This is a genomic window from Actinoplanes octamycinicus, from assembly GCF_014205225.1.
Lineage (GTDB): Bacteria > Actinomycetota > Actinomycetes > Mycobacteriales > Micromonosporaceae > Actinoplanes > Actinoplanes octamycinicus.
On the sequence record NZ_JACHNB010000001.1, the window covers coordinates 1,933,895 to 2,164,580 of the forward strand.

205 protein-coding genes, 1 tRNA gene, 3 rRNA genes, 2 pseudogenes and 1 riboswitch (1 of these 212 only partly in view) are annotated in these 230,686 nt (G+C 69.3%); of the genes and pseudogenes, 141 read left to right on the forward strand and 70 right to left on the reverse strand.

Annotation, left to right across the window (positions count from 1 at the left end; translation table 11 throughout):
* From BJY16_RS08705 to rrf, 4 genes are all read left to right on the forward strand, one after another.
* On the forward strand, window positions 1–294 hold the 3' portion of the coding sequence (locus BJY16_RS08705) for a dihydrolipoyl dehydrogenase family protein (protein WP_185038567.1). Its footprint begins 1,068 nt before the window's first position; only the last 294 of its 1,362 coding nucleotides appear in the window; the start codon falls outside the window, past its left edge; it ends in the stop codon at window positions 292–294.
* Between the two features lie 455 nt (window positions 295–749).
* A 16S ribosomal RNA gene (locus tag BJY16_RS08710) occupies window positions 750–2,264 on the forward strand.
* Window positions 2,265–2,640: 376 nt separating this feature from the next.
* Window positions 2,641–5,715: ribosomal RNA gene (locus BJY16_RS08715) — 23S ribosomal RNA — on the forward strand.
* A 101-nt stretch (window positions 5,716–5,816) separates the two neighbouring features.
* Window positions 5,817–5,933 (forward strand): 5S ribosomal RNA (rrf, locus tag BJY16_RS08720).
* The 16S, 23S and 5S rRNA genes sit together here, the layout of an rRNA operon.
* Before the next feature lie 395 nt (window positions 5,934–6,328).
* Here rrf and BJY16_RS08725 read toward each other — a convergent pair.
* Window positions 6,329–7,549 (reverse strand): phytase, encoded by a 1,221-nt coding sequence (locus BJY16_RS08725; protein ID WP_185038568.1) that lies wholly within the window; start codon window positions 7,547–7,549, stop codon window positions 6,329–6,331.
* A gap of 196 nt (window positions 7,550–7,745) precedes the next feature.
* On the opposite strand from BJY16_RS08725, the gene BJY16_RS08730 reads away from it, so the two are divergent.
* Complete coding sequence (locus BJY16_RS08730; protein ID WP_185038569.1) at window positions 7,746–8,381, forward strand: hypothetical protein; 636 nt, start codon at window positions 7,746–7,748, stop codon at window positions 8,379–8,381.
* A 57-nt stretch (window positions 8,382–8,438) separates the two neighbouring features.
* Window positions 8,439–9,080, forward strand: coding sequence for a hypothetical protein (locus BJY16_RS08735; protein WP_185038570.1), 642 nt, complete (start codon window positions 8,439–8,441; stop codon window positions 9,078–9,080).
* A 5-nt stretch (window positions 9,081–9,085) separates the two neighbouring features.
* Here the strand turns inward: BJY16_RS08735 and BJY16_RS46985 are convergent, their stop codons facing one another.
* Window positions 9,086–10,414, reverse strand: a complete 1,329-nt coding sequence (locus BJY16_RS46985; RefSeq protein ID WP_185038571.1) for a serine/threonine-protein kinase — start codon at window positions 10,412–10,414, stop codon at window positions 9,086–9,088.
* A gap of 45 nt (window positions 10,415–10,459) precedes the next feature.
* Here BJY16_RS46985 and BJY16_RS08745 point away from each other — a divergent pair, with 45 nt between their 5' ends.
* Window positions 10,460–11,005 carry an RNA polymerase sigma factor gene (locus BJY16_RS08745; RefSeq protein ID WP_203758954.1) on the forward strand — a complete coding sequence of 182 codons (546 nt, stop codon included), beginning with the start codon at window positions 10,460–10,462 and terminating at the stop codon, window positions 11,003–11,005.
* A 385-nt stretch (window positions 11,006–11,390) separates the two neighbouring features.
* Window positions 11,391–11,945 (forward strand): RICIN domain-containing protein, encoded by a 555-nt coding sequence (locus BJY16_RS08750; protein WP_185038572.1) that lies wholly within the window; start codon window positions 11,391–11,393, stop codon window positions 11,943–11,945.
* A gap of 738 nt (window positions 11,946–12,683) precedes the next feature.
* Here BJY16_RS08750 and BJY16_RS08755 read toward each other — a convergent pair.
* Complete coding sequence (locus tag BJY16_RS08755; RefSeq protein WP_185038573.1) at window positions 12,684–13,025, reverse strand: histone-like nucleoid-structuring protein Lsr2; 342 nt, start codon at window positions 13,023–13,025, stop codon at window positions 12,684–12,686.
* Between the two features lie 282 nt (window positions 13,026–13,307).
* Window positions 13,308–13,553 (reverse strand): annotated as a pseudogene (locus BJY16_RS48930) (CbrC family protein); the annotation flags it as partial.
* A gap of 140 nt (window positions 13,554–13,693) precedes the next feature.
* Here BJY16_RS48930 and BJY16_RS08765 point away from each other — a divergent pair.
* The gene (locus BJY16_RS08765) at window positions 13,694–14,104 is read left to right on the forward strand and encodes an SMI1/KNR4 family protein (protein ID WP_185038574.1); all 411 of its coding nucleotides are present in this window, start codon (window positions 13,694–13,696) and stop codon (window positions 14,102–14,104) included.
* 180 nt (window positions 14,105–14,284) lie between these two features.
* Window positions 14,285–15,766, forward strand: a complete 1,482-nt coding sequence (locus BJY16_RS08770) for a P-loop ATPase, Sll1717 family (protein ID WP_185038575.1) — start codon at window positions 14,285–14,287, stop codon at window positions 15,764–15,766.
* 51 nt (window positions 15,767–15,817) lie between these two features.
* On the opposite strand, the gene BJY16_RS08775 is transcribed toward BJY16_RS08770, so the two are convergent.
* Window positions 15,818–16,432, reverse strand: coding sequence for a hypothetical protein (locus BJY16_RS08775; protein ID WP_185038576.1), 615 nt, complete (start codon window positions 16,430–16,432; stop codon window positions 15,818–15,820).
* Window positions 16,433–16,825: 393 nt separating this feature from the next.
* On the opposite strand from BJY16_RS08775, the gene BJY16_RS08780 reads away from it, so the two are divergent.
* Window positions 16,826–17,470: a hypothetical protein gene (locus BJY16_RS08780; RefSeq protein ID WP_185038577.1), complete on the forward strand. Its 645-nt coding sequence runs from the start codon at window positions 16,826–16,828 to the stop codon at window positions 17,468–17,470.
* A 79-nt stretch (window positions 17,471–17,549) separates the two neighbouring features.
* Here BJY16_RS08780 and BJY16_RS08785 read toward each other — a convergent pair whose 3' ends face one another.
* Window positions 17,550–19,073 carry an Ig-like domain-containing protein gene (locus BJY16_RS08785; protein WP_185038578.1) on the reverse strand — a complete coding sequence of 508 codons (1,524 nt, stop codon included), beginning with the start codon at window positions 19,071–19,073 and terminating at the stop codon, window positions 17,550–17,552.
* A gap of 225 nt (window positions 19,074–19,298) precedes the next feature.
* Between BJY16_RS08785 and BJY16_RS08790 the strand changes: the two genes are divergently transcribed.
* Window positions 19,299–21,296, forward strand: coding sequence for a YncE family protein (locus BJY16_RS08790; RefSeq protein WP_185038579.1), 1,998 nt, complete (start codon window positions 19,299–19,301; stop codon window positions 21,294–21,296).
* A gap of 245 nt (window positions 21,297–21,541) precedes the next feature.
* Here the strand turns inward: BJY16_RS08790 and BJY16_RS08795 are convergent, their stop codons facing one another.
* The 3 genes from BJY16_RS08795 to BJY16_RS08805 all read right to left on the reverse strand — a co-directional run bounded on the left by BJY16_RS08795 (window position 21,542) and on the right by BJY16_RS08805 (window position 23,752).
* Window positions 21,542–22,177, reverse strand: a complete 636-nt coding sequence (locus BJY16_RS08795; RefSeq protein WP_203758956.1) for an HNH endonuclease family protein — start codon at window positions 22,175–22,177, stop codon at window positions 21,542–21,544.
* 535 nt (window positions 22,178–22,712) lie between these two features.
* Window positions 22,713–22,901, reverse strand: a complete 189-nt coding sequence (locus BJY16_RS08800; protein WP_185038581.1) for a DUF397 domain-containing protein — start codon at window positions 22,899–22,901, stop codon at window positions 22,713–22,715.
* A gap of 8 nt (window positions 22,902–22,909) precedes the next feature.
* Entirely contained in the window at window positions 22,910–23,752 is an 843-nt protein-coding gene (locus tag BJY16_RS08805) for a helix-turn-helix domain-containing protein (protein WP_185038582.1), read from the reverse strand.
* An 826-nt stretch (window positions 23,753–24,578) separates the two neighbouring features.
* Here BJY16_RS08805 and BJY16_RS49100 point away from each other — a divergent pair.
* Both BJY16_RS49100 and BJY16_RS08815 read left to right on the forward strand, forming a co-directional pair.
* Window positions 24,579–24,749: a zinc finger domain-containing protein gene (locus BJY16_RS49100; protein WP_425551365.1), complete on the forward strand. Its 171-nt coding sequence runs from the start codon at window positions 24,579–24,581 to the stop codon at window positions 24,747–24,749.
* Window positions 24,746–25,078: a hypothetical protein gene (locus tag BJY16_RS08815; protein WP_185038584.1), complete on the forward strand. Its 333-nt coding sequence runs from the start codon at window positions 24,746–24,748 to the stop codon at window positions 25,076–25,078. The genes BJY16_RS49100 and BJY16_RS08815 overlap by 4 nt, the downstream gene beginning before the upstream one ends.
* Window positions 25,079–25,883: 805 nt before the next feature.
* Here the strand turns inward: BJY16_RS08815 and BJY16_RS08820 are convergent.
* The 4 genes from BJY16_RS08820 to BJY16_RS08835 form a co-directional block, all read right to left on the reverse strand.
* Window positions 25,884–26,357 (reverse strand): hypothetical protein, encoded by a 474-nt coding sequence (locus tag BJY16_RS08820; protein WP_185038585.1) that lies wholly within the window; start codon window positions 26,355–26,357, stop codon window positions 25,884–25,886.
* A 159-nt stretch (window positions 26,358–26,516) separates the two neighbouring features.
* A complete protein-coding gene (locus BJY16_RS08825; protein WP_185038586.1) occupies window positions 26,517–26,948 on the reverse strand; it encodes a DUF4259 domain-containing protein in 432 nt (143 codons plus the stop codon).
* 380 nt (window positions 26,949–27,328) lie between these two features.
* Window positions 27,329–27,592, reverse strand: coding sequence for a hypothetical protein (locus BJY16_RS08830; protein ID WP_185038587.1), 264 nt, complete (start codon window positions 27,590–27,592; stop codon window positions 27,329–27,331).
* A gap of 95 nt (window positions 27,593–27,687) precedes the next feature.
* On the reverse strand, window positions 27,688–28,125 hold the full coding sequence (locus tag BJY16_RS08835; RefSeq protein ID WP_185038588.1) for a helix-turn-helix domain-containing protein: 438 nt from the start codon (window positions 28,123–28,125) through the stop codon (window positions 27,688–27,690).
* Window positions 28,126–28,649: 524 nt separating this feature from the next.
* Here BJY16_RS08835 and BJY16_RS08840 point away from each other — a divergent pair.
* Window positions 28,650–28,859, forward strand: coding sequence for a glutathionylspermidine synthase family protein (locus BJY16_RS08840; RefSeq protein WP_239177072.1), 210 nt, complete (start codon window positions 28,650–28,652; stop codon window positions 28,857–28,859).
* Between the two features lie 604 nt (window positions 28,860–29,463).
* A complete protein-coding gene (locus BJY16_RS08845; protein ID WP_185038589.1) occupies window positions 29,464–29,706 on the forward strand; it encodes a hypothetical protein in 243 nt (80 codons plus the stop codon).
* A gap of 390 nt (window positions 29,707–30,096) precedes the next feature.
* Here the strand turns inward: BJY16_RS08845 and BJY16_RS08850 are convergent, their stop codons facing one another.
* The 3 genes from BJY16_RS08850 to BJY16_RS08860 are packed head-to-tail and all read right to left on the reverse strand — an operon-like array spanning window position 30,097 to window position 32,572.
* Window positions 30,097–30,540 carry a hypothetical protein gene (locus BJY16_RS08850; protein ID WP_311775307.1) on the reverse strand — a complete coding sequence of 148 codons (444 nt, stop codon included), beginning with the start codon at window positions 30,538–30,540 and terminating at the stop codon, window positions 30,097–30,099.
* Between the two features lie 26 nt (window positions 30,541–30,566).
* Window positions 30,567–32,231 carry an alpha/beta hydrolase gene (locus tag BJY16_RS46995; protein ID WP_239177076.1) on the reverse strand — a complete coding sequence of 555 codons (1,665 nt, stop codon included), beginning with the start codon at window positions 32,229–32,231 and terminating at the stop codon, window positions 30,567–30,569.
* Window positions 32,228–32,572 carry a hypothetical protein gene (locus BJY16_RS08860; protein WP_185038591.1) on the reverse strand — a complete coding sequence of 115 codons (345 nt, stop codon included), beginning with the start codon at window positions 32,570–32,572 and terminating at the stop codon, window positions 32,228–32,230. The genes BJY16_RS46995 and BJY16_RS08860 overlap by 4 nt, the downstream gene beginning before the upstream one ends.
* 662 nt (window positions 32,573–33,234) lie before the next feature.
* Between BJY16_RS08860 and BJY16_RS08865 the strand changes: the two genes are divergently transcribed.
* Complete coding sequence (locus BJY16_RS08865; protein WP_185038592.1) at window positions 33,235–33,414, forward strand: hypothetical protein; 180 nt, start codon at window positions 33,235–33,237, stop codon at window positions 33,412–33,414.
* Between the two features lie 83 nt (window positions 33,415–33,497).
* A complete protein-coding gene (locus BJY16_RS08870; protein ID WP_260418525.1) occupies window positions 33,498–33,902 on the forward strand; it encodes an alpha/beta hydrolase in 405 nt (134 codons plus the stop codon).
* On the opposite strand, the gene BJY16_RS08875 is transcribed toward BJY16_RS08870, so the two are convergent.
* Entirely contained in the window at window positions 33,800–34,438 is a 639-nt protein-coding gene (locus BJY16_RS08875; RefSeq protein ID WP_185038594.1) for a hypothetical protein, read from the reverse strand. The two genes, BJY16_RS08870 and BJY16_RS08875, sit on opposite strands and share 103 nt — an antisense overlap.
* 86 nt (window positions 34,439–34,524) lie before the next feature.
* Window positions 34,525–35,373, reverse strand: a complete 849-nt coding sequence (locus BJY16_RS08880; protein ID WP_185038595.1) for a hypothetical protein — start codon at window positions 35,371–35,373, stop codon at window positions 34,525–34,527.
* A gap of 284 nt (window positions 35,374–35,657) precedes the next feature.
* Here BJY16_RS08880 and BJY16_RS08885 point away from each other — a divergent pair, with 284 nt between their 5' ends.
* The gene (locus BJY16_RS08885) at window positions 35,658–36,056 is read left to right on the forward strand and encodes a hypothetical protein (RefSeq protein ID WP_185038596.1); all 399 of its coding nucleotides are present in this window, start codon (window positions 35,658–35,660) and stop codon (window positions 36,054–36,056) included.
* Between the two features lie 446 nt (window positions 36,057–36,502).
* Window positions 36,503–36,871 (forward strand): hypothetical protein, encoded by a 369-nt coding sequence (locus tag BJY16_RS08890; RefSeq protein ID WP_185038597.1) that lies wholly within the window; start codon window positions 36,503–36,505, stop codon window positions 36,869–36,871.
* Window positions 36,872–37,034: 163 nt separating this feature from the next.
* Here BJY16_RS08890 and BJY16_RS08895 read toward each other — a convergent pair whose 3' ends face one another.
* Entirely contained in the window at window positions 37,035–37,448 is a 414-nt protein-coding gene (locus BJY16_RS08895; RefSeq protein ID WP_185038598.1) for a hypothetical protein, read from the reverse strand.
* A gap of 324 nt (window positions 37,449–37,772) precedes the next feature.
* On the opposite strand from BJY16_RS08895, the gene BJY16_RS08900 reads away from it, so the two are divergent.
* On the forward strand, window positions 37,773–38,402 hold the full coding sequence (locus BJY16_RS08900; protein ID WP_185038599.1) for a hypothetical protein: 630 nt from the start codon (window positions 37,773–37,775) through the stop codon (window positions 38,400–38,402).
* A gap of 600 nt (window positions 38,403–39,002) precedes the next feature.
* On the opposite strand, the gene BJY16_RS08905 is transcribed toward BJY16_RS08900, so the two are convergent.
* Window positions 39,003–40,871, reverse strand: coding sequence for a hypothetical protein (locus BJY16_RS08905; RefSeq protein WP_185038600.1), 1,869 nt, complete (start codon window positions 40,869–40,871; stop codon window positions 39,003–39,005).
* A gap of 516 nt (window positions 40,872–41,387) precedes the next feature.
* On the opposite strand from BJY16_RS08905, the gene BJY16_RS08910 reads away from it, so the two are divergent.
* Window positions 41,388–41,462 (forward strand) — tRNA-Lys (locus tag BJY16_RS08910).
* Window positions 41,463–41,553: 91 nt separating this feature from the next.
* Here the strand turns inward: BJY16_RS08910 and BJY16_RS08915 are convergent.
* The gene (locus tag BJY16_RS08915; protein ID WP_185038601.1) at window positions 41,554–43,017 is read right to left on the reverse strand and encodes a tyrosine-type recombinase/integrase; all 1,464 of its coding nucleotides are present in this window, start codon (window positions 43,015–43,017) and stop codon (window positions 41,554–41,556) included.
* A gap of 93 nt (window positions 43,018–43,110) precedes the next feature.
* The gene (locus tag BJY16_RS08920) at window positions 43,111–43,341 is read right to left on the reverse strand and encodes a helix-turn-helix transcriptional regulator (protein WP_239177078.1); all 231 of its coding nucleotides are present in this window, start codon (window positions 43,339–43,341) and stop codon (window positions 43,111–43,113) included.
* Between the two features lie 428 nt (window positions 43,342–43,769).
* Between BJY16_RS08920 and BJY16_RS08925 the strand changes: the two genes are divergently transcribed.
* Window positions 43,770–44,189: a hypothetical protein gene (locus tag BJY16_RS08925; protein ID WP_185038603.1), complete on the forward strand. Its 420-nt coding sequence runs from the start codon at window positions 43,770–43,772 to the stop codon at window positions 44,187–44,189.
* Between the two features lie 146 nt (window positions 44,190–44,335).
* Here the strand turns inward: BJY16_RS08925 and BJY16_RS08930 are convergent, their stop codons facing one another.
* The 5 genes from BJY16_RS08930 to BJY16_RS08950 form a co-directional block, all read right to left on the reverse strand.
* Window positions 44,336–45,028, reverse strand: coding sequence for a hypothetical protein (locus BJY16_RS08930; protein WP_239177080.1), 693 nt, complete (start codon window positions 45,026–45,028; stop codon window positions 44,336–44,338).
* Window positions 45,029–45,179: 151 nt separating this feature from the next.
* Window positions 45,180–45,734, reverse strand: a complete 555-nt coding sequence (locus BJY16_RS08935; protein ID WP_239177082.1) for a DNA cytosine methyltransferase — start codon at window positions 45,732–45,734, stop codon at window positions 45,180–45,182.
* Window positions 45,731–46,654, reverse strand: a complete 924-nt coding sequence (locus BJY16_RS08940) for an adenine nucleotide alpha hydrolase family protein (RefSeq protein WP_239177084.1) — start codon at window positions 46,652–46,654, stop codon at window positions 45,731–45,733. Before BJY16_RS08940 ends, BJY16_RS08935 begins: the two co-directional genes overlap by 4 nt.
* Window positions 46,651–47,607: a TRM11 family SAM-dependent methyltransferase gene (locus tag BJY16_RS08945; protein WP_185038605.1), complete on the reverse strand. Its 957-nt coding sequence runs from the start codon at window positions 47,605–47,607 to the stop codon at window positions 46,651–46,653. The genes BJY16_RS08940 and BJY16_RS08945 overlap by 4 nt, the downstream gene beginning before the upstream one ends.
* Window positions 47,600–48,529: a hypothetical protein gene (locus BJY16_RS08950; protein WP_185038606.1), complete on the reverse strand. Its 930-nt coding sequence runs from the start codon at window positions 48,527–48,529 to the stop codon at window positions 47,600–47,602. Before BJY16_RS08950 ends, BJY16_RS08945 begins: the two co-directional genes overlap by 8 nt.
* Window positions 48,530–49,025: 496 nt before the next feature.
* Between BJY16_RS08950 and BJY16_RS08955 the strand changes: the two genes are divergently transcribed.
* Window positions 49,026–49,883 (forward strand): hypothetical protein, encoded by an 858-nt coding sequence (locus BJY16_RS08955; protein ID WP_185038607.1) that lies wholly within the window; start codon window positions 49,026–49,028, stop codon window positions 49,881–49,883.
* A 229-nt stretch (window positions 49,884–50,112) separates the two neighbouring features.
* Here the strand turns inward: BJY16_RS08955 and BJY16_RS08960 are convergent, their stop codons facing one another.
* Window positions 50,113–50,625, reverse strand: a complete 513-nt coding sequence (locus BJY16_RS08960) for a hypothetical protein (RefSeq protein WP_185038608.1) — start codon at window positions 50,623–50,625, stop codon at window positions 50,113–50,115.
* Between the two features lie 319 nt (window positions 50,626–50,944).
* Between BJY16_RS08960 and BJY16_RS46395 the strand changes: the two genes are divergently transcribed.
* The 24 genes from BJY16_RS46395 (at window position 50,945) to BJY16_RS09080 (ending at window position 75,099) form a co-directional block, all read left to right on the forward strand.
* Window positions 50,945–51,103: a hypothetical protein gene (locus tag BJY16_RS46395; protein WP_203758958.1), complete on the forward strand. Its 159-nt coding sequence runs from the start codon at window positions 50,945–50,947 to the stop codon at window positions 51,101–51,103.
* A gap of 594 nt (window positions 51,104–51,697) precedes the next feature.
* Window positions 51,698–52,099 carry a pilin gene (locus BJY16_RS08970; RefSeq protein WP_185038609.1) on the forward strand — a complete coding sequence of 134 codons (402 nt, stop codon included), beginning with the start codon at window positions 51,698–51,700 and terminating at the stop codon, window positions 52,097–52,099.
* A gap of 2 nt (window positions 52,100–52,101) precedes the next feature.
* A complete protein-coding gene (locus BJY16_RS08975; RefSeq protein WP_185038610.1) occupies window positions 52,102–52,998 on the forward strand; it encodes a TrbL/VirB6 family protein in 897 nt (298 codons plus the stop codon).
* A gap of 32 nt (window positions 52,999–53,030) precedes the next feature.
* Window positions 53,031–53,948: a PrgI family protein gene (locus tag BJY16_RS08980; protein ID WP_185046347.1), complete on the forward strand. Its 918-nt coding sequence runs from the start codon at window positions 53,031–53,033 to the stop codon at window positions 53,946–53,948.
* A 62-nt stretch (window positions 53,949–54,010) separates the two neighbouring features.
* Window positions 54,011–55,750, forward strand: a complete 1,740-nt coding sequence (locus BJY16_RS08985) for a VirB4 family type IV secretion system protein (RefSeq protein ID WP_221502457.1) — start codon at window positions 54,011–54,013, stop codon at window positions 55,748–55,750.
* Window positions 55,747–58,260, forward strand: coding sequence for an ATP-binding protein (locus BJY16_RS08990; protein ID WP_185038612.1), 2,514 nt, complete (start codon window positions 55,747–55,749; stop codon window positions 58,258–58,260). The genes BJY16_RS08985 and BJY16_RS08990 overlap by 4 nt, the downstream gene beginning before the upstream one ends.
* Before the next feature lie 334 nt (window positions 58,261–58,594).
* Complete coding sequence (locus BJY16_RS08995) at window positions 58,595–59,470, forward strand: replication-relaxation family protein (RefSeq protein ID WP_185046348.1); 876 nt, start codon at window positions 58,595–58,597, stop codon at window positions 59,468–59,470.
* A gap of 394 nt (window positions 59,471–59,864) precedes the next feature.
* Complete coding sequence (locus tag BJY16_RS09000; RefSeq protein WP_221501929.1) at window positions 59,865–60,665, forward strand: hypothetical protein; 801 nt, start codon at window positions 59,865–59,867, stop codon at window positions 60,663–60,665.
* Window positions 60,666–61,206: 541 nt separating this feature from the next.
* Entirely contained in the window at window positions 61,207–61,731 is a 525-nt protein-coding gene (locus BJY16_RS09005) for a hypothetical protein (protein WP_185038613.1), read from the forward strand.
* Between the two features lie 334 nt (window positions 61,732–62,065).
* Window positions 62,066–62,749 carry a hypothetical protein gene (locus BJY16_RS09010; RefSeq protein ID WP_185038614.1) on the forward strand — a complete coding sequence of 228 codons (684 nt, stop codon included), beginning with the start codon at window positions 62,066–62,068 and terminating at the stop codon, window positions 62,747–62,749.
* Between the two features lie 271 nt (window positions 62,750–63,020).
* Window positions 63,021–63,620: a hypothetical protein gene (locus tag BJY16_RS09015; protein ID WP_185038615.1), complete on the forward strand. Its 600-nt coding sequence runs from the start codon at window positions 63,021–63,023 to the stop codon at window positions 63,618–63,620.
* Window positions 63,621–63,756: 136 nt separating this feature from the next.
* Window positions 63,757–64,617: a hypothetical protein gene (locus tag BJY16_RS09020; protein WP_185038616.1), complete on the forward strand. Its 861-nt coding sequence runs from the start codon at window positions 63,757–63,759 to the stop codon at window positions 64,615–64,617.
* Between the two features lie 92 nt (window positions 64,618–64,709).
* On the forward strand, window positions 64,710–65,399 hold the full coding sequence (locus BJY16_RS09025; RefSeq protein ID WP_185038617.1) for a GGDEF domain-containing protein: 690 nt from the start codon (window positions 64,710–64,712) through the stop codon (window positions 65,397–65,399).
* Window positions 65,400–65,667: 268 nt separating this feature from the next.
* Window positions 65,668–66,078, forward strand: coding sequence for a hypothetical protein (locus BJY16_RS09030; protein ID WP_185038618.1), 411 nt, complete (start codon window positions 65,668–65,670; stop codon window positions 66,076–66,078).
* Entirely contained in the window at window positions 66,078–67,094 is a 1,017-nt protein-coding gene (locus tag BJY16_RS09035; protein WP_185038619.1) for a hypothetical protein, read from the forward strand. Before BJY16_RS09030 ends, BJY16_RS09035 begins: the two co-directional genes overlap by 1 nt.
* Before the next feature lie 124 nt (window positions 67,095–67,218).
* Complete coding sequence (locus BJY16_RS09040) at window positions 67,219–67,662, forward strand: hypothetical protein (protein WP_185038620.1); 444 nt, start codon at window positions 67,219–67,221, stop codon at window positions 67,660–67,662.
* Between the two features lie 103 nt (window positions 67,663–67,765).
* Window positions 67,766–68,842, forward strand: coding sequence for a M23 family metallopeptidase (locus BJY16_RS09045; RefSeq protein ID WP_185038621.1), 1,077 nt, complete (start codon window positions 67,766–67,768; stop codon window positions 68,840–68,842).
* A 174-nt stretch (window positions 68,843–69,016) separates the two neighbouring features.
* Window positions 69,017–69,550, forward strand: a complete 534-nt coding sequence (locus tag BJY16_RS47000; protein WP_260418272.1) for a hypothetical protein — start codon at window positions 69,017–69,019, stop codon at window positions 69,548–69,550.
* Window positions 69,551–69,555: 5 nt separating this feature from the next.
* Window positions 69,556–69,963, forward strand: a complete 408-nt coding sequence (locus tag BJY16_RS09055; protein ID WP_239177090.1) for a hypothetical protein — start codon at window positions 69,556–69,558, stop codon at window positions 69,961–69,963.
* Between the two features lie 234 nt (window positions 69,964–70,197).
* Entirely contained in the window at window positions 70,198–70,485 is a 288-nt protein-coding gene (locus BJY16_RS09060) for a hypothetical protein (RefSeq protein ID WP_185038622.1), read from the forward strand.
* The gene (locus BJY16_RS09065) at window positions 70,482–70,982 is read left to right on the forward strand and encodes a DUF4314 domain-containing protein (RefSeq protein ID WP_185038623.1); all 501 of its coding nucleotides are present in this window, start codon (window positions 70,482–70,484) and stop codon (window positions 70,980–70,982) included. The genes BJY16_RS09060 and BJY16_RS09065 overlap by 4 nt, the downstream gene beginning before the upstream one ends.
* Window positions 70,983–71,087: 105 nt before the next feature.
* Window positions 71,088–71,705: a hypothetical protein gene (locus BJY16_RS09070; protein WP_185038625.1), complete on the forward strand. Its 618-nt coding sequence runs from the start codon at window positions 71,088–71,090 to the stop codon at window positions 71,703–71,705.
* A 275-nt stretch (window positions 71,706–71,980) separates the two neighbouring features.
* On the forward strand, window positions 71,981–73,291 hold the full coding sequence (locus BJY16_RS09075; protein ID WP_239177092.1) for an AAA family ATPase: 1,311 nt from the start codon (window positions 71,981–71,983) through the stop codon (window positions 73,289–73,291).
* Between the two features lie 8 nt (window positions 73,292–73,299).
* Window positions 73,300–75,099, forward strand: coding sequence for a VWA domain-containing protein (locus BJY16_RS09080; protein ID WP_185038626.1), 1,800 nt, complete (start codon window positions 73,300–73,302; stop codon window positions 75,097–75,099).
* A 176-nt stretch (window positions 75,100–75,275) separates the two neighbouring features.
* On the opposite strand, the gene BJY16_RS09085 is transcribed toward BJY16_RS09080, so the two are convergent.
* The 4 genes from BJY16_RS09085 to BJY16_RS09100 form a co-directional block, all read right to left on the reverse strand.
* A complete protein-coding gene (locus BJY16_RS09085; RefSeq protein WP_185038628.1) occupies window positions 75,276–75,785 on the reverse strand; it encodes a DUF4240 domain-containing protein in 510 nt (169 codons plus the stop codon).
* A gap of 329 nt (window positions 75,786–76,114) precedes the next feature.
* Window positions 76,115–76,528, reverse strand: coding sequence for a hypothetical protein (locus BJY16_RS09090; protein ID WP_185038629.1), 414 nt, complete (start codon window positions 76,526–76,528; stop codon window positions 76,115–76,117).
* Between the two features lie 317 nt (window positions 76,529–76,845).
* Complete coding sequence (locus tag BJY16_RS09095) at window positions 76,846–77,100, reverse strand: hypothetical protein (protein WP_185038631.1); 255 nt, start codon at window positions 77,098–77,100, stop codon at window positions 76,846–76,848.
* 67 nt (window positions 77,101–77,167) lie between these two features.
* The gene (locus BJY16_RS09100; RefSeq protein ID WP_185038633.1) at window positions 77,168–80,359 is read right to left on the reverse strand and encodes a bacterial transcriptional activator domain-containing protein; all 3,192 of its coding nucleotides are present in this window, start codon (window positions 80,357–80,359) and stop codon (window positions 77,168–77,170) included.
* Window positions 80,360–80,626: 267 nt separating this feature from the next.
* On the opposite strand from BJY16_RS09100, the gene BJY16_RS09105 reads away from it, so the two are divergent.
* The 8 genes from BJY16_RS09105 to BJY16_RS09140 all read left to right on the forward strand — a co-directional run bounded on the left by BJY16_RS09105 (window position 80,627) and on the right by BJY16_RS09140 (window position 97,358).
* Window positions 80,627–82,489 (forward strand): Hsp70 family protein, encoded by a 1,863-nt coding sequence (locus BJY16_RS09105; protein ID WP_185038635.1) that lies wholly within the window; start codon window positions 80,627–80,629, stop codon window positions 82,487–82,489.
* Window positions 82,490–82,506: 17 nt separating this feature from the next.
* Window positions 82,507–84,309 carry an AfsR/SARP family transcriptional regulator gene (locus BJY16_RS09110; RefSeq protein ID WP_185038637.1) on the forward strand — a complete coding sequence of 601 codons (1,803 nt, stop codon included), beginning with the start codon at window positions 82,507–82,509 and terminating at the stop codon, window positions 84,307–84,309.
* A gap of 103 nt (window positions 84,310–84,412) precedes the next feature.
* Window positions 84,413–84,955 carry an anthrone oxygenase family protein gene (locus BJY16_RS48935; protein ID WP_185038640.1) on the forward strand — a complete coding sequence of 181 codons (543 nt, stop codon included), beginning with the start codon at window positions 84,413–84,415 and terminating at the stop codon, window positions 84,953–84,955.
* A gap of 1,027 nt (window positions 84,956–85,982) precedes the next feature.
* Window positions 85,983–88,568: a LamG-like jellyroll fold domain-containing protein gene (locus tag BJY16_RS48330; RefSeq protein ID WP_185038641.1), complete on the forward strand. Its 2,586-nt coding sequence runs from the start codon at window positions 85,983–85,985 to the stop codon at window positions 88,566–88,568.
* Window positions 88,569–88,729: 161 nt separating this feature from the next.
* Window positions 88,730–95,062 (forward strand): RHS repeat domain-containing protein, encoded by a 6,333-nt coding sequence (locus tag BJY16_RS09125; RefSeq protein WP_239177107.1) that lies wholly within the window; start codon window positions 88,730–88,732, stop codon window positions 95,060–95,062.
* A gap of 31 nt (window positions 95,063–95,093) precedes the next feature.
* Window positions 95,094–95,543 carry a DUF4265 domain-containing protein gene (locus BJY16_RS09130; protein ID WP_185038645.1) on the forward strand — a complete coding sequence of 150 codons (450 nt, stop codon included), beginning with the start codon at window positions 95,094–95,096 and terminating at the stop codon, window positions 95,541–95,543.
* A 20-nt stretch (window positions 95,544–95,563) separates the two neighbouring features.
* Window positions 95,564–96,166, forward strand: a complete 603-nt coding sequence (locus BJY16_RS09135) for a YwqG family protein (protein WP_203758962.1) — start codon at window positions 95,564–95,566, stop codon at window positions 96,164–96,166.
* Between the two features lie 673 nt (window positions 96,167–96,839).
* Window positions 96,840–97,358 (forward strand): hypothetical protein, encoded by a 519-nt coding sequence (locus BJY16_RS09140; RefSeq protein WP_185038647.1) that lies wholly within the window; start codon window positions 96,840–96,842, stop codon window positions 97,356–97,358.
* Between the two features lie 170 nt (window positions 97,359–97,528).
* Here BJY16_RS09140 and BJY16_RS09145 read toward each other — a convergent pair whose 3' ends face one another.
* Window positions 97,529–98,188, reverse strand: a complete 660-nt coding sequence (locus BJY16_RS09145; RefSeq protein WP_185038649.1) for a hypothetical protein — start codon at window positions 98,186–98,188, stop codon at window positions 97,529–97,531.
* A gap of 163 nt (window positions 98,189–98,351) precedes the next feature.
* On the opposite strand from BJY16_RS09145, the gene BJY16_RS09150 reads away from it, so the two are divergent.
* The 4 genes and pseudogenes from BJY16_RS09150 to BJY16_RS09160 all read left to right on the forward strand — a co-directional run bounded on the left by BJY16_RS09150 (window position 98,352) and on the right by BJY16_RS09160 (window position 101,179).
* Complete coding sequence (locus BJY16_RS09150) at window positions 98,352–99,935, forward strand: tyrosine-type recombinase/integrase (RefSeq protein ID WP_185038651.1); 1,584 nt, start codon at window positions 98,352–98,354, stop codon at window positions 99,933–99,935.
* A gap of 151 nt (window positions 99,936–100,086) precedes the next feature.
* Window positions 100,087–100,242: pseudogene (locus tag BJY16_RS49105) on the forward strand (DUF7662 domain-containing protein); the annotation flags it as partial.
* A gap of 376 nt (window positions 100,243–100,618) precedes the next feature.
* On the forward strand, window positions 100,619–100,762 hold the full coding sequence (locus BJY16_RS09155) for a hypothetical protein (RefSeq protein WP_185038653.1): 144 nt from the start codon (window positions 100,619–100,621) through the stop codon (window positions 100,760–100,762).
* A 261-nt stretch (window positions 100,763–101,023) separates the two neighbouring features.
* A complete protein-coding gene (locus BJY16_RS09160; protein WP_185038655.1) occupies window positions 101,024–101,179 on the forward strand; it encodes a hypothetical protein in 156 nt (51 codons plus the stop codon).
* Between the two features lie 197 nt (window positions 101,180–101,376).
* On the opposite strand, the gene BJY16_RS09165 is transcribed toward BJY16_RS09160, so the two are convergent.
* Window positions 101,377–101,673 carry a hypothetical protein gene (locus BJY16_RS09165; RefSeq protein WP_185038657.1) on the reverse strand — a complete coding sequence of 99 codons (297 nt, stop codon included), beginning with the start codon at window positions 101,671–101,673 and terminating at the stop codon, window positions 101,377–101,379.
* Window positions 101,674–102,256: 583 nt separating this feature from the next.
* Here BJY16_RS09165 and BJY16_RS09170 point away from each other — a divergent pair.
* Genes BJY16_RS09170 through BJY16_RS09180 form a run of 3 tightly spaced genes read left to right on the forward strand, consistent with a single transcriptional unit; the run spans window position 102,257 to window position 104,623 of the window.
* Window positions 102,257–103,411, forward strand: coding sequence for a DNA cytosine methyltransferase (locus BJY16_RS09170; protein WP_185038659.1), 1,155 nt, complete (start codon window positions 102,257–102,259; stop codon window positions 103,409–103,411).
* 38 nt (window positions 103,412–103,449) lie between these two features.
* The gene (locus BJY16_RS09175) at window positions 103,450–104,178 is read left to right on the forward strand and encodes a GIY-YIG nuclease family protein (RefSeq protein ID WP_185038660.1); all 729 of its coding nucleotides are present in this window, start codon (window positions 103,450–103,452) and stop codon (window positions 104,176–104,178) included.
* Between the two features lie 16 nt (window positions 104,179–104,194).
* Window positions 104,195–104,623: a very short patch repair endonuclease gene (locus tag BJY16_RS09180; protein WP_185038662.1), complete on the forward strand. Its 429-nt coding sequence runs from the start codon at window positions 104,195–104,197 to the stop codon at window positions 104,621–104,623.
* 298 nt (window positions 104,624–104,921) lie between these two features.
* On the opposite strand, the gene BJY16_RS09185 is transcribed toward BJY16_RS09180, so the two are convergent.
* Both BJY16_RS09185 and BJY16_RS09190 read right to left on the reverse strand, forming a co-directional pair.
* Window positions 104,922–106,691, reverse strand: a complete 1,770-nt coding sequence (locus BJY16_RS09185) for an AIPR family protein (protein WP_185038664.1) — start codon at window positions 106,689–106,691, stop codon at window positions 104,922–104,924.
* A 141-nt stretch (window positions 106,692–106,832) separates the two neighbouring features.
* On the reverse strand, window positions 106,833–107,540 hold the full coding sequence (locus BJY16_RS09190; protein WP_185038666.1) for a GIY-YIG nuclease family protein: 708 nt from the start codon (window positions 107,538–107,540) through the stop codon (window positions 106,833–106,835).
* Window positions 107,541–109,029: 1,489 nt separating this feature from the next.
* Here BJY16_RS09190 and BJY16_RS09195 point away from each other — a divergent pair.
* A complete protein-coding gene (locus tag BJY16_RS09195) occupies window positions 109,030–109,725 on the forward strand; it encodes a hypothetical protein (protein ID WP_185038668.1) in 696 nt (231 codons plus the stop codon).
* On the opposite strand, the gene BJY16_RS09200 is transcribed toward BJY16_RS09195, so the two are convergent.
* Entirely contained in the window at window positions 109,633–110,430 is a 798-nt protein-coding gene (locus tag BJY16_RS09200) for a L,D-transpeptidase family protein (RefSeq protein WP_239177096.1), read from the reverse strand. The genes BJY16_RS09195 and BJY16_RS09200 overlap by 93 nt on opposite strands.
* Before the next feature lie 146 nt (window positions 110,431–110,576).
* Between BJY16_RS09200 and BJY16_RS09205 the strand changes: the two genes are divergently transcribed.
* Both BJY16_RS09205 and BJY16_RS09210 read left to right on the forward strand, forming a co-directional pair.
* Window positions 110,577–111,194 (forward strand): CGNR zinc finger domain-containing protein, encoded by a 618-nt coding sequence (locus BJY16_RS09205; protein ID WP_185038671.1) that lies wholly within the window; start codon window positions 110,577–110,579, stop codon window positions 111,192–111,194.
* Window positions 111,195–111,276: 82 nt separating this feature from the next.
* On the forward strand, window positions 111,277–112,050 hold the full coding sequence (locus BJY16_RS09210; protein WP_185038673.1) for a zf-HC2 domain-containing protein: 774 nt from the start codon (window positions 111,277–111,279) through the stop codon (window positions 112,048–112,050).
* 7 nt (window positions 112,051–112,057) lie between these two features.
* Here the strand turns inward: BJY16_RS09210 and BJY16_RS09215 are convergent, their stop codons facing one another.
* The 3 genes from BJY16_RS09215 to BJY16_RS09225 form a co-directional block, all read right to left on the reverse strand.
* Entirely contained in the window at window positions 112,058–112,288 is a 231-nt protein-coding gene (locus BJY16_RS09215; protein WP_185038675.1) for a hypothetical protein, read from the reverse strand.
* A 73-nt stretch (window positions 112,289–112,361) separates the two neighbouring features.
* Window positions 112,362–112,844 (reverse strand): large conductance mechanosensitive channel protein MscL, encoded by a 483-nt coding sequence (gene mscL / locus BJY16_RS09220; protein ID WP_185046354.1) that lies wholly within the window; start codon window positions 112,842–112,844, stop codon window positions 112,362–112,364.
* A gap of 113 nt (window positions 112,845–112,957) precedes the next feature.
* Entirely contained in the window at window positions 112,958–113,311 is a 354-nt protein-coding gene (locus BJY16_RS09225) for an STAS domain-containing protein (RefSeq protein ID WP_185038677.1), read from the reverse strand.
* A gap of 166 nt (window positions 113,312–113,477) precedes the next feature.
* Between BJY16_RS09225 and BJY16_RS09230 the strand changes: the two genes are divergently transcribed.
* The 10 genes from BJY16_RS09230 to ppk2 all read left to right on the forward strand — a co-directional run bounded on the left by BJY16_RS09230 (window position 113,478) and on the right by ppk2 (window position 122,844).
* The gene (locus BJY16_RS09230) at window positions 113,478–114,335 is read left to right on the forward strand and encodes an STAS domain-containing protein (RefSeq protein WP_185046355.1); all 858 of its coding nucleotides are present in this window, start codon (window positions 113,478–113,480) and stop codon (window positions 114,333–114,335) included.
* 1 nt (window position 114,336) lies between these two features.
* Window positions 114,337–114,759, forward strand: a complete 423-nt coding sequence (locus BJY16_RS09235; RefSeq protein ID WP_185038679.1) for an STAS domain-containing protein — start codon at window positions 114,337–114,339, stop codon at window positions 114,757–114,759.
* A complete protein-coding gene (locus BJY16_RS09240) occupies window positions 114,756–115,160 on the forward strand; it encodes an ATP-binding protein (RefSeq protein ID WP_185038681.1) in 405 nt (134 codons plus the stop codon). The genes BJY16_RS09235 and BJY16_RS09240 overlap by 4 nt, the downstream gene beginning before the upstream one ends.
* Window positions 115,157–116,188: a SpoIIE family protein phosphatase gene (locus BJY16_RS09245; protein ID WP_185038683.1), complete on the forward strand. Its 1,032-nt coding sequence runs from the start codon at window positions 115,157–115,159 to the stop codon at window positions 116,186–116,188. The genes BJY16_RS09240 and BJY16_RS09245 overlap by 4 nt, the downstream gene beginning before the upstream one ends.
* 23 nt (window positions 116,189–116,211) lie before the next feature.
* On the forward strand, window positions 116,212–117,534 hold the full coding sequence (locus tag BJY16_RS09250; protein WP_185046356.1) for a sensor histidine kinase: 1,323 nt from the start codon (window positions 116,212–116,214) through the stop codon (window positions 117,532–117,534).
* The gene (locus tag BJY16_RS09255) at window positions 117,531–119,066 is read left to right on the forward strand and encodes a SpoIIE family protein phosphatase (RefSeq protein ID WP_185038685.1); all 1,536 of its coding nucleotides are present in this window, start codon (window positions 117,531–117,533) and stop codon (window positions 119,064–119,066) included. The genes BJY16_RS09250 and BJY16_RS09255 overlap by 4 nt, the downstream gene beginning before the upstream one ends.
* Window positions 119,067–119,130: 64 nt before the next feature.
* Window positions 119,131–119,667, forward strand: coding sequence for a PadR family transcriptional regulator (locus tag BJY16_RS09260; RefSeq protein WP_185038687.1), 537 nt, complete (start codon window positions 119,131–119,133; stop codon window positions 119,665–119,667).
* Window positions 119,664–120,347: an ABC transporter ATP-binding protein gene (locus BJY16_RS09265; RefSeq protein ID WP_185038689.1), complete on the forward strand. Its 684-nt coding sequence runs from the start codon at window positions 119,664–119,666 to the stop codon at window positions 120,345–120,347. Before BJY16_RS09260 ends, BJY16_RS09265 begins: the two co-directional genes overlap by 4 nt.
* Window positions 120,344–121,984: an FtsX-like permease family protein gene (locus tag BJY16_RS09270; protein WP_239177100.1), complete on the forward strand. Its 1,641-nt coding sequence runs from the start codon at window positions 120,344–120,346 to the stop codon at window positions 121,982–121,984. Before BJY16_RS09265 ends, BJY16_RS09270 begins: the two co-directional genes overlap by 4 nt.
* Window positions 121,985–122,037: 53 nt before the next feature.
* Window positions 122,038–122,844 (forward strand): polyphosphate kinase 2, encoded by an 807-nt coding sequence (gene ppk2, locus BJY16_RS09275; RefSeq protein ID WP_185038691.1) that lies wholly within the window; start codon window positions 122,038–122,040, stop codon window positions 122,842–122,844.
* Window positions 122,845–122,866: 22 nt separating this feature from the next.
* Here the strand turns inward: ppk2 and BJY16_RS09280 are convergent, their stop codons facing one another.
* Complete coding sequence (locus BJY16_RS09280) at window positions 122,867–124,951, reverse strand: S9 family peptidase (protein ID WP_185038693.1); 2,085 nt, start codon at window positions 124,949–124,951, stop codon at window positions 122,867–122,869.
* Window positions 124,952–125,088: 137 nt separating this feature from the next.
* On the opposite strand from BJY16_RS09280, the gene BJY16_RS09285 reads away from it, so the two are divergent.
* The gene (locus BJY16_RS09285) at window positions 125,089–126,216 is read left to right on the forward strand and encodes an FAD-binding oxidoreductase (RefSeq protein ID WP_239177102.1); all 1,128 of its coding nucleotides are present in this window, start codon (window positions 125,089–125,091) and stop codon (window positions 126,214–126,216) included.
* Between the two features lie 166 nt (window positions 126,217–126,382).
* Here the strand turns inward: BJY16_RS09285 and BJY16_RS09290 are convergent, their stop codons facing one another.
* From BJY16_RS09290 to BJY16_RS09300, 3 genes are read right to left on the reverse strand one after another with little or no spacing between them, the layout of a single operon-like run.
* Window positions 126,383–126,997 carry a dihydrofolate reductase family protein gene (locus tag BJY16_RS09290; RefSeq protein WP_185038697.1) on the reverse strand — a complete coding sequence of 205 codons (615 nt, stop codon included), beginning with the start codon at window positions 126,995–126,997 and terminating at the stop codon, window positions 126,383–126,385.
* 44 nt (window positions 126,998–127,041) lie between these two features.
* Complete coding sequence (locus BJY16_RS09295; protein WP_185038698.1) at window positions 127,042–127,602, reverse strand: dihydrofolate reductase family protein; 561 nt, start codon at window positions 127,600–127,602, stop codon at window positions 127,042–127,044.
* 10 nt (window positions 127,603–127,612) lie between these two features.
* The gene (locus BJY16_RS09300; RefSeq protein ID WP_221501931.1) at window positions 127,613–129,670 is read right to left on the reverse strand and encodes a SpoIIE family protein phosphatase; all 2,058 of its coding nucleotides are present in this window, start codon (window positions 129,668–129,670) and stop codon (window positions 127,613–127,615) included.
* A 104-nt stretch (window positions 129,671–129,774) separates the two neighbouring features.
* On the opposite strand from BJY16_RS09300, the gene BJY16_RS09305 reads away from it, so the two are divergent.
* The 6 genes from BJY16_RS09305 to BJY16_RS09330 all read left to right on the forward strand — a co-directional run bounded on the left by BJY16_RS09305 (window position 129,775) and on the right by BJY16_RS09330 (window position 138,205).
* The gene (locus tag BJY16_RS09305; protein WP_185038703.1) at window positions 129,775–134,181 is read left to right on the forward strand and encodes a HAMP domain-containing protein; all 4,407 of its coding nucleotides are present in this window, start codon (window positions 129,775–129,777) and stop codon (window positions 134,179–134,181) included.
* 28 nt (window positions 134,182–134,209) lie between these two features.
* The gene (locus BJY16_RS09310; RefSeq protein ID WP_185038705.1) at window positions 134,210–134,758 is read left to right on the forward strand and encodes a response regulator; all 549 of its coding nucleotides are present in this window, start codon (window positions 134,210–134,212) and stop codon (window positions 134,756–134,758) included.
* Between the two features lie 103 nt (window positions 134,759–134,861).
* Window positions 134,862–136,346: a pectate lyase gene (locus BJY16_RS09315; RefSeq protein ID WP_185038707.1), complete on the forward strand. Its 1,485-nt coding sequence runs from the start codon at window positions 134,862–134,864 to the stop codon at window positions 136,344–136,346.
* A gap of 59 nt (window positions 136,347–136,405) precedes the next feature.
* The gene (locus tag BJY16_RS09320) at window positions 136,406–136,909 is read left to right on the forward strand and encodes a SigE family RNA polymerase sigma factor (protein ID WP_185038709.1); all 504 of its coding nucleotides are present in this window, start codon (window positions 136,406–136,408) and stop codon (window positions 136,907–136,909) included.
* Window positions 136,906–137,634: a hypothetical protein gene (locus tag BJY16_RS09325; RefSeq protein ID WP_185038711.1), complete on the forward strand. Its 729-nt coding sequence runs from the start codon at window positions 136,906–136,908 to the stop codon at window positions 137,632–137,634. Before BJY16_RS09320 ends, BJY16_RS09325 begins: the two co-directional genes overlap by 4 nt.
* A gap of 64 nt (window positions 137,635–137,698) precedes the next feature.
* Complete coding sequence (locus BJY16_RS09330; RefSeq protein WP_185038713.1) at window positions 137,699–138,205, forward strand: GNAT family N-acetyltransferase; 507 nt, start codon at window positions 137,699–137,701, stop codon at window positions 138,203–138,205.
* Here BJY16_RS09330 and BJY16_RS09335 read toward each other — a convergent pair.
* Window positions 138,179–138,505: an STAS domain-containing protein gene (locus tag BJY16_RS09335; RefSeq protein ID WP_185038715.1), complete on the reverse strand. Its 327-nt coding sequence runs from the start codon at window positions 138,503–138,505 to the stop codon at window positions 138,179–138,181. The two genes, BJY16_RS09330 and BJY16_RS09335, sit on opposite strands and share 27 nt — an antisense overlap.
* A gap of 124 nt (window positions 138,506–138,629) precedes the next feature.
* Here BJY16_RS09335 and hemL point away from each other — a divergent pair, with 124 nt between their 5' ends.
* Genes hemL through ccsB form a run of 6 tightly spaced genes read left to right on the forward strand, consistent with a single transcriptional unit; the run spans window position 138,630 to window position 144,554 of the window.
* A complete protein-coding gene (hemL, locus tag BJY16_RS09340) occupies window positions 138,630–139,976 on the forward strand; it encodes a glutamate-1-semialdehyde 2,1-aminomutase (protein WP_185038717.1) in 1,347 nt (448 codons plus the stop codon).
* On the forward strand, window positions 139,973–140,629 hold the full coding sequence (locus BJY16_RS09345) for a histidine phosphatase family protein (RefSeq protein ID WP_185038719.1): 657 nt from the start codon (window positions 139,973–139,975) through the stop codon (window positions 140,627–140,629). The genes hemL and BJY16_RS09345 overlap by 4 nt, the downstream gene beginning before the upstream one ends.
* 1 nt (window position 140,630) lies before the next feature.
* Window positions 140,631–141,188 (forward strand): TlpA family protein disulfide reductase, encoded by a 558-nt coding sequence (locus BJY16_RS09350; protein ID WP_185038720.1) that lies wholly within the window; start codon window positions 140,631–140,633, stop codon window positions 141,186–141,188.
* On the forward strand, window positions 141,188–141,982 hold the full coding sequence (locus BJY16_RS09355) for a cytochrome c biogenesis CcdA family protein (RefSeq protein WP_185038722.1): 795 nt from the start codon (window positions 141,188–141,190) through the stop codon (window positions 141,980–141,982). The genes BJY16_RS09350 and BJY16_RS09355 overlap by 1 nt, the downstream gene beginning before the upstream one ends.
* A complete protein-coding gene (gene resB / locus BJY16_RS09360; RefSeq protein ID WP_185038724.1) occupies window positions 141,979–143,589 on the forward strand; it encodes a cytochrome c biogenesis protein ResB in 1,611 nt (536 codons plus the stop codon). The genes BJY16_RS09355 and resB overlap by 4 nt, the downstream gene beginning before the upstream one ends.
* Window positions 143,589–144,554: a c-type cytochrome biogenesis protein CcsB gene (gene ccsB, locus BJY16_RS09365; protein ID WP_185038725.1), complete on the forward strand. Its 966-nt coding sequence runs from the start codon at window positions 143,589–143,591 to the stop codon at window positions 144,552–144,554. Before resB ends, ccsB begins: the two co-directional genes overlap by 1 nt.
* Before the next feature lie 294 nt (window positions 144,555–144,848).
* Here ccsB and BJY16_RS09370 read toward each other — a convergent pair whose 3' ends face one another.
* On the reverse strand, window positions 144,849–145,700 hold the full coding sequence (locus tag BJY16_RS09370) for a hypothetical protein (RefSeq protein WP_239177110.1): 852 nt from the start codon (window positions 145,698–145,700) through the stop codon (window positions 144,849–144,851).
* A gap of 96 nt (window positions 145,701–145,796) precedes the next feature.
* Here BJY16_RS09370 and BJY16_RS09375 point away from each other — a divergent pair, with 96 nt between their 5' ends.
* The 5 genes from BJY16_RS09375 to BJY16_RS09395 are packed head-to-tail and all read left to right on the forward strand — an operon-like array spanning window position 145,797 to window position 150,366.
* Window positions 145,797–147,257 carry a menaquinone biosynthesis decarboxylase gene (locus tag BJY16_RS09375; protein ID WP_185038727.1) on the forward strand — a complete coding sequence of 487 codons (1,461 nt, stop codon included), beginning with the start codon at window positions 145,797–145,799 and terminating at the stop codon, window positions 147,255–147,257.
* Window positions 147,254–148,141: a menaquinone biosynthesis prenyltransferase MqnP gene (gene mqnP, locus BJY16_RS09380; RefSeq protein ID WP_373873431.1), complete on the forward strand. Its 888-nt coding sequence runs from the start codon at window positions 147,254–147,256 to the stop codon at window positions 148,139–148,141. The genes BJY16_RS09375 and mqnP overlap by 4 nt, the downstream gene beginning before the upstream one ends.
* A gap of 31 nt (window positions 148,142–148,172) precedes the next feature.
* Window positions 148,173–148,679, forward strand: coding sequence for a sigma-70 family RNA polymerase sigma factor (locus BJY16_RS09385; RefSeq protein WP_185038731.1), 507 nt, complete (start codon window positions 148,173–148,175; stop codon window positions 148,677–148,679).
* On the forward strand, window positions 148,666–149,736 hold the full coding sequence (locus BJY16_RS09390) for a hypothetical protein (RefSeq protein WP_185038733.1): 1,071 nt from the start codon (window positions 148,666–148,668) through the stop codon (window positions 149,734–149,736). Before BJY16_RS09385 ends, BJY16_RS09390 begins: the two co-directional genes overlap by 14 nt.
* 12 nt (window positions 149,737–149,748) lie before the next feature.
* On the forward strand, window positions 149,749–150,366 hold the full coding sequence (locus BJY16_RS09395) for a UbiX family flavin prenyltransferase (RefSeq protein WP_185038734.1): 618 nt from the start codon (window positions 149,749–149,751) through the stop codon (window positions 150,364–150,366).
* Window position 150,367: 1 nt separating this feature from the next.
* On the opposite strand, the gene BJY16_RS09400 is transcribed toward BJY16_RS09395, so the two are convergent.
* Window positions 150,368–150,643, reverse strand: coding sequence for a BldC family transcriptional regulator (locus tag BJY16_RS09400; RefSeq protein WP_185038736.1), 276 nt, complete (start codon window positions 150,641–150,643; stop codon window positions 150,368–150,370).
* A 213-nt stretch (window positions 150,644–150,856) separates the two neighbouring features.
* On the opposite strand from BJY16_RS09400, the gene BJY16_RS09405 reads away from it, so the two are divergent.
* The 3 genes from BJY16_RS09405 to BJY16_RS09415 are packed head-to-tail and all read left to right on the forward strand — an operon-like array spanning window position 150,857 to window position 153,813.
* A complete protein-coding gene (locus BJY16_RS09405; RefSeq protein ID WP_185038738.1) occupies window positions 150,857–151,306 on the forward strand; it encodes an Lrp/AsnC family transcriptional regulator in 450 nt (149 codons plus the stop codon).
* A 1-nt stretch (window position 151,307) separates the two neighbouring features.
* Window positions 151,308–152,402, forward strand: coding sequence for an L-cysteine desulfhydrase Cds1 (cds1, locus tag BJY16_RS09410; protein WP_185038740.1), 1,095 nt, complete (start codon window positions 151,308–151,310; stop codon window positions 152,400–152,402).
* Between the two features lie 34 nt (window positions 152,403–152,436).
* Window positions 152,437–153,813: a hypothetical protein gene (locus BJY16_RS09415; RefSeq protein WP_185038742.1), complete on the forward strand. Its 1,377-nt coding sequence runs from the start codon at window positions 152,437–152,439 to the stop codon at window positions 153,811–153,813.
* Here the strand turns inward: BJY16_RS09415 and BJY16_RS09420 are convergent.
* The 3 genes from BJY16_RS09420 to BJY16_RS09430 all read right to left on the reverse strand — a co-directional run bounded on the left by BJY16_RS09420 (window position 153,788) and on the right by BJY16_RS09430 (window position 158,180).
* Window positions 153,788–154,426, reverse strand: a complete 639-nt coding sequence (locus tag BJY16_RS09420) for a putative glycolipid-binding domain-containing protein (RefSeq protein WP_185038744.1) — start codon at window positions 154,424–154,426, stop codon at window positions 153,788–153,790. The genes BJY16_RS09415 and BJY16_RS09420 overlap by 26 nt on opposite strands.
* A 216-nt stretch (window positions 154,427–154,642) precedes the next feature.
* Entirely contained in the window at window positions 154,643–156,544 is a 1,902-nt protein-coding gene (locus tag BJY16_RS09425) for a DEAD/DEAH box helicase (protein WP_185038746.1), read from the reverse strand.
* Between the two features lie 283 nt (window positions 156,545–156,827).
* Window positions 156,828–158,180 (reverse strand): hypothetical protein, encoded by a 1,353-nt coding sequence (locus BJY16_RS09430; RefSeq protein ID WP_185038748.1) that lies wholly within the window; start codon window positions 158,178–158,180, stop codon window positions 156,828–156,830.
* 124 nt (window positions 158,181–158,304) lie between these two features.
* Here BJY16_RS09430 and BJY16_RS09435 point away from each other — a divergent pair, with 124 nt between their 5' ends.
* Window positions 158,305–158,862 (forward strand): hypothetical protein, encoded by a 558-nt coding sequence (locus BJY16_RS09435; protein ID WP_185038750.1) that lies wholly within the window; start codon window positions 158,305–158,307, stop codon window positions 158,860–158,862.
* Between the two features lie 158 nt (window positions 158,863–159,020).
* Here BJY16_RS09435 and BJY16_RS09440 read toward each other — a convergent pair whose 3' ends face one another.
* Window positions 159,021–160,709, reverse strand: coding sequence for a C40 family peptidase (locus BJY16_RS09440; protein ID WP_239177112.1), 1,689 nt, complete (start codon window positions 160,707–160,709; stop codon window positions 159,021–159,023).
* 331 nt (window positions 160,710–161,040) lie between these two features.
* Between BJY16_RS09440 and mqnE the strand changes: the two genes are divergently transcribed.
* From mqnE to fliQ, 7 genes are all read left to right on the forward strand, one after another.
* Window positions 161,041–162,210, forward strand: a complete 1,170-nt coding sequence (mqnE, locus tag BJY16_RS09445) for an aminofutalosine synthase MqnE (protein ID WP_185038754.1) — start codon at window positions 161,041–161,043, stop codon at window positions 162,208–162,210.
* 10 nt (window positions 162,211–162,220) lie between these two features.
* Window positions 162,221–162,646 carry a hypothetical protein gene (locus BJY16_RS09450; protein WP_185038756.1) on the forward strand — a complete coding sequence of 142 codons (426 nt, stop codon included), beginning with the start codon at window positions 162,221–162,223 and terminating at the stop codon, window positions 162,644–162,646.
* A gap of 11 nt (window positions 162,647–162,657) precedes the next feature.
* Window positions 162,658–163,089, forward strand: coding sequence for a DUF4229 domain-containing protein (locus BJY16_RS09455; protein WP_185038758.1), 432 nt, complete (start codon window positions 162,658–162,660; stop codon window positions 163,087–163,089).
* A gap of 42 nt (window positions 163,090–163,131) precedes the next feature.
* Window positions 163,132–163,265: riboswitch (cobalamin riboswitch) on the forward strand.
* A gap of 86 nt (window positions 163,266–163,351) precedes the next feature.
* Window positions 163,352–164,290: an ABC transporter substrate-binding protein gene (locus BJY16_RS09460; RefSeq protein WP_185038760.1), complete on the forward strand. Its 939-nt coding sequence runs from the start codon at window positions 163,352–163,354 to the stop codon at window positions 164,288–164,290.
* Window positions 164,287–165,330 carry a FecCD family ABC transporter permease gene (locus BJY16_RS09465; protein ID WP_185038762.1) on the forward strand — a complete coding sequence of 348 codons (1,044 nt, stop codon included), beginning with the start codon at window positions 164,287–164,289 and terminating at the stop codon, window positions 165,328–165,330. The genes BJY16_RS09460 and BJY16_RS09465 overlap by 4 nt, the downstream gene beginning before the upstream one ends.
* A complete protein-coding gene (locus BJY16_RS09470) occupies window positions 165,327–166,127 on the forward strand; it encodes an ABC transporter ATP-binding protein (RefSeq protein ID WP_185038764.1) in 801 nt (266 codons plus the stop codon). The genes BJY16_RS09465 and BJY16_RS09470 overlap by 4 nt, the downstream gene beginning before the upstream one ends.
* A 115-nt stretch (window positions 166,128–166,242) precedes the next feature.
* The gene (fliQ, locus tag BJY16_RS09475; protein ID WP_185038766.1) at window positions 166,243–166,512 is read left to right on the forward strand and encodes a flagellar biosynthesis protein FliQ; all 270 of its coding nucleotides are present in this window, start codon (window positions 166,243–166,245) and stop codon (window positions 166,510–166,512) included.
* A gap of 284 nt (window positions 166,513–166,796) precedes the next feature.
* Here the strand turns inward: fliQ and BJY16_RS09480 are convergent, their stop codons facing one another.
* From BJY16_RS09480 to BJY16_RS09500, 5 genes are read right to left on the reverse strand one after another with little or no spacing between them, the layout of a single operon-like run.
* Window positions 166,797–167,558 carry a VOC family protein gene (locus BJY16_RS09480; protein WP_185038767.1) on the reverse strand — a complete coding sequence of 254 codons (762 nt, stop codon included), beginning with the start codon at window positions 167,556–167,558 and terminating at the stop codon, window positions 166,797–166,799.
* Between the two features lie 51 nt (window positions 167,559–167,609).
* Entirely contained in the window at window positions 167,610–168,347 is a 738-nt protein-coding gene (locus BJY16_RS09485; protein ID WP_185038769.1) for an ABC transporter permease, read from the reverse strand.
* A complete protein-coding gene (locus BJY16_RS09490) occupies window positions 168,332–169,216 on the reverse strand; it encodes an ABC transporter ATP-binding protein (RefSeq protein WP_185038772.1) in 885 nt (294 codons plus the stop codon). Before BJY16_RS09490 ends, BJY16_RS09485 begins: the two co-directional genes overlap by 16 nt.
* Window positions 169,213–169,680, reverse strand: coding sequence for a winged helix-turn-helix domain-containing protein (locus BJY16_RS46400; RefSeq protein WP_203758972.1), 468 nt, complete (start codon window positions 169,678–169,680; stop codon window positions 169,213–169,215). The genes BJY16_RS09490 and BJY16_RS46400 overlap by 4 nt, the downstream gene beginning before the upstream one ends.
* Window positions 169,677–170,309: a transporter gene (locus BJY16_RS09500; protein WP_185038773.1), complete on the reverse strand. Its 633-nt coding sequence runs from the start codon at window positions 170,307–170,309 to the stop codon at window positions 169,677–169,679. The genes BJY16_RS46400 and BJY16_RS09500 overlap by 4 nt, the downstream gene beginning before the upstream one ends.
* A gap of 61 nt (window positions 170,310–170,370) precedes the next feature.
* Between BJY16_RS09500 and BJY16_RS09505 the strand changes: the two genes are divergently transcribed.
* Together BJY16_RS09505 and BJY16_RS09510 are read left to right on the forward strand one after the other, a co-directional pair.
* A complete protein-coding gene (locus tag BJY16_RS09505; RefSeq protein WP_185038775.1) occupies window positions 170,371–170,796 on the forward strand; it encodes a GNAT family N-acetyltransferase in 426 nt (141 codons plus the stop codon).
* A gap of 74 nt (window positions 170,797–170,870) precedes the next feature.
* Window positions 170,871–172,418: a hypothetical protein gene (locus BJY16_RS09510; RefSeq protein ID WP_185038777.1), complete on the forward strand. Its 1,548-nt coding sequence runs from the start codon at window positions 170,871–170,873 to the stop codon at window positions 172,416–172,418.
* 24 nt (window positions 172,419–172,442) lie between these two features.
* On the opposite strand, the gene BJY16_RS09515 is transcribed toward BJY16_RS09510, so the two are convergent.
* Both BJY16_RS09515 and BJY16_RS09520 read right to left on the reverse strand, forming a co-directional pair.
* Window positions 172,443–173,309 (reverse strand): LLM class flavin-dependent oxidoreductase, encoded by an 867-nt coding sequence (locus tag BJY16_RS09515; protein ID WP_185038779.1) that lies wholly within the window; start codon window positions 173,307–173,309, stop codon window positions 172,443–172,445.
* Window positions 173,309–175,315: a HelD family protein gene (locus BJY16_RS09520; protein WP_239177114.1), complete on the reverse strand. Its 2,007-nt coding sequence runs from the start codon at window positions 175,313–175,315 to the stop codon at window positions 173,309–173,311. Before BJY16_RS09520 ends, BJY16_RS09515 begins: the two co-directional genes overlap by 1 nt.
* Window positions 175,316–175,666: 351 nt before the next feature.
* Between BJY16_RS09520 and BJY16_RS09525 the strand changes: the two genes are divergently transcribed.
* From BJY16_RS09525 to BJY16_RS09540, 4 genes are all read left to right on the forward strand, one after another.
* Window positions 175,667–176,236, forward strand: coding sequence for an ArsR/SmtB family transcription factor (locus BJY16_RS09525; protein WP_185038781.1), 570 nt, complete (start codon window positions 175,667–175,669; stop codon window positions 176,234–176,236).
* A gap of 46 nt (window positions 176,237–176,282) precedes the next feature.
* Entirely contained in the window at window positions 176,283–177,506 is a 1,224-nt protein-coding gene (locus BJY16_RS09530) for an MFS transporter (RefSeq protein ID WP_185038784.1), read from the forward strand.
* Window positions 177,503–178,354 (forward strand): menaquinone biosynthetic enzyme MqnA/MqnD family protein, encoded by an 852-nt coding sequence (locus BJY16_RS09535; protein WP_185038786.1) that lies wholly within the window; start codon window positions 177,503–177,505, stop codon window positions 178,352–178,354. The genes BJY16_RS09530 and BJY16_RS09535 overlap by 4 nt, the downstream gene beginning before the upstream one ends.
* 81 nt (window positions 178,355–178,435) lie before the next feature.
* Complete coding sequence (locus BJY16_RS09540; protein WP_185038788.1) at window positions 178,436–179,995, forward strand: COG1361 family protein; 1,560 nt, start codon at window positions 178,436–178,438, stop codon at window positions 179,993–179,995.
* 83 nt (window positions 179,996–180,078) lie between these two features.
* Here BJY16_RS09540 and BJY16_RS09545 read toward each other — a convergent pair whose 3' ends face one another.
* The 4 genes from BJY16_RS09545 to BJY16_RS09560 all read right to left on the reverse strand — a co-directional run bounded on the left by BJY16_RS09545 (window position 180,079) and on the right by BJY16_RS09560 (window position 185,891).
* Entirely contained in the window at window positions 180,079–181,035 is a 957-nt protein-coding gene (locus BJY16_RS09545; protein WP_239177116.1) for an aldo/keto reductase, read from the reverse strand.
* Window positions 181,036–181,488: 453 nt separating this feature from the next.
* On the reverse strand, window positions 181,489–182,319 hold the full coding sequence (locus BJY16_RS09550; protein WP_185038790.1) for an SWIM zinc finger family protein: 831 nt from the start codon (window positions 182,317–182,319) through the stop codon (window positions 181,489–181,491).
* A 1-nt stretch (window position 182,320) separates the two neighbouring features.
* Window positions 182,321–185,470, reverse strand: a complete 3,150-nt coding sequence (locus tag BJY16_RS09555; RefSeq protein WP_185038792.1) for a DEAD/DEAH box helicase — start codon at window positions 185,468–185,470, stop codon at window positions 182,321–182,323.
* A 40-nt stretch (window positions 185,471–185,510) separates the two neighbouring features.
* Window positions 185,511–185,891, reverse strand: a complete 381-nt coding sequence (locus tag BJY16_RS09560; protein ID WP_185038794.1) for a VOC family protein — start codon at window positions 185,889–185,891, stop codon at window positions 185,511–185,513.
* A gap of 70 nt (window positions 185,892–185,961) precedes the next feature.
* Between BJY16_RS09560 and BJY16_RS09565 the strand changes: the two genes are divergently transcribed.
* From BJY16_RS09565 to BJY16_RS09675, 23 genes are all read left to right on the forward strand, one after another.
* Entirely contained in the window at window positions 185,962–186,735 is a 774-nt protein-coding gene (locus BJY16_RS09565; protein WP_185038795.1) for a TetR/AcrR family transcriptional regulator, read from the forward strand.
* Window positions 186,736–186,768: 33 nt separating this feature from the next.
* On the forward strand, window positions 186,769–188,004 hold the full coding sequence (mqnC, locus tag BJY16_RS09570; protein ID WP_185038797.1) for a cyclic dehypoxanthinyl futalosine synthase: 1,236 nt from the start codon (window positions 186,769–186,771) through the stop codon (window positions 188,002–188,004).
* A gap of 336 nt (window positions 188,005–188,340) precedes the next feature.
* Window positions 188,341–189,039, forward strand: coding sequence for a demethylmenaquinone methyltransferase (locus BJY16_RS09575; protein WP_185038799.1), 699 nt, complete (start codon window positions 188,341–188,343; stop codon window positions 189,037–189,039).
* Window positions 189,040–189,140: 101 nt separating this feature from the next.
* Window positions 189,141–189,401, forward strand: a complete 261-nt coding sequence (locus BJY16_RS09580; protein WP_185038800.1) for a hypothetical protein — start codon at window positions 189,141–189,143, stop codon at window positions 189,399–189,401.
* 116 nt (window positions 189,402–189,517) lie between these two features.
* Window positions 189,518–190,810, forward strand: coding sequence for a geranylgeranyl reductase family protein (locus tag BJY16_RS09585; protein ID WP_185038802.1), 1,293 nt, complete (start codon window positions 189,518–189,520; stop codon window positions 190,808–190,810).
* Window positions 190,811–190,892: 82 nt separating this feature from the next.
* A complete protein-coding gene (locus BJY16_RS09590) occupies window positions 190,893–191,258 on the forward strand; it encodes an NADH-quinone oxidoreductase subunit A (protein WP_185038804.1) in 366 nt (121 codons plus the stop codon).
* Window positions 191,259–191,263: 5 nt separating this feature from the next.
* On the forward strand, window positions 191,264–191,935 hold the full coding sequence (locus tag BJY16_RS09595; RefSeq protein ID WP_185038806.1) for a NuoB/complex I 20 kDa subunit family protein: 672 nt from the start codon (window positions 191,264–191,266) through the stop codon (window positions 191,933–191,935).
* The gene (locus BJY16_RS09600; RefSeq protein WP_185038808.1) at window positions 191,932–192,651 is read left to right on the forward strand and encodes an NADH-quinone oxidoreductase subunit C; all 720 of its coding nucleotides are present in this window, start codon (window positions 191,932–191,934) and stop codon (window positions 192,649–192,651) included. Before BJY16_RS09595 ends, BJY16_RS09600 begins: the two co-directional genes overlap by 4 nt.
* Window positions 192,648–193,973 carry an NADH-quinone oxidoreductase subunit D gene (locus BJY16_RS09605; RefSeq protein WP_185038810.1) on the forward strand — a complete coding sequence of 442 codons (1,326 nt, stop codon included), beginning with the start codon at window positions 192,648–192,650 and terminating at the stop codon, window positions 193,971–193,973. Before BJY16_RS09600 ends, BJY16_RS09605 begins: the two co-directional genes overlap by 4 nt.
* The gene (gene nuoE / locus BJY16_RS09610) at window positions 193,973–195,010 is read left to right on the forward strand and encodes an NADH-quinone oxidoreductase subunit NuoE (protein WP_185038812.1); all 1,038 of its coding nucleotides are present in this window, start codon (window positions 193,973–193,975) and stop codon (window positions 195,008–195,010) included. Before BJY16_RS09605 ends, nuoE begins: the two co-directional genes overlap by 1 nt.
* Window positions 195,007–196,323 carry an NADH-quinone oxidoreductase subunit NuoF gene (nuoF, locus tag BJY16_RS09615; protein ID WP_185038814.1) on the forward strand — a complete coding sequence of 439 codons (1,317 nt, stop codon included), beginning with the start codon at window positions 195,007–195,009 and terminating at the stop codon, window positions 196,321–196,323. Before nuoE ends, nuoF begins: the two co-directional genes overlap by 4 nt.
* Window positions 196,323–198,821, forward strand: coding sequence for an NADH-quinone oxidoreductase subunit G (locus BJY16_RS09620; protein ID WP_185038816.1), 2,499 nt, complete (start codon window positions 196,323–196,325; stop codon window positions 198,819–198,821). Before nuoF ends, BJY16_RS09620 begins: the two co-directional genes overlap by 1 nt.
* Complete coding sequence (nuoH, locus tag BJY16_RS09625) at window positions 198,818–200,191, forward strand: NADH-quinone oxidoreductase subunit NuoH (protein ID WP_185038818.1); 1,374 nt, start codon at window positions 198,818–198,820, stop codon at window positions 200,189–200,191. Before BJY16_RS09620 ends, nuoH begins: the two co-directional genes overlap by 4 nt.
* A 1-nt stretch (window position 200,192) precedes the next feature.
* Window positions 200,193–200,819 (forward strand): NADH-quinone oxidoreductase subunit NuoI, encoded by a 627-nt coding sequence (nuoI, locus tag BJY16_RS09630; RefSeq protein WP_239177118.1) that lies wholly within the window; start codon window positions 200,193–200,195, stop codon window positions 200,817–200,819.
* 2 nt (window positions 200,820–200,821) lie between these two features.
* Window positions 200,822–201,565, forward strand: coding sequence for an NADH-quinone oxidoreductase subunit J (locus BJY16_RS09635; RefSeq protein ID WP_185038822.1), 744 nt, complete (start codon window positions 200,822–200,824; stop codon window positions 201,563–201,565).
* Window positions 201,562–201,861: an NADH-quinone oxidoreductase subunit NuoK gene (nuoK, locus tag BJY16_RS09640; protein ID WP_185038824.1), complete on the forward strand. Its 300-nt coding sequence runs from the start codon at window positions 201,562–201,564 to the stop codon at window positions 201,859–201,861. Before BJY16_RS09635 ends, nuoK begins: the two co-directional genes overlap by 4 nt.
* A gap of 13 nt (window positions 201,862–201,874) precedes the next feature.
* Window positions 201,875–203,782 (forward strand): NADH-quinone oxidoreductase subunit L, encoded by a 1,908-nt coding sequence (nuoL, locus tag BJY16_RS09645; protein ID WP_185038826.1) that lies wholly within the window; start codon window positions 201,875–201,877, stop codon window positions 203,780–203,782.
* Complete coding sequence (locus BJY16_RS09650) at window positions 203,779–205,317, forward strand: NADH-quinone oxidoreductase subunit M (protein ID WP_185038828.1); 1,539 nt, start codon at window positions 203,779–203,781, stop codon at window positions 205,315–205,317. The genes nuoL and BJY16_RS09650 overlap by 4 nt, the downstream gene beginning before the upstream one ends.
* A 2-nt stretch (window positions 205,318–205,319) precedes the next feature.
* Window positions 205,320–206,852: an NADH-quinone oxidoreductase subunit NuoN gene (gene nuoN, locus BJY16_RS09655; protein WP_185038830.1), complete on the forward strand. Its 1,533-nt coding sequence runs from the start codon at window positions 205,320–205,322 to the stop codon at window positions 206,850–206,852.
* Between the two features lie 7 nt (window positions 206,853–206,859).
* Window positions 206,860–207,180: a hypothetical protein gene (locus tag BJY16_RS09660; RefSeq protein ID WP_185038832.1), complete on the forward strand. Its 321-nt coding sequence runs from the start codon at window positions 206,860–206,862 to the stop codon at window positions 207,178–207,180.
* A 65-nt stretch (window positions 207,181–207,245) separates the two neighbouring features.
* Window positions 207,246–208,205, forward strand: a complete 960-nt coding sequence (locus tag BJY16_RS09665) for a polyprenyl synthetase family protein (protein WP_185046362.1) — start codon at window positions 207,246–207,248, stop codon at window positions 208,203–208,205.
* Window positions 208,206–208,668: 463 nt separating this feature from the next.
* Window positions 208,669–209,463 (forward strand): IclR family transcriptional regulator, encoded by a 795-nt coding sequence (locus tag BJY16_RS09670; protein WP_185038834.1) that lies wholly within the window; start codon window positions 208,669–208,671, stop codon window positions 209,461–209,463.
* A 120-nt stretch (window positions 209,464–209,583) separates the two neighbouring features.
* Complete coding sequence (locus BJY16_RS09675) at window positions 209,584–210,306, forward strand: anti-sigma factor (protein WP_239177120.1); 723 nt, start codon at window positions 209,584–209,586, stop codon at window positions 210,304–210,306.
* A gap of 204 nt (window positions 210,307–210,510) precedes the next feature.
* Here BJY16_RS09675 and rarD read toward each other — a convergent pair whose 3' ends face one another.
* From rarD to BJY16_RS09690, 3 genes are all read right to left on the reverse strand, one after another.
* The gene (gene rarD / locus BJY16_RS09680; RefSeq protein ID WP_185038836.1) at window positions 210,511–211,437 is read right to left on the reverse strand and encodes an EamA family transporter RarD; all 927 of its coding nucleotides are present in this window, start codon (window positions 211,435–211,437) and stop codon (window positions 210,511–210,513) included.
* Window positions 211,438–211,979: 542 nt separating this feature from the next.
* Window positions 211,980–212,357 carry a phage holin family protein gene (locus tag BJY16_RS09685; RefSeq protein WP_185038837.1) on the reverse strand — a complete coding sequence of 126 codons (378 nt, stop codon included), beginning with the start codon at window positions 212,355–212,357 and terminating at the stop codon, window positions 211,980–211,982.
* A gap of 92 nt (window positions 212,358–212,449) precedes the next feature.
* On the reverse strand, window positions 212,450–215,131 hold the full coding sequence (locus BJY16_RS09690; RefSeq protein WP_185038839.1) for a hypothetical protein: 2,682 nt from the start codon (window positions 215,129–215,131) through the stop codon (window positions 212,450–212,452).
* Window positions 215,132–215,414: 283 nt separating this feature from the next.
* Between BJY16_RS09690 and BJY16_RS09695 the strand changes: the two genes are divergently transcribed.
* From BJY16_RS09695 to BJY16_RS09715, 4 genes are all read left to right on the forward strand, one after another.
* On the forward strand, window positions 215,415–215,732 hold the full coding sequence (locus BJY16_RS09695; protein WP_185038841.1) for a WXG100 family type VII secretion target: 318 nt from the start codon (window positions 215,415–215,417) through the stop codon (window positions 215,730–215,732).
* A gap of 27 nt (window positions 215,733–215,759) precedes the next feature.
* A complete protein-coding gene (locus BJY16_RS09700; RefSeq protein WP_185038842.1) occupies window positions 215,760–216,053 on the forward strand; it encodes a WXG100 family type VII secretion target in 294 nt (97 codons plus the stop codon).
* A gap of 286 nt (window positions 216,054–216,339) precedes the next feature.
* The gene (locus tag BJY16_RS47010; protein ID WP_311775310.1) at window positions 216,340–220,401 is read left to right on the forward strand and encodes an SseB family protein; all 4,062 of its coding nucleotides are present in this window, start codon (window positions 216,340–216,342) and stop codon (window positions 220,399–220,401) included.
* Complete coding sequence (locus BJY16_RS09715; RefSeq protein ID WP_185038844.1) at window positions 220,398–220,763, forward strand: UCP033725 family protein; 366 nt, start codon at window positions 220,398–220,400, stop codon at window positions 220,761–220,763. The genes BJY16_RS47010 and BJY16_RS09715 overlap by 4 nt, the downstream gene beginning before the upstream one ends.
* Before the next feature lie 197 nt (window positions 220,764–220,960).
* Here the strand turns inward: BJY16_RS09715 and BJY16_RS09720 are convergent, their stop codons facing one another.
* On the reverse strand, window positions 220,961–221,875 hold the full coding sequence (locus tag BJY16_RS09720) for an alpha/beta fold hydrolase (protein WP_185038846.1): 915 nt from the start codon (window positions 221,873–221,875) through the stop codon (window positions 220,961–220,963).
* 60 nt (window positions 221,876–221,935) lie between these two features.
* A complete protein-coding gene (locus BJY16_RS47015; RefSeq protein ID WP_239177128.1) occupies window positions 221,936–222,190 on the reverse strand; it encodes a hypothetical protein in 255 nt (84 codons plus the stop codon).
* Between the two features lie 10 nt (window positions 222,191–222,200).
* On the opposite strand from BJY16_RS47015, the gene BJY16_RS47020 reads away from it, so the two are divergent.
* Window positions 222,201–222,398 carry a hypothetical protein gene (locus BJY16_RS47020; RefSeq protein ID WP_239177130.1) on the forward strand — a complete coding sequence of 66 codons (198 nt, stop codon included), beginning with the start codon at window positions 222,201–222,203 and terminating at the stop codon, window positions 222,396–222,398.
* 140 nt (window positions 222,399–222,538) lie between these two features.
* Here the strand turns inward: BJY16_RS47020 and BJY16_RS09730 are convergent, their stop codons facing one another.
* Window positions 222,539–224,890, reverse strand: a complete 2,352-nt coding sequence (locus BJY16_RS09730) for an immune inhibitor A domain-containing protein (RefSeq protein ID WP_239177132.1) — start codon at window positions 224,888–224,890, stop codon at window positions 222,539–222,541.
* 285 nt (window positions 224,891–225,175) lie between these two features.
* Window positions 225,176–227,161: an acetate--CoA ligase gene (acs, locus tag BJY16_RS09735; RefSeq protein WP_185038850.1), complete on the reverse strand. Its 1,986-nt coding sequence runs from the start codon at window positions 227,159–227,161 to the stop codon at window positions 225,176–225,178.
* Window positions 227,162–227,362: 201 nt separating this feature from the next.
* Between acs and BJY16_RS09740 the strand changes: the two genes are divergently transcribed.
* Both BJY16_RS09740 and BJY16_RS09745 read left to right on the forward strand, forming a co-directional pair.
* Window positions 227,363–228,094, forward strand: coding sequence for a Fic family protein (locus BJY16_RS09740; RefSeq protein WP_239177133.1), 732 nt, complete (start codon window positions 227,363–227,365; stop codon window positions 228,092–228,094).
* Between the two features lie 33 nt (window positions 228,095–228,127).
* Window positions 228,128–228,604: an SCO5741 family PH domain-containing membrane protein gene (locus BJY16_RS09745; RefSeq protein WP_185038854.1), complete on the forward strand. Its 477-nt coding sequence runs from the start codon at window positions 228,128–228,130 to the stop codon at window positions 228,602–228,604.
* Window positions 228,605–229,783: 1,179 nt separating this feature from the next.
* Here the strand turns inward: BJY16_RS09745 and BJY16_RS09750 are convergent.
* Window positions 229,784–230,584 carry an HAD family hydrolase gene (locus BJY16_RS09750; RefSeq protein WP_185038856.1) on the reverse strand — a complete coding sequence of 267 codons (801 nt, stop codon included), beginning with the start codon at window positions 230,582–230,584 and terminating at the stop codon, window positions 229,784–229,786.
* Window positions 230,585–230,686: the final 102 nt, after the last annotated feature.

Consider the following 230,686-nt stretch of genomic DNA (forward strand, 5'->3'; position numbering starts at 1 on the left):
CACCAGGCCCGGGAGGCGGGACTGAACGTCCGGGTCGGGTACGTGCCGTTGAACCAGACGTCGCGCGGCTTCATCCACGGGCCGGGCAACGAGGGGTTCATCAAGCTGGTGGCGGACGCGGACCGCGGGGTGCTGGTCGGCGGGACGACGGCGGGACAGTCCGGTGGCGAGATGATCGGGGCGGTCTCGGTGGCGGTGCACGCGGCGGTGCCGGTGGCGACGCTGCTCAGCTCGATCTGGGCGTACCCGACGTTCCACCGGGGGTTCGGCGAGGCGCTCAAGCCGCTGGCCTGAGTTTCCCGGTTTTCCTGCGCTGAGCTGGGGAGACGCGGGACACTGGACCCCGATTTGGAGGAGCCGGAAACCAGCGGGTAATGTTTTGCGAGCCGGCAGGGAAACGGGCGAGCAAGCGGAGGAATCCGCAAGCGGCCGTCCTGCCAAATCCTCTGATCACGAGACCACGGCAGCGCCGTGGGCTTGCTCAGTGGTGGCCGTACTAGGTCAGATCGGCACCAACCGGGATAAACCGGTTGACAACGCCGGACGGGCCAAGTAACGTAGAGCGAGTGCCCCGGAGGGCGGGCCGCGAATGCGGGTCGGACGATGGTGTGCGGTTGTTCTTTGAGAACTCAACAGGGTGCTTGAAAAGCCAGTGCCAATTATGGCAATACCCCGGCCTGTCCTTCGGGATGGGTGGGAGATTCCTTTGGCAACATTTTGTTGCCGGGACTCATGTTTTTCAACAGATTTTGTTGGAGAGTTTGATCCTGGCTCAGGACGAACGCTGGCGGCGTGCTTAACACATGCAAGTCGAGCGGAAAGGCCCTTCGGGGTACTCGAGCGGCGAACGGGTGAGTAACACGTGAGTAACCTGCCCCAGACTTTGGGATAACCCTCGGAAACGGGGGCTAATACCGAATATGACCTGGCACCGCATGGTGTTGGGTGGAAAGTTTTTCGGTTTGGGATGGACTCGCGGCCTATCAGCTTGTTGGTGGGGTAATGGCCTACCAAGGCGACGACGGGTAGCCGGCCTGAGAGGGCGACCGGCCACACTGGGACTGAGACACGGCCCAGACTCCTACGGGAGGCAGCAGTGGGGAATATTGCACAATGGGCGGAAGCCTGATGCAGCGACGCCGCGTGAGGGATGACGGCCTTCGGGTTGTAAACCTCTTTCAGCAGGGACGAAGCGCAAGTGACGGTACCTGCAGAAGAAGCGCCGGCCAACTACGTGCCAGCAGCCGCGGTAAGACGTAGGGCGCGAGCGTTGTCCGGATTTATTGGGCGTAAAGAGCTCGTAGGCGGCTTGTCGCGTCGAATGTGAAAACCCGAGGCTCAACTTCGGGCTTGCATTCGATACGGGCAGGCTAGAGTTCGGTAGGGGAGACTGGAATTCCTGGTGTAGCGGTGAAATGCGCAGATATCAGGAGGAACACCGGTGGCGAAGGCGGGTCTCTGGGCCGATACTGACGCTGAGGAGCGAAAGCGTGGGGAGCGAACAGGATTAGATACCCTGGTAGTCCACGCTGTAAACGTTGGGCGCTAGGTGTGGGGGACCTCTCCGGTTCTCTGCGCCGCAGCTAACGCATTAAGCGCCCCGCCTGGGGAGTACGGCCGCAAGGCTAAAACTCAAAGGAATTGACGGGGGCCCGCACAAGCGGCGGAGCATGCGGATTAATTCGATGCAACGCGAAGAACCTTACCTGGGTTTGACATGTACGGAAATCCTGCAGAGATGTAGGGTCCTTCGGGGCCGTTCACAGGTGGTGCATGGCTGTCGTCAGCTCGTGTCGTGAGATGTTGGGTTAAGTCCCGCAACGAGCGCAACCCTCGTCCCATGTTGCCAGCATTCAGTTGGGGACTCATGGGAGACTGCCGGGGTCAACTCGGAGGAAGGTGGGGATGACGTCAAGTCATCATGCCCCTTATGTCCAGGGCTTCACGCATGCTACAATGGCCGGTACAAAGGGCTGCGAAATCGTAAGGTGGAGCGAATCCCAAAAAGCCGGTCTCAGTTCGGATCGGGGTCTGCAACTCGACCCCGTGAAGTCGGAGTCGCTAGTAATCGCAGATCAGCAACGCTGCGGTGAATACGTTCCCGGGCCTTGTACACACCGCCCGTCACGTCACGAAAGTCGGCAACACCCGAAGCCGGTGGCCTAACCCCTTGTGGGAGGGAGCCGTCGAAGGTGGGGCTGGCGATTGGGACGAAGTCGTAACAAGGTAGCCGTACCGGAAGGTGCGGCTGGATCACCTCCTTTCTAAGGAGCATTCTTCCAGCGAAAGTTGGACAGAAATCCTGCACCAGCCGAACGTGTTGGTGAGGAGCTCACAGGCGGAGACACTGGCTAATCGAATCCGGCAACGGCCGGCTTCCTAGTACAGCCTTCGGGCGTGGAACGGATGCTGGTGCGGCTGGAACTCGGTGATGAGCACCCTGTTGGGTATCTGAAAGAACAACCACGCCGGCTGAGGTCGGTGGCCGAGCTGAGGCTCGGGGTTGTTTTTCAATGCCAGGCACGGCCTGGCGACCCATACCGTTCGGCTTGCGAGTCGAGGCTGGTGGGACGCCTTGAGGGTTGTGGGTTGGTCGTTGGTTGAGAATTACACAGTGGACGCGAGCATCTTGTTTTCTGTGGTTAAGTTGTCAAGGGCGAACGGTGGATGCCTTGGCACCAGGAGCCGATGAAGGACGTGGGAGGCCGCGATAGGCCTGGGGGAGCTGTCAACCTAGCTGTGATCCCAGGGTGTCCGAATGGGGAAACCTGGCACGAGTCATGTCGTGTCATCCATGCCTGAATTCATAGGGCATGTGAGGGGAACGCGGGGAAGTGAAACATCTCAGTACCCGTAGGAAGAGAAAACAACCGTGATTCCGTGAGTAGTGGCGAGCGAAAGCGGATCTAGCCTAAACCGGTTACGTGTGATACCTGTCAGGGGTTGCGTAGTCGGGGTCGTGGGACCTACTGGAGGGATCTGACAGTCTCTCAAGGAGTTACAAAGTCTTATGCTAGTCGAATGGTGTGGGAAAGCCAGCCGTAGACGGTGAGAGCCCGGTAGACGAAAGTGTATGACCTCCTTGTGGTGTTCCCGAGTAGCAGCGGACTCCTAGAATCTGCTGTGAATTTGCCAGGACCACCTGGTAAGGCTGAATACTTCCTGGTGACCGATAGCGGACAAGTACCGTGAGGGAATGGTGAAAAGTACCCCGGGAGGGGAGTGAAATAGTACCTGAAACCGTTCGCCTACAATCCGTCAGAGCCTTTCGGGGTGATGGCGTGCCTTTTGAAGAATGAGCCTGCGAGTTAGTGGCATGTGGCGAGGTTAACCCGTGTGGGGTAGCCGTAGCGAAAGCGAGTCTGAATAGGGCGCTTTTAGTCGCATGTTCTAGACCCGAAGCGGGGTGATCTAGCCATGGGCAGGTTGAAGCGTGGGTAAGACTGCGTGGAGGACCGAACCCACCAACGTTGAAAAGTTGGGGGATGACCTGTGGTTAGGGGTGAAAGGCCAATCAAACTCCGTGATAGCTGGTTCTCCCCGAAATGCATTTAGGTGCAGCGTCGCGTGTTTCTTGCCGGAGGTAGAGCACTGGATGGTCTAGGGGGCCCACAAGCTTACTGAAATCAGCCAAACTCCGAATGCCGGTAAGTGAGAGCGCGGCAGTGAGACTGCGGGGGATAAGCTTCGTAGTCGAGAGGGAAACAGCCCAGATCGCCAGCTAAGGCCCCAAAGCGTGTGCTAAGTGGAAAAGGATGTGGGATCGCATGGACAACCAGGAGGTTGGCTTAGAAGCAGCCACCCTTTAAAGAGTGCGTAATAGCTCACTGGTCAAGTGGTTCCGCGCCGACAATGTAGCGGGGCTCAAGCACACCGCCGAAGCTGTGGCATTCACGTTTAGACGTGGATGGGTAGGGGAGCGTCGTGCAGCGGGTGAAGCGGCGGAGTGATCCAGCCGTGGACGCTGTACGAGTGAGAATGCAGGCATGAGTAGCGAATGAAGGGTGAGAACCCCTTCCGCCGGATGACCAAGGGTTCCAGGGCCAGGCTAATCCGCCCTGGGTGAGTCGGGGCCTAAGGCGAGGCCGAGAGGCGTAGTCGATGGATAACGGGTTGATATTCCCGTACCCGCAAAGAAACGCCCAAGACGAACCTCAATATACTAACCACGCAAAGCGCCGGCGGTCTTCGGACCAAGGGTGTGGAGTCTGGGACCTTGTTGGGTAGTAGTTTAGTGATGGGGTGACGCAGGAAGGTAGATGATCCCGGCCGGTGGTTGTGCCGGGGTAAGCGTGTAGGCCGGTGTGTAGGCAAATCCGCACACCATTGAGGCTGAGACGTGATGCCGAGCCGTTCTGGTGAAGTCATTGATCCTATGCTGCCGAGAAAAGCCTCTAGCGATGTTTCGAGCGGCCCGTACCCTAAACCGACACAGGTGGTCAGGTAGAGAATACCGAGGCGACGGGTGAACTGTGGTTAAGGAACTCGGCAAATTGCCCCCGTAACTTAGGGAGAAGGGGGGCCGGACGCGTGAAGCCACTTGCTGGTGGAGCGTGGTATGGCCGCAGAGAGCAGGGGGAAGCGACTGTTTACTAAAAACACAGGTCCATGCCAAGTCGTAAGACGATGTATATGGACTGACGCCTGCCCGGTGCTGGAACGTTAAGGGGACCTGTTAGCTCTTCGGGGCGAAGCGGAGAACTTAAGCGCCAGTAAACGGCGGTGGTAACTATAACCATCCTAAGGTAGCGAAATTCCTTGTCGGGTAAGTTCCGACCTGCACGAATGGCGTAACGACTTCCCCACTGTCTCAACCACAGGCCCGGCGAAATTGCAGTACGAGTAAAGATGCTCGTTACGCGCGGCAGGACGGAAAGACCCCGGGACCTTTACTATAGCTTGACATTGGTATCTGAATTCGATTGTGTAGGATAGGTGGGAGCCGGTGAAGCTCGGACGCCAGTTCGGGTGGAGGCGTTGTTGAAATACCACTCTGTTGGGTTTGGGTATCTAACTTGCGGCCCTGATCGGGTCGAGGGACAGTGTCTGGTGGGTAGTTTAACTGGGGCGGTTGCCTCCTAAAGGGTAACGGAGGCGCCCAAAGGTTCCCTCAGCCTGGTTGGCAATCAGGTGTTGAGTGTAAGTGCACAAGGGAGCTTGACTGTGAGACTGACGGGTCGAGCAGGGACGAAAGTCGGGACTAGTGATCCGGCACTTGCGTGTGGAAGCGGTGTCGCTCAACGGATAAAAGGTACCCCGGGGATAACAGGCTGATCTTCCCCAAGAGTCCATATCGACGGGATGGTTTGGCACCTCGATGTCGGCTCGTCGCATCCTGGGGCTGTAGCAGGTCCCAAGGGTTGGGCTGTTCGCCCATTAAAGCGGTACGCGAGCTGGGTTTAGAACGTCGTGAGACAGTTCGGTCCCTATCCGCCGTGCGCGTTGGATACTTGAGAAGGGCTGTCCCTAGTACGAGAGGACCGGGACGGACGAACCTCTGGTGTGCCAGTTGTTCTGCCAAGGGCACGGCTGGTTGGCTACGTTCGGAAGGGATAACCGCTGAAAGCATCTAAGCGGGAAGCTCGCTTCGAGATGAGGTATCCCACCACCTTGAGTGGGTAAGGCCCCCAAGAGACTATTGGGTTGATAGGCCGGAGATGTAAGCACGGTAACGTGTTGAGTTGACCGGTACTAATAGGCCGAGGGCTTAACCACCCTAAATTTTCTGCTTGCGTCCACTGTGTGATTCACAGCAAACGAACAACCACCCCATGGCTGGAAGGCTTGGGTTGCTGGTTGGTTCTGCTGATGGCTGTTTCGGTGGTCATAGCGGAGGGGAAACGCCCGGTTACATTCCGAACCCGGTAGCTAAGCCCTCCAGCGCCGATGGTACTGCACTCGGGAGGGTGTGGGAGAGTAGGACGCCGCCGGACTTAACGTCGAGAAACGCCCACCCGGGCTTCCGGGTGGGCGTTTCTTTTTTGCTACCCAAAAACAGGTCGTGGGTGGGTGTGGTTGTTCGCGTGGGGGGACGGTTCGGGCGGGGAGGGCCATTCGAAGGCCGTCAGGCTTGATACCTCCGAATGGCCCTCCCCGCCCGAACCTTGCCTGCTCACCGGGGCTGCCGCGACATCAGGGAGCCTTTGGGGAGACCGTCCGGGCTCCGGTGGGTGGTGGTGCGTTGGTGCAGGCTGGGGGGCCGGCGCATCCACGGGGAGGGTCAGCTTGCGTGGTGGGGGGCTGGGGTTCGCCTAAAGGTGCGGTTGTAAAGGCAAAATGAAATACCCCCGCCCGGGGTGGTGGGCGGGGGTGTTTGTGTCTTGGTGGGTTAGAGCTTGGTGAGTTTTAGGGCTCGCCAGTCTATGAATTTGAAGTTGGTGCTTGGGCGGGGGCTGTCTGGGGTGTTTTCGCCGTCGTGCAGGACCAGGAGGCCCTTCGGGTAGCCGGGGAGGGCTACTGAGGTGGCGGCGGCGCCGTCGGAGTGTTGGACGCCGTCGGTGTGGGGGCCGTCAGTTACGGCGAAGAGGGTTACCGGGCGGTTGGTTCGGCGGTCGTAGACGTAGAACTTGCTGTCGCCCTGGCTGGAAACGATCAAGTAGCCGTCGCGCTTGCCGGTGGAGTAAAGGGTGGCGCCCTCTACGTCAGCGGTGATTCGGCCGCCGAAGCCCGGATCGTTGGCGGTGTCCAGGACGCACTCTTCGGTGGTGGGGTTCCAGGTGGCGGGGACGCCGTACTCCTTCACCCTCTCGACGATGCGCGGGATGCTGCTGAACGTGCCGCCCCGGAGGTTGATCTTCCAGAGGGCTACGTCCTCCTGGGCGGCGTAGAGCACGCCGGCTTCGGCGTCCACCACCATGCCCTCGACCTGGGGGCCCTCGCCCGGCTCGGCGCACGGGGACCAGGTGCTTCCGTTCGGCAGGCGGAACGAGCTGGGCAGGTCCAGGGTGTCCGAGGTGCGGTAGGTGACCCGGCCGTGGTGTTCCTCCAAGCGGAAGATGCCGAGACGGGTGCTGTGCCGGCGGCTCACCACGGCGTACCGGTCATAGGTGGCCAGACCGTAACCGGTGGCCTGCTCCTCGACCTCCGCCTGGTCCTTGGCGAAGAGCAGCGGGACGTCAGCCGAGGTGACATCGGTCAGGCCGGCCGCGCTGATCCGGTAGATGCGGAGCTTGTCGAGGCCGCGGTCGGTGACCACGGCCAGGTCGACCCGCTGGCCGCCGAGCGGGAAACCGGAGATCAGGTCGACGTTGTTGAACCGCCCGCCGTCCGGGGTGGCGATCGACTGGATCTCCCGACCGGTGAGGTCGTAGACCCGCAGGCCGCCGTTCTTGGCGGTGCCGATCACCAGGCTGCGGGCCTTGTTCGCCTGGTTGACCCAGATCGCGGGATCGTCGGCGTCGGCGTCGCCACCGGCCTCGTCGTCGTACAGGGCCGGGGTTTCCACCTTCGCGGTGATCTCGCGGGCCGGCCGCTCGGAGGCGAACGCCGGCGTGCCGGCGGCCAGTGTGGTCAGGGCCACCAGGGCGGCGATTCCCGAAGTCCGTTGCATGGATCATGAGGATTCCCGATCCAGCTGTCCGCCAGGTGGCCGGAGACTGAACAAGGCACCTAGTCGTTACCTAGCCGTTACACACTTTCCAGAACCAGCGCCGCGAACGCCGCATCGCACCATATGACAGCGACACAGAACGCTTTTGCGAAAGAGGAACGAAATGCGGCGCACGACTATTGCGATGGTGGCGGCCATGGCGGCAGGACTCGGTCTTCTCACCGCCTGTGCGGAGTCGCCGGAGCGCGTGGGCGGCGCCGCGCAGCCGGCCGGCGGGATCGCGTCGGCGAGCTCGGCACCGGCCACCCAGGCGTCCAGCACCACCCCGTCGGCTCCGGCCACCTCGGCGCCGGCGTCGCCCAGCCACACCACCAAGCCGGTCGCGACCGACCCGGTCTTCGGGCCGACCCGGCTGGGAGCCCTCAAGATCGGTATGACGTGGGACGCGGCCAAGGCGACCGGGCAGGTCACCGCGGTTCAGAAGCACGATTACGACGCCTGCAGCTCGGCGCGGCTGAAGGGTGCGCCGACAGACGACAGCGAAGACAACACGCTGATCTTCAGCCCGGACCAGGGCCTGATCTACATTCCCGCTTACGGCAAATTCCGGACGCCGGAGAGCATTCACATCGGCAGCACGCTGGCGCAGGTCAAGAAGACCTACCCCGACTTCGAAGCGGTCTACATGGAGGACGGCGTGAAGCCCGGCGACACCGGCCGGGCGAGGGCAGCCGGCAGCGACGGCAACGGCGTTCACTACCGGCTCTCCTTCGTGAACGGGAAGCTCACCCGCCTCGGGCTGGAGCTCGACAACCAGAACTGCTACGAGTGAGAAAGGGGGACCACGGTGCTTCGGCGTACGAAAGCAATTGTTGGGTTTGCTGTTGGGGTGGCGATCCTGAGCGGGTGCTCTTCGTCGCCGGAGAAGGTGGGCGGGCAGGCGGTGCCGGTGGGGGCGCGATCGCCGGCGGCTTCGGCGACCGCGACGGTTTCGGCGACTCCCGCGCCGGTGGTGAGTTCGGCGGTGCCGGTGGTCACCGGTTCGTCGCCGCCCGCCTCGCCGAGGACCACCCGGAAGCCGGTCTTTCTCGGGCCGAACGGATTCGGTGAGTTGCGGCTGGGCATGTCCCGGTCGGACGCGCTCAAGACCGATCTGCTCGACGACGCGAACGCCAAAGAAGAAAAGGACTGGCCCGGTTGCTACACCGGTTACCGCATGGTCGCGAATTCTCAGAGGCCGGGCACCGGCAAGGGATCCAGTGTGATGTTCAACGGCGACAAGGGCCTCGTGCAGATCTCGGTCGGCCCGGGCGGGAGTACGCCGGAAGGCATCAAGATCGGCAGCACATGGCAGGCGGCTCGTAAGGCCTACCCCGACTATCGCTCCGTTCTGGACGACGATCCGGCCGCGGATGGGAACTCGGTGGCGAAGGTGCCCGGCCACAGCGACAAGTTCTACGACTTCACCACCCGCAACGGGAAGATCGAATACCTGGCGCTGAGCATGTACGGCGGGTCCTGCCTGGACTGACCGGACTACCCGTCGCCCAACCGGAGGGTGTGCAGCACGTCGTCGGTGCGATCGAGGCCGTCGTCCTGGCGGATCTGCAGGTAGACGCCGCGAGCGGCAGGACCGGTCAAGAGCACTTCGCTGTACGAGAGGCGGCTGCCGCCGCAGGTCGTCCAGCGCACCACCTGACCGCTCAGCCGGCCGACGACGACCTTGCGGGGTGGCTGCCGGGCGCACGAGGCGTGCACCGGCAGGGTGGCGCCGACCGGCTCGCGGATCCACCAGCTGGCGCCGGCCAGGACCGCGGGCGAGGTGGCCCGCGGATCGGTCAGGTCGACGCCGACCTGAAGCCCGGGAGACGGCGATCCACCGCCGGGCAGCCCGATCGCGACCGGATCCCAGCCGCCGTCGCGTAGCTGGTGGGACCAGGAGGCGGGCACCGCGACCGACACGACGTGGTCGGCGGAACCGACCCGGGTCCAGCCGGCCGGGGTGCCGTCGGGGACCACCGCGCCGCCGGCCACGGTCAGCGCGGCCACCCCGGCGATCGCACCGGCGGCCCGGATCAGCCGGCGGCTCGGCGAGGTGCTCAACGCCTCGGCGAAGGCGGCCGCGGTGGGCCAGCGGCGCTCCCGGTCCGGTTCGAGGGCACGGAGCACCGCCCGGTCGATCTGCTTGGAGACCCCCGGACGCAGCTTCGACGGCGGGAGCACCGCACCGGGGCGGGGCGGCTTGCCGGTCAGCATCTCGTAGGTCAGGGCGCCGATCGCGTGCACGTCGACGCGGACGTCCAGGCCGCCGCCGGGCAGGCTCTGCTCCGGCGCCATGTAGCCCGGGGTGCCGGCCACCACGGTGAACCCGGAGGCCTGGGCGATCTCCTTGGCCAGACCCAGATCGGCGACCAGCACCCGCTCGTCGCCGCGGACCGTGTCGAAGAGCACATTCGACGGCTTCAGGTCGCGGTGCAGGACCCCGGACTCGTGCAGCACGGTCACCGCCTGGGCGATGTCGACGGCGGTGCGCAGCGCGGTGCCGATCGGCATCAAGCCGCCGTCCAGGCGGTCGGCCAGCGTGCCGCCGCCCGCATAGGTCATCACCTGGTACGGCCGGCCGTCCGGCAGCTCGCCGAAGTCGTGCACCCGGACCAGGCGCTCCGAGTCGGCGCGGCGCAACACCTGGGCCTCCTGCTCGAACCGGGCCCGGACATCCGGGTGATGTGCCCAGTTGTCGGCCAGCACCTTGATCGCCACCTGGGACTCGAGGATGTCGTCCTCGGCGAGCCACACCGTGGCGAACGCACCGGACCCGAGGCGGCCGGTGACTCGATATCGACCGATCGTGATTGGCGCAGGCACGTTCGTATTATGAACGTCACTGCAACGGGGGGAAGTTGATCTATCGTGCGCGATGACGATCAGGAAGAACTCGCGCGGCGGGCGGCCGGTGGGGACCGGGCCGCGCTGGAGGCGTTGCTCGGCCGGATCCAGCCGTCGGTGCTGCGGCGGTGCGCCCGGTTCCTGCCCTGCTACCAGGACGCCGAAGAGGCGTGCCAGGACGTGCTGCTCCAGGTGGCGCGGAACATCGAGAAGTTCCGGGGGCAGTCGAAGTTCAGCACCTGGCTGCACGTGATCATCGCGAACAGTGCGCGGCAGACGTACCGGTCGCTGAAACGGCGCGCGGTCGAACAGGCCCACGAGACGCCGCCGATCGACGTGGCGGACGTCCGGACCACCAGTGTCATCGCCGGCTCCCGGCTCGACCTGCTGGACGCTCTGGACCGGCTGGAGGCCCGCAACGCCGACCTGGTCGGCCCGGTCGTGCTGCGTGACATCTGCCAGCTCGACTACCGGGAGATCGCCCAGCACCTGGGCATCCCCGAGGGCACCGTGAAGTCCCGGATCCACCAGGGGCGGGCCCAGGTCCGCGACTACCTCGGCGCCGGTTGATCGGAGGCGGCCGCGGCACGGCGAGTGCGCGCCCGTCCAGCGGAGGGATCCGCCCGCCGGTCGCGCACTCAACTAGCCCTCCACGCTGACTCGGGTGCGGCCTCTTTAAGTTAGCGTTAACAAACGAGATCGTGGCTCGGCGTGGCGTGATCGGCGGACGGCGCTGTACGGGGCTCTTCGGGTTCGTTCGCAGGCCCAGGATGGGAGCGTACCCAAAGTGAACTTCCTGCTACAGATGGCGACCCGGCATCGATGAGCGCTTAGTTAGCGCTAACATTTGCGTCGTAGAACGCTGCCGCCACGGCCGCGGTGAGCGGCCTTGCCAAGGCTTTTGAGCAGCGCGGTGCTTGCCGCTCTCCCCTGTTTCGACCTTCGAGGTGAATCAATGCGCTTCCCGAACCTCGGCCTGCGGGCCGGCGTCCGGCTCCTCTGTGCCGCTGCCGCCGTCGGCGTATCGCTCGGCTTCCTCGCGGCACCGGCCGCGGCCGCCGAGGAGCCGACCTGTCTGCGCGGGCCGAACCCCAACGTCTACTACAAGATCACTAACGTGGCGACCGGGAAGTCGCTCAACGTCGCCCGTAAGTCCAGGGTGAGCGGCGCCCCGATCATCCAGTGGGCGTACGCCGGCGGCACGAACGAGCAATGGCGAGCCATCTGTGCGGCGAACTGGCAGTACAAGCTCGTCGCCCGGCACAGCGGCCTGGTGCTCGACCTGGCCGCCACGGACGCCGTGCAGAACCCCTACACCGGAGCCCCGAGCCAGAAGTGGGGTATCTCGCGAGTCGGCCAGGAAGGTGCTCTCGCGACGTTCCAGTTGTACAGCCAGGGAGCGGGCACGGTCATCGAGGCGGCGGCCGGCGGCATCGCTGTGGAGTCCGCTGATTCCGAGGACGGCAACCGGCACCAGCTGTGGACGTTCGAGGAGACCGGAGCGGTTTGAGCCGCAGCCGTTGATACGGCCACCACCTCGATGGATCGAGGGGACACTCGGAAATCGCTTCTGAGCTGCAGGAACGCGTGCTTTGGGGTATCCCGGTGGGTTTCAAGGTCGTACGCCGGTACTCTGTCTGCTGCGGGCTGCTAGCTCAATGGCAGAGCTGTGGACTTTTAAGCTCCATAGTTTCCGCTTCTTCCGCAGATTGAACGGGCCTTCACCTGCGTAAACGGCACCTGGTTTTGTCGGGTGTGGACATCGGTCGCTCCTGTGCGGATCGCGTGTCGGTGCCGTGCCAAGAAACCTTAGCTGGGCCTGTTTTGGTCGCTGGCGGCGACCACCGTTCGTCGCCGGCAACCCGAGGCAAGCCCGGCTCGACCGGACCGCTACCACCATGGCCCTTCGGGTCCGTTCGGCTGCGCTGAGGTCGAGCACCGGCCAGCGGTCATTCCATGTGTGCGGCTTCGGCATTGTGGTCGGCGAACGCCCGCTGCTGTCCACACCAGGGCCGGTGCCTGCGGGGCGGAGGCTTGGGCAACAGTGGCCAAGTGCGCCGGGATGCGGCGATAGTCGCCGCCGCCGACGGCCGGCGGAGGCGCGGATCGGGATTGGCTGACGAAGCCTGCCTCTGCTGCCGCCGAAGGTGCACACCCTTCCCTGCGGCCGGACCGGTCCGGGGGAGGCGCGGAACGCCGCGTCCGGTGGGGCCCGGACGCGGATTTGCCGTCTGACAGAGGCGGTTGGTCAGCGCTTAGCGTGGAAGGCTTCGACGATCGCGGTCGGGATGCGTCCTCGTTCCGATACCTCATAGCCGTTCTTCACGGCCCACTCGCGGATGGCCTGATTCTGCTCACGGCTTGTCCGCTTTGGCTGCGCTTCTCGAGGAGCGATGCGCCCGGTTGCCCCGGTACGACCCACTCGGGAGGCGACGGCCAGATAGGGGTCGAGAGCCTTTCGGAGCTTGCCGGCGTTCTCCTCGGACAGATCGATGGTGTAGTTGACCCCATCGAAACCGAACTCGACAGTCCCGTCGGCTTCGCCACCGTCCAGGTCGTCGGTGAGCACCGTAATGATTTTCTTGGCCATGAAGTATCGCCTCCGGATAGCGGCGTGCACATGACGGATGTTCAGTGCTCCGAAACGATAGCCGACGGGCTGGCCCGCGGGGTTGGCACTCTGACCAGTCCAAACCGCGCGATATAACAGCCACCGCGAACCTCAGCACGCTTTCCAGCCCCGCAGTTCGTGCGGCCCTGTTGTGGGCTCCGACTGAGAGTCTTCCTGCTGCGGAATCGTGGGACGACAGGGTTCGTGACAGCCCGCAGTACCGAATACGTGCTTGAGGCTCAGACGCCGGTGTCTCGGTGATCAGGATGTCCCAAGATGAAGGTGCGCCGTGCAGTGCAGGCACTGGAACAGGCGCGCGGTGGGTTCTCCATCGCGGTCGAGCGTGCGTAGGAGGTCTTTGGTCTGTTCCGCGGACCAGCCGAGATCTCCGTGGTCGGCGCGGAACATCTCGACGGCGTCCGGGTACGGCTGGACATCGTTGTAGCCAGTCGGTCCGAGGAAGGCGGCGCTGTCGCGGCAGCGGATGGGCCAGGACTCCTGCTGGCAGCTGCGGAGCCCGGAGTCCGGTGGTTGAGCTCCTCGATGACATGTGGCGGCACGTTGTCAGGGACGTCGATCGCGTCGCGGAACTGGGCCGGCATGTCGCACCTGCAGTTCCTCGGAAGCTTGTGTGGCACGATCCGGTTGTGACCGAGCCGGACTGGCAGGTGCTCCTGGCGCGGATTGACGGCTTCGAGTTGCAGAAGCCGGTGGCGCCCGATGAGCTCACGCGCGCCGAGGCGTCGCTGGGCACGGCCCTACCCGCCGCTCTGCGCGCGTTGTACCTGGCCACCGATGGTGTCTATGACAAGCTCGGGCAGTGGTTCGTCATCTGGCCGCTTGCCGACCTGGTCGAACGCAACAGCAATCGGCGGATCCTCAAGGAAAGCGCACCTCGCCGACGACTGATCGGCTTCGGCGACGACGGCACCGGCCACCCGTTCTGCGTCCCGCGTGACGGCAGAATCGGTGTGTTCCTCTGGTCCCCGATCCTGCAGGAAGCCGACCGGCTGGCCCACACTATCGAAGAGTTCTGGGCGGGTTGGACCGCGCCCTGAGCAACGCCGGTGGGCCCCGTTGCGCGGGACTGCCCCGCGTCAAGACCTTCCCGGCGACGCGTTCACATGCCGACGAGAGTGCGCTCGGAGGTGTCAGAATACTTTTTGCGCCACACACTTGCAATCTATGCGTATCATAGGTGTACTTCGGCCGCCAATAACTACCCGCAAAGGGTTCACATGTCAGCACAGCGGAAGTTCTTCAAAAGCTTATACTTCGGCGATGCTTCCGCCGAGGCTGAAGCCGAAAAATGGCCTAACCTTTTCCTTGCTGGCTTCCTCGACGTCAATGATGTAGCAAAGGGAATACTCGCTGGCGATCATTTCCTACTCATCGGACCCAAGGGTGTGGGAAAATCCAGCTACGCCGAATTTTTGCACCTAAGCATTAAAGATCCTTACCGGAGATTTGTGAATAGGGAAGATCTTGGCGAACTGAGGGGCGCGCTGAAGACCGACCTCAGCCTTTCCGAATCTGGCGCCGAATTGAACGAGCTGGCCTGGTCCACCTGGATCTGGTGCCGCCTATTCGACAGCCTAATGGGTGACCAATCATGCTCTCTCCAAGGGGAGCCTGAAACTATCGCGCTATACGGGGATCTGAAAAAATCCGGGATCGCAACAGGCGACTATCGGGCTGTAATCCAGGAGGTTCGAAAAAAACGGCATAAATTCACCGTTCCGAAGATTTACGAAGTTGGAATTGAGTCGGACGGTACCCATCGAGTTAACATTGGTCAACTCCGGGATCTATTAGCAAATATTGTCACTAGCGCGGAAACTCCAAATGACCATGTTCTGGCACTTGACGGGCTAGACAGCGCGGAGATTGGCACCCCTTCGTACTGGAAGCAGCTCGGTGCTCTCCTAAGGGCAACAACAGCGGTTCATAGGCGGATCCGTAGCGCGCGGGCCACCGTGCGAGTCTGTCTACTCTGCCGCAGCGACGTATTTCTCAAGATCCCGATTCCCGACTCAAATAAGATTCGGCAGTCTTGGGGCGTAGACCTGAAATGGGAGTATGGACTTGAAACTCCAGAGGACTCCCCACTTTGGGACATGCTGGAGAAGAAAGCTTCAGCGCGTGGAACAAAGACGGCTGATTTACTCGAAACCTACTTCCCGAAATACATGATTGTGGGCCAGCGGACGGCGCCAAAAAATATCCGGATGGCGAAGTACCTGCTCGATCTGACGCGCTCAACGCCACGCGATATTGTAATGCTGATGAAGTTCATTCAGGGTGAGATTTATCCGGAGCAAGAACTTAACGTGGAACGGGTACGCGCAGGGGTAAACTCCTACTGCAAGAACTACTTCGCCAACGAGATCGTCAACGAGCTTGTCGGGATGACGGACGCGTCGATGGCCGAACGAATTCTGGGTGCGATGACACGACTACCGTCCCGCCGGTTCACTCGGGAGCAATTTATCGGGCTATTCTCCGGAGAATCGAGCATAACTCAGGCGATCATGGATGGCACTCTTCAGCAACTCTATTTGGCAGGCGCCATAGCAAACTTTAGCCAAAGTGGCGCCGGGGAAGAGTACGTCAAGTTTTACCACCGCAGGTCGTACGCGGAACTGGATCTGCAAGGGCCATTCCTGCTTCATAATGCACTCACGTACGGCCTAAATGTGCGGTGGAGCCCGGCTCCGTAGAAAAAGGTGCTCACATGCCGCGATCCGGGAGTCTAGAGAAGGCTGCCTGGCTTATTGATCACCGCGACCCAAGGGCACTGGACGTGTAGAGGCTCTAGCCACCTCCAGCGCTACAAGCCAGACGCCATCGCTGGCCGACCGATAGACGACTGCCTCGGCCTCCACGACTGCGGCGCCAAGGCTCTTGAGGGCGGCCTTAGCGGTAGCGGGCAACCGCACCGGGAGCTCGGCCGGAAGGCGCAGCCATTCGCCAGCGGCAGTCGGCCATTCGAAGCTGTAGCGGTCGGCCGCCCGGGCCAGGTACCCGGCAAGTCGGTCGTGCAGCAGCCACACTGCAAGGCGTTGACTGTGTGGCAGGGCAGCGAGGCGGTATACGTCGGAGAGCATCTCGCCGAGGGTCATCGTGTCGGCAGCGCCGACTTCCGATGCCGGGTCGCGGGGGAACTTGAACTCGATCGCGATGTCCCGGTCGACCACGAGATCAAGCTTGCCGCGCGTAGCGCCCAGTAGAGGAACTTCGATTGACAGGCGGTCGGGGCTGATCCCGTGTTCCTCAAGCACTGCAATCATTGCAAATCGGAGCACGTCTTCGGTGAGCAAGTGTCTCCGCCCGCCCGCATAGTGCTGAGACATCACTTCAGCGACACGGTGCAGGGCGTTAAGCACGGGCTGGTTCTGGGGTGGCCGATCCTGCGACGACAAGGACATACGCCCATCATCAGCAATCGACACGCGAGGGCAACGGGCGAAAGTCCGTCGACCTACTGATCTGCCGCTCATCGTGCGGAGTAGCCGCCGCGCTCTCGCTCCTTCCGGCCGGGCCCTCGGGGATCTGTTGTACATCCGGCGGCCTGCGGATACTGCGACGATCAGTAGGTGGATGGCGGCGGTCAGGAGCTACCCGGAGGTGGTTTGACGCGTGCCGGCGGGGTGTTCGAGAGCGACGGGCTCATCGATCGGGTGAACCGTGCGGTGGGAGCCATGTGGTGGCGTCTGGATTCGGTGCCCCGTACTGACCCGTTTTGGGCGGGCACTAATGGTCGTACGACGTGGTGCAAGGTGCAGCAGTTCGCGGATGACTGCCTCGTGCGGGACATGTCGGATGACGTGGCGCGCTGGGCCCTTGTCGGTTTCGAGATGCTTGCCGGTTCCTTCGGTGGGCTGCAGCTGATCGCCGAGGAAGCCGTGGTTCGCGACGAGGCAGTGCACGACTTGATTGCGGTGGCGGAGTGGGTGTGGCTTGAGGTCGGGGTGGACCCTGCGGCCTATCCGGATCTGGAGCGGGCGCTGCGGCATGTCGGTCGGGCGAAGCTAGCGGCACTGCAGGGCTCCGGCGGACATCTCGCACGGGCAGCGGTGGCCGGCTCCGCCTTCCTGGGCGGCATGTCCTTCGCCGAGGCGATCGGCCGCCGGCGGTGGGACCTGTTTCTGCATGCTCTGGTCGTGCCGGGGCCGGATGAGTGCACTTCAGCAGCGGGAGGTTTGAACGTGCCCGCCGCGGAGCCGCCTCAGCTTGCTCGGGCGCGGGAGTGCCTGAGAAACGATGTGACAGCCGTGGCCGATCTGCTCGACGCGGCTCAGTGGTGGGCCGCCTACCGCGACACCGATGTCTCAAACCGGCTCCGCGAACTGCTCGACGCTGTTCCCCGCGATGTCGTCCAACGGTTCGTCGACAACCGGGGGAACAGGCCCGACGGCAGGTGAAGCAGCCTCTGATGAGGCTGAACCGTGACGGGCGGCCTGGTCCCGCCTATGGCAAGGACCAGGCCGCTCGGCGTTCAGGTCAGCGGCGGTACCAGGTACGTGCTGACGTGGTGGTCACGTTGCCGGCTCGGTCGTAGACCCGGAGTCGGACGTTGAGTTTCTTGCCGTATTTCTTGGTGTTGATCGAGAACTTGTAGGCCGCGGTGGTGTCGGTGGCGATGACCTTGCCGTTGACCAGCAGCTGGACCCGGGCGACGCCGTACTTGTCGTAGGCCGCAGCGGTGACCTTGACGGTTCCCTTGACCTTGGCCTTGTTCTTCGGCGCCTTGGCGAACCCGATGGTGGCTTTGGTGTTGTCCACGGTCACCCAGTTGCTGGCCCAGCCCGGGTTGCCGAACTCGTCGTAGACGGGCAGGGACAGGTTGACCGGTCCGTCCCCATGCACGGGCAGGTACTCGTTGTAGGACAGCCGTGCCGGCTGCCACTGGGAACTGAAGCCGGTTGACCGGGGCAGCACGATGCGGTGCTGGTCGGTCACGGTTGTGGTCACGTTGATGTGGTCGCCGCGCAGCATGGTGCCGGATCGCGGCGTGATCTGCACGGTCGGCCCGACGTTGTCGATGTTGAGCCGGAACGCCTTGATGGCGGTCAGGCCGACCCGGTTGGTCACCCGGACCTCGAGGTTCGCGAAGGTCTTTCCGCGGGTCGCGTCGTGCCAGTCGAAGTACGGCGACGACGCGGTGGTGCTGCCGCGAAGAGCACCGTCGACCCACAGTTCGGTGTGGTCGATGCCGGCCTTGTCGGTGGCGTGCGCACTGATCGAGGCGTCGGTGCCGATCCAGCCGGTGCCCTCGTCGAGCCGGCTGGACCCGGCCATCCTGCCGAACCGGTCGTCGCCGTACTGATAGAAGGCCCACACCGACTCGATGACGGGGGTTTCGTCGGAGACGACGTAGTTCGAGCAGTAGGTGGTGCTGTTGCCGGCCGGTTCGCTGAGCCGGAAGCACGGCGCCGCGGCGGTCGCGGTGGCGTTCCAGGTGAAGGTCCACGGCGCGGCCGTGAGGGTGGACAGGACGGCGCCGGTAGGCCCGTCCGTCATCTCGATCTTGGTGGTTTCGGTCGAGATGTCGCTGAGCGTGGCGGTCATCGGGCCGCTGCGCATCGCTGTGCCGGCCTTCGGCGTGAGGGTGCCAGACAAGGCCACCGCGACGACGTGCACCCGGGTGGCCAATTCCGTGCGGTTGCCCGCTTTGTCGAAGGCGCGCACCGTCACGTCGAGGTCGGTGCCGTTGTACGCGACGGGGATGGTGAGGGGGCAGCTGATGCCCTGGCTGGCGTCGATGGTGCAGCGGAACGAGGTGGCACCGGTGCCGAGCCGGACGATGACGTAGGTGACGGCGACGTCGTCGGTGACCACGGGATGCATCACCGTCTGGCGCAGAACGGTCTGGCCGTCGGTCAGGCCGGTGCTGGCAATGACAGGCGCGGTGGTGTCGGGCGGGGCATCCTCGGCGAGCGCCGGCGCGGCGCCGGTCAGGACCAGGGACAGGGCCGCGGTCGCTGAGACGCCGAAGCGCCGGGCGATCCGCGCGGATATGCGCATCGAATCTCCAAGATCATGAGGGCGGCACAGGCTATCCGACCCCGGTCCGGGCCCGCATCCCCGGATCGCACCGACCTGCCTGCGAGATCACGGCAGCTCAGCGGTGACGGGTGGCATCCGGGCGACCGGACCCGCCGCGCGGCTTTCGAAAGGTGATCTATGCCAACCGTTCGCGGAACGGTATCGTATCGACGATACGTACTCGTCATGATGGAAGTGGGATCCGTGCGCGCCAGATCGATCCGCAGGACGGCCTACGTCGCGGTGACAGCCCTCGTGACCGGCGTGGTGTTCTCCTACGGCACGTTCGCGGCCTCCGCGGACACCACCGTCATCACTGCCCCGCAGAACGCCTACCTTTTCCAGGCGGACATGGCGGCGCTCGGCGACCTGGTCGTCGACACCAAGCATCAAAGGCTGATCGCGTCCGACCCCAAGCGCGGTCTGCTGGCCATCGCGCCCTACACCGGTGGGATCGGTCAGAAGGTCACGGATCTGGACTCGGTGGCCGGGCTGGCCATGTCCACGGACTCGGGCACCCTTTACGCCGCCGTCCCGGCCGCGCACGCGATCGTCGCGTTCTCCACCGACACCTATACCGAGACCGGCCGCTACAGCCTCAGCGACAACGTCTACCCCCGCGACGTGGTCGTCGCCGGTGACCGGCTGTGGTTCACCTACGACAACAACGGCTCCGCCGGCAACTTCGGCTCGATCGACCCGGCGACCAAGGCCGTCACGACACACGCCTATGCGAGGATCGCCCCGTACTACCGGGCGCCGCTGATCGCCGCGAACCCGGGCGCGCCCGGCCTGATCGCCCTGTCCGACAACAGCGGCACCTCCGGCAACCAGGTCATGCTCTACGACGTCTCCTCCGGAACCGACATCCAAACGGCTGGCACCGGCGTCGCCGGCCTGAGCTTCATCCGCGACCTGGCGTTGTCCCACGACGGCAGCGAAGTGATCGTGGCCGGCGGCGGCGGAACCTTCCGGCTGCGCGCCGCCGACCTGTCCGTCGTCGACCAGCCGTGGGATACGGTCGGCGACGCGGTCGACGCGGCCCCGGACGGCCGCCTGGCCATGGCCGGCCGCACCGACCCCGGCGTAGCGGACCTGTACACCTACGACGCGGGCTCCACCAGCCCCGCGCGGGCCATCGACATGCCCATCCCGTACCACCTCCACTACACCAACCCCGACCAGATCATGGAGAACGGGATCGTCTGGCAGCCCGACGGCCGCCGGCTGTTCGTCGTCACCGACAACGCCGGGCTGATGCGGTTCCGCGCCCTCAACGAACCCGTCGCCACCACCATCACCCTTGCCGCACCGGCCACCGCCACCCGCGGCAAACCCCTTACGGTCACCGGCACGATCGACGGCGCACTCCCGGCCGGTACCCGGCTCACCGTCCGCCGCGACGATCCCGAGGGCACCGACCGGCAGCTTGCCGAGGTGAGCACCGACGATTCGGGCGCGTTCGCGCTCACCGACGTGCCCACCGCCGGCGGCAACGTCACCTACCGCGTCACGTACGCCGGCGACGACACGCACCTGCCCACCACCGCGGCCAGCACCATCGCCATCTCCCGCGACGTGCCGGCCCTGAGCATCAGCGGCCACAACACCGTGCACCCCTACAACAGCGCTGTCACCGTGACCGCGCACCTCGGCGCCACCTACCGCAACCGGAGCGTGGAACTGTCCGCCGACCCGGCCGGCACCGACCAGCCGAACCGGGTCGTCAAACGCGCCGTCGTCGACACCAACGGCAACCTGAGCGTCAGCCTGCGCCTGACCCGCACCACCGTGCTCACCGCCGCCTTCGCCGGTGACTCCCGGTACGCGCCGCGCACCGTCAAGGCCACCCTGTACGCCAAGGTCAACCTGAGTACCGCGGTGACCAAGCAGTACAAGACCTCACGCGGCTACCACTACTTCCGCAAGACCAAGAACCCCGTGTTCACCACCACGATGACCCCATCCGCCGGCCGCAAACAGCGCCTGACGATCGAGTACTACTCGGCCGGAAAGTGGCGTCCCTGGAAAACGGCCACGCTGAAACTGACCAGCACCGGCAAATCCACCTACACCCTCACCGGCACCCACAAGACCGGCATCAAATACCGGGTTCGCTCCGGCTACATCAATGGAACCTCCGGCGACAGCCTCAACTACACCAGCTACGGCCCCTACCGCTACTTCACCTTCACCAAATAGCTGGCCTCGCCAGCCGGGGAGCGGCGACCGCGGATAGCTGCTGCCGGCGATCGTGAGGGCGCGGGGTCGGGCGCGATCCAGGAGTTCCTCGGCTTGGCGGCGGCCGGCCCAGGGCCCGTCCGAATCAGGCCGACCTCGATACCGGCTCCAGCGGCCTCCGGGCAGTTCCCAGTGGTTGGCGCCGGTGAGCTGCATCGTGCCAGAGCCCAGACGCCGGGAGCCAACATGCGTCTCCGGGTGCTGGTTCAGGCGGTGCAGGTGTTGAGCATGGCCTGCAGGGCGGTCTTCTCCGACGACTGCAGCTTCAGAACCCAGTAGTGCTTCACCGTGATCCACATCTTGGCGTAGGTGCAGCGGTAGGCGGTTCGTGAGGGCTGCCAGGTGGACGGGTCCTGGTCGCCTTTGGCCTGGTTGACGTTGTCGGTGACGGCGATCAGCTGCGGCCGGGTGAGGTCGTTGGCGAACGACTGCCGGCGGCTGGTGGTCCAGGCGCTCGCGCCGGAACGCCAGGCTTCGGCCAGCGGAACGATGTGGTCTATATCGACGTCGGAGGCGGCGGTCCAGGTCGCGCCGTCGTACGGGGAGTACCACCTGCCGGCGGTGGCCGAGCAGGTGGAGCTGGTGGTCACGTTGGTGCCGTCGCGTCTGAGGACTGTCTCGCGGGTGTCGCAGCTGCCGGAGATGGTGATCCAGTGCGGGAACAGGTCCCGGTCGTAGGTGCCGGCGTTGGCTTCGGCGGCGACGGTCAGCGCGTTGAGCCGGCTCTGCGCGGTCGCTTTGCTGGGTATCGCGGGCGGGGTGGCGGCGGCCGGGACGGTGACCAGTGCGGCGGTGAGCGTTCCAGTGACGATGGCGGCGGCAACGTGCAGGGTGCGGCGCATGGGGGCTCCCATCGGTACTCCGGGGTCGTACTTGCGAACAATCCGGAGATAGATGGGAGTAAGTTTGTGGTGGTCCAGGTGGCTGCCGGAAGTCCTGGATGCGTCATACGGCTGCCGAGATGGGAAACGGCTTCGCAATACCTGGGTCCGACCCGCTGGCCGGTTTGCTAATCGAGCAGGGTCGTGTCGATGAGGCGATCACCGTGCTCCGGCAGCGCGCCGACGCCGGCTACAGACACGCCGCGGAGTGGTTGGCCGATCTGCTGGCTGGGCAGGGTCGCATCGACGAACCCGAGGAGGAGGTCATAGCTGGCACGGCGTGCCGCAGGTCGTCTGGCAGACCTCCGGGCACGGGTCTCAGTCAGGTTAACCAACAACTCCAAGATCAGACATACCTATGATCTCTGCGCTTCGCCCGGAGCTGCGCTATGCGCTGCGCTGCTCGTCCCGAGGGCGGTAAGGGTGAGGCGCCCGATAGGTGGCGGAGTGTGGTCACTCGTAGCCACCCGTGAGTCCGCGGCCGGCCGCGGTCGTGTCACAGGTCGAACTCGCCATCCTTCGCCCCGCCGACGAAGGCTTCCCATTCCGCCAGGGTGAAGATGTGCGAGGGCTTGGTCCGGTCCTTGGTGTCGCGGACTTCGACGGTGTCGTCTACGCGCCGGACCTCGACGCAGGCGCCGTTGTCCCCGCTGCGTGTGCTCTTGCGCCAGGTCTGGTCGAGCATCACAACTCCTATTGCTGGTGGTCCGTCTCGCGGATCTGCTTGATCATCTCAAGCGATGCGCTGGGCGACAACGCTGACGCCCGCAGCTCGTTCAGCACCGTCACGCAGCGTTGCACCTCGTCGCCTTCAGCGTAGAGGTCTCCTGTTAAGCCCTCGATGTAGACCACGTTCGGGCCGGCGGGCAGGGTGAGGATGGCGAAGCTCGACAGCATGGAGGCGTAGGCGCCCTCCTTGAACGGGATCACCTGAAGAGTGACGTTGCGTAGCTTCGCCAGTTCCAGCATTGCGGTGAGCTGTTCGCGCATCACCTCGGCTCCGCCGATCTGGCGGTGGAGAACCGCCTCGTCCATGACCGCGACGAGCCGCAGCTTGCCCTCGGTCACGAGCTTCTGGCGTTCCATCCGCACGGTGACGTTCTGCTGTACGGCTTCCGGGGTCGGCTTCCGCGCGCCTGAGCTGGTCATCGCTCGGGCGTAAGCCTCGGTCTGGAGAAGGCCGGGCACCACGATCGTCTGGAAGTCCTGAATCTCTTCGGCGGCAGATTCGAGGCCGATGTACTGGCGGTAGACCTGCGGTAGGTCGCTGTATTTCGCCCACCAGCCGCGCGCCTTGCCCTCCCGGGCCATAGACAACAGGGTGTCGCGCAGTTCGACATCATCCACGTTGTACTTATCGAGAAGCGCGGTCAGCGAGGGCCCTTTGATCCCGACCTTGCCCTGCTCGATCCGACGGAGCGTGCTGGCCGTGACCTCGATGGCGGCCGCCGCTTGCTCGGTAGAGATCTTGGCTTCTTCTCGAAGGCGGCGAAGCTGCGCGCCGAGCTGGAACCTCACGAACGTCGGGCTGTCCACCCGAGCATTCTGCCTCACGCATCGCTGTCTGATCACTCCTGCGCGCTTCCTCCTGGGCGAGGATAAGTGCGCGCGCATCGTTGACGCGCTAAAAATGCGCGCGCAAAATGGCGGTGCGGGCGTGGCGGCTGATGGCCTCCCGGGCTGCGGCAGCCACACCCGCCCCCTACCTCCACGGAAGGAGAAGGCCATGCGAAGGCACCACGAAGTGCGCGTGTGGTTTATGCCCTGGAAGACGAGGTGCGCCTGTGGCTGTTCCTGGTTCCCCTGCCCGGACACGGTGACCATCGCGCCCCCGCCGGTCGCCGAATCGCTGGGCTTCGTAGATCCACCGGCCCACAACGCAGATCCCGAGTGGAACCGGCCGACCGCTCACCTCACGCCGGTGCACCCGCGGCCTGCCCAGGGCAGTCTGTGTCCATTGATGACTAGGGGTCAGCAATGGCGCAGTCGAACCCGGTGATCGACTTGACTCGCACCCCGGCTCGGCCCTCGTCGAACTGGCTCGCATGCGGGCAGCCATGGCCCGCGCCAGCCATGCCCGGACATGGACGATCGATGGTGCTGACCCGGAGGACGTCGTGACGCGGCCACCCCGGCGGTCCCGGACCTGGCCCCTCGATCCGCAGATGGCGGTCGCCCTGCTTGCCGTTGAGTTGCCGGGTTGGGAGGTCAGCTACGCCCCGGCGCTGTGCTTGCCTGGTTATTCGCCACGCAGGTGGGTTTATCAGGCGACCAGGCCCTGGCCGGGCGGCGAGGAGTCGGTCGAGTGCATCCACCCCGACCAGCTAGTTTTGTCGATCGGCCAGTTCTGCGAGGCGGCATGATGCGCGCCGGTGAGCAGCAAGTCGACCGCTTGGCGGTGAGCTGTCCGGCGTGCGGTGCCGGCATCGGCCAGCTGTGCACCAACCGAATCGCCCGGCGCCCGTTCCTGCGGGCTGAGCAGACCCACGAGAGCCGGCGGCTGCCTGCCGTCGCCCTGGCGGTGAAACGGTGACCGCCCCGGATGAAAACAGCCTGCCCTGGCGCAACCGCCGGGTCATCGCCGAGCGGCTCGGCTGGCCGCACGAGCGGCTGGCGGACTGCGAGCGCCTGGACCGTGACTACCCGGGCTGGTCGGTGACCTGGTGGGACAGCCGCAATGGCAAACCGGCCGTTTTTCGGGCCCAGCATCGGGTGCGCTGGCGCTACTTCACCCACGCGGCCGGTGCCACCGAGGCCGAGCTGCTGGCGGCGATGGCCGAGCAGGACCGCCTGGCCGCCGAGCAGCTAGCCGAGTGGCGGTCACTGCGGCCGGCCGGATCGGCAGTCATCGGGTCGCAGTGAGCGGAGGGATCGAACGATGCATGGTGAGCGGCTCACCCTGAAGGAACTGTCCGGCTTGCCCGTCTACCCGCTGGAGAGCGTCAAGGCTGCAGGACGGCTCGTCCTCTACCTACGCGGCTGCGACTACTCATGGTTGCCGGTCAATCCAGTGATACACCTGTGCCAGTCACCTGCACCGCGACATCGCTGCCTCGACGGCCTCACGGCACCAGCAACGATCCTCGCCGCCCATCTGCGGATACTCCGGGCCTGCCGATACGGCACTTATCTGCGAAAGCCCCGGATTACCGCGGCCGGGCGTCGGGTGAGGCCATGACCAGTCAAGAGCCTGTCGAGGGCGAGCCGGGTTGCGCGCGGTGCGGGGCCCGTGGTGAGAGGCTCAAGCTGATGGCCACGGGCGAGATCACCAAACGGCTAGGCGTCAGCAGGCAACGGGTGCAGCAGCTCACCCACCGCGACGACTTCCCGGCGCCATATGACGAATTGAGCCTCGGCCGGATCTGGCTGGCCTCAGACGTGGAGCTATGGATTCGGCAGCACTGGAGGCCAAGGTTCGTGCGACATTGAAAAAGCGTGACGCGATGAGGCCAAGCCGGTGGCGCTACGAGCCGGTCTCATCCCGCTCCCGAGCGGCAATCCCGCCGTTCCGGTGTGATGGATAGTGCAGCAGCGGTCATGGCTTGCTCAGTCTGGCGGCAACGCGCATCAAAGGTGCGGCCCGGCCTGCAGCGCAGCAGGAAACCCTCGTCGGTACGGGTCGGGTGGCGGCCAGCGTGAACGCCTGGGTGGCGGTCGGCTTCTCGGGTCAGGGCCGTTCGTAGCAGGGGGAGTGGATGAGGATGACGAAGCCGCTCGGGTTGGCGCGTTCGATGTCGAGGTTGAAGCCGTCTGGTGTTTTCGCGGCGACGACGCCGTCGTCCGGGCCGACCGTGCGGTCGTCGGTGATGGTGTAGCCCTTGGCCTTCCAGTCGGCTTTCACCTTGTCGAGGGAGGCCAGGTGCTGGTCTTTCTGAGCCGGCACGACGTTGTAGGCGCCCTGGACGGTGAAGATCGTGTCGCTGTCTTCGCCGAGTTGGCCGGTGCAGGGGCTGGCGTTGAGCTTCGCGTTGAACAGCGGCATGCCGACGGTCGTGGCTATCTGCTCCGCGTGCTGCTGGACCAGGGCGTTGACGTCGGCTTCGGACTTGGTCTGCACGTTGTCTCCTGAGCAGGCGGAAAGAGTCAGTGCTGAGGCGGTCAGCCACAGGGCGGCCAGTCGGAGGGTGCCGCGGCGCATCATTGCCAGTCCTTCGGTAGCTGTCCCTCGGGGATGCCTGTCACCGTCTTGTACGTGTCAGCCAGGGCCCGATGTCCTTCGTCACTGAACTGTGTCTCGTGCCAATGAAGGCTGTCCGAAGCGTGATTTTTGCCAGCGATCTGTGTCTGCTGGGCGGGTACTTTAGAGGTCGAAGAGCGATTCGCGTTGCGGCGGGTCGAGGATTTTGCGCAGCTCAGAGATGGTCTGGCGCCATGCTGGGCCGTCTGGTGTCGCGTCCCAGTCCTCAGCGAGCCAGGTGGGAGCCGTGACCACGCGGTCGAGGGCGTCGATGGCTAGGTTCCGGAGGTAGGTCGGGAACTCGGGCATCGGGGTGGTCGGGCCGGGGGCCGAGGTGATGGGTGCGCCGTCTGGGTATTGCGCGGCGACCAGGCTAGCGGCGGCGATGGCTCGTGGGGCGTCGGAGAGCCGGGGGTCATCGTCGGCTGGATTCGCGACGCGTTCGAGCACGGCGCCGATCATTTCGATGCGGGTGTGTGCCGGCGCGTCGTCCAGTTCGATGGCGAAGTCGGCGGCGTCGTCGTTGCCGAACGGGCTGACGTCCCAGGTCCCCATGATTGCTTCGACCTCCCCGATTGCGTCGGGATGATCTTCGCATCATGAGTTGGTGTTCGTAGAAGGTCGACCGGGGCACTCACAGGCCGATCGTCTTGACCCGCAGACAAAGTTCGATGGCACAAACCCTCACGGGACAAAGTTCGCTGGCACGAGGGACACACCTCGATGGCAAGGACAACCGAGCTTGGTTCTTGAGCCTTCCGGATGACTATGACGGTTGTAATTGGCTCCACCAGGACGGCTTGAGTTGGACCCACCTCGCCCGCCGGTGACGGCTCGAACTGGCCCCGCTCAGCGATCTTCCCCGTTGAGCAGAACACCTCGCGGAGGAAGTTACGGATCGCCTGCTCCTGCTGCTCACGGTTGAGGCCCTCCCATCAGTCGTGGACCTGCTGCGGCGTCTTACCTTTCAGAGCGGCCAGGTCCTCCTTGGTAATTTTCGGGCCGGGCTTGCCGGAGCCCGCCGTCGGCGGCGGGAACTGCCCGAGGGCCTCGGCGGTCTCCCGATCCAGGTTCCAGGCTTGGGTCAGCAGCTCACCCAGCTGCTGGTTGTAGCCCTGCACGAGGCCGGCGACCTGGGCGGCCTGAGTCGTATCCGTCAGGTGGCTCGTCGACGAGACACTCGCTGCGGTCAGATCCACGGTGAGCCCGATCAGGGCTGGCGGTGCGTCGCGTATGTCTGAGGGTGCAGCCGACGACGAAGCTCATTGAATATTCATTGCCATTCAGGGTCGACTTATCCACTTAAATTGCGGTGCAACGTGACAAAAATACCTTGCAGACCGAGAGCTTGGTCGAACCGCCAGGCATCGGTCTCACTAGGGAAGTGAATGCCGTTTTCAATACGTGAGATGCGTGCAGCCGAAGTTCCGGCGCGTTCGGCCATCACGGCCTGGGTGAGCTTATGGCGTATGCGCTGTCGGCTGAGTTCCTGCCCGAACTTGAGCGCCGCAGTCTTGGCGCCGGCACCCGCGCCACCCACCGTCGCTAGGCGGGCTTCACACCTCGAGCGGTGCTCCAACCAGGTTCGCATATCGCGTGACCCCTCAGCCGACCATGCGTCCACCATGGCGGAGAGCGTTTCCGGCGACGGAAGGGTCTTGCCGGCGAGTGCCGAGAAGATCGCGGCCCGGCTGACGTTACTAGTCCGCTGCGCCCGTACGACAGCGTCCACCGAATAGATCTCGGGCCGACCGCTCCGGTCCCGTAGGGCGCGAAGCTCGGCCGCGAAACCATGCAACGGATTCTCCTCCGCGGACAGATTCGATCTTCTGGCCGGCAAGACGAGATCACCTCCACCCGTCTCTCGCGAGATTCGATGTCTTGTGATGTCCAGCTATGTCTGGAGGCATTGCCCCAGGTCACGCCTAGGTTTCTTATGAAAGCAAGTGAAAACAGCGCGACCGGCGCAGCCGGTTCAGGAGGATCTGTTGAACAGGCTTTCTTCGATTGTCGCTCAGAACCATGCACTGGCGAAAGGCTCCCAGGTCGTCTCTAGGGCGCCGGACTCGCAGCCCACCGTTCCGACCGTGGAACATCCGCCGCCAAGGCGGTTCGGCCCCCGGCTGACGTACAACGATGACGTGCTGCCGGACCGGTCGATGTACTCCTACTGGCAGCAGGGGCCGTACTACGACTTCAAAGCGGCCGAGATCGAGGAGCCGGAGACGGCCACCGCGACGCTCCACGCGATGTGCCTTGGGGTCGGCGACTGGATCGTCGAGCAGCACGCAGACGCCGACCGCGCTGGTCGAGGCGGCGGTCATCCAGTGGCACTGGATGGACCAGACCGGCATCAGCAAGCACCCGTGGCGGCAGTGGAACTCTATCCACGACCGGCTGGTCGGCTCGGAGGCGACCCCGTCCCGTTCTCTGGGCTCGGTCGTCGCTGTGGCCGAAAGCTCCTGATCTACGGTGACTGCTAGCCGTGCGGGCTGTCGGCGGCGGTGTGAACTGCCGATGCTCGATCTGGGTGAACGTCGGGTCGCGCGATGGGCCGGGCCTGTCGCCCGATACGTCTGTCGTAGTTCCATGCCAGCTGGTCCACGTGAAACGGGTGACGTGCGGCACGCGTTAACCACATTGCCTGACTGCGTCGGTTTGCTCACCGGACCCGGTATTTTCGCAGATCTATCAGCTTTTTTGCCTTCCACAGCTCGACGGAGAAGATGTGCTGCTGGAGGGCCTTGCGCAGAAGTTGTCCACACGGTGTGCATAGGGTTACCCACAGGATTGTGCTGCCGTGTCCACAGGTTGTCCCAAGACTCGTCCACCGTCGCGGTTGGGCTAGTGGCAGAGGTCTTCGTACAGTGAGCCGGCACTGTGGACGCGGCGACGATCCGGACCGCTCATGGCTTCCTGCCGGCAGCTGGTTGTCTTTGTCATCCGTGCCCGGACTGTTGGTACTGCAAGGCCGAGGACGCGAGCCGTTCCAGACACGAACGGCACCCGGTGGCCGCCGGGTGCCGTCCTCGGTTCCCGTTGGAGTTCGTGCGGAACGTCAAGGAGAACCATGGCAACGGTAGTCAGTGGCCCCGGGCAAGGCCACAGCGATGCGGAACATCGAGCAGGCGTGGTCAAGGCCGCGCTCACCGTCGCCGGCGGGGCCGGCGGTGTGGGAATCCCTGCGATCATCGGAGCAGCCGCCTACGGGGCGCTGCCCCCCGGCCTGGCATATGCGGCCCTGGGAGTGTTCCTGATCATCATGCTCGGCGCCATGATTGTGGCGGCGATGTACATCCGCAAGACACCTTGATCGATGCTCTGGTGCGTCACGTGCCCGCCAAGCGACTCGCTGCCGCGGATTCGGCGTGCCGACCATATCTGACCGGAGATCGTGAAGGGATTTCACGGGATGCCTCAGCCGCAACAGGTGCTCGCCTACGCCCGCCGGCTAGCTGATCAACTAGTACTGGACATGAAGGTGAGCAGCAACTAAATGACCGCCCGATGTGGGAAGCGGTAGACCTCGAGGGTGAGGGGCGTCTTGAGGCCCGGGCAGCCGCGGCGTTGGACTTCTTCCGGTAGTACGCCGGCAGCGGCAGTTCCTGGACCGGTCAGGCGGTGGACGTTTACAACCGGACCGGTGAAACCATCGCTACGAAGCCCACGGTCAGCGTGAACGCCTGGCGGGCTTCAGCGCGGGTTAGGGCCGTTCGTAGCAGGGAGAGTCGACGAAGACGGCGAATCCCTTGGGCTCTCCTCGCTCGATGTCGAGCTGGTACCCGTCTGGGGTCTTGGCTGCCACGACGCCGTCGTCGGGGCCGACGGTGCGGTCGTCGGTGATGGTGTAGCCCTTGGCTTTCCAGTCGGCGCGGATCCGGGCGATCACGTCGAGGTGGCCTTCTGCCGTGGGTGCGGGCAGGTTGTAGACGCCTTGAACGGTGTAGATCGACTTGCTGGTTTCGCCGGCTCGGCCGGTGCAGCCACGCGACAGCAGGTTCGGGTTCTGCAGTGTCTGCCCGGCGATGGCGGCGATGGCTTCCGCGTGCTGCTGCACCACGGCGTTCACGGCCGTTTCCGGCTTGGTTTCCACGTCGTCTCCTGAACAGGCGGACAGGGCAAGCCCGGTAGCGGCTGCTGCTGCCACCAGGGTGAGTGTGCTTCTTGTGCGGATCATCGCCAGTTCTCCGGGGGGAGGTTGCCGGTGTTGACGCTAGCGGGCGTCACCTTGTTGTAGACACCCGCCAGGACCCGGGCCTGATTTTTCAGGCTCTCGCTGTCGGGGTCCCAGTAGTTGGTGTGGCCGCTGGTGTCGGCCTTCCAGTTGTAGGCGCCGAAGTGCGGGTCGGTCGGTGCCATGCCGTGCAGATGGTCGGCGTAGGCCTCGACGAGCGGCACCGCGGCGGGGCCGGCCACCGGGAACAGCAACGGGGCGGCTACGTAGTCCCATGGCTGGGCTGCCGCCGCCTTGGCGACCGGGTCGCTGTCGGACGCGCCCGCCCACACATGCCTGGGCTCCATGTTCAGGTCGCTGACCGACCCGACGTGCATGCCGGGGCTGCCGGCCACCACGATGTCGTCGACCGGGAGTTGCCCGGTCTTCGCGGCCTCACCGACGATGGTGGTCCCGTACGAGTGGCCCATGGCGACCAGATGACCGACGTCGCTGTCGTGGGTGACGCGCAGGCTCTGCATGTAGTTGAGGTACGGATCCCGGCCGGCCATCGATCGGTCGTTCTGGGTGACTGACACGTTGTTGAGGTCCGGCGCGTCGTACCCGAGCCAGTAGACCGTCGACACGTCACCCGAGCGTTCCGGGGTCAAGGCGTCGGCCCGGCTGTTGATCGCCATGATCCGGTCGATGTTGTCGTCCATGCTGGCTTCCAGGGTGGTGCTCAAGCCGGGCACCCAGACGCCGGTGTGTCGGGCCGTGTCCGGGTTACCCATCGCCATGATCACCTTGCCGTCGCCAGCATACGAGGTGGTGTCGAAGCCGAGCAGCATTCCCCGCGGGCCCATCTTCTGCAAGCCCCGCTCGATCGCCTCCACGCGATACAGCTGGTTGAGGATCTCGTTCTGGTCGGCCGCCCGGTCCGGGTCGTGCAGCTGCTGCTGCAGCAGCTGTTTCTCCTGTGCCAGGCCGATGCGGTTGGCCCTGTCCCGGTCGATGGCCGGCACCCCGTCCATCCAGCCGACCACCCGAGGGAAGTCACGGATCGCCTGCTCCTGCTGCTCACGGTTGAGGCCCTCCCACCAGTCGTGGACCTGCTGCGGCGTCTTGCCTTTCAGATTGGCCAGGTCCTCCTTGGTGATTTTCGGGCCGGGCTTGCCGGAGCCCGGCGCAGGCGGCGGAAGCTGCCCGAGGGCCTCGGCGGTCTCCCGGTCCAGGTTCCGGGCCCGGGTCAGCAGCTCGCCCAGCTGCTGGTTGTAGCCCTGCACGAGGCCGGCGACCTGGGCGGCCTGTGTCGTGTCCGTCAGGTGGTTCGTCGACGAAACGCTCGCCGTGGCCAGGTCCACGGTGAGTCCGGCCAGGGCGCACTCGGTCTGGATGTCGGCCAGCATGCTCTGCATGCTCAGCACCGTGTCGGCGTGGGTGCGCAACGCCCGGCCGATCTTCTGGCACGGATCGTGGGCGTCACCGAGTTCCGCCCGTAGGGCCAGGTTGCGCTCCTGGGCGTCCTCACCGGTCGGCCAGGCGGCCGGCAGGTACTGCGAAGCGGCGATGAACCTGTCCAGGCCGGCGTCGAGGCCCGCCGCCACCCGGTCCCACGCATCCGAGGCCGCGATGAAGATGTTCGCGTTGGTCTGCGCGACGTCGAGCAGGGTGATCGCGCTCATTCGGCGGCTCCCATGTGCGGCCCGTGATGCGGGGCCGGCGTGGGGAACGTCGCGGTGATCGAGTCCGCGGACTCCTGATCCGTCGTCTGGTAGTTGATCGCCGCACCGACCATCCCGGCCCCGGACAGCCGGATCCGCTCTGCCAAGTCCTGCAGATACGTCGACCAGCCGTTGGCGCGGTCGGCGACAACACCGACCGCGGCCCACGGAATGCCGACGCTGGCGACCGTCAGCCAGCCGACCTCCTTGGTGATGGCCTCGCGGACCGACCCCGAGGAGTCCTGTACCTGAGTCCCCGTCCGAACCAGGGCCTCGACGTCGATCTCCAGGTGCGGATGCATTCAGTAACTCCCCGTACTAGACACGTGTACAGAGACTACGTTCGATCCGCAATCCTGGTTCGGACCGGTGAGGATCGGCTCACCTCGGCTCAGCGCTGCACAAGCCGCGGCAGCTACGCGTGTTCAGCTCCGCAGCCCTTCAATCGCCTGCGTGTGGACCAACCGCTGGGCTTCGCCGGAGGCCAGTAGGCGCCGCGGTGAACACGGCAGCACGCGAGTTGCTGCGACCGGCAGGTTGCCCCGCGGTCGCTCGTGCAGCTGCCGCCGGTGCTGACCAACACGTCCTACGAAGTCCGAAGATGCCCTGAAATGCGAAAACAAGCCCGTGGGGAGGGTATCGGAGAGCGGCCGATGGGCTCCTCCTGTGGACCGAGCAGTGGTCGTGCGGGCGGACGAGACCGATCGGCAGCCGGAGCTGCCGATCGGTCGTGTTTATCGTTCGGCGCGGGTCGTTGCCCGGCGTCCTGGCTTGATCTGGACCGGCTCCTGCGCCCGTGGGGTGCGCTCTTGACGGCGCGGCCTCGGCACTGCGACAGCGGCGATTGCTCTCTGGTCCTGAACGGAGACTTCACGTAACCCCTTCTACTGGCCGGTAACTCCGAAAGATTTTTGGGCCGAAACTATTGACATAATGCTTTCGCCCATGGGTTTATGAAGGGTTCATGAATGCTAAGCCGGTCTGGATTCTGGTAGTGCTACTAGCGGCGTTGCTGTCCGCAACCGTTGCCATGTGGATCTCGAGCGCCGAAGGCAAACCGCTAAGCGGTATCGCCGCGGCGGGTGGGGCGACCTTTATCGCCGTCTTCGGGGCCGGAGTGGGGCTGGTGATCGCGCTCGGCTAGACCGCAGCGCCCGACCGATTGCCCGGGCACCGAGCGGATCCGGGCACCGGTCGATGGGCGACCGTGATCCTTGCGCGCACTGCATGCAGTGGCTACGCGTCACCCAAGAAACCGACCACTGGCATCTGGTGGCGATGGGTCACTCGTACGGTTCGACGATCGTCGGCGGAGCCGCCAAGAGCCATCAGCTTCCCGTCGACGACATCGTCGTGGCCGGCAGCCCCGGCGGCTTCCTGGGTGCCACCTGCCGTCCGTCGAGCCAGGCGGACAGGTCGAACACCGACAACTGCACGCCCGCGACAGCCAGGGCTCGGCCGTCCGGCGAGAATGCCGGACCAGTGGGGCGGCGTGTCGGGTGCTGCTTTGTGGTTTCGCGTCAGCCCCTTTACTCACTGCAGCCGGAATCCCAGACCGTGGCGGTGTGCGGGAACGTCAGCAGGATCTGGGCGGACGGTGCCTGCAGACTCTCCTCGGTAGCGACGTCATAGAACACTGCGGTGCCGGCCGCCTTCCCCAGGAACAACAGGCATTTGCGCCGGCTGAGGTCGGGCGTGCCGGCCGGCATGGTCGCGGTCCAGGACACCTTCACCGTGCTGGCCTGCACTGCCAGCACGGGTATCTGAGCGAAATGAAGCAGATAGATGTTGCGCACGGCGGTGCCGCGCTGTGCCTCCTTGCCGAGGATCCAGGCGAGCATCGGCAGGCAGAGCAGCACCGTTGCCAGAGCGGCGAATGCGCACCGCCGGGCGAGCCGGAGCAGGGTGTCCCGGCTCGGCCGGGACACCGCGTCTCGCCACCGGCCCGCCACCGCGTGACGGGCCGAGCCGAGCGCCAACGTTCCCGCGAGCAGCGCCGCCGCGAAGAGGAGAACGAGCTCGGCTGTGCCGACTAGTTGGCCGGAGAGGATTTCCAGGTACCCGTACCCGGCCTCTTGCGGAGTGGTGCGTAAGGGCAGGTAGAAGAAGACGTACGCGAGGCGCAGAACCCCGAACAGGACCGCTCCGCTGAGACCGACCAACGGCACGACATATCTGACGGTCAGGTCGAGGAGTGTGTCGCCGCCCCGGGTGCTCGGTGACTTCCGATGGTTATGGCGCGATGGCCGGTGGTTCACCGCCTGACGACGAAGGGGCTGCACGCGTTGTGCCGCAGGCATGCGTCGGGTCTGTCGTTTTGAGGGGTCTCCACCAAGAGGCCGTAGTCGCCCTCCGGCTCGTCCGTGACGGTCCATTTGATGACACCCTCACCCCATCGGTCGGCGATCACTGGCGCGAAGTCGTGGACCAGTCGTAACCGTTTAGGCTTCTGACTACCGTAGAGGCTGGCGAAGATGGGTGAGCCGGGCCGGCGCCCGACCACCATGGCGGACACCGTCTCACCGGGACTGACCTCGTGAACGTCGGAGAACTCAACATCCGGCCTGGCTGCTGGCCTGGCATCGATGACGCCAGTGGTGGTCGAAGTGCCCGCCGCCGTCACCTCGAACCGATAGGCACCCGGATGTGGCAGGACAAGCAGAATCTCCTCGTTAGTCCAGGTCCAGCCCCAAACATCAGCGAACTCGTGAACGGCTGGCCATTCGGCTTGTGTGCCGTCGGGTGCGGTGATGCGCATGACAGGCCTGTCCTGCGGCCTAAAGCCCTCGAAACAGAAACCCAGCGAGTCCAGGCGGTCCAGCACCACTGTCGGCTTCCTGCCCCCGGCGGGCAGCACGTCACTAAGGCAACCGCCCTCATCGGGCAGTGCCGCACCGAAAACTCTCCAGATCCAGCTGGGGCGATGCCGGCGCTTACCCGAGTCCTTGGCGATCAAGGCCGGAGACGGTGCCTGAAAGGTTCTCGATGGAACGGCAGCCGAGGACAAGACGAGAGGTTGCCTGACACGGTTCTGCGGGTTGGCGACCAGCATCGAAACGGCGGCCACGGCAAGTACGGCATGGCAGATCAGGCGAACGCGCATCTCTTTACTCGGGATCCCACTCGTTGTCGCAGCGCTGGCGATCGTGCGCGATAACTATGAGTGGGCTCGGCATTGGCTATCCGGAAAATGCGGATGAAGGCACCCTACGGGTGACTCAGTTCGACCTCGCCGAAGGATTCGAAGCGGAGAAAGGTGGCTCTAAGAGCGAGTGTTGGCCCCGGCTGGGAACGAATTTTGGCGCGCCATTACGCGATCGTCTGGTTCATGGTCACGGGTGAGTTTTGGCCCCACCATGGTTGGCCGGCAGCGGGCATGATGGGAGGGTGCTGGTCGAGATCGAGAAGATGCGCCGGTTCGGCTGGAGTCCGTTCCCGATAGTGCAGGTCCAGACTCCGGTGGGTAGGACGGCGGTGCCGTGGTGCGGTGCGCCAGATGTTGTCCTCGGGCAGTATCACGTCGAGTGGACGATCGACACAGAACTCAGTTGGGGCGTGAACGCGAAGCCCGCGGCCGATCCTGGGCCTGCGATCTTCGCGGGTGGCCACTGCGTGGTCTTGCGCGGGCGTTTGGGTTTGACTCCCGATGGTGCCGGCGTCCTGGACCTGGACGGATCGATGATCCTGCTGGACTTCGTTGACACTCCGCCGGCAGAGGCGGACGCCAGCTGGGTGCAAATCTATGTTCCTCACCCGGACATTCAGTTGCATCCGTTCGAGCTCTAGGCTTGCCATCGCGTGCCAGGACCCCGTCGCCCGTTTTCTCCGGTCCGGGGCGGGACTTCCAGGCGCTGATGTAGCGGGCGGAGCTGTCGTTCGGTGCCGTTAGAACGGCGGTTCGCCGTGTCGTCGAGGGGTTGGCCGGTTCGTTTCGAGCTCCCATTCCTCGATGTCGTCGGGCCAAGGTGCGGGGCGGCCGATCGTCTCACCGCTCCGCCGCGGGGCGGGGCCAAAAATCACCAAATCACTCTTGCTGGGTCAGCCGGTGGGGCCACCATCCGTTCGTACGTGGGGCCAACTCTCACTCCTGGAGCCAGAGAAAGGCCCTACCCAGCCGATAGATCCCATCGTGCCGAGAACCGACCGCTCGTACTGACAAACCACCAACCGGTTCCCGGCAGGATCTGCCGTATCCCCGGCTGGGCGGAGCCAGGCGGCCATACCCTGCCAGAGTGAAGCGCGATCAGGTCGACCGAGATGACCTGGCCGCCGCCGCGGCGGTGCTCGACGCGACCGCGGCCGCCTGCCTCGAATACGAGGTCGGCGCGCATGGCGCACTGCGGATCGTCCGTGCCTTCGAAGATGTGGCGCCCGAGTTGACCGCTGACCTGATCGATGACCTGGACGATGACCAGGCCGCCTACGACCAGGTGCAGCCCGAGGCGGTCGGTGAAGCGGTCGCCGAGGTTGCCGAGCGGCTACACGCCGCGATCGAGGAACCGCCGCAGTGGCCAGAGCCCGCGCCGTCTGGCTACCGCCCGGTGTTCGATAACGCGCTGCAGGGCCCGCGTCGTGCTGGCCCATCCGGAGTGAGTTTGTAGGCGAGTTCGAGCGCCAGATGTCGGTCGCTTTCAGCGCCATGGCTTTCGGGCCGGGCTCTGTGTCGCTGAGTCTTGGCGCCACTCACGGGGACCGCCTGCGAGAGAGGCCTTTCGGGCTGACCGGCCGGTGCCGCCCGGTGGCGGCGGCGATGCGGTACAGAGGTCAGTCGGTAAGGGTCCATCCGAGGCTGTTGCACCCCGAGCAGTACAAGAACGAGCGGAGCTCGTATCCATCCGGCCACGGCGAAGTCTTTCCCCGCGAGACCACCACCCGGCCCTGGCCGCGGCAGAGGTCGCAGGTGACCGCCGCCTGCGGCCTCCGGGGCCTCAGGTGAGCGAGTTCCGGATACAGGTCGGCAGCTCGGGCGAGCCCGAAGTTACGTTCGTCTGGGTCTGCCAACCGCAGCTGGCCGCCCTCTTCGTCGTCCCTGATGACATCGCCGGCCGAAGTCAGATACATGACCGGACCCCAGTAGTTGAACAGCGGCAGGTGCCCTGGACGGGCGCAGCTGCTACGCCAGTCAGGCGCTTGTGCTGCTTGCTCGATCAATCGATCGATAAGTTGGGCGTCCGTCACGTGCACCTCCTGGGACGCAGCATACGAAGTGCCACTAGCGCGTCGCCGTCTTCCCGAGCGTCTCCCACGGACGTTCCGGTTCCTTGATCGATACGCGCTCGTGTCCGCTGCCAGCAAAGTTGGTCCGGGATGAAGCCATGACCAGGCCGGATCAGAATGGGTGACACGGCCCTATGTTGTAACTCGCTGTGGCGGGGGGCGGTGAGCTCGGTTTGTGTCACTGAACTTGATCCGATTCGTGGACGAGCCGGGTGGGGCTCGGGCGTCGCGATGAGGCGGTGAATGCGGTCGCAGGCGTCGCCTTCGGCCCGTTAGCCTCATGCGATGATCACGCTGATGCCGGTGCTGGAGCGGTGGTCCGCTGACTGCCCGTTCTGGCCGGCCGAGCAGACCGACTTCTATTTCGCGGTTCCGCGAATGCCGACGTCGCAGCAGGTGGGGGCGGTGGTCTGGACGTTGATCGGCCGCAGCGTGACCGCCGATGACCTTTCGATCACCGCGACGGACGCGGTGGAGGCGATCGAGGAGTATCTGACCTGCGACGACGGAGACTTCGCGCCGGGTGGATTGAGGGTGGGCGACGACAACGTCGTCATCGACCCCGGATGCTGCGTCGGCCTCGACGAATGGCGCGACTGGCTCCGCGTGATCGGCGGTGAGGTGATCGACCTCGGCCATGACCCGGATCCGCTGATCGAGCACCGAGGGCCGGTAGTCCGGGTGTGGAAGGACGGCGGCCAGCTTCCTGCAGGGTCGGTTCTCGGCCCGGATAAACCACACATCGACATCCCGCGCCATAATCTGCCGGACCTTCTGGGTGCGGTTCAGCAAGATCTCGCTGGTTTTCTGACCGCTCTGCATCCGTGGGCGCAGGGCATTCGCTCCGATCTGGCGGATGCGCTGGCCGCAGCGATGGATCGGCGCCTGCAGATCAGCGAGCCTCTCGGCATATGACGCAGCATGCGCTTCTATCCCTTGCCGTCCGGCCTCGGAGGGTTCCGCAACGTCACCGTCGTTGGGTGGCCGCGTGTTTCCGTCGTGCGCGGACGTAAGCGCTGACTGCCGAGAAAGAGACGTTGAGCTGCAGGTTCTTGGTGACGTGCTCGAAGACGTCTTGAATGGTTGTTCGGTGTTTCGGGTCGACTGGCCGGGCGAGCATCTCGTCGACAACCTGCCGATATTGGAGGACCGAACTGGACCAAGCGTAATGACAGAAAACCCGGTTCAACCAGACGTAGTGGCACAAAGTCCACCTTCAGTGGCAGCGGACAGCTCGCTCGCATGCTTCGGGCAAGGCATCCAGGTGGCGCTCAAACTCAGCAACATTGATCATGCCTGGCCGTCAACCGCGGCGCTGAAACCCACCGACATTCGGCGCCGATACTCGCCGGCGAAATCACCCCGGGATGGCCGCAGGTGGAACGTTGCCGTGCCGACCTCGTACAAGGAGTTCGCGCTGGACAGATGCTCCAGGTAGACGACTTCCGGCAACACCTTCGACCGCCAATGCCAGCCCACGCGGTCGCTGGCCGGGCCGCACCGATCACCGCGACCTCAAGCGGCGGCAAGGCTGTAGTAATGCTGCGCCGCTTCGGGATAGCCTTCCTCCTCGAGCATGTCGCCTAGATCAGCGAAGGCATCGGCGTAGCCGGCTTCGACAGCCTCACTGCAGTAAGCCTCGGCTCGCTCATCGTCGTGTTGCAAGGCGTACAGCATGGCCAAGTTGACGAAGCCAAGCAGGTCTCCTGCCTCGGCTGCCTGGCGATAGCACGACTCGGCGCCGTGCAGATCGCCGTCGCTTTCGAGCAGTAGTCCAAGGCCGATCATGCCGCCCGTGTTGCCCCACTTTATGGCGCGGTTGTAGTGCTTGATGGCGGCGGCGCGATCGTCGCGCTGAGCGGCGATGTTGCCGAGCATGACTTCGGCGTTGGGGAATCGGGCCTTCGCCGCCTTCCGGAAATTGGCCTCGGCGAGGTCGTGTTCCCCGCGTTCCTGCTGCATGACGCCGATTTCGATCAACGAGCCGAAGTGGCCGGCGTCAGCGGCTCGCCAGAACAACGTCTCGGCCTGCTCGGTATCGCCTTCATGCATCCGTAGCCACGCGAGGTAGTACCAGCCGAGCGCATGACCTGCTTGCGCGCCATGCCGGTATGCCATTTCGGCTGCGGCATCGTCGCCGAGCTCCTGGAGAACGGAGCCGAGTTCGAGGTACGCCTTGGTGGAGCCGCTGTATACGGCATGCCGAAAGTAGTCGGCCGCCGCGGACAGGTCGTCCCGCTCCGCGGCGTATCCGCCGTGTTCCATCAGCGCGTAGGTGTTGCCGAAGTGCGGGGATCGCCGGACTCCGTGGTAGCCGCCGCGCTCGGCGCAGTCGTACCAGAACTCCGCGTGGTCGTCCTCGCGGCGTTCGGTGTGCAGGTCCCCGATGCGGAAGGCAGCCTCCGGGTTGCCGGCATCGGCGGCCTGCCGGTAGAGCTGCTCTGCCAGCCGGAGGTCGCCGAGGGCATCGGCCACCAGGCCACAATTCAGCGGATCGTCGCTCACACCGCTGGTCGCGTCGGTGACCGGATCGAGGAGCAGATCGCTGAGGTGGAAGGAGTGGCTCTTGTACTGCACGGCGGGTCCCTTGCGCATCATATCCAGATTGAGCCGTCGGGCTGCTTCGACCACACCATCTACGTCGAGCAGCCGCATGAAGTTGCGTGGGCCTTCGACCGACAACCGAAGCACACCCGGGCGTACTCGGTAGATCGTGTCCTGAACGACGGCCGCGCCGAAAGTTTGCGCCAGGTCGCCGAGGTCGGGCCAGTGCCTCTGCATCGTGGCTAGATCGACGTTAAGCTCGAAGATCGTCCGGTGCTGTTCATCGAACGGCGCCCAGACGTGCAGGGTTTCCAGCGAGTGCACGGTGATGGTGAACATCCGCGGCGCGGAGTTCTTGTTGGTGTTCGGGGCCGCGCTGATCGACCATCGAGAAAACTCGGTGCGCCGGGGAAACGGAATGGTGCGAGCGAGATAGCGGCGAACCGCGGGAAGTATCGGGACCAGGCGTGGATCCGTGGCGACTTGATCGAACCGGCCCTTGTTGGCTATACGGGTTTGAGTTCGGTCCGGGCGAGTCTCGTCGCCGAGGTCGTCGGATACGGCGGAGGCGAACCAGGCTAGCTGCTCCGCTGGCGAGGTGATCGTGTCGAGGTCGCTAGCACCGAGCCGTCCGGACGCATAGATGACGTTGCGTAGCAGGAGTCCCTCGGACTGCAGGATCTGAATGGCCTGCTGCTCGTACGCGTCGAGGAGCTCCCGGGGGACATTCCAGAAGTACAACTCGGCGATATCGTTGTATGTCTTGCGGTGATCGCCGAACCGGGTCACCACATTGACCGCCTGGCCGACATACAGCTGACCGTCGGTGAAGGAAAGCACGTAGATGCCACAACGGCCCTCGGATATCGGTAGCTGCCTGGCGACAGTCTGTGCGCCAACGACCGTTACGTGCCGCGGACGAATCTGCGGCCAACTACCCACGAGCAGGGTTACGTAATCCGGCAATGATGCTCCCACTGACATGGCCGTCTCAGTCGGCTGAGAACCACCGGAGATGAGAAGTCCCGCGGCGGTCGCTGCCCGGTTCAGGTGTTCCGATCAGGGTCGTGGACATCGGTACCGCTGCGGCCCTCTAATGAGCTGCTTCCGGAAGCACTGGGAAAGACCCCGAAGGTCTGACCGGCGCGAGCGGTCTGGTTGCTCCGCAGTTGCTCGCTGGTCAACCGGTTGGACGCTCGAAGCCGCTCCGCGTCGCTCAACGAGCTCGAACGGTGTACCCCAGGGATCACCAGTCGCTGAAATCCGACACGCCGAGCAGTCGCTGACCTGCAAAAACTACCCATCCCGGGTATCCCAATAGCTCAACCCCCTGATCCCCCGGTAGGCTGACCTTGCGGGCTGCTAGCTCAATGGCAGAGCTGAGGACTTTTAATCCTTAGGTTCGGGGTTCGAATCCCCGGCGGCCCACCATGCTTGACCTGCACAAACTTAGTTTTGTGGGTTCACTTAGGTTGCTGCGGTCGCTCCGTTTTTGGGGATAACGGAGCTACCGAGCACCTACTCAGTTGGCGCGCCGGTTGGTGCGAGGCACGAGGGCTGCGGCGGCTTCGGCCTTGGCGCGTTCGGTTTCTAGTTCCTGGATGACCGACGTGTAGGTGTCCGATGTGATGGTGATTGTTGAGTGCCCGAGTAGTTCCTTGATGTCTTGAAGGTCGGCGCCGGCGGCTTTGAGGAAGGTCGCGGCGCAGTGGCGCAGGTCGTGCAGCCGGATCGGTGGTAGACCGGCCTTACCGACGAGGCTGTCGAAGCGTTTGGTGACGGTGTCGGGGTGCCATGCGGAGCCGTCCGGTTGTACGAACACCAGGCCGGTGCGGATCCATGCAGGACCGGAGACCAGCTGCCAGCTCGCCCGGCGGGCCAGGTGGGCGCGGGTGATCGCGGTGGTGGTCTGGTCGAAGGTGACCGTGCGGTCGCCGGCCTCGGATTTCACCTTCTTCGTGACCGGCTGATAGCCGACTGTCGTGATCTGCTGGCTGATGACCGCAGCGCCGACGTCCAGGTCGACGTCAAGGTCACGCAGACCGATCGCTTCGCCTCGCCGCAGGCCGCGATAGAGCATGAGCGCGTACAGCGGGTAGAGCACGATGTCGTGATCTTCGGCGTAGTCCAGGAACTGGCCGGCCTGCTCCGGGGTCCAGACCATGACCGGGCTCGGTCTCTGGCCGGTGACCTTCCAATGTTTGACGGCCGCCGCGGTCCAGACCCTGGCTCTGGGGCGTTTGCCGGAGGGCAGTTCGATGTGAGCGGCGGGGTTGAACTCGATCAGGCGATGGGCGCGGATGGCGTCGTTGAGCGCCTTGCGCAGGGTGGCGCGGATGCGGTGCATGGTCGCCGGACCGGTGATGCGCTGGCCTTTGACGCTGGCGCGTACGGCCGGGTCGTCGCTGTCGCGGGCGGTCTCGATCGCGATGTTGCGGTCGGTGATGGCGGCGAACATCGCGCTGATGTGGCCGATGCCCAGCTTCTCGACCGGGATGTGCCCGAGATGCGGGTCGAGGTGGTTGCGGATGTGGCCGGCGTACGCGCGTTTCGTGCCGTCTCCGATGTTGCGCCCGGTGAGCCATTCCTGCAGGTAGTCGCCGAGAAGGACGGCGGTGGTAGCGGGGATGCCGGCTTTGACCCGACGGGCGATCATGTTGCGGTCGGGCAGCGGCTCGGTGGGTTTGAGCTGGTGGAGCAGGTCGCCGATCTCGATCGCGAGGTCGCCGTTGTTGCCGGCGAGGGCGAGTAGGGCGAGCGCGGCGTCGCGCTCGTTCGCGGCGTCCTCGCGTTTGTCGAACCGGTAGCGGCGCAACTGGCGTCGCCTGCCGTCGGCCGTCTTGGGTAGTTCGAGTTGATAGGCCCAGAGGCCGTGGCTGGAGTTCCAGGCGCCGCCGCGGCGGCGCAGACCGGGGCAGTGGCTGCCCCAACGTTTGCCGTTGTCGTCCTTGCATCCACAGTGTTTGAAGACGGAACCTTCCGGCACGGTCGATCCTCCGTTGAGTGTGCGTTTGCGCAGCCCGGAGTGTTCGGGCTGCGGATTTCATGGGTCTGATCCACGCTCGTTGGCCGGTGTGGATCAAGTCGTTCGGTGAGGCTCTTCGCTGTCGGCTGCCGGGGCCATGTGCAGGGCGGCGATGATCGCCGCGACGGGCACCCGGTAGCGAGATCCGAAACGTAAGACGGGCACCGGGAACTCGTTGAGCTGGACGAGCTCGTATGCGGTCGATCGGCTGATCGCGAAGATTGATGCGGCTGTGGCCACCGTGGTGACCGCCCCGAGCGCGCGGATGCGCTCCTCGGTCCACACCTTGCCGTTCGGGGCCGTGGAGTCGTCGGGGCCCGGGTGTGGTGTCACTGTTTTTCACCCCTCGCACGACGGCTGAAGGGGGTTGGCGCTGGCGCCGGCGGCTGCGGTGATAGCCGGGACGCGGACGGCGATGGTCAGCCGGAATGGCAGCCTTCGCGGGCCCGGTGTGGTCATGACATTGCCTCCTGGCAAACGAGGAATCCGGGTGGGCAGCCCCGGAAGGGGCGCCCACCCGGGCGGACGAGCATGGGAGGGACGGCGCGCCACGGTGTGGGCATTCCGAAGTACTAGGCCTGCTCAGCCGCCTAACCGCAGCGCACTTGATCTATGCGTAGGGGTGATGGTTCATGGAGCGGTATCGGGGTTGCCCGGTGCCGGCGATGCGGCCCGATCGCGTCGCCGCCGTAGGAATTCATCGAGGAGCAGTTATGGATCTAGAGATCGCGGCACCATCAGCACCGCCCGCCGGCATAGCGACCGCATCGGCGCGGGTTGACGACGGGTTCGAGATCGACGCCGAAGACCCGCGGGTCGTGCCCGCCGCGTTGGCCGAACTCGTCACCGCATCCCGCAACGTGGTTCGGGTGATGGAGTTCAACAGCCACTACTCACCGCGGGACGCCGTGGCCGCTCTGGAGGACACTGCGGCGGCCCTCGGCCGGCTCACCCGACACGCCGAGCCGTACGTCGGCGACTATTCGCGTACCGCGGCGACGTCGATGGCTTCGGCCCGCGACCTGCTGCGCCAAGCCCGTCGAGTGTTCAGCGACGCCCGCCACGACCTCGCTCTGGACGCGACCGCGCCGTCCGCGATGCCCCTGGCGAAGGTGGCCCCCTCCGCCGCGTAAGCGTCGGCAACTCCGCCAGGATGAGGGGCTTGCCCGCAGCAACAGTGCGGGTAGGCCCCTCGCGCATTCAGATTCACGCCTGCGCCGCGGGCCCGGCGCGCTGACCGCAGCTCGACCCGCCCCACGGTGCGGCACCGGAGCTCAGGTCACCGGTCATCCAGCATCCAGTGGTGGGGGCACAGCAGCAGCCGCAAAGCGGTCGCGGCCTGCTGCCAGACCACGCCGTTACCCAACACACGTAACGCCGCAGTTCGAGGCAGGTCGACCCCGGTCACCCAGAACTCGTCGAGACCCATGAGCCACTCGACGAACGGTGGAGCCAGCACCGGCCTGCCGTGCCTGCCCTGCTGGGTCGGGTCCGGAGCCGACCGGCCCAGCAACAATTCCCACCGGGCTACTGCGACGGCGTAGACACCCCACCGCTGCTCGTCGAGCCGGCCGAGTCCGGCGGCGGCGGTGATCAGGTCGGCGCCGCCGTCACCGTGCAGGCAGGGGCCGTGTCCGTCGCTGGCGCGTGGGGTGGGCAGCATCCGGACCCGGACCGCTGCCGACGGCAGGGTCAGGTCCCCGTGGCTGCCCCGCTGCCCTGGGCACCCCTTCTCGCCGTCGCTGGCTCGCGGTGTCGGGAGCAGCACCTGCGACAACGGCGGTCGGAACCCGGCCCCGGCACGCCGGCCCGGTGTGCCGGTGTCGCTGGCCCGTGGGGTGGGCAACAGCCGCGCGGTGTCGGTCAGCGTGTGCCCGACGTGCCCGACCTGGGGTCTGCTGCGTCCGGCGGTCGCGTTGGCCGAGCTGCGGCTGTCGGCGACCGTCGGAGCGGGCAGCAACGTGCCCGCCACTTGGGCGAGTCCGGGCCGGCGGACCGCTCCCGCCGACACCGATTTGTTCGAGCCGTACGTGGCCGCGGTCGGGGTTGGCAGTAGGAGATGCCTACTTCCGCCCGGTTCGATCAGGTCGGGCAGCCCGTACGGGTGGCCGGGGCCTTTGCCGTCACGGGCGCACGGGGTCGGCAGCACCGGCCCTGACGAGGTCACGGCGGATGGCCAGCAGGAACAGCCGGTCGCGGCGGTGGGCGGCGCCGATGTCGGACGCGCGTAGGCATATCCACCGTGTGTCGTACCCGAGCGCGGCCAGGTCGGCGTGGACTGTGTCGAAGCCGCGGCGCAGGAGCGCGGCCACGTTCTCCACGAAGACCAGCGGGGGTAGAAGCGCGCGAACGGCGTCGGCGACCGCTGTCCAGACACTGGAGTTCTTGCCGGTGATCCCGGCACGCTTGCCGGCGTTGGAGATGTCCTGGCAGGGGAAGCCTGCGGTGATGATGTCGACCGGGGCGACCTTGTTCCAGTCGACGGTGCGGATGTCGCCGAGGTTGACGACGTCCGGCCAGCGGAAGGTGAGGACTTTCTGGGCGTGCGGGTCGGTTTCGGCGTACCACTGGAGTCGGCCGCCGAGGACGGCTTCGGCGGCGAGGTCGAGGCCGCCGTAGCCGGTGCACAGTGATCCGATGCGGAGCCCTGTTGCGGGCGGCGAGGTCGCGGCAATCACGCCACCTCCCGCAGCCCGGTCCCCGCCGGTGTCGGCGGTACCGTCTCCGCGGCCGGATCGTTTCGTGTGGCCGAGTCCGGCGCCGGCTCCGCCGGGTGCGGGCAGGACCATGGCCCGCACCCCGGTGTCTCCTCCGGGCCAGCGGGCCGGGGTCGCAGGTCGACCTGGTCGAGGGGGATGCGCTGCCGGTGCAGGAAGAACTGTCCGCGCAGTGGGTGCCCGTCGGCGGTCGCCCGGGCGGAGCCGTGCCTGATCCTGCGGTCGAAGTCGACCGCGTTCGCCCACCCATCCGGATCCTGTTCGCGGAGGCGGACCCATTCGGCGTCGGTGTGGAAGGGGCACCCGATGCAGGCCGAGCGGGGGGTGTCGGCCAGGCCGTGTTCGGCCAGGAACGCCGCGCAGTCGCCGCGCCGCCACGAGAGGTCCAGCAGCGGGAAGACGTTGCGCATGTAGGCGACGTCGGCGTCGCGGGCCCGGTGCACCTCGTCGACCGAGATCCCGATCGCCATCTGCGCGAAGACGTCGGCCGGCACCCGCGCCGGGTGGGGGTAGCCGAGCCGGCGGCGTACCTCCGCCTTGATCGGACGGATCTTGTACTCGCTGGTGCATTGACGCCGCGCCATGCCCTTCTCGCCGCCCGGGCCGAGGGTGAACAGGGGCATGGACGCGAACCGGTGCGCGGGGTCGAGGGCGTCGTCGCGGATGTTGCCGGTCGACACCCGGATGATCGGAATGCCGGCCGGCTCGGCGAGCGCTTGCAGCCGGCGCAGATGCGCATAGACCGCGGCCGGCTCCCAGCCGGTATCGGCGAAGACCGCCGCGTCGAACGGCGCAATCCGGCCGTGGACGGCCAGCAGCAGCAGCGCCGAACTTTGGATGCCGGCGCCGAGCGAGAGGTAGCGGGCGGCGGGTGCAGTCACGCCACCACCTCGCTTCCAGGACCCGGCGCCTGGAACACCAGGACGTCCTCGTGCGCGATCAGGTGCATCGGCGCGCCCGCGGTCCGCGCCTTGCGGACCGCTTGGAGCTGGAAGAAGCTGGGCCGTGCGACGAGACCGCCGTCGCGGACCGCGGCGAGCAGGGCGACACACCGGTCCACCGGAATGAGCCCGGCCCGCAGGCCGGCGCCGATCACTGCGGACGGCAGGTCGACGAGGTGGCCGTTCTTGCGCCACGGCCGGGCGGTCACCGCCACGAACCCGCCCGGGCGCAGCAGCACCCTGCAACCGGCCAGGATCTGCGCGAACCCGTCGGCCAGCCCGGTCAGGTCGCGGTAGGCGAGATTGCCCTTGTCGGTGCCGTCGTTGTAGGTGTTGTCGGACTTGCGGACACCGTCCTCGCCCGGGTTGACGAGACCGTGCACGGTCGGCCCGTACGGCGGCGAGGTCACCACGAGCGCGACCTGCCCGGTCAGAGCGGCCGGGACCAGCGACAGGATGCTGGTCGCGTCGCCGCGGATGACCCCGGCCCGGCCGGTCGCACCCTGGGCGTGGGCGTGCTTGATGTTGGCGTCGGCGATGTCGGACCACCGGGACTCGTACTCGACGCCGACCGCGTCACGGCCGGCGTGCACGGCCTCGACCAGCGTGGTCCCGATCCCGCACATCGGGTCCAGCACCAGGTCACCCGGCTCGGTGTAGTGGGTGATGGCGTGCTCGGCGATCGCCGGCAGCATCCGGGCGGGGTGCTTGACCGACTCGGCCACGTACCGGCCCTTGCGCTGCACCGGCCCGGTCGACTGCGCGGTCGCCCACACGCTGAGCCGGTCCGGCTCATCGCTGCGATGGCGGCCGCCGCCCTCGGACCGGTGCCGCCCGCGCGCCTTCTCGGAGCCGGTGTCGGTGCGAGGGGTGCTCGGGCGCGGCTCAGCCACGGCGACCCCCACCCTGCCGGTCCGTCCCGCCGCGCGTGCGCCGGGCAGAACCGGGCTGCCGGATCTGGCTGAACACCAGCAGGTCAGCGTGCACCCGAACGTGCTGGGCCTGCCAGCCGTCGGTGGCGCTGGTCAGGGCGAGCAGCTCCTCGTCGGTCGTGAGGTGGTAGATGAACGCGTCGCCGTCGGTGTCGGCGGCGACCGCAACGATGTGCTGCAGGTAGCCGAGCCGGACCCCGGCGGCGGCCTGCACCACGCCGGTGAAGTCCTCCGGGGCCGGCGGGGTGCCGGTCGCGACGGCGACGACGAGGATGAGGCAGCCGCCGGGACGCAGCAGCTGCGCGCAGGCGCTCAACAGCCAGGCCAGGCGCACCCGATTGGCGGCCGCGCCGTTGGCGTCCAGGGGCCAGCGGGCGACCACCAGGCTGGTCACGCCGTGCAGTGACCCGTCGGCGGGCAGGGCGACCGGCGTGCCGGCCGCATGCAGGTCGCGGTCGGTGAGGTCGTCACCGAACCAGAGGGACACCGCCGGCGGATCGACCTCGTCGGAGTCCTCGGCGTCGACCTCAAGCACGCCGTCGGTGAACGTCGTCGGGCTGGGCGGCCCGACGATCATGCTGGCGGCGTCGGTGAACCACGCCGGACGGTGCTCGCGGCCCCCGATCGCGCAGGCGCGGGTGAGGGCGTGTCTGTCGGTGAGGTCGACGACGATCTCGCCGGGGCGCGAGTAGGCGGCGATCAGGCGCTCGGCCAGACGGGCGCCGATGGAGCGGCCGGCGTCGGCCTCGGTCCGGGCGGTGCGCCAGACGGTGATCGGGGTCGGCGGGTCACCGGCGACCAGATCGGTCTGCGCCCCATCGAGCGGGGCCGGGTCGGTGGATGCGGGCAGGGCGGTGTGGTGCTGCGGCGTGTGCTCGCTCATGAAGTGTCGGCTCCGCGCCGCGCCGTGATGCGCTGACACCTCCACAACGGGTTTTGTGCGCTGTGGCGAACACTCCCCGGTCTGTCAGCGATCCAACAGAATTCCGACACCACGGCGTTGTCAGAAACCCTGTGAGACCCGCTCCGGCGTGTTCGCGGAGCGTGCGAAGCGGTGTCAGATGGCTGTGAGATGTCGGCCGCCGGTTCGAGACGCCTCGACGGTTTCCGTCAGAACCGGCCTGCCGGCTCGGCGAACATACCGGGCTTGCCCGCGACCGTCGTGAACGTCCTGAACAGCGGAGCTTTGTCGGACCAGCGCCAGACTTCTCCGGCGTACGGCGTCGGCGCTGTCAGAAACGCCACGGCCGCAGACAGACGGGCGCCGACCTGCACTGTCGGTGCCTTGTCGGAAGCCCGTGGCCCAATCGGACGGCACCACAGCGCGGCGTCTGGACAGATGTCGCCGACCCACCGCCGTTGATCAGGGGAGTTCGTGGATGACCACCACCGATTGGCCCGACTCGCCGCTGGCCGCCGTCGAGGTCGCTTTCGCCGGCCTGACCCGGGGCCCGGATCCTTTGATGCTGGACCTGGAGCCGCTGCGGGAGGGCACCGACTTGCCCATGGGCTGGATCACGGTTCGTGCGCTGGACCGCTGGCTGCTCAAGCACCCACGGTCGTATGCCGCTCGCGACGCCGTATGGCGGGAGCTGATCCGCCGTGCCCGCCTCGACGGCCCGGCCTGGGTGATCGCCGCAACCGCCCTCGCGCTGCCCGCGCTGCGCCGCTATGCCGGTCAACTCGCGCGCGGCTGGGCGCACGATACCCACGACCTCGACGCGGAGATCCTCACCGGTTTCCTGACCGCGCTGCGCGACCGCGTGGACCTGGTCCGTCCTGCCCCGTACGCCGCGTTGTGCAAGGCCGCGTGGCGGGCCGGGCACGAGCTGCGCGAGCGTGACGGCGCCGAGGCCATCCCGCTGCCCGACGAGATCCTCGAGCACGTGACCGGACCCCGTACGCCCAAGCGGCCGTGGGGCCACCCCGATCTGCTGGTCGCGCGTGCGGTGCAGCTCGGCATCGTCGACGCCGACGATGAGCAGCCCTACATCGATCTTCGGCTGGGCCGCCGGGCCATCGAACCGATCGCCGCCGACCTGGGCCTGGAGGTGGACACGTTGCGCCGCCGCGTCAAACGCATCGACGCCCGCATCGCCGAGGCCGTCAGCGACGGCACCCTCACCGAGGCGACCTCGCCTCAACTGCGCGAGGAATGGATGCGCAAGGCGCAGCAGCGTCAACGTATTCGGGCCACCCGCCGGATCCCCGCGGCGTCTCCGCTGCTTGTCGGCTGACTCGACTACCACTTCCATCCACGTGGGCCCGACACCAGGTGTCGGGCCCACAGGCGTAGTGCTTCACGGGGAGCACCGTTGCCGCGGACCAGCGGGCTCGCCTCTCCGGCCGCCTCACATGTTCAGGCACTCTGCCCCGGACGGATGCCGCTTTGCGCGGCCGGCACGCGCTGCCGATGTATCTGCACCCTGCCCTGACCGCCCAGGCGATGTGCAGACCTGTGCCGACCTATGCCCGGCTGCAAGATGTCGAGGCGAACCAGGAGCTCGCGTATCCATTCCATACGAATCGGTACTTACTGACGCTATATGTGATCTTGTAGTTGTTCATGTGCTGATACGAGATGGTCCGTCCGCCGCTCACCACCTGCGTGACCATGCTCGCGCCGTCCCCAAGGTTGTCATCGATGGTCCAGAGGTGGTACTCGTGGGCGCCGGACGAATTCTGGTGCCAGTTCCAGATGCCTGTACCCAGAGGTTTGCCGTTGTCCGCGTGGAAGAACATCTGCCGTTCGCCGTTCGCAGTGGATCCGTCGCAGCTCCCACCCAGGGTGAATGCCTGGGCGGGAACCGCGGTGAGGGCAAGCACCGATGCGCCGAGCAGCGCCACGGTGAGCCCGCGGATGATGTGTCGCTTCACATTGACTCCTTCGCTGAACGATCGTCGCGCCGAAGGGCCGACGGCGCCTGACGAGTTGGCGTGCAGGGTGGTCGAAGCGCGCCGCAGCAAACGAACAGACATGATCGACCTCCGGGAGGTGGCTGGCGATGGACACAGTGCATCAACCCGATCGCTGTCCGGGTAGTGTCCGGGCCATTTCCGCACTGTCCGGAACGGCGTCGAACACGCCGAACAGCTAAAAGGCACGATCATTCCGGCGCTCTGTCGCAAGGATGGTCTGGATCCGGCCATCGGCATCCAGGTGCCAGGCGAAGCGGCCGCTCTCGTCGGCAGCCGCAGTCCCGACGCGGCTTACCCACCTGGGCGGTGTATCCCCGAACCTGGCCCTCGATCAACCAGTGCCCGCAGCCGGTCGGCCACGCACGTGGGCAGCCGGTCGGTGACGGTCGACGCCTCGGTGTTGCTGGCCCGGTCGTTGACCGCCGAGCCGATGCGTCCCGGCTGGAGCAACGCGCTGCGGATGGGAGCCTCGGTGTTGCCGCACCAGCAGCTGCTCGACATCGATGCCGGCTGCGGCACGCGGCGGCCCGCCCGGTGATCGTCCCGGGAAACCATCGTCTGCGACCACGGCAAAGCGTTCATCTCGCACACATTCCGGGCATCCTGCCGGTTCTTGGTCATCAACCTGCAGCCCGCCCGCGAGGCAACCCCGACCAAGGCTCCACCCGGCGGTGACCGCGGCGAGGTCGGCGTTCAAACCGGTGGCGAACCGTCTGATGCCTGGCATCGCGGCCTGCTCTGCTGCGCTGACCTGCTTCGTCAGATTCGCACCCGCGCTGTCAGACCGGTGTCAGACCGGGGAGTGTTCGCCATAGCGCACAAACGCCGTTGTGGGGGTGCGGAACCGCTGAGACGCCGAAGACACGGCGCCGAACCTGGCGGTGTCCGCTCGCTTTCGGGCCCAGGAAAAGGGCCGACGCGAGCCGAGGTGCCTCGGGTGCCGCGCCCTTTGATGCGCTGACACCACATCGAACGCCGAACCCGAATGGGAGGACGAGCTCCTCTCGAGGCCCGGACGCGTCGACATCACCTTTTCCTGTGCTGCCCGGCGGCGGTTCCCGCATCCGTTGTTTCGAGCATCGCCGCGCAGCGCGCTTTCGAGCGCGGTGCGCGGCGGGAGGTGAATCCCGTCATGTCCCGTATCGAGCGAGCACGTCCGCGTGCCCAGCGCCGTCGCCGTCGTCTTTTCCCGCCCTGCCGGTGGGCGCGGCGGCACGCCGCCGCGCCCACCGCCGTGGTGGCGCTGATCCTTCTCACTCCTGCCGCCGCGCACGCCGATTCCGGCACCGTCGTGCTGGCGGCGAAAACACTGCCGCAGGTAGTCGCCGGTCTGCAGCAGTGGCTCATGGGAATCCTGGCCTCGGTCGCCACGCTGTTCCTGGTGCTGGCCGGGGTGTACTGGGCGACCGCCGGCGGTGACCCGGCCCAGGTCGACAAAGCCAAGGGCGCGCTGCGTAATGCGCTGGTCGGCTACGGCCTCGCGGTGCTGGCCCCGGTGCTGTTGCAGGTCGTCAAGGGCATCGTCGGAGGCTGATCATGGGCTGGATGCTCGACGGCGTCCTGGACTGGTTCGCTGACCTGTTGGTGGACAGTCTCAACGCGCTGATCAAGGTGATCACCGACATCCTGCTGATCACCCCGGACGTGACCACCTTGCCGCAGGTGCAGGCGCTGACCGGCCGCGCCGTGTGGATCGTCGACACATGTTTCGCGCTGGTGTTCCTGGCTGCCGGAACTTTGACGATGGTCGCCGGTGGCGACGAACGATCCCGCTACACCGTCAAGGATCTGCTGCCGCGCTGCGTCGTCGGGTTCGTCGCGTCGCACCTCTCCCAGCTGGTAGCCGGCAAGATGATCGAGCTGGCGAACGCGTTGACCGCGGCGCTGACCGCACAGGATCTCGACCAGGCCGGCGCTATCAAGGCGATGCGCGAGCACATCATGATCAGCGCTGAGACCGGGGGCGGGCTGTTCGTCGTCTGCCTGGCGATCATCCTGTTCCTGATGGCCGCCACCTGCTGCTCGTCGGTCGTCAGGTTCATCGCCGCGATGGCGCTGGTCGCCGGTGGGCCGATCGCGCTGGCCTGTCACGCGTTGCCGCAGACCGATCCGATTGCCCGGCTGTGGTGGCGGTCCCTCGCGGGGGTGCTGGCGGTGCCGGTGCTGCAGGGCACGGTGCTGTATGCCGCGCAGTGGATGCTGCTCGACCCCGACGCGATGCTGCCGAAGATGGGCATGCTGATCGAGCCCGGCAGCATCCTGAATCTGTTCATCGTCATGGTGCTGCTGTGGATGTGCGTGCGGATCCCGAGCCTGGTGCGCCGCTTCGCGATGGAAGGCGGCCGTAGCACCAATTTCCTGAGCATGGTGATCCGGGTCGTGGCCGTGCAACACCTGGCCAGGCTGCTGCCTGGTGTCGGAGGTGCCCGGTGACCGGCGACCGTGACACCGGTGGGCGCGCCCGGATGCCGGCGGACGTGGACGCCCCGGACAAGATCGTCTACGGGCTGACGTTCCGGCAACTGGCGATCCTCGCGGTCGCCGCCGTCGTCTTCTACGGTGCCTGGCAAGGCCTGCACGACCTCGTGCCGACACCGTTGCTGGTCGGTGCCGCAGTCCTCGGCGGTGGCCTGGTCTTCGGTCTGGCCGTCGGCCGTCGGGACGGATTGAGCCTAGACGCCTGGCTACTTGCCGCTGTCCGGCATTCCCGCACGCCGCGCGCCCTGTCGACCGTCGACATCAGCACGACCGTTCCGGACTGGGTCGAGGCGCCGACCGGGCGGGTGATGCTGCCCGCGCCGTTGAAGCTGCCCGCGGACGCGATCAGCGACGACGGCGAGATCAGCCTCGGCGGCACTCACGCGGCGATGGTCGCGGCGACCACCGTGAACCTGGCGCTGCGCACCGGCGACGAGCAGGCCGCGCTGGTCGACACGTTCGGCCGGTGGCTCAACAGCCTGTCGACGGCGACGCAGATCGTCGTGTCCGCGCAGCCGGTCGACCTGCACTCGCACGCCCGCACTCTCGCCGCGGCCGCCGACCGGCTGCCGCACCCGGCTCTGGCAGAGGCCGCCGCCGACCACGCGACGTTCCTCGACGACCTGGCCCAACGCCGCGATCCGTTGCGCCGGCAGGTCCTCATCGTCACCCGCACCAGCGCCGAGGAGCGCGGCGAGCACGCCGCACGCCGCCGCGCGGACGGCACCGTCCGCGCCCTGTCCGGGCTCGGCGTCACCACCCGGGCGCTCGACGGGCACGCCGCGACCGCGGCCCTCGCGGCGGCGGCGGACCCGTACCGGCCGCCACGCCCCGGCGGCCTCGCGGCACCGGAAACCGTCATCACCGGCCCCGGCCCGGTCCTGCCCTCCAGGAGACGATCGTGAAAACCCGAACCCGCCCCCGTACTACCGGCCAGGACGCCGCTCGTAGCGGCGCGTCCTCGGCATTGGCCGCCACGAGCGCCCCCGCCTCCGTCGAGGTGACTCCACGTTTCCTGCGGGTCGGGGACGGCTACGCCGCCACCTTGGTCGTCACCGGCTACCCGGCCGAGGTCGGCCCGGCCTGGCTCGAACCCCTGCTGTCCTGGCCGGGCCGGCTCGACCTTGCCCTGCACATCGACCCGATCCCCGCCCCGACCGCCGCGGCCCGGCTGCGCACCCAACGGGCCCGGTTCGAATCGTCGCGGCGCGCCGACGCCGTCAACGGCAAGCTGGCCGACCCGTACGTGCAGGCCGCCGCCGAGGACGCCGCCGACTTGGCCGAACGGCTCGCCCGCGGCGCGGCGAAACTGTTCAAGGTCGGCCTGTATCTGACCGTGCACGCCCGCACCGAGCCGGAACTGCTCGAGGCGTGCGCGCAGGTCAAAGCCGCCGCCGCCTCAACGTTGATCGACGTGCAGCCGGCGACGTGGCGGCACCTGCCCGGCTGGACCACCACCCTGCCCCTCGCCGTCGACAGCCTGCAGATGCGCCGGACCATGGACACCCAGGCCCTCGCCGCCGCGTTCCCCCTCGCCAGCGCGGATCTGCCGGCGCCGCTGCCCGGCGACCCCGCCGAGACCGGCGGCGTGCTCTACGGGATCAACCCGGACTCCCAAGGCATCGTCTGGTGGGACAGATGGGCGCAGGAGAACCACAACAGCATCGTGCTGGCCCGGTCCGGCGCCGGGAAGTCGTACTTCGTCAAGCTCGACATCCTGCGCCAGCTCTACCAGCAGGTCCAGGTCTCCGTCGTCGACCCCGAGGACGAATACCTGCGCCTGGCCGACGCGGTCGGCGGCACCACCGTCCGGTTGGGCAACCCGGGCGTGAAGATCAACCCGCTTGACCTGCCCGTCGGCGACACCCGCCCCGACGTGCTCACCCGCCGCGGCCTGTTCCTGCACACCCTGATCGCGGTGCTGCTGGCCGAGGTGCCGCCGCCGGCCGAACGCGCCGCCCTGGACCGGGCGATTCTCGCGGTGTACCGGCAGGCCGGGATCACCGCCGACCCGGCCACCCACCACCGGCCCGCCCCGCTGCTGCGCGACCTGACCGCGATCCTGGAAACCGACGCCGATCCGGCCGCCGGGCAACTCGCGGCCCGGCTCGCCCCATGGGTGCACGGCTCCTTCGCCGGCCTGTTCGACGCGCCGACCACCACCCGCCCCGGCGGTCACCTGGTGGTCTGGAGCTTGCGGCAGCTGCCCGACGAGCTGCGCACCGTCGGCACCCTCCTCGCCCTGGACGCGATCTGGCGCAGCGTCGACGCCCCAAGCCCCAGCGGCCTGGGAGTCCGCCGCCTCGTCGTGGTCGACGAGGCATGGCTGCTCATGCGCGACGGCGAAGGCGCCCGCTTCCTGTTCCGGATGTCGAAGGCCGGCCGCAAACGCAACGCCGGCCTGAGCGTGATCACCCAGGACGTCGCGGACGTACTCGGCACCGACCTCGGACAGGCCGTGGTAGCCAACGCCGCCACCCAGATCCTGCTCAAGCAGGCGCCGCAGGCCATCGACCAGGTCGCGGACGCGTTCGGGCTGACCGCCGGTGAGCGCCGGCTGCTGCTGTCCGCCCGGGTCGGGCACGGACTGCTGATCTCCGGGACGAACCGGACCGGGTTCGAGGCGATCTCCTCGGCCGCCGAGCACGCTCTCGCCACGACCACGCCCGCCGAGCTGGCCGGCCTCGACGACGAGGCCGACCTATGACCGCCCCGCCGCGCACCCTCCTGCCGTCGCTCTCTCCGGCGCCCGGTCCGTCAGGGCCGGGCGCCGGTGTCATTCCGGCCCCGGACGCGCCGGCGCAGTGGATCCTGCACACGCTCGCCTGGGCCGCCCAGCGGCCCTGGCTGCTCACCGTCGCCGCCGGCCTGCTCCTGGTTTGGATCGCCGGCCGCAACCTCCTCGCGGGGTGGCGGCACCGGCGCCACGCCGAGGGCGCCCGCCTGGTGACGGTGGCACCACCGCCGCAGGTCGACGCGCACCACGCGGCCGCGGTGTGGGCGAACCTGCACGGCACCCTCACCCCCTCCACCCGGCGCCGGCTGCTCTACGGCAGCCCGCACCTGGTCTGGCAATACACCTGGACCGGCCGGCACCTGCTCATCAGCGTGTGGGTACCCGGCACCGTCCCGCACGGCGCCGTCGAAGCCGCGATCCGCGCCGCCTGGCCCGGCGCCGCCTGCACCACCGGCACCGCCCGCCCACCGATCCCCCTGCAAGCACAGATGGCCACCGGCGGGCACCTGCTGCCTCAAGCGGCCGAATGGCTGCCCCTGCAGACCGAGCACGACGCGGACCCGCTGCGCGCGCTGATGTCGGCCGGCTCCCAGCTCAAGAACGACGAGTACGCGTGCGTGCAGATCCTCGCCCGGCCCGCCCCACCCCGCCGGGTGGCGCGGGCCCGGCGCGCCGCCGGCCGGCTGCGCGACGGCAAGACCGCCCTGCCGGCGATCAACCCGGCGGCGCCGCTGCTGTGGATCCTGGACCTGTTCCTGCCCGGCAGCACCCCGAACCCGCGCACGACCGGCACCACCCGCCGGGATCCGGGCGTCGAACGCGACGTCCGGGCGGTCCTGGACAAGACTGTCCACAGCCTGTGGACAATCGGGATCCGGTACGTCGTCGCCAAGGACAGCGACCGCGGGGGTGCCCGGGCGCAGGACCGGCTGCGCGGGATCGCCGACACCATCGCCTCCGCCTACGCCGTCTACGCCGCCCGCAACCGGCTCGCCCACCGCATCCGGATGCGGCACCCGGTAGCCGTCGCCGCCGCCAGGCGGCTCGGCGCCGGCTTCCTCGCCTGCACCCCGGAACTCGCGGTCCTTGCCGCCCTGCCGCAGGACCTGGCGGTTCCCGGCCTCGACCGGGCCCGCGCCAAGTCGATGCCGGCCCCGGTCGCGATCCCGACCGGCGGGCGCGGCAGGAAGGTCCTCGGCGACGCGGAAGTCGGCGGCCACCCCGTCGCCCTGTCCGTCTCCGATGCCCGCTACCAACTGCACGTGGTCGGCTCCACCGGCAGCGGCAAGACCACACTGCTGGTGAACATGGCCGTCGACGACATCCTCGCCGGGCGCGGCACCGTGGTCATCGACCCGCACGGCGACCTGGTCCTCGACATCCTCGACCGGCTCCCTGCCCGGATCGCCGACCGGGTGGTGATCTTCGACCCGGACCAGCCCAACCCGCCCACGATCAACCCCCTCGAAGGCGACGACCCGGACCTGGTCGTCGACAACCTCGTGAGCATCTTCGGCAACATCTTCGCCAAGGCCTGGGGACCCCGCATGGACGACGTCATGCGAGTCAGCTGCCTCACCCTGCTGCGGCACGCGAACGTCACCCTGCAGCACATCCCACCGCTGCTCAACTCGGCGCAGTTCCGGTCGGCGATGACCGTGGGCCTCGACGATCCGGCCGGACTGTCCGGCTTCTGGCAGTGGTACGACACCCTCAACCCGGCGCTGCGCTCCCAGGTCATCGGCCCCGTCCTGGCCCGGCTGCGCGCGTTCCTGCTGCGCGACTTCGTCCGACGCACCATGCGCTACCCGAAGTCGAGCTTCGACATGGGCCAGATCCTCGACGGCGGAGCGCTGCTGGTCCGCATCCCGAAAGGGCAGCTGGGTGAGGACACCAGCAAACTGCTCGGCAGCCTGATCCTGGCGCAGGTGTGGCAGGCCGCCACCGCCCGCGCGAGCGTCGAGCCCGAACGGCGCCGCGACTGCAGCGTGATCATCGATGAGGCACAGAACTTCCTCACCCTCGCCTCGTCACTGGACACGATGCTCGCCGAGGCCCGCAAATACCGGATGGCCCTGACCTTGGCGCACCAGGACCTCGCGCAGTTCCCGAAAGACCTGCTGGCCGCGGCGTCCGCCAACGCCCGCAACAAGATCTATTTCTCGGTCGCGCCGGAGGACGCCCGGGTCCTGGCCCGGCACACCCTGCCCGAACTCGACGAGCACGACCTCGCCCACCTGGACGCCTACACCGCCGCCGCCCGCCTGGTCGTGGCCGGCCGACAGACCCCGGCGTTCACCTTCAAAACCCGGCCACCGAAGCCGGTCATCGGCGAGGCGGCCGCGATCCGGCAAGCCGCCGCCGCCCGTGTCCCGGCGCAGGACACCAGCGCGATCGACGTGCTCGTCGAGCAGCTCTCCACGCAGGCCGACACCAGCAGCCGGGGCGGGCGCACGAACGGCGGCAAACCGAACCGCTGACCATGCGATGGCCGATGACGACAACATGCCGCCTTGAGAGTGCGACAGGCCGCACGAGTCTGTCAGCGCAGCTCGCAGCGCTTCGTCGGCTCTTCCCTACGGGCTTCACCCGTCCTTCACCACTGATCGCCCGGTGCCGTGACAGACCCGCCGGGCGCTCGCTGTTTCCGCAGCACGCCGCCGAGTGCCGGCCCCGGCCGGCGCTCCGGCGACTGCGACACCCCTCCCACGGAGGGACAACCTTCTCGCCTGAAGGAGCATCCGCGTGTCCGCGAACAACCCCAGTCCCGAACCCAGACCTCGCAGACTCTCGTCCGCCTTTGGTCAGCCCGCCCTGCGCCAGCCGTCGTCGGCCCGCCTGCAGCGCCTGGAGCTGCTGCGGCGGCTCACCGCCCGCGACCACCTGCTGCTGGCCTGGCTCGCCGAGCACTACGTGCTGACCACCGACCAGATCACGGCGGCGTTCTTCCCGGCCCGCCGTGCCGCCCTGTTGCGCCTGGCCAAACTGCACCACATGCAGGCGGTCAGCCGGTTCGTCGACGCCACCACCGGCAGCCAGCAGTACCTGTACACCCTCGGCCCGCTCGGCGCGATGATCCATAAAACCCAGTACAACGACCCCGCCGACCCCGGCGCCCGGGCGCCGCGGACCAGCATCGAGCGCACCGAGAACATCATCGGCAGCCGCCTGCTCGATCATCTGCTCGGCACCAACCAGCTGTTCATCGACCTGCACGCCTACGCCCGCACCGACGGCACCGCCCGGCTGGCCCGCTGGTGGTCCGAGCAGCACACCACCGCCGTGTTCGCGCGCGCCGGGATCCGCCCCGACGGCCACGGCGTCTGGACCGCCGGCGGCCGTGAGGTCGGGTTCTTCCTCGAACACGACCGAGGCACCGAGAAGCTCGGCACCGTGCTGCGCAAACTGCGCGCCTACGAGCAGCTCGCCGCCTACGGGCCCCGCTACCCGGTCCTGCTGCGCGTGCCCGGCCGCCGCCGCGAACAGCACCTCCTGCAAGCCCTGGCCGGCGTGCGGCTGGCGATGCCGGTCGCCACCGGCATCCACGACGAACACCCCGCCGGACCCGCCTGGACCCTGACCGACCAGCCGGCCCTGCGCCGCTGGCTGCACGAACTGCCCAGCGATCACGGCCCGGACAACCCGGCCACCAACCCGCACCGCTTCCTCAGCACCGCGGCCGAACAGTAATCCCGAGGCCCGGCTGTCAGAGACCCGGAACCTGACAGCGCTCCGACAAGGGCGGCCGCGGACGCGCCGTCGATCTGACAGCGCAGGTCAACGCCACTTCTGGCGATCACGACAGCGGCTCGGGCTGACAGACCCGGACGCTACCTTCCTCGGCAACACCTTTCCGCATATATCGCTCCACCCCGTTCGGTCCGCCCTGCGGATCCCGTCGCACCCACCGGTGCGCCCGCCCACCGCCCCGCCCAGCCGGGCCGGTCGGCACCGCACCCCGCGACGGCCCTCAGCGCCGCAACCGAACCAGCACCCCACCCACCCCTACCTGACCCATGCACCCGATGGGCCGGGCCATCACCATGCGCGCCGACCACCGCGCCCTCGCCGAAAGGACCCCTTCATGACCAGTACCGCCGACGGTGCCGCAACCCCGCTGACCCGGTTCGGCTCTCGCGTGCCGAGCATCCCCGTCCGCGCCGCGACACCTACTCCGGCTCCGGCCGTGACGCTCAAACCCGCCGCCACGATCAACACGATGATCATCGTGCTGCCCGACGAGCTGCGCACCGACATGTTCACCCGCACGTCCGACCTCAGCCGGCACTTCGGCGTGGCCGGACGGCTGCACCCGCGATTCTGGGCCATCCGGAACCTGCGCCTGTGGCAGCACCGGCAGCTGATCGGCATGCAGCCGCGCAAGCGGAACACACCCGTCTACTGCGCGGGCGGACCAGCGGCACTGCTTGATCTTGACGGTCTGCGTGACGCGTCAGGGTGCGGTGCGGGCATCCGCCACCAGCTCTGGCACCAGGTCGTGCAAGGCACCCGCCCGGCCCAGCCGTGGCCGGCACTGCACGCACGTCACTGCGCCGACCCGAAGAAATACCCCTACGCCCAGGCGCGCGACGACTTCTGGGCCCAACCCCGCGTCAACGCCATGCAGCTGCACAACGCAGCCACCGCGGGCACCGCGCACCTGCCGATCGAGGACCTGGAGATGCTGCAGGCCGGACCCATGGCCTACCAGCACTACAGCGCCATGACGGCGATCTGCGGCGACGCGCTGCGCACCGCCGACGGACGCGTCCTCACCCCGGCCAGCGACACACTCGCCGACCGGACCTACTACCTCGACCAGGCCGTGCGCTACCTCGACACGATCGAGAACGCCCGCCTGATCGCGGTCACCCTGCACCACTGACGGAACCGGTTCGGAGCCTGCCCGCACACCCTGAACCCAAGGGAACAGCGACAGCCCGAACCGGCTCCACCACACCCCCACCCTGCCGATCCGGCCCGGCCCAACGGCGCAGTTCCACCAACTCCCCAACCGGCCTGATCAGCGCCTGAACACCCACAACCTGCCGCAGACCTCGCCCACCCCCAGGCGGCCGCGGTCGCGCAGACATCTACTGCACCACCTCACCGCCTGCCCTCATGCCCTGCGGCCAGTCCCGCCGAGCGCCCAGGCCGGGGCGTCACCCGCACGCCGGCCGGCGACAACGGCCCGCTCTTTCCCTCTTCCGCGATCTTCACCAAGGAGGTACCACCATGCCCCGCCACTGGTTGCAGCTCAGCCATGTCCTGCCACCGTGTACCAGCACGACCCCAGCCACGGAAACCGGCGCCGGATCACCGACCGTCTGCGCCCGGACCACGACGGCCGCTACCCGCTCGGCGCCTACCTGTGGACCTGGCAGCATGCCGGCGGCCAAGCCGACGGGAGGTGCTCCATGGGCGGCATGACGTTTGACCAGTACGCCGCCGGCGCCGACCCGGCCGCCGCCTTCGCTTCTGCTGTCGCGGACGCCCGGTACGAGTACGGCCACGACGGCTACTCCGGCACCATCGCGGAGAAGAACGACTTCGTGATCATCACCCGGCAGCTGATGACCCTCGACCAGGCCAGCAACCTCGCCGACGAACTGATCAGCAACAGCGATCCTCGTATCGACAACAAGTGGGGACCGGCCGGCGCAATCCCCGTCGTGACCGGCACCCGCATGATCGAGGTGCCCGACCTGCCACACCCCGCAGCAGGGACCAGCCTGCAGGGCGCAGACCTCGACAAGATCATCCGAGTCTGCCGCAGGCGGCGACTGCTCACCCCGGATGACATCGTCCTCGACAGCTGCTGGACCACACCGGCCGGCCGAGGAACCCCACCGAAGGGCACCGCCCGGCTGACGCTGCGCCACAACCCTTCCGACCGCACCGAGCCGACCATGCCAGACGGCTGGCTGTTCTTCGGCTGGGCCAGCAGCTAGAGCGCTGCTGGACCTTCCCGGACCCATCCATGCGCCACGCATTCGTGCGCCTGGCGTGATCCGACAGCTCTGACCCGCACGACCTGGCCGTTCCGGGCCTACCGCGCATACGCGCACCCCGGGCACGGCCAGACGGTCGTGCCCGGGTTCCATCTGTTCACCAACGGAGGAACCTGATGACGTCGGCCACCGACAGTCGACCGCCGAGCCCGGCGATTGACACCCCGCGCCCGCGAGGCCTCGAACAGCTGCACCGCCTGGTTGATCGTCCGCACCTGCCGGGTGCGATCACGACAGCCCCGTCCGCCGCCGGTACCGGAAAGGCGGTGTGAGCATGGGCTACGACATGTACACCGTGGTCGTCCCGGACGGCGAAGCGCAGCAGGTCGAAGAGATCCGCAAGCAGTTCTTCGCCGCTGCCCGCATCCGCGACACCCTCAGCAGTGACGACCCGACCTTCCTGTTCGCCCAGGACCGCGTCGTGCAGCTCCACGAACTGTTGCGCAACACCCAGAAGTCGTACTTCCGGCTCAACATCTGGGGCATGGGCCGATTCCGGCAGGCCATGCACGAGTTGGGCATGGCCTACGCGTGCGACCTGCCCGGTCAGTTCCCGCCCTGGCCGCAAGGCCGGCTCGGACAGATCGCCGAAGCGTTGCTGGAGCAGGAGGACCCCGCCGATTACCTGGCGAAGTACGGGCGGACCGCGGCGGAGAAGGCGGCGCCGACCGACACCGAGATCGCCGCGGTGCGCGCCCGCCAGGAGCAGGCCGAGGCGCTACTGCGATCGCATCCCGGCGACACGGCCGGAATCCCGCTGTACAAATTCGGCAGCAACGACGGATGGATCGTCACACCCGCCGAGTGCATGGACGCCTTGGCCGCCTGGTACCGAGCCAGCGACGAACAACGTGAACGAGCCCTGGCGAATGCCGGCATCGACGACATCGAGTACTGGAACGCCTGGCTCGATTATCTGCACCGAGCCTGCTTCTGCGAGGGCTTCGCGGTGCACTGACCTCGACATCAGCCGGACGTTCCGGCCGCTCATCTGCCGTCGCGGGGTGGCCGTCGCCGGCGATCACCCCGCGGCTGCGGTGAAGCGCGACAGCAGTCAGCACCGATGAAGGCCGCTTGCCCAGCGGCGAGCGGTCGTAGCCCTCACCGGTGCGCTCACGCGATCCGCCCCGTGCCGGGCCACCGCACCCGAAGGGTCGGTGGCTCGGGCACCTTCATCCCGCCGACGGCCACGACCGGCCGCAGGCCGCGCCTTGTCAGGAGACAATCCCGTGCCCACCACACCCGTCCGACTGCCGCACAGCGGGCTCCTCGTCCCGCACACCGGTTACACCGTGACCTCGTTCACGGGCCACCAGACCCACGACGGCGTCGCCTTCACCGCCACCCTGCGCCTCAACAAGAAGGCCATCGGCGTCATCCAGAACGCAGGCCGCGGCGGCCCCGACACCTTCTACTCCAACACCGCCGGCGACCACCGTCAGAAGCACCAGGACCTGGAGGACTTCGCCGCACTCTGCACCGACCCGCGCGGCACCACGCCAACGCTGGACTCGGTGCTCAGCGACCTGGTCGCCGAGTACGAGACCAGCCGGGACATCGCCCGCGCCGCCAAGCGCGGCAACACTCTGCTGCGGCTGATGACCGACCACGAACTCGGCGACGGCCCGATGGGCTGGCCCAGCCCGGCCGCCTACACCGAGACCTCACCCGCGCTCGCCGCCGACCACGAACGGCTGCGAGCCAGCCTGACCGAGGACGAAGAACTGGCCCCGTCCGCCCTCGCGTGGTGGCAGATCTGGGACGCCACCGCGGGCCGCTGGATCGACGTGACGCCTCGCCCTGCTCACCTGCCCGCTGACCCGGCCTAAACACCCACCAGCCGACCCGAACCAACCCTCGGCCGACGCCCGGCCCCGACGCGCGACGCGCGTCAACACCCCACAGTTTCCGGGCCCGGCCGTGACCGGCCGTGCCCGGAACTCCCTCCTTGGAAGGAGCTCCACCATGGCATCACCGACGACGGCCGGCGAACCCGCCAGCCCGCCGCCCGCGAACAGCGCATTCCGGGTCCTTGCCGCGATCGCCGACCTCGGCGAGGCGACCGCAGCCGCCATCGCCGCGAAGGCCGGGCTCGGCTACTCCACCGTCACCCCCAAACTGCAAGCCTGGGAGAACGCCGGTCAGGCCGAGAAGTACTACAACCAAGACCGAGGCCAGAGACTGTGGCGGCTGACCGAGGCCGGCAAAGCCACGACCGCCACCCCTGCCCAGCAGACCGACACCCCCGCCGGCGGCGGCACCGGCCCGGCGCCGGCAGCCCCTGAATCCGCCAAGCGGAAGCGGCAGCAAACCGCGGCGCAACCCGCTCCGGGACACCCCTCTACCGGCGAAGAGGCGAAAGCCGCTGAGCCGGCACGGCCCGACGACGATGCCGCCCCTCCGGCGCTCCCGCCGGATGCCGCCGGCGCCGTGGCCCCCGCCGCGCAAACCCCGACCACCGCCACACCCACGACCGGGCAGCCGGACGCCCCGACCTCACCGGTCTCGGCCGATGACGGAACCGTTCCCGCTGATGGCGACGCCGGCCAGGCCACCGGCGAGGCAGGCACACCGATCAAGCGCCGCCGACCCAAAGGGGCGCTGGAGGCCAGCGCGTTGCGCATCCTGCAGGCCAACCCGGACACCGAGTACAAGGTCGGCGCCATGAAAGCGGCGATCGACGCCGCCGACGCGGACACCGGCTACCCGAAGGTCAGCGAAGGCGCCGTCTCCAACGCCCTCGACAAACTCGCCCACCGGGGCGCAGCGGTGCGTGTCGAAGACCGCAAGGCCGCGACGTTCCAGCTCGCGCCCACCACCGACTGAAACCGACATCCCGTCAGGTAGCCCGGGACGGGCGGCAGTCGTGGAAGGCCCCGCCCGCCCCGGTGCTCCTTGCAACAGAAGGAGCGACGCAATTGTCTCCCACCCTGATCTCGATCTTTTCCGCCGCCGGCGGGGTCGTCGCCGGCCTCGCCGCCTCCGTCATCGTGGTGTTCCGATTCCTGAACCGCCTCGACGACGCTGACCGGCGCGTCCTCACGGCCGAACAGCGTGCCGAAGCCGCCGAGCGCGAAGCCCGCACCGATGAGACCACCGGCCTGCCCAACCGGCGTGCTTTCACCGAGCGCCTCCAGGAAGCACTCGCCGCAGGCAACCCGGTCGGTGTGGTCATGATCGACCTCGACGACTTCAAAGCCGTCAACGACACCTTCAGCCACGAGGCTGGCAACGACGTGCTGACCGCCGTCGGGCTGCGCCTGACCGGCCTGCCGGCCCCGGTCCAGCTCGCCGCACGCCTGTCCGGCGACGAGTTCGTTCTGCTGGTGGCCGGCGACACCGAACAGACCCGGGCCTGCGCCCGCGCGGCCTGGCGAACGATCACCAGCCAGCCCGTCCCGGTCGCCGACCGCCACGAGTGGAACGTCCGCGCCAGCGTCGGCTACGCCACCGACGGCGGCAGCGCCCGCGACCTGCTGCGCCGCGCCGACGCCACCATGTACCAGGCGAAGACGGCAGGCGGCGGCGTATGCGACACCGCCCTCGCCGCCGCACCGCCGCTGCCGCCTGCGCACACCCGCTGCCGCGACGCGCGCCGCCGCGCCTGAGCCGCGCCCCGCCGTCCGGCACCGAAAGAGGGTTCGCGTACCGCACCGGGACGCGAACCCCTTTTCCGGACAGCTTCCGCTTCCGCACCGGCGGCACACCCGCAGGCCAAAGTCCGGGCCACCGCACGGCTTGACCTTCATCGACAGTCACGCGTCGATCGTCATGGCCGCCACCCCAGCACCCTTTGACCAGGGCAAACGCTGCGGTGGATGCGGTGCTCAGAGGGCGGCCGTCGCATGCTCACGCCTGCCGACGGAGGTCACCACGATGGCTGCCGCTACCCCCGCCGAGAACCCGGGAGAACACCCCGACGCCCCGCCGCCAGAGGACGTCACCGACCCGCTGCTGTGGACCGACGCCGCGAAGGTCGCCGCAGCACACCAGCCCGGCCCTGACGGCACCTGCAGCAACCTGCAATGCCGGGGCCAGCGCGCGCCGTGCCCTGCCGCTCGCGCCGCGCACCGAGCCACCCAACTCGCCCGCGACACGACCAGCCTGGCGCCACCGCGTCATCCGCCCCGAGGACGCGCGACGGTCCCGGCCGGGCCGAGCGGCTTCGCCGAGCTGTCACCGGACGCCGCGACACGGCAGCTCAGGCCCACACCCCAGAGCCCCTTCGCCGCCTTCCGGCGCCCGCATGTGCGGGCCGCCGACTACGACAACCCGGAGGACCGCTGATGAACTTCCTGCCCAACGACACCCTCGCCGGATTCGCCCGCGCGGCCGTCGACCTGCGCGCCCGCATGGTCGACTACCACAACAGCGCCCTGGCCCACCGATACCTGCACGCGCTGTTCGCCGACATGCCCGACGAGTACGGCGCGATGACGCCGGACGTGCTCACCACGATGCACCAGATCACCGGCACCCCGTGGAAGGTCGGCGAGCCGTACATCGTCGCCCCGGCGATGACCGCGATCATCGCGGCCGCCGCGCAGGCCCTCGACCTCACCGGTGAGGTGCTGCCCGACGACATCGCCCCGTGCGATCACGGCGTGCTGCTGTTCCCCGAGCCGCTCTACCACCGCGGACTGACCGGGAAGGTGTCGTCGCTGGGCGCGATCACCTGGACCCGCATCGCCACCAACGGTGAGGCGACCTGGGTGATCATCGGATGGGCCGACCAGCACGACCCGCACGATCCGGCGGCAGCCCGCCGCCGCGCAGACCTGGCTCATGAGCCGGACCTTGCCCGCCAGTTCGGCCCCTACATCCTGTCGCACTACACGATGGTCCCGGTCGGCCGGCCCGTCGAACCCGCAGACCCGCCGCAGGTCGACGCCGCCGACCGCGACTGGGAACCGGCACCGGACGGCCGGTTCTGCATCGACGAGACCACCACCCTCACCCGCGCGTGCACCACCATCGCCTACGCCTTCTGGCGCATCCAGGCCCAGCCCCTCGCCACCGTCGCCGCCGCCCCGATGGACCGGCCCGCCCGCAAACGCGCCGCCCGCGCCGGCATCCGACACGACACCCGCGTGATCATGCTGCGCCGCACCAGCGCTCACGCCGAGCCCGCCGACGGCGACCCCAAGTGGCACTACCGGGTCCGGTTCGTGGTCCGCGGGCACTGGCGGCGGCTGACCGACACCAACGGGCACACCTACCGGATCTGGATCAACGCCCACATCAAAGGCCCCGACGGCGCGCCGCTGCTGCACGGCGAAAAGGTCGCCGTCCTCGCCCGCTGACCAGCCCCGCGCCCTTGCGACTCGCGGCCGCGCACGCCCGTCGCAGAAACAGCGTGGCCGCGTCCCATGCCGCCACCGGCGGTTCGACCCCGAACCCGCACGACAACCGAAGGAGAAAGCAGCGGTGAGCACCCACAGTTACGTCGGCATCCCCGACCCCGAACAGCCCGGCCAGGTCCGGCTGCGCTACGTCCACAGCGACGGCTATCCCTCGTACATGATCCCCACGCTGCGTGCCATCTGGGCCGGGGCCGCCGAGCGTGACACCAACCGGCTGAGCACCCTGCTACTGGCCTACGACTGGGACTACCTCGACCCGGACACCACCGACGGCAGCACCTCGACGCCGCTGGCCGGTGAGCAACTGATCCCCGGCGTCGGCATGACCCTCACCGCCACCAGCATCGGCGGCCAGGGAGCGCCGTCCGACCCCGTCACCGTCCTCGCCCTGTCCGCCACCGGCGGCCTCGACGCCCAGTGGATCTACCTGCTCGACCCCGGCACCCACACCGTCACCGCGCACACCAGCGGCGGCGACGCCATCAGCACCGAACCGCTGGCATCATGAGCCGCCACCTCCTGGCCGGCCCTCACGCGGATCGGCCACGAGGCGGCCCCCACTGCGCCGTGCACCGGACCGGGCCCGCCGGCAGCGGCGGCGGTGAGCCGTGGTGAGCAGCCGAGCACTCGCCGCTGTCGCCGCCGCAGCCGCCGCGATCCTGCTGGCCTGCTCCGGGCTGACCCAGCTCCTCGGCGGCGCCGCAGCAGCCGGCAACTGCAGCGTCGCCGAGGAGCCGGCATCCGCCTTTGCCAGCGTCGCCACCAGGCCGAGCCGGTCCGGCCCGCTGGCGCCGATCGGGTCGTGGACCAGCGAGCAGGTCGGCAACGCCGCCATCATCGCGGCCGTCGGCGCACGCCTGAAGATCCCGGTGCGCGGGCAGGTGATCGCCGTGGCCACCGCCATGCAGGAATCCCGGCTGATCAACCTGGCCGGTGGCGATCGCGACTCGATCGGGCTGTTCCAGCAACGGCCCAGCCAAGGGTGGGGGACACCGGCCCAGGTACACGATCCGGAGTACGCGGCGACCAGGTTCTACACCAAGCTGCAGTCGATCACCGGCTGGCAGTCGATGCCCCTGACCAGGGCGGCCCAGGCGGTGCAGGTCAGCGCCTACCCGGATGCCTACGCGAAGTGGGAACCGCAGGCGGCGCAGCTGGTGGCCGCGCTCACCGGCGTCCACCCGGCCGGGCCGGGCTGCACGACGGTCATCGCCGCGTCCGGCTGGACCAGCCCGGCCCCCGGAGCCGAGGTCGGCAGCGGATTCCGGACCGCCGACCGGCCCGGTCACGACGGCGTCGACCTCATCGAAGCCAAGGGCCACCCCATCCACGCCGCCGCGGCCGGCACGGTCACCCGGGTGCGGTGCAACGCCATCGACGTCCGCACCGGCGGCGACTGGGGCTGCAACCGCGACGGCGATCCCGACCTGACATCCGGCTGCGGCTGGTACGTCGACATCAATCATGCCGGCGGGATCGTGACCCGCTACTGCCACCAGCTCGTCCGCCCGTACGTCCAGGTCGGCCGGCACGTCAACGCCGGCGACCTCATCGGACTGTCGGGAAGCAGCGGCCACTCCAGCGGACCTCACCTGCACTACGAGGTCCACCTCAACGCCGATCACGGTGCCGGGTCAGCGATCAACCCGGTCACCTTCATGCAATCCGTCGGCGCCCCACTCGGCTGAAGCGCGCACCGACGACCGGGCCACCCGGCGGGCGACCTCTGCCTGCCGCGAGTGCCTCGGATCGGGCCCGGCAACCGCCTGAACTCGCACGACCGCCTCATCACGACGCCATCGACCGAAAGACCCGACATGGGTCTCCCGGTGGCGTCTCGACCGACGAAGGAGAACACGTTCATGGGAAGCCGCCACTACGTCGGGGTCCTCGGGCCCCACGGCACCTACCGAGCTCTCTACCGGCAATGGGGTAACCACCCGGTGATCGAGATCCCGCTTCTGCGCGCCGACTGGCAGGACCACGACCGCGACATGGCCGGCCTGCTCGCCGTCTACGACCTGACGGTCGACGGACGCGCCGACTCGCCCGAGATCTACCACGGACACCTCGACGAGCCGACCGACGACATGGAAGGGCTGTATCTGATCGACCTCGACCACGCCGGCATCGGCTTCTACGTCCCGGACCGCGCAAGGAACTGGCGGTTGTACAGCCGGCATCTGCTCGACGGCAGCGACGACCTGTTCACGCTCGACGGCAGCACGATCCGCTGCACCACCTGTGCCGCCGTCGACGAGGTCAGGTTCAGCACCGCTCACACCGCGACCGGATCAGGCCTCGACGCGGTGGTCACCTGCACACACTGCGGCTGCGCCGAGACCACCACGCCCGCCTTCACCCGCCACCGAACCACCGGCCCCGGAAAGCGGTGATCACCGTGCGCCGCACTGACGACGCCTTGTACGCGCTGCGCCTGGAAGCCACCGCGGTGTTCGCCGGAGATTGGCTCAGCTACCAGCCCCCGCCCGGACGGATCCGCTACCTCGAGGGATACCGCGGCACCCTGCGCGCCCTGTGGAACGGCGGCGCCGAGTTCACCGTCGACGCCGACACAGCCCACACCATCGTCGCCGCCCTCGACGCCACGGCCGACTACGTCAGCAGCTGCTGGCGTACCGCCTGCTTCGACAGCGACGTGCTCGTCATCCGGCTCCCCTGCTCGCTCGGCGGGGGCGTGCACCGGCAACCACCTCGAGCAGGCTGCTACCGCATCGGCTGGGGACTGGCCTGGTACCCGGTCGACCCCGCCGACTGCGACCGCGTGATCGGCAACCGCACCGACTGACCAGCCCCGGATAACCCGGCTTGCCGCCAGCTGCACGCAGGCCACCGGCAGCTACCGGCCCCGCCGGTGCCGCGCCCCGGGCCCGAACCGGCCCAGCCCCTACGGCAGCATCCCCGATCCCACTGGTCTCGCCCGGGTCCCACCGCCCTGCCCGGCCGGGGGCCCGGAACAACCCTCGAACCCCCGCGCCGGCGACCGCCGGCGCGGGCCCAACCCACGAAGGAGAAACCACCCGTGAACCGAACACCGTCACCGAACACCGCCCGACCGGCCCGGTTCGAGGCACCCCGAACCGGCGGCAACGTGCTGCTGCTCGGCCCCCGCCACCGTCCGCCGCTGTCCGACGATCTCACCCTGCTCGTTCAGCACCACACCACCCCGGACATCCATCCGGTCGACGGCCCGGATACGGCAACCACCCCGCTGGATGACCGGCAGCGGCTGGTCACCGCCGCTGACCTGCTGTCCAGCAGCCCGGAGCCCGGCACACCGGTACCGCACGACGAAAGGTCGCAGCCATGACCGCTTACCTTCCGGGCCAGCGCGTCGTGCTGATCCACACCAGCGATCCGTACACCCGGCTGCGGCCCGGCACGCACGGCACCGTCCGCCGCCACGACCAGCACACCAACACCGTCGCCATCAGCTGGGACGACGGCTCAACCCTGGCGATGCTCCTGGACGCCGGCGACCGGATCGCTGGTGCCGACATGCCGTCCGCAGCCGAAGACGACGGCGACCACCGGCACGGCGAACCCGGCCGGACCAGGCCGGACTCCGCATCGAGCAGGCAGGACGGGCAGGTCGCCTACGTGGCTGAACTACCCCAGTGCACCCTCCACCAACTCCGCAACGTCGCGGTTCCCGCCCGCTACGACGCGGCCCTGCGCCACGGCCGGGGGTGGGCTTACCTGTGCGAGGACTGCTTCACCACCCACGCCATCGGCCTGGGCACCGGACGCGGGCAGCGGCTGATCGCCGGTGAACGGCCCGGCGATGCGGCACCTGCTGCCGGCTGACCTGCCACAGCCCCGCGCTGAGCGACCCGCCTCCCCTCGCCGCCCTTCTCGCCCTTCCTGGTCGAAGGAGCGCGGCACACGCCGCCATAGAAGACAGGAGAAACCGTGAAAGGCTTCACTGCAGGACAACGCATCACCTTGCTCTTCGCCACCGACACTGTGCGTGCCGGCGCCCTGGGCACCGTCCGCGAGTTCCACCCCGAGCAGGACACCGTCATCGCCGACTGGGACAACGGCCCTACCGCGACGCCCCACCCGAGCGCCGAACTCAGCGCGGTGACCTCCAGCTGGGTGCCTGCCGCCGGCACCGGCCTGACCTGGCCGCAAACGCTGGACGCGGTCCGGGCCGCCGCCCAGCGGGCCGCTCGCGTGGTCGCCGACCAGTGGTGCGAGCACACGCTCGGCGAGCATGCCCCCGGCGACCCCGCGATGGCGGCCCGCCACGCGCTGCACGACCTCGCCACCGAATCCCCTGACCTGGTCCTCGTCCTCTCGCAGCACCACCGCGCAGGCCACGACATGGTGGAACCGCCGACCGACACCGACCTGGTCACCCTGATGGACGGCCCCGAGCACCCGTCGCACTGGAACATCTCCGACGACAGGTGGAGCGAGGCGCTCGACGCCTACCAGGACGCCTTCGACGCGGCAGTTCTCCGGCGTGTCGCCGAGCAGTGCCGCATCGTGGCAGGCCCGACCGGCACCCCGCCGACGCACGAGTAACGGCTACGACCGAACCCCGTGTTGATCTACCGGTGTGCGGCTGCACCGCTGACCGGCCCGTTCACGCCGACACCGGTGCACCCGCATCGTTCGCCGTCACCACGGTGACGGCTTCCCGCTGACCTGCGGCACCGATCCGTGTCGCCATCCGGCAACCGCCCGCCCCGGTCACGACGACCGGCAACGGCAGGTCGCCACCTTTTCCCCTTGAGGTGGCCCCTGCCGGACACGGTCAGGGGCCACCTCCATGCCCACACCATGGAGGAAGAACCCCCATGCACCCTCACTCCCCGTCGGTTGACCTCGCCGACGACATCGCCGCGACAGCCGGCCCGTCCGAAGCATCCGGCAGCTGCGATGCCGCCGATCCGGCACCTGTCCCGGCCATGACCGCCCCGACCGGCCCGGTCAACGCCGTCAGCGGCCTGCCTCGCCTGCGCGCCGGCGAACTACAGGCGCAGGTCCTCGGTGTCCTCGCCTCCGACAGCGGCAAGGCGTTCGGCGTCGCACAGATCGCGCAGCAGCTGCACGGCCGGTCCACCGGCGCGATCGGGCTGGCCTGCGACAAGCTCGTCACACTCGGGCAGGCCACCCGCGACAACGCGCAGTTCACCGTCACCGCCGCCGGCATCAGCCACCACCGAGCCCACCCGGGCCCCGCCCCCGTCCCGCCGGTCGCCGCGCCCACCCCGCGGACGCCCTCACCGGCCACCCCGACCCCGGCGGCACCGCCGGCATCCGCCGGGTCTGCCGCGACGCCGGTCCCGGCGTGCCCGGCGCCGACGAGCGGGCCGGTCCGCCGCCCGAACGGGCAGCTCTATCACCCTCGCCGGCTCGCCAAACGCACCGACGTCGACGTGCTGCGCCAGCTGCGCACCGAGGACGTGGCGGTGCTGCTGTACGGGCCGCCCGGCACCGGCAAGACCAGCCTGATCGAGGCAGCGTTCGGCGACGACCTGTTCACGGTGCCCGGCGACGGCGACACCACCGTCGGCGACATCATCGGCGACTACGTGCCCACCGAATCCGGCGGCTACGAATTCGTCCCCGGCCCGCTGCCGCGAGCGATGACCTCAGGCGGCGTGCTGTTCATCGACGACGCGACCCTGATCAGCCCGAAAGTCCTCGCCGTGGTCTACCCGGCGATGGACGGCCGCCGCCAGATCATCATCAAAGCCGCCGGCGGTCAGATGATCACCGCCAAGCGCGGCTTCTACATGGTCGCCGGGCACAACCCCGGCGTGCACGGCGCCGTGCTCACCGAAGCCCTCGCCTCCCGCTTCTGCGCCCAGATCAAGGTGTCCACCGACTACGACCTGGCCGCCGCCCTCGGCGTCGACGCTCACATGGTCCGCGCCGCCCGCAACCTGTCCACCCGATACGACTCCGGCGACATCGGTTGGGCGCCGCAACTACGCGAGCTGCTGGCCTTCAAAAAGCTCACCGACGTGCTCGGGGTCGAGACAGCCATCAGCAACCTCGTCGGCATCGCCCCGCCGGAGGACCGCGACGCCGTGATCAAAGCGATCAAGCAGACCTTCGGCATCGCCACACCCGCCCCGCTCGCGCTCGGCACGCAGGTGTGAACGCGCCGATGACAACCATCAACCCGGCCGCGAACAGCCACGGCAAACACCTCGACCCCGACCCGGCCGCCCCCGCCCGCACCAGCCCCCAGGACGCCGGCTGGCTGCGGCTGTCGGCGGCGCTGACCGCGCACCTACCGCCGATCGCCGGCCGCGGCGACCTGATCGTGATCTGCGAACCCGGCGCCGGCCGCGGCGCCCCTGCCTGCCTGCTGCGCGAACAGGCAACCGTCGAGATCAACGGCGACTACCTCGACTGCGACCTCACCACGATCGACACCGACGACCCGGACGCGCGCGAACAGTTCCCCGTTCTCTGGGGACTGCTCACCCACGAGGCCGCCCACAGCCAGCACACCTGCTGGGAGTTCGGCGCCGGTGAACCAGCCGCCGCCGAAGCCGCCGTCCTGCTCGAGGAATCCCGCATCGAAGCAGCACAGGTCCGTCGCCGGCCCGGCGACCGCCGATGGCTGCGCGCCGCCGCCACCAAGATCCTGCTCGCCGAAGTCCCGGACACCGACGAGAAGTGGTCGGCCGCCGCCACCGCCGCGCTGGTCCTCGCCCGCGCCGACGCCGGTGTCCTCGATCCCGACGAAGTACGCCCCGTCCGCGACGCGGTCACGACCATCCTCGGACCCGCGACGCTCGCCGAGCTGACCCAGGTGTGGCGCCACGCTCACCAGGTCGACGACTTCGACACCGACACCATGCTCGACCTCGGCCGCCGCTGGTGCTCGATCCTGAACATCACCCCCGACGACACGACCATTCCGCCGCTGAGCGGCCCACCCGGTCCCGGCCGGCCCGACACCCCCGGCGCCACGCCAGCAGGCGGAGGCGCCTGCACGGGAGCCTTACGCAAAGCCGCCGGCCAGGTGGTCGTGACCGTCGCTGACCACGACGGTGAACAAGCCGAAGCCCAAGCCGAAGCAGCCCGCTCAGCGGCCCGCCGATCCGCCGACCGCGACGCCGAGGACCGCGCCCGTACCCGGGCGACAACCGCCGAACGAAAAGTGTTCAGCAACTCCGCCGGTGTCCACCCCAACGGCAAACCCCGCGCCACCGCGCCACCACCGACAACGCGGCCGGCGACCGAAGCCGAACGCGCCGCCGCCCGCCACCTGGCCCGCGCGCTGCGCGCCGCCGCATACCGGGAACCCACCGAAATCCGCACGACGGCGTCAACCCCGCCGGGACGGCTGTGGGCGCGAGCAGCGATGACCGCAGACGCCCAGCGCGCCGCCGGCCGGCAACCCACCGCCGAACCCTGGCGGCGTACCGAACGCCGCCGGCATCCGAGCCCGCCCATCACCGTCGGGATCTGCGCCGACGTCTCACCCTCGGTCAGCGCCTTCGCCCACCCGATCGCCTCCGCGGCCTGGATCACCGCCCAGGCCGCGACCTGGGCCGGCGGCACCAGCGCCACCGTCACCTTCGGCAGGTTCGTCACCGCCATCACCGCACCCGGGCAGGCACCCGCCCAGGTTCGCCTCTTCGGCCAGGAGAACGACACCGCAGGATTCCCCCTGGCAGTCGATGCCCTCGACGCCGCGCTCGGCCTCGCCGACCCGCGGGCCGGCGCCCGGCTGCTGGTCGTCGTCAGCGACGGCGAGTTCACCGCCACCGAAACGCAAGCAGGTCAGCACCGCATGGACCGGCTCCTGCGTGCCGGCTGCGCCCTGCTCTGGCTGGCCCCACCCGGCAGCACCCCACTCAACGGCGGTCAGCAGGTGACCCTCGCCGACCCCGCCCAGTCCGGGCGGCTGATCGCGAGAGCCGCCACCGCCGCCATGACAGCGCACCGCTGACCGCTACGCCGAGCCCAGCACCGGGCTCGGCGTAGCCCAGCACACCGTCAACGGCTCGGTGGGGCGCAGCGCGCCCGGCCCGCACACCATGGCTTGACGGGCACTGATCATCACGGTGGTGTGGAGGGCAGGGACGCCGCCGGCAGGCCCCCGGCCGGCGGCTCCGACGGACAGGTTCACCCCTCGTCGGGATCCGGCCGATTGCGGAAGAACGGCCTGAGGACGAAGGCGAGCAGCCGCAGCCACAGTGGGAGGCGGTCCGCCTCGTGCGGTCCGCCCCAGCCGGCGATGTTGCTTCCGGACTCATAACTGACCGGTGACTCGTGATGCCACCCAGCACCGGCGCTGCGCTCGTACGCGTTCGGCGCCACGGAGAGCAGAGGCTCCGCATCCCGCAGCGCGAATCGTCGCAGCTTCTTCGGCTCGGCGAGGATCTGCTCATAGGTGGCACGACCGGCGCAGACAGCGGCACAGCGCACGTAGAGGAACCAGTCACCACGAGCCCGAGCGGCCCGGGCATGTGCTCGGGTGTCAAGGGCGTGCAGCGCGAACGCCAGCTGATCGGCGAAGGCGACGATCTCGGATGCTGGGCGGGTGGCGAGTTCATCAGCCAGGCGCTCTATCGCCTCGTCGTCCGGCTCGGCACCCATGGTCCCTATGAGGCGCCAGAACGCGTCCTGTTCCATAGGCAAGATCATCCCTGCTGCCTCGGCACCCACCCTCCTGCCCGAGGCCAGAAACCGGACCTCAACGGCTTGATTCTGGTTACACAGGAAGGAAACGACTGATCTGCGGGCGGCTGCGGATACCCAGCACGGTCCGGATCTGGTATCTGACGGCCACACCGGCTGGCCGCACCCGACTTCCATACCCCTGGTGCGGAAAGCACCGAGTGCCTGAGGGCATGGCTGACGGCTGCTTCGCCTCATGGGGCGGGGCAGCCGTCAGCTTCCGGATACGCAAAGGCGTAACCTTCGCGGCGGCCATCAAGCCGCAGCCGGTCACTGGTAGGGCGTTACGGGCCGACGTAGCCAGCGTTCACCATGTAGTACCCGTCTTCACACCAGGCATAGGAGTACTTCCCCCAGGAGTGGAACGCGCCGGTGGCGCGGTGAATCCCTTCGTGGTAGTAGGACGAGCCATCACTGAGACTGACGCATTGGGCCCACGCGTAGTACCTGCCCAGCCCGCTCCAGTCTCGGCAGCGAACGCGGTATTCCACCGGGAAGCCACCGGTTTGGCAGTCGCCCGCGAGAGCCTGTGCGTCGTTGCCAGCCTGCGGGCGGTCGCTGCCCGCTGATTGGCTGGATGGTGTCGCCACCGTGGTATCGGTGGCATGGTCCGTGGCCATCGCCGCGCCGGGAGATGCAAACAGCGCCCCGCTGCCCAGTATCAGAGCTGCTGCGATGAGGATGAGTCGTTTACGCATGTCACCTCGTCCTGTGCGTTGTCGAGTGGCCGGGATGGGACTTCCGACCGCCTGTCACGAACCTGTGTAGCGGCACGGAGTTTGTTCGGCTCCTGCTCGAGCCGGTGGACAGACAACTCCAGACAACGCGTCAGCGACTCACCCGGGTGGGCGGACCGGTTAAGCGCCCGAACCAGTTGTGCGATGGCGAGGATCTGTAGCCGATGAAGAGGTCAGCCCTGACCTGCCGTGATCGACGCAAGCGGGGGTGCGGCGGTTCGCGAGCGGTTGAGGTGCGTGCGGATGCCGGGGTCGGCTGCTCACGCTGAACTTTCGTCTCAGTTCATGCGATAGTCCGAGCGAGAATCTACGAGCTGCCCGCCTGGGCTGGGGAAGCGGGGCGACAGGATCACGCCGATCCCGAATCCCAGAGTCTGCTCGATCACCCGACGGACCTCACTCATCTCGGCCTGGCCCTCGTCGTAGGCGAGCACCAGGCCGAAACCCTTGTTCGAGCGCAGCTCCCAGCGCGGCGTATCACCGAACGATGACACCAACGCGGTCAGCAGCTGCTCGGCCGGCCTCTCGAACATATGATCTAGTCTAGCCGTTCGGGAGGGGCCGCGCCGTCGGCACGGCCTGATCCACCGAGCGCCTCCATCAGGCGCTGGCCGCCGAATGCGAGGGCGCCTGTTGCCCGTGCCGCTGCAGGCCGGCGATCAACTGGTCGGACAAGGCGATCGTCTCGTCGCTGACTTCGGCGTCGATCTGCGCCATCGCCCGGCCGGCGGCGCGCCGTAGCGACAGGATCGCGTCGACGTGCCCGAGCGCGGCCCGGGCCCGCATCGCGTACCGGTACAGCTCCTCGCTGTGCGGGCTGTGCCCGATGGCGGCCTCCAGCACCTGAACCTGTGCCTCGGGCTGGTCGGCGAGAGCGTCGGCCAGGGTGAGGTGGGCGTCGAGGGCCTGCTGGCGGATGGCCTCCCGGTACGGTTCGGCCCATTCGTAGTCGACACCGTCGGCGAACGGGCCGCGGTAGGCGTCGACGGCGCGGCGCAGCCCGGCGATGCGCTCGCGCCGGTCGGTGGCGTGGTTGGCCTCGCGGATCGCCGACCGCATCCGCCACAGGTCGACATCGATGAGCGACTGGTTCAGCACGTACCGGTGCTGAGGGTGGGTGAGGTAGGTGCCCGGGCCGGCGATGCGCCGCATCACGTTGCGGATATCGGAGACGTAGGTGTGCAGCCGTTGCGGGGCTTTGCTGGCGGGGGCGTCGGGCAGCAGGTCGTCGAGGATCTGCTCGGTGGTGGCGCTGCCGTCGTGGACGGCCAGGTAGACGAGCAGTTCCAAGGCCTTGCGGCGAGGCAGCCGGTCCAGCTCCTCCGCCACGATCCGCGGGGTGCCGAGGACCGCCACCTCGACCCGCTCACCAGAGTGCTCGGCGATGGCATCGCCGTGCTGGTCCTGATCATCGGCGGTGGGCTGTGCCATCGGTTCGTTGGATTCGGGGTCGTCCTGGTCGACCGGGATGGGCGCCGTCAGGGGATCGGTGGGGGCCGGTGTGGGCAGCTCGGCCTGGGTTGCCGGATCGCTCTGACCGGCGCCGCCGGTGGTGAGGCAGAGGAAGGTTCGTCCGGCGTCGGTCAGCTGCCACAGCGTCTGACCGTTGTCGGCGCGCACCGTCCGGGTGTGGCCGGTGTGTTCCCAGTGCACCAGTTTGGCGGTCGTCGCGGGGTACGGCATGCCGGTGTGCCCGGCGACCGCGGCGGCGGTCGCGTCGCCGAGCTGTGCAAGAGCGGAGAGGGCGAGGATCGCGTCGTCTTCGCGGACCGCGGTCGCGGCGGCGGCGGCCGGGACCGTGCCGGCTGCAGGCTGCGGTTGCGCCCGGCCGGTGTGCGCCTCCGCCAGGGTGCTGATGACGGCGATGGTCTCGGCGCCGGTGAGGACGGCGAGCCGGCCGATGTCGGCGGGGTGCCGGCCGTGGCGGCTGCCGTCGCCCGGCGTGGTGGTGCCGTCGCCGGCGACGGCAACGGTGGTGCCGTCCGGCCAGGCGCCGAGCAGCACGCCATGGATGCCCAGGCGTTCGCCTTGGGCCAGCAGGGCGGCGATACGGGTCTGCTCGTGCCGGCCGGTCGCGTCGGCCAGCAGCATGATCGGCGGTGTCGGTTCCTCGACCGGGTCGGCGGCGCGCATCGCGGCGACGGTGTCGACCCGGTGCGCGTAGACCAGCCGGCTGCGGTACAGGATCTGTTCCTCCAGCAGATCCAGCGCGGCGGCGAGGTCGGTGGTGACGGTCAGCTGCGGTGTGTCCGGCAGCTCGCCCATGGCGGCGCCGAACAAGGCAGTGGCGGTCGCCGACGGCAGCACCACCTGGCTGTGCGGCTCGTCCGGGCTACGGTCGGCGAGCGCGGCAGCCAGCAGGCCGCGGGCCGCCGCTGCCGCGCCGGGGCCGACCAACCCGAGCCCGGACGACGGCCAGAGCGCCGCGACCGGATTCGTCAGGGCGGGCGCGACCGGCCGCACCGGCTGCCGCGCGTCCGCGAGGCCACTACCCCGGTCTTCCCCTTGCGCGGAGGCGCTGACCTGGACGTCCTCGATCGTGGCAGCCGACGCCTGGGGCGTGGCCGGTTGCGGTGGCGGCGCGGACGCGGCCGGGTGAGGGTGGGTGCGCAGGCTACGGCGGATCTCGGTGACGACCGGGGGTAGCGGCGCGAGGTCGGGATCCTGCAGCCGCAGTTCGACGCCGGCGGGCCGACGCCGGTACCGGCGCCGCCGGTGAGCCCACAGCAGCGTGGCTGCGGCGGCGACCGCGCCGGCGAGACCGACGTCCAGCCAGCTGCCGCTGCTGAGGGACACCCCAGCGGGCGCGGCCCGGCCGGCGGCTGCGGATCCGTCAGCTTGTGGGCTGTCGGGGTGGGACGTGCCGGGCGGTGCCGGGGTGTCGTCGGCCGGGTCGATGGCGCCGTCGTCAGGGTCGGCGGCCGCACTGACCGTCGTAGCCGCGCCGGCCGAAGCGGCCGGCGCCGCGGGCTGCGATGCCGGGGCGCCCGGCGCCGGCGTGCTCGCGGACGATCCGCGGTCGCTGGGCGAGGACGTCGCGGGCGGCGGCGTGGCCGGCGTGGCGGGGAGGGCGGGTGCCGGCTTCGCCGTGGCACCGGGAAGGACAAGTTTCCAGGCGGGCCGGATGAGGTCGCCGCCGTGCATGTCGTAGCGGGCACGGTTGAGCCGGTAGATCTCCTTCCACCGGTACGGGTCACCGAGCTTGTCGTCGGCGATGTCCCACAAGGTGTCACCGCGATGCACCGTCACCGTCTGGACATGGCGCGGATCGGCGGCCTGGCCGTGGGCCGCCGGCACCGCCCCCGCGCCGGATGACAGCGCCGCGGAGCCCGTCGCCGGGTGATGCCCGGAGGCGGTGAGGTCTGCCGCACCGGGGTGCCCGTCGGCCGCCGCGACGGCCGGTGCCGCGGCGTGGGCGGGCATCGCACCTCCCGCGGTGGCCACCGTCGCGGTTCCCAGCAGGGTGGCGGCCAGTCCCTGCATCGGTCCGGGCAGGAAATAGCAGATCCGCTCCCAGCTGCGCCGCCAGTCACGCGAACACGCCCGGGTGACGCCGAGTGCCAGCACGATGCTCGCGGTGAGGGCCCAGCCGATCCAGGCGATCACCCAGCCGGTCGTGCCGGCATGCTCGGCGTTCAGCGGCGCGTCCAGCCACTGCTGCACCTGCTCGGCGGTCACCGTCCGCGCCGGCCACGGCGCCCCGCCAACGGCGAGCATCACGGCCGGCGGGCCGGCCAGCACCGCCACCACGACGATCGCGGTCCGTATCACCGCGAGCACACGGATCATCATTCCTCCATCCCGGGACAGTGATCAGGCATGGCGCAGACCGACTGCCGACACCCCCGCCGGGGGATGCGCCAAGCACGCGTCGGCGACGCATTCCGACGCTAAGCCGACACCCTCCCGGCGGGCGCCTATCAGCCGCTTACAAAACCTCACAACCGGCTTACACGTTGGATAACGGCAGCTCACGGTCGCTCTAGGCGGTTGCTGCATCGGAGTTCGTCAACATAAAGAAGGCGTGACGAATCGGCGATCATCTGTTTCACTGGGCCGGTGACACCATTGCTGGTGATCGATTACGGGGCCGCTTTAACGCGCGCGATCATGATCGGATCCGATGGCGTGCTCAACCCACTGCAATTCGACGGCGGCTGGGAACTGTCGTCAGCGGTGCACGTGGGCGCCGGAGACCTCGCCGTCGGAGCGCAGGCCTGGCAGCGCGCCGCGGACGACCCGGACGGGTTCGTACTGTCGCCGCTACGGGCCGGCAGCGGGCAGGTCAGCGCGGGCACGGTGACCGTCGAGACCGCCGACCTGGCAGCCGCCACCCTGCAACAGGTCGCCGCCGAGGCCGCCCGGGTAGCGGGGGAGCCGGTGACGCAGGCGCACCTGGTCGTGCCGGCCGGCTGGGGGCCGCGCCGCCGGACCTGGCTGCGCCATGCCGCCCGCACCGCCGGCCTGCAGGTGACCCGGGTGATCGACGCACCCGTCGCCGCCGCCTGCCGGGTCGCCCCTACCACGGGCACCGAAGGCCGGGTACTGCTGATCGTCGACGTCGGCGCCGGATGCGAGGTCAGCGTCCTGCAGCAGAACGCGCACGGCACCGAGGTCCTCGCGACCCTCGACGACCCGGACGCCGGCGGCGACCGGATCGCCGCGCTGCTGAGCACCATGCTGACCGGCACCACCGTCGACGACCTTCCCGAACACCAGCGGTGGACCACCCTCGCGATGATCCGCACCGTCCTGCCGACACTGATCCAGCAACCCGCGGTCACCATGGCACTGCCCACCACCGGACCGGTCGTCGTCGCCAGCGTCCAAGCGGCGCAGAGCGCACAACCGGTCCTCGAACGCGTCGGCGAACTCGCCGCCCAGGCGATCACGGCCGCCGACCTGACCCTCGCCGACGTGCACGCCGTCTACCTGATCGGCGGTGTCGCCGCACTCCCCGGCGCACCGGAGCTGATCGCCGCCAAGCTCGGCATCGCGCCGCAGGTGCCGCCCGCGCCGGCCTCCGCCGCGGTGGCCGGCGCCGCCGAAACCGACCCCGGCGCCGCAGCAGCGCGAGCGACGAACACCGGCGAACCCCTGCGGCTGCCTCCGCTGCGACGCATCGTGCTGTTCGGCATCCCCGGCCTGCTCGCGCTGCTGCTCTATGCCCACTTCCTGCTCGGCTCCGACCTGTACGGCACCGCACCGTTCGGCAGATACCGAGGAGAGATTTATGAGCTGATCGCCGGCTGGCCGGAACTAACCCTGGCCTGCGTGTTCGTCCAGATTTGCCTGCTGCAGGCGGCCGGCGTCTTCGCAGCCCTGCTCGATCACAACGAGCGCGTCCCCGGCCGAACAGGTTCATCCAGCAGAATCAGCGCGGGCATCGGGATCGCCGTTATCGCCGGCCCGGCCATCGCCTACCTCATGGTGCTGATCGCGAACGCGTACTTCAACGGCTACGGCACCGCGGTCACCGACTGGACCACACGCTGGGCCGTCCTGCCGATCCTGCCCATCGCTGGCTGCGCTGCCCTGATCGCCGCTATCGCCTGGCGCCGCAGGACCCCACCCGCCGACGGATGGGACACCATCCTCAGCTTCCCCATCATCTCCATGATCACCGCATCGCTCGGGGTCTTCTCCGCCACCGTGCCATCGGTCATGGGCACGCCGTACTGGCTGTATGGATGGGGACCGGCCTTCTCCTACGTCGGAGGCCTGCTGCTCGCCGTCGGCATCGCCTGCGCCCTGGTCCGTCACCCACTCATCCGCCTCTTCCTCAGCCTCCCGCTCGCCATCGTTCTGATGACCCTCGCCCCAACCTTCTACGGCTATCGAGCGCTTGGCGCCCTCTACGCAGCCGCCGTCGCCGCCTGGTGCATCAGACGGCTCTGGACACTGCTCGCTGGCAACCGCTAACCGAAGGTGCACCGCACATGCGCTGGATGTCCCGGCTCGCCACGGCCCTGATCACCCTCGCCGCCCTCGCCGGCCCCCCACTGATCGCCGGCCTCTGGCTCGCACACCGGCCCTGGCCACCCCTGTCACCCACGGGAATCAAGGCCTGGCTGCAACAACCCCGCACCCTCGGTGACCTGCTAGCCCTCGTCGTGCTGGTCGCCGCCGTGCTGTGGATCCTGACCGCCGGCTACCTGGCACGCCGGCACCTGACCGCGCTCACCGCCCGCTGGCGGCACCTACAGCACCTGCCGCTACCCAGCCCGGCCCAGATGACCGCGAGCTCCATGGCCGGCGTCGCGGCCCTCACTCTGCCCACCCTCACGGCCGACCACCCGGCAACGCCCACGGCCACCAGCACAACACCACCCGTCGACCCCGCCAGCCGCCAGCAGGCCCCCGCCCCACCAGACACCACTGCCCAGATGGGGATCACCCTGCCCGGCGGCGGATGGCTGCCCTACCCCACCGCGCTCGCCATCAGCGCCACCGCCGGACTGCTCTGGCTACACCGACGCCGCATCTACCAACCCAGCCCCCACCGGATCGGTACCCACCACACCGACCCCGACCTGCAACCACTGCCCGCCACCATCAACGCGATCACCACGGCGACAGCCGACAGCAACAACGCGTCCGATCCGCACCCCGGCGCGCAGGTCACCCCCGACAACCTGCCGGCCGGTCCGCTACACCTACACGGCACCGGCGCCCCAGCCGCCGCCCGCGGGCTGATCGTCGCCGCAGCGCTCACCGCAGCCGCGGGCAGAGCAGCGACCAGCCACATCTCGATCAGCCGCGACGACTGGACCCGCCTTCTCCCCGAGCTCGACCCGACCACCCTCCCGGGCGTCTCCATCCACGATTCCGCCGCCGGCATAGCGGCGCCGGGCGCCATGCAGGACCACGGCAAGTCGCCGACGGGGGACGCCCGGTCCTCCCAGCCGCCAACGCCGGTCACCACGATCCTTCTCAAGGACCCCACAACGCCTGCGGCTCGCTGGCAGGTCGACGACGACGGCGTCACCACCGGCCGGGGCATCACCTACCCCCGCCGTCTGTGCACCCTCGACCACCAGACAGCCGTCGACCTGCTGGCTTTGTTCCACCAGCGGCGCACACCCCGCCAGCCTGCCACCACTAGACCACCGGCACAGCCTGCGGCCACCGCATCTATCCAGCCGACCGCGGGACGGCTGGCACTGTTAGGCGAGTGCACCCTGACGTTGCACGGCGAGCCAGTCCGGTTGCGCCGCACTGCGGGACTGCAAATCCTGGCCTACCTCGCCGTGCACCCCAACGGTGCCAGCCGGTCCGAACTCATCTCCGCTATCTGGCCCCAGCTAGCGCCGGCGACCATCACCCAACGACTGCACACCACGCTGTCGGACCTCCGCGTACAACTGCGACCCACCATCGAAGAACCCGTCACCCGCCACGGCGACCACTACCAACTAGGCTCCGACATCGGCACCGACCTGCGGACCTGGAGAGCCACCACCACCGCGATCACGACCGCTGTCACCATCCCCGCGCGTACCCGGGCCTGCCGGCAGCTGCTGCAGATGTACCGCGGTGAGCTGGCAGCCACCTATACCTGGCCCTGGATCAACCCCGCACGCGAAGCAGTCCGTCGCGACGCCCTCGACGCCTGCCTCTACCTCGCCGAGCACACCCCAGCCGCCGAAGCCCTCGACATCCTGACCACCGCTACCGCCATCGATCCATACAACGCTGCGGTACAGCAGCGGATGGCCGCCCTGAATCTTCACCACCGTTAGGCTGTGACTCTCATGGGGCGATACAACGCTGCGGTCATCCCAACCCGCAACTGGTCCGGCCCATTACGAGGAAGACGGCTAGCTCGGATCTGCAAGGAAGACGATGCCTGTCAGCTTTCTGCGTGATGACCGACCAGCCCGCCAGCCGTTGATCCGACTGGCCCACCACGGTAGCCGGGTAGCGCCACTGTTCGTCGCCGGCGCATTGACCTGTTGGAGCACTGCCGCATGGGCATCCGCGACAGCGAGTGCCCTGCGCGCTACCGCGGCCGCCGTCGGCATCGCCGGGATCCTGGCGTACACAGGACACCTACTCGTGCACCGGCGACGACTCTGCCTGGCTTGCCACCACGACGCGCCGCTCAGCGATCCGCAAGCAGCCGTGCACAGATATCGCCGACGACTCCGATGGCACCACCGGTCGCTAGTGCGCGCAGTGACCGGTCTCGTGGCCCCTGTCATCGTCGCCATGGACCTCCAGCAGCCCGACGCCCCGAGGTGGATCCGGATCGCGACGACGCTTCCCGCGCTCGCCGCAGGCGCGACCTACGCCTACCTTCTGCGCGCCGCCGACACGCACCGACAGCTCGAGCACTGGTGTCCTGGATGTAATCTGCGCCGTCCAAGCGGGTCAGATCCCACATGAAGCCCGACGTGATCTGCATTAATGTCCTCCCACCTCCGTGGCGATCGGGTCGGATCGCGGTCCAGCGGCGACAACTCGTGCAGACGCCTTCTCATGTGTGCCGTATCGATCTGATACCGGGAAGTCCGTATGCGGCTGGCCGTACTGGATGCCGGAAGCCAGCGACTGGCCGTGTGCTCGATCGCGAGACAGGGGCCGTGCCTGATCACACGGATCCATGCGGCTTGAACTCCGGCGAGCCCGTCCACAGGCTTGCCGTCCGGCTCGTGCGTCAAATTTGCTGCGCGCCTTGTTCTGGTTCCGGGTGAGAAGCTTGCGCATTGTGAGGACCTGACGGCACTGCGATTCGCCGATGCCGCTGCGTGATGACCATCGCAGTCCGACGATGGCTGGCACGCTGGCGAACAGAGTCTTTATTTAATGTCAAGAATGCAACTTAGTGTTACAGATCGTCTCTATTTCCAGGCGTGCCGCGCGTGCGGTGGAAGAAGAGACGGAGCCTCCTGTCACTCAAAGTAACGCCAAGAAGTTACTCACCGTGTCTAGCGCGGACTAAGGTATCGATGAACGGTTAGCCTGTGAGGGCTGACAGGTCTCATCGAGACTGTTTACAGGACAATCACAGGAACCTATGGTTTCGCTCCATGATCAAAATTTCATGGGGGGAACTGTGCTGCTAGCGGCATCGCGACGCCCAAGTGCCGCTCGCGTCGGAGCAGCTGGTGCTCTCGTATGCGAACCACTCCTCCCGAAGGCCTCCTCGGCAGGCAAGCTGCATGCCGGAGTCGCCTTTTCGATCCTGTTGACGACTACACTCAGTGCATCACTGCTCGGGTATTCGACTCCTGCCCATGCCCAGACGCCGGCGGCATGTACCTCGGAGGCGAACACAGCCGCCGAGGCTTCGACGATGGCGTTCCGGTGCGGCGCGCCTGTCGAGGTCCTCTCCGAGCGCACGGAACTGAGCCAGTCCTTCGCGGACCCGTCCGGAACTCGGACTCTTGTCGCTGCGGCAGCCCCTCAGCGCGTGCATCGCAAGGACGGCTCATGGGCAGCGATCTCCACAACGCTCAAGCGCACCGCAGACGGGGGACTCGCACCCGCCGCGGCCCTGTCTGACGTCGTCATCTCCAATGGAGGTGATGGACCTTTCGTCACGTGGCGCTCCGGCGGCTCGGTGTTCACTCTCGCCTGGCCCGCCAAATTGCCCGTCCCGCGGGTCGACGGCTCGACGGCGGTCTACGACAATGTGCTTCCAGACGTCAACCTGCACGTCACTGCACTCCCCGACGGCTTCCAGCACACCCTCGAGGTGAAGAATGCCGCGGCTGCTGCGAATCCGCAGCTGCGGCAGATTTCCTACGCTATGGGCGGCACCGCAACACGTACTGTTTCGGCGACGGGTGCGCTGACGCTGACCGACGCCGGAGGAGCTCCCTTCGCGACGACCGCAGGCGCCTCGATGTGGGACTCCACCCGCACTGCACCTGTCGCAGCTGCGCCGGCGGCGATGGCACGCTCGCTGACCGCCACCGTGAGCACGATCAGCGACGCTTCTGACGCCACCGCGGCTGGGCCCGCCGCGCAAGCGAGCCCACTCACTGTCAATACATCCGGGTCTACCCTCAAGGTGACGCCAGACCTGAATCTTCTTAACGGCTCAAGCACCGTCTATCCGGTCTACATCGACCCTGTCTTCAATGGCCAGAGCACCAAGTGGGCTTATGCCAACTCCGCGAACAAGGACTGGGATGTCGGCAACCGCGCCCTAGTCGGCCGTAACCCCTACGATGGGGTGCTCTACAGGTCATTCTTCCAGTTCGACATCTCCGCGTTACACGCTGTAGCAGGTACCAAGGTCCTGAGCGCAGAGGTCGACATGGTGCTCGATCACTCCTGGTCCTGTGACGCCACGTGGGTTCACCTGTACAGGACGGGTACCGTGACCGTCGCCAGCGGCAACCGGATGTCATGGTCGACGCGCCCTCTGCCATCCGGCGTCAAGATTGACGCGTGGGCTGGGCATGCCAACGAGGCAAGTGGTTGCAACGGGAAGATCGAAGCCGACATGCCGGCCATCTTCGACGGTGCCGGCGTTGCCAGCGACGTCCAAACCGTAGCCGCCAGCTCCACCGCCTACACCGTAGGCATCTGCGCATGCAACGAGAGCGGTGACTACGAGAGCGCCGAGGACCGTTGGAAAAAGTTCTTCACCGGCAAGACGTACCTCAAGGTGACCTACGACAAGCAGCCGAATGTTCCGGCTCCGCAGGCCTTCTCGGCCACCACGGATTGCTACAAAGCGTGCTCGTCTCCGGCAGTCATCCGCAACTCGCAGCCGACGCTGCGGGCTGCGGTCAGCGACCCTTTCGGCGGCAACCTCAAGGTGACCTACGAGGTGCGTACGGCTGCGACCGAGACGGCAACGATCGTGGCGACGAACGCCTCGGCTCCGCAGGTCAAAGCATCAGGAGATACCGCTGCATGGCCGGTATCCGCCGCGCTGGCGGACGGGTCCACCTACTATTGGCGTGTCAAGGCAATGGACGAGGCCAAACTCAGCAGCTCGTGGAGCAGTTGGCAGACCCTCAAGATCGACAAAACGGCGCCAGCTCTGCCCTCTGTCAGCTCGACCGAATACCCGTTCAAAGCCTGGGGTGCGCTCGTCGGAACCCCGGGCCAGTTCAACTTCACCGACACGAGCACTGACACCACCGAGTTCACCTGGTCTATCGACGGCGGCACTGCAGCCAAGTCCACCACAACCGGGACTCCGCCAACGGGCAGCGCTACATACACTCCGACCACGGACCTGGTACATGTCCTCCAAGTGAAGGCGACCGACGTCGCCGGGAACATAAGCGCCAACGTCGACCACCAATTTTGGGTCGACTCGCCGGCCAGCCGCTGTTCGTACTGGAAGCTCGACCAGACCAGCGGAACCAGTGTCCTGGACTCCGGGCCGCCGGAGTGCTCCCCGGACGACTCGACGGTAACCGGCGTTACGGGAACGGTCAGCGGCACCGCGACATTCGGTGCTGGCTACAGCGACAACGGGCTCTTCTTCGCCGCACCCGGCGGAGCATTGACGATGCCCGGCCCAGTTGTGGACACCAACGGCAGTTTCACCGTTACTGCATGGGTCGAGCCGACTGATCTCAGCCAGGGAAACCAGACCGTGATCAGCCAGGATGGAACGACTGCCAGCCGATTCCAGGTGCGCTACGACGCCGCTGCCAACGCTGGTAAAGGCGGTTGGTGCTTCCTCATGCGTGCAACCGATTCCGCGGATCCGGCGACGCAGGTCTGCGCCACGGGGACCATTCCAGACGACACTGGCGTCACGCACGAGCCGCGCGGGGGAGCGTGGGTGCATCTAGCCGCCGTTTACAACGCGCCAGCTAACACCATGCAGCTGCACGTCATGGGCAACCCGACGAGCTGTTCCGGCGAGATGGTGCAAACCTCCTTCACCGGCTCCTGGTCCACCACCGGCGCCCTGACGATCGGACGTGCCAAGAGCGGCGAAGCCTGGATCGGCGGCGTTGACGAGGTACGCGCATACCCGATCGCGCTCTCAACTACCAAGATCTGCCAGCTGGCGACCTCATGACCCGCCCATCGGCAGGTTATGGACACCGTCACTCACGTTTCCGGCATTGGCCTTCAGGAGGCAAAGCAGTGCGTGCGCGCACAGCACCACCACTCCACCTCTCGATGGAGAGAATCACTCGCCGGCTCGCCATGCCCCTCGCGATCACACTCGCTGTGACCATGCTTGGGCAACAACCTGCCATCGCCGCCGATCCGCCTCGATCCGATATTCCCAAGCCAGTCGAGGTTGCTGGACTCCGCGTTGAACCGGTGCACGCAGCGGCGGCCGCTCAAGCCGCCAGCACACAGCCGGCCACTGCCCGGCGAAGCTCCTGGCCCACCGCAGGCACCACCACGGTCGACCTTGCTGCTGGCTCTGCGGCGGGACCGGTGAAGCTTCGACGGCCGACAAACGCCGCAGTGGCGCGGAACCGATCGGTGACGCCGGATAAGGCCAGCCTCACGGTTCACGACCGCAAGGTCACCGAACGCGCTGGCGTAGACGGCGTTCTCCTGAGCGTGAAGCAGCAGACCCGGGCCGATTCAACTGCACCGATGTCTATCGAGGTCGACTACTCGTCGTTCGCCGACGCGGTCGGCGGTGACTGGGCCTCTCGCCTGCGGCTCGTCCGCCTGCCCGCCTGCGTCTTGACGACCCCAGAGAAGCCGGCGTGCCAGACGGTTACGGAGGTGCCCACCACCAACAATGCGCAGGCCCGCGTGCTGTCCGCCGCTTCCGTGGCCAGTGACAACAGCGGCACCACGGTGCTCGCGGCGGAGAGTGGCTCCTCCGGAGACAACGGCGACTACAAGGCCACCGATCTGACATCGGCCAGCACATGGCAGGTCACGGACCAGACGGGTGGGTTCAACTGGAGTTACCCACTGCGCGTACCGGACGGCCCGGGTGGCATGAAGCCGTCGCTCAGCCTCAGCTACTCATCGCAAAGTGTGGACGGGCTGACCGCAGCGACGAACAACCAGGGTGGTTGGGTCGGTGATGGCTGGAGCATGTGGCCCGGCTTCATCGAGCGCAAGTACGCGTCGTGCGCCGACGACGACTCCGACCACAAGACCAACGACCAATGTTGGTTCAACAGCAACGCCACGTTGTCGATGAACGGACACGCTGGCGAACTGGTTCGAGACACCTCTGCGCCGGAAAGCGGTGAGGTGTGGCGCCTTAAGAACGACGACGGCACCGTGGTACGGCGGCGGACGGACCGCACGACCGGCAACGGCGACGACAATGACGAGTTCTGGCAGGTCACGACCACCGACGGTACCCAGTACTACTTCGGCTACCACCGGTTGCCGAACTGGTCCGCGGGCAAAACCGCGACAAACTCAACCTGGACAGTTCCGGTCTACGGCAACGACGACGGGGAGCCGTGTCACAAGACCTCGGGTTTCTCCGACTCGTACTGTGATCAGGCCTGGCGCTGGAATCTCGACTACGTCGTCGAGCCGCACGGCAACACGATGGCGTACTTCTACCAGAGCGAGAAGGGCGCCTACGGACGTGAGAAGCCCGACAAGCGCGCCAGCTACGACCGTGGCGGCTACCTCGACCGCATCGAGTACGGCATGCGGCAGAACGCCGAGTACAGCGAAGCGGCACCACTGCGCGTGGTGTTCGGCACCAAGGAGCGTTGCGACAGCGACTGCTGGAAGGGCGAGGCCTGGACCTCAGACCCAGTCAAGTCGAACTGGCCGGACACCCCGTGGGACCAGTACTGCAAGGAAAGCCCGTGCAATGACCAACCCGCAGCGACCTTCTGGTCGGCACGCCGGCTGACTTCGATCACCACTCAGATCCGAAACGGCACCAGTTCGTACGCTGACGTCGAGACTGTGAAGTTGCGCCAGCGATTCCTCAGCGCAGGCACCGGTGAAGGAATCCCACTCTGGCTCGACGGGATCACCCGAACCGGCCAGGTAATCCGTGCCGGCGGGACAATTGAATCCGACCCGGAGATCGTCTTCGACCCGGGATCGCTGCCACTGGACAACCGGGTCGACGCGGTTAACGACCAGCGCTCCGCCCTGGCTCGGTGGCGTATCAAGTCGGTCCTCAACGAATCCGGCGGCAAAACGCTCATCACGTATTCAGAGCACGACTGCACGCGGGCGAATCTCCCGGACCCCAAAAGCAACACGACGCGGTGTATGCCAGCGTTCTACACCTTCGCAGGTGAGACAAAGCTCGACTGGTTCCACAAATACGTCGTTACGCGTATCGACCTCGACGACGTGGTCACTGACCAACCGGACCAGACGTACTTCTATGACTATCTCGACAAGCCGGCTTGGCACTACATCGATGACGAGATCATCAAGAAAAAGTACCGGACATGGGGTGAATGGCGAGGTTACAGCCACGTCAGGGTCCGCACCGGCAGCCCGACCGGCCGTCAAACCGCTGTAGAGCGCTACTACATGCGCGGCATGGACGGCGACTACCTGACCAAGGACAGCAGCCGCGACATCTCCATCGAAGGAAGATGGGGCGGCCCCATCAAGGACCAGGAAGCACTCCAGGGATTCGTCCGGGAGGTCACCACCTTCGACGGCCCCGGCGGCAAGGAGATCTCCACCACCGTTAACGACCCCTGGATGCGCGGGCCGACCGCCACCCGGGTTGGTGGAGACCACCCAACTAAAGCCTGGATGACGCTGGTCGGCACCACCCGGAGCCGTACTGCTCTGGCGGCCGGCGGATACCGGACGACTAAGACCGTCAAGAAATACAACAACAACGGACTTACCATCTCGGCGGATGACTCCGGCGACGACGCGGTGTCCGGCGACGAGATCTGCACTCGGACTACGTATACGCCGAACGCCGCAATCGGGATGGTCGATCGCGTCAGCCAGGTGGAGAGGCTCTCTCTGGCGTGCACAGCGGCGCCCGCCACGGCCGCACCGGCGACCGTGCTGTCTAGGACCCGGACCTTCTACGACACCTACAGTGGTGAAGCGTCCTTCGGGCGTGCACCGACCAAGGGTGATCCGGTCCGCGAGGAACGACTCGAGAAATTCGTCGACAACGTTCCGTCCTACATCGCCACCTCCAAGACGTACGACCCCGTCGGGCGAGTGCTGAGCGAGACAAACGGCCGAAATTTCACGACTCGCACGCAGTACAACACCGCCAACGGCGGCCTACTGATGGGCACCACGGTGACCAACCCTCTGGGGCATCAGGTCATCAGTACCCGCGAGCCGGCCTGGGACGTCGCAACCAAGCTGACAGACGCAAACGGGCTAGTCACCGAGATGGCCTACGACGGTCTAGGTCGCATGATCAACGTCTGGCTTCCCGGCCGCAGCCGCATCACCGACAAATCGAGCCTGCAATTCGGCTACGACCTGCGCAACTCGGGAAACCCCACGGCGGTCACCACCCGTACCCTGCTGCCGACCGGTACCGGCTACAGAACATCGGTGGTGCTCTACGACGGGTTCCTGCGGCAGCGCCAATCCCAAGCGCAGACAACTGGCGGCGGCCGACTGCTGACCGACACCCTGTACAACGAGACCGGCGACATCGACTGGACCTCGGAGGGCTACTACGACACGACTAACGCCGCGCCCGACACGACGCTCGGCCGTCCAGAGGGCCAGATCCCCTCGATCACACAGCACGTGTACGACGGCGCCGGTCGCGAAGTAGCCTCCATCTTCAAGGCCTTGGGCGCTGAGAAGTGGCGTACCACCACCTCCTACGGCGGCGACCGCACCACGATCGTCCCACCATCAGGCGGCACCGCCACCACCGAGATCACCGACGTCCGCGGCAACATGACCGCACTGCGTCAATACCGTGACCGGGCTTGGGCCGGTAGCACCGACACCACCAAATACGATGAAACCCTCTACACCTACACCCTCACCGGGCAGCGCAAGACCGTCGTCGACACCAAGAAGAACACCTGGACCAACACCTACGACCTCCTCGACCGTGAGGTCAAAACCGTCGACCCGGACACCGGTACCAACAACACCAGTTACGACGCTGACGGCAACGTCGCGACCACGACCACACCGCTGGGCACGCTCGCGTTCACCTATGACGAGCTGGACCGCAAAACGTCCATGCGAGACAACTCGATCAGCGGCACAGTGCGTGCGGACTGGGTCTACGACAAGACGCCGCTCGGCGACAGCGGAACAGCATTCGCCAAGGGCAAACTCACCTCGTCGACGCGCTATGTGAAGTCACCGACCGACGCAACCCAAACCCTTGCGTACACCGCCCGTACCGACAAGTACGACGTGTACACCCGGCCGGTGTCGAACTCGGTGGTCGTACCGTCCGCGGACACTACGCTCTGCGCCGCGGCGAGCACGAACGCCTGCACCTACACCACCCAGCTCACCTACAAGGTCAACGGCCAAGTTGCCACAATGACCCTGCCGCAAGCGGGCGATCTTGCCCAAGAAAAGCTGACGTACGGGTACAACGATATTGGCGAGGCCGGCACGCTGTACTCCGCCGGGCAGGTCTACGTCGACTCGGTCACCTACAACAAACTGGGCCAGCTGACCCAGCGCGTCCTGGGTGACAGCAGCCTCAACAAACACGTCGCGATCACCTCCACCTTCGACGAGCCAACCAGGCGCTTGACCAGCACCAACGTGGTGCCGTTCAGCAAGCAGGAGGCAGTCGACTACACCTATCGCTACGACGACGCAGGCAACGTCGTTGAAGTCTCGGACACGCCGGAGAACCAGCAGTCTGACATTCAGTGCTACCAGTACGACTATTTGCGCCGGATGACATCAGCGTGGACCCCGGCCGCCGACGACTGTGCCGCCGCGCCCAGTTACACCAGCCTCGGTGGGTCAGCTGCGTACTGGCGTCAGTGGACCTACGACGAGATGGGAAACCGGACCACCGAGGTCCTCAAAGCCGCGAGCGGGGACACGACCTACAAGTACACGACGCCAACGCCCGGCCCGGGCTCCGTGCGCCCTCACGCCGTCACCAGCGTCACGGCCACCGGCGCTAAGTCCTTCACCAAGACCTACGGGTACGACGGTGCAGGCAACACCAATAGCCGGCCGGCGCCCACCACAGGCAACCAGACACTCGACTGGAACATCGAGGGCAGCCTGGAGAAGGTAACCGAAGGCACTGCCACGACGAGCTACGTCTACGATGCCGACGGCGAACGGCTCCTTCGTTCCGACCCCAACGGCAGCAAGACGCTGTACCTGGACAACGGCACCGAACTCCGGTTCGACAAGCCCACCAACACGAAGAAGGCCACCCGGTTCTACACGCACGCGGATCGCGTCATCGCGGTGCGCAGCGGTGGAGTTCTGTCCTGGATCGCCGGTGACCATCACGGCACCGCCGAAGTAACAATCAATGCCTCGACGCTGACCGTCTCGAAGCGTCGAACAACCCCCTTCGGCGAGTTCCGCGGCGCGTCCATCGGCATCTGGCCTACAGGCATGGACAAGGGCATGGTCGGCGGAACGGTCGACCCCATCGGGCTCACGCATCTCGACGCCCGTGAGTACGACCCATTTCTGGGCCGATTCATCAGCGTCGACCCGGAGATCGATGTATCCGATCCCCAGACGATGCACGGCTACCTCTACAGCAACAACAACCCCGCGACCTATAGCGACCCGACCGGACGGTCCTGGGGAACCTTCTTCAAAGTCGTCGCCGTGGTCGCGGTCGTCGTCGCCGTGGTCGCGGTCGCGGTCGTCGCCGGTCCCGCCCTGATCGCAGCTGCCCCAGCAATCGCCAGCGTAGTCGAGGTCGGTGCGACGACCGCGATGATGACCGGCTCTGCTAGCGCCGCAGCGACAGCGGCAGGCACCGCTGTCGTAGGCGAAGCCGCCATCGCCGGCGGCTCGGCAATGGCCTGGGGCTCCGGCGCAGCAGCGCTAACGACCCTAGGCGTCGCTGGCCGCATCATGTCGGGAAGCTCCCGCACCAGCACGCCCGCCCCGCGTACTGCGAACCAACTGCCCAAGGGTGGCAACGGGGTGGTGCTCAGCGATGGACACGGTGCGACCGCCGCAGAAATCAAGCTCAGTGTCGGCCCGAAGGGTGAGTCGGTCAGCACAGCAATCCGCAACAGGATGCTCAGCAAGGACGTAAACGCTGATGGAGTGAGTTACGACTGCTGGCGTTGTGGATGGCGCTTCTGGGACAAGAGCCTAGTCCAAGGTGGTCACCGCAACGCCGCCGAGAAGAACGGTGGCCTCGCCAACGACTACAACATTTGCGCCGAAGGGTGGGCCTGTAACTCCAGTGCTCAGAACAGGGGACGCCCATCGCCCGGAATGTCCTGCTGGGAGCGTTACACGGCCTGCAACAATGGCACCGCCACCAAGAGACAGCAAATTCCCGCGGACAAAGATAGGCCAGCCGGTGCTCAAGGCAACCCAAACCAACCCCGGCCCAGCGGCGGCGGTGGCAGTGGTGGCGGCGGCGCCGGTTCCGGATCCAACATCCCTACGTCTGTGCTCATCGCAAGGGGAACGTAAGATCTAGTACTAACAGTTAGGAGAGGGCGGTATGAACCAGACTCTGGTAGAAGTCTTCATCGGCAATAGGGACGACGGCTCGCCAGTTTTTGAGAAACTGTGGGTCGATGGGCTAGACGATGGTTCATACCGCCTTGTCCGCACACCGAAGCTCGCGCTCGGCCTCGCGCGGGAGGACACGTTCAGAGTCGACGAGCTCGGGAATATTCACGACGTAAGGTCGGGTGGGTACTTCGCCTTCCAAGTTGTCCTGGAGGGCGTTTTCACCAAGCAGAGCCTCGACGAGCTGGTTCGCCTGCCGGAGTCGTACGGTGGATCCTTCGACGTTCACGACGACCAGGTTGCCGGGCTGGCGGTCCCAGCAACCGCGAACGTCGATGGATTCCTCGAGGAACTCGTGCGGTATCTGCAGCGCTACCCAGGCGTCTACTGGAATTCCGGTGACGCCACCCCGGACGTGCGAACTGCCCAGGATCGTTAATCACCGAATCGGAGTTCTACGTGTCGGATCGACTGTATTTCGCGGTGGAGCCCGCCTCGGCGCCGATCACCGAGCCCGTCACCAAGATGGGAGGGCAACCGGTGTGGGTCGAGGAACCACAGTGGCCGCTTTCATCGAGCGAAAAAACGCCGATGACGTTCATCGGGCAGATTAAATTCCCCTACGGAATGGTTTATCTTTTTATAACGAACGCCACGGAATATGTCGATAACGCATGGGAGGCGGAATTTGGAGAGAATGCCGTAATTGTGCAGCCCGGGGGTCGACTGCCAATTTTCGAGATCATTCGAGATCGCTTTTCTGAGAACCCCCGGCCGAGCCTAATTGAACCTCTCGCTGTGACCGCGCAGCCGACCGGGCCCACCATATCCGCCGATCACCAGGTATGGGGAACCCCGGAAGATACCGATAGTCGCCAATTCATTGGAGGCGACCCCGAGTGGATGCAGGCCCCCCAGGTGCCCATCGCGGGGTACCGTTTCCTAGCGCAACTCGACTCACACCGGCTTCCGTTCCCGATCAACTTCGGTGACGGTGGCATCGGATACATTTTCCTCTCGCCGGATCTCAAGGAAGGGCGATTTCTGTTCCAGAACTCCTGACAGGAATCATCGCAAGCTGCTGATTGCAGCCAGCCGGCCAGCGGCGTGGGGTTCGCCCGCAATGGCACTTATGGTGTGCCCCGGGACCCCGGCGTGCCGCGGCTCCGCTTGAACGGCCGCGGATGACCTGTCAGGGCCGGGCGGGCCGCGGAGCCCATGCCCTCGGCCCGCCTGGTCACCCGTCGCCCGAACCCGGGGCCCAGGTCGGTCCGTGGCGCGAGGCGCCGGGACGCCCTCGGCGCTGATAGCAGGAGCGGACCTTTGAAAATACCGGCCAACAGCTGGAACCCCCCGCGTCGCCAACCTCCGACATGCCGGAGACGCTGCGCGGCGAAGAAGCGAAGATCAGCGGCGCCCGAGGCAGGGCAGCAGCAGCCACACAGTGTTCCTGGGGTGTCGATGGACCGCATTGCCCCGGCTGAATATCTGGAGCACCAACACCCGGCCTACGCCCGCCCGGTCCGGCACATCGCCGCTCGCTACGTCGAGACCCGTAGGGACCACCGTTCGATCCCGTGCGGCTTTTGTCTGCGCGAGTGTGGGAGGCCCGTCACCTCTCTGCGGAGTCGCCTCACGCCTAATGGTGGACCTGTGTCCATAGTTTCGGCTAAGTTGGCCTTCGCCTTTTTCGGAAGACGCGAGCGAAGGCTGATCAGCCCTCAAGGAGATCCTGTTGACCCAATGGCACGTGGAACTTGAGTACTTGGCCATCATCCCGGAGTTCCTGACACTCCGTAACGATGCGCGAGACCTAGTGGACGAAAATGTCTATATCGACCACCTCGAGGACCGGACGCGGATTCGGGTGGAACTCGAAGCGAACCACGCTGTCGAAGCAATCACGACCGTGCTGCAGAAACTGGAAAGGCTCCAAGCCGAGTTCCTCAGGGGGACGGCACCCGTCTTCTGCGAGGCGACCACCGCCGCAGAGAAAGACATCCGAGTCGAGAAGATGGCCGATCGGATGCGGCCGAAGCTGGCAACTATCGGTGACTTCAAACGAATGACCGGCGTTGGCAACTCGCGAGCCGCCATCGTCGCGCAACGTCCCGACTTCCCCAGACCCCTCGGTACGACCGCTGCTGGCGCGGTGTACGCAGAAGAGGATCTGCTTCGCTTCATCAGTACCTGGGATCGCAGCCCAGGACGTCCTTCCGCTGCGCGGACGGGAAGCCCAGATCCGGAGATCTGACCCGGCAAGGCAATAGATCTTCGGGAGGAATCGGGCGGGGCGCCGAGGTCCGCGGCCCGCCCGGTGATCGTCTTGCTCCGTCCGGCCGGCGTTGCCGCACGTAAATCCCTGTCCTCACCGGCAGGTGCCGAGAACAGCCGGTAGACGGGGAACCTGCAACCTGCTGCCAACTACGGCGGGAACTCCGAGCGTGGTCGTCGGTTGGCCTCGGCAAGGTCCAGCAGTTGGCCAACGGCCCGCACCGCAGCGTTGTTCGCGGGTGGTACGCGGCCGGCAAGGACCTGCCGCAGGGCGTCGGTGTTCTCGTCTGCGGAGATCTTCAGTCTGCGGCACATGTCCGCGAAGCGGAGATGATCGGCGCGGGCGTGGTATTTCGCTGCGAGCTGGATCAGGTAGAGCTGGTTGGTCGGGTCGTCCGGGTCGGCGCCGGCCGGCTCGTTGGCGGGCTGCTGGGCGAGAGTCTCGATCAGGCCGACCGGCGAGCGAGGGGTCTCGCCGTGCTGGAAGAGCACGGTCGCACCCACTGGCAAGGTTGCGTTGGTCACGGGCCACACGTACAGGTCGACCAGCACGGGCAACCCGGCAAGCTCCAGGCACACGGCGAGATAGCCGCCGCCGGCCGGAGCGTTGCGCGGCTTGCGCCGCGTGTAGAGCACCGTGCCGGGCAACCGCAGCGCGGCGAACGGGTCCGTACGCAGGTCGGCTGGCACCGGCGCGTGCACGGTGACGATCAGGTCGACGTCGCTGAACGCGTCACCTCGGCCACATCCGAGCGAGCCGGCCAGCCACATCCCGTGCACTCGGTTGTCCGCCGACAGGGAGCGCTCCACGGCCGCAAGCCATACCCGCCGAGCCCGCACCACCGCGGCGAGAGCCACCGAGATCGGCGTACCGCCCGACGGTCCCTCCGCTGAACCCGCCGCCTCACCCACACCTGCTCCACTCGATCGAGTTATCTCGGTCGCCACTCAATCACCGGTCCGCCTCGCCAGCATGACAACCGCCTCCGGCGATCCGCTCGGCGCGAATCATTCGCCGCGACTTTCGATCTCCGTGGGCCGCCCTGCCGTACGAGTAGGCATTTCCGCCGCCGCACGATGGGGAGCTGCTGACGTGGCCGGTGCCATTCCCTTCAAGATCTGCCGCTGCAAGGACCCCGACACGGGCAAGGCCCTGTCGCGCCGGTGCCCGAAGCTGCGTCGACCGAACCGATCCTGGAACCCCGGCCACGGACAGTGGGCATACCAGCTCGAACTGCCGCCGACCAAGGACGGGAAGCGGCGCCAGCTGCGGCCCAGCACGGGCTTCGTCGACCGTGAGGACGCCCAGACCGAGATCGACCAGGCCCGGCTGCTGATCAGCCTCGCCGGCCGCAACAAGCAGTGGCTGACGCAGATCGGCGACCTTATCCAGACCGGTCGCCGGATCAATGGCGTCCTGCCCGACGTCGAGACCGTCCGGCAGCGGCTGCGATCGGGCAGCCCACTGACCGGCGCCCCGACCCTCACCGAGTACCTGACCGACTGGATCAAAGTCGTCGAGGTCGACGACAACACCCGCCGCACATACGCCAGCCACATCACCGTCCACCTGATCCCGGTCCTCGGCGACGTGCCGCTCGACCAGCTGCGACCGCACCACATCTACACCCTCATCCGGACCATCACCGATCGCAACGAAGAACTGCTCGCTAAGAGAAACAGCCCCGACCCCGCGGTACGCCGCAGCGTCGCCGGCCGCCGCCCCACCGGCGCCGCGACCCGGTCCCGGGTCCGCGCCACCCTGCGCAAGGCCTTCAACGACGCCCTCCTGCACGGCATCATCGCCGGGGTCCCGAACCCGGCAGCGCTCGTCAAGACGGCGAACCCCCGGTCCCGGCCGATCGTCTGGGAACCCGAACGCGTCGACCGGTGGCAGGCCACCGGCGACATCCCCGGCCCGGTCATGGTCTGGACCGACGACCTGCTCGCCGACTTCCTCGACTACACCGCCGCCGCAGCGCCGGACCTGCATCCGATGCTGCACCTGATGGCCTACCGCGGCACCCGCCGCGGCGAGGCCATCGGCCTACTCGACGCCGAGGTCCGCCTCCGTAAAGCAGAGGTCGGCATCGTCAACCAGATAGCCACCCACGGCGGCGGCCGCCTCCACCAGAAGAAACCCAAAAGTGAGGCCGGGAACCGCGACGTCGTCCTCGACCTCGACACCGTCGCCGTGCTCACCGCCTACCGGACCGAGCGAACCAGGTGGCAACTGGCCGCAGGCGCCGCCTGGCCGGACACCGGCCTGTTCTTCGTCCGTCCCGACGGCCAGGCCTGGCACCCCAACTCGGTGACCCAGCGCTTCCGCCGGCTCATCCGACGCGGCGGCTTCCCGCCCATCCGCCTACACGACCTACGCCACGGCGCCGCCACCATCGCCCTGGAAGCCGGCGTCGACATCAAGGTCGTCTCCGAACAACTCGGCCACTCCACCACCACCCTGACCCGCGACACCTACCAGAGCGTCACCAAGAACCTGCACCACGAAGCCGCCGACGCCGACCGCATCCGAGCCAAACGCCGACGCGCCGCCTGAGCCGGCGCCGGGCGCGGAGTCCGACCGTCCGGCGGTTCCCGACGTCGGCGTGATCTCGCAGACTGTCACCGGGGAGGCCACGCTTATGGCAGGCAAGTACCACCCGCTGACCGTCGCGCTGTGCATGGCCGCCGGTCGCGGCCAGCAGGAGATGGACCTCGGCTTCGACGAGATCGCCGCCCTGGTCGGAGGCTTGCCGCCCTCGGCCGGGCTGCGGCAGTGGTGGGCGAACGCCGATCACCCTCAGGCCCACGCCTGGCGCACCGCCGGGTACCGGGTGCAGCAGGTGTACCTGGACCGGCGCCGGGTCCGCTTCAGCCGCCTGCCGGCACCGATGGCCACCGACCGCCGCGACCCCCGCACCGTCCACGCCGGCACCGGCGCGGGCGCAGACGCTTCCGGCGGGGCCACCGGGTCCGGGTCCGCCTGCAGTGGGCCGACGCCGGTGCCGTGGTGCTCGACGGCGCCGGCAAGGCGACTTTTCCCCGCGTCGTCGCGTCGCGGCTTCTACCGCATCACTTTCACCGGCCCCGCCGCCCGGATCTACATCGGCGAGAGCGAGAACCTGCATCGCCGGCTGTCCGGCAACTACCCGCAACGCCGGCCCCAGCCAGCAGACGAGCACGCGGATCAACGCCCTGCTGGGCGACCATCTTGTCGGCGGCGGAACCGTCGCGTTGGCGGTGGCGACGTCCGCCACGGTCCTGATCGGCGATCACGAACGGCGCCTGGACCTGTCCACCAAGGCGGGCCGGCTGCTCGCCGGGAGCGCCGCCGTCGTGCACGCCCAGGCCACCGGTCACGCGCAGATCGTGAACCTCGGATGAACGCCCCTCACGATCCGCAGCGGCTGGCCGCCCTGATCGAGGCCCTCGACATCTAACGGGCCGCGCGCCGGGTCCTGCTGGACGCGATGGGCCTGGCGGTCTCGAACCGGGATCCGCTGGCCGAGTTCAGCGAGCACCTGGTCCAGGCGTTGCTCGGCGCGCAGCTCGCGGCCAGTCGAGTGCAGGCGCACTGGGACCTCGCGCTGCCCGACGGTGCCAAGGTGCAGGTGAAGTACCTCGCCAACCCCGCCGACGGCTGGGTTGCCCACCGCGCAGCTCGGCGCGATCCACGCGGCGCTGGGCAAGTGGAACCCGCGGGGCGAGGGTGAGCTGCAGCTGACCCGGCACAACTGGCAGACGATGGTCGACGATCCCGCGCGGTTTCGCGCGCTCGACGTGTGGATCTGGTCGCCGTAGGCGGCTGCCGGTGCCCGGAATGCCGCTTATTGTGCAATCAGTTGGAGGTGCAAGCAGGAGTCGATCGCATGAACTGATGGCATTAGCCAGTCCCCGAGCAATCCCGGCAATGATGGACCCCGGGGGTGCGAGGCTGGGAGTGTGTCGTGCAGTGAGACGTTGCCGTGTCCCGCGCAGACGTTCCAAGGTCCGTGGCGCTAGGAGAACAGCCGGCCGACCCCGTCACCCACGATTCGTGCTGCGTCGTCGGCCATGAAGGCAGATATTGGCCCGTCGGCTATCTCGACCAGCAGGTAGCGGATTGCGCGAACGTGGGTGGCCATCTCAAGAAGAGCGGCTGGTTTGGCCATGGCCGCTTGCTCGGCGAGAGCCACTTGTTCGAAGAGAGTGACCTCATCGGCGGAGCTCAGGCCGAGCAAGCCTGGCGCGTCGCGGAGCGCGCGGCAAAGGCTCAAGACGTCGTCAACGTTTCCAGCGATGGGCTTGTCAGTCACCAGATCAGTCAAGCCCACGAGGACGGCACGCGCAAACCGTTCACCGCGCGAAGGGAGGAGCGTTTGTGGGCGAGAGGTACTTGAACTTTTCGTCGACGTCCAAGCGCACACATGGACACTGCGTCTCAAACACGAAGAACCATCCGCGTTGAAGTTCATCGGCACCATATGGTCAAGATTTCCGACGAGATTGGGCACCTGGTAGGTGGCCGCTAAGTACAAATAATGCGCCACGGCAGTATGAGCGAAGGGCTTTGATTGGCGTTGCCGTCGCGCAGGGAACTAAATCCACCCGCAGCCGCCGTTGCAGGAGCGCAGCTCCCCGGGCGAAGTGCTGGCCGACCCAAGGCTGGCGAAAGACTCGGAGGGCACCTCAGCCGCGACCGGTTTCCGCCGATAGGTCTATCAACCTGAGCCAGGAGCCGGCTCGACGGGCTCGCTCCGTAACTCCAAAGTTGGATTTTCGTTACCTTGCGTAGTTGACGGGGTTGAGGGGTAGGCGTCGCATGCGGCGTATGATTGAATGTGTCACAAACTGGCGTCATTCCTCGTCAGTTCGCCAATGCCAATATAGGGTATAGCGATGATCGGCGATGGGGGACGCATGGAGACGGTGCCAGTCAAGGCTGCCGAATTTTTCGCCGGAATCGGCCTCGTGCGAACAGCGTTGGAGCCGCTCGGCGTGAAAATCGTCTGGGCCAACGACATCAAAAAGGAAAAGTACGCGGCTTACTCGGCCAACTATCCCGACGCCAAAGATCACTTCGAAGTCCGTGACGTCTGCCAAGTGGAAGGGAAAGACCTTCCCGCAGGAATTGAGTTAGCTACGAGCAGCTTCCCTTGTATCGACCTATCGCTGGCCGGCAATCGTAAAGGCCTGGTGGGCGTACAGTCGGGCATGTTCTGGGAGTTTGCCCGTGTGATTCGGCAACTGGAGAACAAGCCTCGCGTAGTGCTGCTCGAAAACGTCCACGGATTCGCAACAAGTCACGGCGGAAAAGATCTGGCGGACGCGCTTCAATGCCTGGCGGACCTCGGGTATTCTCTGGACGTCCTGGCAATCGACGGCAAGCACTTCGTCCCGCAATCGCGTCCGCGGATGTTTATTGTCGGAATCAAGAAAGATGAGCTTCCGAAGAACGCGCACTCCGGCGTTCCTGAAATCAGCGATGTTCGGCCGGCCTGGGTGACGAAGGTCCACGCGGCGCACCACCAGAAAATCCGTATGCACTACCTCGACCTGCCTCATCTGCCGGAGGGCCCAAAGGACCTCAGCAGCGTGGTCGACCACGACGTCCCATCCAGCGCATGGTGGGACCAGAGGCGCGTCAAGGCCTTCGTCGACTCGCTCAGCGACGTGCAGAAGGCCCGATTCGAGCTCCTGCGCACAGCAGAGACGCTGTCGCACCGGACTGCGTACCGGCGCACGCGAAACGGCATCTCGATGTGGGAACTCCGCCGTGATGCCATTGCGGGATGCCTACGTACGACGGGGGGCGGCTCGAGCAAACAAGCGCTGGTCGAGCTCGGCTATGGCCGAGAGCCGCGGATCCGCTGGATGACACCCCGCGAGTACGCCAACCTTATGGGTGCCACTAACTACAAGCTCGTCGCCGGCACACCCAACCAACAGCTGTTCGGTTTCGGCGACGCCGTAGTGGTCGATGTCGTCCGCTGGATCGGCGAGCACTACCTCATGCCCGTTCTGCGGCCAGACACCGAGCCAGACGACGAGTAATCTCCGGAGCAAGCCGCCCATCGCTCCGGAGGTCACCGTTGTCTACGCACCACATCGATCTCGCGACGACCCACCTTCCCCGCGAGGTCCAGGCCATCCGAGACGCGATCACGGCGGCCCTCAGGCGACCGGACCCGCAGCGGCCGAGCCAGACGATTGGGCAGGCGAAAGCGGGTATCTACGCGTTCTACGACTACGACGGCGAGCCCATCTATGTCGGGCAAACGGCTGAAGGCTTCGGAGTCAGGCTTGGCCGCCATCTGACCGGCCAGCGGTCTGACGCGGTGGCGAAGTACGTGCTGGACCCCTTCGAGGTTCACACAGTGTCTATGTGGTCCCTGCCTCACATCGGTGACCTTCCATCAAAAAGCCGGAAGGCAGCACTCGACCCGTACGAGTACACCGTCTACCAGAGCCTGCTCAAGGCAAGCGCCTTCAACGCAATCCTGAATGAGGGCGAGATTTTAGAGAGCGAACTGCAGGCCCTTCCAGAACCTCTGACCTGCGTCATCATCCCAGACAGCATCTTCCCTGACCGCAGCCACCCCGACGCTCGCATCGCCCGCCGGGCTCAGACTATCTCGCTGCTTGCCAAGAACATCAGCGAGCGCAAAGTCTCGCGAGGCCTACGGCGCACTCTTCTGACACAGACCGAACGTCTCAACGCTTTGGCTCGTGCCCGCTTCGAAGCGATGGGCGGTGCGGTGGAGGTCGAAGGCGCTGAAGGGGCGGTCGACGAGCCCGAGGGCCTTTTCCCGACAGCCTGACAAGGACGAAAGGCTGATGCCCGCAGGCAGGCTGCCTCCGCCTCCGCCTCCATCGAGCGCAACCCGATCGATGAAGGCTAATCGAAGCTCCAATACCAAGCCAGAACTAATGCTCAGGCGTGAGCTCTTCCGGATGGGGCTTCGATACCGTGTAGGATTTCAGATTGCGCTGAAGGACAGGAAGGTGCGTCCCGACGTCGTCTTTCCGCGCCGTAAAGTCGCAGTCTTCCTTGACGGGTGCTTCTGGCACGGCTGCCCGCAGCATGGTCGCATGCCGACAGACCCGACCGGCTACTGGCATGCCAAGCTCGAAAGGAACCAAAACCGGGACATCACGGTGAACCGCCAACTGCAGGAAGCCGGCTGGGTGGCTGTGCGGATATGGGAGCATGAGTTAGCTGTCGAGGCTGCGGCTCGCATCGAGGCGATCGTCCGGTCTCGTTAAAGCCTTGTCTGGGAGAGTTTGACGTGCTGAAGTCGAGCTGCTCGGGCGGTGGATTGGTCTCGGTGCTCTCGGCGTTCGCTGCGGACGCGGGCGTAGATCGCCGTGACCACAGTCGGCCTTGTTCCACGGTGCCCCACGCCCAGATCCGTATGCCCTTATGGACTAACGGACGCGATGCGGAGGTAGCGACGTATCTAGCGTCTCCTGGATATTGGACGCAAAGCGTGAAAGCGCCCTCGCGTCGTGCCAGCACGAGGGCGCTTTTAATTTCCCAAGTGGAACGCTGCGGTCGCGCCTTTCAGCGGTCGGAAGTAGCGTTCGCTGGATGGCCGGTGAGCGCGGAGAAGTATGCCTCCCGGAATTCGCCACTTTTGAAGATCGTGTCCCGAGACATTTCGGTATGTGACGTTTGGAAAGAAGCGGCAGTGGAGGCCAGGACGGTGAGCGCCTTGATTGCGGAGGGTCTCTTGAGGGCTCCCTTCAATCGGTGATGACTCGTGTCGAATCGAAGGTTAGTTGTGTCTTTGATGCGCAGCTGCAGAATTGTATAGCCTGCCAGGACATAGAACCTTGCATTAGTTGATTCGTCCAGTATAGCTTTTGCCTCGTCGGAGGAAAGAAACTCCTCAACCGCTTTAAGTAGTTCGATTGCTCTAAGATACGCTTCTCTATCCAGGCTTGTGGGAAAAATTTCGTCATAATTTTCTTTGCGCCCTAACAGCGTAGACGGCCGCGCCCTAGCCGCGTCTGGCAGTCCCAGTAGTAGCGTGATCATCGTCTGAGCAAGTAGGCCCATGGTGATGCGTCGTTTGGCGGGAACTCCGCGATTCTTATAGCGATTCTTGCGGCGTTCGTAATACCAATCATGAACTTTGAAGAAGCGCTCGATGTCTCGCTGCAACTCTTGTGTAGCGTATAGCGCAGGACCCGGAACTTGTGTCTGTCGGTTGGTTCCAGCGATTACTCTGTCGCGTATGTCCTCGTCAGTCGATACAATTACGCGAACCACCACGCCGTTATCTAGGCGCTCTTGAGCTAACTTGTTCTCGCGTTCTGCTCGGTCAAGAACATGAGATGTCTGGAGCCCATTGACAATTAATGGGCGCGAAATAGTCAAGGTCTGCTGAGGGCTGTCCACTTTGTCACCCAGAACGGTGACTCCGTTGTTCATCCACCAAAACTCGAGGCTATCTTGGGAAGCCAAGGTCTGCCCGATCGCCTCATTTACTACGTTGTCGCCCTCAAAGTCGCGTACATTCGAATCGAAGAGCTCTTCCCGCAAAGCCTTCGTGACCGGATCTCGGACGAAGGACAAGTAGTCTCTAATGGACGCTACGCCAATAAATGAATCGCGTTCGCGGATGAGTGTGCGGAAGTTGAGAACTGCCGGCGCGCTGTAGTCTCTTCCGGCCAGCGTGTAAAGACTTTCCACGCCGATGTGCTCAGCGGTCACCTCAGCGCCTGTGGTAAGTCGGTTTGCGACCAGCCGGCGCACTTGTTCGGCTCGAGCCGACACGGTCTCTGTTAGGTTGGCTTCTGGAGCTTTTGTGACATATTTGAGCTTAAAGCTGACTCGTGGGAACTTAGACCCGAGTGACCGGATGGCCTTCCTTAGAATGCCTGTTCGTTCGACGACCGCGGACCGAAACAATTTTTCAAGGTCCGTGTCAGTCATACTAAGGTCGAGAAGCTTATCGAGCGATGAAAGCAGATGTTCCCAAGTTGCTTCGGCCCAACCGTCGGTGTTTTTTGTCTGAATCAAAAAGACCGACAGTTCAGGCTTAGCCTGGACCTTATGGAGTGAAGGATCGCCTGGCGAAAGGACTGGATCGTCAGGGCTGATTAGGCCACCTTCCAGAAACACATAGAAGCTGTCGATCCCGCCGTCCATCTGCCCATCAACAATCCCAGCAAGAAGTTCTTCGGTCGACAACTCCTTGGGCTTGAGCACCTGCGTGACGGCGTATCGCTCGAAAACATCATCTTCGGTATCGCCGGGATATTCGGCGTCGAGGAACTCCTTGAAATGCGCATCCACAACAAGGCGATCAGGACTGATTGATGCCATATCTTCTCCGCGCTCGTGATCGGCAACCGCTCGCTGCCGAGTGCCGTCCGTCCTAGTGCTCCACGACCATCCTTCCAGAAGAGTGCCGGCGGCGGAACTACTCCGTGTGCCGGCCGCATCTGGCGTCGAACGGCCTGTTGGTTACTCGTCATTCACATCGGTCGGCTCTCCTACTTTCGCCTCTACCAGGTTAAGCTCGACCAGCCGCTGGTTAGTCAGCCACTCGAGCCGCTGAGTCTGAAGATGTAATGTGCGGCGTAGGCCGCCGCCGCGAAGTTGCCGTTCGCTAACTAGCTGTGCCAGTCGGCCGACATGTGCTGCTCTACGCGCGATGCGAACGTCGGGATGCTTGCGGTCTTCCCAAAGCTCATCTGGAACAATCTTGCCGCGTACGCTCGGTGGTAGAGTTACAACAGTTGGCGGCAGTGGTGGTACTGCCTCGTTAAGGACAGCATTAAACCGAGACTTCTCTTTAAGTCTGTAATAAACCGTTGACTCATACACCTTCATCGCTTGTGTCCTCAGTGACGCCTTTCCTTCGATAGTGGCGATCTCAGGAAGTGTCCAGACTTCGACTTCGGCGACCTCGAAAGGGTCCAGAACAAACTTACCAACCGGATCTGATCTTTGCCCAGTCAAATGACGGCCGACTCGGTCTTTGATGTTCGATACTGTTTGACCAACGTAGATTGGTTCACTGTCAAAATCATAGAAAGCGTAGACGCCGGCGCTAGCCTGGCCGATCGACCACTCTGGGTCGTTCGGGTCTTCGGTGTCCATAAATTTGTCATACTCGGCTCTGATTAGGCGTGTTGCCCGCGGTGGTAGGGCATAGATTTCATTGGTCATGCATCCTCCGGTCGGGTAGGGGTGTGGATTATCCGAGGACAGCAAGCGGCCACCGCTAGGGATTAGTGAAGTTATGTAGATCTCAAGGCCTGCGTTGGCAGCCGGGTACAGAGTAGACGGCTAGCGATGCTCTGAGCTTTTCGACAAGCTGACCAAGGTGGTCATGAGCGGCCAGGGCCTATCCGAGTTTGCCGCCGTGCCGCCTTCGGCGATCGTCGCCCGATCGCCCGGCGTGTGATCTGGATAGCGCTCGACCTCGCCGGCGAAACGGCGCGAGCCGAACAGTTCGCCGAAGAGGGCGACCGCGACAGGCCTCGGCCACCCTGTCGTCGATCGCCCCCTGCACTGGTCAGGGATGCCCGTACGCGAAGTACAGGTCTATCGACGTCGCCACTGGTGAACAGGTGTCTACCGCAGCCGGCTACTCCCCGGCTTTGAGCCGGCGTCATGACCTCGACGCGTGCGCGCTTGACGGGCCGAGCGTGATCATCGTGCTGGACTCGTCGCCCGCAGCAACCGGGGCCCTTTCAACCGGCACACCTCGCACTCGGCCACAACCTGCGCGAATACATAAGGTCTTTGACTTGGCCGAACATCCTCGTGGGGGACTCAAGCGGCAAAGGTAGCGGGGTGTTTGAGTGACCACTAGTGATGCGACTACGGATAGAAGGTTCGCGGTTCGAGTCACTTCGGGCGCGTCCGACAGCCGCGAATCCGGTTCTAGCGCGCCGGCCGCTATGATCTGCGCTCTCTGGACGCCATCGGTCGGCCGCGACGCTTCGTCTCCGGTGCTGGTGGCCAGCGGATGAGGTGTCGGTCGCTCCGTGGTTGCTCGGATGTTGCGCACTTCAGTCGGACGTACCAAGGTGGGGCCGGATTCCGCCGATCTCGAGCCCCTGGGTCCGCGCGATTCGCCACGGCATTGGCTGCCTACGGCTGGACCGGGACGGACTGTACAACCGTTAAGTCCCTTTACTCCAGATCCATGGAGAAGAACCTATTCTGCAGACTTTTAATCCATAGGTTCAGGGTTCGAGTCCCTGGCGGCCCACGGTTGACACAGGTCAGCGCCGGAATGCCGGCGCTGACCTGCTTCGTTTCCGGCGGCCGCCGAGCCGGGGTGGGTCGTGTCGGCATCGTCGGGTGAACACGGGCGCCTGACTTTGTGTACCACCCCGCTCCGTTGTCATCCGCCGAAGCCCAGGCGGCCGGCGCGGGAATCGTTTCGGTCACCTCCGTGGAGACGTCGTCCGGAACGTCCCACAGCACGTCGGTGAACTGCGCGTCATAGGTCCTCGCTGCCGATCTGGCCGGGGCCGGCGGTACCCGGTTGGGGTAAGCGGGTTGTCCGGTTGCGGGCGCTGACTGGTGGTAACCGGGTCTCTTCGGTGTGTATTCGCTGGTGAGGTTGGCGGCGGCGTGCGAGTGTCAGTGCGGCGTGACGCGGTGGGATGGGGCCTGCCCGGGGCGTTCCGGAACGGAGTGTGTCGTGACTGGGTGGGATGACGAGCAACTGACGGCCGGGTTCCGGTCGATGATGCTGCTGGCCGCGCTGGTGGAGCGGGGTGGCCGGCCGGCGGCGGTGTCGCCGACGGTGCGGCTGTCGCCGGGCGAGAAACAGTACGGGTGGTTTCCCGCCGACGTGGCCGGGGACGGGCGCCGGGTCGTGGTGGTCACCGATCAGCGGATCGTGGTGGGGGAGCGGCCGTGGGCGCTGCGGGCGCTGACCGAGGTGCGGAGCGAGCCGGCTGACTGGGCGGTCACGCTGCGGATGCGGGGACGGCCGGAGCCGCTGACGCTGAGCGGACCGTGGGTGCCGTGGCTCGGTGTGGTGCTCTGCGCGGAGCTCTACAGCGCGGCCTTCCCGCCGGAGGAAGCCGACGGCTACCGCAAGGCCGCGGACATGCGCGCCGGCAACGGGACCGGGGACGCGCTCGGCGAGGTCAAGGCCGCCGGAGTCCGCATCGGGGAGGCGTTTGGCGAGGCCAAGGCCACCGGAGTGCGCATCGGGGACGCGTTTGGCGAGGGCAAGGCTGCCGGGGACGGGCGTGGGCGGGGCCGGGTGCTGCCGGGGCCGCGGGTGCCGGTGCGGTCAGTAGACCCAGACCTTGGTCTTCAGCGGCAGCGCGTCGTTGTTCCACATCCAGTTCATCGCGGCGATCGACACCCGGGCGCATCCGTGTGAGGCGGCGTAGGGCGGGACGCTGGTCGCTCCGTGCACGGCGATCCCGCCGTTGAAGTATTTCGGCCGCCAGAGCAGCCCCAGCGGCGCGTGCCGCCAGCCGTCGATCTGGCGGCTGACCTTGAACTTGCCGGACGGGGTGGACGCCAGGTGGGTCTCGCCCTCCGACTCGTAATACTCACCGGAGCCGGTGGAGGTGTTGAAGACCTGGGTGATCCGGCCGTCGTCGACCAGCATCAGCAGCTGCCGCTTCCGGTCGATCTCGACCATCCGGCCGCTGGACGACTTCGGTTTCGGCAGCACGCCGGCGTCCAGCGCCTTGCGGGTCTTCGGACCGATCGTGCCGTCCCGGCCGATCCCGGCGGCCTTCTGCAGCGCGAACACCGCCTGCTGCGTCGTCCCGCCGAACTTGCCGTCCGCCTTGCCGTTCCAATAACCCAGCTCGGTCAGCCGCTGCTGGACGGCCAGCACGTCGGCGCCCTTGGCGCCGACCTTCAGCTTCCGCACCGGCGCGGGTGTGGACGGCGCGGTGCTCGGGGCGGCCGAGGACGGGGGTGCGGAAGGCGCGGCGGTCGCGGCCGGAGAAGAAGTTTCCGGTACGCCGGAAGGCGTCCCCGGCGCGCCCGGCGAGCCGGAGTCCGAGTCGCAGCCGGCGGCCAGGGACAGCGTGGCCACCGCGGCGATCGTGAACGCCAGAACTCTCCGCACCCGGGGCCTCCCTCGTCGATCAGCCGGGCCAGTGTAGTGACCCATTTACAACCGTCCACCGATCATCTCCGATCGTCCACCCGCCCGGGTGGCTGATCGGGAACCGGGTGACACCGGGACGAAAAAGAGTCAAGTAGTCTTCGGCTATGTCGTGGAAGGCGAGCGCCCGGCACGGCGTGCGAGAGGCGCCCGGAGGCTTCGCCCTCGTCCAGGAGCTGCTGAACACTCGCGCGGCGATGTCCTACGGACCGGACCTGCTGGGCGTGGTCGAGGACGCCCAGTGGTGGGTGACCGACGCGCTGGGCGCCTGGTCCCGGGTGTCCGGCCTGCCCGCCCCGACGCTGCTGCTCTCCGCCACCGACCTGCGCTCGCTGCGCCGGCTGCGGTCCGCGTTCGAGCAGGTGGTGCTGGCCGGGTCGAACCAGGAGCCGCCCGGCGCGCTGCCACCCGCCGACGTGGCGGTCAGCCTGGCGCCGGACGCGGCCGGCTGGGTGCGGGTGGTGCCGACCGGCCGGGGCACCCGGTGGCTGGCCTCCGCGCTCTGGGCCGAGGCGCTGCTCGCCCAGCAGGCCGGGGTCTGGCCGCGGCTGAAGCTGTGTCACAACACGGTCTGCCGGGCGGCGTTCTTCGACACCTCGCGGAACAACAGCGGCGTCTGGCACGACGTCAGCACCTGCGGCAACACGGCGAACCTGCGGGCGTTCCGGGAGCGCCGGCGACTGCTCGGCCACAGCCAGGAGATGCAGGTCGGCCCGGAGCACTGAGCCGGGGCCGATGAGGGGCGCCGAGGACGAGACCGGGAAGACCGGCGGGAACCATCGGCGGATCTCGCGCGACTATGGATGCATGGCGTGTGAGCAGTGGCGCGAGATGCTGTCGGCGCAGCTGGACGGCGAGGACGACCCGGTGACCCGGCCGCTGGTCGACGAGCACCTGGCCGGGTGCGCGGGGTGCCGGGCCTGGCTGGACGCGGCGGCCGCGGTGAACCGGCTCACGCGTACCGGGAAGGTGCCGGACGTGCCCGACCTCAGTGCCGCCATTCTCGCCGCCCTGCCGGCGGCGCCGGCCGCGGCGCCGCGGCGCCGTCTGCCGGTGGCCGCGCTGCTCTACGTGGCGCTCGCGCTGGTCGGCGCGGTGCAGATCATCCTCGGGCTGGCCCAGATCGGCGGGGCGTCCAGTGCCGGGCACGTGCATCTCGGGCTGTCCGCGGCGCCCGGGCACCTGTGGAACGAGTCGGCCGCGTGGAACGCGGCGGTGGGCGCGGGATACCTCTTCATCGCGCTGCGGCGGACCCGGCCGGTGGGGCTGGTGCCGATGCTCACCGCGTTCGTCGGGATGCTGCTGCTGCTCTCGGTCAACGATCTGACCGGAGGCCGGGTGGACGTGGCCCGGCTGGTCGGCCACGGCTTCGTGATCGTCGGCTATCTGCTGGTGGTGGCGTTGTCCCGGGGCGCCGGCGGGTCGGTGCGGCCGCCCGGGGCGCGGGCCGGGACCGGCTGGCGGCTGGACCGCACGGCCGACCCGGAGCCGGAGGCGCCGGCGGCGCGGCGGCCGGGGCTGCGGCTGGTCCCGCCGAGCGGGCCGCTCACGGCCCGGGATGAGGATCAGCGAGCCGCCTGAGCGCGGATCAGCGGGGTGGGCGGACGGAGAGCTCGCGCCAGTCGTCCGGCCCGTTCAGCAGGGCGCGGACCATGTCGATGGCGGCGTCCTCGCTGTCGAACTCGAAGAAGTGTGACGTGCCGTCGGAGCCGCCGGCGCGCTGCTCGACATACCACTGGTCGCCGTTGGTGCGGAGGTAGACGTCCTTCCGGGCGAGGCGTCCCCATTTGCCGTTCCACCAGTGCTTACGCTGCTCCATCCCGGCACTGTATCGAACATCTGTTCGAACCGTGCCGGGAGGGCGGATCTTTCCGGGATTTGTCAGGGAGCCGTCAGCGCGGCGGTTCCTGGCGGCGCTGCAGGATGTCGTCGACCGCGCTGCCGTAGACGTTCCCCTGCTGGGCCGGCCGGCCGGCGGTCTGGGACTGGGCGACCAGCGCGTCCCGGATCTCGGTGAGCAGCTTGATCTCCTCGCTCGGGCTCTTCGGCGGCGGCTCCTCGCCGCGGCGGCGGCGCTCGGCCAGCAGGTTGAGCGGATAGACCACCAGGAAGTACAGAGTGATCGCGGTGAGCAGGAAGGTGACCAGCGCATTTACGAAGGCGATGACATCGAACTGGATGCCGCGCACCTCGGGGATGCTGCCCTTGAGGCTGTCCTTGCCGATGATCAGCACGGTGATCAGGCGGATCAGCGGTTCCAGGAACGACTTGGTGAACTGGGTGATCACGGTGGTGAAAGCAGCACCGATGACGACACCGACGGCGAGGTCGACGACATTGCCGCGCATGATGAAGTCTTTGAAGCCTTGGAACATCTTCTTCAACGGTCACTCCCGGGGGCCGAAGTCAATCCGGCAACGGGTTCCCGCTGCCGGTCGGCGACAAACTACGCCGACCGGAACGGCCGCGCGAAACGTGACGAGCGGGGTCAGTCGAGCGCCGGCTCCTGGGCGCTGACCGCCTCGTCCACCGTCGGGTACGTGTGGAGCACCTCGACCAGACCGCTCACCTCGAGGATGCGCAACACACCCCGCTGCGGCGCGGCCAGCCGGACGGTGCCGCCGGCATCGTCGGTGCTGTTCTTCGCCCGGACGAAAACGGACAGGCCGGTGGAGTCGCAGAACGAGACCTCGGCCAGGTCGAAGACCAGCCTGGTCCGCCCTTTCTCCAGCAGGTCGCTGATCTGGTCCTGCAGTTGCGGGGCGGTGGCCATGTCGAGCTCACCGGCCACCGACACGACGACCATGTCGCCGCGCTGTTCGGTCTGCACCGTCAAGGACATTCGGGGACCCTCCTGTTATTGCTGAACGGTACTCCACGTACCGGGGGGATGCGCGCATTGGGACGAGGCCTTGACCTCGCTCGTTAGTTGGTCTACAGCAATTAACGGACATGCTGATGGTAAAGTCCGGCCGTTGCGCACGGATCGTGTGGTGGGGGAGGCAGCGGTGGCGCTGAGTCCGGACGAGTCGGGTCGCTTCGCGGACCTGCTCAAAGAGCACGCCGACGGGCTGATCGCCCGATGGGCGGAGCTGATCGGAGTCAGCTTGCAGGGCCGCATGACGCGTCCCGAGCTGGAGCGTCAGATCAGGGAGCTGCACAAGAGCTTCCAGCAGGCGCTCGCCGCGGGCGCGCGGGACCTGACCGACGAGGCAGCCGGTGAGTTGCGGGCGCAGCTCAGCGAGCTGTCCAGCAGCCGTGCCCGGCAGGGCTTCTCGGCGACCGAGACGGCGATCAGCGTCTACGCGCTCAAGGACACGGTCCTGGAGGTGCTCGGCGACCAGACCGACGCGCAGACGCTGCGGGACTACGTGGCCTTCGCGGCCTTCGTCGACCGGGCCGCGCTGCTGACCTTCGACAGCTACGTGCGGGTCCGCGAGGGGCTGATCGCCGACCAGGCCGAGCAGCTGCTGGAGCTCTCCACCCCGGTGGTGAAGCTGTGGGAGGGCGTGGTGGCCGTCCCGCTGGTCGGCACGCTCGACTCGGCGCGCGCCCAGGTGGTGATGGAGCGGCTGCTGCAGACCCTGGTGGACACCGGCTCGCCCTACGCGATCATCGACATCACCGGTGTCCCGGCCGTCGACACCCAGGTGGCCCAGCACATCCTGAAGACCGTGGTGGCCGCCCGGCTGATGGGCGCCGACTGCATCATCTCCGGCATCCGGCCGCAGATCGCGCAGACCATCGTGGCGCTCGGCATCGAGTTCGGCGACATCGCCACCAAGTCCTCGCTGGCCGACGCGCTGCGCTACGTCCTCGGCAAGAACAGCTACCGGGTGGTCCCCGCCAAGCGGACGGAGCGCTGACGTGGAACGCGTCCCGGTCCTGAAGATCGGCGACATCCTGCTGGTCTCCATCCAGATCGACATGGAGGACCAGGTCGCTCTGCAGCTCCAGGAGGACCTGGCGGAGAAGATCGTGGCCACCGGCTGCCACGGGGTGATCATCGACATCAGCGCGCTGGACATCGTCGACTCGTTCGTCGGCCGGACACTGGCCACCATCGCGTCGGTCTCCCGGGTGCTGGACGCCGAGACCGTGGTGGTCGGCATGCGGCCGGCGGTGGCGATCACCCTGGTCGAGCTGGGCCTCTCGCTGCCGGGGATCCGGACCGCGCTCAACGTCGAGCTGGCCATCGAGATGCTGGCGCGCAGCCGCGCCGAGTCCGACGGCCCGTCGGGCGACGAGGACGAGGACGAGGCCGATCCGGCAGCGGTAACCGCGTCGTGAGCGAGGAGAGCCGGCGGATCCCGGTCGTCACCGACCAGGACGTGGTCCGCGTCCGGCAGTTGGTGCGGACGGTCGCGGTGGAGGCCAAGCTCTCCCTGGTGGACCAGACCAAGCTGGTCACCGCGGCCAGTGAGCTGGCCCGCAACACCCTGGTCTACGGCGGTGGCGGCAGCGTCGAGGTGAGCCGGGTGCGCACCGAGCTCCGCGGCGGCATCCGGATCGTTTTCGCCGACCAGGGCCCGGGTATCGCCGATCTGGAACTGGCCCTCACCGATGGGTACACCACCGGTGGCGGGCTCGGCCTGGGGCTCAGCGGCGCCCGCCGGCTGGTCGACGAGTTCGCCATCGAGACCGCGCCCGGCGAGGGTACGACGATCACCGTGACCAAGTGGTGCCGATGACTGAAGGAGCGGTGGTGTCCGTACCCGAAGGACTCCTCGACGAGGGGGTCTGGTTCCGGGTGGAGGCCGCCGGGACTGCAGCGGCGGTGCGACGCACCGCCGAGCGGCTCGCGACTGATCTGGCCATGCCGGAGCAGCGCATCGCGGAACTCTCCATCGTCGCCGCCGAGGCGGCGGGGAACCTGGTCAAGCACGCCCTGCAGGGCACCATCCTGGTGCGCGCGGTACGCACCCCGGAGCAGGCCGGCGTCGAGCTGATCGCGATCGACAGCGGGCCGGGGATGGTCGACGTCGCGCACTCGATGGGTGACGGGCACTCCACCGCCGGCAGCCTGGGCATCGGGCTCGGCGCGATCCTGCGCCAGGCCAGCCGCTGGGATCTGCACTCGCTGCCGGGCCGGGGCACGGTGCTGGCCGTGCAGGTCTGGCCGGAGGCGCCACCGCCGCCGTTCTGGGCGGCCGGGCTGACCCGGCCGATCACCGGGGAGACGGTGAGCGGGGACGCGGTGGCGGCCCGCGAGGCCGGCGGCCGGCGGCAGCTGCTGGTCTGCGACGGGCTCGGGCACGGCGGGCTGGCCGCGGCCGCCTCGCGCGAGGCGGTGCGGGTGTTCCGGCAGACCGCGGCGGCCTCGCCGGCCGCGGTGGTGGAGGCGCTGCACCGGTCGCTCGGGCACACCCGTGGCGCGGCGCTGGCGGTCGCCGAGCTGGACGCCGACGCGGCCCTGGTGCGGTACGCCGGGATGGGCAACATCGCCGGCACGGTGTTCCACCCGGACGGCAGCCGGCGCGGCATGATCTCGATGCCCGGCATCGCCGGTCACCAGCGCCGGCAGATCCGGGAGTACGAGTACCCGCTGTCCCCCGGCGCGGTCGTGGTGATGCACTCGGACGGCCTGGTCGACCGCTGGAACCCGGCGGACTATCCGGGCCTGCTGACCCGCTCGCCCGAGGTGATCGCCGGTACCCTGCTGCGCGACGCCGGGACCCGCCGGGACGACGCGGGCGTTCTCGTGGCACGGTTGCCGTGAGCGCGCCCGAGCCGCTGATGCGCATGCGCCTGCGGGTCGAGCAGGACATCTTCTCGATCCGCCAGCTGGGCCGGGAGGTGGCCCGGGCGGTCGGCATGGAGGCGCAGGACCAGACCCGGATGGCCACCGCGCTCAGCGAGGTGGGCCGGGTGCTGCTGGCTCAGGGCCCGGACGCGGACGTGACGTTCACGGCGGAGCTGTACGGGGTACCAAGTCTTCAGGTGACAATGGCACATTCGGCCGTCGGCGGAGCATCCCGGCTGGCCGAGCAGCTGCAGCAGGTCGGCCGCCTGGTCGACACGATGGAGGTCGACGATGGCGGTGCGGGCACGACGGTCCGGATGGCGCGGCGCCTACCGCCTGGCGCGCCGGTCCTGACCCCGAGCCGGATGGACGAGATCCGCGCCGGGCTGGCCCATCATGTGCCGGGCAGCCCGCTGGACGAGCTGGCGGTGCAGAACCAGCAGCTGATCGCCGCCCTGGACGAGGTCCGCGCGCAACGCGACGACCTGGCCCGGCTGAACGCGGAGCTGGAGGAGACCAACCGCGGGGTGATGGCGCTCTACCACCAGCTCTCCGACGAGCTGGAGGAGACCAACCGCGGCGTGGTGGCGCTCTACGCCGAGCTGGACGAGAAATCGGTGCAGCTGCGGGCGGCCAGCGAGGCGAAGAGCCGGTTCCTGGCGAACGTCAGCCATGAGCTGCGCGCCCCGGTCACCGCGATCATCGGGCTGGGCCGGCTGCTGGTCGACTCCTCGTCGGACGAGCTGACCGAGGAGCAGGCCCGCCAGGTGGAGCTGATCCGCAGCTCGGCGAGCGACCTGCTGACCCTGGTCAACGGGTTGCTCGACCTGGCCAAGGCGGAGGCCGGCCGGATCGAGCCGAGTTGGTCCGCGGTCGACCTGAAGGCGATGTTCGGCCAGCTCCGCGGCACCCTGCGCCCACTCGCCACCCGGCCGGAGGTGGATTTCGTGGTGGACGAGCCGACCGTGTCCACGATCCGCTCGGACGAGGTGCTGCTCGCCCAGGTGCTGCGCAACCTGCTGACCAACGCGCTGAAGTTCACCGAGTCCGGCTCGGTGCGGCTGAGCGTGCGGCGGATCGGCCCGGAGGTCGAGTTCGTGGTCGCGGACACCGGCACCGGCATCCCGCCCGAGCTGCACGAGCGCATCTTCGAGGAGTTCTACCAGGTGCCCGGCAGCAAGCCGGTCAGCGGCAAGGGCACCGGCCTGGGCCTGCCCTATGCCCGGCGGCTGGCCGGGATCCTCGGCGGCGGCCTGCGGGTCGACTCGGTGCCCGGGGAGGGCAGCACCTTCACTCTCCAGCTGCCGGTCGAGGGGACATGACCCCGGCCACGGTGCTGGTCGTCGACGACAGCGCCACCAAGCGATACCTGCTGGTCAGCTGGCTGACCCGGGCCGGGTTCACGGTCGTCGAGGCGGAGACCGGCGGCGAGGCGCTGCGCAAGCTGGGCGACGCCGACGTCCAGGCCGACCTGGTGGTGCTCGACGTCAAGCTGCCGGACATGAGCGGTTTCGAGGTCTGCGAGCGGATCAAGACCGATTCCCGGTACGGCGTGCTGCCGGTCATCCACGTGTCCGCGCACGCCGTCGACGTCAACGACCGCACCCAGGGCCTGAACCGGGGGGCGGACGCCTACCTGGTCGAGCCGATCGAGCCGGACGAGCTGATCGCCACCGCGCAGGCGGTGCTCCGCTATTACCGCGCCCGGCAGCGCGCCGAGCTGCTGGCCGAGCGGATGGTCCGGCTGGCCGAGACCACCCTGGCGATCAACTCGGCGTCCACCCTGCCGGCCCTGCTGGAGGCCGCAGCGGCCGGGGCGGTGGAGATCTTCGGTGGGCCGGTCGTGGTGGTCGCCGAGACCTCGGAGGGGGAGAGCCTGGCCGCTGCCGGGCCGCCCCCGGCCGTACGCAAATGGGCTGTTCCGCATCACCGCGTAGCGGTGGGGTCGCTGGTCCGCACCGATGAGGCGGCCGATTGGGACGTGGTCGACTGGCCGGAGGGGGAGACCGTCGCGGTGGCGGCGGCCCGGCTGCGGATCGACCGGCCACCGGTTTACGTGGCCGTCTCCGGCAGCTCGCAGACGCCCGGTTTCCCGGTGCTGCGGCAGCTGTCCCAGGCGGTCGCGGCGGCGGTGGAGGCGCAGCGCTCCTTCGACGAGGAGCACCGGATCGCGGTCACCCTGCAGCGCAGTCTGCTCCAGTCGAAGCTGCCCGACGTGCCCGGCCTGGACCTGGCGGTGCGTTACGAGCCGGCCGGCGCGCAGACCGAGGTGGGCGGCGACTTCTACGAGCTGACCGTGCTGGACGGCAAGCTGCTGGTGGCGATCGGTGACGTGGCCGGGCACTCGCTGCACGCCGCCACGGTGATGGCCGAGCTGCGGCACGCGGTCCGGGCCTACGCGGTCGAGGGGCACCCGCCGGGCGCCGTGCTGGAGCTGGCGAACCGGTTCATGCGCACCGTGCTGCCCGCCGACTCGGCCACCCTCTGCCTGTTCACCCTGGACCCGGCCACCGGGCGGATCCGGATGGCGTCGGCCGGGCACCTGCCGCCGCTGCTGCACGTCGACGGCGAGGTGCGCTTCCTGGCGCCGCGCGGCGCGCTGCTCGGCCTGGACGCGCCGGCCCGCACCGAGCTGGAGCTGGAGCTGCCGCCGGGCGGGACGCTGGTGCTTTACACCGACGGGCTGATCGAGCGGCGGGACGCCGACATCGACGACGGGCTGCGGGCGCTCGCGGCCTGCGCGGCCGAGGTGGAGCCGGACCTGGACGCCTTCTGCAGCCGCCTGCTGACCCGCCTGGGCGGGTCCGGCGACCAGGCGGACGACATCGCGGTGGTCGCGCTGCGGCGCACCTGATCTCCGGTAGGACCGGTCCGCCCCGCCTTGACGCCAGCTATTCACTCGGTGAATAGTAGCCGCCATGTCCACCGCACACGTACTGCTGGGGCTGCTCGCCGGCGGCCCCCGGCACGGCTACGACCTGAAACGGGCGCACGACGACCGGCTGCCGCAGGCGAAGCCGGTGGCGTACGGGCAGGTGTACGCCACCCTCGGCCGGCTCGAGCGGGACGGCCTGGTGGTCCCGTCCGGGCAGGATCAGGAGTCCGGCCCGGAGCGCACCTCGTTCGAGCTGACCGAGCGCGGGCGGGAGCGGCTGGCCGCCTGGCTCGGTGAGGTGGAGCCGCCCGCGCCCTACGTGACCAGCGCCCTGTTCAGCAAGGTCGTGGTCGCGCTGCTGGCCGCCGGGAGCGAGTCGGCCCGGGACTACCTGATCAGCCAGCGGGCCGCGCACATGACCCGGATGCGGGAGCTGACCGCGATCAAGACCAGCCCCGGGGCGAGCGTCGGCGACGTGGTCGCCGCGGACTACGCCATCGGGCACCTCGACGCCGACCTGCGCTGGTTGCAGACCACCCTGGCGCGCGTCGCCGACCTGGAGAAGGAAGTGAACGCGTGACTGAGATCTTGAGCGGGACCGGGATCACCAAGAGCTATGGGGCCACCCCGGCGTTGCGCGGGGTGGACGTCAGCGTCGCCGAGGGCGAGATCGTGGCGATCACCGGCCCGAGCGGCTGCGGCAAGTCCACGCTGCTGCACTGCCTGGCCGGCATCCTGCGCGCCGACAGCGGCACGGTGGTCTACCGCGACCAGGACCTGAACCTGTGGTCCGAGGCGGCCCGGTCCCGGCTGCGGCGCACCGAGTTCGGCGTGCTGTTCCAGTTCGGGCAGCTGGTGCCGGAGTTGACCGCCGCGGAGAACGTCGCGCTCCCGCTGCTTCTCGCCGGTTCGGGGCGGCGAGACGCGCGGGCCGCGGCGCTCGGCTGGCTCGACCGGTTCGGCGTCGCCGACCTGGCCGACCAGCGGCCCGGCGCCATGTCCGGCGGCCAGCAGCAGCGCTGCGCGGCGGCCCGGGCGCTGGTCACCGAGCCGCGGGTGATCTTCGCGGACGAGCCGACCGGCGCGCTCGACCAGCTCAACGGCGAGCAGGTGCTCAGCGCGATGGTCCAGGTGGTGCGCGAGCAGGGGAGCTCGGTGGTGCTGGTGACGCACGAGGCGCCGATCGCGGCGTACGCGGACCGGGAGATCGTGCTGCGCGACGGCGTGGTCGACCCGACCGGCATCGGGGTCGGCGCGTGAGCGCGGCCAGTTCGACGGTCCGGCGCGGCGGCGCGGCCGGCCTGACGGGCCGGCGGATGAGGGCGGCCACCCTGGTCCGGCTCAGTCTGGCCGGCAACCGGACCGACCGGCTGCGGACCGGGCTGACCGCGGTCAGCGGCCTGTGCGCCGCCCTGGCCCTGTTCGCGGCCGCCACCGTCGGCGCGATCCACGGCGGCCACTGGATCCCGGACCCGGCCCAGGACGGGTCCTCGATCATGGCGCCCGGCTCCGAGCAGTACGCCAGCCTGATGCTGGTCGAGGCCGGCCTGCGCCCCGGGGTGATCTTCGCGCTGGCCCTGCTGGCGCTGCCGGTGCTGGCCCTGGCCGGGCAGTGCATCCGGCTCGGCGCGCCGGCCCGGGACCGGCGGCTCGCCGGATTGCGGCTGGCCGGCGCGACACCGGGGCAGGCGGTGCTGATCGCCGGGGCGGAGACCGCGGCGGCCAGCCTGCTCGGCGCGGTCCTCGGCTTCGGGGTCTACCTGGTGCTGCGGGTGGTGCTGGACCAGCGGACCCCGGACGGGCGGCTGCTGCTGCCCACCGACGTGCTGCCGCATCCGCTGGTCATCGCCGGCATCCTGGCACTGGTCCCGGCGCTGGCCGGCGGGCTCGGGGTGCTGCTGATGCGCCGGGTCCTGATCACCCCGCTGGGCGTGGTGCGCCGGATCCGGGAGCGCGGGCCGCGGCCCTGGCCGGGCGTGCTGATCGTGCTCGGCCTGGTGCTCTTCGCGCCCAGGACGCTGGACCTGCTGCACCGGCTGGACCTGACGGAGCGGGTGCCGGGCGACGGCCGGCTGCCGGAGTGGACGCCGCTGGCCATGATGGGCGCCGGGGTGCTGTGCGTGATACTCGGCGTGGTGCTCGGCACCGGCTGGATCTCCTTCACCGTGGGCCGGCTGCTGCGCCGGTACGGCCGCGGCCCGGTCAGCCTGCTGACCGGCGCCCGGCTGATGGCCGACCCGTGGAACGGCAGCCGCACCCTGGGCGCGCTGCTGGCCGCGGTGGTGTTCGGCGCCGCGGCGCTCGGCTACCGGGCCGATCTCGGCGCCGAGTTCACCGCGTACGACCGGTACAACCGGATCGTCTCGCCGCGCGGTGGCGGCATGGGCGCGCCCGAGGCGCCCGAGTTCTATTACCACGGGGTCCGGCTGGCGATGGCCGCGGTGACGATCGCGCTGCTGGTGGCGGCCGGTGGGGTGCTGGTCGCGTTCGCCGAGGGGATCGTGGCGCGGCGGCGGACGTTCGCGGCGATGACCGCGAGCGGGGTGCCCCGCCGCACGCTCGGCGGGGTGCTGTTCTGGCACACGTTCGCGCCGCTGCTGCCGGCCCTGCTGCTGGCCCTGGTCTCCGGGGCGGCGCTGGTCCGGACCCTGCGGACGGAGATCTCGGTCGGCGGCGGGCCGGACCTGGCGGTGTGCGCCGACCCGGCCGCTCCGGACCTGGCCACCTGCGTGACCAAGGTGATCGCCGACCCGTTCATCGTGCAGCCGGTCCCGGTGCCGTTCGGGCAGCTGGCGCTGCTGGCCGCCGGGGCGTTGCTGGCGATGGCGGCGGTGGTCGGCGCCGGGATGCTGGTGCTGCGGTCCAGCACCGACCTGGAGGAGCTGCGGGCCGGCTGAAAACCGTCCCGCGGGGGTGAGGCGAGCGGGCCGGTCCGGCGCGACGGTGGGGCATGGCCAAGCACAAGCACGACGACGGTCCGCTCCCGCGGATGCGGGAGAAGGAGTACCAGCACGAACTGCGCCGTCTGCACGGCGAGTTGGTCGCCCTGCAGGAGTGGGTGAAGCGGAGCGGCGCCAAGGTCTGCGTGGTGTTCGAGGGACGCGACACGGCCGGCAAAGGTGGCGTGCTCAAGGCGATCACCGAGCGGGTCAGCCCCCGCGTCTTCCGGGTGGTGGCGCTGCCGGCGCCCAGCGAACGGGAACGCTCGCAGATGTTCCTGCAGCGCTACGTCGCGCACCTGCCCGCCGCCGGCGAAGTGGTGATGTTCGACCGCAGCTGGTACAACCGCGCCGGGGTCGAGCGGGTGCTCGGCTTCTGCACGCCGCAGCAGACCGAGCAGTTCCTCAGGCTGGTGCCCGGGGTCGAGCGGGCCATGGTCGACTCCGGGATCATCCTGCTGAAGTACTGGCTGGAGGTCAGCCCGGAGGAGCAGACCCGGCGGCTGACGGGCCGGATCAACGATCCCCGCAAGGTGTGGAAGCTCTCCGACATGGACCTCAAGTCCTACGGCCGATGGTACGACTACTCGCGCGCCCGCGACGAGATGTTCCGGACCACCGACACGGCCTGGGCGCCCTGGTACGTCGCGCACACCGACGACAAGAAGCGCGGCCGGCTCAACATCATCAGTCACCTGCTGAGCACCGTGCCCTACGAGCCGCTCAAGCACCACGACGTGGAGCTGCCCAAGCGGCAGAAGGCCAACGGGTACCGAGATCCGGAGCTGCCCCTGCACCGGATCCCGGAACCCTTCTGAGGCACCGGCCCGAAGGCGCCGGTCACGCCCCGGCGGCGCCGATCGTGTCGAGGATCCAGGCCAGGTTGAAGGCCTCTTCCTTCCACGAGTCGTAGCGGCCGCTCGGGCCGGCGTGGCCGGCGCCCATCTCGGTCTTGAGCAGGAAGTGGCCCTCCGGCGCGGTGGCGCGCAGCCGGGCGATCCACTTGGCCGGCTCGTGGTAGAGCACCCGGGTGTCGTTCAGGCTGGTCACCGCGAGGATCTTGGAGTACGGCAGCTTCGCGACGTTCTCGTACGGGCTGTACGACTTCATGTACGCGTAGACCTCGGCGGACTCCAGCGGGTTGCCCCACTCCTCCCACTCGGTGACGGTCAGCGGCAGCGACGGGTCGAGAATCGAGGTCAGCGGGTCGACGAAGGGCACCTCGGCGAGGATCCCGGCGAACGTCTCCGGCGCCAGGTTGGCCACCGCGCCCATCAGCAGGCCACCGGCCGAGCCGCCCCGGGCGACCAGCCGGTCGGCGCTGGTCCAGCGGTTCCGGATGAGCGCCTCGGCGCAGGCCACGAAGTCGGTGAAGGTGTTCCGCTTGGCCAGCATCTTGCCGTCCTCGTACCACCGGCGGCCCATCTCGCCGCCGCCGCGGACGTGCGCGATCGCGTAGACCACGCCGCGGTCCAGCAGGGAGAGCCGGGCAATCGAGAAATACGGGTCGATGCTGTGCTCGTAGGAGCCGTAGCCGTAGAGCACGGCCGGCGCCGAGCCGTCACGCACCACGCCCTTGCGGGCCACGATCGAGACCGGGACCCGGGTGCCGTCCGGCGCGTGCGCCCACTCGCGGAACTGCTCGTAGTCGGCCGGGGAATAGCCGCCCAGCACCGGTTTCTGCTTGCGCAGCGTCATCGTGCGGGTGACCAGGTCGACGTCGTAGACCGAGTCCGGAGTGACCAGCGAGGTGTAGGTGATCCGGACCGAGGCGGTGTCGTACTCCGGGTTGCCGCTCAGGCCGACGCTGTAGAGCGGCTCGGGGAACTCCATGTCGTAGGTGTCGGTGCTGCCGTCGCCCATCACCCGCAGGCCGGTCAGCCCGTCCTTGCGCAGCGAGATCACGATGTGCCGGGCGAACGCGTCGACCGACTCCAGCCGGGTGCCGGGCTGGTGCGGGATCAGCTCGACCCACTCGCCCGGCGCGTCGACCGAGGTGGAGGCCAGGGCGAAGTCCTCGGCGTCCCGGTTGTGCAGGATCAGGAAGCGGTGGCCGTGGTGCTCGATCTGGTACTCCACGCCCTGCTGCCGCTCGGCGATCACCACCGGCGCGGCGCCCGGGTCGTCGGCCGGGATCACCCGTACCTCAGAAGTGATCTTGCTCTGCGCGTCGATCACGATGAACTTCTCGCTGCGGGTGAGCTCGACGCCCACCCAGAACCGCTCGTCGGTCTCGTGGTGCACCACCACGTCCTCGGCGGCCGGCCGGCCGATCACGTGCCGGTGCACCCGGTCCGGGCGCCACGCCTCGTCGACCGTGATGTAGAAGAGCACGCTGCCGTCGGCCGACCAGGCGCTGCCGTAGAAGGCGTCCGGGATCTCGTCGGCCAGCACCTCGCCGCTGCGCAGATCCTTGACCCGCAGGGTGAAGCGCTCGTCGCCGTCGAAGTCGGTGGAGTAGGCCAGCCAGTTGCCGTCCGGGCTGACGTCGAACGTGCCGAGCGCGAAGAAGTCTTTCCCCTCGGCCAGCAGGTTGCCGTCGAGCAGCACCTCCTCACCGGGGCGCGCGTCGCCCATCGGCGGGGCGGTCTCGCCCGGGCGGACCGGGACCCGGCAGTGGATGCTGTACTGCTTGCCCTCCTCGGTGCGGGTGTAATACCAATGCCCGCCCTTGCGGGTCGGCACCGACAGGTCGGTCTCCTGGGTCCGCCCCTTGATCTCCTGGAAGACCGTCTCGCGCAGGCCGGCGAGGTGCGCGGTGGCCGCCTCGGTCCAGGCGTTCTCCGCCTCCAGGTAGGCGATCGTGGCCGGGTCCTCTTTGTTCATCAGCCAGGCGTACTCATCGGTGACCGTGTCACCGTGGTGGCTGCGCTCGGAGGGGGCCTGGCGGGCCGCCGGTGGGCCGGCGGGCGATTCGATCGTCACCTGGGACACGTTACCGGCGGATCGGTCCGGATTGAGTTTCTTACACACTCCGACCTCGCTCATTCGAACATGTGTACGATATGCCAGAGTGGACGATCTTCAGGGATCTCGATCTCCGGTCTGGGGAGGCTTCGGACGTGAGTGATTCCCTTCTCGACGCGCTCGTGGACATCTGCGGGCCCGGCTTCGCGCGCCCCGCCCGGTCGGTCGACCGGGTGGGCGGGCAGCGCGCCGGGTTCGTCGCGGTCCCGGCCACCGGCCGCGCGGCCGCCGCCACGCTGCGGCTCGCCGCCGAGCGCGGGCTGAGTGTCCGAGCGCGCGGCGGCGGCAGCAAGATCGATTGGGGGGTGCCACCGGCCGGGCTGGACCTGATCGTCGACACCGGCCGGCTCAACGGGATGTGGGACCACCACGGCGCCACCGCCACCATCGCGGCCGGCACCCCGGTCACGGCCGCCCAGGCCGCCCTGGCCCTGACCGGCCGGCGGCTGGCGGTCGACCCGCCGTCGCCCGGCGCCACCATCGGCGGGATGCTCGCGGTCAACGAGTCCGGGCCGCTGGCGCACCGGTTCGGCAGCCCGGCCCAGCAGACCGAGCGGGTCAGCTATGCCGAGGCCGGCGGCGCCGAGCTGGACTCCGACGGCGAGGACGGCCGCCCCGGGATCGCCGAGATCGACGGCGTGCTGACCGCGGCGGTGCTGCGGGTCGAGCCGCTGCCCGACGCGCGCCGCTGGCTGACCCGGGCGGTGACCACCCCGGCCGCGGTCGCCGAGCTGGTCGAGCAGGCGGTGGCCCAGGCGCTGGAGCCGAGCGCGATCGAGGTCGACCTGCCCGGCGCCGGCGCCGGCACGGTGGCCGTGCTGCTGGAGGGCGACACCGGCTCGGTGACCGGCCGTGCGGCCAAGCTGGCCCAGGTCTGGGGGCCGGAGACGGACCAGGCGGGGGCGGGTCCGTCCTGGTGGGGGCGCTATCCGTTCACCGGCTCCGATGTCACCGTGCGGCTCTCGGTGCGGCCCGCCGACCTGCCGGCGGTCGCCTACGCGCTGCGTGACCTGTGCGGCCGGCCGGTGGCCCTGCGCGGCTCGGCCGGCTTGGGCACGGTGCACGCGGTCCTGCCGGAGGGGCTGACCGCCCGCCGGGTCGGCGAGATCGTCGCCGGGGTCGAGCAGGTGCTGCTGGCCCGCGGCGGCCGGATCGTGGTGGTGTCGGCGCCGCCGGCGCTGGCCGGGCAGCTGGAGATGGCCGAGCCCCGCGACCTGTTCTGAGCCGCCGCCCGGCCGGTGACGCCGATGCTCTCCGGAGCGAGCGGCGGGCTCGGGAGGCGGAGGTTACCCGGTTGGCCCTGTTGGGCAGCGCTGGACGGCGGGGACTTCGCCTCGGCTGAATTCGCCGCCGCCGGCATCCGCGGCCTGCTGGAGTGACCGGCCGGGGTCAGAAGTTGGCCGGGATCACCGTGGCGGTCTCGGCGGCCAGGTGGCGGCCGAGCCGGGCGACGTCGCCGACCGCGTAGGTCAGGTAGGCGAACTGGCCGACCTCGCGGACCCCGGTCAGGATCAGCTCGTCCACCCGGAGGCGGTGCTTGAGCAGCGGGGTGCCGGTGCCCAGCACGGCCGGGGCGATGCCCAGGATGATCTCGTCGAGCAGGCCCTGCGCGGCGAACTGGGCGACCAGGTCGCCGCCGCCGGCCAGCCAGACGTTCTTGCCCTGGGCGGCGACCATCATGGCCTCGTGCACCCGGCGGACATCCCCGCTGATCATGAAGACGTTGGCGTCCGGGACCGGCGGCAGGTCGCGGTGGGTGAAGACCCAGCACGGCACGTCGCCGTACATGTCGTGCCAGTTCTGCGGCTCGTCGAGCAGGTTGTCGTTCTCCAGCACCCACTCGTAGGTGGTCGCGCCCATGGCGAACGCGCCGACGCCGGCGAAGAACTCGCCGAACGGGTTCTGGGTGCCCTCATCCACCTCGAAGAGCCAGTCCAGCGAGTTCCGTTCGTCGGCGATGAAGCCGTCGATGCTGGTGGCGGTGTAGTACTGCGTCTTCGCCATGCCAACACCATGCCACGCCGACGGCGACAAAAGGGGCAGATCGATCAGGAGGTCGGTGGACTCACCGCGTACCTCAGGTTGGCGAACTGGCCGAGGCGGGTGACGTCGGTCAGGGTGAGCCGGCGCGAGGTGAGCCGGCGGGGCAGCAGCGGGGCGCCGGAGCCGAGGGTCACCGGGGCGACCCCGAGGATCAGCTCGTCCAGCAGCCCGGCGTCGGCGAACGCGCCGACCAGCTCGCCGCCGCCGACCAGCCACACGTTCTTCCCGTTCGCGGCGGCCACCATCTCCTTGTGTGCGGCGGCCACGTCACCGCGTACGAAATGCAGGTTCGCTCCTGGAATGCGGGGCAGGTCGCGGTGCGTGAAGATCCACGCGGGGGTGTCGCCGTAGGGCTCGAGCCAGTTCTCCGGGTGCTCCAGCGCGTTCTCGTGGGCGAGCACCCACTCGTAGGTGGTCGCGCCCATGGCGAACGCGCCGACGCCGGCGAAGAACTCGCCGAACGGGTGCTCGTCACCGCCGTCCACCTCGAAGAGCCAATCCAGCGAGTTGCCGTCGTCGGCGATGTATCCGTCGATCGTGGTCGCGGTGTAGTACTGGGTCTTCATCCACTCACCCTCAGGCGTCGTTGCGCAGCACCAGGATCGCGATGTCGTCCCGCGGCTCCTCCACCGAGAAGTTGATCGTGGTGGAGCGCAGCCGGGCGGCCATCGCGTCAGCGGGATAACCGGCCAAGGGGGCCGCCGCGTCACGCAACCGGGCCGATCCGAACAGCTCCCGGCCGCGGCGCCGCTCGGTCACCCCGTCGGTGTAGAAGATCAACGAGTCGCCCGGACCCAGGATGACCTCGGCATCCGGCGAGGTGATCGTCTCCAGCAGACCGAGCGCGGTGCCGCCCTCGCCGACGAACTGGGTCTTGCCGTCCGCCCGGACCAGCACCCCGCGGTCGTGCCCGGCCAGGTGCAGGCAGACGCTGAGCCGCGCGTCCGGCTGCCGGGTCACCGAGGCCATCGCGAGCGTGCAGTACCGCCCGCCGCCGCGCTGCACCAGCGTCCGGTTCACCCGCTGGAGGATCTCCTTGAGCGACTTGCCGTCGTCGACCAGGATCCGGATCACGTCCCGGACCAGGCCGGTCACCGTGGCCGCCTGGACACCCTTGCCGGAGACGTCGCCGACCACGACCAGCCAGCGGTCCTCGCCGAACGGCATCACGTCGTAGAAGTCGCCGCCCACCTCGGAGCCGGTCGGGACGTACTCCGCGGCGAAGCCGATGCCCTCGACGTGCGGCAGCGCCGGCGGCAGCAGCGAGGCCTGCAGGGTGCGCGCCACGGTCCGCCGCTCGTCGTGGATCCGCGCGTTGTCGATCGCCAGCGCCGCCCGCCGGGCCACGTCCTCCAGCACCGCCACCTCGTCGGCGTCATGCCGGTGCTTGACGTGCCGGCCGACCGCGAGGGTGCCGAGCCGGGCGCCGCGGGCCACCAGCGGCACCGCGAAACCCTCCAGCGGCGGCCCGAACATCACCTGGCTGCCCAGCCGGGACGCCTCCTCCAGGCGGGCCAGGATCGACTCCGGGCCGGCCTCGGCGAGCGAGGCGTGCAGCTGGGCCAGCGCCGACTCCTCGGCGTGGGTGGCCGCGGCCAGCTGCAGCCGGCCCCAGGCGTCGGTGGTGTGCACCGCGCACCACTGGCCCAGCCGGGGCACCACCAGCTGCGGGATCAGCGCCATCGTGAGGTTCACGTCGAGGGACTGGGCGAGCAGCTCGCTCGCCTCGGCCAGGAAGGTGATCCAGGTCTGCCGCCGGATGTCGGTACGGCGCAGCCGGTCATTCTCCAGGTGCAGCGAGAACCGCTCGGCGACCATCACGGTGAGGGACTGGGCGTACCCCACCGGGGCGGCGTCCAGCTCCAGCTCCCCGGAGTACGGCCGGTGCACGGTCAGCGGGACCCGGATGGTGTCGGCGTTGTCGCGGGGCGCCCGGCCGTACCGCGCGAGCAGCTGCCGGCCCATGCCGTCGCCGCGGTCCACCCGCAGCACCCCGCCGGCCGCGCCGGTCAGCCGGGCCAGCCGGGAGAGCAGGTCGGCGGCGAGATCGGTGAGGTCGGTCAGGCCCTCCTCGGTCTGCCGGTCGGAGCCGCTGCGCAGCAGCCCGGTCAGCGCGCCCAGGCTGGGCGTGTCGGCCGGCGCCGGGAGCCGGCCGGTCTCCTCGCCGGCGGCGCCGCGCTGGTCCAGGTGGAACCAGACGCCCTTGCCGTCGCCCTCGTGCACGGTGCCCCACCGGCTGGCGAAGTGGTCGACCAGCAACAGGCCGCGGCCGCGCTCGGCGACCTCGCCGATGTCCGGGCTGTCGTTCTTGGGGCCGACGGCGAGCTGCTCGACCGGGCCGGGAGCGAAGTCGGTGACCGTCACGGTCAGTCCGCTCGGGTCGGCGGTCACCTCGATGTCGAGGTCGGTGTTGGCGTGCACCACCGCGTTCGTGGAGAGCTCGGTGGTCAGCAGCAGAGCCTCGTTGAGCAGGCCGTCCAGCCCGGCTTCCTCGAGCACCGAGCGGACCAGCGCCCGGGCCGCCGCCGGGGTGCGCCGGTCGTTGGGCAGACGGGCCTTGCGCACCAGGATGCCGGACGACGCTCCCGACGGGACGCTCGTCCTGGTTCCGACCTCGGCTGGCACAGCATGCATCCTCTCCCGTGGGTGGGTGTATGCACAAAGTCGTCTCTCGCATTGACCCGGTCGAGCGAGAGAGGATAGGTAACCCCGGCGTTCCGACAGCGAGTGAGGACAGCATGACTGCGGCCAAGGAAGCCACCGTCGGCGGGCCCGACGAGACCGTTCTGCTCGGTGAGCTCGCCGACGCGCTGCGCCGGGTCCGCCGCGGCGACCTCAAGGTGCGGCTGCCCCGCCGGGGTGGCCTCGCCGGAGCGGTCGCCGAGGCGTTCAACGAGGTCGTGTCGCTGCAGGAGCGGCAAAACCTGGATCTCCGGCGGATCAGCCGGATCGTCGGCCGGGACGGCCGGCTCACCGAGCGGCTCGACGAGGAGGGCCTGGACGGCTCCTGGGCGGACAGCGTCCGCTCGGTCAACTCGCTGATCGACGACCTGGGCCGGCCGACCACCGAGATCTCCCGGGTGGTCGGCGCGGTCGCCGAGGGCGATCTCTCTCAGCACATGGCGCTGGAAATGGACGGTCGACCACTGCGGGGTGAATTCCTGCGGATCGGCCGGACCGTGAACACGATGGTGGACCAGCTGTCGTCGTTCGCCGACGAGGTGACCCGGGTGGCCCGCGAGGTGGGCACCGAGGGCGAGCTGGGCGGCCAGGCCGACGTCCGGGGCGTGGCCGGCACCTGGAAGGACCTCACCGACTCGGTGAACACGATGGCCTCCAACCTGACCCACCAGGTGCGCTCGATCTCCCAGGTGGCGACCGCGATGGCCCGCGGCGACCTGTCGCAGAAGATCACCGTGTCGGCCCGCGGCGAGGTGGCCGAGCTGGCCGACACGATGAACGGGCTGACCGACACCCTGCGTCTCTTCGCCGAGCAGGTCACCCGGGTGGCGCGCGAGGTGGGCACCGAGGGCAAGCTGGGCGGCCAGGCCGACGTGCCGAACGTGGCCGGCACCTGGAAGGACCTCACCGACTCGGTGAACTCGATGGCGTCCAACCTGACCAGCCAGGTGCGCAACATCGCCCAGGTCTCCACCGCGGTGGCCAAGGGCGACCTGTCGCAGAAGATCACGGTGGCCGCGCAGGGCGAGATCCTGGAGCTCAAGGACACCGTCAACACGATGGTGGATCAGCTGTCGTCGTTCGCCGACGAGGTGACCCGGGTGGCCCGTGAGGTGGGCACCGAGGGCCGGCTGGGCGGCCAGGCGCAGGTCCGCGGCGTCTCCGGCACCTGGCGCGACCTGACCGAGAACGTCAACCAGCTCGCCGCCAACCTCACCGCCCAGGTGCGGAACATCTCGCAGGTCTCCACCGCGGTGGCCAAGGGCGACCTGTCGCAGAAGATCACCGTCGACGCGCGCGGCGAGATCGCGGAGCTGAAGAACACCGTGAACACCATGGTGGACCAGCTGTCGTCGTTCGCCGACGAGGTGACCCGGGTCGCGCGCGAGGTCGGCTCGGAGGGCAAGCTCGGCGGACAGGCCCAGGTCAAAGGCGTTTCCGGTACGTGGCGCGACCTCACCGACAACGTCAACTACATGGCGTCGAACCTGACCAGCCAGGTGCGCAACATCGCCTCGGTCACCACCGCGGTGGCCAAGGGCGACCTGTCGCAGAAGATCACGGTCGACGCCCGCGGCGAGATCCTCGAGCTGAAATCCACCGTCAACACGATGGTGGATCAGCTGTCGTCGTTCGCCGACGAGGTGACCCGGGTGGCCCGCGAGGTGGGCACCGAGGGCAAGCTCGGTGGTCAGGCGCAGGTGCGCGGCGTGGCCGGCACCTGGCGCGACCTGACCGACAACGTCAACTCGATGGCCTCCAACCTGACCAGCCAGGTGCGCAACATCGCCCAGGTCTCCACCGCGGTGGCCAAGGGCGACCTGTCGCAGAAGATCACGGTCGACGCCCAGGGCGAGATCCTGGAGCTGAAGAACACCGTGAACACCATGGTCGACCAGCTGTCGTCGTTCGCCGACGAGGTCACCCGGGTGGCCCGCGAGGTCGGCTCGGAGGGCAAGCTCGGTGGTCAGGCGCAGGTGCGCGGCGTGGCCGGCACCTGGCGCGACCTGACCGACAACGTCAACTACATGGCGTCGAACCTGACCGGCCAGGTGCGGAACATCGCCTCGGTCACCACCGCGGTCGCCAAGGGCGACCTGGGTCAGAAGATCACCGTCGACGCGCGCGGCGAGATCCTCGAGCTGAAGAACACCGTCAACACCATGGTCGACCAGCTCTCGTCGTTCGCCGACGAGGTCACCCGGGTCGCGCGCGAGGTCGGCTCGGAGGGCAAGCTCGGCGGACAGGCCCAGGTCAAAGGCGTTTCCGGTACGTGGCGCGACCTCACCGACAACGTCAACCAGCTCGCCTCGACGCTGACCATCCAGCTGCGGGCGATCGCCGAGGTGTCCACCGCGGTGACCCGCGGCGACCTGACCCAGAGCATCGCGGTCGAGGCCCAGGGCGAGGTGGCCGAGCTCAAGGACAACATCAACCAGATGATCGTGACCCTGCGCGACACCACCAAGGCGAACGCGGAGCAGGGCTGGCTCGACTCGAACCTGGCCCGGATCGGTGGCCTGCTGCAGGGCCAGCGGGACGTCGGCGAGGTCTGTCGCATGATCATGACCGAGGTGACCCCGCTGGTGGACGCCCAGCTCGGCGCGTTCTTCCTGGTCGACAACGAGGAAGCGGTGATGCGCCTGCGGCTGGCCGCGGCGTACGGCTACGTCGCCCGGGACCACGAGGTGACCTTCGGGCCGGGTGAGGGACTGGTCGGCCAGGCCGCGGTCTCCCGCCGCACGATCCGGGTCCGGGCCACCCACGACGGCATCCTGACCATGCGCTCCGGGCTGCTCGCCATGCCGCCGAACGACCTGGTGGTGCTGCCGGTGCTGTTCGAGGGCGAGATGCTCGGGGTGATCGAGTTCGCCTCGGTGGCGGCGTTCTCCGGGCTGCACCTGACGTTCCTGGAGCGGCTGGTCGCCACGATCGGGGTGGCGCTGAACACGATCCAGGCGAACCGGCGTACCGAGGAGCTGCTCACCCAGTCGCAGCGGCTGGCCCGGGAGATGCAGGACCAGTCGGCCGAGCTGCAGCGCACCAACGCCGAGCTGGAGGACAAGGCCAAGCTGCTGAGCGACCAGAAGGCGAACATCGAGCTGAAGAACCGGGAGATCGAGCTGGCCCGGCTCGGCCTGGAGGAGAAGGCCCAGCAGCTGTCCCGGGCCAACACCTACAAGTCCGAGTTCCTCGCCAACATGAGCCACGAGTTGCGTACCCCGCTCAACTCGCTGCTGCTGCTGGCCCGGCTGCTGGCCGACAACACCGACCAGAACCTGACCGAGAAGCAGATCGAGTTCGCCCGGACCATCCACAGTGCCGGCTCCGACCTGCTCTCGCTGATCGACGACATCCTGGACCTGTCGAAGATCGAGGCCGGCCGGATGGACGTGGAGCCGGACGTGGTCGACTTCGACGGCATCCGGAGTTACGTCGAGCAGGCGTTCGTGCCGCAGGCCGAGGAGAAGGGCCTGCTCTTCGAGGTGGAGCTGGCGCCGGACCTGCCGGACTCGATCGTCACCGACCCGCAGCGGCTCCAGCAGATCCTGCGCAACCTGCTGTCGAACGCGGTCAAGTTCACCGACAGCGGCTCGGTGACACTGAGCATCTTCGCCGCCTCCCAGGACACCGACCTGGACGTACCGTCGCTGGTGTCGTCCCGGCAGGTGGTCGCGTTCGCGGTGCGGGACACCGGGATCGGCATCTCGGACGAGAAACTGGCGATCATCTTCGAGCCGTTCCAGCAGGCCGACGGCACCACCACCCGCAAGTACGGCGGCACCGGCCTGGGCCTGTCGATCAGCCGGGAGTTCGCCGCGCTGCTCGGCGGCACCATCGCGGTCCGCTCGGTGCCGGGCGAGGGGTCGACCTTCACGCTCTACATGCCGGAGGCGCTCACCCCGGACGCGATCCCGATGCCGGTGCTGCCCGCGGCGCCGGCCAAGGCGGTGTCGGTCCGGCCGGCCGCGTCGCTGGACATGCCGCTGATGGAGTTGCCGCCGCTGGTCACGCCGCGCCCGGAGGAGCCGGCGCCGGCGGCCCACCCGGCCGGCCGGCAGCTGGACGGCGCCACCGTGCTGATCGTCGACGACGACGTGCGCAACGTGTTCGCCCTGACCAGCGCGCTGGAGATGCACGGGCTGCACGTTCTCTACTCGGACAACGGGGTGGACGGCGTCCGCATCCTGAACGAACATCCCGAGGTGGACATCGTGCTGATGGACGCGATGATGCCGGACCAGGACGGGTATGAGACCACCCGGGGAATCCGCCGGAATCAGCGTTTCCGCGACCTGCCGGTAGTGTTCCTGACGGCGAAGGCGATGCCCGGTGACCGGGAGTCGGCTCTCGCCGCCGGAGCCAGTGACTACATCACCAAACCGGTGGACCTGGACGAGCTGATCGAGCTGATGGCCCGCTGGGTGAACGCCGAGGAGACTGCCGAGCCGGAGCGCGGCTGACCGGTGGGAGGGAACGAGGTGAGCACGCGTGGGTGAGCGCGCCAAAGCACTGCTGGTCGACGACCGGAAAGACAACCTGCTGGCTCTGGAGGCGATCCTGCAGGGCCTGCCGGTGACCCCGGTGGCCGTGGAGAGCGGTGAGGCCGCGCTCAAGCAGCTGCTCACCGACGACTTCGCGGTGATCCTGCTGGACGCCCACATGCCGAACATGGACGGTTTCGAGACGGCCAGCCACATCAAGCGCCGGGAGCGGACCCGGCACGTGCCGATCCTCTTCCTGACCGCCGCCGACCGGGACGCCCAGCTCGCGCTGCGCGGTTACGCGGTGGGCGCGGTGGATTACCTGACCAAGCCGTTCGATCCGTGGGTGCTGCGCGCCAAGGTCTCCATCTTCGTCGAGCTGTGGGGCAAGAACCAGCAGCTCAAGGCGCAGGCCGAGGCGACCCGGGAGCGGGACGCGCAGTGGGAGCGGCTGACCGAGACGGTCGACGAGGCGGCTCGGGTGCTGCGGGCCGGCGGTGAGGACGCCGCCGCCGAGGCGCTGGCGCTGCTGGAAAAGGCCAGATGGGGGAACTGAGGGCTGGCCCCACTCCTGTGTGACCTGGGTCACATGAGGCAACGAAGTTGATCGCCGGTGCCACAAGCGGTCGAAGCCTCATCCCCCAGGAGCTAGGAGCAACATGCGGCACGCACACCCCGACGACGCCACGGCCGCGAGCCGGCGTCGCCGCCGGATGATCACGGGCCTGGGCGCGGCCGGCGCCGCCGGGGCGGTCACCGCGCTGGTGGCGGTCCTCGTCCCCCACGCCTCGGCCGCCAGCGCGCTGTTCAGCGACGACTTCGAGGACGGCGCCGGCGGCTGGGCCAAGTCCGGCGGCACCTGGTCGGTGGTGACCGACGGGTCGAAGGTCTACCAGCAGTCCAAGACGGACAGTGAACTCGCCCGGGTGTTCGCCGGCGAGTCCTCGTGGACCGACTACTCGGTGCAGGCCAAGGTCAAGGGCGGCAACCTGGGCACCGGCCTGGCCGGGGTGGCGGCCCGGGCCAGCGGCTCCTCGACCATGTACCGGCTGGCCCTGCTGGGCACCGGGAAGGCGGAGCTGCAGGCGGTCAAGGGCAGCGCGGTGTCGGTGCTCGGGTCGGCCGCGGTCCGTGGCGTGACCTCGTGGCACACGCTGCGGATCGACGTGGCCGGCAGCAGGATCACCGGGTACGTGGACGGGACCGCGATCGGGAGCGGGACCGGGTCGCTGCCGGGCGCCGGGCGGATCGGGCTGGTCACCAGCCGCGCGTCGGCGTCCTTCGACGACGTCTCGGTGAACCCGGTGAGCGGCGCGACCGCGACGGCGTCGCCCACCGTCTCCAAGACGGCTACCGCGACGCCGACCGCTTCCAAGACGGCCACCGCGAAGCCGACCGCCTCCAAGACGGCTACCGCGACGCCGACCGCCTCCAAGACGGCCGCCGCGACCGCCGCCCCCGCTACTTCCTGGCCGACCGCGACCGGATCCAAGCCGGTCACCTCGACCATCAAGGTCACCAGCAGCCTGGACGGCGGCAACGTCCGCTACTTCGGCAGCGGCGACCTGGGCACCGCCTCGCAGGACGAGGACCAGGGCCCGCTGTTCGAGCTGGCCGACGGCGCCACCCTGTCGAACGTCATCCTGGGCGACCCGGCCGCCGACGGCGTGCACTGCCTCGGCTCGTGCACCCTGACCAACGTCTGGTGGGAGAACGTCGGCGAGGACGCGGCGACCTTCAAGGGCGGCACCTCGGCGGTCTACACGGTGAACGGCGGCGGAGCCAGGGGCGCCGACGACAAGGTCTTCCAGCACAACGGCGGCGGCACGCTGACCATCAAGAACTTCCAGGTCAGCGACTACGGCAAGCTGTACCGCTCGTGCGGCAACTGCAAGACCCAGTACAAGCGCACGGTGGTGCTGCAGAACGTGACCGCGACCGGCAAGGCCAAGGCCCTGGTCGGCATCAACACCAACTTCGGCGACACCGCGACGCTCTCCGGCGTCACCGTGGTCGGCTTCCCCAGCCTGAAGCTCTGCGTGAAGTTCAAGGGCAACAACACCGGCGCCGAGCCGACCGAGATCGGCACCGGCGCGGACGGCGTCAACTGCAAGTACTCGGATTCCGACATCACCTTCAAGTGATGTCCGGTGGCCGCCGGGTGCCAGCCCGGCGGCCACCTTTCCCGATCTGAAGGGTTCCGATGCGCGACGCCGCCTATCACGCGTACTTCGAGCGGCACTACGACTCGTTGTCGCGGCGCGCCTACCTGATGATCGGGGACGCCTCGGCCGCCGACGACCTGGCCGCCGACGCGATGACCGAGGTGTGGCGGCACTGGAACCGGGTGCAGGCGGCCGACGACCCGGCCGCCTACGGCCACGGCATCCTGATGAACCTGGCCCGCAACTGGATCCGCCGGCGGAGCCGGGAGCGGCTGTTCTCCCTGGAAGTGCTCAAGCGGGTGCCGGAGCCGGACGTGCCCGCGGTGCTCGACGTCCGCCGTGCCCTGGCCCGGCTGCCCCACCGGCGGCGGGCCTGCGTGGTGCTGCGGTACGCGTTCGACATGTCCGAGCGGGAGGTGGCCACCACCCTGGGGATCTCCGAGGGCGCGGTGAAGAGCGCCACGTCACGCGGCGCGAGGCAGCTGGCCGAGATGCTCGGCGGCAGTCTGGCGCGAATCAACGGTTGGGAGGCGGCGCGGTGACGCTCACCGAGGACGAACTGCGCGCGGTGCTGCGCGCCGAGGCGGCGGCGCACACGCCCGACCGGATCGCGATCCTGAACCGGGTGACCGGGACGGCGGTGCGGACCGAGGCCGCGAGAGGGCGGCGGCCGCGGATCCGGATCGCGGGGGCGGCAGTCGCGGTGGCTGCCGTCGTCGGGGGCGGCGGCTTCGCGCAGTGGGCGCTCGCCGGGATGGGCGAGGAGCGACCCGCTCCGCCGCCGCCCCCGACAACCACCACGTCGGTGGCCCCGGCGGTCACCGAGACCGCTGCCCCGGTGAAGACCCGCCGGCCCACCCGGAGCAAGGCGCCGGCCACCCCACCCGCCAGCCCGCTCTGGTCCGACGGGTCGGTCGACGTGGGTGGCAAGCGGCAGGCCAGCAGCGTGGTGACGATCAAGACCGGGGAACGGCTGACCGCGCTCACCGTGACGATCCGGCTGGCCCGGACGCCCGAGCTGGTCTCCCGGGGCGGCAGCCAGCAGGTGCCCGGCGCGAGCGTGACCAGCGACGTCACCGAGGAGGGCGGCGCTCTGGTCTACCGGTTCACCCTGTCCTCCGGGGACACCCTGGAGCCGGGGACGTACACGTTCGTCGCGCGGTACACGTATGCGCCCGGCGGCCGGGACGCCCGGGCGGACACCTACGCCGCGGCCGCGACCAGCGGGAACGGCACGCCGCTGACGGTCGGTGGCGACTTCGGCTGAGGCGTTGTCCACAGGCGACGCGATGGCCGGGCGGGCTCCCAGGCGGGTGTGACAGCATCGCGGTATGCCCGACCTGACGTTGCGGGAGATGACCGCGCAGGAGTTCGACCAGTGGTTCGACGTCCAGGTGCGTGCCTATGCCGACGCTCAGGTCAGCGCCGGGGTCTGGCCGTCCGATGACGCGCTGCGGCGGTCCGCCGAGGCGCACGCGAGCCTGTTGCCGGCCGGCCGGGACACCCCCGCGATGATCTTCCTGCGCGGGTTGCGCCCGGACGACGGCGCGGTGATCGGCACCTTGTGGATCACCCTGGAGCATCCGCGGGGTGTGCCGGACTGCGCTTTCCTGTTCGACATCGAGGTCGTCGAGGAGCACCGCTCCGCCGGTTACGGCCGGGCCCTGCTCGCCGCCGCCGAGGAGGTCGTGCGCGAGCGCGGGATCAGCGCGCTGGAGCTCAACGTGCACGGCAACAACGCCCACGCGATCAGCCTGTACGCGTCCTCCGGTTACCGGCTGATCACCCAGCAGATGCGCAAGGGCCTCACGTCAGGGAGTGCTGATCATGAGGGCTGACCGGAGCCCGGTGATGTCCAGCACCCGCATCAGGAAATCGCCCACGTTGGCCAGCGCCAGCACGGTCTGGTTGTGCTGCGCCTTGCGGCTGAGCACCACCAGCGTGCCCAGGCCCTGCGAGTCGCAGAAGGTGACGCCGGACATGTCCAGCACGATGCGACCGGGCGGCTCGGCGGCGAGCAGATCGTTCACAAGAGTGGACAGCTCGGTGACCGTGAGCACGTCGATCTCCCCGGCGAGTTGCATGACCACCTCGTCCGGGGCGCGCTGAACCGCGATGGACAGCTCGGGTCGCTCCACGCCGGTCAGCCTATCCTCTTACACGCCAATCGGCCCGTCGGGCGCGGTCAGATCGGGTTGTTCCGGACATCATCCGGTGACGTGAACAACCCTCTCACCATAGGCGCTCGTACCCGCTGACAGAATGGGAACCGCTGTGACCACGACATATCCCACCGCGGATCTTCCGTATCCGGAGGACGCCCCGGTCTCCCAGGCCCTGTTCGACCGCGCCCAGGCCATCGTTCCCGGCGGGGTCAATTCACCTGTGCGTGCGTTCCGCGCGGTCGGTGGCACGCCCCGATTCATGGCCCAGGGCAGCGGCCCGTGGCTGACCGACGTCGACGGCCGGCGTTATGTGGACCTGGTCTGCTCCTGGGGCCCGCTGATCCACGGCCACGCCCACCCGGAGATCATCGCGGCGGTGCAGCGGGCGGCCGCGCTCGGCACCAGCTTCGGCACCCCCACCGCGGGCGAGGTGGACCTGGCCGAGGAGATCGTCCGGCGGACCGCCGTCGACGAGGTCCGGCTGGTCAACTCGGGCACCGAGGCCACCATGACCGCGATCCGGCTGGCCCGCGGCTACACCGGCCGGTCCAAGATCGTGAAGTTCGCCGGCTGCTACCACGGGCACGTGGACGCGCTGCTGGCCGCGGCCGGCTCCGGCGTGGCGACGCTCGGGCTGCCCGACTCGCCGGGCGTGACCGGCGCGGCCGCCTCCGAGACGATCGTCCTGCCGTACAACGACGTCGACGCGGTGACCGCGGCCTTCGCGCGGGACGGCGGCGAGATCGCGGCGATCATCACCGAGGCGGCGCCGGGCAACATGGGCGTGGTCCCGCCGCGCGGCGGCTTCAACCAGCGGCTGGCCGAGATCGCCCACGCGAACGGCGCGCTGCTGATCGTCGACGAGGTGATGACCGGGTTCCGGGTCTCCGCCGGCGGCTGGTCCGGGCTGGACCCGGTCGACGCCGACCTCTACACCTTCGGCAAGGTGATGGGCGGCGGCCTGCCCGCGGCGGCCTTCGGCGGGCGCCGGGAGATCATGTCCCGGCTCGCCCCGGCCGGCCCGGTCTACCAGGCCGGCACCCTCTCCGGTAACCCGCTGGCCTGCGCGGCCGGCCTGGCCTCGCTGCGGCTGGCCGACGCCGACGTCTACAAGCGCCTGGACCAGACCGCCAGCACGGTGGGCGAGCTGGCCGTGGCGGAGCTGAACCGGGCCGGCGTGCCGCACCGCATCTCGTACGCGGGAAACATGTTCTCGATCTTCTTCACCGAGAACGAGGTCACCGACTACGACTCGGCGAGGACTCAGGACGCCGCGGCGTTCAAGGCGTTCTTCCACACCATGCTGGCGCGCGGGGTCTATCTGCCGCCGAGCGCCTTCGAGTCGTGGTTCGTCTCGACCGCGATCGACGACGCCGCGCTGGAGCAGATCGCTTCCGCGCTGCCACACGCGGCCCGGGCCGCAGCCGCAGGGAGCCAGGCGTGACCGAACCGACCAAGACCACCGTGCACGTGTTCCGGCACGGCGAGGTCCACAACCCGACCAAGATCCTGTACGGCCGGCTGCCCGACTTCCACCTCTCCGAGCTGGGTCACCAGATGGCCAAGGCGGCCGCCCAGGCGCTCGCCGGCCGGGACGTGACGCACGTGGTGGCCAGTCCGCTGGAGCGCGCGCAGGAGACCGCCGCGCCGATCTCCGCCGAGTTCAAGCTGGAGACCGCCACCGACGTCCGGCTGATCGAGAGCTCGAACTACTTCGAGGGCAAGCGGGTCTCGGTCGGTGACGGCGCGTTCAGCAACCCCCGGCACTGGTGGGTGCTGCGTGACCCGATCACCCCGTCCTGGGGCGAGGCCTACCTGGTGATCGCGCAGCGGATGTTCGAGGCGGTGCAGGCCGCCCGGGTGGCGGCCGAGGGGCACGAGGCGGTCTGCGTCTCGCACCAGCTGCCGATCTGGACGCTCCGGCGGTATGTGGAGGGCAAGCGCCTGTGGCACGATCCGCGCAAGCGGCAGTGCGGCCTGGCCAGTCTCACCTCGTTCCGCTTCGAGGGGTCCAAGGTGGTCGGCATCGACTACACCGAGCCGGCCGCGCACCTGGTCGCGCTCTCCGCCACCGCCAAGACCGCCAAGGGAGCCTGACGTGCGCCGTCTCCTCGCCGTCACCCTCGCCGGCACCGCCCTCGCCGGCGTCCTGACCGGCTGCGGCGGCGAGGAGAACTGGGCGAAGAAGTGCGCCACCACCAACGGTGTGGTCGAGTGCGCCGTGGCGGACCGCCCGCAGGTCGGCGAGGTCACCGGCGAGCTGCTGGACGGCGGGAGATACGACGTCGCCGACGACCGCGGCAAGGTCGTGGTGGTCAACTTCTGGGGCTCCTGGTGCCCGCCGTGCCGCGCCGAAGCCCCCGACCTGGAGCGGGTCTACCAGGCCACCAAGGCGAGCAAGGTGACCTTCCTGGGGATCAACTCGCGCGACGACCGGGACTCGGCGAAAGCGTTCGAGCGCGGCCGGGTCACCTACCCGAGCATCTACGACTTCGAGGGCGACGTCGCGCTGAAGTTCGACGTCACCCAGACCACCACGCCGGCCACCCTGATCCTGGACCGGCAGGGCCGGATCGCGGTCGCGCTGCGCCGGTCCACCACGGCCGCGGAGTTGCAGCCCCTCGTGGAGCGGGTGGCGGCGGAGGCGAACGGCTGATGGGCGAGTCCTTCAAGCAGATGGCGATCAGCGGACCGCTGGCGCTGGCCATCGGCGCCGCCATGATCGCCGGCCTGGTCAGCATCCTCTCGCCATGTGTCCTGCCGCTGGTCCCGGGCTATCTCTCCTACGTCACCGGCCTGGCCGGGGCGGACCTGGAGGCGGCGGTCGGGACGCCGTCGACGGTCGTCACCAAGAGCCGGATGGTCGCCCTGAAAAGCCGGGTGCTGGCCGGCAGCGTGCTCTTCGTCCTGGGTTTCTCCGTGGTGTTCACGCTGACCGTCGCCCTGGTGGCCAACGTCGCGTTCACCCTGCAGACCAACCGGAACACGCTCAACCTGGTCCTCGGCGTGCTGATCATCCTGCTCGGCCTGGTCTACCTGGGCTGGATCCCGGGGCTGCAGCAGGAGGCCCGGATCACCAAGCTCCCGGCGGCCGGCCTGCTCGGCGCGCCGGTGTTCGGCGCGATCTTCGCGGTCTCCTGGATCCCGTGCACCGGCCCGACCCTGATCGCGGTGATGGGCCTGGCGACCACGACCGGGCAGACCGACCGGGCGGTGACCCTGGCGCTCGCCTTCAGCCTGGGGCTGGGCGTGCCGTTCATCCTCTTCGGGCTCTTCTTCCGCAAGCTGCTCGGCCTGTTCAAGGCGATCCGGCGGAACAGCCGGTGGGTCACCCGGATCGGCGGCGTCCTGCTGATCGCGGTCGGCGTCACCCTGGTCAGCGGCCAGTGGCTGCACTTCCTGGCCTGGCTGCAGACCACGGTCAATTTCGGCGAGGGGACACTGTTGTGACCGTCGTCGAGGACCGGCCGGCCACCGCCGACGCCCCGCCGCCGCGCCGGGTCAACCCGGTCTGGGCGCTGCTGCGCAACTCGTGGCGGCAGCTGACCAGCATGCGGACCGCGCTGCTGCTGCTCTTCCTGCTGGCCGTGGCGGCGATCCCGGGCTCGGTGTTCCCGCAGACCTCGGTGAACCGGGAGCGGGTGTCGCAGTACTACACCGCGCACCCGGACCTGGCCCCCTGGGTGGACCGGCTGGGCGGCTTCGACGTCTACGCCTCGCCCTGGTTCGCGGCGATCTACCTGCTGCTGTTCACCTCGCTGGTCGGCTGCGTGCTGCCCCGGCTGCGCGATCACCTGCGGGCGCTGCGGACGGTGCCCCCGGAGGCGCCGAAACGGCTGGACCGGCTGCCGCAGCACGCCCCGGCCACCGACCGCCCGGAGGAGCCGGCCGTCGCGGCCGCCGAGCTGGCCCGGACGCTGCGCCGGAAACTCTTCCGGACCCGGCTGCGCGAGCTGCCGGACGGCGGCTTCACCGTCTCCGCCGAGAAGGGCTATCTCAAGGAGACCGGCAACCTGCTCTTCCACATCGCCATGCTGGCGGTGCTGATCGGCGTCGGCTTCGGCCACTGGTACGGCTGGCACGGCAACCGGCTCCTGGTGGCCGGCGCCGACCAGGGCTTCTGCAACTCGATCACGCAGTACGACGACTCCGCGCTCGGTCCCAAGGTGGACGCGTCCGACCTGCCGAAATTCTGCATGCGGATGACCGACTTCGAGGCCACCTACCAGACCACCGGCCAGCCCAAGTCGTTCCTGGCGACGGTGGAGGTCAAGGAGGGCGGCGGCGGGTACCGGCCGGAGAGCTTCACGGTCAACGACCCGCTCCGGCTGCACCACGCCAACGTGCACCTGATCGGCCAGGGCTACGCGCCGATCCTGCGCTACACCGACCGGTACGGCGCCAGCCAGACCAAGATCGTCCCGTTCCTGCCGATCGACGGCATGCAGACCAGCGAGGGCGTCGCCCAGTTCCCGGACGTCAACATCGATCCGAAAACGAACCGGCGCGACGACCGGCTGCAGGTCGGCTTCGAGGGCTCCTACCTGCCCACCGGCGGCACCGACGGCAGCCCGCTGTCGAAGTTCCCGGCCGAGAACAACCCGGTCCTCTACCTCTCCGCCTACCGCGGCAACCTGGGCCTGGACGTTGGCCGGGCCGGCTCGGTCTACGCCCTGAACCGTGGCCAGATCACCAACGGCGAGCTGAAGAAGGTCAGCGGGGACCGGCCGCACGCGCTGCGCCCCGGCGAGACCTGGACCCTGGACGACGGCACCAAGCTGGAGTTCCTGGGCACCCGGCAGTTCGCCACGCTCTCCATCCGCTACGACCCGACCCAGACGTTGGTGCTGGCCGGCGCGGTGCTCGGCCTGGTCGGGCTGATGCTGTCGCTGTTCGGGCACCGGCGCCGTGTGTGGTTCCGGGTGCTTCCAGCCAACGGTCAGGAAGCCGGCGGTAGCGTGATCGAAGCCGGTGGTCTGCCCCGTACCGATTATCCGGGCTTCGCGGCCGAGTTCGCCGCGCTGACCCAGCCCGCCGCCGAGGAGGGAACCCCCTGATGGCGAATGTGTCCGACCAGCTCATGGCGCTGGCTGTGCTGGCCTACCTGGCCGCCATGATCTGTTACGCGGGGGAGTACGCGTTCGGCCGCCGCAGCCGGATCGGCAAGGCGGCGGTCCGCCCGGCCCGGCAGCTGGTGGGCTCCGGCGCCCCGGTGCCGCCCGACGACGACGTGATCGAGCAGCCCGGCAAACCGGGCCGCGGCGAGCTCGTCGGCCGGGTCGCCGTGGTGCTCAACGTCATCGCCCTGGCCCTGCACCTGGGCACCCTGGTCACCCGCGGGATCGCCGCCGACCGGATGCCCTGGGGCAACATGTACGAGTACATCCTCTCGGCCACCTTCGTCGGCTCGGCCGTCTTCATGGGCGTGCTGCTGCGCCGCCCGGCCCTGCGGCACCTCGGCCTGTTCTCCTCGCTGGCCCTGGTGGTGCTGCTCGGCGCGGCCGCGCTGATCGCCTACACCCCGGTCGGCCCGCTGGTGCCGGCCCTGCACTCGTACTGGTTCATCGTGCACGTCGCGACGATCATCGTGTCGTCCGGCATCTTCCTGATCGGCGCCGTGCCGGCCGCCATGTTCCTCGTCAAGAACGGCTATGACCAGGGCAAGCGCAGCTTCCCGTACACCCTGGGCAAGCGGGTGCCGACCTCGGCCACGGCGTTGGAGCGGCTCACCTTCCGGCTGCACGCGTTCGCCTTCCCGCTGTTCACCTTCGGCGCGCTGATCGCCGGGCCGCTGTGGGCCGAGGCGTCCTGGGGCCGTTACTGGGGCTGGGACCCGAAGGAGGTCTGGGCGTTCATCTCCTGGATCGTCTACGCGGCCTACCTGCACGCCCGCGCCACCCCGAGCGTGAAGCGCACGGTGGCGACGTGGATCGCCCTGCTCGGCTTCGTCACGATGCTGATGAACCTCTTCGGCGTGAACCTGTTCTTCGAAGGACTGCACAGCTACGCCAACGCCGGCTGACGGTCAACTTCAAGATCTTCAGCTACGCAGGCCCGTGCGGGTACGGATCGCATGCTCCCGCGCGGGCCGAGCGGGCTGATCTGGCCGCTGCGCGTCCATGACGATCAGCCCCCTCTTCACTGTCCGCGGGTGGTCACCGAACCCAGAACCCGCTCAGACCCTCCAGTGATCCCACGAAACGCCGCCGGTGAGATGGGCTCGACTTTTCCGACGCCGCGGGGTGTGCGGTGGCGGAAAAGTCGCGCCCATCTCACCGGTTACAAGGCGTTTTGTGCGCGGAGCGAAGCGGAGCCATTAAGCACAGTCTCCGGCGTTCCAGGTGTCGTAGCGGGTCAGCCAGTCGAGGCAGAAGCCGCCGCTGCGTTGCTGTTGGCCCGGGTTCACGCCGGTCAGGGTAGGTACGTCGTCGCGCCAGAAGCGGGCCGGGCCGCCGTCGGGCGGGCGGAGCTGGACGTTGTCGACCTTGACGGAGGGGACGTCGATGCGGCCGGGCTTCTTGCCGTCGACGTGCACCTCGACGTACTGCTCGACGAAGGCGCTGCCGCCGATCGGCAGCTTCTGCGCGGTGAGCAGGTTCCACCGGTTGTTCCACCACAGCCAGGCCTGCCACATCCCGCCGGCGTCGGTGTGCAGGTCCAGCCAGACCGTGTCGCCCGGCCGCACCTGGTACTGGTCGTAGAACTGCCAGGACCGGGTGTTCGTGTTGTACGTGTAGATGTGCGGCTGCCCCGGTGACCGCCACCCGGTCTCCGCCCAGCCCGCCTCCAGCCACGCGATGCCACCCTTGCCCAGGTCCCGTTTGGCCATGAACCGGCCGGCGATGAAGTCGTAGGTGCCGGGCCGGATGGAGCCGTCCACCACGGCGAACCGGCCGGACACGCCACTCCACTCGTTCGCGGTGCCGGCGCCCAGGTGGTGATAGCCACTCGGCGTGAAACCGGGCGGCTTCAACGTGCGTACCGAAGACTCGAGAACCCTGGCCCGGCAGGCGCCGGGAGCCGACGGCGATGCCCGGACCGAGGGTGGCCGGCTGGAAGCCGGTCCGGGAGAACCGCAGGCGGGCAGCCGATCCGTCCGCGCGGAGACGGCCGGCGCGGCGATCGCGACGCCGGCCAGCAGCCCGAGCAGGGCCCACCACCGGGTCACGCTTCGCCGCCTCACGATCTCCCTAACGTGAGGCGCAGATCAAGAGTGACGGACCTGGGCTCCGGAACGGGCCGGAGCGGTGCCAGACTGTTGTTCATGGCGTCTCGTGGGTTTCCCTATGCCGATCTGCAGAGCTTCATCGCCGCCCTGGAATCCGCCGGTGAGCTGCGCCGGGTCACCGTCCCGGTGGATCCGACGCTGGAGATCAGCGAGGTGGTGACCCGCACCGTCCGGGCCGGCGGCCCGGCGCTGCTGTTCGAGCGGCCGACCCGCGGCGACATGCCGGTGGCGATCAACCTGTTCGGCACCGAGAAGCGGATGGCGATGGCGCTCGGCGTGGAGACGCTGGACGAGATCGGCGCGCGGATCGGCGCGCTGGCCAAGCCGGAGCTGCCGGTCGGCTGGGCCGGGATCCGCGAGGGCATCGCCAAGGTGCTGCAGCTCAAATCGGTCCCGCCGAAAAAGGTGAAGGTCGCGCCCTGCCAGGAGATCGTCCTCAAGGGCGACCAGGTCGACCTGAACCGGCTGCCCGGCCTGCAGGTGTGGCCGGGCGACGGCGGCATCTTCCACAACTTCGGGCTGACCCACACCAAGCACCCGGAGACCGGCAAGCGCAACCTGGGTCTCTACCGGCTGCAGCAGCACTCGAAGAACACGCTCGGCATGCACTGGCAGATCCACAAGGACTCGACCGCGCACCACGCGGTCGCCGAGCGGCTCGGGCAGCGCCTGCCGGTGGCGATCGCGATCGGCGCCGACCCGGTGGTCTGTTACGCGGCGAGCGCCCCGCTGCCCGGCGACATCGACGAGTACCTGTTCGCCGGTTTCCTGCGCGGCGAGCGCGTCGAGATGGTCGACTGCGTGACCGTGCCGCTGCAGGTCCCGGCGAACGCGCAGGTGATCCTGGAGGGCTACCTGGAGCCGGGGGAGCGGCTGCCGGAGGGCCCGTTCGGCGACCACACCGGTTATTACACCCCGGTCGAGCCGTTCCCGGTGCTGCACATCGAGTGCATGACCATGCGCAAGGACCCGGTCTACCACTCGATCGTCACGTCCCAGCCGCCGCAGGAGGACCACGGCCTGGGCAAGGCCACCGAGCGGATCTTCCTGCCGCTGGCCAAGATCCTGATTCCGGACATCGTGGACTACGACATGCCGGCCGCCGGCGTCTTCCACAACTGTCTGATCGTGTCGATCAACAAGCGCTTCCCGAAGCACGCGCAGAAGGTGATGAACGCGATCTGGGGCGCCCACCTGCTGTCGCTGACCAAGCTGATCGTGGTGGTCGACGACGACTGCGACGTGCACGACTACCAGCAGGTCGCGTTCCGCGCCTTCGGCAACGTCGACTACGCCCGCGACCTGCTGCTCACCGAGGGCCCGGTGGATCACCTGGACCACTCGTCCTACCAGCAGTTCTGGGGCGGCAAGGCGGGTGTCGACGCCACCCGTAAGCTGCCCGCCGAGGGGTACACCCGGGGCTGGCCGGAGGAGATGGTGATGGCCCCGGAGGTCGTGTCCCTGGTCGACAAGCGGTGGAAGGAATACGGGCTGTGACGGCTCTGGAAGCGCCTCCCGGGAAGATCAAGTCCTTCCTGCGGCTCGTCATGATCGAGCACTCGGTCTTCGCGCTGCCGTTCGCCTACCTGTCGGCCCTGGTGGCGATCGACCGGGACGGGACCGGGCGGCACTGGGGCGACCTGGTGCTGATCACCGTCGCCATGGTGTCCGGCCGGACGTTCGCGATGGCCGCCAACCGGATCCTGGACCGCCGGATCGACGCGCTGAACCCGCGGACCCAGAACCGCGAGCTGGTCACCGGCGCGGTGAGCGTGCGGACCGCCTGGACCGGCGCGCTGATCTCGCTGGTGGTGCTGATCCTGGCCGCCGCCCTGCTCAACCCGCTCTGCCTGGTGCTGTCGCCGCTCGCGGTGATCCCGCTGGTGATCTATCCGTACGCCAAGCGGTTCACGAACTTCCCGCACTACGTGCTCGCCCTGGCCCAGGCGGTCGCCCCGGTCGGCGCCTGGCTGGCGATCACCGGCACCTTCCACGGTTCCGGCCCGGCGTGGGTGCTCGGCGTCGCGGTCGGCCTGTGGATCGGCGGGTTCGACATCATCTACGCCTGCCAGGACGTCGAGGTGGACCGCAGGATCGGGGTGCACTCCACGCCGGCCCGGTTCGGGGTGCCCATCGCCCTGCACATCTCCACCGCCACCCACGTGATGACCTTCGCCCTGTTCGTCGTGTTCGGCCAGCTGGTCGGGCTGGGCTGGCTCTGGTGGATCGGCCTGGCGCTGACCGCCGGCGGCCTGATCTACCAGCACGTGGTGGTGACGCCGACCGACCTGTCCAAGGTCAACCGGGCGTTCTTCACCGCCAACGGATTCATCGGCATCGCGCTCTTCCTCTTCGCGCTGCTCGACCTGATCCTGCTGTAACCGGATCGGCCGGTCGCTCCGTCTAGTGATCGTGAGCGATCGAGAGGCCGAGTTCCGGGAATTCGTGGCCGCGCAGATGGAGTCCCTGCGCGGCCTCGCCTATCTCACGTGCGGCGACTGGCAGGCGGCCGAGGACGCGGTCCTCACCGTGCTGGCCCGGCTCTACGTGAAGTGGTCCCGGATCGACAACGTCGCCGGCTACGCCCGGGCCGCGGTGGTCCGGGCGGCCATCGACGAGACCCGCCGCCCGTGGTGGCGGCGGGAGCGTTCCGGCGGCGACGGCCTCCCGGAGCCGGTCGTGCCCGATCTGACGGGGGCGGTGCACGACCGGCTCGAGCTGCGCGCGGCCTTGCTCAAGGTGCCGCCACGGCACCGCGCGGTGCTGGTGCTGCGGTTCCTGGAGGGGCTCAGCGTGCAGCAGACCGCGGCGGCGCTGCGCTGCCCGGAGGGCACCGTGAAGGTCTACACGGCCCGCGGCCTCGACACGCTCCGGCGGATCCTGGGAGTCGATCTGGAGGAACGTCATGCGGTTGTCTGAGCTGCTCGACGAGGTGCGCGCGGAGGCGCCACCGCCGCGGTACGACGTGGACGCGGTGGTCGCGGCCGGCCGCCGGCTGCGGTGGCGCCGGCGGGTCACCGCGGTGGCCGCGGTCGTGCTGGCGGTGACCGCGGTGGTGACCGTCCCGCAGCTGACGACGGACCGCCGCCCGAGCCGGCACACCGTCCCGGCGGTGCGGGTCAGCCCGAGCACCACCCCGGCGGCGACCCTCGGATACGCCTTCACCGGCTACACCGCGGGCCGCTTCCGGGTGGAGGAACCCGGGGAGGCGATCGCCGGCTGGAACCTCAACCCGATCACCGACGTCAAGGACCCGGACCGCTGCCGGTTGAACTGCTACCTCGGCGTGCGCGGCATCCCGGTGACCGATCCGAGGTTCCCGAGGGAGCGGTCGCGGACCGCCACCGAGCCGATCAACGGCCGGCCGGCCTACTGGCTCGTCGACCGGGACATGGGTTTCCTCGTGCTGCTCTGGCAGTACGCCGACGACGCCTGGGCGTTCGTCTCCCGGCCGAACTACCGGACCGAGTCGGACGCGCCGATGACCCGTGACGACATGCGCCGGATCGCCGAGGCGTTCCGGCCCGGATCGACCCGGACGGTGCCCACCCCGTTCCGGCCGTCATACCTGCCGGCCGGCTGGCGACTGACCGGCTCCCGCGGCATGACGGGATGGTCCGGTGCCACCCTCCGGAACGCGGCGACCATCGCGGGCATGCCGGCCGACCGGACGATCACGGTGATCAAGCCGCCGCGCGCCGCCGACCTGCTGGAGCTGGTGCTGGCGCCGCTCGGCAAGAACAAGACGCCGACCGCGGAGCCGATCTGCGTGCGGCAGAAGGACGGCGGTTACTGCCGGATGCGGCTGCCCGACCGGGACGCGGTGCTGGACGTGCGCGGCGGCACCGCGCTCTCCCTGGCCGACCTGCGCCGGATCATCGAGGGGCTGACCGTCGCCGACCCGAGGAAGCCCGGGACCTGGACCCCGATCACCGCCGCGTTCCCGGCCGCCGCGCAGTTCACCGTGGTCAAGTAGCACACTGGGAGCATGCGTCAACCGTGGATCATCGGCGTCTCCGGCGCCTCCGGCACCCCGTACGCGCGCGCGGTGATCACCGCGCTGCTGGACGCCGGTGAGTCCGTCGACCTGGTCGTCTCCCGGGCGGCCCGGCTCACCCTGCTGGACGAGACCGGCGCGACGATCCGGGACGCGCACTGGAAGGACGACGTGGCCGCCTGGCTCGGGCGGGACCTCGGCGACCTGGCGTACTGGCCGGCCGGCGACCTCGCGGCCGGGCCGAGCAGCGGCTCCTATCCGGCGCGCGGGATGGCGGTGGTGCCGGCCAGCACGGCGGCGTGTGCCGGGATCGCCATCGGTCTCTCCAAGGACCTGCTGCAGCGCGCCGCCGAGGTCAATCTGAAGGAGCGGCGACGGACAGTAGTGGTGCCTCGGGAGACTCCGGTGACACGCAGTCACCTCGAGCACCTGATCGCCCTGCTCGACGCCGGTGCGGTGGTGCTGCCGGCCAGTCCCGGTTTCTACGGGTCCGGGGCAGACGCCACCGCACAGCAACTCGTCGATTTCGTAGCGGGCAAAGTGCTGGACTCGCTGGGGGTGTCACACACCCTGATGCGGCGATGGAGCGGACGACTCGGTGAGCGCTGATTCAGCGCAGACCGTTCGGCGGGCCGTAACCCGCACCCGGGTTGGTCGGGCCGCTGTTCCGCGGCTTGTTCGCCGCGTCGTCCTCGCGCATCTCCTCGATCACGCCGTCGCCCTCAAGAAGGGCCTTGACTTCGGATTCGCGGAATCGGCGGTGTCCACCCGGAGTACGGATGCTGCCGATGCGCCCGGCTGCCGCCCAACGCGTGACCGTTTTAGGATCGACGCGAAACAACGCGGCCACCTCGCCCGGCGTCAGCAGACGGTCTCCAGTGTCCACAACCCCCTCCTCGGTTCTGTTTTCTGGAGCGGCCGGTGGTCACGGTGAGTGTCGGCATGCTCGATCGGGACGTAAAGCCATTAGAGCACCGCCCCTGAACCAAGTCCGTGAAATGCGGAAAAAGCCCCGATTGCGACAACGATCATTATCCTGCCCCCCATTCACCGCTACCGGGCGTGAGTGGTGAGCGGCCACCCGATTAGGGTTTCAGGCATGGACTCCATCGACCTCCGGCTGATCGACCTGCTACGGGAGAACGCGCGCTCGTCGTACGCCGAATTGGCGCGCAAGGTCGGGCTCTCCGCCCCCGCGGTGCACGAGCGAGTCGGTAAGCTCGAAGCCGCCGGAACCATCCGCGGTTACCGGGCCGACGTCGACCACGAGGCGGTCGGGCTCGGCGTCACCGCGCTGATCGGCATCGTCGAGGATTCCGGCGCGGACACCGACGACGTGCTCACCGCCGTCCGGGCAATGCCCGAGGTGGAGAGTTGCTATTTCATGGCCGGCGTGGAGTCGTACCAGCTCATCGTCCGGGTCGGCACGATCGCGGAGTTGGAGCAGCTGATTGTCCGGATCAACCGAACGCCCGGCGTCGCCTCCACCCGCACCGCCATCGCTCTCAGCACCAAGTGGGAGAACCGGCCGCAGCCTGGCGTGGGCTGAGATGAGCCTGTCGCTGGACCGTTCCGACGACGCCGCCCGGGACTGGGCGCGCAACGCGATCGCCCTGGTCGAGGCGGACGCCAACCGCTCCGCGGACACCCACCTGCTGCCGTTCCCGCTGCCCGTCTCGTGGGGCATCGACCTCTATCTCAAGGACGAGTCGTCGCACCCGACCGGCTCGCTCAAGCACCGCCTGGCCCGCTCGCTCTTCCTGTACGCCCTGTGCAACGGCTGGATCGGCCCGCACACCACGGTCGTCGAGGCCTCGTCCGGCTCCACCGCGGTCAGCGAGGCGTACTTCGCCCGGATGCTCGGCGTGCCGTTCATCGCGGTGATGCCGGCCGCCACCTCGCCGGAGAAGATCGCGCTGATCGAGTTCCAGGGCGGCAAGTGCCACCTGGTGGCCGACCCGACCACGGTGGTGGCCGAGGCGCGCCGGCTCGCCGACGACCTCGACGGCCACTTCATGGACCAGTTCACCCACGCCGAGCGGGCCACCGACTGGCGGGGCAACAACAACATCGCCGAGTCGATCTACAGCCAGCTCGCCCTGGAGCGCCACCCGATCCCGGCCTGGATCGTGGTCGGCGCCGGCACCGGCGGCACCAGCGCCACCATCGGGCGGTACGCGCGGTACCGCCGCTTCCCCACCAAGGTCTGCGTTGTCGACCCGGAGGGCTCGGCGTTCTGGCAGGCTTATGTCGCCGCCGATTGGGGCCTGGTGACCGGGAAGGGTTCCCGGATCGAGGGGATCGGCCGGCCCCGGGTGGAGCCGTCGTTCCAGCCCGCGGTCGTCGACCGGATGATCCAGGTGCCGGACGCCGCCTCGCTCGCCGCGATGCGGGCCGGCTCGGCGGTGCTCGGCCGGCGCCTCGGCGGGTCCACCGGCACCAACCTGTGGGGCGCCTTCAGGCTGATCGCCGAGATGCGGGCGGCCGGGCGCACCGGGTCGGTGGTCACGCTGATCTGCGACGGCGGCGAGCGGTACGCGCACACCTACTATTCCGACGAGTGGGTGGCCGCCCAGGGCCTGCGCCTGGCCCCGCACGCTGCGACGATCGACACGTTCCTGCGGGATGGCACCTGGCCGGACTAGTCGCGCATCGACGAGGCGTGATTAACTCCGGCCCGTGGAAGATCCTTCGCATCCGGGCGTGCCGCCGGCCCACTTCGTACCCCAGTATGGGCCGCCACCACCCGCCTGGCCGCCGGCGTTCGCGCCGCCGCCTCCGCCGAAGCGGTCCCCCACCACCGGGATCCTGGCGGCGCTGGCCGCCGTCCTGCTCGCGGCCGCGGCCGCCGCCGTGATCTTCTGGCCGGGCACCGACGAGACCGCCCAGGCCGACGCCACCGGCAAGCCGACCCGCCCGCCGACCGCTTTCGAGCTGGCCGTGGAGACCCTGCACCGGCAGGCCGAGGCGCTGGTCAAGGGCGACGAGAAAGGCTGGCTCGCGCCGGTCGACCCGAAGAACAAGGCGCTGGTCACCCGCTATCGCACGATGTTCACCAACCTGCGGAGGCTGGAGATCAGCCACGCCGAGTTCCACGCCGACAAGCTGGAGGGCAGCACCCCGCAGAAGGTGGTCACCCAGGCCGCCCTCGGCTACTGCTTCTCCGGCGTCACCTGCCCGGCCTGGCGCAACAACTACGACGAGGGGCCGGCCAAGGCGACCTACCGGCTGACCTTCACGCTGACCGGCACGACCTGGCGGATCACCGAGCTGAACGACGCGGCCGGCGTGGAGCACAACTACCTGCAGCCGGCCCCGTGGGACAACCGGGCGCTCACCTTCGTCAAGGGCAAGCGGGTCATCGTGGCCGGCCCGAGCAGCCAGGCGAAGCGGCTCAAGCAGGTGCTCACCCTGGCCGAGAAAGCCGCCAAGGTCACCGACAAGTACGCCGGCTACGTCAACAACCCGCAACGCCGCTACCGGGTCTATCTCGCCGACGAGGCGGGCTGGAAGAAGTGGTACGGCGGGATCGACGAGAAATGGGTGATCGGTTACGAGATGCCGCTCAACTCGACCGGCGGCGACATCATCCTGCGCGCCAGGGCCGGCGGCGACCAGCGGCAGCTCGCGGTCACCATCCAGCACGAGCTGACCCACGTGGTGACGCTGGCCGGCGGGCACTGGGAGAACACCGACGACCAGTGGCTGGTCGAGGGGATCGCGGAGTACATCGGCGCGCTGCCCCGCAAGCCGCAGGACACCGGCAACCACGACGTGCTCGCCGAGTCGTTCCGCCGGCGCGGGGCCCCGGAGACCATCGCGGTGCCGTCGCTGGCCGACGGCGCGGACGACCTGACGGTGAACACGCTGTACGCCATGGGGCACTACGCGACCGCGTGCATGGCGGCCAAGTTCGGCGAGCGCAAGCTGATGCAGTTCACCAACCTGGTGCTGCGGGAGGCGAAGAAACCGGACGAGGCGGCGCGGACCGCGTACGGAAAATCGTTCTCCGCGGTCGACAAGGCGTGCCTCAGCTGGATCCGCGACCGGGTGTGACCCGCCGGGCCAGCCCCGGGTAATCGATCACGAAGCCCTCGTCGTCGACCGTCAGGTCGGCGGCGAAGGTCTCGCTGGCGAACCGGATCCGCCGGTCACCGAGCGGCGTGTAGATCTGGTCCGCCTGCACCACCTCCAGGCTCGGCACCAGCACCCACGCGACGCTCAGCCGGTGCGAGACGCCCGGCGTGCCGAGCAGGTCCAGCCGGCGGATCGGCAGCGTGTTGGTGAGCGGTGAGCCGCCCAGGTCCGCGTCGAAGGCGCCGTAGAGGCGGTCCGGGTCCTCGATCCCGGGCAGGCCGGCCGCCGGGTGCCCGGCCGCCGCCAGCGCCGCGTCCAGATCACCCTGCTCCGAGGTGGTCACCCGCCAGCGCCCGGCGGCCAGCTCCAGCCGCACCCCGCGCGCCCAGCCGGCACCCTCGGCCCGCACGTCGAGCCGCGCGGTGGTCCAGCCCGGATCGGTCTGGAGCTCGTAGTGACAGGCGTATCCCACCGGGGCCGCGGCCAGCGCGGTGCCCTGTGCGTACAACCCGTTCCGGGTGTCCAGCCGCACCTGCTCGGCGCCCGGAACATCCCGGCGTTCCCAGAACAACCCCGCGGACAGCAGCCCCATACCGGCAAGCTACCCGCCTTCCGCCCGCCTGACGGCGGAGGAGAGCAATCTTTCTTTCGGTACGAGGTAAGCCCTGTGGATAACGGTGTGGATAACCGCTGTGGACGGCTGCCCGGACAGACGGGAGCCCCGGCTCGCAGGTGCGAACCGGGGCTCCCGTCTTCGTGTCCAGTCGGCCCTCAGCGGGTCAGTCGCTGCGCGCCGGCCTGTTCTGGCTCAGTGGCTGCGCGCCGGCCGGTTCTGGTTGAACCGGCTCGGGCCTGCCTCGCGGCGCTGCCCCGAGGGGCGGTCGCCGGTGCGCGCCGGGCGGTCGCCGAAGGGCCGGTCACTGCGCGGCCGGTCGCCGAACGGCCGATCAGTGCGCGGCCGGTCGCCGTTGAACCCGCCACGGTCGCCGCCACGATCGCCGTTGAACCCGCCGCGGTCGCTGTTGTAACCGCCGCGGTCGCCGCCACGGTCGCTGGTGAACCCGCCGCGGTCACCGCCGCGGTCGCTGGTGAAGCCGCCACGGTCGCTGTTGTAGCCGCCGCGCCCGCCGGACCGGTCACCGCTGTAACCGCCACGGTCGCCGGCCGGCCGGTCACCGCGGTAGCCACCGCGCTCCGGACGGTCGCCGAACCGCTCGTTGCGGTCCCGGTCACCGAACGACCGCTGGGGACGGTCACCGTACGACCGCTGCGGCCGGTCGCCGTAACGCGGACGGTCGCCACGGTCGCCGCCGAAGCGACGCCCGCCACCGGACCGCTCGCGCCGCGGCTCCGGCTCCTCCACCACCGGGACACCGCTCGGCTCCCGCGCGCCGGTGACCTCGGCCAGTTTCTCGTCGCCCAGCCGGACCCGGACCTCGGCCGGGGCCACGCCCGCCTTGGCCATCATCGCCTGGGTGGACCGGCGCTGCTTGGGCAGCACCAGGGTGACCACCGCGCCGGACTCGCCGGCCCGCGCCGTGCGACCGGCCCGGTGCAGGTAGTCCTTCGGGTCCTTGGGCGGGTCCACGTGCACGACCAGGGAGACCCCGTCGACGTGGATGCCGCGGGCCGCCACGTCGGTGGCGACCAGCACGTTGGTCCGGCCTTCCTTGAACTCGGCCAGGGTGCGGGTGCGGACCCGCTGGGTCTTGCCGCCGTGCAGTGCGCCGGCCCGGACACCGACCGCCGCGAGCTGCTCGACCAGCCGGTCCACGCCCATCTGGGTGCGGGCGAAGACGATGGTCTTGCCGGACCGGTTCGCGATCCACGAGGTGATCGGGAACTTGTCGGCCGGCGGGATCAGCAGCAGGTGGTGATCCATCGTGGACACGCTGGCCTCGGCCGGCGCGGTGGAGTGGGTCACCGGGTCGTGCATGAACCGCTTGACCAGGGTGTCGACGTCACCGTCCAGAGTGGCCGAGAAGAGCAGCCGCTGCGCGCCCTCCGGCGTTTTCGCCAGCAGCTCGGTGACCTCGGGCAGGAAGCCCATGTCGGCCATCTGGTCGGCCTCGTCCAGCACGGTGATCTCGACGTCGTCGAGCTTGCAGGCGCCGCGCTCGATCAGGTCGGCGAGCCGGCCCGGGGTGGCGACGATCACCTCGACGCCGCGGCGCAGAGCGTCCATCTGCCGGTCGTACGGAACCCCGCCGACCGCGGTCTTCAGGAACACGCCGACCGAGCGGCCGACCGGCATCAGCGAGTCGGCGACCTGCATGGCCAGCTCGCGGGTCGGAACCAGGATCAGTGCCTTGGGGTGGTGCGGGCGGGCCTTGCCACCCTGAGCGGTGCGGGCCAGCACCGGCAGGCCGAAGGCCAGCGTCTTGCCGGAGCCGGTCTGGCCACGACCCAGCACGTCCCGGCCGGCCAGCGCGTCGGGCACGGTGGCGGCCTGGATCTCGAACGGGGTGGTGATGCCCTCGCGGGTGAGCACCCGCACGATCTCGGCGGGCAGGCCCAGCTCGGCGAAGCTGCGGACCGGCTCGGGGGCCGCGGTCTCAGCGGCGGTGTCGGCCGCGGTCTCGGCGGCGGTGTCGGCCGCGGTCTCGGCGGCGGTGTCGGCGACGGGGGTCGCCTCGGTGGTGGTGCTGTCGTCAGCGCTGTTGCTGTCGAAAACGGACGGGAACGTGCTGGGGTCAGCGAAAGTGGTCAAGAGAACCTCTCTACGGGGGCGCATGCTCGCGAATGGCCCGCCGCGGTGGTGTGGAACCGCCCGCTGAAATGCCCGCAAGAACGCCCGTGGCGCGCACCGGGTGGGCGCGCCGCGTCAATAACTGCCATAAGTGTACGGGTGAACGCTCACGCTCCCGACCTCATTCCCGTCGGGTAGTGGGGAGGCTCACCTCGGAGCACAACCTCGCCAGCTTAGGGCAGAGGCCGCCGAGCAGCAAATACCGACCCTTGGCAAGATCGGCAGATGGGGGCGTTCGCCGAGGTCAGTTCGCGATCCCCTTCAGCATGTCGCTGAAGCTGTCGCCGACCGTGAAGAGGAACAGCAGGCTCACCGTGACCAGCAGGCCGAGCACGACCAGCATGGCCAGGACCACCTTGAAGTTCCCGCGGCGCTGCTCGACCGGCGCGTCGTACCACCCCTGGGCCAGGATGTGCCCGGTGAGCGAGCCGGAGTTCTCCGACGGGTCGCTGACCGGCATGGTCATGTCGATCGCCGGGTAGCCGCCGGTGCTGTAGAGCGTGCCCGGCGCCAGCTGACCCGGCTGGCCGCCCTGCCCGCGCTGCCCGGGGACCGTGCCGGGCGGGGTGGACACCACGTTCACCGGCATGGTCGCGTCGATGTTCGAGGTGGCCAGGTTCACCGGCATGGTCATGTCGCTGCCGCCCGCCAGGTGGACCGGCATGGTCATGTCGCTGTCCGCCGCCGGGACGACCGGCATGGTCAGGTCGGCGTTGCGCGCGGCGGCGGTGGTGATCGGCATGGTCATGTCGCTGTTTCCCGAGGGCGCTGGGAAACCGGGGGTGCCGTGGGACATGGGCGGAAGGACTCCCGTCGGGCCGCCGCCCTCCGGCGGCATCGTGTACGAAGGCAGGCCGTTCCCGATCACCGGGGGCGGCGGGAACACCGGGCTCGGGCCGGGCGGTGCGGGCACCGGGCTGGGACCCGGGCCGGGCGGGACCGGGGACGGTCCGGGGCCGGGTGGCACCGGGCTCGGCGCCGGCATCGGCGGCACCGGCGAAGGGCCGGGACCAGGGGGGATCGGGCTCGGCGGGTAGGGGTCCGGCGCGGGGCCGGGCGGGGTGGGCGCCGGGCGCGGCTCGGGCGCCGGCGTCGGGAACGGACCGGGCTGCGGGCCCGGGATCGGCCCGGGCGGCGGTGGCTTGATCGGCTCCGGCTCGACCGGCTCGGGGCGGGTCGGTTCGGGGTGGGCCGGTTTCGGCTCGCTCGGTTTCGGGGGGACCGGGACCGGGCGGGGCTCGCTGGGCTCCGGGTCGGCGGGTTTCGGCTCGTCCGGCTTTTCCGGCGTGGGCTTTTCCGGGCCCGGCTTTTCCGGCGTGGGCTCGGACGGGCCCGGCTTCTCCGGCGTGGGCTCGGACGGCTCCGGCGTGCCCGGGTCGGGGTCGGCTGGCGTCGGGTCGGCGGGCTTGATCGGCTCCGGCTCAGCGGGCTCCGGGGCCGGCTCGGGCTCGGCGGGCATCGCCTCGGGCGAGCCGTAGATGGCCGACTGCCGGCCATTCGTCGCGGAGCCGGTCGCGGGGGCGGACACCGGCTTGGCCGAGCCGACCGCGGGCGGCGCGGAGACCTGAGCGGATCCGAACGCCTTGGCACTGGCCACCACGGCGGAGCCCGCCGGTGGCGGGCTCGAGGCGGGAGCTTGCGGCTCGACGGTTGTCGACCTGGCGACATCCGGGACGGCGGCGGACCCGCTCGCCGGAGCCGCCGAAACCGGGGCCGAAGCGGTGACGGGCCGGCTGGGCACGGCCGCGGAGCCGGAAGCGGGCGCCGCGGAGCCGGAAGCGGGCGCCGCGGAAACCGGCGCGGGCGCCGCGGAAACCGGAGCGGAGCCGACCACCGGGCGGCTGGGCACCGCCGCCGAGCCGGAGGCCGGAGCCGCCGAGACCGGCGCGGACGCCGAGACCGTCGGCGCCGGCACAGCCGCCGATCCGGACGCCGGGGCGGCGGAGACCGGGGCGGAGCCGGTGGCAGGCGGGGTGGAGACCGGCGCGGAGCCGGTGGCGGGCGGGGTGGAGACCGGGGCGGAGGCGGAGATCGGGCGGGCGGCCGAGGAGTCAGCGGCGGGAGCGGCGGAGACCGGGGCGGACCCGGACACTTTCGGACCCGGGGACGCCCACAGGGCCCCGGGGGGCGGTGGTGGAGGTGGCGCGAAACCCTCGGCGTCGTCCGCGGGCGGCCCGGCGGGCGGCGGCGTGGAGCTCGCGCCGTCCCTGGTCGCCTGCTGCTCGTCCATGGGTCCTCCCGACCGCCGCTGCCGACGGCTCTCGGACGTCGGGCGCTGACCTTAACCGTGCCACATCAGTCGGTGTGAACGCACCCGGCATCGACCCGACCAACCCTACGACGAAGGAGCTAGCGAGCCGATGACCGGTTCGGATGGTTTTCCCGCTGCCTTATTACCCGATATCCGGACTTGGTGCCGGTTCGAAACGCGTACTGGTCAGTCGGTGGACGAGGCGGACGCCGAAGCCGCGTCGGAGGCCTTCGTCGTCTCCGTCGCCTTGGTGGTCTCGGTCGCCTTCGTCGTCTGGGTCGCCTTGGTCGTCTCCGTCGCCTTGGTCGTCTGGGTCGCCTGCGTGGTGGTCTCCGCGGCGGTCGCCGAGGACGTGGCGGTGGCGGTGGCGGTGTTGCCCGTGCCGGTCTCGCCGGTCGGCTCGGTGCCGGTGCCGGTGCTGCTGGACGAGGTGCCGGTCGGGCTGGAGCCGGACGAACCACCGCTGCTCGACGAGGAGCCGCCGGTGGAGGGGGTCGACGCCGAGCCGCCCGGCGTCGGGGTGGTGGCCGGCGGCGGCGTGGTGGTCGTCTTGGCCGGCGTCGGCGTCTTGGAGCCGGTCGGGCTGCTCCCCGACCCGCCCGGCTTGGTGGTCTTGCTCGCCGACGGCGTCGGCGACTTGGTGGTGGTCGTCCCGCCGGTGCCCGGCTCCTCCGGGTCGGGCGTGCCGAGCGGCAGGTCGTCGACGCCGCCCTCGACCGCGCCGAAGACCCGGGTGGCCTGGAACAGGCGGCTCCACCGGACCGGGACGAGACGCACGTTCAGCCCGGTGCGCGGGGCCTCGACCATCATGCCGTCGCCGGCGTACATGGCGACGTGGTGGATGCCGGTCCAGCTGTTGCTGTAGCTGAAGAACAGCAGGTCGCCGGGGAGCAACGAGTAGCGGTCGACGACCTTGTTGCGGGTCTGCCAGTACTGGTCGCGGGAGACGCGGACCAGCGGGAAGCCGACGCTGGGCTGGCGATAGGCCGCGTACATCAGGCCGGAGCAGTCGTACTGGTCCGGGCCCTCCTCGGACCAGACATACGGGTCGCCGCGCTGGGCCAGCGCGAACTGCAGCGCCTTGACCGCCCGCGGGTCGGCGCCCCGGCCATTGGTCGAACCGGCCAGGTACTCCGAGCCGAGCGCCTGGTCGGTCGCGCTGGCGGCGGCCTCGGCCGCGTTCAGCTCGTCGCGGTGCGCGTTCTCCAGCGCGGTCAGCGCGGTCTGCTTCTGGGTGAGCTGGGTGTTCAGCTTCGTGTACTGCGCGACCAGGTCGTTGTGCTTGGCCGTGGTGGTGGTCTGCTCGTCGAGCGCGACCTGGGCGGCGACCTGCGCGGCCTCCAGGCGGCGGGCCGCCGAGTCGTCGGTCGGCACCTCGCCGCGCTGCAGGCGGGCGAGCTGGTCGAGACCGAGCAGTCCGGAGTCGAGCGCGCCGGGCGGGACCGCGGCGGCCTGCTGCATGGCCTCGCCGGCGGCGGCGACCGCGTTGGTCTGCGCGGCCTGCAGGCTGGCCTGCGCGTCGGTGACCCGCTGCCCAGCGGTGCCGACCTGGGCCTGGGCGAGGTCGCGGTCGGCTTTCAGCTTGAGCAGCTGGTCGCCGAGCTGGTCGACCTCGAGCCGGCCCCGCTCGATCTGCTGCAGGGCCGGGTTGGTCGCCGAGCCGGGAATGCTGCTGGGCGTGGTGGCCGGGCTGACCGGGGTGCCGGGCAGCACCAGCGCGCCGAGCGTGGTGGGGCGCGAGCCGGTGTCCGGGATGCCGGCGGCGAGCGCCGGGTCGTCGCCCGGTGCGGCCATGGCCGGGATCGGCTGGAACAGCGCAGCCAGTGCCGCGGCGACGGCCGCCGAGTAGCTGACGGGGCGGAGTCGCGCATGCACGGAGCGAGTTGGACGCTGTCCGTACCGCAGTGCCTTCGACATGAGCTCCCCGTCCGCGGCGGTCGGCAGACCGTCGCTAGTCGTTCCTAAAGGTTCATACCGCAGGCGGCGCACCGCTGTCGATCGAAAGAAGGTGAAAGGACGCTGAGAATTTTTCTAGTTGTCGGCGTCCGCGCTCATTCGCCCAGTTCAGCGGCTTGTCGGGACGATGTCATGATCGTCAATTTCGGTTACTTCCCAGTATGTGAAACGGGACATCCGGGCACCCGGCGGCGTGCTGGTTGTCGGGGGCGGGACGTAGTCTCGACGGCGACGACGGGAGAGGGGCCACATGGACGCCGGACTGAAGCGGGACCTGGAGGCGAAGGTCTACGCCGGTGAGCGGCTCAGCCGCGCGGACGGCATCGCGCTCTACGAGAGCGACGACCTGGCCTGGCTCGGCCGGCTGGCCCACCACAAGCGCACCGAGCTGAACGGTGACCGGGTGATGTTCAACGTCAACCGGCATCTGAACCTGACCAATGTCTGCTCCGCCAGTTGCGCCTACTGCTCCTTCCAGCGCAAGCCGGGGGAGAAGGACGCCTACACGATGCGCATCGACGAGGCCGTCCGCAAGGCCAAGGAGATGGAGGACGAGCAGCTCACCGAGCTGCACATCGTCAACGGCCTGCACCCCACGCTGCCCTGGCGCTATTACCCCAAGGTGCTGCGCGAGCTGAAGGCCGCGCTGCCCAACGTCAAGCTCAAGTGCTTCACCGCCACCGAGGTCCAGTGGTTCGAGAAGATCAGCGGGCTGTCCGCCAGCGAGATCCTCGACGAGCTGATGGACGCCGGGCTGGAGTCGCTGACCGGCGGCGGCGCCGAGATCTTCGACTGGGAGGTCCGGCAGCACATCGTCGACCATGCCTGCCACTGGGAGGACTGGTCGCGGATCCACCGGCTGGCCCACCAGAAAGGCATGCGGACCCCGGCCACCATGCTCTACGGCCACATCGAGGAGCCGCGGCACCGGGTCGACCACGTGCTGCGCCTGCGCGAGCTGCAGGACGAGACCGGGGGCTTCGCGGTCTTCATCCCGCTGCGCTACCAGCACGACTTCCACGACTCGGCGGACGGCAAGATCCGTAACCGGATCCAGGAACGGACCACGATGGCCGCCCCGGCCGAGTCGCTCAAGACGTTCGCCGTCTCCCGCCTGCTCTTCGACAACGTGCCGCACGTCAAGTGCTTCTGGGTGATGCACGGCCTGTCGGTCGCCCAGCTCTCGCTGAACTTCGGCGCCGACGACCTGGACGGCTCGGTGGTGGAGTACAAGATCACCCACGACGCCGACTCGTACGGCACGCCGAACACCATGCACCGCGACGACCTGCTCGACCTGATCTGGGACGCCGGGTTCCAGCCCGTCGAGCGCAACACGCGGTACGAGGTCGTCCGGGAGTATGACAAGCCGGTCGGTCTGGCCGAGCGGCGCAGCGAACCGCAGAAGGTCTGGGCCTAGGGTTCGGCGGATGACTCGACAGCGGAGCGCGGGCGGGCTGCGGCGCAACCCAGGCCCGGTGGAGACGGTCGGCGACCTGCTCGGCGCGGCGTTCGCCGGGCTGGTCCTGGGCATCGCGGTGGTGCTGGTCCTGGAGGGCGTCCTGACGCTGACCAGGGTCGCCGACTTCGGCCAGACCAACGGATGGCTGATCGTGATCCTGCCGACCTGGCTGTTCGTGGAGCAGTTCCGGGCGCAGGGCTTCGGCGCCGACCGGGTGATGGCCGCGGCGCTCGGCATCGGGTTCGGCGCGGCGGCGGGCATGACGGTTGCCGGGGTGCTCGCGCCGTACACTCCTCCCCTGGTGAGCGGCGGTGCCGGCGCCGTGACCGCTACGGTCGTGTACTGCTTCGTCTGGTTCTACGGCCTCCGCTGGCTCCGTCAGCGGTCCGGCTGAGGAGAGAGATCATGAGTCCCGCCATCAAGTACACACTGGGCCGCCTGGGCCTGTTCGTGGTGGTCTTCGCCGCGCTCTTCCCGCTCCCGCTGAACATCCTGGTCAAGGCGATGATCGCGTTCGTCGCCTCGGCCGGTTTCGCGTTCTTCCTGCTCCGCAAGTGGCGCGACGAGATGGCCGAGCACCTCGGCTCGGTCGCCCAGCGCCGCGCCGCGGAGAAAGCGCGGCTGCGCTCCGCCCTGGCCGGCGACGACGAGGCCGCCGCGGCCGGCGACCGGGTGGCCGCCGCCGAGAGCAAGGCCGAGAGCGCGACCGGGAGCAAGGCCGACGGTGAGCAGGCCGAGAGCGAGCAGGTCGAGGGTGGCATCGCCGAGGGCGGGCCGGCTGCGGACAAGCTCGCCAGCAACCGGACCGCCGAGGACCGGACCGAGGCGGGCAAATAGCCGCCGCGGAGGTGTCCGACGGAACAGACCCTGAGGTCGAGCAGCGACCGGCGCCCGGCTGGGATAGCGTTTCAGGGACCGCGCCGCAGCGAAGCCGGTGTGAAACCGGAGCTGTCCCGCAACTGTGATCCCTCCATGTGAGGTCTAGCCAGGTCGCCTGGGCGCGGTCGCGAACCCGCGCTCCCGGGGAGGGGCGTCTCGCAGGCGGCGGCCCCCAGGCCCTGTCGGCGATGCACCACACCCGACCGACAGGAGGACCTCGATGAAACGCGCGCTTCTCGCCGCCGGCACGGCGGCCGCACTGCTGCTCGCCGGTTGCGGCGGCACCGACAAGGACGGCACGTCACCGGAGGCCGGCCAGTCCGCCGCGAGCACCGCCGCCAGTTTCCCGGCCACGGTCGGCTCGCTCACCCTGGACAAACGCCCCGAGAAGATCGTCTCGCTGAGCCCGACGGCCACCGAGATGCTCTTCGCGATCGGCGCCGGCCCGCAGGTCACCGCGGTCGACGACCAGTCCGACTACCCGGCCGACGCCCCGAAGACCGACCTGTCCGGGTTCAAGCCGAACGCCGAGGCGATCGCCGCCAAGGACCCGGACCTGGTGGTGCTCTCCGGCGACAGCGACCAGATCGTGGCCCAGCTCGGCAAACTCAAGATCCCGGTGTTCCTGTCCCCGGCCGCGCAGACCCTGGACGACACCTACCGGGAGATCACCGAGTTCGGCACGCTGACCGGGCACCCGGCCGAGGCCGGCAAGCTCACCGAGCAGATGAAGGCCGAGATCGATCAGGTGGTCAAGGGCGTCCCGGCGCGCGCCAAGCCGCTCAGCTACTACTACGAGCTGGGCCCGGAGCTCTACTCGGCCACCTCGAAGACCTTCATCGGCGGGGTGTTCGACCTGTTCGGGATGACCAACGTCGCCGACCCCGCGGACGCCGACGGCAGCAAGGGCGGTTACCCGCAGCTCTCCGCGGAGGCGCTGGTCAAGGCGAACCCGGACACCATCTTCCTGGCCGACACCCAGTGCTGCCAGCAGTCGCCGGACACGGTCAAGGCGCGGACCGGCTGGTCGGCGATCACGGCGGTGCGGAAAGGCCAGGTCTACCCGCTCGACGACGACATCGCGTCACGGTGGGGTCCGCGTACCGTCGATCTGGTCAAGGCCGTGGCCGACGCGGTCCGCGAGATTCCCGCGTCATGAGGCCGGCCGGGCTGCGCCCGGCCTGGCTGCTGGCCGGTGTGCTGGCCGTGCTGGTCGCGGTCATCGCCGGCCTCGCCTTCGGCTCGGTCGCGTTGCCGCCCGGCGCGGTCGCGGCCGAGCTGCTCAACCTGATCCCCGGGGTGGACCTGCACAGCGGGCTCACCGAGCGGGAGATCGCCATCCTCACCCAGCTCCGGCTGCCCCGGGTGGTGCTCGGCCTGCTGGTCGGCGCGATGCTGGCGCTGGCCGGGGCCGCCTACCAGGGCGCGTTCCGCAATCCGCTGGCCGACCCGCACCTGCTCGGCGTGGCGGCCGGAGCCGGGCTCGGGGTGACCGCGGTGATCGTGCTGCGCCCGGCCGCTGACGCGACGGCCGGGCTGCCGATCGGCGTACCGATGGCGGCTTTTCTCGGCGCCCTGGTGGCGGTCGCCCTGACCTGGCTCCTCGGCGCCGCCGGCGGCCGCGACCGATCACCCGGCGCGCTGATCCTGGCCGGGGTCGCGGTCTCCGCGTTCCTCGCCGCGGTGCAGACCTATCTGCTGCAGCGGAACGTGGAGTCGCTGCGCGAGGTGTACTCCTGGCTGCTCGGCCGGCTCGGCACGGCCGGCTGGCACGACGTGCTGGTAGTGCTGCCCTACACGGTGCTGACCGCCGCGATCGTGCTCGCCCAGCGCCGCGAGCTGGACGTGCTCACGGTCGGCGACGAGGAGGCGACCAGCCTCGGCCTGCACCCGCAGCGCAGCCGTTACCTGCTGATCGTCGCGGCGTCGCTGGGCACCGCCGCGGCGGTCTCGGTCTCCGGCCTGATCGGCTTCGTCGGCATCATCGTGCCGCACACGTTGCGCCTGCTCACCGGCCCGAGCTACCGCTCGCTGCTGCCGCTGTCGCTGCTCTTCGGCGCGGCCTTCCTGGCGCTGACCGACCTGCTGGCCCGGGTCGCCGGCGGGGCCGCGGAGATCCCGATCGGGGTGGTCACGGCGTTCCTCGGCGCGCCGTTCTTCATCGTGGTGCTGCGCACCAGCCGCGGGGTGACGACATGACCGATGCCGCCCCCGGTGGGCGGTCCGGTGCGGCGATCCTGGTGACCGATCTGACGGTACGACTGGACGGCGCCCTCATCGTCGACGGCGTCGACCTCGAAGTGACCGGCGGCGAGTGGGTCACCGTGATCGGCCCGAACGGCGCCGGCAAGTCCACCGCCCTGCGCGCCGTGGCCGGCCTGCTCCCCTTCCGGGGCACCGTCCACCTGCACGGCCGCCCGGTCGACCGGTTGCACCGCCGGGACCGGGCCAAGACCGTCGCGGTGGTCGTGCAGAACCCGGTCGTCCCGCCGGCGATGACCGTTTTCGACTACGTGCTGCTGGGCCGGACCCCGTACATCCCGCCGCTCGGCCGGGAGTCCGCCGCCGACCTGGCCGTGGTCGACGAGGAGCTGGCCGCGCTGGACCTGCGCGCGTTCGCCGGCCGCCGGCTGGACACCCTCTCCGGCGGCGAACGTCAGCGGGTCTTCCTGGCCCGGGCGCTGGCCCAGGGCGCCGAGATCCTGCTGCTGGACGAGCCGACCAGCGCCCTGGACATCGGCCACCAGCAGGAGGTCCTGGAACTGGTCGACCGGCTCCGCGCGGAACGCTCGCTCACCGTGCTGGCCACCATGCACGATCTGTCCACCGCCGGCGAGTACGCCGACCGGATGGTCCTGCTCTCCGCCGGCCGGGTGGCCGCCGCGGGCACGCCCACCGAGGTGCTGACCGAGGCCAACCTGGCCGAGCACTACCGGGTCAAGGTCCGGATCATCCCGGGCGACCACGGCCCGCTGGTGGTGGCGGTCCGGCACTGACCCGCGCGGCAGCGGGGCGGGCTTCTTGAGGTTTCCTGTGCGGGTGAACCGAATGGCAACCGGGGTGTGACCGGTCTGCACTCCGGGCGGTGGTGGATCGCCCGAAGTGTGGGGCATGACCGACACGATGGTGGTTGAGCTGGGGCTGCAGGCGATGACGATCGCGGCGAAGCTGTCCGCGCCGGTGCTGCTGACCGCGCTGGCGGTCGGGTTCGCGATCTCGTTGTTCCAGTCGGTGACGCAGATCCAGGAGGCGACGCTGTCGTTCGTGCCGAAGGCGGTGGCGATCGGCGCGGTGCTGCTGTTCACCGGCAACTGGATGCTGCACGAGATGATCACCTACACGACGCAGCTGTTCGACCGGATCCCGGACCTGCTCCGCTGACCTCGCCGCGGATCACCGCTGAAGCAGAAGGCCGCCCGATGGGCGGCCTTTTTCGCGCCTGGCAATCACTGCGACCAGCACCATCGCAAGATCGACAGAGCCCGCCCTCCACCGGGGGCTCCCCCGCTGATCAGTGTGGCGGAGGGGAGGGGATGGCGACGGCGTGGCTGTGGACAGGCAAGAAATGTGGATAACGGCGGGCGGAACGAGCTGCGGGTATTCCCGAGGCGTGCGCTGCGACCGTACCGGACGAGGGGTTGGCTGACCCGAAGCGGACCCGGCGGTCAGCGGCGGCCCGCGAGCACCGCGAACGTCGCGCCCTGCGGGTCGGTCAGCACCGCATAGCGCCCGATCGAAATCGTCGTCGGCGGGTTGACCACCCGGCCGCCGAGGGCGAACGCGTGCTCCGCGGCCACGTCGCAGTCGGTGACCGCGAAGTACACCAGCCAGTACGGCGAGATGTCGGCCGGCCAGCCCTCGCCGATCATCGGCTGGATGCCGGCCACCGGCTGGCGCACGTTGTCACAGAGCAGGTACGGCAGGTTGCCCACCTGCGCCTCGCGGAACGTCCAGCCGAAGACCGCGCCGTAGAAACTCTGCGCCCCGTCCACGTCCCGGGTGTTCAACTCGTTCCAGGTGAGCGCCCCGGGCACGTCGAACACCTCGGCCCCGCGCATCATCCCGGCCTCCCAGACGCTGAACGGCGCCCCGGACGGATCCAGGAACGCCGCCATCCGCCCCTGATCCATCACGTCGAACGGCGCGACCAGCACCTTCCCGGCGGCGGCCTCGACCCGGGCCGCGGTCAGGTCGGCGTCGTCGGTGGCCAGGTAGGTGCTCCAGGTGGTCGGCTGCCCCTCGCCGAACAGTGGGCCCGCCCCGGCCACCGGCAACCCGTTCAGCAGGAACGTGGTGTAGCCGCCGAACTCGGCGCCGGACACCTCGGCGGTCCAGCCGAACAGGCTCGTGTAGAACCGGGTCGAGCCGTCGAGGTCGGACGTGGCCAGATCCACCCAGGTGGGCACGCCGGGCGAAGGAGCGGTCATAGCCGCATGGTCGCATCCGGTCACCAGCGCGGGGATGGAACTGTCAGTCATCTAGCCGAATCGACGACCCTCGTCGCGCCGGAACGCCCACACCGCGAGACTGCCGAGCGCCACCGTCCAGGCGAGCAGCGACAGCGCCGAGCCCCACCGGAACGGGTAGTCACCGACGGCCGCCCACATCAGCCGGACCGCGCCGCCGGTCGGCAGGTAGGGCGCGATCGTCGCGACGAAGCCGGGCTGCCAGCCGGGTGAGCTCATCAGCCCGCCGCCGAAGGCCAGCGGCAGGAACAGCACCTGCGCCACCACGATCGCCGCCTTCTGCGGCAGCGAATAGCCGATCGACAGGCCCATCAGGATGAACGGCACCGAGATCACCGCGGTGGCGGCGGCTCCGGCCAGGAGCTCCGGCCCGCTCACCGAGGCCGGGGTGAACAGCGCCGCGATGATCACCACCGGGGTCAGGGAGATCGCCATGGTGGTGAGGCCGGCCAGGATCCGGCCGGCGAAGCGGGGCAGCGCGCCGGCCGGGAGGGTCCGCACGTACGGATCCCACGGCTGGGCGCGGTCCTCGGCGACGCCGATGCCGTACTGGAAAAGGTTGGTGCTCATCACCGCGAACGTGATCATCGAGGCGGCGGCGTAGGTGGCGCCGGCCGGGTCGTCGCCGGTGAACGGCACCACGAAGGCGAGCATCGCGGCGGCCGGCCAGAACGCCCCGCCGATCACCGCGATCGGGATCCGGAACAGCTCGATCAGCTGGAACTTGGCATGGGTCAGCGCGAGGACCACGACGGCTCCTTGGTCAGGGTCAGGAAGGCCTCCTCCAGCGAGGCGCCGCGCACCTCGAGGTCACGGAACGCGACGTCGCGCCGGACCAGCTCCCGGACCAGGGCGTCGGCGTCCGTGGTGAGCAGCAGGTGGCGGTCGCCGGCGCGCTCCGCGCGCAACACCCCGGTCAGGTGCGGCAGGTCGATCGGCGAGGTCAGACCGATTTGCCGTACGCCGGCGAGCCCCCGGATCGCGTCGACACTGTCGTCGGCCAGCACCCGCCCGGCGTCGAGCACCACCACCCGCTGCGCGAGCGCCTCGACCTCCTCCAGGTAGTGGCTGGTCAGCACGACGGTGCCGCCCTCGGCGTGGAAGGCCCGGATGCCGTCCCAGAGTGCCCGCCGGGCCTCCACGTCCAGCCCGGTGGTCGGCTCGTCGAGGAAGACGATCCGCGGCCGCCCGGCGAAGGCGAGGGCCACCGCGAGCCGGCGTTTCTGCCCGCCGGAGAGGCCGCCGGTCTGCCGCCGGATCAGGTCGGCCAGCCCGAACCGGCCGAGCAGCTCCGCTGTGGACAGCGGGTTGGTGAAGTGCGCCCGGACGAAATCGGTCACCTCGCCGACGCGCAACGAGGCGGGCAACCCGGTCTCCTGTGGAGTGACGCCCAGCTCCCGCCGGAACCGGGGGTCGCGCGGGTCACCGCCGCACAGCTCGACCCGGCCGGAGGTGGGCCGCCGGGTGCCGGTGAAGAGGCTGACCAGGGTGCTCTTGCCGGCGCCGTTCGGCCCGAGCAGGCCGACCAGCTCGCCGGCGCGGACCTCCAGGTCGAGGTGGTCCAGGGCGAGGGTGGCGGCGTACCGCCGGGTGACCTGGACGGCGCGTGCGTGGATCATGACTCCTCCGGGTGGTTGAGCAGGGCACGCAGGGCGATGACGTAGTCGTCGAAGGCGAGGCGGCCGCGGCGGGTCAGCCGGACCAGGGTGGCGGGGGTGCGACCGCGGTGCGTCTTGACCACCTCGACGTAGCCGGCGTCCTCGAGCTTGCGCAGGTGGACCGAGAGGTTTCCGGCGGTCACCCGGAGAATCTCCTGGAGCCGGGGGAAGGCGATGCTGTCCGCCTCGCGCAGCTGGGAGAGCGCGGAGACGACCCGGAGGCGGGCCTGCGCGTGGATGACCGGGTCGAGCTCGGGCAGCTCACCGGTGGGGCCGCCGGTCGGCGGCTCCGTGGTGTCGCTCGTCGGCGTCTCGGCGGTCTTGCTCGTCGGCGACCTGGTGAGGTTGCTCGTCGGCGGCTCGGTGGGATCGCTTTCCGGTGGCTTGGCGGGGTCGCTTTTCGGCGGCTTGGTGGTGTCGCTCATCGGCGGCGCCACCAGCCGATCAGGCCGGCGATCAGCAGGCCGCCGCCGCCGGCCACCGCCACGACCAGCGCGTGCCACCCGGGGCCGGCCAGCACGCCGACGATGTTGATCCCGCTGATCCAGGCGCCCAGGACGAAGGTGCTCCGGTCGTCCCAGATCGCGCCGCCGGCCATGTAGAGCGCGCCGACCAGCGCGACCAGCCCGCCACCCCAGAGGATGCCCTGACGCGACTCCGGCACCACGTCGCTGACCTGACTGAACACCAGCACCAACCCGGCGAACCCGGCCGACCAGGAGAACCCGAACATCCGCCCCTGCCGGGAGCTGGGCCCGCTCACCGCCCGGCCGGACCGGGCGCCCATCACCCCGGTGATCGCCCCGGCGGCCATCATCAGCGCCGTCATCACGGTGATCGGCAACCAGTCGGGGAGAGCCACGAGCACCCGCTCGTCCGGACCCCAGCGCAGGAAGAACAGCCCCGAGCCGAGCAGCCAGGCGACCCCCCACGGCCAGTACATCCAGCGCGGGTCCGGGGTCAGCTCGCGCTCCAGGTTGGCCCGCTCGCGATCGATCAGCCGCAGCGCCTCGGCCGGGTCGTCGAAAGTCGATTCGTCGTCGATCGATGCCATGCCTCGACTTTACGACGCAAAGTCAAAGAACTTTGTGCCATAAAGTTCGTAGGGTGGCCGGGTGGGTGAACTGATCTTGCGGGCGGCGGAGCCGGCCGACCTGCCGGCGGTGCTGGCGTTCTGGCAGGTGGCGGCGGAGAACGACAGCCGGCCGGTGGACACCGTCGAGGCGGCCGAGGCACTCGTCGCCCGGGACCCGGAGGCGCTGATCCTGGCGGTCGACGACGGGGCCGTGGTCGGCACCGTGATCGCCGGCTGGGACGGCTGGCGCTGCCACCTCTACCGGCTGGCCGTCGCCCCGGACCGGCGCCGGGCCGGGATCGGCGGCCTGCTGATCGCCGCGGCCGAGGACCGGTTGCGGGCGCTGGGCGGGACCCGGGCGGACGCCATGGTGCTCGACGCCAACGAGCGGGCGCACGGGATCTGGGCGGCGCGCGGCTACCGTCCGCAGCCGGAGTGGTCCCGCTGGGTGAAGCCGCTGGGCTGAACCGCCCGGTCGGAGATCCACTCCCGACGGAAAGGGGTTTCGTCGCGGCGGCCGAGCAGCGAGGATGCTCGATCGTGGATGAGCTCCTGGTCGCGCTGGCCGGTAACCCCGCCCTGCCGCCGGTCCTGGTCGACCGCCTGATCGGGCTGGCCGACGAGGAACTCGCGAGCGCCCTCGCCGATCGCCCCGCCCTGACCCCGGCCCAGGTCCGGGAGCTGGCCGCCCGATCCGAGCCGGCCGCGATCAGGCTGGCCCACGACGGCCGGCTGTCCGCGGACGACTGGGCGGAGCCGGCCGGGGCCGCCGACTGGGCGACGGTCGCGCTGGCCCTGCTCGACGCGGGCCGCGGACGGCCGGAGTGGGCGCGACGACTCGCCGCCGACCCGGACTCGGCGGTCCGGCAGGAGCTGGCCGCCTGCCCGGACCTGCCGCGCGACGTGCGGGAGCGGCTGGCCGCCGACCCGGACCCGGAGGTGACCGCCGAGCTGGCCTGGCGGACCACCGATCCGGATCTGCTCGCCCGGCTGGCCCGGCATCGGCACGCCGACGTGCGGGCGATGGTCGCGGCGAACCGGGCGGCGTCCCCCGAGCTGCTGGCCGGACTGGTCGCCCTCGACCCGCCACCGGAGGCATGCCTGGTCTGCGACCGGGAGCCGATCCCGTTCCTGCACGACCCGCACTGCCCGCGGACGGACTGCACCCTGCCGCCCGGCGCGGCCTGCGCCGGAGGCCACGAATCGGCTATCCACAGCCTCCGGTACCAGGCTGTGGATAACCCGGCGACGCCGATATCGTCCCTGGTCAGCCTGGCCGACAACGAGTCGGCGATCCTGCGCTGGACGCTCGCCGGCCGGCCGGACCTGCCGCCCGAGGTGGCCGTCCGGCTGGCCGGCGACCCGATCCCCGGGGTCCGGCACGACCTGGCCGGGAACCCGGGACTGCCGGCCGAGCTGATCCGGCGGCTGGCCGGCGACCCGGACCCCGAGGTCCGGCGGCGGCTGGCGCACAACTCGAACGTGCCGCTCGACGTGCTGGCCGAGCTGGCCAGGAAGACCCGGATCGGGCCGACCCCGCTGCCGCGGATCGAGGCGGCCACCGAGGCCGAGGTACGCGCGCTCGCGGCGGGCGCCGGACCGGAGCTGCGGATGCTGGTCGCCACCCGCCGTGATCTGCCGGATGACGTCCGGGACGCGCTCGCCGGCGACCCGGACGCGAAAGTGGTCGCGGCGGTGGCCGGCCATCCCGGGCTGAGCCCGGAGCTGCTGGCCGGGATGGTGGGCACCCACGGCAAGCGGGTGAGCAGCGCGGTCGCCACGAACCCGGACGCGCCCGCGGACCTGCTCCTCGACCTGGCCCGGTCGGTCCCGCGGGTGCCGCGGACGCTCCGCGCGGTCGCCCAGCATCCGAACGCCACCGCCGCCGTGCTGGAGCACTGCCTGGCGGCCGGCCCCGGGGAGGGCGACGGGCGGGCCCGGGCTGCCGCGGCCGGTCACCCGGCGCTCCCTCCGGCCCGGGTCGCCGAGCTGGTCGGCGACCCGGATCCGACGGTGGCCGAGTCGGCGGCCGGCAACCCGGCCCTGCCGCTCACCGAGATGGTCCGGCTGATCGACGCCGCGCGGTGACGAGCCGCGCCGGGGTCGGCCGGGTCAGCGACCGAGCGCGGCCAGCGCGGCCCTGACCTGCGGGATCGGGTCCGGGCCGAGCGGGCGCAGGACGACCGTCCCGGTGCCGGCGTCGGCCAGCGACTGCACCTTGCCGGGCACCTCGGCGACCGGGCCGATCAGCGAGAACACTTCGGACGGTGGCACGCCGAGCCAGCCGGCCTGCCCCTCGACCATCGCGCCGGTCACCTTCGCGGCGTCCGCCGGATCGTCGTTGACGTGCAGATAGGCGAAGACGATCAGCTCGTGCTCGTCGCCCGCCCCACCCCGCCGGATGTGGCCCAGCGCCGCCTCGATCTCGGCCGGGCCGTTGCCCTCGGCGATGATCGTGCCGTCCGCGACCCGGCCGGAGAGCTCCAGCGAGCGCGGCCGGACCACCCCGGTGACGATCGGCGGGAGCACCGCGGGCGGGTGCACCAGGCGCACCCCGTCGATGTGCACCTCGCGCCCGTCCAGGGTGACCATCTCGCCGCGCAGCAGCCCGCGCACCGCCAGGATGGTCTCCTCCAGCATCGCCAGCTTCGATGTCGGCTCGACGCCGAGCTGGCGCATCCACTCGGCGACGCCGTGCCCGAGACCGGCCACCAGGCGGCCCGGATGGACCCGGGCCAGCATGGCCAGCTCCATCGCGAGCAGGGCCGGACTGCGCAGCGGCGCCGGCGCTATGCCGATGCCGACCCGGATCCGGGAGGTGGCGGCCAGGGCCAGGGCGGCGGCGCTGATCGAGCCGGCCCAGCCGAGGTCCTCGACCACCCAGAGGTCGTCGGCGCCGGCCTCCTCCACGGCGGCGGCGAAGGTCGGCAGATCTTCGGGGGACAGGTCGCGGTCGAACATCACTCCGATGCGGGGCATCAGCCGATGTTAAGCGGTTCAGGAAGCGATTTGGCGTGCACAACCGAGAGGCCGGTGACGGCACGGGTGAGCACCACGTAGAGGCGGTTCAGTCCGCGTGGCTCGGCGGCGACGATGTCGGCGGGCTCGTGGACGACGACGTGGTCGTACTCCAAGCCCTTGACGACCGTGGCCGGGACCACCGTGACCCGCGCCTCGGCGTCGACGTCGTCGGGCGTCGCGTGCTCGATGCCGGCCGCCGAGAGATGGTCGCGGAGCCGGTCCACCGCGGCGTCCGCGGCGATGACCGCGACTGATCCCTCGTGCCCGAGCGCCGCGGTGACCTCGGCCAGGGTGCGCGCGTCCAGGTCCGCGGGATCGGCGACCGGCACCATCACGAGCGCGCCGTCCCGGCGCAGCGAGACCGCTTCGGGCACGTTCACGCCGAGCGCCGGCAGGAGGCGGTTGGCCAGGGTGACCACCGCTTCCGGTACGCGGAAGCCGACGGTCAGCGGCACCACCGCGGCGTCCGGCTTGCCCAGGTGGGCCAGGACGTCCCGCCAGTCGGTGGCGGCCCACGGGGCGGTGCCCTGGGCCAGGTCGCCGAGCAGGGTGATCGAGCCGTGCTCGCTGCGCCGGGCGATCGCGCGGGCCGCCATGGGCGACAGGTCCTGCGCCTCGTCGATGACCACGTGACCGAAACTGTTCTCCCGCTCCAGCAGCCCGGCGGCCTCGTCGAGCAGCAGCAGGTCGCCGGTGGTCCACTTGGCCGACTTGACCGTCTTGGGCGGCTTGGCCCAGCGGATCACCTCCTGCTCCTCGGCGGTGAGCAGGTCACCGGCCTGCGCCGGGTCGGTGAGCAGGCTGCCGACCAGTGACTCCGGGGTGACGGCCGGCCAGCAGCGCTCCAGGAACTCGGTGACCTGCGGGATCTTGCTCATCTTGCGCAGCCAGGACTCGCTCGGTGAGTTGCCGGTGCGGTACTCCGACTGGCGTTGCAGCAGCCCGACCACCCGGGCCCGGACCCGCTCACGGCCGGTCGCGTAGGGCAGGCCCTCGCGGCGGGCCTCGTCGACGATCCGGCGCAGCGGCTCGACGTCGATCCGCCAGCGGTAGGAGCCGTCCGACACCATGATCGGCTCGGTCGGCCGGCTGATCCGGCCCCACAGGAGGTCGCTGAGGATCCTGGCCATCCGCGCGTCGTTCTTGACCAGCGCGGCAGCGGGCGAGTCGACCGCCTTGACCGGACTCCGCCGGACCAGATCCTCCAACGTGGACTGCTGGACCTCGACCTCGCCGAGGGTCGGCAGCACCGCGGAGATGTAGGACAGGAACGCCGTGTTCGGCCCGACGATCAGCACCCCGGACCGGCGCAGCCGTTCCCGGTGCAGGTAGAGCAGGAAGGCCGCGCGGTGCAGGCCGACCGCGGTCTTGCCGGTGCCGGGCGCGCCCTGCACGCAGATCGAGTCGGCCAGCTCGGCCCGGACCAGCTCGTCCTGCTCCGGCTGGATGGTGGCGACGATGTCGCGCATCGGCCCGACGCGCGGCCGCTCGATCTCCGCGGTCAGGATCCGGCTGCTGGTGCCCAGCTCCTCACCCCGATCGAGGTGCTCGTCCTCGAAGCTGGTCAGCTCGCCCTTGACGAACCCGAAGCGGCGCCGGGTGGCGACGCCCTGCGGGTCGCGGACGCTGGCCCGGTAGAACGAGCGGGACAGCGGCGCCCGCCAGTCCAGCACCATCGGCTCGCCGGCGTCGTCGGTGACGTGCCGGCGGCCCACGTGGTAGGCGCTCTCCTCGATGTCGAGGCGACCGAAGAAGAGCGGGGTGTCCGGGTCGTCGGCGAGCTCCTTGACCCGGCGGGCCATGTGCCGGCCCAGTTGCTCGGCGGTGTAGGCGTCGCCGGCCACCTTGTCGCCGGTGGAGAAGAGGGCCTCGGCGCGGCCGCGCATCCGGCGCAGCGCCGCCCGGGACTCGGTGAGATGGGTGCGTTCGGCGGTGAGTTCGGTGTCGAGGTCGGAAGCGGGCACGGGGCATCCTCGGCAGGCTTGAGATCCGGCTGCGCTCGCGTGTCCGGACAGCGGGTCGGCCGCTGCCGGCGCGGGGGGACGTCCGCTGCGGTGCATGCTCACCACGGCCGTCAAGCGGCCCTAAACGCTACGCCGCCGGCGTCGGCTGTCCACCGATTTTTCGCCGGGCTCCGGTCCGATTCCTTGCCGGGTCCCCGGTCCGCTTCTCGGTGACGCTCGGTCCGTTTCGCGGTGGCGGCCGGTCCCGTTCGTGGTGGCGCCCGGGTCCGTTTCGCGGTGGCGCCCGGGTCCGTTTCCCGGTGCCGCCCGGTCCGTTTCTCGGTGGTCGCCGGTCCGGCCGAGAATGGGGGCATGGCGGAGCAGGAGAACGTGCGGGTCACCGATGCGCGTGCGTTGCGGGCGCTGGCGCACCCGGCGCGGATCGAGATCGTGGAGCATCTCAACGTCACCGGGTCGACGGTGACCGCGACCGAGGTCGCCGGGCTGGTCGGGCTCTCGCCCAGCGCGACCAGCTACCACCTGCGCGAGCTGGCCCGGTACGGACTGGTCGAGCAGGCGCCGAGCCAGGGGGACGGGCGGGAGCGGCGGTGGCGGAGCACCGGCGGCAGTCTGTGGATCGAGAGCGCCCCCGATCAGCCGGAGGCGGTCGCCGCCGAGCGTGCGCTGGTCGACCTCTACGTGAACCGGGACCAGGAACGCCTGCACGGCTGGCTGGACCGGCAGCACGACGAGCCGGCCGAGTGGCGCGAGTCCAGCGCCCTGATGGGTCAGCAGCTCCTGGTCACCGCCGCCGAGCTGGCGAAACTCAACGAGCAGGTACGGGAGCTGATGGAGCCCTACCGGGTGCGCGAGCGGCAGGCGAGCCCGCCGGAGAGCGCCCGCCGGGTGGTCGTCCAGTACACCGCGTTCCCGATCGCATAGTTCGAACGCCTTGCGCGAGGCGGATGTGAAGGATTACTTTCGAAGTATGTCCTTCACATCTGCCTCGTCGCGTTGGACGGACGTGTACCTGGTGGCCGGCGGGCGGGCGATCTCCGTCTGCGGCGACTTCCTCGCGGCCACCACGCTCGCCCTGGTGCTGCAGCAGACCGGGCACGGCGGGCTGGCCGTCTCCGGGCTGCTGCTCGCGGCGGCGCTGCCACCGGCCCTGCTCGCCCCGCTCACCGGGCGGCTGGCGGACCGGGCGGACAGTCGTACGCTGCTGGTCCTGACCGGCCTCGGGCAGGCGCTGGTCTGCGCGGCGCTCGCCTTCACCAGCCACCCGCTCGCGATCATCGGCCTGGTCGCGCTGCTCGCCGCCGGTCTGGCGATCACCCAGCCGACCATCCAGGCGCTGCTGCCCCGCATGGTCCACCGTGACGACCTGGCCCGGGCCAGCGGCATCGCGCAGACCGCCGGGCAGGTCGGCATGCTGGCCGCCCCGGCGCTGGCCGGTTTCCTGGTCGGGCAGACCGGGCCGCGCGTCCCGCTGCTGATCGACGCGGCCAGTTATCTGGCGCTGGTCGTGGTGGCCCTGCTGATCCGCACCCGGCGGCGCGGCGGCGGCGCCGACGAGGCGGCCGCGCCGATCGCCTTCCGGCTGCGCGCCGACCGGTCGCTGACCGTGATGACCGTGGCGATCGCCGCCACGGTCGCCGGGGTCGGCATGATCAACGTGATCGAGGTCTTCTTCATCCGGGACACGCTGGGCGCCTCCGCCACCGTGTACGGGCTGGTCGCCGCCTCCTGGACGGTGGGGATGGTGCTGTTCACCCCGTTCTTCGGGCGGGTGCCGCGGCACCGGCTCACCATCCGGGTGGTGCTGGTGCTGCTGGCCGGCTCCTGCGCCGCCGTGCTCGCCGCCGCCACGGCCACCTCGGCCGGCTGGCTGGTGCCGCTCTGGATCTTCGGTGGCGCCTGCAACGGCGGGCTGAACGTGTGCCTCGCCGTGATCGTCGCCGACCGGGTGCCCAGCGAGGTGCACGGCCGGGCCTTCGCGGCGGTCACCGCGGTGGTGCAGGGGGCCGGGCTGCTCGGTTACCTGCTGGCCGGGCCGCTGGTCGAGCAGTTCGACGCGCGCGTGCTGGTGGCCGGCGCCGGGGCGGCCGGGCTGCTCGCGGCTTTCGCCTGCTGGCCACTGGTGCGACGTGAGCCACGAGACGATCCTTCGCAGGGCGCGCCGACTGGGATCAGGGATACCGTCGCTTCATGAGCGACAGCGTCAGTCGGCCCCGGGTCGGGCACATCCAGTTTCTCAACTGCCTACCGATCTACTGGGGGCTGATGCGCTCCGGCGCGCTGCTCGACGTCGATCTGCACAAGGACACGCCCGACCGGCTCAGTGCCGCGCTCGTCGCCGGTGACCTGGACATCGGCCCGATCACCCTGGTGGAGTACCTGAAACACGCCGATCAGCTGCTTCTTCTGCCCGATCTGGCGGTCGGCAGCGACGGTCCGGTGCTCTCGGTCAACCTGGTCTCCACCCGCCCCCCGGCCGAGTTGGACAAACGTCCGGTCGCTCTCGGGTCCACCTCACGGACCGGAGTGCTGCTCGCCCAGATGCTGCTCTCCGAGCGTTACGGCGTCGAGCCCACCTACTTCCGCTGCCCGCCCGACCTGTCGCAGATGCTGCAGGTGGCCGACGCCGCCGCGCTGATCGGCGACCCGGCGCTGCGCGCGCTCTACGAGGCTCCGGCACTCGGCCTGCAGGTGATCGACCTGGCCGACGCCTGGCGGGAGTGGACCGGCCTGCCGATGGTCTTCGCCGTCTGGGCAGTGCGCAAGGAGTTCGCGGCGACCCACCCGGGCCAGGTCAAGGACGTGCACGAGGCGTTCCAGCGGTCCAAGGAGCTGAGCCTGGGCGAGCTGGACGAGGTGGCCGAGGCGGCCGCGCGCTGGGAGCCGTTCGACGCCCCGACCCTGGCGAACTACTTCCGGGCTCTCGACTTCTCGCTGGGCGAGCGGCAGATTCAGGGCGTGTCGGAATTCGCCCGCCGCGCGGCGAATCGGGGCGAAGTGCCGCCGTTGCCGTCGGATGGGCTGCTCTTCGCCGATGTTTGATCTTTTCTGAGCCGACCGCTTACGCTCCTCGGACTCTCTCCGGCCGCCGCCCGTGCGGCCCCAAGTCCGAAGACGGTGACCATGCGTTTGCGCGCTCTGCTCCGCCGCCTCGTCCTGCCCCCGGTAGCCGCCGGCCTCGTCGTGTCCGGCCTGGCGCTGCCCGCGCGGGCCGAGGCACTGTTCGACTTCCCGGTCGTGATGCTGAACCTCACCGACTCGGTGACGGTGATCGACGGGCAGGCGAAGACGGTCAAGTTCGACGTCTTCAACGCCGGTGGCGCGGACGCGGAGAACGTCGTGGTCGGCTTCGCCGACGGCCCCGGCGCGGTGCCGGCCGACCTCGGCTTCGTGCCGCCGGCCGGCTGCTCGGCCACCGCGTGCAAGCTGGACCGGCTGGCGGCCGGCGAGCGGCGCAACTACAGCTTCACGGTGCAGCCGGACGTCGCCTCGAAGACCAATCTGACCTCGCACTTCGACGTGACCGCCACGGTCGGCGGCGAGGAGCACGACAAGGTGCAGCTGGCCGTGGTGCGGACCACCAAGCCGGGCGTCGACCTCGAGGTCGCCGACATCAAGGACATGAAGCTGGACCGCGGCCAGTCCGCGGACCTGCCGGTGTCGGTGAAGAACACCGGCAGCGCCGGGTCCGGGCCGCTCGGCTTGGTGATCGCCGGCCAGCCCGGGATCCAGCCGGTCCTCGACTACCGCAACTGCGACAGCGACGAGGAGTTCGGCGGCATCGTCTGCGTCATCGACGAGCCGCTGGCCCCCGGTGAGTCGGCCACCCTGTCGCCGGCCACCGGCGCGAAGATCAAGGTGGGCGCCGACACGCCCGGTCCGGCCGACTACGCCGCCGACGTGATCGTGGTCGGGCTGACCGAGAAGTACGCGGCCGCCTTCGCCAAGCGCAACGCCGCCAAGCAGGGCGACGAGCTCAAGCTGCAGAAGGCCCGGTCGGCCGCGAGCCTGCGGGCCACCGCCGAGGCTGACGACGAGGACCTGGGCGAGGGCGTCGAGGACGACCTCAACCCGGCCGACAACGTGACGTCGTTCCTGGTCAAGGTGGGGCGCTCGGAGGCGGACAGCCAGGCGATCGGCGCTGTCTTCCACGGCACCGCCGGTGACGAGGTCACCGTCAAGGTCGGCGCGCAGAACCTCGGCCCGACCCCGACCCTGCCGCTGAGCACCAAGTGGGTCGGCTACGTGCACGTCAAGGTGCCGACCAACATCAAGCTGACCGAGGTCGACAAGATGTGCCTGCCGGGCACCTCGCCGTCGAAGATCGACCTGGGCGACGACGTGGAGAGCGACCCGCAGGACGCGCTGGACAGCCGGGACTGGGTCTGCCTGCTGTTCGACCAGATGCCGTCCGGTGCGAAGAGCGTGTTCTCGTTCCAGGCGATGATCCAGGAGGGTTCGCACGAGGCCGGGTTCGTCCAGGTGGACGGCGGTCCGCAGGACTCGAACTCGGCGAACGACCGGGCCGCGCTGTCCGTCGACGGCGGCGGCGAGGGTGCCGGGCTGCCGGTCACCGGGCCGTCGGCGGTGTCGCTGGCCGGGGCTGGGGCGGTGCTGCTCGCGGTGGGTCTGATCGCTTTCCGGTTCGCCCGTCGCCGCCGGATCGTCACCGTCGTCGAGTAACTCGTCATGGCGCGGGGGCCGGGTGCGATGCACCCGGCCCCCGCTGCGTTTTCGGCGTCTTGACCGGTCTCCGCCCGTGCCGGTCAGGGGTTGAGGATGGCGTCCAGGGCGGCCACGTCGGCGGCGGTCAGGTCCCAGCTCGCGGCGGCGGCGTTGGCCTGGACCTGCTCCGGGGTGGTGGCGCCGGCGATCACGCTGGTCACCGCGGGGCGGGCGGCCAGGCCGGCGATCGCCACCTCGAGCAGGCTGTGCCCGCGCTCGGCGCCGAAGGCGGTCAGCGCCTCGATGGTGTCCCAGTCGGCGGAGGCCAGCCACGGGGCGTACCGGTCCTGGGACAGGCGGGTGCCGGCGGCCGGGCTCTCGCCGCGCCGGTACTTGCCGGAGAGCAGGCCCGAGTCGAGCGGGAAGAACGGCAGCAGGCCCAACCCGAACCGCTCGCAGGCCGGCACCACCTCGATCTCGACATCCCGGTGCAGCAGGCTGTACCGGTTCTGCGCGCTGATGAACGGGGTCAGGTCGGCGGCGCGGGCGGTCCAGTCGGCGTCCGCGATCTGCCAGCCGGCGAAGTTCGAATTGCCCAGGTAGCGCACCTTGCCGGAGCGGACCAGGTCGTCCAGCGCGGCCAGGGTCTCCTCGATCGGGGTCGCCGGGTCCGGCTCGTGCAGCTGGTAGAGGTCGATGTAGTCGGTCTCCAGCCGGCGCAGCGACGCCTCGACGGCGCGGATGACGTAGCGCCGGGAGCCGCGGGCGCCGAAGTCCCGCCCGTTCATCCCCTCCATGTTCATGCCGAACTTGGTGGCCAGCACGACCTCGTCGCGGCGGCCCTTGAGCGCCGCGCCGAGCAGTTGCTCCGAGCTACCGTGCGGGGTGCCGTAGATGTCCGCGGTGTCGAACAGCGTGATGCCGGCGTCGATCGCCGCGTCGACGACCTCGCGGGTGCCGTCCGCGTCGAGCTTGCGGCCGAAGTTGTTGCAGCCGATGCCGACCACGGACACGACGAGGCCCGATTCGCCGAGCCGGCGGTAGCTCATCTCACTCATGAACCGAACCTTAGTTCGCACCCGATCCGTAACCCGGAAAGACCTGCATATCGGTTAACTTCTATTGACACTGCTTGTTACTCCTCGCATGCTGATGAGCACTCTCGGGAAGGCGAAATCGGCCTTTGTCCGGTAGTGTCCAAGCCGCCGCGTCCATCGTGGACTCGCCCACGATCGGTTCACGATGGACGCGGCCCAAACCCTTGCCGCGTCCCAGATCCCGCACCGTCGCCCGTTTCGGTTCCCGCGTGCTGACTGTGCCGCGTCCGCTCGCTCCGCACCCGCACCCACCTCGCCCCTTCGCGCCCGGGGAGCGAGTGCCGCGTCCGTGCTTGCTCCGCACCCGCATCCGCCCCGCCCCTTCGCGCCCGGGAGCGAGTGCCCGGGCGCCTCTAGCTTCGGGTTGACGGCGGGTGGTGTGTGAGTGGCCGGGCGTGCGTGGTGCCTCGGTGGTCACTCCTCCGGTGCGGCTCCCAGGTCTCGGTAGACCGGGCGGAGCAGGTCGATCAGCGGGATGTGGCGGACCTTGATCGGGGGTGGGTCCAGGGCTCGGAGCAGCAGCTCGGGAGGGGTGCTGCCGCGGGCGGGGCGCTCTCGCAGGCGGCCGAGGCTGACGGCGGGGGAGTAGAAGTCGGTCAGGCGGTCGGCGAGGGGCTCGTCCGCGACGGCCAGCGGGTCGACCGCCTCGCCCGGGTCGGTGGTGCCGCGCAGCGCGTCGAGCAGGGGCTCACGGGCCCGGCCGCGCCAGGCGAGCACCAGGAACGGGTCGTCGTCGAAGGCCTCGGCCAGCACGTAGAGCGCGGCGGAGCCGTGCTTGCACGGGACGCCCCAGTCCGGGCAGGAGCAGTCGATGTTCAGCTCGGAGGGGAAGAGGGGCAGCCCGAGGTCGGTGAACAGGTCGACGATCTCCCGGGGCATCGCGCCGGCGAGCAGGGCAGCGCGGTACAGAGCCTGCGCGCCGAGCGCCTCGATGATCTCCGTCCACTGTGCCTCGTCGAACGCGGCGATCCGGATCGTCACCTGGTAGGGCGCGGGACGGGAGCCCTGCACCCGAGCCACCAGCTGCCCGGGGCTCAGCGCGAAGTCGATCACCTGACCCTTGCGTGCATAGGCCCGGCCGCGCGACAGCCGACCCGGATCGCAGACCTCCTCCAGGACGTCGACGAAGCGCCGCGACCACCACTGCTCGCCGATTTTGCCCCGCTTTGACCGGACTGCCAGGCCACCGTCCACTTCGATCGGACGGCCCGCCTCGTAGAACTTGCCGGACCTGTCGAATGGCATCTCAGCCCACCGCCGCCGGGTCGAGCGCGAACAACTCGCGCAGCTGATCGGTGCTCAGATCGGTGATCCACTCCTCGCCGGTGCCGACGACCGCGGAGGCCAGCGCCTTTTTCCGCTCGATCATCGCGTCGATTTTCTCCTCCAGCGTGCCGGTGCAGATGAACTTGCGCACCTGCACGTCGCGCGACTGTCCGATGCGGAACGCCCGGTCGGTGGCCTGGTCCTCGACGGCCGGGTTCCACCACCGGTCGAAGTGGACGACGTGGTTGGCGGCGGTGAGGTTGAGACCGGTGCCGGCCGCTTTCAGCGAGAGCAGGAACAGCATCGGCTCGTCCGCGGTCTGGAACCGATCGACCAGCTCGTCGCGGCGGGACTTGCTCAGACCGCCGTGCAGCCAGAGCACCGGGCGGTCCAGATGCGCGGCGAGATAGGGCTGGAGCAGCGAGCCCCACTCCGCGTACTGCGTGAAGACCAGCGCCTTGTCGCCGTCCTCGACGATCTCCTCGGCCAGCTCCTCCAGCCGGGCCAGCTTGCCGGACCGGTCGGGCAGCCGGGAGCCGTCCTTGAGCAGGTGCGCCGGGTGGTTGCAGACCTGCTTGAGCTTCATCATCGCGGCCAGCACGTTGCCCCGCCGCTGGATGCCCTCGCTGCTCTCGATCTCCGACATCATGTCCTCGACCACGGCCTGGTAGAGGGTGGCCTGCTCGGGGGTGAGCGTGCACCACACCTTCATCTCGTTCTTCTCCGGGAGGTCCGAGATGATGGTCTTGTCGGTTTTCAGCCGGCGCAGCACGAACGGGCCGGTCGCCCGTTTCAGTGCGGCGGTCGCATCCGGATCCTGGTTGACCTCGATCGGCTCCTGGAACCGGCGACGGAACCGTTTCGCCGGACCGAGCAGGCCCGGATTGCAGAAGTCCATGATGGACCACAGCTCGGCCAGATGGTTCTCCACCGGGGTGCCGGTCAGGGCGAGACGGGTCTGCGCCGGGATGGCCCGGACGGCCTGGGACTGGCGGGTCCCGCTGTTCTTGATCGCCTGGGCCTCGTCGCACGCCACCCGGCTCCAGCCGATCTCGCGCAGGGTCTCCAGATCGCGTGACGCCGTGCCGTAGGTGGTGAGGACCAGGTCGGCGGCGGCCACCGCGGCCAGGAAGTCCTCGCCGCGCTGCCGGGTGGCACCGTGGTGCACGTAGACCCGCAGCGCGGGGGCGAAGCGGGCGGCCTCCTTGCGCCAGTTGGTGATCAGGGACATCGGGCAGATCAGCAGCGTGGGCGCCACCTCGCCTGGGGCCCGCCCGAGCCGCTCGGTGAGCAGCAGCGAGATGGTCTGCGCGGTTTTGCCCAGGCCCATGTCGTCGGCGAGGATGCCGCCCAGCCCGAGCCGGCTCAGGAAGTGCAGCCAGGACAGGCCGCGCTCCTGGTACGGCCGCAGCGCGCCCTGGAAGCCGACCGGCGTGGGCATCGGGTCGAGGCGCTCCGAGGCCTGGCCGGAGAGCAGGTCGCCGAGGGTGCCGTCGGCGTCCACCTCGACCAGCGGCAGGTCCTCCTCACCGCCCTCGACCACCTGCTGCAGCACCTCGGCGGCGGTGAGCTCGCCCTCGCGGCGCCGGCCGACCGCCTTGAGCGCGGCCTTGAGCTGCCGGTCGTCCAGCTCCACCCACTGACCGCGGACCCGGACCAGCGGCACCTTGAGCCGGGCCAGCTCGGCCAGCTCCTCGGCGCTCACCACGCCGTCGCCGATCACCAGGTCGAGCCGGAAGTCGACGATCTCGGTGAGGCCGAAGCCGGAGTCGGCGGCGGCTCGGGAGGAGCCGCCGGACTTGGACTTGGACCGGGAGCGGGTGGTCAGCTTGAGGCCGACACCCTTGCGGCCGGCCCAGGACGGCAGCTGCACCCCGAACCCGGCGGCCTGCAGCAGCGGCGCGGCCTGGCGGAGGAAGTCGTAGGCCTCGGCGGTACTCAGCGTCATCGCGGCCGGCTGCTGCTCGCGCAGCGCCTCGTGCAGCGCCGGGAACAGCCGGACCGCCCGGCCCAGCCCGGCCAGCAGCGCCTCGTCGGGCCGGCGCGGCAGACCGGGGAAGCGCTCGCCGGCCCAGACCGCCTCGGCCGGCAGGTAGAGGCCGGAGTCCTCGGCGGACTGCAGCGCGAACTCCAGATCCCAGGCGTCCTCACCGGGCTCCGGCTCGATCAGCCGAAAGCTGACCCGGATCGGACCGTTCGCCGCCTGGGCGGCTCGCATCCAGTCGTCCAGCGCCTTGCGCAGGTCACGCAGCTCGGCGGCGGGCGCGTCGGGCAGCGTGGGGTCGTCGGCGGTGAGCGCGCCGACCCAGCGGTCCGGCAGCGGCGCGCGGGGCCCGGCCCGGTGCCCGCCCAGGATCCGCTCCGGCAGGGTCGAGCGGGCGGCCGCGTCGAGCATCGTCTCCAGCGCGTCCCGCAGGGTGCGCCCGACGTCATGCCCCGCCGAACCCGCCCCCGCAGCGGATCCACCTGCTGGCTCGGCTCCCGATCCGGGGGCCGCACCGGAAGGCGTGTCGGACGGGGTGAGGGCGCCTGGACGGGAGGTGGGGCGGGCGGTCGGAGTGGTGAGGGCGCGGACGACCGGCGGCATGCCGGCGGCGAAGTCACGGTAGGTGGCGAGGTCGGGGCCGGTGAGCACGGAGCGCCACCGGGCGGTGGGCACGCGGTCCTCCAGCACCAGCTGCGGCAGCATGCGCCCGCGCTGGGCCAGGTCACAGGCCCAGCCGGCGAGCAGGCAGAGATAGCGCAGCGAGGCGCCGGCGACCCACGGGGCCGCCGGATCGGGCTCGGCGAGCGCGGCGAGCAGAGCCAGCGCGGACTCGCCGGGGACCGTGAGGGTCGGCACGGTCCAGCCGGCGAGGCGCACGCCGCGGGGTGAGGTCGTCTCGATGCCGGTCTCGGGGGACGGGATCGGGCCACGTGCGGTGCCGGGCAGCTGGATCAGCGACGTGCCGGCGGTCGCCTCGGAGAGATCCAGGGCGGCCGTCAGCGCCTCGGCTCCGGCCGCGAACGGATGCGGACGGAGCCGCGCCCGGGAGGGCGCGGACTCCCGGGTGGCGGGCTCCTCGGCCCAGAGCAGCAACCGGCCTGGCCGCCCCGACCCGGGCACCCAGCCGCCGTGAACGACGAGCACTTCAACCCCCTGAACAGTCCGTCGAGATTATCGGCCCCGACTACTGCTCGGCGAACTCCGCGAGCTCGTAGACGACCCCATTGGGGTCGGTGACCAGAAGCAGACGCTCGCCCCACGGCTCCTCGCGGATCGGCAGCGAGGGCTCGACGCCCTCGGCGCGCAGCCGCTCCTGCTCGGCGTCCAGGTCGTCGACCACGAAGGCGATGATCGTGCCGGCGACCCGGACCTCACGCAGCTCCGGGGGCAGCACCTCCAGGCCGACCGCGTGGAACACCACGTCGACCCCGTCGTCGTCGCGGCTCATCGAGGCGAAGCAGTCGGCGGAGATCCGCTCGTGGTAGCCGAAGTGGTCCGCGAGAAACTTGCTGGAGGACGGGACGTCGTCGACGGTGACACAGACGACGGACGACTTGATACGCATGGCGCCTCCCCAGGGCGAGTTTGTTGTACGCCGTATAGAATACACCGTACAAGAATGGAGTGCCACCCCGATGGCCGAAGCGCGCCGCACGATCGACCTTCTGTGGTTTCCGGAGGCGGCCGAGCGCAAGCGAGGCCGCCGTCCGGGCCTGACCGTGGCCCGGGTCGTGGAGACCGGCATCGCCCTGGCCGACGCCGAGGGCCTGGACGCGGTGTCGATGCGCCGGGTCGCCGCCGACCTGGGCGTGGTGCCGATGACGCTCTACACCTACGTGCCGGACAAGGCGACCCTGCTGGACCTGATGCTGGACCGGGTCTACCTGGCGATGCCGCGCCGGGAGCTGCCGGACCGGCCGTGGCGGGAGCGGCTGGCGGCGATCGCCGAGGAGAACCGGGAGCTGGTCGCCGAGCACCCGTGGGTGGCCGGGCTGCCGGCCAACCGGCCGCCGCTGGGTCCCGGCCTGATGGCGAAGTACGAGCACGAGCTGCGCGCCCTCGACGGCTGCGGGCTGACCGACCTGGAGATCGACTCGGCGCTGACCTTCCTGATCGGCTTCGTCCAGTCCGCGGCGCGGACCGCGGCCGACATGCGCGCCGCGGAGGCCCGGATGCCGGAGACCGACTGGGAGTGGTGGCAGGAGCGGGGCCCGATCTTCGAGGTGGTCTTCGACCAGCACGCCTACCCGACCGCGACCCGGGTCGGCGCGGCCGCGGGTGAGGCGCTGGGCGCCGCCTATGATCCCGACCACGCCTACGAGTTCGGCCTGCAGCGGGTGCTGGACGGGCTCGGCGTGCTGATCGACGGGCGGGGCGCCGGTGACCCGGGCGGTGACCCGGGCCGCTGACGACGGCCGGGGAGTGGACGTACGCTTCCTGTCGTGACGGCGAATCGGGAGATCGACAGCATCCTGCAGCGCGGCGCCGACGGTGGGCGGATCACCCCCGAGGAGGCGCTGCTGCTCTACACGGAGGCCCCGTTCCACGCGCTGGGCGAGGCGGCCGACACGGTCCGCCGCCGGCGGTACCCGGACGGCATCGTCACCTACCTGATCGACCGCAACATCAACTACACCAACGTGTGCGTCACCGCCTGCAAGTTCTGCGCGTTCTTCCGGGCGCCGAAGCACAAGGAGGGCTGGTCGCACCCGACCGAGGAGATCCTCCGCCGGTGCGGTGAGGCGGTCGAGCTGGGCGCCACCCAGGTGATGCTGCAGGGCGGCCACCACCCGGACTTCGGGGTGGAGTACTACGAGGAGCTGTTCTCCTCGGTCAAGCAGGCGTTCCCGCAGCTCGCCATCCACTCGATCGGCCCGAGCGAGATCCTGCACATGGCCAAGGTCTCCGGCGTCTCGATCGAGGATGCGATCCTCCGGATCAAGGCGGCCGGGCTGGACTCGATCGCCGGCGCCGGCGCCGAGATGCTGCCGGAGCGGCCGCGCAAGGCGATCGCCCCGCTGAAGGAGAGCGGAGCGCGCTGGCTCGAGGTGATGGCGGTCGCGCATCGTAACGGCCTGTCCTCGACCGCGACCATGATGATGGGCACCGGCGAGACCAACGCCGAGCGGATCGAGCACATCCGGATGATCCGCGACGTGCAGGACCTCGCGGTGTCCCGGGGCTACCAGGACGTCCCGGTCGAGGAGTCGCACGCGGTGGGTGGCTTCCGGGCCTTCATCCCGTGGACTTACCAGCCGGAGAACAACCATCTGAAGGGCCGCACCCAGGCCACCACGATGGAGTACCTGCGGTTCATCGCGGTCTCCCGGCTGTTCTTCGACAACGTCGCGCACCTGCAGGCGTCCTGGCTCACCACCGGCAAGGACATCGGCCAGCTCTCGCTGCACATGGGCGTCGACGACCTGGGCTCGATCATGCTGGAGGAGAACGTGATCTCCTCGGCCGGCGCCCGGCATCGGTCCAACCTGCACGAGCTGATCTCGATGATCCGCACCGCGGACCGGATCCCGGCCTGGCGCGACACGTGGTACCGGCACCTCGCGGTGCACCGGACCCCGGCCGACGACCCGACCGACGACCGCGTGGTGTCGCACTTCTCGTCGATCGCGATCCCCGGCGGCGGCCGGAAACAGCTGCCGCTGGTCGAGGCCAGCTGACCTGCGCCGCGACCGGATCGTTACCCGCCACCTGCGTAGCCGACCCCTTCGGCGGTTCCCACCTGGCCGTTCGGCCAGGGTGGGGGTCGGCGGACCGGTGAGGGCTGTATTGCTCCTTCGTAACGAGCCCGCCTGTTGCCTGTACCGGCTCGTTCCCGCTGGTTACGTTGCCTGCGTAAGACAGGGAAACACTCATGCGTCGCCAGCCGCGGGTCCGCGTCGGTGACGAGCATTCGGACCCGACCGATGGCGGTCGTATATATAACGCACAAGGTGCGGGCGGGATGGGACACCATCCCGCCCGTTCTGTTGTCCGAGGTGGCAAAGTAGGGCACCGTGACGCGCGCAGATCTGGACAAGCAGCCGCACGAGGTCGCCGAGATGTTCGACGGCGTCGCCAAGCGGTACGACCTGACCAACACGGTGATCTCCCTGGGCCAGGATCGGGGCTGGCGGAAGGCCACCCGGGAGGCGCTCGGCCTCCGTCCGGGTGAGCGGGTCCTGGACGTGGGCGCGGGCACCGGGATCTCCACCGACGAGCTGGGCCGCTCCGGCGCCTTCGCGGTCGGCGCCGACCTGTCGGTCGGGATGCTGCAGGCCGGCCGCCGGGTCCGCCCGGATGTGCCGCTGCTGGCCGGGGACGCGCTGCGGCTGCCGTTCCCGGACGCCACCTTCGACGCGGTAACGATCTCCTTCGCGTTACGCAACGTGGTCGACACCTCCGCTGCGCTGCGTGAGTTCGGCCGGATCACCCGTCCGGGTGGGCGGCTGGTGGTGTGCGAGTTCAGCACCCCGACGAACGCGGCGTTCCGGACCGTCTACATGCAGTACCTGATGCGGTCGCTGCCGGTGGTGGCCCGCGGCGTGTCGAGCAACCCGGACGCGTACGTGTACCTGGCCGAGTCGATCCGGGCCTGGCCGGACCAGGCCGGGTTGGCCGCGCGGATCGCCGATTCGGGGCCGTGGGACCGGGTGGGCTGGCGGAACCTGACGGGTGGTGTGGTGGCACTGCACCGCGCCACGCGACGCGGCTGACGTCGTACCCAAAAAAGGATCTTGATCGGGCATGACCGCGTGTCGGTGACAAATCGGGCGTTTGGCGAACAGGGCGCGAACCGGCTGTTTAGCTCGATGTCATGACGAAACTCGGACAGCTAGAGGACACTGACATCGATCTCTCGATCGACGACGGCGAGGCTGGTGAGCGGCGTGCCAGCGAGCTGGCCAACCGCATCCGGATGGTCGCCGCTCAAGATCCGCTGTTGGCGCAAGACCTGGTAGAGGAACTGATCGTCGCTCTGGACCGGGCGATGGACGGCACCATCAGAGATCATCTCGACGGTCCGGCACGTGGGATGGCCGAGCGCGTTTTGGGAGATTCTGACCCGGTTCAGTAACCAGGTCACAACAATCAGGTCGACCTGAGTGCAAAGATCGTCGATAGTCGGCCTAGACTCCGACCGAGGCATGCTTGTGAACTAATTCACGAGCACTGCGGATCGGAGGCTGCACCGTGAACGACCACCCGCCATCCACCGTCGCTGACGAGGCTGACGTGATCGTGGTCGGAGCGGGCCCGGGTGGCAGCGCGGCTGCCTACCATCTCGCCCGGCACGGCGTCCGGGTGCTGCTCCTGGAGAAAACCGAGTTCCCGCGCGAGAAGGTGTGTGGCGACGGCCTGACCCCGCGCGCCGTCCGTCAGCTGGTCCGGATGGGTATCGACACCTCCGAGAAGGCCGGCTGGCTGCAGAACCGGGGTCTGCGCGTGATCGGCGGCGGGGTCCGGCTCGAGCTGGACTGGCCCGAGCTGGCGAGTTTCCCCAGTTACGGCCTGGTCCGCACCCGTCTGGACTTCGACGACATGCTGGCCCGGCGCGCGGTCGAGGCCGGCGCCCTGCTCCGCACGAACGTGAACGTCACCGGCCCGGTCCTCAATGACGAAGGCTACGTGATCGGCGTGCAGGCCAAGGCCGGTCCGGGCAAAGAGCCGGTGGAATTCCGGGCCCCGCTGGTCATCGCGGCGGACGGTGTCTCCGGCAAGTTCCCGCTGGCCCTGGGGCTGGCCAAGCGCGACGACCGTCCGCTCGGGGTGGCCGTCCGGCGCTACTACCGCTCCGCGGCCCGGGCGGACGACAACTACCTGGAGTCCTGGCTGGAGCTGCGCAGCGCGCAGGACCCGAGCCGGCTCCTCCCCGGCTACGGCTGGATCTTCGGCCTCGGCGACGGCCGGGTGAACGTCGGCCTCGGCATCCTGAACTCGTCGGACGCCTTCGGCAAGACCAACTACAAGCACCTGCTCACCGACTGGCTCGGCTCCACCCCGGAGGACTGGGGGATGCGGGACGAGGCGAACGCGGAGGGCCCGACGCTCGGCGCGGCGCTCCCGATGGGCTTCAACCGGGTGCCGCATTACACCCGCGGGGTAATGCTGGTCGGCGATTCGGGTGGCATGGTCAACCCGATGAACGGCGAGGGCATCGCGTACGCGATGGAGTCCGGTGAACTGGCCGCCGAGGTGGCGGTGCAGGCGCTGGCGCGTCCGGCGGGGCCGGACCGGGAGCGGGCGCTGCGCGCGTACCCGGCCGAGCTGAGCGTGCGGTTCGGTGGCTACTACCGGCTGGGCGGCGTGTTCGTGAAGCTGATCGGCAACCCGCAGATCATGCGGCTGGCCACCAAGCACGGCATGCCGCACCCGACGTTGATGAAGTTCGTCCTGAAACTGCTGGCCAACCTCACCGACCCCCGGGGTGGCGACGCGATGGACCGGATCATCAACGGCTTGACGAAGGTGGCGCCTGCCGTCTGACGACGGAATCGGGCACCCCGACCAAAGGGATATAAAAGCGAAAAACTAGTGTGAAGCGGCTAACAGTCGTACGGGAGTGAAGATGACCCTCAACCCATACGTCCCGATCGTCGGGTTGCTGATCCTCGGCGCGCTCTTCGCGTTGTTCTCGGTGTCTGTCGCACCGATCGTCGGGCCGAAGCGCTACAACCGGGCCAAGATGGACGCCTACGAGTGCGGCATTGAGCCGGCCCCACAACCGATCGGCGGCGGCCGATTCCCGGTGAAGTTCTATCTGACAGCGATGCTCTTCATCGTCTTCGACATCGAGACCATCTTCCTCTACCCGTGGGCCGTCTCGTTCGAGGCGCTGGGCCTGTTCGGATTCGTGGAAATGGTCCTGTTCATCGTCACCGTCTTCATCGCCTACACGTACGTGTGGCGGCGCGGCGGACTCAACTGGGACTGATAACCATGGGAATCGAAGAGAAGCTGCCCAGTGGCATCCTGCTCACCTCGGTCGAGAAGCTGTCGAACTGGGCCCGCAAGTCGTCGTTCTGGGGCGCGACCTTCGGCCTGGCCTGCTGTGCCATCGAGATGATGGCGGCCGGCGGACCGCACTACGACCTGGGTCGCTGGGGCATGGAGGTGTTCCGCGCCTCGCCCCGCCAGGCGGACCTGATGATCGTCGCGGGCCGGGTCAGCCAGAAGATGGCCCCGGTGGTCCGGCAGATCTACGACCAGATGCCGGAGCCCCGCTCGGTGATCTCGATGGGTGTCTGCGCCTCGTCCGGTGGCATGTTCAACAACTACGCCATCGTGCAGGGCGTGGACCACATCGTCCCGGTCGACATCTACCTGCCGGGCTGTCCGCCCCGGCCGGAGATGCTGATCGACGCGATCCTCAAGATGCGCGAGAAGGTGATGGCCCAGCCGCTCGGCCCGAACGGGCGCAAGATGCTGGAGCAACGCCGCGCCGAGGGAAAGCTGCCGGTCGTCGCGCCGGGTGCCATGCCGTCGTCCTACCGCGTCGACAAGGCGCGCCGCGCGGAATGGACGCAGGCCGTCATCGAAGGCCGCGAAGAGCAATTGCGGATCGAGAACTGGATGAAGCTCCAGCCCCATTTGCGGGAGGGTGGCAAATGAGTATTCAACCCGGAACCGAGGGTGACATTCCGGTTACTGCACCGACGGGTGCGCATCTGGGTGCACCCGCGCAGACACCGCCCAGCCCGGATAAGGGCATGTTCGGCGTCAAAGGCACCGGTGACGTCTCCGGCTTCGGCCGCCTGGTCCGCCCCCGACCTGCTGTTTTTGACAGCCCACGGCCTTACGGCGGGTATTTCGACGACGTCTATGACGCGTTGGAGGAAGCTTATCCGGCCTTCTCCGAAGCCATCGAGAAGGTGGTGGTGGATAGGGCGGAACTCACACTTCACATCAGGGCCGAGAGAATCAAGGACGTCTGTCAGGTAATGAGGGACGAAGGGTCCCTCCGGTTCGAGCTGTGCTCGTCCGTCGACTGCGTGGACTATCTCGGTTCCGATGAGCGTCGATTCCATGTCGCTTATCAATTGACGTCGATGACGTATCGCCGGAGGGTGCGTCTCGAGGTGGCCGTCGCCGACGGGGAGCCCGTCCCGAGCGTCACCAGCGTCTACCCGACCGCCGACTGGCAGGAGCGGGAGGTCTACGACATGTTCGGCGTCGTCTTCGCCGGCCATCCCAACCTCACCCGGATCCTGATGCCGGACGACTGGGAGGGTCACCCCCAGCGCAAGGACTACCCGCTCGGCGGGGTGCCCGTGGAATACAAGGGCGCCGAGATCCCGCCGCCCGACCAGCGGAGGGTCTACCAGTGACTACTTCTGAGTACGCGAGCGCGCGCGAGACCACCGAGGGCCGGGTCTTCACGGTCACCGGCGGCGACTGGGACAGCGTCACGTCCAGCATCGACCCGCTCAGCAACGAGAAGATCGTCGTCAACATGGGTCCGCAGCACCCGTCCACGCACGGCGTGCTCCGGCTGGTGCTGGAGCTCGAGGGCGAGACGGTGACCGAGGCCCGCCCGGTGGTCGGTTACCTGCACACCGGGATCGAGAAGAACCTGGAGTACCGCACCTGGACCCAGGGCGTCACGTTCGTCACGCGGATGGACTACCTGTCCAACATGTCGAACGAGGCGGCCTACTGCCTCGCGGTGGAGAAGCTGCTCGGCGTCACCGATGAGATCACCGAGCGGGCCACCACCATCCGGGTGCTCTTCATGGAGTTGCAGCGGATCGCCTCGCACCTGGTCTGGCTGGCCACCACCGGCATGGAGCTGGGCGCGATCTCGATGATGCTGTACGGCTTCCGGGAGCGGGAGTACATCCTCGACATCTTCGAGGAGACCTCCGGGCTGCGGATGAACAACGGCTACATCCGGCCCGGCGGCCTGGCCCAGGACCTGCCCGAGTCGGCGGTCAAGAAGATCCGCGACTTCCTCAAGTACCTGCCGAAGAAGCTCAAGGAATACGAGGCGATGCTCTCCGGCCAGGTCATCTGGCAGCAGCGCACGCAGGGGGTCGCGGTCCTGGACGTGACCGGCTGCCTGTCGCTGGGGATCACCGGCCCGGTGCTGCGCTCCGCCGGCCTGCCCTGGGACCTGCGCAAGACGATGCCGTACTGCGGTTACGAGACGTACGAGTTCGACGTCCCGACCGCGACCACCGGCGACGTCTGGGGCCGTTACCTGGTCCGGCTGGCCGAGATCAAGGAGTCCCTCAAGATCGTCGAGCAAGCGCTCGACCGGCTCCGGCCGGGACCGATCTGGATCGCGGACAAGAAGATCGCCTGGCCGTCCCAGCTCGCGCTGGGCGTCGACGGACTCGGCAACTCGCTGGAGCACGTCGCCAAGATCATGGGTCAGTCGATGGAGTCGCTGATCCACCACTTCAAGCTCGTGACCGAGGGCTTCCGGGTGCCGCCCGGCCAAGTCTACGTCGCGGTCGAGCACCCGCGGGGCGAACTCGGCGTTCACGCGGTTTCCGACGGTGGTACCCATCCCTACCGGGTGCACTACCGCGAGCCGAGCTTCGTCAACCTGCAGGCCATCCCCGCGATGGCCGAGGGCGCGCTGCTGGCCGACGTGATCGCCGGCGGCGCGTCGCTGGACCCCGTGATGGGTGGGTGTGATCGCTGATGACCACGACGGAATTCACTCCGGCAGCCGCTCCTCTGGCGGAGAAGCTGCTCGGGTCCGCGCAGGAGATCCTGGCGCGGTACCCGGCCGGCCGGGAACGCTCGGCGCTGCTGCCGCTGCTGCACCTGGTGCAGACCGAGGAGGGCTACGTCAGCCCGGCCGGGGTGGCCTTCTGTGCCGAGGTCCTGGGGATCAACAAGGCCCAGGTCGGCGCGGTCGCCACCTTCTACACCATGTACAAGCGCCGGCCCACCGGTGAGTACCTGGTCAGCGTCTGCACCAACACGCTGTGCAACGTGATGGGCGGTCAGGAGGTCTACGACCGGCTGACCGAGCACCTCGGCGTCGGGCACGACGAGACCACCGCCGACGGCAAGATCACGCTGGAGCACGCCGAGTGCCTGGCCGCCTGCGACTACGCGCCGGTGGTGACGGTCAACTACGACTTCACCGTCGACCAGGCCACCCCGGACTCCGCGGTCGAGCTGGTCGACAAGCTGGCCGCCGGCGAGCGTCCCACCCCGGAGCGGGGTGCCCGGATCTGCTCGCTGCGCGAGATGCAGTACCAGCTGGCCGGCTTCGCCGACCCGCGGGACGGCGCGGTCGGCGACGGGGTGGCCGGCGCGCCCACGCTGCGCGGCGTCCGGCTGGCGCAGGAGCACGGGGTCGCGGTGGCCGGGTTCGACCCGGAGACCCCGATCACCAAGACCAAGCCGGCCCGCGAGGGCGCCGCGCTGCCGGAGCAGCCCGACCGGCCGGCCGCGGAGCCGGGCAAGGTCGCGACGGCGGTGCACGCCGTCACGAGCGCGGTCAAGCAGGTCGCGGGCAAGGTCGGGGAGCGCCGGAACGCCGGCGCGAAGACCGAGGACCCCCAGATCCGTACCGCTGAACTGCGTAATCCCACCGCGAGCGAACCGGCGACGCCGGCCGCGGACGCCGGGTCCTCGGCGGCCGGCTCGCCGGCCGGCGACGGCAAACCGGCGGGGGACAGCCCGCGTACGCCCGACCCGACCCGTGGTTCGGAGGAGAAGAAATGACGCAACCCCGGCCGGAGGTGCTCCAGAAGCTCACCCCGGTGCTCACCAAGCGCTGGCTGTCGCCGGACGCCTGGCAGATCGGCGTGTACGAGCGGCTCGACGGCTACCAGGCGCTGCGCAAGGCGCTCGACGTCCACCCGGACGACATGATCCAGCTGATCAAGGACTCCGGGCTCCGCGGCCGTGGTGGCGCGGGCTTCCCGACCGGCCTGAAGTGGGGGTTCATCCCGCAGGGCGACGGCAAGCCGCACTACCTGGTGATCAACGCGGACGAGGGCGAGCCGGGGACCTGCAAGGACCTGCCGCTGATGACCTACGACCCGCACTCGCTGGTGGAGGGCGCGATCATCGCCTCCTACGCGATCCGGGCGAACCGCGCGTTCATCTACATCCGCGGTGAGGCGGTGCACGCCGCCCGCCGGCTGCGCAACGCGGTGCAGGAGGCGTACGCCGCCGGCTACCTCGGGCGGAACATCCTCGGCTCCGGGTTCGACCTGGACCTGGTGGTGCACAGCGGGGCCGGCGCGTACATCTGCGGCGAGGAGACCGCGCTGCTCGACTCGCTGGAGGGCTTCCGCGGCCAGCCCCGGCTGCGCCCGCCGTTCCCGGCCATCGCCGGGCTCTACGCCAGCCCGACCGTGGTGAACAACGTCGGCACCATCGCCAGCGTGCCGTACATCGTGCTGGGCGGCGCGGACTGGTGGAAGAGCATGGGCACCGAGAAGTCGGCCGGCCCGATGATCTACTCGCTCTCCGGCCGGGTGGTCAACCCCGGCCAGTACGAGTGCGGCCTGGGCATCACCCTGCGCGAGCTGATCGAGCTGGCCGGCGGCATGAAGCCCGGGCACAACCTGAAGTTCTGGACCCCGGGCGGCTCGTCCACCCCGATCCTGACCGCCGAGCACATCGACACCCCGATGGACTTCGAGGGCGTCGCGGCGGCCGGCTCGATCCTCGGCACCACGGCGATGCAGATCTTCTCGGACCAGGACTGCCCGGTCTACAACACGTGGCGGTGGCTGGAGTTCTACCACCACGAGTCGTGCGGCAAGTGCACCCCGTGCCGGGAGGGCAACTACTGGATGGTGCGCACCTACCGGCGGATCCTGGCCGGTCAGGGCACCTACGCCGACCTGGACACGCTGCAGGACACCGCGGACAACATCTTCGGCCGGTCCTTCTGCGGCCTCGGCGACGGCGCGGCCACGCCGGTCGTCTCGACGCTGAAGTGGTTCCGGGACGACTACCTCGGTTACATCGAGGGCCGCACGGCGCCGCGGCTCTCCGAGAAGTCCCTCGTAGGAGCGCACTGATGACCGACGTAGCGAAAAGGGCCGACCTGGTCACGCTGACCATCGACGGCGTCGAGGTGCAGGCCGAGAAGGGCGAGCTGCTGATCCGGGTGGCCGAGCGGATGGGAACCGCGATCCCGCGGTTCTGCGACCACCCGCTGCTGGCCCCGGCCGGCGCCTGCCGGCAGTGCCTGGTCGAGGTGGAGGGCCAGCGCAAGCCGGTCGCCTCGTGCACCCAGACGGTCGCCGACGGCATGGTGGTCAAGACCCACCTCACCTCGCCGGTGGCCGCCAAGGCCCAGGCCGGGGTGATGGAGCTGCTCCTGATCAACCACCCGCTGGACTGCCCGACCTGCGACAAGGGCGGTGAGTGCCCGCTGCAGAACCAGGCGATGAGCACCGGCCGCGCCGACTCCCGGTTCCACGAGCACAAGCGGGAGTACGAGAAGCCGATCCACATCTCCAGCCAGGTGCTGCTGGACCGGGAGCGCTGCGTGCTCTGCCAGCGCTGCACCCGGTTCTCCGAGGAGATCGCCGGGGACAAGTTCATCGACCTGATGGACCGCTCCTCCGGCGAGCAGATCAACGTCTACCGGGACGACTTCTTCGGCGGCGCGGGCACCGGCGACGGGCAGGTCGGCGAGGGTGAGGGGGACGTCCCGTTCAACTCGTACTTCTCCGGCAACACCATCCAGATCTGCCCGGTCGGCGCGCTCACCGGTGAGCAGTACCGGTTCCGGGCCCGCCCGTTCGACCTGGTCTCCTCGCCGACCAGCTGCGAGCACTGCGCGGCCGGCTGCGCCATGCGGGCCGACCACCGGCGCGGGAAGGTGCTGCGCCGGCTGGCCGGCGACGACCCGGCGGTGAACGAGGAGTGGAACTGCGACAAGGGCCGGTGGGGCTTCCGCTACACCACGGCCACCGAGCGGATCACCACGCCGCTGGTCCGGGACACGCGGACCGGGCAGCTGCGCGAGGCGTCCTGGAGCGAGGCGCTGGTCACCGCCGCGGAGGGGCTGAAGGCGGCTCGCGAGCGCGGCGTCGGGGTGCTGACCGGGGGCCGGCTCACGGTGGAGGACGCGTACGCGTACGCGAAATTCGCCCGGGTGGTCCTGGGCACCAACGACATCGACTTCCGGGCGCGGCCGGTGCGAGCCTCCGGCTCGCCGGCCGCGGAGAGCGAGGAGGCTGACTTCCTCGCGGCCGCGGTGGCCGGGATCACCGAGCTCACGTACGCCGAGGTCGAGGGCGCGCCGTCCGCGTTGATCGTCGGGCTGGAGCCGGAGGAGGAATGCCCGATCCTCTTCCTGCGCCTGCGCAAGGCGACCACGCGGCGCAAGCTCCGGGTGACGGCGGTCGCGCCGCACCTGACCCGGGGTTTCGAGAAGCTCGGCGCCGCGCTGGTCGCCGCCGTCCCGGGTGACGAGGCCCGGCTGCTGAACACCGACCCGGCAGTCGCCGCCGCGCTCACCGAGCCGGGCAGCGTGCTGCTGGTCGGCGAGCGGCTGGCCACCGTCCCGGGCGGGCTCTCCGCGGCCGCGGCGCTGGCCGCCCGCACCGGTGCCCGGCTGGCCTGGGTGCCGCGCCGGGCCGGTGACCGGGGCGCGCTGGACGCCGGCTGCCTGCCGAACCTGCTGCCCGGCGGCCGCCCGGTCGGCGACCCGGCGGCCCGTGCCGAGCTGGCCGTCTCCTGGTCCGTCGACGCCGGCGTGCTGCCGAGCCGGCCGGGCCGGGACGTCGACGCGATCATCGAGGCGGCGGCCGACGGGACGCTGGGCGGCCTGCTGGTCGGCGCGGTGGACCCGGGCGACCTGGCCGACCCGGCCCGCGCCGAGCAGGCGCTCGACGCGGTGCCCTTCCTGGTCAGCCTGGAACTGCGGCGGACCGCGGTGACCGAGCGGGCCGATGTGGTGCTGCCGGTCGCGCCGGCCGCCGAGAAAGCCGGCACCTACATGGACTGGGAGGGCCGGCTGCGGTCCTTCGAGACGGTCCTGCGGGGCAGCACCGCGCTGACCGACGGCCGGGTGCTGGAGGCGATCGCCGCGCTGCTGGACGTCACCCTGAACACCGGGGACGTGCTGGCGGTCCGCCGCGAGCTGGGCGCCATGCCGGCCGGGACCGGGCGTCCCGAGCTGCCGTCGATCGCCCCCGCGGCGGTCGCCGAGCCGGGTGAGCGGGCCGCCGTGCTGGCCACCTGGCACCAGCTGATCGACCTGGGCACCCTGCTGGAGGGCGACGAGGTGCTGGCCGGCACGGCCCGCCCGCCGGTGGCCCGGCTCGGCAAGGAGCTGGCCGAGGCGGTCGGGGTGGCCGACGGCGACCTGCTGACGGTGCACACCGACCGCGGCTCGGTGACCCTGCCGGCCGCGATCACCGACCTGCCCGGGCAGGTGGTGTGGCTGCCCACGAACTCGCCGGGCTCGACGGTGCGCCGCAGCCTCGGCGTCACCGCCGGAGCGGTGGTCCGGTTGTCGGCCGGGCTGCCCGGTCCGATCCTCGCCGAGGGAGTCGACCGATGAACATCCTTCTCGCGGCGCACGCGGAGGACCCCACCCTGCAGACGTTCGAACAGGACGTCTGGTGGATCACGCTGATCAAGCTGCTCGGGCTCTTCGTCCTGCTCCTGCTGCTGACGCTGTTCACGATCAACTACGAGCGCAAGGTCGTGGCCCGGATGGCGGTCCGGCCCGGCCCCAACCAGGTCGGGCCGAAGGGCTGGCTGACCTCGCTGAGCGACGGCCTCAAGCTGCCGTTCAAGGAGGAGATCATCCCGCGGACCGCCGACAAGGTGGTCTACTTCATCGCCCCGGTGATCTCGGCGACCACGGCGTTCACGGCGTTCTCGGTGATCCCGTTCGGCGGCGTGGTGACCATGTTCGGGCACCGCACCGCGCTGCAGCTCACCGACGTGCCGGTCTCGGTGCTGGTGCTGCTGGCCTGCTCGTCGATGAGCGTGTACGGCGTGGTGCTGGCCGGCTGGGCCTCCGGGTCGACCTACCCGCTGCTCGGTGGCCTGCGGTCGAGCGCGCAGATGATCTCGTACGAGGTCGCCATGGGTCTGTCGATCGTCGCGGTCTTCATGACCGCGGGGTCGATGAGCACCTCGGAGATCGTCCGGTCGCAGGCCTCCGGCGACCCGACCGTGCTGTTCGGCACCGAGATCACCATGCCCGGCTGGTACTGCCTGCAGCTGCTGCCGAGCTTCCTGATCTACATGATCGCGGCGGTCGGCGAGACCAACCGGGCGCCGTTCGACCTGCCCGAGGCGGAGTCCGAGCTGGTCGGCGGTTTCCACACGGAGTACTCGTCGTTCAAGTTCGCGCTCTTCTTCCTGGCCGAGTACATCAACATGATCACCGTCTCGGCGTTCTGCACCACGCTGTTCCTCGGCGGCTGGCGGGCCCCGTGGCCGATCACCGCGATCTGGCCCGGCGCCAGCAGCGGCTACTTCGCCCTGATCTGGTTCTTCCTCAAGGTGTTCGCGCTGCTGTTCGGCTTCATCTGGCTGCGCGCCACGCTGCCCCGGATGCGCTACGACCAGTTCATGCGGTTCGGCTGGAAGGTGCTGATCCCGATCAACCTGGTCTGGATCCTGTTCCTGGCCTACTTCAAGATCGCCCGCAGCGGCGCCCTGTCGGACACCGCGCGGTGGGTCTCCACCGCGGCGATCGCGGTGGTCGTGCTGGTGGTCGCCTGGGCCTGGCCGTCGAGCGACAAGAAGAAGGCCAAACCGGTCTCGCTCGAGGAGGAACTGGCCGCCCGGCCACCGGGCAGCTTCCCGGTTCCGCCGATGGACCTGCAGGTGCCGCCCAGCCCGCGTGCCCGCCGTGAGGTCGCCGAACGTGCCCCGGCCGCCGTCGGCGGCGACTCCGAGTCGAAGGAGGTGTGACGTGAACACGTTTACCGGCTCCTTCAAGGGTTTCGGCGTGACCTTCGCGCACATGTTCCGCAAGGTGATCACGACCGACTACCCGTTCTCCCCGCCCAAGCCGGCGCCGCGCTACCACGGGCGGCACATCCTCAACCGGCACCCGGACGGGCTGGAGAAATGCATCGGCTGCGAGCTGTGCGCCTGGGCCTGCCCGGCCGACGCGATCTACGTCGAGGGCGGCGACAACACCGACGAGCAGCGGTTCTCGCCGGGTGAGCGGTACGCGAAGATCTACCAGATCAACTACACCCGGTGCATCTTCTGCGGTCTCTGCATCGAGGCCTGCCCGACCCGCTCGCTGACCATGAGCAACGAGTACGAGCTGGCCCGGGACAGCCGCCAGGACCTGATCTTCACGAAGGAGCAGCTCCTGGCCCCGCTGCTGGCCGGCATGGAGCAGCCGCCGCACCCGATGCGCCTGGGCGAGACCGACAAGGACTACTACGTCGGCGCGCTCACCAACCCGGGCACCTCGGCCGGCGCCGAGCGGGCGCCGTGGGCCGAGGCGGGCACACACGACGCCTCGGACCCGGCGGAGCCGGCCTCCCGGCCGGAGACAGCCGGGACCGTGCGGAGGGAGGGCTGATCATGACTCAGGTATCGACCGGAGAAGCCGTCGCCTTCTGGATCCTCGGCTCGCTCGCGGTGATCGGCGCGCTCGGCATGGTGCTGGCCCGCAACGCGGTGCACTCCGCGCTCTGGCTGGTGGTCACGATGCTGAACCTGGGGTTCCTCTACGTGATCAACTCGGCGCCGTTCCTCGGCTTCGTGCAGATCATCGTCTACACCGGCGCGATCATGATGCTGTTCCTGTTCGTGCTGATGCTGGTCGGCCGGGACGCCTCGGACTCGCTGATCGAGACGCTGCGCGGGCAGCGGATCGCGGCCATCGTGCTCGGGGTCGGCTTCGCCGGCCTGGTCGCGACCGGCCTGGCCCGCGGCTTGGAGGACACCCCGGCGGCGGGCCTGGAGGCGGCCAACGCGAACGGCAACGTGCAGGGCCTGGCCTCGCTGCTGTTCACCAAGTACGTCTTCGCCTTCGAGGTCACCTCGGCCCTGCTGATCACGGCAGCGGTCGGCGCGATGATCCTGGCCCACATCGAGCGGGCCAAGGGCGACCGGATCGACCAGGTCACCCGGATGAAGCAGCGGTTCCTGCCGGGCAACTACCCCGGTCCGAAGCCCGGCCCCGGCGTTTACGCGAACACCATGTCGGTGGCCGCGCCGGCCCGCCTGCCGGACGGCAACGGGACGGAGAACAGCATCTCCCCGATCCTGCCGGTCCGGGAGCTGACCGCGTCCGAGGTAGCCCCGAAGGGAACCGAGAAGTGACTCCCGACTATTACCTGATCCTCGCCTCGATCCTGTTCACCATCGGGGCGGTCGGGGTGCTCATCCGGCGCAACGCGATCGTCCTGTTCATGTGCATCGAGCTGATGCTGAACGCGGCGAACCTGGCGCTGGTCACCTTCAGCCGGATCAACGGCGGCCTGGACGGCCAGATCATCTCGTTCTTCGTGATGGTCGTCGCGGCCGCCGAGGTCGTGGTCGGGCTCGCCATCATCATGTCGATCTTCCGTACGCGACGCTCGGCGAGTGTCGACGACGCGAACCTCCTGAAGTACTGAAAGGGGCTCTCACGTGGAACTGGAGTTTGCCCCCGCGACGGGAGTGCTGAGCGGCATCTGGCTGCTCGTGGCCATCCCGCTGGTCAGTGCCGCGATCCTGCTGCTGCTCGGCAAACGCGCCGACAAGTGGGGACACTGGCTCGGCGTGCTGGCGGTGGCCAGTTCGTTCGTACTCGGGCTGATCTTCTTCATCAAGCTCGGCGGACTCGACGCCGAGCACCGGTCGGCGGAGCTGAACCTCTTCGACTTCATCGACGTCGGCTCCCTGAAGGTCGACTTCGGACTGCTCTTCGACCCGCTGTCCGGCGTCTTCGTCCTGCTGATCACCGGGGTCGGGTCGCTGATCCACCTGTACGCGGTCGGCTACATGGAGCACGACTCGGGGCGGCGCCGCTTCTTCGGGTACTTCAACCTGTTCGTCGCGGCGATGCTGCTGCTCGTCCTCGGCAACAACTACGTGATGCTGTACTTCGGCTGGGAGGGCGTCGGCCTGGCGTCCTACCTGCTGATCTCGTTCTGGTACACCCGGCCGTCGGCGGCCACCGCCGGTAAGAAGGCGTTCCTGATGAACCGGGTCGGCGACGCCGGCCTGGCGATCGCCATCTTCCTGATGTTCGCCACCCTGGGCACCACCAACTACCAGGAGGTGTTCGCCGGGGCCAGCTCGCTGACCTCGACGACGGCGCTGGTGATGGGCATCCTGCTGCTGCTCGGCGCGGCCGGCAAGTCCGGTCAGTTCCCGCTGCAGGCCTGGTTGCCGGACGCGATGGAGGGCCCGACCCCGGTGTCCGCGCTGATCCACGCGGCCACCATGGTCACCGCCGGTGTGTACCTGATCGCCCGGTCCAACCCGATCTTCTCGGCGAACGAGACGCTGCAGCTGATCGTGGTCAGCGTCGGCGCGCTCACGCTGCTGATCGGCTGTGTCATCGGCGCGGCCAAGGACGACATCAAGCGGGTGCTGGCCTGGTCGACGGTCAGCCAGATCGGCTACATGTTCCTCGGCGTCGGGCTCGGCGGCGTGGCCTACTCGCTGGCGATCATCCACCTGCTGGCGCACGGCTTCTTCAAGGCCAACATGTTCCTCGGCGCCGGGTCGGTCATGCACGGCATGCACGACCAGGTGGACATCCGGCGGTTCGGCGGCCTGAGCAAGTACATGCGGATCACCTGGCTCACCTTCATGATGGGCTGGCTGGCGATCATCGGCATCCCGCCGCTCTCCGGCTTCTTCACCAAGGAGCCGATCATCGCGGCGGCGTTCGACCGGCCCGGCTGGACCGGCTGGCTCTTCGGCGGCGCGGCGATGCTCGGCGCGGGCCTCACCGCGTTCTACATGACCCGGCTCTTCGTGCTGACCTTCCACGGCCCGGAGCGGTACACCGAGGAGAACAAGCATCCGCACGAGTCTCCGGCGATCATGACGATCCCGCTGATCCTGCTGGCCATCGGCTCGGTGGTGTCCGGCTGGGTGATGTCGACGACCGTGGTGGACTGGCTCAACCCGGTCTTCGGCGAGCAGCCGGAGCACCACGAGAGCCTGTGGATCACCGTGCTCAGCATCGTGCTGACGCTGGCCGGCGCGGGCCTGGCCTGGGCGCTGTTCCGGCGCGGCACGGCGCTCGAGCCGCAGCCGGCCGGGGTCGTGGTCACCGCGGCCCGGCGCAACCTCTACACCGACGCGTTCAACGAGGCGGTGTTCGAGCGGCCCGGCATCTACCTCACCCGGGCGCTGGTCTACCTGGACGGCAAGGGCATCGACGGCCTGGTCAACGGGCTGGCCGCGGCGGTCGGCGGCGGCTCCAGCCGGCTCCGGCGGCTGCAGACCGGCTTCGTCCGCTCCTACGCACTCTCCATGCTCACCGGCGCCATGCTCGTCGTGGGCGCTTTCCTGGCGATCCAGTTGGGGTGGCTCGCGTGAAAGAATTTCCGTTCCTTTCCGTTCTCACGCTGCTCCCGCTGGTCGGGGCGATCGCGGTGGCCTGCATCCCGCGGGCCAAGGCCGAGCTGGCCAAGCTGGTCGCACTGATCTGGTCGCTGGTCGTGCTGGTGCTCAGCATCGTCATGTGGGTCACCTACACGGTGGACAGCAGCGACCGGTTCCAGTTCTACGAGTCGTACCGATGGATCCCGTCCTGGAACGCCAGCTTCACCTTCGCCGCCGACGGCATCGCGCTGGTCATGCTGATGCTGATCGCGGTGCTGTTCCCGGTGGTGATCCTGGCGTCCTGGAACGACGTGGACCAGACCAAGCGGTCCGCGCCCACCTACTTCGCCCTGCTGCTGGCCTTCGAGTTCACCATGATCGGGGTGTTCGCCGCGGCGGACGTCTTCCTGTTCTACGTGTTCTTCGAGATCATGCTGATCCCGATGTACTTCATCATCGGGTCCTTCGGCTCCGGCCAGAAGCAGTACGCCGCGGTGAAGTTCTTCCTCTACAGCCTGGTCGGCGGCCTGTTCATGCTGGCCGCGGTGATCGGGCTGTGGGTGGTCGGCGGGCACACCTTCGACTTCGCCGCCCTGGTCGAGGCCGGCAAGTCGCTGGACACCAACACCGCCCGCTGGCTGTTCCTCGGGTTCTTCGTGGCCTTCGCGATCAAGGCGCCGTTCTTCCCGTTCCACACCTGGCTGCCGGACTCCGGTGGGGCCGCCCCGGCCGGCGCGGCCGCGCTGCTGGTCGGCGTGATGGACAAGGTCGGCACGTTCGGCATCATCCGGTACTGCCTCCCGCTGTTCCCCGAGGCGTCCCGCTGGTTCGCCCCGGCGGCGCTGGTCATCGCGGTCATCGGGATCATCTACGCGGCGCTGCTGGCGGTCGGGCAGAACGACCTGAAGCGCCTGGTGTCGTACACGTCGATCGCGCACTTCGGCTTCATCGGCATCGGCATCTTCGCCTTCACCACGCAGGGCGGCACCGGCTCGGTGCTCTACATGGTCAACCACGGCCTGGCCACCGGCCTGCTCTTCATCGTGGTCGGCATGTTCGTGGCCCGGCGCGGGTCGGCGCTGGTCAGCGACTTCGGCGGGGCCGGCAAGCTGGTCCCGGTGCTGGCCGGGGTGTTCTTCTTCGCCGGTCTGGCGTCGCTGGCGCTGCCCGGCACCGCGCCGTTCGTCAGTGAGTTCCTGGTGCTGATCGGCACGTTCACCACCCACCAGCCGTACGCGGTGATCGCCACCGCCGGCATCATCCTGGCCGCCGCGTACGTGCTGTGGATGATCCAGCGGACCACGCAGGGCACGCTCAACCCGGCCCTGGACGAGGTGCCGGCCATGAAGCAGGACCTCAGCCTGCGGGAGAAGTTCGTGGTCGCCCCGCTGATCGCGCTGCTGCTGGTGCTCGGCTTCTACCCGAAGCCGGTGACCGACGTGATCAACCCGGCGGTGCAGGCGACCCTGCAGGACGTCGGCACGCAGGACCCGGTCCCGACGGTCGCGGATGGAAAGGCTGGCCGATAGCCATGGGAGATCTGAAACTGCCCCCGATCGACTACGGCGCACTGGCGCCGATGTTGATCCTGTTCGGCGTCGCCTGCGTCGGGGTCCTCCTCGAGGTGATCATCCCGCGGAAGTCCCGCAACTGGGTCCAGCTGTCGTTCACCCTGCTCGGCGTGGTGGCGGCGCTGACCGTCCTGGTGATCAACCGGAACACCCGGATCGTCACCATCGGCGGCGCGATCGCGATCGACGGCCCGACCGTCTTCCTGCAGGGCTCGATCCTGGTGCTCGGCGCGGTCTCGCTGTTCCTGATCGGCGAGCGGCAGGTGGAGGCGGGCGGCGCGTTCGTCGCCCAGGCCGCCGTGGTGGTCGGCTCGGACAAGGACAACCGGCAGGCCGGTGGCCAGCCCGGTCTCACCGAGGTGTACCCGCTCACCGCGTTCGCGCTCGGCGGCATGCTGATGTTCGTCGCCGCGAACGACCTGCTCACCATGTTCGTGGCGCTGGAGGTCTTCTCGCTGCCGCTCTACCTGATGTGCGCGCTGGCCCGCCGCCGGCGCCTGCTCAGCCAGGAGGCCGCGCTCAAGTACTTCCTGCTCGGGTCGTACGCCTCGGCGTTCTTCCTGTTCGGCGTCGCGCTGCTGTACGGCTTCTCCGGCGGCGTGCAGCTCAGCGTGGTCCACGACGCGGTCGCCAACCCGCAGCGCAGCCAGCTGCTGCTCTACGGCGGCCTCGGCCTGGTCGCGATCGGTCTGCTCTTCAAGAGCGCGCTGGCCCCGTTCCACGTCTGGACCCCGGACGTCTACCAGGGCGCGCCGACCCCGATCACCGCGTTCATGGCGGCCTGCACCAAGGTCGCCGCGTTCGGCGCCCTGCTCCGGGTGCTCTACGTGGCGTTCGAGGGGGTGCGCTGGGACTTCCAGCCGGTGCTCGGCACGGTCGCGGTGCTCACCATGTTCATCGGCGCGATCCTGGCGGTCACCCAGACCGACATGAAGCGGCTCCTGGCGTACTCCTCGATCGCCAACGCCGGCTACCTGATGGTCGGTGTCCTGGCGCTCAACCCGGACGGTCTGAGCAGCACGATGTTCTACCTGGTCGCGTACGGCTTCTCGGTGCTCGCCGCGTTCGCCATCGTGAGCCTGGTGCGGGACTCGGACGGCGAGGCCACCCACCTGTCCCGCTGGGCCGGGATCGGCCGGAAGAGCCCGCTGCTCGCCGGCCTCTTCACGCTCATCCTGCTGGCCTTCGCCGGCATCCCGCTGACCAGTGGCTTCACCGCCAAGTTCGCGGTCTTCGGGGCGGCCATCGACGGCGGGCAGACCTGGCTGGTCATCTTCGGCGTGATCACCAGCATGCTGATCGCCTTCCCGTACCTGCGGGTGGTCGTGCTGATGTGGCTCTCCGAGCCGGGCGAGACCACTCCGGCGGTCTCCATCCCGGGCTTCCTCACCTCGGCCGCGCTGGGCCTCGGGGTGATCGTCACGGTGGCGCTCGGCGTGGTGCCGGCTCCGCTGATCGACCTGACCCGGGAAGCCTCGCAGTTCGTCAGATGATCGGTGATTGATCGGCGGCTCCGGCTTCGTGCCGGAGCCGCTGTCGTTTATCGATCAGTATTCGGATCCGCCGCCGTCGAATCCGGAGATGACCAATTTCAGTCAGTTGCGCCTCCCGATCGACACGCCCCGATCCCGGCGAACCGGCCAGGAATCGGAGAGCCGGCTTCGCGGGGCCACGGCAGAAACCCCCATTTTCCGTACGCAAAAGGCGCGCACCTCGGGTGGCCGGGGCCGCAACCGTCGCGATGTCCGGTTTTTGATCTTGTGGCGCGTACCCCTGGGACTGAAACGTACGGGCCGGTATGGCATCGTGGGACCGTGGTGAGCACCGGTGATCTGACCCCGTCCGACCTGGCGCTGTCGTCGCTGGGCCTCGACGTCGATCCCGCAATGGACGCGTCGGTGTCGGCGACGCTGGTGGCCGTGGAGGAAGCGCTGCGGGTGCACGTCGCCAGCGCGGACCCGCTGGTCACCGAGGCGGCGCGCCACCTCGCCGACGCCGGGGGCAAACGACTGCGGCCGATGCTGGTGGCGCTGGCCGCACAGTTCGGCGACCCGTCCCGGCCGGAGCTGGTCGACGCGGCCAACGTGGTCGAGCTGACCCACCTCGCGACGCTCTACCACGACGACGTGATGGACGAGGCGCCGGTGCGTCGCGGCGCTCCGAGCGCCAACTCGCGCTGGGGCAACTCGGTGGCCATCCTGGTCGGTGACTACCTCTTCGCGCAGGCCGCGGAGCTGGCCGCCAAGCTCGGCACCGAGGCGGTGCACCTGCAGGCGCAGACCTTCTCCCGCCTGGTGCACGGCCAGATCGCCGAGACGGTCGGCCCGCGTGACCGCGACCCGATCGACCACTACCTGCAGGTCATCGCGGACAAGACCGGTTCGCTGATCGCCACCGCGGCCCGCTTCGGCGGCCTGTTCTCCGGCGCGTCCCGCGAGGTCACCGAGGCCCTGGCCGGCTACGGCGAGAAGATCGGCCTGGTCTTCCAGCTCTCCGACGACCTGCTCGACATCGCCTCCGAGTCGGCGCAGTCCGGCAAGACGCCCGGCACCGACCTGCGCGAGGGCGTGCCGACGCTGCCGGTGCTCTACGCGCTGGCCGGCGACGACGCCGACCCGGCCGCGGTGCGGCTGCGCGAGCTGCTCTCCGCCGGGCCGATCACCGACGACGCGTTGCACGCCGAGGCGCTCACCCTGCTGCGCGAGTCGGCGGCGATGAAGCAGGCCCGGGAGACCGTGCGCGGCTATGCGGAGGAGGCGCGGGCCCGGCTGGCGCCGCTGCCCGACGGGGACGCGAAGCGGGCGATGGAAGCCCTCTGCGACTACATCGCCGACCGGACGAACTGAGCTTCTGCCGGCTACTGGGCGGCTCGATGCCGCCGGCCGGCACATGACCACCGACGCTGCCCGGACGGGTGCCGGCCGTCCACTCACGCCCGCGGAGGGCGTACCGGAAAGGCGTTGAACGCGGCCTCGCGCCGCGCCGCGACCGTCGGGGTCGGACTGCCCGGCGAAAAAATGGCGGTCGGGGGCGCACTGCCGCCGGGAAGACCGTTGTCGAAACAGAAATTGTCGTGGTACACGCGGGATGCCCCGCGCTGGTCACGTTTTGCCTGTTGGGGCCGGGGTTTTGGGGCTGATTCGGGGCAGATGGCGGCGGACGCAGACTAAGCCAATTCGGACACGTTCGGACACGCCCCGTTCTATTGATCACACCCGCTGTGCAAATCGACCGTGATCCACATGGTTTTGGCATTCCGTCGCCGGATGTTTCTTCATATGGTGTAAGTCCCTGGCCTCGGAGGTAGCTGTGCGTGACCCGCTAGCGGAGCCGTCAGATCTCATCCGGAGCGTGTCGCGTGCCCTGCGCGTCCTGGAGTCGGTCGGCCGGGCTCCACGCGGGCTCACGGTGAAACAGATCGCCCGGCGCTGTGAGCTGACCGTCGCGACGACCTATCACCTCGTGCGCACGCTGGCCTATGAGGGCTACGTGATCCGGCGCGAGGACGGCACCTACATCGTCGGTCTGGAGATCGCGGATCGGTACCGCGAGCTCGTCTCGGCCTTCCGCGGCCCGCCCGCGGTCGGCGACGCGCTGCGCCGTGCCGCGCTCGACACCGGCTACAGCCACTACCTGGGCCGGTTCGTCGGCGGCCGGATCGCGGTCACCGCCTCCGCCGAGGGCGCCCGATCGCCGTTCCTGGACGACATCGCGCCCGGCTTCGACGAGGGCGGGCACGCCACCGCGCTGGGCAAGGCGCTGCTCGCCACGCTCACCCCGGACCAGCGCGGGCGATACCTGCGGGACTACGGGATGCGGGCGTTCACCCCGACCACGCTGACCACGCCGGAGGCGCTCGAGGCCGACCTGGCCGCCGGCGAGCGGCGCGGCATGCAGATCGAGATGGGACAGTTCCGGCAGGGGCTGGCCTCGGCCGCGGTGGTGGTGGTCGCCGACCGGGACATGGAGCGCCGGCTGGTGCTCGCCTGCTCGATGCCGGCCGCCGAGATGCTCACCTCGGCGCGGGTGGTGCGCGCCAAGCTGACCGCCGCCGCGCGGAACGTGGCCGAGGCCCTGTCCGGTGGCGAGTCCGCCACCGCCTGATCTTCCTGGACGACGTTTCCGCAGCCCCGAGACTGTTCAGTGACCGAATCGCTACAGCTTGAGGTGCGGTTTTAATGGATATTTGAACCTCCCCGCCGGTTGCCGCGTACCAGAGTGCGGATGACGGAATGCCGGCTGGAGGCGGAAACGATGCGCTGTGAGGACGGGCACGACGACGCCGCGTACGTCCTCGGTGCGCTGTCACCGGCGGAACGCGCGGCCTACGAGCACCACCTGGCCAGCTGCTCGTTCTGCCGGGAAGCGGTGGCCGACCTGTCCCGGGTTCCGGACATGCTGGACCGGCTCGACGCGGACGAGTTCGTCCGGTTGCTGGATCCGTCGCTGGCCGGTCCGGAACCGGCCCGCAATTACCAGCCGGCCGCTTCTTCCCCGGCTTCTTCGGCTTCCCCTTCGGCCAGGACCTTTTCGGTACGGGCGTTGAGCACCGTGGCGGCGCTGGTGCTGATCGTGCTGCTCGGCGGTGGCGCCGGCTGGTGGCTGATGAACCGGCCGGAGCCGGGCAGCGCGGCGACCGGGCCGGCGATGGCGATGAGCGCGGTCGACGCGCAGTCGCCGATCTCGGCGAACATCCGGCTCACCGGGACCTCCGGCGGGACCAAGGTGGAGATGGTCTGCCGGTACGCGGAGACCGAGAAGCCGTACACGTTCCGGCTGATCGCTTACGGACCCGACGACCAGAGCGAGCAGTTGGGCTCGTGGATGGCGCACCCGGGAGCGGAGTTCCGGATGCCGGCCAGCACGCACTTCCCGGTGGAGAGCCTGGACCGGCTGGACCTGGTCCGCTTCGACGGCAAGGTCATGCTGACCTACCGTCCTCGCTGACCCTGGTCCAGCGCGCTCCGTCTCGCCTTGGCCCCTCGCCTCGCTCTTGTTCCGCCTGGCCTTGGCCCCTCGCCTCGCTGGGCCTTGTTCCGCTTGGCTTCGCCTGGTCCTTGCTGGGGCTTGTTCCGCTTGGCTTCGCCTGGTTCTCGCTGGGGCTTGTTCCGCTTGGTTTTGCCTGGTCCTGTTGGCTTTGCCTGGTCCTTGCTATGCGACGGCGGCCGGCTGGTCGGACGCGACGGCGGCCCGGAGCCGGGCGGCCGCGCGGGCGCTGCGGATGCCGTCCGCGGTGAAAATGATCAGGGCGATCCAGACCAGGCCGAACCCGGCGAGCCGGGCCGCCGGCATCGGCTCGTGGAAGATCAGCACACCGCAGGCCAGCTGCAGGATCGGCGCGACGTACTGCAGGATGCCGAGGCCGACCAGCGGCACCCGGTTCGCCGCGGCGGCGAAGAGCAGCAACGGCACGGCGGTGGCCACGCCGGAGAAGAGCATCAGCGCGGTGTGCCCCGCCGAGACGTGCCCGAACTCCGCCCCGCCGGTCAAATTCAACCAGGTCAGGTAGCCGAGCGCGGGCAGCGCCAGAACCGCCGACTCGACGAACATCCCCTCGGCCGGCGGCAGCGACATCCGCTTCTTGATCAGGCTGTACGAGCCGAACGAGGCGGCCAGCAGCAACGCGATGTACGGCAGGCGGCCGTAGTCGACGGTGAGGACGGCGACCGCCAGGCCGCCGATGCCGACCGCCAGCCACTGCCAGATCCGCAGTCGCTCGCGCTGCACGGTCACGCCGAGCAGGACCACGACCAGCGGGGTGATGAAGTAGCCGAGCGCGGTCTCGACCACCCGGGACGAGTTCACGCCGTAGATGTAGGTCGCCCAGTTCACGCCGATCAGCAGGGCCGCGGCGGTGATCCCGCCGAGCAGGCGCGGGGTGCGCAGCACGCGGCCGAGGAAGCGCCAGTTGCGCATCGCGGTGAGCAGCAGGGCGACGAAGGCGACCGACCAGATCACCCGGTGGGCGAGGATCTCCAGCGGGGGAGAGGGCTGCAGCAGCTTGAAGTAGATCGGGAAGAAGCCCCAGATCGCGTACGCCGTGAGGCCGTACAGGTAGCCGCGCCGCTCGTCGTTCATGCCTCCCACGGTAAGGGGAGTGAACCGTGCCGGTCCTTGCCTATATCCCAGCTCACAGGGCCAATCCACGCCCGCTGGCCTGCCCCGCGCCTGGTCGGCGGAGTTCGGCTGGCCCTCTCCTCGCCTGACTCTCCGCCCGGCCCCTTCGCGTGCTCTCGCGGACCCTCTTCGCGTGGTTCCTTCGCGCGGTTTGCGGAGCCTCGTTGCGTGGCTCCTTCGCAGGGTCTCTCTCGCGTGGCTTCTTCGCAGGGTCTCTTTTGCGGGGCTTCTTCGTGTGGTTCCTTCGCGCGGTCCCTTTTGCCGGGCTTCTTCGCGTGGCTCCGTCGCGCGGTCCCATTTGCCAGGATTCTTCGCGTGGTTCCTTCGCGCGGTCTCTCTTGCGGGGCTTCTTCGGGTGGCTTTCCTGCGCGGGCCGGGCTGGTGCCGGGGTGCACGTGATCGCGGGGCGCCGGGTGGGCGCCCCGCGAGGGTTCACGGCTGAGGGCGGGCCGGATCAGTCGTGGGTCGGGTCAGTTGTGGGTCGGGTCAGTCGTGGGCCGGGATCAGTCGTCGCCGTCCGGGACCAGCATGTTGAGCAGCCAGCTGACGACGCCGACCAGCAGCGCGCCGAGGACCGCGGCGATGAAGCCGTCGACGTGGAAGCCCAGGTCGAGCTTGCCCGCGATCCAGCTGGTCAGCATGAACAGCAGACCGTTCACCACGATCGCGACCAGGCCGAGGGTGAAGACGTAGAACCCGCAGCCGACCGTCTTGATGATCGGCCGGAGGATCGCGTTCACCAGACCGAAGATCGCCGCGACCGCGAGGAGCGTGCCGGCCTTACCGGCGGCGGAGTCTGCGGAGAGGTCGATCCCGTCGATGACCAGGGTCGCGATCCACAGCGAGATGGCCGTGATCACGAGCCGGATGATGATGCCCATGGCAGGGGATCGTGCCACGGCCGTGCCAGTGGTGGGTACGACACTCCGCGATCTTCATCCGCCCACCGCCGGAGAATCCGGCATATCGAGATCTATCGCTCATCCATGGGACGCTCCAGGTCGCCGATCAGCACCTTCTCCACCGGAGTGGGCGCGAGCATCGCCCAGCGCACGGCCGGTGGGCTGAGCACGCCGAGCATGCCAGGCCGCATCCGGCCCAGGAGCCGGGTGGTGTCGCCGAGCTCGAGCGCGTCACCGACCAGCTGCGCCTCCGCCTCCCGGAGCGGCTGCACCAGCAGCAGGTCCGCCCTCAGAACCGCCTCCTCGTCCCCAACCGCCTCCCGAAGGGTCAGCGTCGCCGCCCACGGGCCTTCCCCGGGTGGAGGCGGTGGCCCCCAGTCGTCCTCGTCCTCGTCGGGCTCGCTCTCCGCCGCCGCCTCCGCCGCCGCCTCCGCCGCCGCCTCCGCCGCGGCGGAGGCGGCCGCCGTCCAGTCGGTCCGGACCGCCAGCTCGATGACGCTCGGCGTCCGGTCGACCGGCGAATCCGCCTCGGTCCCGGCGGGTGTCTGGTCGGCCCCGGCGGGTGTCTGGTCGGTCCGGGACGCTGTCCCGGTCGGCGCTTGGGAGTTCGGCTCTGCCGCGGCCGGTGTCCGATCTGTCCGTGGGGCCGGCGCGTCAGGCGGGGACTCGGCGTCCAGCCAGCTGGCCAGCTCCCGGATGGTGGCCGCCTCGGGAGAGCCCACCCTGGTCACGCCGGGGGCCGGGCCCGCTGGCGGCGCGCCGCTGGATGAGCGGCTCTCGGGCGGTGCCGTGAAGGGTGGGCGATTCTCCGGTGGCGCCGCGAAGGATGACCGATTCGCCGGCGGTGCCGTGAAGGGTGGGCGATTCTCCGGTGGCGCCGCGAAGGGTGGGCGGTTCTCCGGCCGTGCCGCGAAGGATGACCGATTCTCCGGCGGTGCCGTGGAGGGTGGGCGGTTCTCCGGCGGTGCCGCGAAGGACGACCGATTCTCCGGACGTGCCGTGAAGGGTGGGCGGGTGGCCAGGTCGCCACCATCGGGGCGGCCGGAGGGTGGTGCTGTGGCGGGTGGGCTGGTGTGGGGGTCGGGGTCGAGGATGGTCAGGACCGGGTGCAAGGGGGAGCCGGGTGGGGGCACGGCCGGGTGGTCCACGGGGACGATGCCGATCGCGCCGCTGGGCACCGCGGCGCTGCGGGCGAAGGCGGCCCAGTCGTGCGGGCGGTGGGTGCGGACCAGGACCCGGGCGCCGATCGCCATCGCGCGGAAGGCGGTCAGCTGCGCGCATCGGACGCCGCCCACCAGCAGCACCCGGGTGTGCTCCGGCCGGAACAGCCGGACCAGCATCGGGTGGCCCTGCCGGTTGCGGCCGACGGTGAGCCCGGCCCAGCCGGTGGGCACCGCCAGCCGGCCGAAAGCGTCACCCGCCGTCGATGGTGCCGCGGGCCGGTGCCAGCCGATCGGTGCCTCCGGCCCGGCGAGGGCGAGCGGCAGGGTCGCGGCGAGGCCGGGCAGGTGCTCGCCGTCCCGCCGGTGAAGCGGGACCCGCTCGCGGACGGCCAGCTGCCGCAGGGCGGCCTCCGCGGCGTCCAGGACGGCCGGATCGCGGGCAGCCAGCCGCACGGCCAACGTGACCACGGGTGGCTCGGCCGGCACCGGCTCGGTCAGTGGGCGGCCCGGTGGCGGCGGGAACGGGAGACGCACGGCGGGCAGGTCGGCGGTGACGGTCACGGTGGTCGCCGTGGCGGGCAGCAGGAGCAACCGGGCCAGCAGTTCGGCGGAGAGGCCGGTCCCGCCCGGCGCGCGCCCGTGGAACGTCGCCTGGGACAGGTCACCGGTCCGGAGCGTCGTCCAGTCCTCGTGGATCGGGGCGGCCGGATCGGCGTACGAAAGGTCGAAGAAGAGACGGACGGCCCGGGGCCGGTCGAGGGGTTGCGCCGTCAGGCGCCTGGCGAGCCTGCGGACCTGGCGGGTCAGGGCGCGGCGCAGCTCGCTGTCGGACCAGCCGTCCGCATATGACATGTGGACCGCGAGGACCGCGCGGGCGTGCCCGAGCACCCGGCCCTCGGTGAGCATCCGGTAGGAGCCGCCGACCGGGCCGGTGCCGGCCGTGGCGGTGGGCGCCGGCACTCCGGCCAGCAGCAACTGGACCCGGCCCGGTGGCCGGTCCCGGGCGTCGGCGGGCAGCAACTCCCAGGGCGCGGGCAGGTCCGGCCGGGCCTCGGCGAGCAGGGCGGCGGGATCGCCCAGCTCGAGCAGCATGGTGAGGCCGGCGGCGTCGGCCAGCAGCGCGGCCTCGCCGTCGGGTAGATCGGTCGAGGTGACCCGGACGTCCGGCGCGGTGAGCTGGAGGATCGCCGCGGCGGTCCGCAGCTGGAGGTCCTCCGCCAGATCGGATGTGGTCCGGCGCGGTGGCCCAGCGGTGAGCCGGCGACGGGCGGCTGCCGGTGGGCCGGTGGCCGGGCGATCGGCAGGCGTCAGGCGGAGGGCGGCGCGGCGGCGGGACCGCAGATGCAGGACGGCGGCGAGCCACACGAAGGCCCAGCGACCGCGGACCCGCAGCCAGGTCAGCGCCAGGACGAATGCGGCGCCCGGCACGGCGGCGACCAGCGCCGGCCCGCCGGTGACGACGCCGATCAGGACCAGGACCACCGCGGCCTGCGTGGCGATCACCTGGTGGAGACGCAGCTGATAGGCCGGGCGGGCCGGTGCCGTGGCCGTGCCGGCGGACTGCCGGGGTGCCGTCAGCTCGGTCGTCACGTCACCCTCCCCGATCGCGCCGGACATCGATCATCGTGCGCGGCCATGGTAGGCCGAATCCCGGATCCGCCGGGTCCGTTGTCCACAGGCGAGAGTTATCCACAGGTTTGACATCGGGGCTTCCGCCGCCGGCCACCGATCCCCTAGCGTCGAGGCCCACAGCGTGATCGGGCGATCACCCATCGGGGTCAATGCCTGGTCGCGCCAGCAAACCTGATGACCCATGTCGATGCATGGGTGATCGGGGCGACCCTGTCCACAGCAGAATGGGGGTGACCTCGAAATGGCCATGACGCAGGCCGAGTCCGCGGTGATGGCGAGCACCGCCGCCAAATTCGATCAGGTCAACGGTGCGCTGCAGCTGATGCTGAGCACCTTGATGTCCCAGCTGTCCGGGCTCAGCGGCTCCTGGCGAGGGCTCGGGGCGAGCGCGTTCGAGCAGGTCAAGACGCAATATGCGGCCGACCTGAGGAGCCTGAACAACGCGCTCGCCGAGACCGCCGAGTCGATCCGGGCGTCCGGAGCCGGCTATCACTCCACCGATGCCGACGCCGCCAGCCGTGTCGCCCGCACCGGCGGCACGTTCACCCTGCCGCTCTGACACTTCTGACTCTCCCGGAGGATTTCTGTGAACGACGGAGTTCTGCTCGTCAACTTCGGCGCCTTGCAGCAGGCCGGCGTCGACATCGACAAGGCGCTCGGCACCCTGCGGGGCCAGCTCGACCAACTGGAGCGGGATGCCGCGCCGCTGGTGGAGACCTGGGCCGGCGAGGCGCGCGAGGCATATGCCCAGCGCCAGGCCAAGTGGCGGGCCGCCTCAACCGATCTGGAGAGCATCCTGCGGCAGATCAAGGTCGCGGTGGACGAGTCGGCGGCCGATTACGTGGCGACCGAGCGGGCGGCTACCCAGCGGTTCCAGTGAGCCGGTGCGGGATTACCCGTTCGGGCGCTCCCATTGGTCCGATCCGGGTGGTTTGAGGTCGCCCGTTCGCGTACTGGTCCGGGTGGTTGACACGGCTACCATCGGTTGTTGGATCATTGCGCCGGGCGATCGGAGCGGGTGTCACGGCTCGGCGCGGCCGCATGCCGGGCGCGCCCGGATACAACTCGGCCGTCAGCGCACTGCCGCCCATTGTCATTGCTGTCTGGCCTTGTAGGTTTATACGCGTTGAGATGGATCCGTCGCACGCGTGTGGGGAGAGGTGGACGTGTCCGAGTGGGAACCGGCTACGGACGCCGAGGTCGCGATGCGCGATGCGTTGCGCACCGACGACCAGGAGTCCTATTTCCGCATTCTCGCCGGTGTCGACCTTCTGTTACCAGTGTCGGCCGACGCGTTGGCGGGTCTGGCGCCGCTGGGCTGGGGCACCTGGAGCACCGGTGGTCGCACCCATGTGCTGGCGTTCACCTCGCAGGAGGCGCTGCACTCCTGCCTGTCGGACTACACCGGCGCGTCCCGCCGGGTGCCGTATTCGGAGTTGGCCAACACCTGGCCAAACCTGGAGTGGTGGCTGGCGGTCAACCCCGGTCTGCCGATCGAGGGATACCTGCCGGCCTGGTTCGTCGCCCAGCTCGCACGCGGTGACCTGCGGCTCCCGACCCGGGGCCCGGGCCGCGAGGTGCACGGCACCTCCAAGATCCAGGAGATCGGCGCGGCCGCGCTCGCGGCCAAGCGGGCCGGCGACGGGCCCGGTGGGCCGACCTACGAGACTTCAGCGCCGGCCGAGACCGCATCCGGCTATCCGGCATATTCCGCTGCTTCCGGAGCACCCGGTGCTCCGGCTGGACCGAATGGCGCGCCCGGTGTTCCGGGCGCGCCCGCGTCTGCGCCGGGCGTCGCCGGTGGCGCTCCGCAGCCAGGTCTGACGCCGGCCGGCCTGCCGCAGCGGGGTGCGCCGCAGCCCGGTGGCACGCCCGCTCCGGGTGGTGCGCCGGTTCCCAGCGGCGCGCCGCAGTTCGGGCCGGGTGGGGCTTCGCCCACCACGCCGGAGGCGGTTCCGGCGACCGGTCCCGGGGCGCAGCCGAGCGGTCTGCCGACGCGTCCGACCAGCCTGCCGACTCGGCCGACCACGCCGTCCGGACTTCCGGTGCGGACTCCGTCCGGGTCCGACCCGTCGGCTCAGCCGCCCGCTCCCGCCGGGTCGCCCGCGTCCGGGCAGCCGGTCGGCTCGCCGGCCGCCCCGGTGCCGGCGGGCTACCAGGCGCCGACCGTGCCGCGCGACTTCCCGGGCTCGCCGGCCGCCCCGGCTGGTCCCCGTGACTTCCCGGGCTCCATGGCGGCCTCGGCCGGTCCGCGTGACTTCCCCGGTTCGCCGGCCGGTCCGCGTGACTTCCCGGGCGGCCCTGCGGGTGCTCGTGACTTCCCCGGTTCGCCGGCCGCCTCGGGCGCGCCGAGCGGGCCGGGTGGGCTGCCCGTCCGCGGCGCGACCGGCAGTGGCATGGCCACGCCGGGCTGGAATTCGGACTCGGTGCCCTTCGGGCCGGAGAACGACCCGCGCGGCCCGCTGCAGGACCCGAAGGCGCCGCTGCCGGTCCGGACCCCGATGGCGAACACGCCGCCGATCCCCGAGCACGTCACGCCGTATGACCCGGCCGAGGCGCAGGTCGACCCGAGTTGGGCGGCGCTGGGCGGCGCCCGGGCTCCGGGGCTCGGCGCCGGCTCGCCCGCCGGCGCGGGTCCGCTGCCGAGCCGGCCGGGTGCCGGCCCGCTCCCCTCGCGGGGCGGGTCCGACCTGTCGCCGGGTGGGGGTCCCCTGCCGTCCCGCGGTGGCTCCGACCTCGCGGGTGGGGGTCCGCTGCCTACCCGTGGTGGCTCTGATCTCGCGGGTGGGGGTCCGCTGCCCACCCGTGGTGGCTCTGACTTCGCGGGTGCGGGTCCGCTGCCGTCCCGTGGCGGGGCCGATCCCTCGTCGGGTGCCGGTCCGCTGCCCTCGCGCGGGGGTTCCGACCTGCCGCGGCGGCAGCCCGGGCAGACCGCGGGGCCCGCGCAGACCACGTCGTTCTCCGGGTTCACCAATCCCCGGACGAACCCGGCGCCGGCCGCCACGTCCCCGAGCTTCCCGCAGGGCCCCGCGTCGCCGCAGGCCGCGGCCGCGCAGACCACGCCGGCTCCCGGTGCGCCGAGCCTGTCCGGTGGGCAGGGCAACGCGCTGCCCCGCCGGCAGGTGACCCCGCCGTCGGAGCGCCCGTCGTCGATGGCGGCCGCCGCGCAGGCGCTCACCGGTGGGCACACCCCGGCGCCGGACCCTGCTCTCGCCCAGCGTGACCCGTCGGCGGCGGATCGCTTCGGCCCGTCCGGACCGGCTCCGGCCCTGTCGCGCGGTGACTCCGGCCCGGCCGGTGACCGTTCCGCGCCGACCGGCCGCCCGGGACTGCTGCCGCCGGTGATCCCGGGTGCCTCCGGGGCTGACCGGAGTGCTCCGGGCTACGGCTCCGGCACCTCGGCGTCCGGCTACGGCGCGTCGGGCAGTGGGCCGGGCGCCTCCGCGCCGGGCTTCGGCCCGTCCGGTCCGGGCGCGCCCGTCTCCGGCTCCTCCGGCCCGACCGGCTACGGCTCGACGCCGTCGGCCGCTCCGGGCTTCGGTGGCGGTCCGGCGCACCCGATCTCCGGCGCGGCAGCACCGGGCCACCCCGTCTCCGGTGCTGCGGCGCCTGGTCATCCGGTGTCTGGTGCTGCGGCGCCTGGTCATCCGGTGTCTGGTGCTGCGGCGCCTGGTCATCCGGTGTCTGGTGCTGCGGCGCCTGGTCATCCGGTGTCTGGTGCTGCGGCGCCTGGTCACCCGGTGTCTGGTGCTGCGGCGCCCGGTCACCCGGCGCCCGGTCACCCGGTGTCCGGCGCGGCTGCTCCGGGGAGTCCGATTTCCGGCGCGGGTGCGCCCGGCCCCACCTCCGGCGCGGCAGTTTCCGGCAGCTCGGCGTACCCGGCTCCGGCCTCGGGCGGCCCGGCGGTGGCGGCCACTCCCGGCAGCCCCGCTTCCGGTTACGGCTCGCCGGCTGGTGGGTCGTCCGGCGGAGCGGCCTACGGCTCCCCGGCCGGGGTGCCGTCCGGTTACGGCCCGTCGGCGTACGCGCCGGCCACCCCCAGCTACACCGTGCCCGCGGTGCCCGCTCCCGGGCCGTCCCTCGGCATGCCGCCGCAGGGCAGCCCCGCCTCGGCGTACGCGAGTCAGGCCTTCGCCACGCAGGTCATCCCGACCAGCAAGGTGGCCGCCGCGACCGCGCCGACGTCGGGGACCTCCGGGCTCGGCGTGACCGGCTCGGCGACCGGCGGCGGTTCCGGGCCTGGCCCGGACGACCAGGCGCACCAGAACTTCGTCCCGGCCAACGAAACGGAGCGCGAGCTGCGCGAGGCCGCGGACGCCGGGAACACCGACGTCTTCCTGTCCACCCTGTTGCTGGCGAACGTGCTGGTGCCGGTGGCCCACCACTCCCGCCCGGGGAGCGCGCCCGGCGAGTCCGGGTTCGCGTTCCAGCCGGAGGAGGTGGAGGGGGAGAAGTTCCTGATCGTCTTCACCAGCAAGGACCGGCTCTCCGAGCACTTCGGCGAGCCGACCCGCACGGTGGGCGTCCGGTTCTACGAGCTGATCCGCAACTGGCCCGACCCGAACTGGTCGTTCGCCGTCAACCCGGGCACCCCGGTCGGCGCGAAGTACCCGGGCACCCAGATCATCGCCCTGGCGAACTGGGCCACCGAGGCCGGTCTCGGTGCCGACCCGATCGAGACGCCGTCGGCCGAGGAGCCGGGCGTCCCGGTGCCGGCTCCGGACCCGGTCAGCGACGAGGCGCAGCACGCCACCGTCATGCAGAAGACGATCGCCGCCGAGCAGGTCGACTACTACCTGGACCGGGGATACGACCGGGTGGCCGGGTTCGTGCACCGGGCGTCCGAGGTCGAGCACCTGCGTACCCCGGCCGAGCTGTTCGGCGCGCTCGGGCTCTACTACGAGTCGTCGCCGTTCCAGCCGGACGCGAAGGAGGCCTTCGTGCTGCGCTGGCCGGCGTTCCGGCCCAGCCTGTACCGGATCCCCTACGGCGGGCAGAACGAGCAGGCGCTGCGCGCGATGGACGGCTGGGTGATCGAGCGGCCGCCGTTCCGGGGCAACGGGTTCGCCCCGGGCGAGGGCCGCGACGTGATCGCGGAGTTCAAAGTGGACAGCGTCCGGCTGCCGCACGGCGCCCAGCTGTGGCGCATCGACGCGGACGGCAACGAGCGCATGGTGGCGATCTTCGACGCGGACGGGCCGCTCTGGCGCCGGGTGGGTGAGCAGTGATGCGCGACGGTTACGTGGTGACCTGGCAGGGCGAGGAGTACGACGCGGTGCCGGACGCCGACCGGGTGCGGATCTACTCGCCCCGGCCGGCTGAGGGGTTCACCGAGGTCAAGCCCGGGCGCTACGTCCGGGTCCTGGAGCCGGACGAGTACGACGAGATCGCCTACGTCCGGACCATGTGCACCTGGCGCGGCGAGCCGTTCATCGTGCTCGCCGAGGCGGACACCTGGCTGCGCCTGGAGTACACCGGCGGCCGCGCTCCGGTGGCCCGCCAGCTCGGGCTGGAGGAGTTCGACTACGGCGTCTACCAGGGCTGGGCGCCGGCCGCCGAGGTGCACGACCGGTACGAGCACCGGGTCTAGCCGGCGCCGCACGTCGAAAGAAGTGCCGGCGCCGCACGTCGAAAGAAGTGCCGGCGCCGCACGTCGAAAGAAGTGCCGGCGCCGCACGTCGAAAGAAGTGCCGGCGCCGCACTTCGAAAGAAGGCTGACGCCGCACTTCCAAAGAGAAGCCGGCGCCGCACTTCGGAAGAAGGCCGGCACCGTACTTCGGAAGAAAGCTAGGACGGCGTCTTCAGCCACCGGAGGATCTCGCCGGTGACGAAGTCCGGCGCCTCCTGGTGGATGAAGTGCCCGGCCCCGGGCAGCAGACGCCACTCGTAGGGTGCGGTCACATACCGCCCGGAGCCCTGCGCGGTGCGCGGCAGGATCGCTGTGTCCAGCGCGCCGTGCAGCTGCAGCGTGGGCATGCTGAGCGGCTGCTGCATCAGCTTGACGAAGCGGTAGCCCTGCAGCCGCAGCGCGCTCCGGGCCACCCAGCGGTACGCCTCGAGCGCGCAGAACGACGCCTGCGGGATCTGGATCGCCTGCCGGCAGCGGTGCGAGTAGTCGGCGAACTCCGGGGTGGCCGCCCACTCCGGGCTGCTCCAGTGCGCCATCAGCTCGCCGATCAGGGCGGCGTCGTCCTTGGTGAGCACATGTTCGTACCGTGGCACCTGGAATTTGAGGATGGTGGCGGAGGCCGCGAACTGACCGCGAGGATCGGCGAACAGCGCGGCCCGCAGCCGCAGCGGGTGCGCCGCGCCGAGCACCACCAGGCGGTTGACCAGCTTGGGGTGGAAGGCCGCGGCGGCCCAGCCGACCATGCCGCCGGCTCCGGCGCCGACGATCGTGGCGGACCGCTCGCCGAGCGCGCGGATCAAGCCGGTCACGTCGGCGGCCATCGTGTAGCCGTCGTAACCGCGCGGCGGCTTGTCACTCAGCCCGTAACCACGCAGGTCGATGGCGGCGGCCCGGAAGCCGGCGTCGGCGACCCGGGTCATGACGTCGTGCCAGGCCCACCAGAACTCCGGGAAGCCGTGCAGGAACAGGACGAGCGGGCCGGTGCCGACCTCCACCACGTGGAACCGGCTGCCGTTGGCGCCGACGAAACGGTGGGTCCACGGGCCCTCCGCCATTACCACCGACTCGTCCATGCGGCCAGCCTATGCTCCGCTGTCACGACCGGCGCGAGGCACTCGTGAACCCACGTGTGATCACTTGACCGGTTTCGCCTCGAGCATCGTCATCAGCTGGCCCGGCCCGCAGTAGATCTTCAGCAGGCTGGGTTCCAGCTTCACGGAGACCCGGGCGCCGTCCTGCAGCTTGACGCCGTCGGTGTTGTAGAGCGCGTAGACGGTCCCCTCGTCGGTGGTGAGGCCGTAACAGGGACCGGTGCCACCCTTGGTCACCATCCCGGTCACCCAGCCGTTCTGCGGGAGCGTGTCGGTCGGCTGCTTGGGCGGCTTCACCGTCTTCGTGATGGTGGGCAGCGGTGCCGTCGTCGCGCCGGTGGGCAGCGGCGACGGGGCCGAGACCGACGGCGACGGGGCCGGGGCGGAGACCGACGGGGCCGGAGCGGAGACCGACGGTGGCGGGGCCGAGGCCGACGAGCTGGGCGTGGCGCCGCATCCGGCGGCGAGTGCTCCGGCCGCGACGGCGATGCCGATCCTTCTGTGACTGCGCATCCGATCATCCTTCCCGCGCAAGGCGTCACCGTTGGGACGAATCGCGGCGCGTAATGGTTCCCCGGAAAAGGGGCAGCGCCCGGGGCGTAGGGTCCCCGGGCGCTGCTGGGTGGTGCGTTCAGAACCTGTGGATCAGTACACCGCGACGGTCATCGAGGTGCCGAGCTGGCCCACCACCGCGATCTTGACGCCGACGGCCGGGAGCTTGACGCCGTGGTTCGGCAGCTCCTCGTAGAAGTACTTGTCCTTGTCGTTGAAGACCGGGTTGCCCCAGAGCGGCTTGATGACCGACTTCTCGCCGTTCAGGTGCAGGGTCATGCCGTCGGTCGGGAGCAGGCCGAACGGAGCGTCGTAGACCTGGACCCGGGAGCGCCACGGCACGCCGGCCGGGTTGTTGAACGGCTTCGGGTGCGCGTCGATGACCAGGTTGAGGCCCGACCCCGGGTGCACGTTCGTGTTGTTGTCGACCTGCGAGGTGTCCCAGTACGAGACCAGCAGACCGGTCTGGTAGTTGTAGTGCTCCACCCAGTCCGGCTTGGTGTTCGCCCACCCGAAGTTGTACGGGCCGGTCGCCAGGTACTTGTCGTACGAGGTGTAGCTCCGGTAACCCGCGATGTAGTAGTTCGGGAAGTCGTTCGTGACGGTGGAGCCGACGATCTTGAAGCCGTCCGCGGTCCAGGTCGAGGTGCCCTCGGCGCCCTCGGTGGAGAGGACCGCGCCGTCGGCGGTGACGGTCAGCTCGTCACCGAAGAAACCACCCTCGGAGACGCCACCGTCGGTCACGTAGTGCAGGCGGAACTGGATGTTCTTGCCGGCGTAGCCGGTCAGCGGCACCTCGATCGGCTTCCACGCGTTCGCGGAGGTGCCGGTGATCGCCGGAGCGCCACTGCCGTCCTTGGCGAACGGCTCGCCGCCGACCGTACCGTCGAGCTTGGTCCAGTTGGCGCCGCCGTCGGTGGAGGCCTCGGCGTACAGGTAGTCGTAGTCCTCCTCGATCGCGTACCGGCCCTGCAGCGAGACGCTCGCGCTGCTCTTGCCGGTCAGGTCGATCGCCTTGGACAGCGACACGTTCAGGTCGTCAGCGTTGCCGGAGAAGAACTGCTTGCTCCCGGCGAACGGCTGGCCGAGGTCCGTGGTGACCTTCTTGTCCGGAAGGTTGACCACCAGGGCCTGCTTCTTGGCGGTGTTGTACTCCTGCGGCCCGAGGTTCACGAGCTTCTTCTGGCCGGCCTTGACCGACTCGTAGTTGAGCCAGCCGAGCTGCAGCTTGTTCCACGCACCCAGGTCGCCCGGACGGGTGCCGATGCCCTCGTCGCCCTTGGCGCTGAGCCGGCTCTGCGCCATCAGCGTCCAGTACTCGTTGCTGTTGTCGCCGCCGCCGCTGGTGTCGTAGTCGTCCGGGAGGCCCAGGTCGTGGGTGTACTCGTGGACGAAGACGCTCAGGCCACCGTTCTCCGGCTGGATCGTGTAGTCGCCGACCCAGAGGCCGGTGTCCCCGATCTGGGTGCCGCCGAGCAGGTTGCCGGTCGGGCCGCTGGTGCCGGCGTCGCTGGAGTAGGCGTACCAGCGGTGGCTCCAGACGGCGTCCTCACCCTGGGACGGGTCACCGTCGGCCTGGTCGCCGCCGGCGTGGACGATCTGGAAGTGGTCGAGGTAGCCGTCCGGCTCGTTGAAGTTGCCGTCGCCGTCGAAGTCGTACCGGTCGTACTGGTCGAACGTGGCCAGGTCCGCCTTGACCTCGGCCGGCGTCTTGCCGGCGGCGATCTGGTCGGCGTACCACTGGGTGACCGCGTCCCGGACCAGCTGCCACACGTTCGTGCAGTTGCTGCTGGCGCAGACCGCCGGGTCGTCGCCGTTGGCGTCCTTCGGGTCGTCGTTGGACCGGCCGTAGCGGGCCTCGTTGTACTTGACCTTGACCCAGTCGGTGACCTCACCGTCGACGCTGTAGCGCCCGGACGACTGGGTCTCGAAGTAGGTCTTGACCGACTCGACGTTCTTGCCGGTGCCGAAGTACAGCTTCTGGAAGTACTCCTGCGAGTAGTTCGGCTGCCAGACCGTGGAGTTGTCCACCTTCCGGTCCGGCTGCGGGATCGCGTTGTGCAGCGGGCCCTCGAAAGTCGTCGGGCCGGCGTACGCCGCGGTCGTGTCCTGGTCGGGGAACGACGGGTGCCGCTCGTTCCCGAACTCGGTCAGGATCACGAAGATCTTGTCGGTCTTCTCCCGGGCCAGCTCGACGTACTGGTTCTTACCGGGGTGACCGAAACCGCCGTTACCGTACGTCTTGCCCAGATTTACGATCTTGCTGCCGTTACGAGTCTCCACCTTGGACTCGCCGGAGACCACCTGGGAGACGGCCTCCTCGCGCAGCGCGCGACGCTTCTCCTCGAGCGGGTTTGGCAGGTCATCGACCGGGGCGTTGTCCCCGGTCTGTGCCACCGGAGCCGGATCCGCCGGGGGAGCCGCGAACGCCACCGTCGGAGCCATCGCTCCCACGGTGGTCACCATCGCAGCGCCGAGCAGTCCCGCGACTACCTTGCGCACTACGTTTACCTCCGTTTTTGCGGCCGGGCACGGTGTGCCGGACCCGGCGTCAAACGGCCCCGGGGTTCGGGACTAGAGGTGAACGTATGCAAACCAGCCGATGTTCGGGGAACGTGCAGGCGATTGATGGTCAACGGTGACCTGGTATGCCGCGGTCATAACATCGCGATATGCATATAGGACAAAAGGGCTGGCAGGGGGATCCCTGCCAGCCCTTATAGAAGATCGTCAGTCTTCCGACTTGCCCGTCTGCAGACCGGAACTGATCAGATCCATGACGGCCGAGTCCTGGAGCGTGGTGACGTCGCCCAGCGACCGGTTCTCGGCCACGTCACGCAGCAGCCGCCGCATGATCTTGCCGGAGCGGGTCTTCGGCAGCTCGGGAACCAGCATGATCTGCCGCGGCTTGGCGATCGGGCCGAGCGTCTTGGCCACGTGGTTGCGCAGCTCCTTGATCAGCTCCTCGCCGGCCTCACCCTCGGTCGCCACGTTGCCGCGCGGGATGGTGAACGCCACGATCGCCTGACCGGTCGTCGGGTCGGTCGCGCCGACCACCGCGGCCTCGGCCACCGCCGGGTGTGAGACCAGCGCCGACTCGACCTCGGTGGTGGAGATGTTGTGCCCGGAGACCAGCATGACGTCGTCCACCCGGCCGAGCAGCCAGAGCGCGCCGTCCTCGTCCTTCTTCGCGCCGTCACCGGCGAAGTAGATCCACTTGTCGCCGCTGCCCGCGCCGGCCCCGAACCGTGACCAGTAGGTGTCCAGGAACCGCTGGTCGTCGCCCCAGATGGTGCGCAACATCGACGGCCACGGCTCGGTCAGCACCAGGAAGCCACCGCCCCCGTTCGGCACCGGGGTGGCGGTGTCGTCGACGACGTCCGCGCTGATCCCGGGCAGCGGGGTCATCGCCGAGCCGGGCTTGGTCGCGGTCACGCCGGGCAACGGCGAGATCATCACGGCGCCGGTCTCGGTCTGCCACCAGGTGTCCACGATCGGGGTGCGCTCGCGGCCGACGTTCTCCCGGTACCACATCCAGGCCTCGGGGTTGATCGGCTCGCCGACGCTGCCCAGCACGCGCAGCGAGGACAGGTCGTACTTCGCCGGGATGTCGTCGCCCCACTTCATCATGGTGCGGATCAGCGTCGGCGCGGTGTAGAGGATCGACACCTTGTACTTGTCGACGATCTGCCAGAACCGGCCGCGGTCCGGGGTGTCCGGCGTGCCCTCGTACATCACCTGGGTGGCGCCGTTGGAGAGCGGGCCGTAGACGATGTAGGAGTGGCCGGTCACCCAGCCGATGTCGGCGGTGCACCAGTAGACGTCGGACTCAGGCTTCAGGTCGAAGACCGCGTTGTGCGTGTAGGACGTCTGGGTCAGGTAACCGCCGGTGGTGTGCAGAATGCCCTTCGGCTTACCGGTGGTGCCCGAGGTGTAGAGGATGAACAGCGGCTGCTCGGCGTCGAACGGCTGCGCCACGTGCTCGGCGGCGGCCTGCTCGACGGTCTCGTGCCACCACTTGTCCTTCTCCGTCCAGGCGACCTCCTCGCCGGTGCGGCGGACCACCAGGACGTGCTCGATGCTCGCGCACCGGGCCACCGCCTCGTCCACCGTCGGCTTGAGCGCGGACGGCTTGCCGCGGCGGTAACCACCGTCGGCGGTGATCACCACCTTGGCGTCGGCGTCCTGGATCCGGGTGGCCAGCGCGTCCACCGAGAAGCCGCCGAACACCACGCTGTGCGTGGCGCCGATCCGGGCGCAGGCCAGCATCGCGACCGCGGCCTCCGGGATCATCGGCAGGTAGATCGCCACCCGGTCGCCGGCGACGACGCCCAGCTCGGTCAGCGTGTTGGCCGCCTGGGAGACCAGCTTGAGCAGCTCCGCGTAGGTGACCGTGCGGGTGTCGCCGGGCTCGCCCTCCCAGTGGATCGCGACCCGGTCGCCGTGCCCGGCCTCGACGTGCCGGTCCACGCAGTTGTAGGCCACGTTCAGCCGGCCGCCGACGAACCACTTGGCGAACGGCGGGTTCGACCAGTCCAGCACCTGGTCCCACGGCTTCGCCCAGGACAGCCGCTCGGCCTGGCGCTCCCAGTAGGCGAGCCGGTCGGACGTGGCTTCCGCGTACGCCTCGGCCTTGACGTTGGCGGCGGCCGCCAGGTCAGCGGGCGGCGGGAACTGCCGCGTCTCCGAGGACAGGTTCTCCAATGTCTCGCTCATGAGGGCGGCTCCTCTGCCGTGACCGGGGGTCTCTTCGTTGCACACTAGTTCCGACCGGGGGATCCGGTGAAAGCTGCGCGCCGGGCGGTGCCGTGCGCGCGCCGAATGACGCCCGCGTGATCGGTACTGCGCGAATCTTGCCAGTTCCACTCGTGTTTGTGCACCCCGGGTTTCCGGCGTTTTACCGGTTACCGTGTTCGGGTGGATCCACTAGCACCCTTGCTCGACCTCGCTGACGTCGCTCCGGCCCTGGCCGCGGCCCGGGACAGCGTCGACGCCGCCATGCGGCACCGGGCCCTGCGCCGGCACGGCGGCCAGGTCGCCGCCGAGGCCAGCCTGCGCGCCGCGGTCGCCAGCGCCGCCCTCGAGGGCAACCATCACGAGCTGGAGGACGTGCGCGCCGGCACCGTCACCGACCCGGTCCTGCAGGGCGCCCTGCGGGTCGCCGAGGGGCTCGGCGGCCTGGTCGACCTCTGGCCCCGCGCGCCCCGCCAGGTCCTGGCCAAGCTGCACGTGCTCGCCGCCCGCGGCGTGGTGCCGGCGCCCGACCTGGGCCGGCTCACCGGCGGCGCCGAGCGGATCGACGCGCTCGCCGGGCTGGTCGCCGGCAACGAGGAGACGCCGCCGCTGCTGCTCGCCGCGATCGTGCACGCCGAGCTGATCACGCTGCGCCCGTTCGCCGGCCCGGCCGGGGTGGTCGCCCGGGCGGCCGCCCGGCTCACCCTGATCGGGCGCGGCTTCGACCCGCGCGGCCTGGTCTCGGTCGAGGTCGGGCACCTGTCCCGGGAGCCGGAGTACGTGGGCTCGGCGGGCGCCTACGCCACCGGCACGCCGGACGGCGTCCGTTCCTGGCTGCGGCACTACGCGTCCGCGGTGACGGCCGGCGCCGAGGAGATCGCCACGATCGGTGACGCTGTTCTCGCCACCGTGTGACCGGAGATCATCCCGGCGTCGCATACTTTTGGCGTGGCTGACAACTGGGTGCGTCCGTACCAGCCCGGTTCCGGGCGCTGGCTGGTGATCGCCTGGGAGGCATTCGCGCTCGCGATGCTCTCCTGGGCCACGGTCCGGCAGTTCGACCTGATCGGGCACGGTGTCCGGGTGGTCGCCTGCCTGCTGGCCGCGGTCTGGGTGATCGGCGCGTGGCGGATCCTGCAGCTCGGCGTCTACGTCAGCGCGGACGGTGTGCTGATCCGCGGCCTGCTCCGTTCCCGGGTGCTGAGCTGGCGCGAGATCGCCCGCGTCCGCCTGCACCGCACCATCCACCGCCTCGGCCCCTGGGAGATCGAAAGCGGCCGCACCGTCCTCCTCGACCGCCGCGACGGCGAAACCGTCAACACCGAGCTATGGGAACAGGGCGTCGACTTCCACTCCCGCCCCACCCTCTTCCGAGCCGTCTACAACGAAATCCAGTCCCACCACACCGCCGCCAACCCAACCTGACACAGCAAGCCCCCAACCCACCCGAATCCAGCAAGCAGCCGGGTCTTCAGGCCGCGCAACTCTCGCGGCGGTGGGTCAACGGCAAGCAGGCGGGGCTTCAGGCCGCGCGCCTCTCGCGGCGGTGGGTTAACGGCAAGCAGGCGGGGCTTCAGGCCGCGCGCCTCTCGCGGCGGTGGGTTAACAGCAAGCACGCCGACTCCTCAAGCCGCGCAACTCTCCCACCCGGAGCGCCACACCGCGACGCGGGGTCTGGGGGCTCGGCCCCCAGGCTGGCAACGAAGAGGGGCCGCGGTCCGCGCATTCCGCGGACACACGACCCCTGCCACTCTTGCGCGTCCGAACCGGGTTAACAAGCGTGCACCTGGGTCGTTGTCGACGGTCCAGCAGCCTGGTGGCGATGATCCCCGTGACGGCGGAAGCACCACCTGCGGCATAGGTCCCGTCGCAACGTGCCTGCCGTGGCTGATCGCGCGTGGGTTCCCGGTGGCCGTGCACGGTGCCTGAGCTGACCGATCCGATCTCTCGATGGATCCGATTTCTCTTGGCTCCGCGACTTCCTTTCTACGCCGGTCCGAGCTTGATCGCCAGGCATCAGCCCGGCAAATCTGGCGATCCGCTATTACTCAGACCAAAGCCATTCTCCCTGGTCATTGAGTTGCCGCAACCCTTGGAAGATCAAGTTCAAGATCAAGGGACTGCTGACTCGGATCGCGCTGATCACTGATCGTCGCTCCCGCCAGGGACCCTGTTGGTCCGAGCTGGCCGCTGGCGCGTCCAGAACGCTCAGCCCAACAGGGCGACGCCCGTGGGTGGTCGCGATCCGCTGAATCAAACCCTGCGGCGGGGCGTGACTTCACGGTTCCGTGGTTGGTCGTGGCGAGCCAACCCCAGAAAGCCGGGAGCGTTGGGCTGGGCGGCTCGGGTGGACGAGGTGGGATCGCGGGGCGGAGGGCGTACCGGAAAGCGGCGGCCGTCAGGGGAAGCGGCCAGTGCGGGGTGAGGAACCGTGCGGGAAGGTTGTGGCGGCCGGGAGTCGGCGGCGGACCGTGCGGGTCGGGCGACGGCGGCGCGGGAGTTGGCGGCGGACCGTGCGGGTCGGGCGACGACGGCGCGGGAGTTGGCGGCGGACCGTGCGGGTTTGGCGACCGCGGCGCGGGAGTTGGTGGCGGAGCGTGCGGGTCAGGCGACGGCGGCGCGGGCGCGGCGGTGGCGGCCGTAGAGGGCGAAGCCGATGGCGACGCCGACACCGACACCGAGGGCGGCGGCGACCGGGACGGCCGGGCGGTCGCGGAGGCGTTTGCCCAGGGCGATCGGGTGGCGGAACTCCAGCACCGGCCAGCCGCGCTCGACGGCGACGCGGCGCAGGGCGCGGTCCGGGTTGACCACGCTGGGGTGCCCGACCGACTCCAGCATCGGCAGGTCGCTGCTCGAATCCGAGTAGGCGAAGCACTGGTCGAGGTCGTAACCCCGGGTGGCGGCCAGCGCGCGGATGCCGGTGACCTTGGCCGGGCCGGCCGAGTAGAACTCGACCTCGCCGCTGTACCTGCCGTCGGCGATGGCCATCCGGGTGGCGATGATGTCGGTGATACCGAGCAGGGCGCCGATCGGGCGGACCATCTCGTCGCCGGAGGCGGAGACCAGCACGACGTCACGGCCGGCCGCCTGGTGCTCGGCGATCAGCGCGGCGGCCTCGGCGTACACATACGGGTTGATCAGCTCGTTGAGCGTCTCGGCGACGATCTGCTGCACCTGCTCGACCCGCCAGCCCTTGCAGAGCGTGGCCAGATAGTCACGGGTGCGGGCCATCGCCTGCTCGTCGGTGCCGCCGCCGAGCCGGAACATCAGCTGGGCATAGGCGGATTTCACCACGTCACGGCGGCTGATCAGGCCATCGCGATAGAACGGCCGTCCGAAGGCCAGCGCGCTGGACTTGGCGATGACGGTCTTGTCGAGGTCGAAAAACGCGGCGCTGGGGCCCACGGGGCGAAAGTGTAGCGGCAACCGGCTCGCGCCCGGGTACCCCTTCACCGTGACGCGCAGTGAAAACGGTCAGACGGGCAGGGACCTCGCATCGAGTTCAAT

Bases quoted from the DNA above. Each gene is read 5' to 3' on its own strand.
- BJY16_RS08725 (WP_185038568.1), bottom strand. From the start codon at position 7,549: ATGCAACGGACTTCGGGAATCGCCGCCCTGGTGGCCCTGACCACACTG.
- BJY16_RS08730 (WP_185038569.1), top strand. From the start codon at position 7,746: ATGGCGGCAGGACTCGGTCTTCTCACCGCCTGTGCGGAGTCGCCGGAG.
- BJY16_RS08750 (WP_185038572.1), top strand. From the start codon at position 11,391: ATGCGCTTCCCGAACCTCGGCCTGCGGGCCGGCGTCCGGCTCCTCTGT.
- BJY16_RS08755 (WP_185038573.1), bottom strand. From the start codon at position 13,025: ATGGCCAAGAAAATCATTACGGTGCTCACCGACGACCTGGACGGTGGC.
- BJY16_RS08770 (WP_185038575.1), top strand. From the start codon at position 14,285: ATGTCAGCACAGCGGAAGTTCTTCAAAAGCTTATACTTCGGCGATGCT.
- BJY16_RS08785 (WP_185038578.1), bottom strand. From the start codon at position 19,073: ATGCGCATATCCGCGCGGATCGCCCGGCGCTTCGGCGTCTCAGCGACC.
- BJY16_RS08795 (WP_203758956.1), bottom strand. From the start codon at position 22,177: ATGCGCCGCACCCTGCACGTTGCCGCCGCCATCGTCACTGGAACGCTC.
- BJY16_RS08800 (WP_185038581.1), bottom strand. From the start codon at position 22,901: ATGCTCGACCAGACCTGGCGCAAGAGCACACGCAGCGGGGACAACGGC.
- BJY16_RS49100 (WP_425551365.1), top strand. From the start codon at position 24,579: ATGCGCGCCGGTGAGCAGCAAGTCGACCGCTTGGCGGTGAGCTGTCCG.
- BJY16_RS08820 (WP_185038585.1), bottom strand. From the start codon at position 26,357: ATGATGCGCCGCGGCACCCTCCGACTGGCCGCCCTGTGGCTGACCGCC.
- BJY16_RS08825 (WP_185038586.1), bottom strand. From the start codon at position 26,948: ATGGGGACCTGGGACGTCAGCCCGTTCGGCAACGACGACGCCGCCGAC.
- BJY16_RS08845 (WP_185038589.1), top strand. From the start codon at position 29,464: ATGGCAACGGTAGTCAGTGGCCCCGGGCAAGGCCACAGCGATGCGGAA.
- BJY16_RS46995 (WP_239177076.1), bottom strand. From the start codon at position 32,231: ATGAGCGCGATCACCCTGCTCGACGTCGCGCAGACCAACGCGAACATC.
- BJY16_RS08860 (WP_185038591.1), bottom strand. From the start codon at position 32,572: ATGCATCCGCACCTGGAGATCGACGTCGAGGCCCTGGTTCGGACGGGG.
- BJY16_RS08865 (WP_185038592.1), top strand. From the start codon at position 33,235: ATGAATGCTAAGCCGGTCTGGATTCTGGTAGTGCTACTAGCGGCGTTG.
- BJY16_RS08870 (WP_260418525.1), top strand. From the start codon at position 33,498: ATGCAGTGGCTACGCGTCACCCAAGAAACCGACCACTGGCATCTGGTG.
- BJY16_RS08880 (WP_185038595.1), bottom strand. From the start codon at position 35,373: ATGCGCGTTCGCCTGATCTGCCATGCCGTACTTGCCGTGGCCGCCGTT.
- BJY16_RS08900 (WP_185038599.1), top strand. From the start codon at position 37,773: ATGATCACGCTGATGCCGGTGCTGGAGCGGTGGTCCGCTGACTGCCCG.
- BJY16_RS08925 (WP_185038603.1), top strand. From the start codon at position 43,770: ATGGATCTAGAGATCGCGGCACCATCAGCACCGCCCGCCGGCATAGCG.
- BJY16_RS08950 (WP_185038606.1), bottom strand. From the start codon at position 48,529: ATGAGCGAGCACACGCCGCAGCACCACACCGCCCTGCCCGCATCCACC.
- BJY16_RS08955 (WP_185038607.1), top strand. From the start codon at position 49,026: ATGACCACCACCGATTGGCCCGACTCGCCGCTGGCCGCCGTCGAGGTC.
- BJY16_RS08960 (WP_185038608.1), bottom strand. From the start codon at position 50,625: ATGTCTGTTCGTTTGCTGCGGCGCGCTTCGACCACCCTGCACGCCAAC.
- BJY16_RS08970 (WP_185038609.1), top strand. From the start codon at position 51,698: ATGTCCCGTATCGAGCGAGCACGTCCGCGTGCCCAGCGCCGTCGCCGT.
- BJY16_RS08975 (WP_185038610.1), top strand. From the start codon at position 52,102: ATGGGCTGGATGCTCGACGGCGTCCTGGACTGGTTCGCTGACCTGTTG.
- BJY16_RS08980 (WP_185046347.1), top strand. From the start codon at position 53,031: ATGCCGGCGGACGTGGACGCCCCGGACAAGATCGTCTACGGGCTGACG.
- BJY16_RS08990 (WP_185038612.1), top strand. From the start codon at position 55,747: ATGACCGCCCCGCCGCGCACCCTCCTGCCGTCGCTCTCTCCGGCGCCC.
- BJY16_RS09000 (WP_221501929.1), top strand. From the start codon at position 59,865: ATGACCAGTACCGCCGACGGTGCCGCAACCCCGCTGACCCGGTTCGGC.
- BJY16_RS09005 (WP_185038613.1), top strand. From the start codon at position 61,207: ATGACGTTTGACCAGTACGCCGCCGGCGCCGACCCGGCCGCCGCCTTC.
- BJY16_RS09010 (WP_185038614.1), top strand. From the start codon at position 62,066: ATGGGCTACGACATGTACACCGTGGTCGTCCCGGACGGCGAAGCGCAG.
- BJY16_RS09020 (WP_185038616.1), top strand. From the start codon at position 63,757: ATGGCATCACCGACGACGGCCGGCGAACCCGCCAGCCCGCCGCCCGCG.
- BJY16_RS09030 (WP_185038618.1), top strand. From the start codon at position 65,668: ATGGCTGCCGCTACCCCCGCCGAGAACCCGGGAGAACACCCCGACGCC.
- BJY16_RS09035 (WP_185038619.1), top strand. From the start codon at position 66,078: ATGAACTTCCTGCCCAACGACACCCTCGCCGGATTCGCCCGCGCGGCC.
- BJY16_RS47000 (WP_260418272.1), top strand. From the start codon at position 69,017: ATGGGAAGCCGCCACTACGTCGGGGTCCTCGGGCCCCACGGCACCTAC.
- BJY16_RS09065 (WP_185038623.1), top strand. From the start codon at position 70,482: ATGACCGCTTACCTTCCGGGCCAGCGCGTCGTGCTGATCCACACCAGC.
- BJY16_RS09075 (WP_239177092.1), top strand. From the start codon at position 71,981: ATGCACCCTCACTCCCCGTCGGTTGACCTCGCCGACGACATCGCCGCG.
- BJY16_RS09080 (WP_185038626.1), top strand. From the start codon at position 73,300: ATGACAACCATCAACCCGGCCGCGAACAGCCACGGCAAACACCTCGAC.
- BJY16_RS09085 (WP_185038628.1), bottom strand. From the start codon at position 75,785: ATGGAACAGGACGCGTTCTGGCGCCTCATAGGGACCATGGGTGCCGAG.
- BJY16_RS09090 (WP_185038629.1), bottom strand. From the start codon at position 76,528: ATGCGTAAACGACTCATCCTCATCGCAGCAGCTCTGATACTGGGCAGC.
- BJY16_RS09095 (WP_185038631.1), bottom strand. From the start codon at position 77,100: ATGTTCGAGAGGCCGGCCGAGCAGCTGCTGACCGCGTTGGTGTCATCG.
- BJY16_RS09100 (WP_185038633.1), bottom strand. From the start codon at position 80,359: ATGATGATCCGTGTGCTCGCGGTGATACGGACCGCGATCGTCGTGGTG.
- BJY16_RS09110 (WP_185038637.1), top strand. From the start codon at position 82,507: ATGCGCTGGATGTCCCGGCTCGCCACGGCCCTGATCACCCTCGCCGCC.
- BJY16_RS48935 (WP_185038640.1), top strand. From the start codon at position 84,413: ATGCCTGTCAGCTTTCTGCGTGATGACCGACCAGCCCGCCAGCCGTTG.
- BJY16_RS09125 (WP_239177107.1), top strand. From the start codon at position 88,730: ATGCTTGGGCAACAACCTGCCATCGCCGCCGATCCGCCTCGATCCGAT.
- BJY16_RS09130 (WP_185038645.1), top strand. From the start codon at position 95,094: ATGAACCAGACTCTGGTAGAAGTCTTCATCGGCAATAGGGACGACGGC.
- BJY16_RS09150 (WP_185038651.1), top strand. From the start codon at position 98,352: ATGACAACCGCCTCCGGCGATCCGCTCGGCGCGAATCATTCGCCGCGA.
- BJY16_RS09170 (WP_185038659.1), top strand. From the start codon at position 102,257: ATGATCGGCGATGGGGGACGCATGGAGACGGTGCCAGTCAAGGCTGCC.
- BJY16_RS09180 (WP_185038662.1), top strand. From the start codon at position 104,195: ATGCCCGCAGGCAGGCTGCCTCCGCCTCCGCCTCCATCGAGCGCAACC.
- BJY16_RS09185 (WP_185038664.1), bottom strand. From the start codon at position 106,691: ATGGCATCAATCAGTCCTGATCGCCTTGTTGTGGATGCGCATTTCAAG.
- BJY16_RS09190 (WP_185038666.1), bottom strand. From the start codon at position 107,540: ATGACCAATGAAATCTATGCCCTACCACCGCGGGCAACACGCCTAATC.
- BJY16_RS09205 (WP_185038671.1), top strand. From the start codon at position 110,577: ATGTCGTGGAAGGCGAGCGCCCGGCACGGCGTGCGAGAGGCGCCCGGA.
- BJY16_RS09210 (WP_185038673.1), top strand. From the start codon at position 111,277: ATGGCGTGTGAGCAGTGGCGCGAGATGCTGTCGGCGCAGCTGGACGGC.
- BJY16_RS09215 (WP_185038675.1), bottom strand. From the start codon at position 112,288: ATGGAGCAGCGTAAGCACTGGTGGAACGGCAAATGGGGACGCCTCGCC.
- mscL (WP_185046354.1), bottom strand. From the start codon at position 112,844: ATGTTCCAAGGCTTCAAAGACTTCATCATGCGCGGCAATGTCGTCGAC.
- BJY16_RS09225 (WP_185038677.1), bottom strand. From the start codon at position 113,311: ATGTCCTTGACGGTGCAGACCGAACAGCGCGGCGACATGGTCGTCGTG.
- BJY16_RS09245 (WP_185038683.1), top strand. From the start codon at position 115,157: ATGACTGAAGGAGCGGTGGTGTCCGTACCCGAAGGACTCCTCGACGAG.
- BJY16_RS09250 (WP_185046356.1), top strand. From the start codon at position 116,212: ATGCGCCTGCGGGTCGAGCAGGACATCTTCTCGATCCGCCAGCTGGGC.
- BJY16_RS09255 (WP_185038685.1), top strand. From the start codon at position 117,531: ATGACCCCGGCCACGGTGCTGGTCGTCGACGACAGCGCCACCAAGCGA.
- BJY16_RS09260 (WP_185038687.1), top strand. From the start codon at position 119,131: ATGTCCACCGCACACGTACTGCTGGGGCTGCTCGCCGGCGGCCCCCGG.
- ppk2 (WP_185038691.1), top strand. From the start codon at position 122,038: ATGGCCAAGCACAAGCACGACGACGGTCCGCTCCCGCGGATGCGGGAG.
- BJY16_RS09290 (WP_185038697.1), bottom strand. From the start codon at position 126,997: ATGGCGAAGACGCAGTACTACACCGCCACCAGCATCGACGGCTTCATC.
- BJY16_RS09295 (WP_185038698.1), bottom strand. From the start codon at position 127,602: ATGAAGACCCAGTACTACACCGCGACCACGATCGACGGATACATCGCC.
- BJY16_RS09300 (WP_221501931.1), bottom strand. From the start codon at position 129,670: ATGCATGCTGTGCCAGCCGAGGTCGGAACCAGGACGAGCGTCCCGTCG.
- BJY16_RS09305 (WP_185038703.1), top strand. From the start codon at position 129,775: ATGACTGCGGCCAAGGAAGCCACCGTCGGCGGGCCCGACGAGACCGTT.
- BJY16_RS09315 (WP_185038707.1), top strand. From the start codon at position 134,862: ATGCGGCACGCACACCCCGACGACGCCACGGCCGCGAGCCGGCGTCGC.
- BJY16_RS09320 (WP_185038709.1), top strand. From the start codon at position 136,406: ATGCGCGACGCCGCCTATCACGCGTACTTCGAGCGGCACTACGACTCG.
- BJY16_RS09330 (WP_185038713.1), top strand. From the start codon at position 137,699: ATGCCCGACCTGACGTTGCGGGAGATGACCGCGCAGGAGTTCGACCAG.
- hemL (WP_185038717.1), top strand. From the start codon at position 138,630: ATGGGAACCGCTGTGACCACGACATATCCCACCGCGGATCTTCCGTAT.
- BJY16_RS09355 (WP_185038722.1), top strand. From the start codon at position 141,188: ATGGGCGAGTCCTTCAAGCAGATGGCGATCAGCGGACCGCTGGCGCTG.
- ccsB (WP_185038725.1), top strand. From the start codon at position 143,589: ATGGCGAATGTGTCCGACCAGCTCATGGCGCTGGCTGTGCTGGCCTAC.
- BJY16_RS09375 (WP_185038727.1), top strand. From the start codon at position 145,797: ATGGCGTCTCGTGGGTTTCCCTATGCCGATCTGCAGAGCTTCATCGCC.
- BJY16_RS09390 (WP_185038733.1), top strand. From the start codon at position 148,666: ATGCGGTTGTCTGAGCTGCTCGACGAGGTGCGCGCGGAGGCGCCACCG.
- BJY16_RS09395 (WP_185038734.1), top strand. From the start codon at position 149,749: ATGCGTCAACCGTGGATCATCGGCGTCTCCGGCGCCTCCGGCACCCCG.
- BJY16_RS09405 (WP_185038738.1), top strand. From the start codon at position 150,857: ATGGACTCCATCGACCTCCGGCTGATCGACCTGCTACGGGAGAACGCG.
- cds1 (WP_185038740.1), top strand. From the start codon at position 151,308: ATGAGCCTGTCGCTGGACCGTTCCGACGACGCCGCCCGGGACTGGGCG.
- BJY16_RS09420 (WP_185038744.1), bottom strand. From the start codon at position 154,426: ATGGGGCTGCTGTCCGCGGGGTTGTTCTGGGAACGCCGGGATGTTCCG.
- mqnE (WP_185038754.1), top strand. From the start codon at position 161,041: ATGGACGCCGGACTGAAGCGGGACCTGGAGGCGAAGGTCTACGCCGGT.
- BJY16_RS09450 (WP_185038756.1), top strand. From the start codon at position 162,221: ATGACTCGACAGCGGAGCGCGGGCGGGCTGCGGCGCAACCCAGGCCCG.
- BJY16_RS09455 (WP_185038758.1), top strand. From the start codon at position 162,658: ATGAGTCCCGCCATCAAGTACACACTGGGCCGCCTGGGCCTGTTCGTG.
- BJY16_RS09460 (WP_185038760.1), top strand. From the start codon at position 163,352: ATGAAACGCGCGCTTCTCGCCGCCGGCACGGCGGCCGCACTGCTGCTC.
- BJY16_RS09465 (WP_185038762.1), top strand. From the start codon at position 164,287: ATGAGGCCGGCCGGGCTGCGCCCGGCCTGGCTGCTGGCCGGTGTGCTG.
- BJY16_RS09470 (WP_185038764.1), top strand. From the start codon at position 165,327: ATGACCGATGCCGCCCCCGGTGGGCGGTCCGGTGCGGCGATCCTGGTG.
- fliQ (WP_185038766.1), top strand. From the start codon at position 166,243: ATGACCGACACGATGGTGGTTGAGCTGGGGCTGCAGGCGATGACGATC.
- BJY16_RS09480 (WP_185038767.1), bottom strand. From the start codon at position 167,558: ATGACCGCTCCTTCGCCCGGCGTGCCCACCTGGGTGGATCTGGCCACG.
- BJY16_RS09490 (WP_185038772.1), bottom strand. From the start codon at position 169,216: ATGATCCACGCACGCGCCGTCCAGGTCACCCGGCGGTACGCCGCCACC.
- BJY16_RS46400 (WP_203758972.1), bottom strand. From the start codon at position 169,680: ATGAGCGACACCACCAAGCCGCCGAAAAGCGACCCCGCCAAGCCACCG.
- BJY16_RS09500 (WP_185038773.1), bottom strand. From the start codon at position 170,309: ATGGCATCGATCGACGACGAATCGACTTTCGACGACCCGGCCGAGGCG.
- BJY16_RS09515 (WP_185038779.1), bottom strand. From the start codon at position 173,309: ATGCCCCGCATCGGAGTGATGTTCGACCGCGACCTGTCCCCCGAAGAT.
- BJY16_RS09525 (WP_185038781.1), top strand. From the start codon at position 175,667: ATGGCGGAGCAGGAGAACGTGCGGGTCACCGATGCGCGTGCGTTGCGG.
- BJY16_RS09530 (WP_185038784.1), top strand. From the start codon at position 176,283: ATGTCCTTCACATCTGCCTCGTCGCGTTGGACGGACGTGTACCTGGTG.
- BJY16_RS09535 (WP_185038786.1), top strand. From the start codon at position 177,503: ATGAGCGACAGCGTCAGTCGGCCCCGGGTCGGGCACATCCAGTTTCTC.
- BJY16_RS09540 (WP_185038788.1), top strand. From the start codon at position 178,436: ATGCGTTTGCGCGCTCTGCTCCGCCGCCTCGTCCTGCCCCCGGTAGCC.
- BJY16_RS09545 (WP_239177116.1), bottom strand. From the start codon at position 181,035: ATGAGTGAGATGAGCTACCGCCGGCTCGGCGAATCGGGCCTCGTCGTG.
- BJY16_RS09550 (WP_185038790.1), bottom strand. From the start codon at position 182,319: ATGCCATTCGACAGGTCCGGCAAGTTCTACGAGGCGGGCCGTCCGATC.
- BJY16_RS09560 (WP_185038794.1), bottom strand. From the start codon at position 185,891: ATGCGTATCAAGTCGTCCGTCGTCTGTGTCACCGTCGACGACGTCCCG.
- BJY16_RS09565 (WP_185038795.1), top strand. From the start codon at position 185,962: ATGGCCGAAGCGCGCCGCACGATCGACCTTCTGTGGTTTCCGGAGGCG.
- BJY16_RS09580 (WP_185038800.1), top strand. From the start codon at position 189,141: ATGACGAAACTCGGACAGCTAGAGGACACTGACATCGATCTCTCGATC.
- BJY16_RS09590 (WP_185038804.1), top strand. From the start codon at position 190,893: ATGACCCTCAACCCATACGTCCCGATCGTCGGGTTGCTGATCCTCGGC.
- BJY16_RS09595 (WP_185038806.1), top strand. From the start codon at position 191,264: ATGGGAATCGAAGAGAAGCTGCCCAGTGGCATCCTGCTCACCTCGGTC.
- BJY16_RS09600 (WP_185038808.1), top strand. From the start codon at position 191,932: ATGAGTATTCAACCCGGAACCGAGGGTGACATTCCGGTTACTGCACCG.
- nuoE (WP_185038812.1), top strand. From the start codon at position 193,973: ATGACCACGACGGAATTCACTCCGGCAGCCGCTCCTCTGGCGGAGAAG.
- nuoF (WP_185038814.1), top strand. From the start codon at position 195,007: ATGACGCAACCCCGGCCGGAGGTGCTCCAGAAGCTCACCCCGGTGCTC.
- BJY16_RS09620 (WP_185038816.1), top strand. From the start codon at position 196,323: ATGACCGACGTAGCGAAAAGGGCCGACCTGGTCACGCTGACCATCGAC.
- nuoH (WP_185038818.1), top strand. From the start codon at position 198,818: ATGAACATCCTTCTCGCGGCGCACGCGGAGGACCCCACCCTGCAGACG.
- BJY16_RS09635 (WP_185038822.1), top strand. From the start codon at position 200,822: ATGACTCAGGTATCGACCGGAGAAGCCGTCGCCTTCTGGATCCTCGGC.
- nuoN (WP_185038830.1), top strand. From the start codon at position 205,320: ATGGGAGATCTGAAACTGCCCCCGATCGACTACGGCGCACTGGCGCCG.
- BJY16_RS09665 (WP_185046362.1), top strand. From the start codon at position 207,246: ATGGACGCGTCGGTGTCGGCGACGCTGGTGGCCGTGGAGGAAGCGCTG.
- BJY16_RS09675 (WP_239177120.1), top strand. From the start codon at position 209,584: ATGACGGAATGCCGGCTGGAGGCGGAAACGATGCGCTGTGAGGACGGG.
- rarD (WP_185038836.1), bottom strand. From the start codon at position 211,437: ATGAACGACGAGCGGCGCGGCTACCTGTACGGCCTCACGGCGTACGCG.
- BJY16_RS09685 (WP_185038837.1), bottom strand. From the start codon at position 212,357: ATGGGCATCATCATCCGGCTCGTGATCACGGCCATCTCGCTGTGGATC.
- BJY16_RS09695 (WP_185038841.1), top strand. From the start codon at position 215,415: ATGGCCATGACGCAGGCCGAGTCCGCGGTGATGGCGAGCACCGCCGCC.
- BJY16_RS09720 (WP_185038846.1), bottom strand. From the start codon at position 221,875: ATGGACGAGTCGGTGGTAATGGCGGAGGGCCCGTGGACCCACCGTTTC.
- BJY16_RS47020 (WP_239177130.1), top strand. From the start codon at position 222,201: ATGGTGGGCAGCGGTGCCGTCGTCGCGCCGGTGGGCAGCGGCGACGGG.
- BJY16_RS09730 (WP_239177132.1), bottom strand. From the start codon at position 224,890: ATGGCTCCGACGGTGGCGTTCGCGGCTCCCCCGGCGGATCCGGCTCCG.
- acs (WP_185038850.1), bottom strand. From the start codon at position 227,161: ATGAGCGAGACATTGGAGAACCTGTCCTCGGAGACGCGGCAGTTCCCG.